This window comes from Flavobacterium sp. 2, assembly GCF_049949195.1.
GTDB lineage: Bacteria > Bacteroidota > Bacteroidia > Flavobacteriales > Flavobacteriaceae > Flavobacterium.
Map to the genome: position 1 here is coordinate 2422199 of NZ_CP188206.1, position 230686 is coordinate 2652884.

At 33.1% G+C, this 230686-nt stretch carries 205 protein-coding genes, 5 tRNA genes and 1 pseudogene (1 of these 211 only partly in view); 125 read left to right on the forward strand and 86 right to left on the reverse strand.

What is annotated here, in order from left to right; genetic code table 11:
• Nucleotides 1-15: 15 nt before the first annotated feature.
• Together accD and ACNFIH_RS10375 are read left to right on the forward strand one after the other, a co-directional pair.
• Nucleotides 16-870: an acetyl-CoA carboxylase, carboxyltransferase subunit beta gene (gene accD / locus ACNFIH_RS10370; RefSeq protein ID WP_026728501.1), complete on the forward strand. Its 855-nt coding sequence runs from the start codon at nt 16-18 to the stop codon at nt 868-870.
• Nucleotides 871-952: 82 nt separating this feature from the next.
• A complete protein-coding gene (locus ACNFIH_RS10375) occupies nt 953-1522 on the forward strand; it encodes a hypothetical protein (protein WP_426486557.1) in 570 nt (189 codons plus the stop codon).
• A 122-nt stretch (nt 1523-1644) separates the two neighbouring features.
• Here the strand turns inward: ACNFIH_RS10375 and ACNFIH_RS10380 are convergent, their stop codons facing one another.
• Together ACNFIH_RS10380 and ACNFIH_RS10385 are read right to left on the reverse strand one after the other, a co-directional pair.
• Complete coding sequence (locus tag ACNFIH_RS10380) at nt 1645-2532, reverse strand: cupin-like domain-containing protein (RefSeq protein WP_426486558.1); 888 nt, start codon at nt 2530-2532, stop codon at nt 1645-1647.
• Nucleotides 2533-2621: 89 nt separating this feature from the next.
• Nucleotides 2622-3869 (reverse strand): ABC transporter permease, encoded by a 1248-nt coding sequence (locus tag ACNFIH_RS10385; RefSeq protein ID WP_426486559.1) that lies wholly within the window; start codon nt 3867-3869, stop codon nt 2622-2624.
• 166 nt (nt 3870-4035) lie between these two features.
• Here ACNFIH_RS10385 and purH point away from each other — a divergent pair, with 166 nt between their 5' ends.
• From purH to rodA, 6 genes are all read left to right on the forward strand, one after another.
• Entirely contained in the window at nt 4036-5562 is a 1527-nt protein-coding gene (gene purH, locus ACNFIH_RS10390) for a bifunctional phosphoribosylaminoimidazolecarboxamide formyltransferase/IMP cyclohydrolase (protein ID WP_426486560.1), read from the forward strand.
• 56 nt (nt 5563-5618) lie between these two features.
• Nucleotides 5619-6647 carry a rod shape-determining protein gene (locus ACNFIH_RS10395; protein ID WP_008466528.1) on the forward strand — a complete coding sequence of 343 codons (1029 nt, stop codon included), beginning with the start codon at nt 5619-5621 and terminating at the stop codon, nt 6645-6647.
• A 109-nt stretch (nt 6648-6756) separates the two neighbouring features.
• Nucleotides 6757-7581, forward strand: a complete 825-nt coding sequence (mreC, locus tag ACNFIH_RS10400) for a rod shape-determining protein MreC (RefSeq protein ID WP_035645686.1) — start codon at nt 6757-6759, stop codon at nt 7579-7581.
• Entirely contained in the window at nt 7574-8080 is a 507-nt protein-coding gene (locus tag ACNFIH_RS10405) for a rod shape-determining protein MreD (RefSeq protein WP_133523327.1), read from the forward strand. Before mreC ends, ACNFIH_RS10405 begins: the two co-directional genes overlap by 8 nt.
• A complete protein-coding gene (gene mrdA / locus ACNFIH_RS10410; RefSeq protein WP_035645691.1) occupies nt 8077-10041 on the forward strand; it encodes a penicillin-binding protein 2 in 1965 nt (654 codons plus the stop codon). Before ACNFIH_RS10405 ends, mrdA begins: the two co-directional genes overlap by 4 nt.
• Nucleotides 10042-10056: 15 nt before the next feature.
• Nucleotides 10057-11292 carry a rod shape-determining protein RodA gene (gene rodA / locus ACNFIH_RS10415; protein WP_426486561.1) on the forward strand — a complete coding sequence of 412 codons (1236 nt, stop codon included), beginning with the start codon at nt 10057-10059 and terminating at the stop codon, nt 11290-11292.
• 205 nt (nt 11293-11497) lie between these two features.
• Here the strand turns inward: rodA and ACNFIH_RS10420 are convergent, their stop codons facing one another.
• The 6 genes from ACNFIH_RS10420 to xrtF form a co-directional block, all read right to left on the reverse strand.
• Nucleotides 11498-12181, reverse strand: coding sequence for a DedA family protein (locus ACNFIH_RS10420; RefSeq protein ID WP_426486562.1), 684 nt, complete (start codon nt 12179-12181; stop codon nt 11498-11500).
• A gap of 137 nt (nt 12182-12318) precedes the next feature.
• Complete coding sequence (locus ACNFIH_RS10425) at nt 12319-12660, reverse strand: heavy-metal-associated domain-containing protein (RefSeq protein ID WP_035645699.1); 342 nt, start codon at nt 12658-12660, stop codon at nt 12319-12321.
• A gap of 41 nt (nt 12661-12701) precedes the next feature.
• Nucleotides 12702-14708 (reverse strand): TonB-dependent receptor plug domain-containing protein, encoded by a 2007-nt coding sequence (locus ACNFIH_RS10430; RefSeq protein ID WP_426486563.1) that lies wholly within the window; start codon nt 14706-14708, stop codon nt 12702-12704.
• Between the two features lie 103 nt (nt 14709-14811).
• Entirely contained in the window at nt 14812-15210 is a 399-nt protein-coding gene (locus ACNFIH_RS10435) for an HYC_CC_PP family protein (RefSeq protein WP_035645701.1), read from the reverse strand.
• Nucleotides 15211-15255: 45 nt separating this feature from the next.
• Nucleotides 15256-15702 (reverse strand): exosortase F system-associated membrane protein, encoded by a 447-nt coding sequence (locus ACNFIH_RS10440; protein ID WP_426486564.1) that lies wholly within the window; start codon nt 15700-15702, stop codon nt 15256-15258.
• Nucleotides 15692-16228: an exosortase family protein XrtF gene (gene xrtF / locus ACNFIH_RS10445; protein ID WP_426486565.1), complete on the reverse strand. Its 537-nt coding sequence runs from the start codon at nt 16226-16228 to the stop codon at nt 15692-15694. The genes ACNFIH_RS10440 and xrtF overlap by 11 nt, the downstream gene beginning before the upstream one ends.
• A gap of 71 nt (nt 16229-16299) precedes the next feature.
• Between xrtF and ACNFIH_RS10450 the strand changes: the two genes are divergently transcribed.
• From ACNFIH_RS10450 to rpe, 21 genes are all read left to right on the forward strand, one after another.
• Nucleotides 16300-16755: a GAF domain-containing protein gene (locus tag ACNFIH_RS10450; protein ID WP_142450238.1), complete on the forward strand. Its 456-nt coding sequence runs from the start codon at nt 16300-16302 to the stop codon at nt 16753-16755.
• A gap of 119 nt (nt 16756-16874) precedes the next feature.
• On the forward strand, nt 16875-17483 hold the full coding sequence (locus ACNFIH_RS10455) for a hypothetical protein (protein ID WP_426486566.1): 609 nt from the start codon (nt 16875-16877) through the stop codon (nt 17481-17483).
• Nucleotides 17484-17580: 97 nt separating this feature from the next.
• A complete protein-coding gene (locus ACNFIH_RS10460) occupies nt 17581-18531 on the forward strand; it encodes an energy transducer TonB (RefSeq protein WP_426486567.1) in 951 nt (316 codons plus the stop codon).
• Nucleotides 18532-18709: 178 nt separating this feature from the next.
• On the forward strand, nt 18710-18976 hold the full coding sequence (rpsO, locus tag ACNFIH_RS10465) for a 30S ribosomal protein S15 (protein WP_007804772.1): 267 nt from the start codon (nt 18710-18712) through the stop codon (nt 18974-18976).
• A gap of 166 nt (nt 18977-19142) precedes the next feature.
• Nucleotides 19143-21278: a polyribonucleotide nucleotidyltransferase gene (locus ACNFIH_RS10470; protein WP_426486568.1), complete on the forward strand. Its 2136-nt coding sequence runs from the start codon at nt 19143-19145 to the stop codon at nt 21276-21278.
• A 258-nt stretch (nt 21279-21536) separates the two neighbouring features.
• Nucleotides 21537-21932: a hypothetical protein gene (locus tag ACNFIH_RS10475; RefSeq protein ID WP_035645729.1), complete on the forward strand. Its 396-nt coding sequence runs from the start codon at nt 21537-21539 to the stop codon at nt 21930-21932.
• 94 nt (nt 21933-22026) lie between these two features.
• Complete coding sequence (locus ACNFIH_RS10480) at nt 22027-23766, forward strand: tetratricopeptide repeat-containing sensor histidine kinase (RefSeq protein WP_426486569.1); 1740 nt, start codon at nt 22027-22029, stop codon at nt 23764-23766.
• Nucleotides 23759-24505, forward strand: coding sequence for a LytR/AlgR family response regulator transcription factor (locus ACNFIH_RS10485; RefSeq protein WP_426486570.1), 747 nt, complete (start codon nt 23759-23761; stop codon nt 24503-24505). Before ACNFIH_RS10480 ends, ACNFIH_RS10485 begins: the two co-directional genes overlap by 8 nt.
• Nucleotides 24506-24695: 190 nt before the next feature.
• Nucleotides 24696-24947: a hypothetical protein gene (locus ACNFIH_RS10490; RefSeq protein WP_426486571.1), complete on the forward strand. Its 252-nt coding sequence runs from the start codon at nt 24696-24698 to the stop codon at nt 24945-24947.
• Nucleotides 24948-25123: 176 nt separating this feature from the next.
• Nucleotides 25124-25897 (forward strand): hypothetical protein, encoded by a 774-nt coding sequence (locus tag ACNFIH_RS10495; protein WP_035645740.1) that lies wholly within the window; start codon nt 25124-25126, stop codon nt 25895-25897.
• 2 nt (nt 25898-25899) lie between these two features.
• Complete coding sequence (locus ACNFIH_RS10500) at nt 25900-28662, forward strand: TonB-dependent receptor (protein WP_426486572.1); 2763 nt, start codon at nt 25900-25902, stop codon at nt 28660-28662.
• 12 nt (nt 28663-28674) lie between these two features.
• Complete coding sequence (locus ACNFIH_RS10505) at nt 28675-29898, forward strand: DUF4249 domain-containing protein (protein ID WP_426486573.1); 1224 nt, start codon at nt 28675-28677, stop codon at nt 29896-29898.
• Between the two features lie 20 nt (nt 29899-29918).
• Entirely contained in the window at nt 29919-31637 is a 1719-nt protein-coding gene (locus ACNFIH_RS10510; RefSeq protein ID WP_426486574.1) for a hypothetical protein, read from the forward strand.
• Between the two features lie 209 nt (nt 31638-31846).
• On the forward strand, nt 31847-32566 hold the full coding sequence (locus ACNFIH_RS10515) for a hypothetical protein (protein ID WP_426486575.1): 720 nt from the start codon (nt 31847-31849) through the stop codon (nt 32564-32566).
• 19 nt (nt 32567-32585) lie between these two features.
• Nucleotides 32586-35324 (forward strand): TonB-dependent receptor, encoded by a 2739-nt coding sequence (locus tag ACNFIH_RS10520; protein WP_426486576.1) that lies wholly within the window; start codon nt 32586-32588, stop codon nt 35322-35324.
• A 5-nt stretch (nt 35325-35329) separates the two neighbouring features.
• Nucleotides 35330-36568 carry a DUF4249 domain-containing protein gene (locus tag ACNFIH_RS10525; protein WP_426486577.1) on the forward strand — a complete coding sequence of 413 codons (1239 nt, stop codon included), beginning with the start codon at nt 35330-35332 and terminating at the stop codon, nt 36566-36568.
• Complete coding sequence (locus tag ACNFIH_RS10530; RefSeq protein WP_426486578.1) at nt 36556-38271, forward strand: hypothetical protein; 1716 nt, start codon at nt 36556-36558, stop codon at nt 38269-38271. The genes ACNFIH_RS10525 and ACNFIH_RS10530 overlap by 13 nt, the downstream gene beginning before the upstream one ends.
• Nucleotides 38272-38431: 160 nt before the next feature.
• Nucleotides 38432-38983, forward strand: a complete 552-nt coding sequence (locus tag ACNFIH_RS10535; protein ID WP_426486579.1) for an RNA polymerase sigma factor — start codon at nt 38432-38434, stop codon at nt 38981-38983.
• Entirely contained in the window at nt 38973-40445 is a 1473-nt protein-coding gene (locus tag ACNFIH_RS10540; RefSeq protein WP_426486580.1) for a hypothetical protein, read from the forward strand. Before ACNFIH_RS10535 ends, ACNFIH_RS10540 begins: the two co-directional genes overlap by 11 nt.
• Before the next feature lie 83 nt (nt 40446-40528).
• Nucleotides 40529-41392 carry a sigma-70 family RNA polymerase sigma factor gene (locus ACNFIH_RS10545; protein WP_007804760.1) on the forward strand — a complete coding sequence of 288 codons (864 nt, stop codon included), beginning with the start codon at nt 40529-40531 and terminating at the stop codon, nt 41390-41392.
• Between the two features lie 394 nt (nt 41393-41786).
• Nucleotides 41787-42449: a ribulose-phosphate 3-epimerase gene (rpe, locus tag ACNFIH_RS10550; protein ID WP_426486581.1), complete on the forward strand. Its 663-nt coding sequence runs from the start codon at nt 41787-41789 to the stop codon at nt 42447-42449.
• Here rpe and ACNFIH_RS10555 read toward each other — a convergent pair.
• Complete coding sequence (locus tag ACNFIH_RS10555; protein WP_426486582.1) at nt 42426-43214, reverse strand: DNA/RNA non-specific endonuclease; 789 nt, start codon at nt 43212-43214, stop codon at nt 42426-42428. The two genes, rpe and ACNFIH_RS10555, sit on opposite strands and share 24 nt — an antisense overlap.
• A gap of 94 nt (nt 43215-43308) precedes the next feature.
• On the reverse strand, nt 43309-45492 hold the full coding sequence (locus ACNFIH_RS10560; protein ID WP_035645772.1) for a carboxy terminal-processing peptidase: 2184 nt from the start codon (nt 45490-45492) through the stop codon (nt 43309-43311).
• A 213-nt stretch (nt 45493-45705) separates the two neighbouring features.
• Here ACNFIH_RS10560 and surE point away from each other — a divergent pair, with 213 nt between their 5' ends.
• From surE to ACNFIH_RS10585, 5 genes are all read left to right on the forward strand, one after another.
• Nucleotides 45706-46485, forward strand: coding sequence for a 5'/3'-nucleotidase SurE (gene surE, locus ACNFIH_RS10565; RefSeq protein WP_343536087.1), 780 nt, complete (start codon nt 45706-45708; stop codon nt 46483-46485).
• Nucleotides 46478-46750: a hypothetical protein gene (locus tag ACNFIH_RS10570; RefSeq protein WP_426486583.1), complete on the forward strand. Its 273-nt coding sequence runs from the start codon at nt 46478-46480 to the stop codon at nt 46748-46750. The genes surE and ACNFIH_RS10570 overlap by 8 nt, the downstream gene beginning before the upstream one ends.
• Nucleotides 46751-46817: 67 nt before the next feature.
• Entirely contained in the window at nt 46818-47936 is a 1119-nt protein-coding gene (gene lpxB / locus ACNFIH_RS10575) for a lipid-A-disaccharide synthase (protein ID WP_426486584.1), read from the forward strand.
• Between the two features lie 11 nt (nt 47937-47947).
• Nucleotides 47948-48433 (forward strand): C40 family peptidase, encoded by a 486-nt coding sequence (locus tag ACNFIH_RS10580; RefSeq protein ID WP_426486585.1) that lies wholly within the window; start codon nt 47948-47950, stop codon nt 48431-48433.
• Between the two features lie 129 nt (nt 48434-48562).
• The gene (locus ACNFIH_RS10585; protein WP_426486586.1) at nt 48563-50515 is read left to right on the forward strand and encodes a ComEC/Rec2 family competence protein; all 1953 of its coding nucleotides are present in this window, start codon (nt 48563-48565) and stop codon (nt 50513-50515) included.
• 6 nt (nt 50516-50521) lie between these two features.
• Here the strand turns inward: ACNFIH_RS10585 and ACNFIH_RS10590 are convergent, their stop codons facing one another.
• The 6 genes from ACNFIH_RS10590 to ACNFIH_RS10615 form a co-directional block, all read right to left on the reverse strand.
• Complete coding sequence (locus ACNFIH_RS10590; protein WP_035645786.1) at nt 50522-50971, reverse strand: hypothetical protein; 450 nt, start codon at nt 50969-50971, stop codon at nt 50522-50524.
• A 249-nt stretch (nt 50972-51220) separates the two neighbouring features.
• Nucleotides 51221-51673, reverse strand: coding sequence for a hypothetical protein (locus tag ACNFIH_RS10595; protein ID WP_035645787.1), 453 nt, complete (start codon nt 51671-51673; stop codon nt 51221-51223).
• Nucleotides 51674-51893: 220 nt separating this feature from the next.
• Nucleotides 51894-52361, reverse strand: coding sequence for a thioredoxin family protein (locus tag ACNFIH_RS10600; RefSeq protein WP_035645789.1), 468 nt, complete (start codon nt 52359-52361; stop codon nt 51894-51896).
• Between the two features lie 52 nt (nt 52362-52413).
• On the reverse strand, nt 52414-53898 hold the full coding sequence (locus ACNFIH_RS10605; RefSeq protein ID WP_426486587.1) for a peptide MFS transporter: 1485 nt from the start codon (nt 53896-53898) through the stop codon (nt 52414-52416).
• 1 nt (nt 53899) lies between these two features.
• On the reverse strand, nt 53900-55768 hold the full coding sequence (locus tag ACNFIH_RS10610) for a peptide MFS transporter (RefSeq protein ID WP_426486588.1): 1869 nt from the start codon (nt 55766-55768) through the stop codon (nt 53900-53902).
• Between the two features lie 34 nt (nt 55769-55802).
• The gene (locus tag ACNFIH_RS10615; protein ID WP_426486589.1) at nt 55803-57974 is read right to left on the reverse strand and encodes a S9 family peptidase; all 2172 of its coding nucleotides are present in this window, start codon (nt 57972-57974) and stop codon (nt 55803-55805) included.
• A gap of 180 nt (nt 57975-58154) precedes the next feature.
• On the opposite strand from ACNFIH_RS10615, the gene ACNFIH_RS10620 reads away from it, so the two are divergent.
• Nucleotides 58155-59468: a hydroxymethylglutaryl-CoA reductase, degradative gene (locus ACNFIH_RS10620; RefSeq protein WP_426486724.1), complete on the forward strand. Its 1314-nt coding sequence runs from the start codon at nt 58155-58157 to the stop codon at nt 59466-59468.
• A gap of 11 nt (nt 59469-59479) precedes the next feature.
• Nucleotides 59480-60388, forward strand: a complete 909-nt coding sequence (locus ACNFIH_RS10625) for a GYDIA family GHMP kinase (protein ID WP_426486590.1) — start codon at nt 59480-59482, stop codon at nt 60386-60388.
• A gap of 1 nt (nt 60389) precedes the next feature.
• On the opposite strand, the gene ACNFIH_RS10630 is transcribed toward ACNFIH_RS10625, so the two are convergent.
• From ACNFIH_RS10630 to ACNFIH_RS10660, 7 genes are all read right to left on the reverse strand, one after another.
• Nucleotides 60390-60746, reverse strand: a complete 357-nt coding sequence (locus ACNFIH_RS10630; protein WP_244289958.1) for a hypothetical protein — start codon at nt 60744-60746, stop codon at nt 60390-60392.
• A gap of 369 nt (nt 60747-61115) precedes the next feature.
• Complete coding sequence (locus ACNFIH_RS10635) at nt 61116-63215, reverse strand: peptidylprolyl isomerase (protein ID WP_426486591.1); 2100 nt, start codon at nt 63213-63215, stop codon at nt 61116-61118.
• Nucleotides 63216-63323: 108 nt separating this feature from the next.
• The gene (locus tag ACNFIH_RS10640) at nt 63324-64583 is read right to left on the reverse strand and encodes a hemolysin family protein (protein WP_426486592.1); all 1260 of its coding nucleotides are present in this window, start codon (nt 64581-64583) and stop codon (nt 63324-63326) included.
• 2 nt (nt 64584-64585) lie between these two features.
• On the reverse strand, nt 64586-64780 hold the full coding sequence (locus tag ACNFIH_RS10645) for a hypothetical protein (protein ID WP_426486593.1): 195 nt from the start codon (nt 64778-64780) through the stop codon (nt 64586-64588).
• 5 nt (nt 64781-64785) lie between these two features.
• Complete coding sequence (gene lptC, locus ACNFIH_RS10650; protein WP_035645811.1) at nt 64786-65337, reverse strand: LPS export ABC transporter periplasmic protein LptC; 552 nt, start codon at nt 65335-65337, stop codon at nt 64786-64788.
• A 50-nt stretch (nt 65338-65387) separates the two neighbouring features.
• Nucleotides 65388-66617: a hypothetical protein gene (locus ACNFIH_RS10655; RefSeq protein WP_426486594.1), complete on the reverse strand. Its 1230-nt coding sequence runs from the start codon at nt 66615-66617 to the stop codon at nt 65388-65390.
• Nucleotides 66610-67344, reverse strand: coding sequence for a type III pantothenate kinase (locus ACNFIH_RS10660; protein ID WP_426486595.1), 735 nt, complete (start codon nt 67342-67344; stop codon nt 66610-66612). The genes ACNFIH_RS10655 and ACNFIH_RS10660 overlap by 8 nt, the downstream gene beginning before the upstream one ends.
• A 104-nt stretch (nt 67345-67448) precedes the next feature.
• Here ACNFIH_RS10660 and ACNFIH_RS10665 point away from each other — a divergent pair.
• Nucleotides 67449-67524, forward strand: a tRNA-Phe gene (locus tag ACNFIH_RS10665).
• Between the two features lie 123 nt (nt 67525-67647).
• Here ACNFIH_RS10665 and ACNFIH_RS10670 read toward each other — a convergent pair.
• Complete coding sequence (locus ACNFIH_RS10670) at nt 67648-68214, reverse strand: hypothetical protein (RefSeq protein WP_426486596.1); 567 nt, start codon at nt 68212-68214, stop codon at nt 67648-67650.
• A gap of 190 nt (nt 68215-68404) precedes the next feature.
• Here ACNFIH_RS10670 and ACNFIH_RS10675 point away from each other — a divergent pair, with 190 nt between their 5' ends.
• Nucleotides 68405-69901 carry an MFS transporter gene (locus ACNFIH_RS10675; protein WP_426486597.1) on the forward strand — a complete coding sequence of 499 codons (1497 nt, stop codon included), beginning with the start codon at nt 68405-68407 and terminating at the stop codon, nt 69899-69901.
• Nucleotides 69902-69915: 14 nt separating this feature from the next.
• On the forward strand, nt 69916-70140 hold the full coding sequence (locus tag ACNFIH_RS10680) for a DUF6814 family protein (protein WP_142450197.1): 225 nt from the start codon (nt 69916-69918) through the stop codon (nt 70138-70140).
• A gap of 143 nt (nt 70141-70283) precedes the next feature.
• On the opposite strand, the gene ACNFIH_RS10685 is transcribed toward ACNFIH_RS10680, so the two are convergent.
• From ACNFIH_RS10685 to ACNFIH_RS10700, 4 genes are read right to left on the reverse strand one after another with little or no spacing between them, the layout of a single operon-like run.
• Complete coding sequence (locus ACNFIH_RS10685) at nt 70284-73157, reverse strand: alpha-amylase family glycosyl hydrolase (RefSeq protein WP_426486598.1); 2874 nt, start codon at nt 73155-73157, stop codon at nt 70284-70286.
• Between the two features lie 60 nt (nt 73158-73217).
• On the reverse strand, nt 73218-74318 hold the full coding sequence (locus ACNFIH_RS10690; RefSeq protein ID WP_426486599.1) for a SusE domain-containing protein: 1101 nt from the start codon (nt 74316-74318) through the stop codon (nt 73218-73220).
• A 33-nt stretch (nt 74319-74351) separates the two neighbouring features.
• On the reverse strand, nt 74352-75947 hold the full coding sequence (locus ACNFIH_RS10695; RefSeq protein ID WP_426486600.1) for a RagB/SusD family nutrient uptake outer membrane protein: 1596 nt from the start codon (nt 75945-75947) through the stop codon (nt 74352-74354).
• Nucleotides 75948-75964: 17 nt separating this feature from the next.
• Nucleotides 75965-78904, reverse strand: coding sequence for a SusC/RagA family TonB-linked outer membrane protein (locus ACNFIH_RS10700; protein ID WP_426486601.1), 2940 nt, complete (start codon nt 78902-78904; stop codon nt 75965-75967).
• Nucleotides 78905-79139: 235 nt separating this feature from the next.
• Here ACNFIH_RS10700 and ACNFIH_RS10705 point away from each other — a divergent pair, with 235 nt between their 5' ends.
• The 15 genes from ACNFIH_RS10705 to ACNFIH_RS10775 all read left to right on the forward strand — a co-directional run bounded on the left by ACNFIH_RS10705 (nt 79140) and on the right by ACNFIH_RS10775 (nt 97455).
• Nucleotides 79140-80171 (forward strand): LacI family DNA-binding transcriptional regulator, encoded by a 1032-nt coding sequence (locus ACNFIH_RS10705; protein ID WP_035645827.1) that lies wholly within the window; start codon nt 79140-79142, stop codon nt 80169-80171.
• A gap of 175 nt (nt 80172-80346) precedes the next feature.
• Nucleotides 80347-81864: an MFS transporter gene (locus ACNFIH_RS10710; RefSeq protein ID WP_426486602.1), complete on the forward strand. Its 1518-nt coding sequence runs from the start codon at nt 80347-80349 to the stop codon at nt 81862-81864.
• A complete protein-coding gene (pgmB, locus tag ACNFIH_RS10715) occupies nt 81857-82513 on the forward strand; it encodes a beta-phosphoglucomutase (RefSeq protein ID WP_426486603.1) in 657 nt (218 codons plus the stop codon). The genes ACNFIH_RS10710 and pgmB overlap by 8 nt, the downstream gene beginning before the upstream one ends.
• 141 nt (nt 82514-82654) lie before the next feature.
• A complete protein-coding gene (locus ACNFIH_RS10720) occupies nt 82655-84958 on the forward strand; it encodes a glycoside hydrolase family 65 protein (protein ID WP_426486604.1) in 2304 nt (767 codons plus the stop codon).
• Between the two features lie 20 nt (nt 84959-84978).
• A complete protein-coding gene (locus tag ACNFIH_RS10725; RefSeq protein WP_426486605.1) occupies nt 84979-87093 on the forward strand; it encodes a glycoside hydrolase family 97 protein in 2115 nt (704 codons plus the stop codon).
• A gap of 168 nt (nt 87094-87261) precedes the next feature.
• Complete coding sequence (locus ACNFIH_RS10730; RefSeq protein ID WP_426486606.1) at nt 87262-89124, forward strand: glycoside hydrolase family 13 protein; 1863 nt, start codon at nt 87262-87264, stop codon at nt 89122-89124.
• 277 nt (nt 89125-89401) lie between these two features.
• The gene (locus ACNFIH_RS10735) at nt 89402-91063 is read left to right on the forward strand and encodes an alpha-amylase family glycosyl hydrolase (protein WP_426486607.1); all 1662 of its coding nucleotides are present in this window, start codon (nt 89402-89404) and stop codon (nt 91061-91063) included.
• A 230-nt stretch (nt 91064-91293) separates the two neighbouring features.
• Nucleotides 91294-91971, forward strand: a complete 678-nt coding sequence (locus ACNFIH_RS10740; RefSeq protein ID WP_426486608.1) for a glycerophosphodiester phosphodiesterase — start codon at nt 91294-91296, stop codon at nt 91969-91971.
• Nucleotides 91968-93176, forward strand: coding sequence for an NAD(P)/FAD-dependent oxidoreductase (locus ACNFIH_RS10745; RefSeq protein WP_426486609.1), 1209 nt, complete (start codon nt 91968-91970; stop codon nt 93174-93176). The genes ACNFIH_RS10740 and ACNFIH_RS10745 overlap by 4 nt, the downstream gene beginning before the upstream one ends.
• A 5-nt stretch (nt 93177-93181) precedes the next feature.
• Nucleotides 93182-93829, forward strand: a complete 648-nt coding sequence (locus ACNFIH_RS10750) for an HAD family hydrolase (RefSeq protein WP_426486610.1) — start codon at nt 93182-93184, stop codon at nt 93827-93829.
• A gap of 3 nt (nt 93830-93832) precedes the next feature.
• A complete protein-coding gene (locus ACNFIH_RS10755; protein ID WP_426486611.1) occupies nt 93833-94405 on the forward strand; it encodes a Crp/Fnr family transcriptional regulator in 573 nt (190 codons plus the stop codon).
• A 60-nt stretch (nt 94406-94465) separates the two neighbouring features.
• Nucleotides 94466-95143, forward strand: coding sequence for an MBL fold metallo-hydrolase (locus ACNFIH_RS10760; RefSeq protein ID WP_426486612.1), 678 nt, complete (start codon nt 94466-94468; stop codon nt 95141-95143).
• 73 nt (nt 95144-95216) lie between these two features.
• On the forward strand, nt 95217-95969 hold the full coding sequence (locus tag ACNFIH_RS10765) for a hypothetical protein (RefSeq protein WP_426486613.1): 753 nt from the start codon (nt 95217-95219) through the stop codon (nt 95967-95969).
• Between the two features lie 10 nt (nt 95970-95979).
• Entirely contained in the window at nt 95980-96729 is a 750-nt protein-coding gene (locus ACNFIH_RS10770) for a hypothetical protein (protein WP_426486614.1), read from the forward strand.
• Between the two features lie 6 nt (nt 96730-96735).
• A complete protein-coding gene (locus tag ACNFIH_RS10775; protein WP_426486615.1) occupies nt 96736-97455 on the forward strand; it encodes a hypothetical protein in 720 nt (239 codons plus the stop codon).
• An 8-nt stretch (nt 97456-97463) separates the two neighbouring features.
• Here the strand turns inward: ACNFIH_RS10775 and ACNFIH_RS10780 are convergent, their stop codons facing one another.
• A complete protein-coding gene (locus tag ACNFIH_RS10780; RefSeq protein ID WP_426486616.1) occupies nt 97464-97940 on the reverse strand; it encodes a TspO/MBR family protein in 477 nt (158 codons plus the stop codon).
• 152 nt (nt 97941-98092) lie between these two features.
• On the opposite strand from ACNFIH_RS10780, the gene ACNFIH_RS10785 reads away from it, so the two are divergent.
• The 6 genes from ACNFIH_RS10785 (at nt 98093) to ACNFIH_RS10810 (ending at nt 103562) form a co-directional block, all read left to right on the forward strand.
• Nucleotides 98093-99175, forward strand: a complete 1083-nt coding sequence (locus ACNFIH_RS10785; RefSeq protein WP_426486617.1) for a diphosphomevalonate/mevalonate 3,5-bisphosphate decarboxylase family protein — start codon at nt 98093-98095, stop codon at nt 99173-99175.
• Nucleotides 99176-99222: 47 nt separating this feature from the next.
• On the forward strand, nt 99223-100161 hold the full coding sequence (locus tag ACNFIH_RS10790) for a mevalonate kinase family protein (protein WP_426486618.1): 939 nt from the start codon (nt 99223-99225) through the stop codon (nt 100159-100161).
• A 72-nt stretch (nt 100162-100233) separates the two neighbouring features.
• A complete protein-coding gene (locus ACNFIH_RS10795) occupies nt 100234-100824 on the forward strand; it encodes a DUF502 domain-containing protein (protein ID WP_426486619.1) in 591 nt (196 codons plus the stop codon).
• A 62-nt stretch (nt 100825-100886) separates the two neighbouring features.
• A complete protein-coding gene (locus ACNFIH_RS10800) occupies nt 100887-101843 on the forward strand; it encodes a geranylgeranylglycerol-phosphate geranylgeranyltransferase (RefSeq protein WP_426486620.1) in 957 nt (318 codons plus the stop codon).
• Between the two features lie 6 nt (nt 101844-101849).
• Nucleotides 101850-102407 carry a hypothetical protein gene (locus tag ACNFIH_RS10805; protein WP_426486621.1) on the forward strand — a complete coding sequence of 186 codons (558 nt, stop codon included), beginning with the start codon at nt 101850-101852 and terminating at the stop codon, nt 102405-102407.
• A gap of 246 nt (nt 102408-102653) precedes the next feature.
• The gene (locus ACNFIH_RS10810; RefSeq protein ID WP_035645879.1) at nt 102654-103562 is read left to right on the forward strand and encodes a pseudouridine synthase; all 909 of its coding nucleotides are present in this window, start codon (nt 102654-102656) and stop codon (nt 103560-103562) included.
• 64 nt (nt 103563-103626) lie between these two features.
• On the opposite strand, the gene ACNFIH_RS10815 is transcribed toward ACNFIH_RS10810, so the two are convergent.
• Together ACNFIH_RS10815 and ACNFIH_RS10820 are read right to left on the reverse strand one after the other, a co-directional pair.
• Complete coding sequence (locus ACNFIH_RS10815) at nt 103627-104229, reverse strand: DUF937 domain-containing protein (RefSeq protein WP_142450173.1); 603 nt, start codon at nt 104227-104229, stop codon at nt 103627-103629.
• 284 nt (nt 104230-104513) lie between these two features.
• Complete coding sequence (locus tag ACNFIH_RS10820; RefSeq protein WP_426486622.1) at nt 104514-105014, reverse strand: DUF456 domain-containing protein; 501 nt, start codon at nt 105012-105014, stop codon at nt 104514-104516.
• Between the two features lie 45 nt (nt 105015-105059).
• On the opposite strand from ACNFIH_RS10820, the gene ACNFIH_RS10825 reads away from it, so the two are divergent.
• Nucleotides 105060-105443, forward strand: a complete 384-nt coding sequence (locus ACNFIH_RS10825; protein ID WP_426486623.1) for a hypothetical protein — start codon at nt 105060-105062, stop codon at nt 105441-105443.
• 49 nt (nt 105444-105492) lie between these two features.
• Nucleotides 105493-105978 carry a hypothetical protein gene (locus ACNFIH_RS10830; protein ID WP_426486624.1) on the forward strand — a complete coding sequence of 162 codons (486 nt, stop codon included), beginning with the start codon at nt 105493-105495 and terminating at the stop codon, nt 105976-105978.
• Nucleotides 105979-106114: 136 nt separating this feature from the next.
• Here the strand turns inward: ACNFIH_RS10830 and ACNFIH_RS10835 are convergent, their stop codons facing one another.
• Nucleotides 106115-107218 (reverse strand): glycosyltransferase family 2 protein, encoded by a 1104-nt coding sequence (locus ACNFIH_RS10835; protein WP_426486625.1) that lies wholly within the window; start codon nt 107216-107218, stop codon nt 106115-106117.
• Nucleotides 107215-108159 (reverse strand): hypothetical protein, encoded by a 945-nt coding sequence (locus tag ACNFIH_RS10840; RefSeq protein ID WP_426486626.1) that lies wholly within the window; start codon nt 108157-108159, stop codon nt 107215-107217. The genes ACNFIH_RS10835 and ACNFIH_RS10840 overlap by 4 nt, the downstream gene beginning before the upstream one ends.
• 83 nt (nt 108160-108242) lie before the next feature.
• On the opposite strand from ACNFIH_RS10840, the gene ruvC reads away from it, so the two are divergent.
• The 8 genes from ruvC to ACNFIH_RS10880 all read left to right on the forward strand — a co-directional run bounded on the left by ruvC (nt 108243) and on the right by ACNFIH_RS10880 (nt 113647).
• Nucleotides 108243-108797 carry a crossover junction endodeoxyribonuclease RuvC gene (gene ruvC, locus ACNFIH_RS10845; protein ID WP_426486627.1) on the forward strand — a complete coding sequence of 185 codons (555 nt, stop codon included), beginning with the start codon at nt 108243-108245 and terminating at the stop codon, nt 108795-108797.
• Nucleotides 108798-108835: 38 nt separating this feature from the next.
• On the forward strand, nt 108836-109690 hold the full coding sequence (locus ACNFIH_RS10850; RefSeq protein WP_426486628.1) for a hypothetical protein: 855 nt from the start codon (nt 108836-108838) through the stop codon (nt 109688-109690).
• A 73-nt stretch (nt 109691-109763) separates the two neighbouring features.
• On the forward strand, nt 109764-110900 hold the full coding sequence (gene hemW, locus ACNFIH_RS10855; RefSeq protein ID WP_426486629.1) for a radical SAM family heme chaperone HemW: 1137 nt from the start codon (nt 109764-109766) through the stop codon (nt 110898-110900).
• Nucleotides 110901-110987: 87 nt separating this feature from the next.
• Nucleotides 110988-111746, forward strand: coding sequence for a cyclase family protein (locus tag ACNFIH_RS10860; protein WP_426486630.1), 759 nt, complete (start codon nt 110988-110990; stop codon nt 111744-111746).
• Nucleotide 111747: 1 nt separating this feature from the next.
• Complete coding sequence (locus ACNFIH_RS10865) at nt 111748-112149, forward strand: GNAT family N-acetyltransferase (protein WP_426486631.1); 402 nt, start codon at nt 111748-111750, stop codon at nt 112147-112149.
• Nucleotides 112146-112496 carry a DUF4260 domain-containing protein gene (locus tag ACNFIH_RS10870; RefSeq protein ID WP_426486632.1) on the forward strand — a complete coding sequence of 117 codons (351 nt, stop codon included), beginning with the start codon at nt 112146-112148 and terminating at the stop codon, nt 112494-112496. The genes ACNFIH_RS10865 and ACNFIH_RS10870 overlap by 4 nt, the downstream gene beginning before the upstream one ends.
• Before the next feature lie 6 nt (nt 112497-112502).
• Nucleotides 112503-112874 (forward strand): MmcQ/YjbR family DNA-binding protein, encoded by a 372-nt coding sequence (locus tag ACNFIH_RS10875; RefSeq protein ID WP_142450161.1) that lies wholly within the window; start codon nt 112503-112505, stop codon nt 112872-112874.
• 71 nt (nt 112875-112945) lie between these two features.
• The gene (locus tag ACNFIH_RS10880; RefSeq protein ID WP_426486633.1) at nt 112946-113647 is read left to right on the forward strand and encodes a PH domain-containing protein; all 702 of its coding nucleotides are present in this window, start codon (nt 112946-112948) and stop codon (nt 113645-113647) included.
• A 140-nt stretch (nt 113648-113787) separates the two neighbouring features.
• Here ACNFIH_RS10880 and ACNFIH_RS10885 read toward each other — a convergent pair whose 3' ends face one another.
• Nucleotides 113788-114888, reverse strand: coding sequence for a DUF4407 domain-containing protein (locus ACNFIH_RS10885; RefSeq protein ID WP_426486634.1), 1101 nt, complete (start codon nt 114886-114888; stop codon nt 113788-113790).
• A 235-nt stretch (nt 114889-115123) separates the two neighbouring features.
• Here ACNFIH_RS10885 and ACNFIH_RS10890 point away from each other — a divergent pair, with 235 nt between their 5' ends.
• Both ACNFIH_RS10890 and ACNFIH_RS10895 read left to right on the forward strand, forming a co-directional pair.
• The gene (locus tag ACNFIH_RS10890; protein ID WP_426486635.1) at nt 115124-117934 is read left to right on the forward strand and encodes a TonB-dependent receptor; all 2811 of its coding nucleotides are present in this window, start codon (nt 115124-115126) and stop codon (nt 117932-117934) included.
• Between the two features lie 73 nt (nt 117935-118007).
• Nucleotides 118008-119066: a phytase gene (locus ACNFIH_RS10895; protein ID WP_426486636.1), complete on the forward strand. Its 1059-nt coding sequence runs from the start codon at nt 118008-118010 to the stop codon at nt 119064-119066.
• A 124-nt stretch (nt 119067-119190) separates the two neighbouring features.
• Here ACNFIH_RS10895 and pckA read toward each other — a convergent pair whose 3' ends face one another.
• Together pckA and ACNFIH_RS10905 are read right to left on the reverse strand one after the other, a co-directional pair.
• The gene (gene pckA, locus ACNFIH_RS10900; RefSeq protein ID WP_426486637.1) at nt 119191-120795 is read right to left on the reverse strand and encodes a phosphoenolpyruvate carboxykinase (ATP); all 1605 of its coding nucleotides are present in this window, start codon (nt 120793-120795) and stop codon (nt 119191-119193) included.
• 300 nt (nt 120796-121095) lie between these two features.
• Entirely contained in the window at nt 121096-121482 is a 387-nt protein-coding gene (locus tag ACNFIH_RS10905) for a DUF423 domain-containing protein (protein WP_035645925.1), read from the reverse strand.
• 191 nt (nt 121483-121673) lie between these two features.
• Here ACNFIH_RS10905 and ACNFIH_RS10910 point away from each other — a divergent pair, with 191 nt between their 5' ends.
• Nucleotides 121674-123038 (forward strand): saccharopine dehydrogenase family protein, encoded by a 1365-nt coding sequence (locus ACNFIH_RS10910; RefSeq protein WP_426486638.1) that lies wholly within the window; start codon nt 121674-121676, stop codon nt 123036-123038.
• Between the two features lie 213 nt (nt 123039-123251).
• Here the strand turns inward: ACNFIH_RS10910 and ACNFIH_RS10915 are convergent, their stop codons facing one another.
• From ACNFIH_RS10915 to ACNFIH_RS10945, 7 genes are all read right to left on the reverse strand, one after another.
• Nucleotides 123252-124916, reverse strand: a complete 1665-nt coding sequence (locus tag ACNFIH_RS10915; RefSeq protein ID WP_426486639.1) for an energy transducer TonB — start codon at nt 124914-124916, stop codon at nt 123252-123254.
• Between the two features lie 124 nt (nt 124917-125040).
• The gene (locus ACNFIH_RS10920; RefSeq protein WP_426486640.1) at nt 125041-126459 is read right to left on the reverse strand and encodes an N-acetylmuramoyl-L-alanine amidase; all 1419 of its coding nucleotides are present in this window, start codon (nt 126457-126459) and stop codon (nt 125041-125043) included.
• Entirely contained in the window at nt 126456-126827 is a 372-nt protein-coding gene (locus ACNFIH_RS10925) for a BlaI/MecI/CopY family transcriptional regulator (protein ID WP_035645929.1), read from the reverse strand. The genes ACNFIH_RS10920 and ACNFIH_RS10925 overlap by 4 nt, the downstream gene beginning before the upstream one ends.
• 211 nt (nt 126828-127038) lie before the next feature.
• Nucleotides 127039-128001 carry a DUF6624 domain-containing protein gene (locus ACNFIH_RS10930; protein WP_426486641.1) on the reverse strand — a complete coding sequence of 321 codons (963 nt, stop codon included), beginning with the start codon at nt 127999-128001 and terminating at the stop codon, nt 127039-127041.
• A 17-nt stretch (nt 128002-128018) separates the two neighbouring features.
• Complete coding sequence (locus ACNFIH_RS10935; protein WP_426486642.1) at nt 128019-128441, reverse strand: hypothetical protein; 423 nt, start codon at nt 128439-128441, stop codon at nt 128019-128021.
• A gap of 103 nt (nt 128442-128544) precedes the next feature.
• The gene (locus ACNFIH_RS10940) at nt 128545-128982 is read right to left on the reverse strand and encodes an energy transducer TonB (RefSeq protein ID WP_426486643.1); all 438 of its coding nucleotides are present in this window, start codon (nt 128980-128982) and stop codon (nt 128545-128547) included.
• 270 nt (nt 128983-129252) lie between these two features.
• Nucleotides 129253-130641 (reverse strand): dipeptidase, encoded by a 1389-nt coding sequence (locus ACNFIH_RS10945; RefSeq protein WP_035645934.1) that lies wholly within the window; start codon nt 130639-130641, stop codon nt 129253-129255.
• Nucleotides 130642-130750: 109 nt separating this feature from the next.
• On the opposite strand from ACNFIH_RS10945, the gene ACNFIH_RS10950 reads away from it, so the two are divergent.
• From ACNFIH_RS10950 to ACNFIH_RS10975, 6 genes are all read left to right on the forward strand, one after another.
• A tRNA-Leu gene (locus ACNFIH_RS10950) sits at nt 130751-130832 on the forward strand.
• Nucleotides 130833-131132: 300 nt separating this feature from the next.
• Nucleotides 131133-131933, forward strand: a complete 801-nt coding sequence (locus tag ACNFIH_RS10955; RefSeq protein WP_426486644.1) for a hypothetical protein — start codon at nt 131133-131135, stop codon at nt 131931-131933.
• A gap of 795 nt (nt 131934-132728) precedes the next feature.
• Complete coding sequence (locus ACNFIH_RS10960) at nt 132729-133382, forward strand: 3-keto-disaccharide hydrolase (RefSeq protein ID WP_426486645.1); 654 nt, start codon at nt 132729-132731, stop codon at nt 133380-133382.
• Nucleotides 133383-133456: 74 nt separating this feature from the next.
• The gene (locus tag ACNFIH_RS10965) at nt 133457-133879 is read left to right on the forward strand and encodes a hypothetical protein (RefSeq protein ID WP_426486646.1); all 423 of its coding nucleotides are present in this window, start codon (nt 133457-133459) and stop codon (nt 133877-133879) included.
• Nucleotides 133880-133901: 22 nt separating this feature from the next.
• Nucleotides 133902-134213 carry a hypothetical protein gene (locus tag ACNFIH_RS10970; protein WP_426486647.1) on the forward strand — a complete coding sequence of 104 codons (312 nt, stop codon included), beginning with the start codon at nt 133902-133904 and terminating at the stop codon, nt 134211-134213.
• 162 nt (nt 134214-134375) lie between these two features.
• The gene (locus ACNFIH_RS10975) at nt 134376-135167 is read left to right on the forward strand and encodes a DUF6055 domain-containing protein (RefSeq protein ID WP_426486648.1); all 792 of its coding nucleotides are present in this window, start codon (nt 134376-134378) and stop codon (nt 135165-135167) included.
• 108 nt (nt 135168-135275) lie between these two features.
• Here the strand turns inward: ACNFIH_RS10975 and ACNFIH_RS10980 are convergent, their stop codons facing one another.
• On the reverse strand, nt 135276-135938 hold the full coding sequence (locus ACNFIH_RS10980; RefSeq protein WP_426486649.1) for an HAD family hydrolase: 663 nt from the start codon (nt 135936-135938) through the stop codon (nt 135276-135278).
• Between the two features lie 292 nt (nt 135939-136230).
• On the opposite strand from ACNFIH_RS10980, the gene ACNFIH_RS10985 reads away from it, so the two are divergent.
• Together ACNFIH_RS10985 and ACNFIH_RS10990 are read left to right on the forward strand one after the other, a co-directional pair.
• Nucleotides 136231-137664, forward strand: a complete 1434-nt coding sequence (locus ACNFIH_RS10985) for an MBOAT family O-acyltransferase (protein WP_426486650.1) — start codon at nt 136231-136233, stop codon at nt 137662-137664.
• Nucleotides 137665-137729: 65 nt separating this feature from the next.
• Nucleotides 137730-138593 (forward strand): hypothetical protein, encoded by an 864-nt coding sequence (locus ACNFIH_RS10990; RefSeq protein WP_426486651.1) that lies wholly within the window; start codon nt 137730-137732, stop codon nt 138591-138593.
• Between the two features lie 19 nt (nt 138594-138612).
• Here ACNFIH_RS10990 and ACNFIH_RS10995 read toward each other — a convergent pair whose 3' ends face one another.
• From ACNFIH_RS10995 to trxA, 10 genes are all read right to left on the reverse strand, one after another.
• Nucleotides 138613-140196 carry an MFS transporter gene (locus ACNFIH_RS10995; protein WP_426486652.1) on the reverse strand — a complete coding sequence of 528 codons (1584 nt, stop codon included), beginning with the start codon at nt 140194-140196 and terminating at the stop codon, nt 138613-138615.
• A gap of 1 nt (nt 140197) precedes the next feature.
• A complete protein-coding gene (locus ACNFIH_RS11000) occupies nt 140198-141250 on the reverse strand; it encodes an HlyD family secretion protein (protein ID WP_426486653.1) in 1053 nt (350 codons plus the stop codon).
• 151 nt (nt 141251-141401) lie between these two features.
• The gene (locus tag ACNFIH_RS11005; protein WP_426486654.1) at nt 141402-142751 is read right to left on the reverse strand and encodes a TolC family protein; all 1350 of its coding nucleotides are present in this window, start codon (nt 142749-142751) and stop codon (nt 141402-141404) included.
• A gap of 366 nt (nt 142752-143117) precedes the next feature.
• Nucleotides 143118-143939 (reverse strand): AraC family transcriptional regulator, encoded by an 822-nt coding sequence (locus ACNFIH_RS11010; protein ID WP_426486655.1) that lies wholly within the window; start codon nt 143937-143939, stop codon nt 143118-143120.
• A gap of 397 nt (nt 143940-144336) precedes the next feature.
• Nucleotides 144337-144582 (reverse strand): GIY-YIG nuclease family protein, encoded by a 246-nt coding sequence (locus tag ACNFIH_RS11015; protein WP_426486656.1) that lies wholly within the window; start codon nt 144580-144582, stop codon nt 144337-144339.
• 64 nt (nt 144583-144646) lie between these two features.
• Nucleotides 144647-144720 (reverse strand) — tRNA-Asp (locus ACNFIH_RS11020).
• A gap of 429 nt (nt 144721-145149) precedes the next feature.
• A tRNA-Asp gene (locus tag ACNFIH_RS11025) sits at nt 145150-145223 on the reverse strand.
• 86 nt (nt 145224-145309) lie between these two features.
• On the reverse strand, nt 145310-146236 hold the full coding sequence (locus ACNFIH_RS11030) for a DUF58 domain-containing protein (RefSeq protein ID WP_035646003.1): 927 nt from the start codon (nt 146234-146236) through the stop codon (nt 145310-145312).
• Nucleotides 146233-148806, reverse strand: a complete 2574-nt coding sequence (locus tag ACNFIH_RS11035; protein ID WP_426486657.1) for a M1 family aminopeptidase — start codon at nt 148804-148806, stop codon at nt 146233-146235. The genes ACNFIH_RS11030 and ACNFIH_RS11035 overlap by 4 nt, the downstream gene beginning before the upstream one ends.
• A gap of 242 nt (nt 148807-149048) precedes the next feature.
• On the reverse strand, nt 149049-149366 hold the full coding sequence (trxA, locus tag ACNFIH_RS11040) for a thioredoxin (RefSeq protein WP_012023423.1): 318 nt from the start codon (nt 149364-149366) through the stop codon (nt 149049-149051).
• A 264-nt stretch (nt 149367-149630) separates the two neighbouring features.
• On the opposite strand from trxA, the gene ACNFIH_RS11045 reads away from it, so the two are divergent.
• The 6 genes from ACNFIH_RS11045 to ACNFIH_RS11070 all read left to right on the forward strand — a co-directional run bounded on the left by ACNFIH_RS11045 (nt 149631) and on the right by ACNFIH_RS11070 (nt 156018).
• Complete coding sequence (locus ACNFIH_RS11045) at nt 149631-152096, forward strand: AsmA family protein (RefSeq protein ID WP_426486658.1); 2466 nt, start codon at nt 149631-149633, stop codon at nt 152094-152096.
• A gap of 170 nt (nt 152097-152266) precedes the next feature.
• A complete protein-coding gene (locus tag ACNFIH_RS11050; RefSeq protein ID WP_116753808.1) occupies nt 152267-152488 on the forward strand; it encodes a helix-turn-helix domain-containing protein in 222 nt (73 codons plus the stop codon).
• Nucleotides 152485-153708 (forward strand): DNA (cytosine-5-)-methyltransferase, encoded by a 1224-nt coding sequence (dcm, locus tag ACNFIH_RS11055; RefSeq protein ID WP_426486659.1) that lies wholly within the window; start codon nt 152485-152487, stop codon nt 153706-153708. Before ACNFIH_RS11050 ends, dcm begins: the two co-directional genes overlap by 4 nt.
• On the forward strand, nt 153689-154996 hold the full coding sequence (locus ACNFIH_RS11060; RefSeq protein WP_426486660.1) for an MvaI/BcnI family restriction endonuclease: 1308 nt from the start codon (nt 153689-153691) through the stop codon (nt 154994-154996). Before dcm ends, ACNFIH_RS11060 begins: the two co-directional genes overlap by 20 nt.
• Before the next feature lie 159 nt (nt 154997-155155).
• On the forward strand, nt 155156-155602 hold the full coding sequence (locus tag ACNFIH_RS11065; protein ID WP_426486661.1) for a very short patch repair endonuclease: 447 nt from the start codon (nt 155156-155158) through the stop codon (nt 155600-155602).
• Between the two features lie 101 nt (nt 155603-155703).
• Complete coding sequence (locus tag ACNFIH_RS11070) at nt 155704-156018, forward strand: HPF/RaiA family ribosome-associated protein (RefSeq protein WP_426486662.1); 315 nt, start codon at nt 155704-155706, stop codon at nt 156016-156018.
• Between the two features lie 271 nt (nt 156019-156289).
• Here ACNFIH_RS11070 and ACNFIH_RS11075 read toward each other — a convergent pair whose 3' ends face one another.
• Nucleotides 156290-156952, reverse strand: a complete 663-nt coding sequence (locus ACNFIH_RS11075; RefSeq protein ID WP_426486663.1) for a hypothetical protein — start codon at nt 156950-156952, stop codon at nt 156290-156292.
• Nucleotides 156953-157128: 176 nt separating this feature from the next.
• On the opposite strand from ACNFIH_RS11075, the gene ACNFIH_RS11080 reads away from it, so the two are divergent.
• From ACNFIH_RS11080 to ACNFIH_RS11100, 5 genes are all read left to right on the forward strand, one after another.
• Nucleotides 157129-157617: a nuclear transport factor 2 family protein gene (locus ACNFIH_RS11080; protein WP_426486664.1), complete on the forward strand. Its 489-nt coding sequence runs from the start codon at nt 157129-157131 to the stop codon at nt 157615-157617.
• Nucleotides 157618-157879: 262 nt separating this feature from the next.
• The gene (locus ACNFIH_RS11085) at nt 157880-159262 is read left to right on the forward strand and encodes an ammonium transporter (protein WP_426486665.1); all 1383 of its coding nucleotides are present in this window, start codon (nt 157880-157882) and stop codon (nt 159260-159262) included.
• A 139-nt stretch (nt 159263-159401) separates the two neighbouring features.
• On the forward strand, nt 159402-160079 hold the full coding sequence (trmB, locus tag ACNFIH_RS11090) for a tRNA (guanosine(46)-N7)-methyltransferase TrmB (protein ID WP_035646021.1): 678 nt from the start codon (nt 159402-159404) through the stop codon (nt 160077-160079).
• Between the two features lie 41 nt (nt 160080-160120).
• The gene (locus tag ACNFIH_RS11095) at nt 160121-160759 is read left to right on the forward strand and encodes a LysE family transporter (protein WP_426486666.1); all 639 of its coding nucleotides are present in this window, start codon (nt 160121-160123) and stop codon (nt 160757-160759) included.
• A gap of 216 nt (nt 160760-160975) precedes the next feature.
• The gene (locus ACNFIH_RS11100) at nt 160976-161302 is read left to right on the forward strand and encodes an MGMT family protein (protein WP_426486667.1); all 327 of its coding nucleotides are present in this window, start codon (nt 160976-160978) and stop codon (nt 161300-161302) included.
• A 146-nt stretch (nt 161303-161448) separates the two neighbouring features.
• Here the strand turns inward: ACNFIH_RS11100 and ACNFIH_RS11105 are convergent, their stop codons facing one another.
• Both ACNFIH_RS11105 and ACNFIH_RS11110 read right to left on the reverse strand, forming a co-directional pair.
• Nucleotides 161449-162774 carry a sensor histidine kinase gene (locus ACNFIH_RS11105; RefSeq protein ID WP_142450122.1) on the reverse strand — a complete coding sequence of 442 codons (1326 nt, stop codon included), beginning with the start codon at nt 162772-162774 and terminating at the stop codon, nt 161449-161451.
• 236 nt (nt 162775-163010) lie between these two features.
• Nucleotides 163011-164354 (reverse strand): sigma-54-dependent transcriptional regulator, encoded by a 1344-nt coding sequence (locus ACNFIH_RS11110; RefSeq protein ID WP_426486668.1) that lies wholly within the window; start codon nt 164352-164354, stop codon nt 163011-163013.
• Nucleotides 164355-164512: 158 nt separating this feature from the next.
• On the opposite strand from ACNFIH_RS11110, the gene ACNFIH_RS11115 reads away from it, so the two are divergent.
• From ACNFIH_RS11115 to ACNFIH_RS11145, 7 genes are all read left to right on the forward strand, one after another.
• Nucleotides 164513-165757 (forward strand): efflux RND transporter periplasmic adaptor subunit, encoded by a 1245-nt coding sequence (locus tag ACNFIH_RS11115; protein WP_426486669.1) that lies wholly within the window; start codon nt 164513-164515, stop codon nt 165755-165757.
• A gap of 107 nt (nt 165758-165864) precedes the next feature.
• Nucleotides 165865-166572 (forward strand): ABC transporter ATP-binding protein, encoded by a 708-nt coding sequence (locus ACNFIH_RS11120; RefSeq protein ID WP_026727034.1) that lies wholly within the window; start codon nt 165865-165867, stop codon nt 166570-166572.
• 129 nt (nt 166573-166701) lie between these two features.
• Nucleotides 166702-169134: an ABC transporter permease gene (locus ACNFIH_RS11125; protein WP_426486670.1), complete on the forward strand. Its 2433-nt coding sequence runs from the start codon at nt 166702-166704 to the stop codon at nt 169132-169134.
• Between the two features lie 300 nt (nt 169135-169434).
• Complete coding sequence (locus tag ACNFIH_RS11130) at nt 169435-170565, forward strand: P-loop NTPase (protein ID WP_426486671.1); 1131 nt, start codon at nt 169435-169437, stop codon at nt 170563-170565.
• Nucleotides 170566-170643: 78 nt separating this feature from the next.
• Entirely contained in the window at nt 170644-170883 is a 240-nt protein-coding gene (locus ACNFIH_RS11135; protein ID WP_035646036.1) for a NifU family protein, read from the forward strand.
• Nucleotides 170884-171096: 213 nt separating this feature from the next.
• A complete protein-coding gene (locus ACNFIH_RS11140; protein ID WP_426486672.1) occupies nt 171097-171579 on the forward strand; it encodes a hypothetical protein in 483 nt (160 codons plus the stop codon).
• 57 nt (nt 171580-171636) lie between these two features.
• Nucleotides 171637-171954: a 2Fe-2S iron-sulfur cluster-binding protein gene (locus tag ACNFIH_RS11145; protein ID WP_035646041.1), complete on the forward strand. Its 318-nt coding sequence runs from the start codon at nt 171637-171639 to the stop codon at nt 171952-171954.
• Between the two features lie 130 nt (nt 171955-172084).
• Here the strand turns inward: ACNFIH_RS11145 and ACNFIH_RS11150 are convergent, their stop codons facing one another.
• The 4 genes from ACNFIH_RS11150 to ACNFIH_RS11165 all read right to left on the reverse strand — a co-directional run bounded on the left by ACNFIH_RS11150 (nt 172085) and on the right by ACNFIH_RS11165 (nt 176988).
• Complete coding sequence (locus tag ACNFIH_RS11150) at nt 172085-173074, reverse strand: aspartate-semialdehyde dehydrogenase (protein ID WP_142450113.1); 990 nt, start codon at nt 173072-173074, stop codon at nt 172085-172087.
• 181 nt (nt 173075-173255) lie between these two features.
• A complete protein-coding gene (locus ACNFIH_RS11155) occupies nt 173256-173963 on the reverse strand; it encodes a hypothetical protein (RefSeq protein WP_426486673.1) in 708 nt (235 codons plus the stop codon).
• 110 nt (nt 173964-174073) lie between these two features.
• A complete protein-coding gene (mscL, locus tag ACNFIH_RS11160; protein WP_035646047.1) occupies nt 174074-174448 on the reverse strand; it encodes a large conductance mechanosensitive channel protein MscL in 375 nt (124 codons plus the stop codon).
• Between the two features lie 68 nt (nt 174449-174516).
• Nucleotides 174517-176988 (reverse strand): bifunctional UDP-N-acetylmuramoyl-tripeptide:D-alanyl-D-alanine ligase/alanine racemase, encoded by a 2472-nt coding sequence (locus ACNFIH_RS11165; RefSeq protein ID WP_426486674.1) that lies wholly within the window; start codon nt 176986-176988, stop codon nt 174517-174519.
• Between the two features lie 133 nt (nt 176989-177121).
• Between ACNFIH_RS11165 and ACNFIH_RS11170 the strand changes: the two genes are divergently transcribed.
• Nucleotides 177122-177727 (forward strand): hypothetical protein, encoded by a 606-nt coding sequence (locus ACNFIH_RS11170; RefSeq protein WP_426486675.1) that lies wholly within the window; start codon nt 177122-177124, stop codon nt 177725-177727.
• Here ACNFIH_RS11170 and ACNFIH_RS11175 read toward each other — a convergent pair.
• A complete protein-coding gene (locus ACNFIH_RS11175) occupies nt 177722-178456 on the reverse strand; it encodes a porin family protein (RefSeq protein WP_426486676.1) in 735 nt (244 codons plus the stop codon). The two genes, ACNFIH_RS11170 and ACNFIH_RS11175, sit on opposite strands and share 6 nt — an antisense overlap.
• Before the next feature lie 193 nt (nt 178457-178649).
• Between ACNFIH_RS11175 and ACNFIH_RS11180 the strand changes: the two genes are divergently transcribed.
• The 4 genes from ACNFIH_RS11180 (at nt 178650) to ACNFIH_RS11195 (ending at nt 184995) form a co-directional block, all read left to right on the forward strand.
• Entirely contained in the window at nt 178650-179003 is a 354-nt protein-coding gene (locus ACNFIH_RS11180) for a hypothetical protein (protein ID WP_035646059.1), read from the forward strand.
• Between the two features lie 158 nt (nt 179004-179161).
• Entirely contained in the window at nt 179162-181369 is a 2208-nt protein-coding gene (locus tag ACNFIH_RS11185; RefSeq protein ID WP_426486677.1) for a TonB-dependent receptor, read from the forward strand.
• A gap of 217 nt (nt 181370-181586) precedes the next feature.
• On the forward strand, nt 181587-183695 hold the full coding sequence (locus tag ACNFIH_RS11190) for a prolyl oligopeptidase family serine peptidase (RefSeq protein WP_426486678.1): 2109 nt from the start codon (nt 181587-181589) through the stop codon (nt 183693-183695).
• Between the two features lie 304 nt (nt 183696-183999).
• Nucleotides 184000-184995, forward strand: coding sequence for a Gfo/Idh/MocA family protein (locus ACNFIH_RS11195; protein ID WP_142450108.1), 996 nt, complete (start codon nt 184000-184002; stop codon nt 184993-184995).
• A gap of 98 nt (nt 184996-185093) precedes the next feature.
• Here the strand turns inward: ACNFIH_RS11195 and ACNFIH_RS11200 are convergent, their stop codons facing one another.
• Both ACNFIH_RS11200 and dnaE read right to left on the reverse strand, forming a co-directional pair.
• Nucleotides 185094-186026 carry an outer membrane beta-barrel protein gene (locus ACNFIH_RS11200; protein WP_426486679.1) on the reverse strand — a complete coding sequence of 311 codons (933 nt, stop codon included), beginning with the start codon at nt 186024-186026 and terminating at the stop codon, nt 185094-185096.
• A gap of 178 nt (nt 186027-186204) precedes the next feature.
• A complete protein-coding gene (gene dnaE / locus ACNFIH_RS11205) occupies nt 186205-190743 on the reverse strand; it encodes a DNA polymerase III subunit alpha (protein ID WP_426486680.1) in 4539 nt (1512 codons plus the stop codon).
• Between the two features lie 334 nt (nt 190744-191077).
• Here dnaE and ACNFIH_RS11210 point away from each other — a divergent pair, with 334 nt between their 5' ends.
• The 7 genes from ACNFIH_RS11210 to leuB all read left to right on the forward strand — a co-directional run bounded on the left by ACNFIH_RS11210 (nt 191078) and on the right by leuB (nt 198932).
• Nucleotides 191078-191881, forward strand: a complete 804-nt coding sequence (locus ACNFIH_RS11210; protein WP_426486681.1) for an SDR family oxidoreductase — start codon at nt 191078-191080, stop codon at nt 191879-191881.
• A 73-nt stretch (nt 191882-191954) separates the two neighbouring features.
• Entirely contained in the window at nt 191955-192875 is a 921-nt protein-coding gene (locus tag ACNFIH_RS11215) for a helix-turn-helix domain-containing protein (RefSeq protein WP_426486682.1), read from the forward strand.
• Between the two features lie 518 nt (nt 192876-193393).
• Nucleotides 193394-194788 (forward strand): 3-isopropylmalate dehydratase large subunit, encoded by a 1395-nt coding sequence (gene leuC / locus ACNFIH_RS11220; protein WP_115888021.1) that lies wholly within the window; start codon nt 193394-193396, stop codon nt 194786-194788.
• A gap of 94 nt (nt 194789-194882) precedes the next feature.
• The gene (gene leuD / locus ACNFIH_RS11225) at nt 194883-195479 is read left to right on the forward strand and encodes a 3-isopropylmalate dehydratase small subunit (RefSeq protein WP_308095522.1); all 597 of its coding nucleotides are present in this window, start codon (nt 194883-194885) and stop codon (nt 195477-195479) included.
• A gap of 92 nt (nt 195480-195571) precedes the next feature.
• Nucleotides 195572-196144: an O-methyltransferase gene (locus ACNFIH_RS11230; RefSeq protein ID WP_426486683.1), complete on the forward strand. Its 573-nt coding sequence runs from the start codon at nt 195572-195574 to the stop codon at nt 196142-196144.
• Between the two features lie 47 nt (nt 196145-196191).
• On the forward strand, nt 196192-197712 hold the full coding sequence (locus ACNFIH_RS11235) for an alpha-isopropylmalate synthase regulatory domain-containing protein (protein WP_426486684.1): 1521 nt from the start codon (nt 196192-196194) through the stop codon (nt 197710-197712).
• 158 nt (nt 197713-197870) lie between these two features.
• The gene (leuB, locus tag ACNFIH_RS11240; RefSeq protein WP_426486685.1) at nt 197871-198932 is read left to right on the forward strand and encodes a 3-isopropylmalate dehydrogenase; all 1062 of its coding nucleotides are present in this window, start codon (nt 197871-197873) and stop codon (nt 198930-198932) included.
• 141 nt (nt 198933-199073) lie between these two features.
• Here the strand turns inward: leuB and ACNFIH_RS11245 are convergent, their stop codons facing one another.
• Both ACNFIH_RS11245 and ACNFIH_RS11250 read right to left on the reverse strand, forming a co-directional pair.
• A complete protein-coding gene (locus ACNFIH_RS11245) occupies nt 199074-199424 on the reverse strand; it encodes an RNA recognition motif domain-containing protein (RefSeq protein ID WP_035646091.1) in 351 nt (116 codons plus the stop codon).
• A gap of 132 nt (nt 199425-199556) precedes the next feature.
• A complete protein-coding gene (locus ACNFIH_RS11250; RefSeq protein WP_426486686.1) occupies nt 199557-200039 on the reverse strand; it encodes a DUF6252 family protein in 483 nt (160 codons plus the stop codon).
• A gap of 195 nt (nt 200040-200234) precedes the next feature.
• Between ACNFIH_RS11250 and ACNFIH_RS11255 the strand changes: the two genes are divergently transcribed.
• The 3 genes from ACNFIH_RS11255 to ACNFIH_RS11265 all read left to right on the forward strand — a co-directional run bounded on the left by ACNFIH_RS11255 (nt 200235) and on the right by ACNFIH_RS11265 (nt 202134).
• Nucleotides 200235-200804, forward strand: coding sequence for a 30S ribosomal protein S16 (locus ACNFIH_RS11255; protein WP_035646095.1), 570 nt, complete (start codon nt 200235-200237; stop codon nt 200802-200804).
• Nucleotides 200805-200819: 15 nt separating this feature from the next.
• Nucleotides 200820-201344, forward strand: a complete 525-nt coding sequence (rimM, locus tag ACNFIH_RS11260; protein ID WP_426486687.1) for a ribosome maturation factor RimM — start codon at nt 200820-200822, stop codon at nt 201342-201344.
• Between the two features lie 82 nt (nt 201345-201426).
• Complete coding sequence (locus tag ACNFIH_RS11265) at nt 201427-202134, forward strand: tRNA1(Val) (adenine(37)-N6)-methyltransferase (RefSeq protein ID WP_426486688.1); 708 nt, start codon at nt 201427-201429, stop codon at nt 202132-202134.
• Here ACNFIH_RS11265 and ACNFIH_RS11270 read toward each other — a convergent pair.
• The 8 genes from ACNFIH_RS11270 to ACNFIH_RS11305 form a co-directional block, all read right to left on the reverse strand.
• The gene (locus ACNFIH_RS11270; RefSeq protein ID WP_426486689.1) at nt 202131-203426 is read right to left on the reverse strand and encodes an HlyD family secretion protein; all 1296 of its coding nucleotides are present in this window, start codon (nt 203424-203426) and stop codon (nt 202131-202133) included. The genes ACNFIH_RS11265 and ACNFIH_RS11270 overlap by 4 nt on opposite strands.
• 3 nt (nt 203427-203429) lie before the next feature.
• The gene (locus ACNFIH_RS11275) at nt 203430-205622 is read right to left on the reverse strand and encodes a peptidase domain-containing ABC transporter (protein ID WP_426486690.1); all 2193 of its coding nucleotides are present in this window, start codon (nt 205620-205622) and stop codon (nt 203430-203432) included.
• Nucleotides 205623-205922: 300 nt separating this feature from the next.
• Entirely contained in the window at nt 205923-206105 is a 183-nt protein-coding gene (locus ACNFIH_RS11280) for a hypothetical protein (RefSeq protein ID WP_035646109.1), read from the reverse strand.
• Between the two features lie 362 nt (nt 206106-206467).
• Nucleotides 206468-206659 (reverse strand): hypothetical protein, encoded by a 192-nt coding sequence (locus ACNFIH_RS11285; protein WP_035646111.1) that lies wholly within the window; start codon nt 206657-206659, stop codon nt 206468-206470.
• Between the two features lie 91 nt (nt 206660-206750).
• Entirely contained in the window at nt 206751-206948 is a 198-nt protein-coding gene (locus tag ACNFIH_RS11290; protein ID WP_035646115.1) for a hypothetical protein, read from the reverse strand.
• Between the two features lie 122 nt (nt 206949-207070).
• The gene (locus ACNFIH_RS11295; protein WP_426486691.1) at nt 207071-207199 is read right to left on the reverse strand and encodes a hypothetical protein; all 129 of its coding nucleotides are present in this window, start codon (nt 207197-207199) and stop codon (nt 207071-207073) included.
• Nucleotides 207200-207416: 217 nt separating this feature from the next.
• Nucleotides 207417-207554, reverse strand: coding sequence for a hypothetical protein (locus tag ACNFIH_RS11300; protein WP_193745209.1), 138 nt, complete (start codon nt 207552-207554; stop codon nt 207417-207419).
• A 91-nt stretch (nt 207555-207645) separates the two neighbouring features.
• Nucleotides 207646-209202 (reverse strand): vitamin K epoxide reductase family protein, encoded by a 1557-nt coding sequence (locus tag ACNFIH_RS11305; RefSeq protein WP_426486692.1) that lies wholly within the window; start codon nt 209200-209202, stop codon nt 207646-207648.
• A 260-nt stretch (nt 209203-209462) separates the two neighbouring features.
• Here ACNFIH_RS11305 and ACNFIH_RS11310 point away from each other — a divergent pair, with 260 nt between their 5' ends.
• Nucleotides 209463-209603, forward strand: coding sequence for an rSAM-modified peptide (locus ACNFIH_RS11310; protein ID WP_426486693.1), 141 nt, complete (start codon nt 209463-209465; stop codon nt 209601-209603).
• A gap of 40 nt (nt 209604-209643) precedes the next feature.
• On the forward strand, nt 209644-209781 hold the full coding sequence (locus tag ACNFIH_RS11315; protein ID WP_152560996.1) for an rSAM-modified peptide: 138 nt from the start codon (nt 209644-209646) through the stop codon (nt 209779-209781).
• Between the two features lie 117 nt (nt 209782-209898).
• Here the strand turns inward: ACNFIH_RS11315 and ACNFIH_RS11320 are convergent, their stop codons facing one another.
• On the reverse strand, nt 209899-210156 hold the full coding sequence (locus ACNFIH_RS11320) for a helix-turn-helix domain-containing protein (RefSeq protein WP_371199621.1): 258 nt from the start codon (nt 210154-210156) through the stop codon (nt 209899-209901).
• A 570-nt stretch (nt 210157-210726) separates the two neighbouring features.
• Nucleotides 210727-211647 (reverse strand): annotated as a pseudogene (locus tag ACNFIH_RS11325) (tetratricopeptide repeat protein); the annotation flags it as partial.
• 165 nt (nt 211648-211812) lie between these two features.
• On the opposite strand from ACNFIH_RS11325, the gene ACNFIH_RS11330 reads away from it, so the two are divergent.
• The 6 genes from ACNFIH_RS11330 to ACNFIH_RS11355 all read left to right on the forward strand — a co-directional run bounded on the left by ACNFIH_RS11330 (nt 211813) and on the right by ACNFIH_RS11355 (nt 218042).
• Nucleotides 211813-212994, forward strand: a complete 1182-nt coding sequence (locus tag ACNFIH_RS11330) for an acyl-CoA dehydrogenase family protein (protein ID WP_035646122.1) — start codon at nt 211813-211815, stop codon at nt 212992-212994.
• An 85-nt stretch (nt 212995-213079) separates the two neighbouring features.
• Nucleotides 213080-213862 (forward strand): DUF3050 domain-containing protein, encoded by a 783-nt coding sequence (locus ACNFIH_RS11335; RefSeq protein ID WP_426486694.1) that lies wholly within the window; start codon nt 213080-213082, stop codon nt 213860-213862.
• 66 nt (nt 213863-213928) lie between these two features.
• Nucleotides 213929-214690 carry an SGNH/GDSL hydrolase family protein gene (locus tag ACNFIH_RS11340; RefSeq protein ID WP_426486695.1) on the forward strand — a complete coding sequence of 254 codons (762 nt, stop codon included), beginning with the start codon at nt 213929-213931 and terminating at the stop codon, nt 214688-214690.
• A 203-nt stretch (nt 214691-214893) separates the two neighbouring features.
• Nucleotides 214894-215715 (forward strand): AraC family transcriptional regulator, encoded by an 822-nt coding sequence (locus ACNFIH_RS11345; protein WP_426486696.1) that lies wholly within the window; start codon nt 214894-214896, stop codon nt 215713-215715.
• A 69-nt stretch (nt 215716-215784) separates the two neighbouring features.
• On the forward strand, nt 215785-216744 hold the full coding sequence (locus tag ACNFIH_RS11350; protein WP_426486697.1) for a nitrilase family protein: 960 nt from the start codon (nt 215785-215787) through the stop codon (nt 216742-216744).
• A 194-nt stretch (nt 216745-216938) separates the two neighbouring features.
• Nucleotides 216939-218042, forward strand: a complete 1104-nt coding sequence (locus tag ACNFIH_RS11355; protein ID WP_426486698.1) for a sensor histidine kinase — start codon at nt 216939-216941, stop codon at nt 218040-218042.
• Nucleotides 218043-218080: 38 nt separating this feature from the next.
• Here the strand turns inward: ACNFIH_RS11355 and ACNFIH_RS11360 are convergent, their stop codons facing one another.
• The 3 genes from ACNFIH_RS11360 to ACNFIH_RS11370 form a co-directional block, all read right to left on the reverse strand.
• Nucleotides 218081-218671, reverse strand: a complete 591-nt coding sequence (locus ACNFIH_RS11360; RefSeq protein ID WP_426486699.1) for a hypothetical protein — start codon at nt 218669-218671, stop codon at nt 218081-218083.
• 74 nt (nt 218672-218745) lie between these two features.
• A tRNA-Ser gene (locus ACNFIH_RS11365) sits at nt 218746-218832 on the reverse strand.
• Nucleotides 218833-218888: 56 nt separating this feature from the next.
• A complete protein-coding gene (locus ACNFIH_RS11370) occupies nt 218889-219758 on the reverse strand; it encodes a LysR substrate-binding domain-containing protein (protein WP_426486700.1) in 870 nt (289 codons plus the stop codon).
• 90 nt (nt 219759-219848) lie between these two features.
• Here ACNFIH_RS11370 and ACNFIH_RS11375 point away from each other — a divergent pair, with 90 nt between their 5' ends.
• Nucleotides 219849-221090, forward strand: a complete 1242-nt coding sequence (locus ACNFIH_RS11375) for an MFS transporter (protein WP_426486701.1) — start codon at nt 219849-219851, stop codon at nt 221088-221090.
• Between the two features lie 66 nt (nt 221091-221156).
• Here the strand turns inward: ACNFIH_RS11375 and ACNFIH_RS11380 are convergent, their stop codons facing one another.
• The 7 genes from ACNFIH_RS11380 to ACNFIH_RS11410 all read right to left on the reverse strand — a co-directional run bounded on the left by ACNFIH_RS11380 (nt 221157) and on the right by ACNFIH_RS11410 (nt 229349).
• Complete coding sequence (locus ACNFIH_RS11380; RefSeq protein ID WP_035646142.1) at nt 221157-222185, reverse strand: asparaginase; 1029 nt, start codon at nt 222183-222185, stop codon at nt 221157-221159.
• Nucleotides 222175-223311 (reverse strand): 1-acyl-sn-glycerol-3-phosphate acyltransferase, encoded by a 1137-nt coding sequence (locus tag ACNFIH_RS11385; RefSeq protein WP_426486702.1) that lies wholly within the window; start codon nt 223309-223311, stop codon nt 222175-222177. Before ACNFIH_RS11385 ends, ACNFIH_RS11380 begins: the two co-directional genes overlap by 11 nt.
• 63 nt (nt 223312-223374) lie before the next feature.
• Complete coding sequence (locus tag ACNFIH_RS11390; RefSeq protein WP_426486703.1) at nt 223375-224154, reverse strand: TatD family hydrolase; 780 nt, start codon at nt 224152-224154, stop codon at nt 223375-223377.
• 350 nt (nt 224155-224504) lie between these two features.
• Nucleotides 224505-226235, reverse strand: coding sequence for a S41 family peptidase (locus ACNFIH_RS11395; protein WP_426486704.1), 1731 nt, complete (start codon nt 226233-226235; stop codon nt 224505-224507).
• Between the two features lie 26 nt (nt 226236-226261).
• On the reverse strand, nt 226262-227923 hold the full coding sequence (locus ACNFIH_RS11400; RefSeq protein WP_426486705.1) for a S41 family peptidase: 1662 nt from the start codon (nt 227921-227923) through the stop codon (nt 226262-226264).
• A 115-nt stretch (nt 227924-228038) separates the two neighbouring features.
• The gene (locus ACNFIH_RS11405; protein ID WP_426483244.1) at nt 228039-228761 is read right to left on the reverse strand and encodes a tetratricopeptide repeat protein; all 723 of its coding nucleotides are present in this window, start codon (nt 228759-228761) and stop codon (nt 228039-228041) included.
• A gap of 6 nt (nt 228762-228767) precedes the next feature.
• Nucleotides 228768-229349 (reverse strand): RNA polymerase sigma factor, encoded by a 582-nt coding sequence (locus ACNFIH_RS11410; protein WP_035646154.1) that lies wholly within the window; start codon nt 229347-229349, stop codon nt 228768-228770.
• Between the two features lie 127 nt (nt 229350-229476).
• Here ACNFIH_RS11410 and ACNFIH_RS11415 point away from each other — a divergent pair, with 127 nt between their 5' ends.
• Nucleotides 229477-229776 (forward strand): hypothetical protein, encoded by a 300-nt coding sequence (locus tag ACNFIH_RS11415; RefSeq protein WP_035646156.1) that lies wholly within the window; start codon nt 229477-229479, stop codon nt 229774-229776.
• 188 nt (nt 229777-229964) lie between these two features.
• Nucleotides 229965-230686, forward strand: partial view of a hypothetical protein gene (locus ACNFIH_RS11420; RefSeq protein ID WP_426483245.1) — the 5' portion only. Its footprint extends 268 nt past the window's final position; 722 of the gene's 990 nt are visible here — the first part of the coding sequence; the start codon lies at nt 229965-229967; its stop codon lies beyond the right edge, outside the window.

Consider the following 230686-nt stretch of genomic DNA (forward strand, 5'->3'; position numbering starts at 1 on the left):
TCTAAAATTAAAAAAATGGCTTGGTTTAAAAGACAAGAAAAAGGGATTACGACCGCTACAGAAGACAAGATGGACGTTCCGAAAGGATTGTGGTACAAATCTCCAACTGGAAAAATTATTGATGCAGACGAATTAGCGAGAAACTTATTCGTAAGCCCTGAAGATGATTTTCACGTTCGAATTGGAAGCGCAACCTATTTTGAAATTTTATTCGACAACAACGAATTTGTTGAGTTAGATAAAAACATGACATCAAAAGATCCTCTGCATTTTGTGGATACAAAGAAATATGCAGAAAGATTGAAAGATGTAATGGAAAAAACTCATCTTAAAGACGCTGTACGTACGGGAGTAGGAAAATCTAAAGGAAGAGAACTTGTAATTTGCTGTATGGATTTCGCTTTTATTGGTGGATCTATGGGAGCTGTTGTAGGTGAAAAAATCGCAAGAGGAATTGATCACGCGATCAAAAACAAATTACCTTTTGTAATGATTTCTAAATCTGGTGGAGCTCGTATGATGGAAGCTGCTTATTCTTTAATGCAATTAGCAAAAACTTCTGTAAAACTGGCTCAATTAGCTGAAGCTAAATTACCTTACATTTCTCTTTGTACAGACCCTACAACGGGTGGAACAACTGCATCTTACGCAATGTTAGGAGACATCAACATCTCTGAGCCTGGCGCTTTGATTGGCTTTGCTGGTCCGCGTGTTGTTCGTGATACTACAGGAAAAGATTTACCAGAAGGTTTCCAAACTGCTGAGTTTCTTTTAGAGCACGGTTTCTTAGACTTTATCACGCCTAGAAAAGAATTGAAAGATAAGATCAACTTATATATCGATTTGATTCAAAATAATGATATTCGATAGTTTTTTAAACTATACAAAATAGAAAATCCCAAGAAATCACTTCTTGGGATTTTTTTATATCTTTATTTTAAATCTTATTTCTATGTGGAGACCTTTAATTGGTTTTATAATTTGTTTTCTTCTTTTGAATTGTGAGAAGAAAAAAAACATTCCTTATTTAATTTCAGTAGAAAAAATCAAATTATTAAATGATTTAAAACAGAAAAGCATTCCACCGCCACCTTTTTATTCATACAATAATCTCATCATAGATCAAAAAGGTAATTTTTATTTTTATCAAAAAGATTATACTCCTTGGCATTGTATTCCATCAGAGAAAGATACAATTCCAGATTTATTCGACATCAAACCAATTGAAATTACAAAAATCCCAAACAGTAGTATTATCGATTTCATTAAACAAAATGTTGCAAATAAAAATGAAATGAAACGTATTTTAATTATAGCATCTCAAAATGACACAATAAAGGACAACTCTTTAATTTCTTATTTAAACGAAAATGAATTACGAGCTTTCTCTATAAGAAGATCAACTCAAGAAGAAGATACAGTTTTAAAATACAAGAAAAATGACGAATACTACAATTATAAGAATATTAAATGGGACCAAAATAGAATTATGCTACCTGTTTATAAAATCGAAAACGAATAAATAAATATATCGTTCCTACGGAACTTCTGAACGCGGGATTTCATTTTTCAACGGAATAAATTCCGTCGCTACCAATATTTCATTCCTACGGAATTTTTCATTTCCTAAATACAATCTTTAAATCACCCCGCTTTTTTCAAATCCTTTTTTAATTCTTTTTCAGCAATTTTAAAGACTAATTTTTCCCGCCAGATTGCATAACGTTCTCTAAAAACAACTTTAATAGCACTATCAACGGCACCGTGCATAAACAAACTCCAAACACTTGCCATTTTTCTAGAAATCGATGAATCCCATGCACGAAGTGTTAAAGAAAAAGAACCATCTATATAACGCATCCAGTGCCACATTCCTGTTGGCATAAATAAAGTATCGCCGTGTTCCAGAAAAACTTCATATCCCTCGACACCTTTTAGCGCAGGAAATTTTTCAAAATCAGGATTTGCTACATCATAATCTTCTAATGCGTAAGTTGTATTTGGAAGACAATAAAGTCGTTTTTTCCATTTATTGTCAAATAGTATGATATGTTTTCGTCCTCCAAAATGAGTATGAAAAAGATGCGGCAAATCAATGTCATAATGCAAAAAAGTAATCGCCTTTGAGCCTCCAAAAAACATGGCTGGCATGCTTTCTATAAAACCGCCCATTAATTCTTTCGGAATTTTCACATCTTCAATTAATTCGGGTCTGTGTTTGAAAAGATTGAAGAAAAAAATACGCAGTTGTGTTGGCTCACGTTTTATCAAATCAAGATACTCGCCAAATTTCATACTCGCAATCGATGCGTTAATTACTTTTTTCGGATCTGCTTTTGAATTATCTACCAATTTAACCTCAATATCACCTGCAATCTCCTTAAAATATTCTGTTGACCATTTTTCTCTTGCAGGCCAGTCTTTTGTAAGCCCTTTTATGATTAAAGGCTTTCTTTTATCCAAATAATTCTTTTTAAAATCCTCTTTGGAAATAGACTCAACAGTATCAACAGATTTAAGGTTAAAGCTCATTTATTTAGCGATTTAAGTTCTTACTCTATCAAAAGTATCTAATTATTTTTACGCATCAAAATTTACAGTAAAATAACACAAAAACAATATTACATTCCAGTTCTAATCGCTTCAACCGGATCAAGATTTGCTGCTGAAACTGCTGGAAGTATACCTGAAATTATACCTACAAAAATAGACAATCCTGCTCCAATAAAGATATTCCAGAAACTTAAAACAAATTCGAATTCTAATAAATTAGTCAAAAGAAGGGAAAGAAGCCAAACAATAAACAAACCAATTATACCGCCAATTAAACAAAGCATAACAGCTTCAAATAAAAATTGAAATAATATAAATCGGTTTTTTGCTCCTAATGATTTTTGAATTCCAATTAAATTTGTTCGTTCTTTTACTGAAACAAACATAATATTAGCAACTCCAAAACCACCAACTAAAAAGGAAAAAATACTGATAAAAATTCCGGCAGTTCTTAAAGTACCTAAAATTCCATCAATAAAATCAGTAAAACCAGAAAGCACATTTACAAAGAAATTATCCATTTCGCCCGCTTTCATACCACGAATTGCACGAAGTTTTTGCGCAACTTCAGCTTTATAAGCATCCATATCTACGCCTTTAACAGGTTTCAAAACTATTACTGGCGTCATCGCATCACTATCGCCATACATGCGTCGAAGGAAATTTGCAGGCAAATAAACCGAAGTATCATTACTATCTCCAAAAAATCCTGCACCTTGTTTCGCAATTACACCAATAACCGTAAAACGCTGTCCGTACAAACGAATATTTTTCCCAAGAGGATCACTTGTTCCAAAAAGTCCTTCGGCAATATCATATCCCAAAACAATTACAGCCGTTCCCGAATTTGATTCCGATTCATTATAAAATCTTCCTTTATCAAAACTTATTCCGTCAATATCGACCATTTCAAATGAAGACGGAATAATGTTCACATCGGCAACAGTTTTCGAATCGTACTTTAAACTTTCTCTGGCTACAAAAAGCTGATAACCTACCTGATCAGTATTATTTAGCGAATTTTTCAAACCAATATATTCATCATATTTTACATTTGGGAACTGTTCTCTCTTCCATTGTGGAATTTCAGATGGACCAAAGCAATATTTCATTAAATAAATCGTATTTTTATCTAAACTGCTCAAATCTTTAGAAATTTTTCTATCTAAAGAATCCACAGCAGCCAAAACAGCAATAATCGAAAAAATACCAATTGTAACCCCAAGGAGCGACAATAAAGTTCTTAATTTATTATTTCGTAAAGCATTTATAGCAAAGCTCAGACTTTCTTTTAATAATCGAAGGTAAAGAAGCATATAGTAGTATTTTTCAATAAAGTAAAATTCAATAATTTAAAATCAAAAACCTAATAAAAGTTAACTTACTCATCAGTAGATTTTTTTAGCATAATGTTACATTAATTTTCTTTAAAATAATATTTAAAAAAACTACTTTTGCAGTCTCAAAAATCATAACTACACAATGAGCACAACTAAAAAAATACAATCAGCATTAATTTCTGTTTTTTCGAAAGATGGATTAGAACCAATCGTTAGAAAATTACACGAACAAAATGTAACACTTTACTCTACTGGCGGAACTGAAGATTTCATTAAAAACTTAGGAATTCCTGTAGTTCCTGTTGAAGATATTACTTCTTTCCCAGAAATTCTTGGAGGAAGAGTAAAAACATTGCACCCGAAAATTTTTGGAGGAATCTTGAACCGTCAGGATAATGAAAGTGATGTTCAGCAAATGAAAGAATTTGACATTCCTCAAATTGATTTAGTAATTGTTGATTTGTATCCTTTTGAAAAAACAGTTGCTTCTGGTGCAAGCGAACAAGACATTATTGAAAAAATTGATATTGGAGGAATCTCACTAATCCGTGCTGGTGCTAAAAACTTCAAAGACACTGTAATTGTTGCTTCGGTAAATGAATACAGCTTGCTTTTAGATTTAATTACAGAACAAGACGGAGCAACAACTTTGGAAAACAGAAGATTGTTAGCGACAAAAGCTTTCCACGTTTCTTCTCACTATGACGGAGCTATTTTTAATTATTTCAACACAGACGAAACTATTTACAAAGAAAGTATTGCAAATGGTCAAGTTTTAAGATATGGTGAAAACCCTCACCAAAAAGGTTTCTTCTTCGGAGATTTTGATGCAATGTTCAACAAAATTCACGGAAAAGAATTATCATATAACAATTTATTAGATGTTGATGCTGCAGTAAATTTAATTGCTGAATTTAAAACTGACGGACCAACGTTCGCGATTTTAAAACACAATAATGCTTGTGGTTTGGCTTCTAGAAAAACAATCAGCGAAGCTTATTTAGCAGCTTTGGCTTGTGATCCTACTTCTGCTTTTGGAGGAGTGTTAATTTCTAACACAAAAATTGATTTAGAAACAGCACAGGAAATCAACAAATTATTCTGCGAAGTGGTAATTGCTCCAGCATATGATAATGAAGCAGTTACTATTTTACAAGAGAAGAAAAACAGAATCATTTTGGTTCAAAATGAAGTTGAATTACCAAATCGTCAAGTAAGAACTTGTCTTAATGGTTTGTTAATTCAGGACAGAAATAATATTACGGATAATAAAGAGCATTTAAAAACCGTTACAATAACAGAACCTACTGCTCAGGAGATCGAAGATTTGATCTTTGCTTCTAAAATTTGCAAGAATACAAAATCAAACACTATTGTATTCGCAAAAAACGGAACACTAATTTCATCAGGTACAGGTCAGACATCAAGAGTCGATGCATTAATGCAGGCTGTAGACAAAGCGAAAGCATTTGGATTTGATTTAACTGGAGCTTCAATGGCAAGTGACGCATTTTTCCCATTTCCGGACTGTGTAGAATTGGCCAAAAAAGCAGGAATAACTGCTGTAATTCAGCCAGGAGGTTCGATAAAAGACGAATTAAGCATAAATTATTGCAACGAAAATAATCTTGCAATGGTATTTACAGGAACGCGTCATTTTAAACATTAATTTGTTTAACTTTGTTCGATAAATAATTTATAACATTTTAAACCCCTAAAAAACTTATGGGATTTTTTGATTTCATGACTGAGGATATTGCAATAGACCTTGGTACCGCAAACACTTTAATCATTCATAATGATAAAGTTGTTATTGACAGCCCCTCTATCGTAGCACGCGACAGAGTATCAGGCAAAATCATCGCCGTTGGTAAAGAAGCCAATATGATGCAAGGTAAAACGCATGAAAACATCAAGACCATAAGGCCATTGAAAGATGGAGTAATTGCCGATTTTGATGCTTCTGAAAAAATGATCAATATGTTCATTAAAAGTATTCCTGCATTGAAAAAAAGAATGTTTACGCCAGCTTTAAGAATGGTTGTATGTATTCCGTCTGGAATTACTGAGGTTGAAATGCGTGCAGTAAAAGAATCTTGTGAAAGAGTAAATGGAAAAGAAGTTTATTTGATTCACGAACCAATGGCAGCAGCAATCGGTATTGGAATCGACATTATGCAACCAAAAGGAAACATGATTGTGGATATCGGAGGTGGTACAACTGAAATTGCAGTTATCGCTTTAGGTGGAATTGTTTGCGACAAATCTGTAAAAATTGCAGGTGACGTTTTCACAAATGATATCGTTTATTACATGCGTACACAGCACAACTTATTTGTTGGAGAAAGTACTGCTGAAAAAATTAAAATTCAAATCGGAGCGGCTATCGAAGATTTAGACGGACCGCCAGAAGATATGTCAGTTCAAGGTAGAGATTTACTTACTGGTAAACCAAAACAAGTTGATGTTTCTTACCGTGAAATCGCAAAAGCATTAGACAAATCTATTCAGCGTATCGAGGATGCAGTAATGGAAACATTATCTCAAACTCCGCCTGAATTAGCTGCCGATATTTACAACACTGGTATTTATTTAGCTGGTGGTGGATCTATGTTGAGAGGTCTTGACAAACGTATTTCTCAAAAAACAGATTTACCAGTTTATATTGCTGAAGATCCGTTGAGAGCTGTTGTTCGCGGTACTGGAATGGCACTTAAAAACATTGCAAAATTCAAAAGCATCTTAATAAAATAAGATTCAAAACAAATAATTATACTTTTTATTAGAGTTAAATTCCAATATTTAACTCTAATAAAATTTTGAAACTTTAAGCATATCCTGAAACAAAATAACCAGACAAGAAATGCAGCAAATATTTAATTTCATTATAAGAAACAGTAATCGATTGCTGTTTTTGCTGCTTTTAGGTATTTCGTTGACGCTCACAATTCAATCACATTCTTACCATAGAAGCAAAATAATCAGTTCTGCCAACTTTTTAAGCGGAGGTGTTTATGAAAGAATTAATCGTATAGACGAATATTTGAATTTAAGAGCTGAAAATGAAGAACTTGTACTTGAAAACGCAAGGTTAAAAAGTCTTTTATTCAATAAAGAGGACACCACAAAATTACCTTTGCCTGATACAATTAAAGGAGTAAAGCCTGCTGACATTATTGTATCAAAAGTGATTCACAATACATACAGTACACACGAAAACTTTCTTACTTTAAATTCTGGATCTAATGAAGGTGTAAAGCCAGATATGGGAGTAATAAACAGCTTAGGAATTGTTGGAGTAATTGACAACACTTCTCCAAGATATTCAACTGTGGTTAGTATTTTGAACATGAAATCACAGATCAACGCCAAACTTAAAAAATCAAATCACTTTGGTTCTTTAACATGGGACGGAAAAAGTACTGGTTTTGTCCAGCTGAAAGATGTTCCAAGATTAGCTTCTGTTAGAAAAGGCGATACTATCGTAACAGGAGGGCAATCTGTAATTTTCCCTGAAGGAATCAACATTGGAACCGTTGAAACCGTTTACAAAGAAGAACAAACCAGTTTTTATGTTATAAAAGTTAAGTTATTTAACGATATGACAAACCTTGGACATGTTTACATTATCAAAAGCAAAGACAGAGAAGAACTTATTAATTTAGAAAAAAAGGAAAAAGATGAATAGCGCATTGTTAGTCAATATTTTTCGATTTATTATGTTACTGGCAATTCAGATTGTTATTTTCAACAATATGAATTTTTTAGGATACATAAGTCCTTTTCCGTATATTCTGTATATCATTCTTTATCCTGTAAACAGTAATAAATCAGGATTGATTATTTCGAGTTTTTTACTCGGATTAACAATGGATATGTTTTGTAATTCAGGAGGAATACATGCAACATCGTGTGTAATTCTTGCTTACTACAGGCCTTATATTTTTAAGTTTTCGTTTGGACTGAGTTATGAATATCAAACCATCAAATTAAACGAATCCTTAACACCAGAAAGGTTTTCATTTATTTTGGTATCAGTTTTGCTGCATCATATCATATTGTTTGTACTCGAAGCGTTCCAATTCAAATTCATTTGGGACATTTTACTACGAACGCTGTTTAGCTCAATTTTTACAATTATAACCTCAATCATAATCATTTATCTTATTAAGCCCAATAAACGATGAGAAAAGTTCTGCTACCCGCTTTAATTATCATTGCAGGATCTTTACTGGTGATCAGGGTATTTTATTTGCAAATTGTAGACGATTCATTTAAGCTAAAATCAGAAAACAACGCAATAAAAAAACAGTACGACTATCCTGAGAGAGGTTATATTTACGACAGAAACGGTAAACTTTTAGTTGCCAATCAGGCTTCTTATGATATCATGGTTATTCCACGCGATATCAAAGAAGATTTGAATGTTACTGAGTTTTGTTCTTTACTAAACATCACAAAAGAAGAATACGACAAAAGAATTGCGAAAGCTAAAGTATATAGTCCTCGTCTTCCTTCTGTATTTTTAGCTCAATTAAATAAAAATGAATTTGCTGCTTTTCAAGAAAAAATCAGAAAATTTGAAGGTTTCTATTTCCAAAAACGTTCACTTCGTGATTACGAAGTAGATTATGGCGCCAATATATTTGGTTTTATCACTCAGGTAAATGAAAACTTAATTAAAAAAAATCCATATTATAATAGTGGAGATTTAATTGGACAGCAAGGTGTTGAACAAAGCTACGAAGAAGTTTTACGTGGTATAAAAGGTGTAAAATACATTCAGAAAGACAAATACAACCGAGAAATTGGTTCGTATAAAGACGGAAAATACGATACAATTGCTGTTGCCGGAGAAGATATCAATTTAACTATTGATGGCGAACTTCAAAAGTATGGCCAAGAGTTAATGATCAATAAAAGAGGCGGAATTGTTGCTATTGAGCCTAAAACCGGTGAAATTTTAGCATTAGTGACCGCTCCATCTTTCGATCCTGGAATTTTAGTAGGAAGACAAAAATCTAAGAATTATACACTTTTATATCACGATTCAATAGCAAAACCTTTATACGACAGAGGGCTTTTAGCAGAATATCCGCCAGGATCGCCATTTAAAATCTTAACTGGACTTGTTGCACTTCAAGAAGGAGTTATTGATGAGCATACGACTTTTATGTGTCATCACGGTTTTAGCTACGGACGAGGGCGCTTTATGAAGTGTCACGGCTTTGGACCTCATCAATTAAATAACGGGATTTACAATTCTTGTAATACTTATTTTGCACAATCTTACATGCTAACGATTAACAAATATAAGAATCCCGGGTACGCAGTTGATGTTTGGAGCGGGCACGTGAAAAGTTTTGGTCTTGGCCAATTTATGGGATATGATTTGCCAACGGGAAGAAAAGGAAATATTCCAACTTCTAAAACTTACAAAAAAATATACCCAAATGGTGGCTGGAGAAGCACCACAATTGTATCTAATGCTATTGGTCAGGGTGAAGTTTTAATGACCCCTATTCAATTAGCGAATATGATGGCGACTGTTGCAAATCAAGGTTATTATTACACTCCTCACATTATTAAAAAAATCGAGGGTAAAAAAATAGATGCAAAATTTACAACTAAACACGAAACTACGATTGATAAAAAGTATTTCCCTCCGGTTATAAATGGTTTATTTGACGTTTACAACAAAGGAACAGCTTATGCACTTAGAGTTGAAGGTATTGATATCTGCGGAAAAACAGGTACAGCTGAGAATTTTGCAAAAATCAACGGAGTACGAACAAAACTAAAAGACCACTCTATTTTTGTGGCATTTGCTCCAAAAGACAATCCAAAAATCGCTATTGCAATTATGATTGAAAACGGAGGTTTTGGTGCAACAGTTGCCGGACCAATTGCAAGTTTGATGATTGAAAAATATTTAAGAAAGAAGATTACAAGAACTGATTTAGAAGTTCGTGTTTTGAATAAAAGTCTGGTTGCTGAATATGCTAAATTAGGCGGAATAAGTGAAGCAAGCGCAATTGAATCTACACCAAAAGATTCGATTTTAAAAGCTAAAATCGTTACTCCTAAGCCAGGTGTTCCTAAAACAGAAATGAAGAAAATAGCAACCGATACCACTAAAGAAAACTAAGAAAGATTATTTCAAATGAAAAATCAAAGTGTAAAAAATAATATTGACTGGATAAGTGTTTTTATCTACATCACGTTAGTAATATTAGGGTGGTTGAATATTTATTCGTCTTCATTACTATCTACAGAAGGAACGTATCAAAAACAGCTTATTTTTATTGGCTGTACAGTGCCATTAATTTTTGTGGTGCTTTTTGTTGACGGAAAATTCTATGAGAAATATGCTAGTATAATATTTGGAGTTGCACTATTATCTCTTGCCGGATTGTTTCTTTTTGGAAAAACAATTGCCGGACAACGATGCTGGTATGCTATAGGAAGCTTTACTTTACAACCTTCAGAATTTGCAAAAGCAGCCACGTCATTAGCGCTGGCAAAATATCTGAGCGACACACAAATCAACCTTAAGGATGTCAATAGGCAAATACAGGCGCTTGCTATTGTATTTTTGCCTGTCTTGCTGATTTTACCTCAGCCTGACCCTGGAAGTGCTTTAATTTACAGTATTTTTATTATTGTTTTATACAGAGAAGGTTTACCTTCTTGGTATGTATGGACCGGTTTTATTACTATTTTATTATTTGTATTAACACTTATTCTTGAACCTTATGTAGTTATTATTATAGCTGCGGTTGTCTTAGCAATTATACATTTCAAAGGCCGAGTTGTCGACAGAAATTTATTAATGAGTAGTATACTTTTGGCTATTATTTCTGCTTTTGTTTTCTCTGTTGACTATGTATTTGACAATGTTTTCAAACAGCATCACAGAGACCGTTTTAATATTTTACTTGGAAAAACAGTCGATATGAAAGGTATTGGTTATAACACTAACCAATCTGAAATTGCTATTGGATCAGGTGGATGGCTTGGAAAAGGTTTTTTACAGGGCACACAAACCAAAGGAGGATTTGTACCTGAACAACATACCGATTATATTTTTACAACCGTTGGTGAAGAATGGGGTTTTGTAGGTTCACTAGTTGTGATCGCGCTTTTTGTCGGTTTATTTTTAAGAGTAATTTATTTAGCAGAAAGACAAAAAACTAAATTTAGCCGTGTTTATGGTTACTGTGTCGCAGGAATCTTATTCATTCACTTTTTTGTAAACATTGCTATGGTTATCGGTATTTTCCCAACTATTGGAGTTCCTTTGCCTTTCTTTTCATATGGTGGCTCCGGACTCTGGGGCTTCACAATTTTGTTGTTTATCTTCTTAAAAATGGATGCCAACAAAGTAAACGAATGGTAATCTGTTTAATTTCAAAATAAAAAATACCTTTTACAAATCTGAAAAGAAATCATTAATTGTAAAATCATAACGATTTCTAACACATGAATCATATTAAAATGACAGTTAAATAAAATTATTTTACGCACACAATCATACCTATTATAAGAATAAAAAAAGTCCGAAGTAATAACTTCGGACTTTTTTTATTCTTTATATATCTAATTTATATCTTTTCTCCACTAGTTCTTTTTTTGATAAGCTTTAAGAAGACTGGGAATGTTGACACAATTATTATTCCTATTACAATAACTTCAATGTGTTCTTTTAAATCAATTCCGTGTTCTAAAAATACACCGTATAAATAATGTCCCGAAAAGATTAATACGAAAGACCATAAAAATGAACTTAAAATATTATAGAACATGAATTTCTTTTTATCCATTGAAACTATCCCTGCAATAATTGGTGCAAAAGTTCTAAAGATTGGAAGGAAACGAGCATAAATAATTGCTTTTCCACCATATTTTTCAAAAAAGTCTTTAGATTGTAATAAGTATTTCTTCTTGAACCAAAATGTATCTTCTTTTTTAAACAGATAATAACCACTTTTTGCTCCAAACCAATATCCGGTCATATTTCCCAAAACTCCCATAATAGCAACTAAAGTTGAGAGAATGAACACATTTACAAAATCACTTGGAATAGAAATAACATTTTCGATTAAGTCACGGCTGTAAATCCCTGATAAAAAAAGCAGACTGTCACCAGGAAGGAAAAAACCAGCAAAGAGTCCGGTTTCTGCAAAAACAATAAACAGCACTATGTATAAACCAATTTGAAAACCGCCGATACTTAATGTGATATAAAATTCAGGGTTGACTAATTGTGTCCAATCAAAATTATTCATAAAAATGGTTTGGTTATACTTTATTTAAGTTCGTGAAAGTAACAATAATTTACTTCAACCACAATAAAATGCGGTATTTTAAAGATTAATTAACTATAAAAAAAGCCTCAAGAAAAAACTTGAGGCTTCAAATATTATTATTCTCTTACATACTTGCAACAACTGTGCAAATTATCATAATCGGCCTGAGTAGCTTTAACCTCTTTAGTGTCATGGCCTACTTTAGCAATAGCATTATTTAAGTCGGCTGGCGATGATTTTTCTTCATTCAAAATCACAGCAAGCTGATGCGACGTAATGTCCCAAGTTGCAGTTTTTACACCAGGTACACTGAAAGCTGCTTTTTCAATACGTTTCTTACATTGCTCACAGTTTCCGTTAACTTCTGTTGTGTATTTTAAATTCTTATTCTTTTTAGTTTGGGCTTGCGCCGAAAAGCCTAAAAACCCAATTATTGCTATTAAAATTATTTTTTTCATTTTATTTAAATTTGATATTGTTATTGAAATTTGTTTTGCAATTATTTTATTTTAAATCGTAATCCTGCGTAATACATTTGTCCAAAAATTGGAGCATACGCAACAGAAGCATCAAAATTTGGTCCAAATGGATCATCAGCGCCTAAAATCGCTTTTTGCTGTTTATAATTTCCGATATTCTCTCCGCCAATATAGACTTCAAAAACATCAGAAAAAACTCTTGTCACCTGTGCATTCATAACAGCATATGCCGGAGAAAAATCAGGAAACTGATCTTCTGTCGGATTTGATGCAGTATAAGGCAATTGTTGATTTCCTGTCCAGTTGAACGTATAATCAAACTTCCATTGTTTTCCATTATCTGAAGTCGTTTCATATTCCAGATTCCCTAGAAAACGATGTTTGGCCTGCAACGGACGCTGAAAAGTTCCTCTCAAATAATCGGTTTGAATGTCATAATATTTATAAGCTGTTCTTAAATTCAAATTATGAATAAGCTCATAATTAAACTCTAATTGAAAACTATTTGCAAATGAACTTCCTTTTAAATTATAAAACAAAACATCTTGCGGACTTTGCATTAAATCGACAACGGCCTGATTCTGAAAATCAGTTCTGTAGAAATCAAATCCAGCTTCAGCGTTTTTATTAAAAAGTCTAAACTTTTGCGAAAAGCTGATTCCGTAATTCCACGCAATTTCTGGATTTAATCCGTAGATTTTTCCATTTGTATCCAAAATTGAAAATGTTCTGGAACTAGCAAAAAGTTGTTGATTTTCGGCAAAAATATTAGCAGAACGTTTTCCTCTTCCAGCAGAAAAACGAATTACTCCATTTTTCCAAGGATTATATCTCATGTGCAGACGAGGCGTCACAAAAAAGCCCAATCGATTATGATTATCAACTCTTCCGCCCAAGATCAAACTAAAATTATCTGTATTATCATAAGTATACTCAAAAAAAGCACCAACAGAATTATCAATTCGGCTGTAATCATTTACATTCACAAATTCCTGATATTGATCGTATGTAAAATTCAATCCAGTTGTAAATTTATGTTTTGTATTATTGATAATTGAGTTAAAAATCAAATTCGAATAAAAGCTATTCTGCTTAATATCATATAAATTCAAACCGAAATAAGAATTTTGATTATGACTATTAAAAGCATTTTGAAAACCAATACTTTGATAAGGCATATCTTTAAAAACATAACCGATCTTAGTTGATACATCAAAACGTTCTGTGTTGATTTCTGAACCCCAGTGATTTGTAGTTCCGCGGTCAACATCTTTATCAAAATCAACCTCTCCGGTTTGTTTCTTATCATTCATATATCTGAAATTGATAAAACTCACCAAACCGCTTTCAGGATCATAATATTGATAACGATTTAAAATGTTGATTTGTTTTCCTAACGGATTATCTAAAAATCCATCATTATTCATATCGTTTTTTGCGACACGAGTATTTCCATGAACAAAGAGACTTGTCGCCCACTTATCAGATAGTTTTTTATTGAAATGTGTATTCAATTCAAAACGCGCATCTGTAGAACCGTAAGCATTTAAGAAAAATGGAATATCGCTCAAAGGCTTTAAAAGCTCGGTATTTATCTGTCCCGAAATACTTTCATAACCATTAATAACACTCCCCGCTCCTTTTGTAATCTGAACACTTTCAATCCATGTTCCGGGCGTAAAAGACAATCCATAAGCTTGAGAAGCTCCGCGAACTGAAGGAATATTTTCTTCGGTAATCATCAAATACGGACTTGTTAAACCTAACATTTTTATCTGTTTGGTTCCCGTTAAAGCATCTGAAAAATTGACATCAATAGAAGGATTGGTTTCAAAGCTTTCGGCCAAATTACAGCATGCCGCTTTTAGCAATTCTTTACTTGTAATAACAGCTGTATTGGATGTAAGTGTGTAGGATTTTTTAATTCCTTTTTGCTTTTTGGTGACTTTAACTTCCTGCAAATCTTCCTGCGAAAAAGCAGTAACAGAGAGCAAAATCATGCCCAAAAGCATTATATTTTTGTGCATATAAATGATTTTAATGTTATTAGAAAAGCTGTTTCTAATTCTTCTTTTAGAAAAAACAGCAAATTTCAAGCGCAAAAAATTGGCTTGATTCTAAACATTAAAATCAGGAATAAAAAATGTATTGATTGTATAATTTGAATAAAGGCGGCGCATTAGCATCAGCATAATACGAAGTGATCTGATTGCTTTTAAAATTTGGAACAGCTAAAAAAGCAATTGTTTTATATTCCTGAATTACAGCTGGAAAATCAAGCTGAAAAAAGAATATTTTGACAGTAGCATTATCTGATTTCTTTTCGAAATGAACAACTTTGTCTTTACAGCAAGAAGATTTCTTTTCATTGTCTCCACAGCATTTCTTTTCTGGAGCAGCGTTCGACGTTGTATTTAGAGAAACAGAAGCGATTTCGCCTCCGCAATAATGCACATCAAAAGCAAACCCGATGTTGGAAACCAACAATAGGAAAGCTAAAAATAATCCTGTGCACTTTTTTAAATTCATACTGCAAAATTATCTAAAAAGACCGTAAAAAGATTTAATGATTTGTTATTTTTTTAAATTTTGCTGCTGATAATAAAATGCGGGAATAAAAAGCAGTACAAATATGGGCTGAATTATAAATCTTCGGACATAGAAAAGAAGCCAATTTGCATTTGGAAAATAATCTAAAATAACAAAAAAGGCAATAAACAGAATGACCAGAAAAAATGCATATAAAAAAACACTAAACTTAAAAATGTCAGCATTTCTAAAAAGCACATAAATCAAAGCTAAAGACAAAATTGTATTTAAAAAATACCTCAAGATAAGTCCGAAAAAAAGTTTCAGAATATTGACTTCCGGATAAGGTAAATTTTTAAAATCGGCCTCAAAATATTCTAAAAAAGGATCATAGAAAAGATTATTTTCAAATGCCCGAATGACACCAAAACACATCACGATACAAACCGCAAGCAAGATTTTGAATTTATGTTCTAGCAAATTACTTAGCATATTTTGAAAATTTATTCACCCAAATCACCCACAAAGTAAAAACCAATCCGTAAATAATCAGAGGAAAAAGAACGCCGTGCAAAAAGTGCTCATGTTCCGGATATTTAAAAAGTAAAACCGTCAAAAAAGCAATTCGGAGAACATTTAAAACATAAATAAAAAGAGAGCCAAATAAAATAAAAAGCAAAGTCGTTTTGAATTTTCCTGAAAAAGCAATCACAAACGAAACAAACAATATAATAACACTGACAGCATTACAACCTTCTACTATTCTGATCGTAAATCGTTTATTGTACCAAACTTCTAAAGAAGGCTGAGAAAGACTTTTTATAATACTAATGTCAGAATTAAAAAAATGCATTAACTGTTCTACATTTCGTCCAACAATTCTTGAAATTCCGTCAATTTCCAATGAATCAAAACTGTTCAGATAGTATTTATAGATTATCGTCAGTAAAATATAAGCGAAGAAAAAAGTGCCTATAAAAATCAGAAAAGGTTTAAATTGTATTAAATATTTTTTCAACGGATTTTTTTTTCAAATTTATATATTTTTTAACTCCTGCTTTAAATACTTTTGTATAAAATTTATTTATCATGACTTTTCAAGAATTACAACCAAAAATAAGCGCTATTGTTGCTGATACAAACATAGTTAGAGACGAAAAATTATTAGCAATCTGTCAATTGTTAAACGAAAATGTAGAATATTACAACTGGGTTGGTTTTTATTTTGCCAATCACGAAAATAAAACACTTCATTTAGGACCTTATGTTGGTGCTGAAACAGATCATACGGTTATTCCATTTGGAAAAGGAATTTGTGGTCAGGTAGCAGAAAGTAATGCTAATTTTGTCGTTCCGGATGTTGCCGCACAAGACAATTATATTGCCTGCAGCTTTACTGTAAAATCAGAAATTGTGGTGCCATTATTCGTTGATGGGGTAAACATTGGCCAAATCGATATTGACAGCCACGTTATTGATCCGTTTACTGAAGCAGACGAAAGATTTTTAGAATTTGTAAATCAAGAAGTTGCTAAATTATTCTAGAAGAACTATTTTTAGGTAAAAAATAGAACTGAATGAAAAGAAACATCTTCATTTTTCTGCTTCTTATATTCTCAGTTAATCTCTTCGCGCAAATTAACATGGTCTCAAAAAAAATCTTTTTGGACTCGTTAAATAATGAATGTACGCCTGAAAAACATGCTTACACGAGAGTAATCACCAATTATTCCCAAAAAAGCGTTCGCTACGTTGTAACCGATTTTTACAAAAACGGAAGAAAGAAAATGACCGGCACAACTTTAGATAAAGATCTTCTAAAAAAGGACGGGGAATTTATTTGTTACTATAAAAACGGCGCAAAAGAATCTGTGGTAAATTATTCTCAGGATCATAAAGAAGGCAAAGAGATTAACTGGTATGAAAACCAAAGTAAAAAATTCGAAAAACAGAATATCTGGAACCCAAAAACTAAAAGTGTTCAGACTTTAATACTTAATGCCTGGGATGAAGATAAAATCCAAACCGTAGTTGATGGTGAAGGAGATTTTGAAGAAACTGACAAATTCATAATTCAAAAAGGAACCCTGAAAAATGGTTTAAAACAGGGTCTCTGGAAGGGAAATGATAGTGCTCAAAAAATTACTTTTGTTGATAATTATGACAAGGGAATTTTAATCTCTGGAGAAAGCATAGATCAAAACAATGTAAAAATTACCTATTCTTCTTTGACTGAAAAATACGCTTTGAAAAAAAGCCCAAAATTAAAATAGCAATTAAATTAAAAGCAAAGATTACTTTAAGCTAACGCTGAATCTTTGCTTGTTTGTGTTAAAAATACTACTTTAGCTTTTCATTAACTAACCTAATATGAAAGCTATTTTACGCGTATTATTTTTTCTTTTCATTTCTACCCAACTTTTTTCTCAATCACTTCTTTCAGAAAGTAAAGTAATATTTCTGGACTCTTCCTATGTAGAAAGTTCAGCAGTAGACTATAAATATATTAGGATTATTGAAGATTATTATACTGATAAGAAATCGTATAATTATAAAGAATATTACAAATCCAAAGCAATTAAATGTATAGGAACAACTTTAGATAAAGATGTTATTAGACTAGACGGTCCATTTATTTCGTATTATGAAAATGGCAACAAAAAGTCGACTGTAACTTTTGCAAAGCTCAAAAAAACAGGAAAAGAATTCAAATGGTACGAAAACGGAAATATCAAATCAGAAATTGAATATTTCGAAAGTAAAAAAGGAGAAGTTGAGTGCAAGCTCAACAATTTCTGGAATCCTCAAAAAGAACAAATCGTAACCTACGGCAATGGCGACTATACATATGCAAATGAATATTCCGAAGAAAGCGGAAAGATAAAAGATGGTTTGCCTGATGGTATCTGGAAAGGAAAATATCTCGAAAAGAAATCAAGTTTTACTGAAACTTATGAAAATGGCAAATTAGTTTCAGGAATTAGTTTGGATTCTTTAAATGTTGAGCACCCTTATACGATAAGAGATCAACCTCCAAGTCCAAAAAAAGGTATAAATTCTTTTTACACGTATGTTGGAAGATCAATGGTTATACCAGTTGAAGCAAGAAATAAGGTTTTTGGAAAGATATATTTAACTTTCACTGTAGATGAAGAAGGAAATCTGGTTGAACCAAAAATATTAAAAGGACTTGGTTATGGATTAGATGAAAATGCGATTAGTGTAATTAAAGGTGCAAAAAAATGGAATCCAGGTATAAGAAGAGGTATTCCGGTAAGAGTTCTTTATTCATTACCGTTGACGATAGCTCCACCAAATTAGCGCTTTTTAGCAAAAACCAAATCCTTAAAACATTAAAAAAGAAATATTTTTAGCTTAAATTGTTTAATCTTTAAATTTTTCAAGTTTTAAATTTATTTTTTCGGAAAAAAGATGTATTTTTGCACCCGTCTTACAAAAGTTGTAAAGACATACATAAAAATCATTAAATAATATTGGAATGTATTTAACTAAAGAAAAGAAAGAAGAGATTTTCGCACAACACGGTGGTGCAACAAACACTGGAAGCGCAGAAGGTCAAATTGCATTGTTCACTTACAGAATTTCTCACTTAACTGAACACTTGAAAAAAAATCGTCACGATTACAACACTGAGCGTTCTCTTGTACTATTAGTAGGTAAAAGAAGAGCTTTGTTAGATTACTTGAAAAAGAAAGAAATTAACAGATATCGTGAGATTATCAAAGTATTGAATATCAGAAAATAATCAATATAGAAAAGAGGTGCGAAAGTGCCTCTTTTTGTTTTTACATTACACGCATAATACAAGAAAAAAAGTTTGGTTTTTCATTGGGTTTTAGATAACAACAACTACACACAACAACACTACAACACAACTAAAACCCATTGTATAATCAATAAGGAAAAAATTTATGATTCCACAATTATTTGTAGAAAAGATCGATTTAGGTGATGGCAGAAGCATCACAATCGAGACAGGACGTTTAGCTAAACAAGCTGATGGTTCTGTAGTAGTTAGAATGGGCGACACTATGATTCTTGCAACAGCAGTTTCAGCTCGCACATCAAACCCAGGCGTTGATTTTTTACCGTTAACGGTAGATTACCGCGAAAAATTCGCAGCAGCAGGTCGTTTCCCAGGAGGTTTCTTTAAAAGAGAAGCACGTCCAAGCGACAGCGAAGTATTAACAATGAGATTAGTTGACCGTGTATTGCGTCCACTTTTCCCAGACGATTACCATGCTGAAACACAAGTTATGATTCAATTAATGTCTCATGACGAAGAAGTTATGCCAGATGCATTAGCAGGTTTAGCTGCTTCTGCGGCATTAGCAGTTTCAGACATTCCATTTTACAACTTAATTTCTGAAGTTCGTGTTGCACGTATCGACGGAAAATTAGTGATCAACCCAAGCAGAGAAGAATTAGAAAAATCTGATATCGATATGATGATTGGTGCTTCTATGGATTCTGTAGCAATGGTTGAAGGTGAGATGAAAGAAATCTCTGAGGCTGAAATGATTGAAGCAATTAAGTTTGCTCACGAAGCAATCAAAGTTCAAATTCAGGCTCAATACCGTTTACAAGAAGCTTTTGGTAAAAAAGAAATTCGTACTTACGAAGGAGAGAAAGAAAACGAAGAAATTTACAAAAAAGTAAAAGCTGCAGCATACGATAAAATCTATGCTATTGCAAAAGTTGGTTCAGCTAAACACGAAAGAGGCGCTGCATTTGCTGAAGTAAAAGAAGAAGTAAAAGCTTTATTTACTGAAGAAGAATTAGCTGCTGATGGTGATTTAGTTTCTAAATATTTCTACAAAACAAACAAAGAAGCTGTTCGTAATGTAGTATTAGAATTAGGTGTACGTTTAGATGGTAGAAAAACTACAGATATCAGACCAATCTGGTGTGAAACTGATTATTTACCAAGAGTTCACGGTTCATCTTTATTTACACGTGGAGAAACTCAGGCTTTGGCAACTGTTACTTTAGGAACTTCTAGAGAAGCTAACCAAATCGATTCTCCATCTGAGCAAGGTGAAGAGAAATTCTACTTACACTATAACTTCCCTCCTTTCTCTACTGGTGAAGCAAAACCATTAAGAGGAACTTCAAGAAGAGAAGTTGGTCACGGTAACTTGGCTCAAAGAGCATTAAAAAATATGATTCCTGCCGATTGTCCTTATACAATTCGTGTTGTTTCTGAGGTTTTAGAATCTAACGGTTCTTCTTCTATGGCAACAGTTTGTGCTGGAACAATGGCATTGATGGACGCTGGAGTTCAAATGGTAAAACCAGTTTCTGGTATTGCGATGGGATTGATTACTGACGGAGAGAAATTTGCTGTATTGTCTGATATTTTAGGTGACGAAGATCACTTAGGAGATATGGACTTTAAAGTAACCGGAACTGCTGATGGTATCACTGCTTGTCAAATGGACATCAAAATTGATGGTTTACGTTATGACATTATGGAGCAAGCTTTAGCTCAAGCTCGTGATGGACGTTTGCATATTTTAGGAAAATTAACTGAGACAATCGCTGCTCCAAGAGTTGACGTAAAAGCTCATGCGCCAAAAATCATCACAAGAACTATTCCTGGAAACTTTATTGGAGCATTAATTGGACCTGGTGGAAAAGTAATTCAGGAATTACAAAAAGCTACAGGAACAACTATTGTTATCAACGAAGTTGACGAACAAGGTGTTATCGAAATTTTAGGTACAGATCCTGCAGGAATTGAAGCGGTATTAGCAAAAATTGCTTCTATTACTTTCAAACCACAAATGGGAGAAGCTTACGAAGTTAAAGTAATTAAAATGCTTGATTTTGGAGCTGTTGTAGAATATACTGCTGCACCAGGAAACGAAGTTTTACTTCACGTTTCTGAATTGGCTTGGGAGCGTACAGAAAATGTTGCTGACGTAGTTAAAATGGGAGATGTTTTCCAAGTGAAATACTTAGGAGTTGACCCTAAAACTAAAAAAGAAAAAGTGTCTAAAAAAGCACTTGTTCCAAGACCTCCACGTGAGGAGAAAAAAGAGTAATCAGATCTTAGTTTACTAAAGGTTTATTCATAGAAAACCCCAATTCATTTATTTGAATTGGGGTTTTTCGTTTTTATTTATTTTTCATTTCCTTTTGTTCAAGACTTATCAGCTTTTTCCTAAACAAATTTATCCCCTAATTTTCAATAAAAAACACTGCAACAGTCTAAAAAACAGCATTTTTATAGCGCTAATTGAAAGAAAAAAAATATCTTTAACACACCAAAAATAATAGTATTAATCTTAAAAACCATTCTTATGGCTTATACCGTTTTACAGAATACCAAAATTAATACCGGTGATTTTATTTTTCTACACCCAAAAACAGTTAGCTATCCCGTTTCCCCACTAGTTTCTGCAAGATTCTACACACCTCCAGGGGGAGAATTAACATTGAAAATCAGAGCAACTTTATATATCAACTCTGAGGATCCAAACAACCCAAAGGTTGAAGAACCTACAGAAAATGGCAATTCGCTACAAATATTTTTTGATTACAATTTTTCCGAAGAAACCCCGGAGAGTTGTGATGTTTGGTATGTTGAAGTAGACTATACTTCTGCCACAATCAGTAACATCACCGAAGTAGTTTCATTCTTAAAAGATATTGACCCTGAAACATCAAGAGGAACAGTAACAGGAGTAGATAGTTAATTCCTGACCATAATACAAGTATCTATTTTAGCAATTAAAATTGTTAAAATAGATACTTTTTCATTCAAATTATCGAAAAAACTCAAGAGATAAAATGTGTAAACTAAAAACAAATTTGGTTTTTATTCTGTGTTTATATTCAATTCTACTGTATCCTCAAAACCAAACCGTTAATAATTCATTTAACGAAACATTGAAGAAAAAGGCAGCTCAGTTTGACCAAGAAAACAACTTTAACAAAGCTCAATATTTTTTTATCAATAAAAAATGGGATTCAACTTTGGTGTATTCCATGAAACAACTGAGTTCTGGCAATAACAAAGAATTATCCGATTATTGCCATTATATAAGAGGAAATTCTTTCAGGCAATTAAAACTTTTTAAAGAAGCCCAAAAAGAACTTAATCTGATTTCAAAAGATTTTCCGTTTTATTATTTGGCTGATAAATATTTAGGCGAAATTTATCTGGAACTAAAAGAGTTTGATAAAGCAATTTCCCATTTTGAAAAATTAGAAAAACGAACTCCTGCACAAACTCCAGATTATAAAATAAGTGTAATTTATCAAAACTTAGGTCTTTGTTATTTACATCTCCAAAAGTTCGACAAAGCAGAAGAATATCTTTTTAAAAGCAAGGAATTAAAAGAAAAAGAAAATGACAATGCTTCTTTAACGTATCTCTACATGAATATTGCTAATTTGTATTACATTCAATACAAAGACGACAAGGCCATTACTTATTTTGAAAAATCATATTCACTTTCAAAGCAAATAAAAGATTTTGATAAAAAAAGAGACGCAGCATTAAACATGGCAGTTGTTGAAGAAAACAGAGGTAACTTCAAAAAATCTTTAGTTTATAGGAAAGAATTCGAACAATGGAAAGATTCTCTAACGAATCAAAATAAAATTTGGGCGCTCGCCGATTACGAGAAAAAATTTGCTGTTGCTCAAAAACAAAAACAAATCAAAGTTCTTGAAGTCGAAAATCAACTAAAAAATACGCAGCGCAATAGTTTATTTTTCTCAGCGATTGGATTACTAATAATCCTGACAGGTGGCGTTTATTTATATGCGCAAAAAGCAAAAAATGGCAAAATCATACTGACTCAAAAAAACAAACTCGATCAGCTTAATGACACAAAAGATCAATTATTTTCGATTGTAAGTCATGACTTGCGCTCTTCTGTAAATGCATTAAAAACGAGCAATTCCAAATTATCTACGACACTCGAAACTAAAAATTATGAGGAATTAAACCAGCTTATTATTCAAAATAGTGCTATTGCAAATGGCGCATACAGTTTATTGGACAATTTATTGCACTGGGCAATGTTGCAAACAAAACAGTTGTATTTTCATAAAGAATCTGTTCATTTGAATTCTATTGTTCAGCAGATAGAATACAATTACAAACCTTTGCTACTCGATAAATCGATTACTTTTGAAAATTCAGTCCCAAAAAACATCTTTATCTTAGCAGATATTGATTCTCTAAAAATTATATTCCGAAATCTGTTGGACAATGCTATAAAATTTTCAAATGAAAATGGGAAAATTAGTTTCTATACAAGAGAAGGCAACTCTGAATATTGCGAGCTTGTAATTGAAGACAACGGAATTGGAATGAGTCAGGAGACTATTAAAGAATTACTTGCCGACAATGATCTTTTAGCTAAAAAAAATGATTCTGAAATTATCGGGACTGGTTTAGGAATGCAGCTTTGCAAACAAATGATTAAGAAAAACAATGGCGCTTTTACTATCGAAAGTGAAATTAATATCGGGACGAAAATAATATTGACATTTCCAAAAATAACAAACAATGGATAATATTCATGTTTTAATCATAGAAGATACACCAGAACAAAGTGATGCATTGGAAAAAGTATTGCTTCAACACAATTATACAGTTGTTGGCGTTGCAAGAAATTTTACTGATGCATTGAAACTTTTTTACGAAAACACGATCGACATTATTATTATTGATGTTTTTCTGAACGGAAAACCAGACGGAATTACTTTTGCCGAGTCAATTAATATTATTCCGAATGCCTCAAAACCTTTTGTATTTTTGACCAGTTCACAAGATCGTCAAATTTTTGAGCGAGCCAAACTTACAAAACCTTTCAGCTTTTTGATGAAGCCTTTCAACGAACTCGAAATTTTGTACGCAATTGAAATGGCTGTCGAAAAATTTTATGATCAAATCAATGTTTTTTTAAGTGAAGAACAAAATACTGTCATCAGCAATAATCATTTATTCATAAAAAAGAAAAACGCATTAAAAAAGGTTTCTACAAATGATATTCTTTATATTGAAGTCGAAGAACGTTACTGCAATATTGTTACTGAAAAAGAAAAATTTGTAATTCTTATTTCATTGACAAAAATCAATGAATTGCTGGATAAAAACAAATTCATAAAAACACATCGAAATACGATTGTAAACGCAGATAAAATTGAAGAAATTATTCTGGCTGATAATCTTATTATTTTAAAAGGAAATCATAAAATAAATCTAAGCGATACTTATAAAGATTTCATCAAAAAGATGAATATTTTGTCATAAATCACAATCTTAAAACGTTTCAAAATCCTCTTTTTAAGGGGATTTTTTTTGTTTTTAAGAGCTTCATTTTAAAACCATTCTCATTTTTCAGGATTTCATGACAAGAAAAATGGCTTTCATGACATTTTCAGACCAAACAAACCAAATCGAAATTATTTTTGCCCCAACAAATAAACCAAAATAGTTTTAAATGAAAATTGCGCTAACCAACAAACCAGAAATGAAATTTTTATCACTTTTAAAACAATTCATAACAAATCCCTGGATTGGCGCCTTAGCGTCACTAGCGATAATAATTCCAAGTTTATATATCATTCTGGATGATGTTACTATTTTGAGAAAAGAGTACATTTTGCTAATTATTTCATTTCCAGTTTATTTAAAATCGCTGAAAAAAATATTTGATGAAATTTTGGATACTCCAGATGACACCTTAAATTAAAAATAAATTTTGCCCCTTTTTATTTAAAAACACTTCAATTTCTTCGCAAATTGAGGTGTTTTTTGCATTAAAATATAATCATTTTATTACATTTTAACAGTTTAAAGTGTTATTTGTAACTTTTTTTTAATATTTTTGAATTCAGCCGAAAACAAATTAAAAAATCCACCGATCCTTTGAAAAATTCCCAAAAAAAGAATACCATATTCATCTTATTTGGTTTATTCTTAAACATTATATCCATCTATAGCCAAAATAACAGCAATACGATATCGATTCATAATCTATTTGACAAGACTGTAGAAAATGAAAATTTACCGATATTCAATGGGCCTCGTTATATCAATTATTACAGATCTCTAGATAATACGCACTGTTATTACATCTCTGGTAACTTTATTTCCGGAGATTTAAACTATCAAAATCAAAGCTATTACAATGTAGATTTAAAGTATGACATTAATAATGATGTTTTAGTACTTAAGCCTATTGGCAAATTCGATTATTTAGGCATTAGTCTTATAAAAGATAATGTTGGTAGTTTTAAAATCTATGATAAACAATTCATTAACATCAATTATAACAATCCTTCATGTCCCGCTTTTATGAATGGATATTATCAGGAAATTATATTTTCTAAAGACAATATTTTGTACATCAAGCATCATAAAAACAGAACAAAAGTAATTGACAACAAATCAATTGCGGAAGGTTCTAATCAATCTACAACAGATTCATTTATAGAAAAAAATGAATTTGTATTGAAATACAAAAATACTTACTACAAAATAGCATCAAAAAATGATGTCATTAAAATTTTCCCCGAATATAAAAGCAAAATAAAAGATTATTACAGTAATAACGATCAATTAGAAGAATCAGATAACAAAGTCTTTATTGAAAATTTAATAAAGGAAATCAACAATTTTCTAGTCCCTGAATCTAATTAAAAATGAAAAAAATTATACTAACATTATTTTTATTAGCCTTTTATACAATATCATTTAGTCAGGAAAAAAGCAATAAAATATCTATCGAATTCAACAATACTAATCTAAAAACTGCTTTAGAAAATATTGAAAAAACCACCGGTTATAAGTTTTATTTTGATGAAAACTGGTTAACAGCCGAAACTGTTTTAATTAATAAAACCTATAACAATATTTCTATTGAAGATTTGCTAAATAATCTTTTTGAAAATACTTCTTTAAATTATATCATAAGAAATAATGAAATAATTTTAACCAAAAACAGCACAATCCACAGTTCATTGCCTGAAGGTTATTTTGAAACTACAGTACCGCAATCAGATAAGACTGTATCAAAACCACTATTCCATCAGCAGTATGATGTAATAGCGCAAAATAGTAGCGTTCCAGGAATTATCTATATTGGAAAAGAAAAAAAGGGAGGTGAGTTAAAATCATACACGCTTTCTGGTTCTGTAAAAAATGTGAAAACAAAAAATGCGCTCTCGAATGCAACTATAAGAGTACGTGGAAAAAATAGCAGCACCGTTACTGATAATGAAGGTCATTATAAAATTGTAGTGCCTTACGGCCTTAATTATATTGACATTGAATTAGTAAATCACAAAAAAACCACAGAAACGATAATGGTTTATGACGATGGAAAACTTGATGTCTCTCTTGAAGAAAGCTTCAATGAATTAGACGAAGTTGTTATTAAGACCAGCGCAAACAAAAACGTAAAAGATGTTATTTCGGGGGTTTCAACTATTGATGTTGAAAAAATAAAAACCATTCCGCTTGTTCTTGGCGAAAGAGACATTTTTAGAGTTGCCACAACCTTACCTGGAATCAAAACTACTGGTGAAGGATCGGCAGGATTTAATGTTAGAGGAGGAAAAGATGATCAGAATTTAATTCTTTTAGACAATGCTGTTCTTTACAATACTTCGCATTTCTTAGGTTTTTTCTCTGCTGTAAATCCGTATACAACAAGCAAAGTTGATATTTATAAAGGAAGTATTCCCGCAAGATTTGGAGGCCGATTATCTTCTGTTTTTGATATCGCTTCTAAAAATGGTAATCCTGAAAAATTTTCTGGCGAAGGTGGGATTGGATCTGTGACCAGTAATTTATCTATTGGAGCTCCAATTATAAAAAACAAAGCCAGTGTATTAGTTGGATTCAGAACTACTTATTCAGAATGGATTTTAAAAAAAATAGACAATGAAGACCTAAATAATAGTCAGGCTGCATTTTTTGATGGTATCATAAAATACAATCACAAAATAAACGCTAAAAACAACATTGAATCAACTTTGTATTACAGTAAAGACCGTTTTAGTATTTCTTCTGATTCTGTTTATAAATACAGTAATGCGTTAATTTCGTTAAAATGGAATCATGCATTCAGCGAAAAAACTAAAGCCGATTTTATTTTCACTAATAGCCAATATAAATTTAATATTGATTTTGATAACGGAACTCCAAACTCTTTTGATTATGGATACAAATTAAACGAAACTCAATTTATTGCAAATGCAAATTATTCATTAAACAGCAAACATGCTTTTAATTATGGTTTATCGAGCAAGCTTTACAATGTTGAACCTGGTTATTTAAATCCAAAAACTACAGATTCTAAAATTATTCCAATAAAAATTGACGATGAACAGGCTTTGGAATCTGCTCTATATTTTTCTGACAATTATACTTTAAATGATAGAATATTAATTAGTCTCGGACTTCGATATTCGACATATTCTGCATTAGGAGAATCTACACAGCGTGTTTATCAGCCAAATGCGCCAGTCAATGACAACAATGTAATTGGTACAAACTATTACAAAAAAAATGAAGTCATAAAAACCTATGGCGGATTTGAACCAAGAATAGCAATGCGTTATCTGTTTACAGACGATTTTTCTGTAAAAGGCAGCTATGATAAAACATATCAGTATATTCATTTATTAACGAACAACACAACACAATCTCCTACTGACGCCTGGAAATTATCCGATTTAAATATTAGGCCTCAGGAAGCACAGCAATATTCTTTAGGGTTTTATAAAAATCTAGATAACGACAATTTAGAATTAAGTTTAGAAGGTTATTATAAAAAATCATACAATCTTCTCGACTATAAAGTAGGTGCTGAATTAATGTTACAGGAAAATACCGAAACACAACTTTTACAAGGAGAAGGAAAAGCATATGGAGTTGAGCTGCTATTGAAAAAAAATGCCGGAAAACTTAATGGCTGGTTAGGTTATACTTATTCACGTACTTTTATCAAATCAGACAGTCAGTTTCTTGATGAAAAAGTTAACAATGGACATTATTTCCCAACAAACTTTGACAAACCACATGAAGTGAGCGCTGTACTTAACTATAAGTTTACCCAGCGATATAGTTTATCAAGTAATTTTGTATATCAATCAGGACGCCCTATCACCTTCCCAATTGGAAGTTATATTTATAATGGCATGGAATATACACTGTACAGTGACCGAAATAAATATAGAATTCCTGATTATTATCGATTAGATATTGGTTTTAATATTGAAGGCAATCATAAAATAAAAAAGCTGTCGCATAGCTTCTGGAATATATCAATTTATAATGTTTTAGGCCGAAATAATCCATACTCAATCTTTTTTATAACGACAAATGGACAAATAAAAGCATACAAAACTTCTATATTTTCTGTGCCAATTCCGACTATAACATATAATATCAAATTTTAATCATTAAAGTAAATGAAATTTAAAACCCAGCATATTAATCCTTTGTACAAGATATTGTTTTTTGCAATTTTCTGTCTTTCTGTTAGTAGCTGTACGGAGCAATATATTTTTCAATCAAACACATTTGAAAGTATACTGGTAGTACAAGCTAATATCACAAACGAATTAAAGAAACAAGAAATAAAAATTAGCCGCTCTTACCGCCTTGGAGAAAATGAACAAGCATTTGAAAAAGGAGCAAATGTTTATGTGACGGATAGTGAAAAAAATAATTACGATTTTGAACTTGAAGATTTTTCAGGTCTTTATGTTTCAAAAAACCCTTTTCAGGCAGTTCCAGGAAGATCGTATCAATTAAACATTACTACAAATGATGGTAAATCCTATTCATCTGCTTTACAAACTTTAACTTCAGTTAGTGAAATTAATGTAGAACCAAAAGTTGAAACAGTTGATGGCATTAAAGGAGTGCAAATAGTCGTAACTAGTAATGATCCTACTGCAAGTTCAAAATTTTACAGGTTTGAGTACGAAGAAACATATAAAATTATACCGCCTTACTGGAGCCCTAACAAACTTAAGGTTGATCCACTTAGCAGCTCAATTGAAGAGCCTAATTTTTTAGTTGTTCCAAGAGAAAAAGAAACAAGAGTTTGCTACACCACAAAAAAATCAGATGATTTAATTTTAATCAGCAATGTAGGCAAAAGCGAAGATCGCATCAATTTCCCTATACGTTTCATAGATATGGGCAGTTCTATACTAAATGAGCGATATAGTATTATAGTACGCCAATATGTGCAAAGTTCAGAATCTTATACCTACTATGAAACATTAAAAACGCTTTCTACTTCCTCTAGTTTATTTTCACAAGTACAACCTGGATTTAATTACGGAAATATAAAAAACAATGATGATCCTGAAGAAAAAGTGATAGGCTATTTTGAAGTTTCATCTGTTTCTTCAAAAAGAATCTTTTTCAATTTTAGAGATATCTTCCCAGTAGAGCCATATCCGCCATACTTTATGGAATGTTATCCAGTAGAACTAAGAAATTGCTGGGATGCAAAAGGCTGTGCTGGCGCCACTATATTAGCTCTGGTTAAAGCTCCTGTACCTGAAAAAGTATATTATGGTAATCGCCAAAATATGGATATAGTAGTCTTTGTTGAGTCTCCATGTAGTGACTGTACCAGCGTTTCATCTAACATAAAACCTTTATTTTGGATAGATTAAAAAAAATTATACGCACAATTATGCTAATAGCTGCAAATACAGTTATTGCACAAAGTGGTTCATTGGCTAAAAATGAAACTACTGAAGTAAACATCGAAAATATATTTGTTCACGCCAACAATACAACATTAGTTGCAGGAGAAACCCTGCATTGCAAATTTTATTGTTTAAACTCAGCTAAGAATAATTTTAGTTCTATTAGTAAAATTGCACATGTGGAACTTGTAAACAAAGAAAATCAGGTAATTTTTGCCAACAAAATCTATCTTGAAAATGGCACTGGCGAAGGTGATTTTTTTATTCCAACAACAATCGAAACAGGCAATTACAAATTAATTGCTTATACGAATTGGATGTTAAATAACACAAACACCAAAACAGCTGTAACCGATCTTATTATTATTAACCCTTACATTGTTAGTACTAGAAAAAAACCTGTTTCTAAAACTCAAAATGACCAGGAGAAAAATCAGGAAAATCAATCAATTACATTGAACTCTTCAGCAAAAGATCAATCTTTTGCCTTAGAATTAAATAAAAAAGCTGCCACAAAAAGGGAACAAATTTTACTTAAAATAAAATCCTTAAACGGAATTGCCAACAATGGAAACTTTTCTCTTTCGATAAGAAAAACGAATAGTCTACCTTCAAAAAAACAGATGAATTCATATGAATTCACAAAATCTTATAGTGGTGAAACGTTAAATAACAATTCATTTTTTCTACCCGAACTTCGTGGAGAAGTCATATCAGGAACTATTAAAAATAACAAAGATTCAAAACAAATAGCCGACAAAAACATTGCCTTATCCTTACCTGGTAAAGATTTTGCTTTTAAAGTTGTTAAAACAAATGAAGAGGGAAAATTTAATTTCATCTTAGAAAAGAGCCCAAATTATTCTAATGCAATTATTCAGGTTGTCGGAGAAGACAAAAATGATTATGCGGTTGAACTTGACAAATACCAAGGATACAATCTATCTGAATTAAAACAAGGCGAAGAATTTCATCTTAGCTCTGATTATAAGGCTAGTCTTGAAGAAAGATCGATTGCAAATCAAATAGAGAATTCGTATTATCATTTAAAAAAAGACAGTATAAAGCCGGAGATTAAAAAGTTTCCATTCTATCATCCTCTGGAAAAAGAATATATTCTTGGAGATTATACCAAATTTCCAACCTTGAAAGAAACAACCATAGAAGTAGTTAAGGAAATGTATTATCGAGAAGAAAATAAAAATTTCACATTACATGTTAGAGACATAAATTATGATCTTAATTTTTTCTCTGAACCTTCATTAGTGTTGGTCGATGGAGTATTAATTCAAAACACAAATGAATTAGTTGATCTTAAAATGGATGAAATTTACAAAATTAGCCTAGTTCCGGGAGTGTATATTTATGGACCAACTGCGTTTGATGGCATCATCAATTTTACTTCAAAAAACAATGATTACAGCACGAAAGAAAAAGGTTCTCATATTTTAAAAACGGATATTCAAAGACCTTTGAACAAAATAACATCTTTTAAACAAGATTATACGAACAAAAGTAAATATGATCGTGTTCCAGATTACAGATACCAATTGCTTTGGGAGCCTGAATTGTTATTAGATAGTAATGAAAAAACAATTTCATTCTTTACTTCTGATGTTCCTGGACAATATGAAATAAATTTAGAAGGATTTACAAAAGATGGAATTCCAGTATCGCTAAAAGAAAGTTTTGAAGTAAAATAGTCTAAAAATATATCTTTATTAAGATCATCCACAAGGAAGAAAATCTAAGAAATCCGATTTCCCTTTTTTGAATTTGTTTAAACATTGGCGGATTTTTTAAAACAAAACATGAATATTTTATCGCATTTTAACAGTTTTAACTGCCATTTATAACTTTTTTTTAATACTTTTGAAATTAACCGAAACTAAACCAAAAATCCACCAATCCTTTGAAAAATTCCAAAAAAACGATACTATTACTATGCTTATTTGGATTATTATTAAACATTCCTTCGATACACAGTCAAAGTATCAAAGAAACCGAAATCTTCAATTGGTTTGATAAAAATACAGGAATAGAATCCTTAGACATTAAAAATGGTCCTGCGCATTTAAACTTTGACAGAACGATTGGCAATCAGCACAGATACTATGGTGCTGATGAATTCAAAAAAGGAAGCATTAACTACAATGGTCAAGATTATTTTGATGTATACTTAAAATATGACATCTTCGCTGATCAACTTGTTTTACGCCCTTATGATCTGCAAAACACCACGAAAATAGATCTCATAAAAGCAAACATTACTCATTTTAAGATTGGTGATGAAAACTTTGTAAAACTAAAAGACTTGAACAATTCTTCTTTTAAAGGTGGTTATTATAACGAAACTGTAATCAAAAATAATCAAGCACTTTATATTAAATATTACAAAGAAAAAAAGAAAAATATCAAGGAAGAATTAGACTTGGTCGACTATAAACCTCGATATGAATTTATTTTATGGAAAGACAGCAAATTCAATTTAATCAATGAAAAAAAAGAAATTATAGTTCTATTCCCTGAAAGTAAAAGAAATATAAATGATTTCTATCTCATGAATAGAAGTTTACGAAAAGAAAACCCTCCATTATTCATGAAAAACCTGATGAAATACATTAATAATTAAAACCCGAAGAAACATACAAATGAGAATATTTACTATCCTTTTATTATTTTTCGGTTTTAATCAGATTCTGCATTCACAAGGCGAAAAAAAGACAATAAACCTTACGTTCAATAATATAAACAGAGTGGCTGTTTTGGAGAAAATTGAAGCTTCAACTTCATACAAGTTTTATTTCCAAGACAATTGGTTTGATAAAAACGTATTAATTTCTGGAGATTATCAAAACAAAACTATTGAAGAAGTTTTGTCTAAAGTTTTACAAGATACTGAGCTTAATTTTTACATTAGTAAGAATAAAATCATATTGACAAAAAACAGCATCATTTATGATAAGTTTCAAAACAATAAAAAAGATGCAAATGCTCCAATCTTTTTCCAGCAATATGATTCGGTCAAAAAAGACAAATCCGGAACAACAGCTCCAATTGCATTAATTGGAAAAGAAGCTGTTGATTCAGAAGTGGATCTATATACTTTATCTGGTCATATTACGGACCTGAAAGATGGAAAACCTTTGGCCGATATTAATGTCAAAGTAAAAAACACCGCTATAATTTCGACCACCAATGCCGAAGGTTTTTATAGTTTTAAACTTCCAACAGGGCTAAGCACAATTGAAGTTGAATCATTATTTTACAACAGTACTTCCAGAAAAATAATGATTTACAGTAATGGTACATTAGATTTTTCTGTTATTGAAAAAATCAATCAGTTAGACGAAGTTTTGGTAAAAGGAAAAGACAATCAAAACATTAGAACTGCCATAACAGGAGTTACAACAATTGAAGCTGAAGGCGTAAAAACTATCCCTTTAGTTCTTGGAGAGCGAGATGTCTTGAAAGTTGCATTAACGATTCCTGGTATCAAAACGGCAGGCGAAGGATCTTCTGGATTCAATGTCAGAGGTGGAAAAGAGGATCAAAATTTAGTATTACTGGATAATGCTACGATTTACAATCCTATGCACCTTTTTGGCTTTTTCTCTTCAATAAATCCTTATACAATCAACAAAGTTGATATTTACAAAGGAGGAATTCCTTCTGAATTTGGAGGGCGTTTATCTTCTGTTTTTGATATTGTTTCTAAAAATGGAAATACCGAAAAGATTTCTGGAGAAGGTGGAATTGGACCAGTAACTAGCAATCTTACTCTTTCTGTACCTGTTGTAAAAGACAAAGCAAGTTTGTTAGTTGGCGGACGCGCAACCTATTCGGATTGGATTTTAAAAACCTTAGATGACGAAAGATTAAAAAACAGCCATGCTTCTTTCTATGACCTATTTGCCAAATACAATCATAAAATCAACAAAAACAATTCGGTTGAAGGAACAGGTTATTACAGCAAAGATTCTTATACCTTGACTCCAGACTCGTTATTTAAATACAGCAACAGATTAGTTTCATTGAAATGGAAACACGCCTTCAACGAAAGAAACAATAGCGAATTCAATGTTACAAATAGTGAGTACAAATACAGCATTAAATATCAATCTATTAATCCTGAGTCTTTTCTTTTAAAATATAAAATAAACGAAAGTCAGGCCGTTTTAAAATTTGGCAGCGAGCTTAATGCAAAACATAAATTAACTTATGGAGTTTCGACTAAACTTTATAAAGTAAATCCTGGAGAATTGTCTCCATACGGAGAAACCTCAATAGTCACTCCAATTACTGTTGAAAATGAAAAAGGATTGGAATCAGCCGCTTTCTTATCTGATAAATTTCAAATTTCTGAAAAAATATTATTAGATATTGGGGCCCGATATTCTTATTATATGGCTCTTGGCCCATCAACACAAAATATTTATCAGGAAGGAGTGCCTAAAACACCTGCAACTGTAATTGAGCAAAAAACGTATGGTAATAACGAAGTAATTACCAGAAATGGTGGTTTTGAGCCAAGAGTCGGTTTGCGTTATATTTTTAACGAAAGTCTTTTTGTAAAAGCTGGTTTTGACAAAAACTACCAATACATCCATTTGCTCACAAACAATACGACTCAAGCACCAACTGATACTTGGAAATTATCTGATTTGAATGTAAAACCTGAAAGCGGTTTACAATATTCGTTAGGTATATTCAAAAAACTGGAGTACAATGATCTTGAATTAAGTCTTGAAGGATATTATAAAACTTCAAAAAACATTTTAGATTATAAAGTAGGATCGCAGCTTCTTTTAAATCAAAATTTAGAGACCGAATTACTTCAAGGTGATGGAAAAGCTTATGGAATTGAGTTTTTATTAAGAAAATCGATCGGAAGACTTAATGGTTGGATTGGTTACACCTATTCAAGATCATTCATAAAATTAGACAGTCAGTTTAATGATGAAAAAGTAAACAACGGTGAATATTTTCCAAGTAATTTTGATAAACCACACGATTTCAGCATTGTAATGAATTACAAGTTTACGCATCGTTACAGTTTTTCTTCTAATTTTGTATATCAAACAGGAAGACCAATCACTTATCCTATTGGAAAGTATTATTACAGTGGTGCAGAATACACCTTATATACCGACAGAAACAAATTCAGAATACCTGATTACTATCGTTTAGACATAGGATTAAACATTGAAGGAAACCATAAGATTAAGAAATTAGCACATAGTTTCTGGAATATTTCTATCTATAACGTATTGGGCAGAAACAACCCGTATTCAGTCTTTTTTGTAACCAAAGATGGTCAAGTAAAAGCTTATCAAACCTCAATCTTTGCAGTTCCAGTACCAACTATTACTTATAATTTTAAATTTTAACCGTTATGAAAAAAGTCTTTATAGTTAGATTTCTAATAATAACTTTATTTTTATCGGTATTGGGTTGTACAACGCCGTACGATTACCAATCTAGTAGCGCTTATGAAGATGTTATTGTAATTGAAGCAACTATCACAAATCAAAATAAAACTCATGAAGTAAAAGTTACAAGAGCCTATAAGCTTGATGAAAAAACGCCAACTTTTGAAACTAATGCTACTGTTTTTGTTACCGATAATATGGGCAATAAATACGATTTCAAACAAAATGCTGAAAATTATACTTCTGTTGCTCCGTTTCAGGCTGCTCCAGATAGGCAATATCAATTGCATGTTCGCACTAAGGATGGAAGAGATTATGTTTCAACCACTGAAAAACTACCACAACAAACTGATATTGAAAGTGTAGAAGCCAAAGCAAAAACCAAAAACAATCAGCTTGGTATTGAAATCACTGTAAATAGTACAGATCCTACAAATAGCTCGCACTACTACAGATATGAATATGACGAAGCTTATAAAGTTGTAGCACCAAAATGGTATGCTCAAAAAGCTGTCCCTGTTTTTTTTGCTCCTGGTTCTAATCCTCCAGGAAAAGTGGTTTTTGAGGACAGAACAACTGAAGCAAGAATTTGCTACTTAAGCCAAAGTTCAAACGAACTGATTTTAACCAGCACAAGCGATTTATCTGAAGATAAGGTAATCAATTTCCCTGTTCGATTTATTGCCAGTACTGATCCTATTATAAGAAACAGATACAGCATATTGGTAAAACAATATGTGCAAAATCTTGCTGCACATACTTTTTTCGCAACATTAAAAGAGATATCTAATATAGGAAGCATCTTATCACAAACACAGCCAGGATTTTTTTACGGCAACATTCAATCAGTTGCTAATCCAAAGGAAAAAGTTATTGGTTATTTTGATGTGTCGTCATATTCTGAAAAAAGGATTTTTTTCAATTTTACTGACTTACTAAATGGTCAGCCATTCCCAAACTATCAATATGATTGCCCTGCTCCAATTCCTGATATTTCTAGAGGAGAATATATGTTCAATTATTGCTTTAGCCAAAATCCATTGCTGGAATGTCAAGGAGAGGTAATATTAAATTTATTAGCCAGCGGCATTAAAGTCTTTTATCCGACAGAATCACCCACTAACTACATTTTGTATCCAGTAGAATGCGGAGACTGTACTTCATTTTCATCAAACGTAAAACCACCATTTTGGATAGACTAAAATACATATTATATATAGCGCTCGCTTTTAGCAGTCAGCAGATTGTATTTGCTCAAAAAAACAATTCTGTAAATGAACTGAATGAAGTTGACAAAAAAATTAATGAGTCAATTTATATCAGCACAAATGCAAATTCTTTTTTGACAGGCGAAACTTTACAATACAAATTATTCTGTATCGACAAATTAGCAAATACTGCTTCAATTTTTAGCAAAATAGCTTACGTACAGTTAATTGACAATAATAAAAAAACGGTTTTCACACATAAATTGTTTCTTGATAAAGCAACAGGAAATGGTGACTTTTTTATTCCAACCACATTGGAAACCGGAAGCTACAAATTGATTGGTTATACAAACTGGATGCTTAATAAAACTGTACCGGATTATTTTTCTACCGATATTTACATTGTAAATCCGTATAAAGAAAATCCAAGTGGCAGTACAGTTTCGTACAATTCCGTTTCTTCAGAAACTGTAAACAACAGCAATATTTCATTTGATATAAAAAACAAATCATACAATATACGAGATTTGATTGAACTAAATGTCAAATCAAATTCTGACGAATTTATAAAAGGAAATTATACTTTGTCCGTTAGAAAAACAGATGGTTTTTTAGTTCAAAACAAAGCAATTTTTAGCGGTAAAACCTACCAAAATGGCGAAATCACAAGCGGCCAATTTGTATTGCCTGAATTGCGAGGTGAAATCATAACAGGAAAAATATCTTCGGCAAATGCTGAAATTAAAAACAAAAAAGTAGCACTTTCTATTGTTGGAAAAAATGCCGACCTGAAAATTGTAAAAACCGATGATCAAGGCAAATTCATTGTTATTTTAGAAAAAGAGAACTCAAATTCAAATATTATCGTTCAAGTTCTTGAAAGCGGCAAAGAAGATTATGTAATTGAAATTGATAAACAAAAGGACGTAGATTTTTCTAATTTAACTTTTCCTGTCGTTCAATTCAATTCAGATTTCAAACAAAATATCACAGACCGCTTAATTTCGACTCAAGTTGAAAATGCTTATTATGATGTCAAAAAAGATAGCGTAATATCACCGGCAATAGCTCTTCCTTTTTTCGGAGCAAAATCTGAAGAATTTATATTAGATGATTTTACGCGATTCCCAAATATCGAGGAAACAATTACAGAAATCCTAAAAGGTGTTTACTATCGAAAAAACGATAATATTTACTCCATTCATGTTTTTGACAATAATGATAATTACGAATCGGCATTACCAACCATGATTATTGTCGATGGATTAATTATTGAAGACTTAAATGAGTTTTTTGCCTTTAATCCTAAGAGTCTTTTTAAAGTAAATGTAGTGCGAGGAATTTATTATTATGGCTCAAAATCTTTTAATGGAATCGTTTCGTTCACAACAAAAAATGGTGATTATGATACTAAACTCAAAGGAAAATTTATTGTTAGGCCAGAAATTTTAAGACCTCAGGTAAAGAAAAACTATTTTAGTCCTGATTACATAAGCAATAAGAACGTAAGAATTCCAGATTACAGACATCAGCTTCTATGGCAGCCAAACATTGATTTGAGCAAAACATCAAATAGTAAATTTTATGCTTCTGATGTATCAGGAAAATATGAAGTGACACTTGAAGGATTTTCAGCTTCTGGAAAACCCGTTTTTATAAAAGATTTCATAGAAATAAAAGAAGAAGCTAGCAATTAGTTTTATTCTGATCAAAACATCCAAATAAACCTCTGTTTCTAAATTTGAAATAGAGGTTTATTTTTTTTCTTATTTAACGCAACCTTTTTCTTTTTTTCACACTATTAATTATAAACCGAAGATCTCCTTACAACAATACTACAAAATCAAAAGATAAAATTTGAATTTAGACGAACTCATAAAAAAGTGCATTAAGCAAAACCGAAAAGCGCAAGAAGAATTATACCAAGAGTATAAGAAAGTGCTTTATGTGTTATGTCTTAAGTATTGTACCAATGAAGTTGAGGCTGAAGACAATCTTCATGATGCTTTTATAGAGATATACAGCAATATAAAAAATTATAACGGAAGAGGAAGTTTTGAAGGTTGGATCAAAAGAATAACAATCAACAAAGCAATAAGCCGATATAAGCAATCTTATCTTTTAACAGCAATTAAAGATGAATATCCGGATGACGATTTTATTAATGAAAATGAAATCGATTTGTCGCTAGATACTATTTTGTCTTTTGTTCAGGAATTGCCACATCAATATCGATTGGTTTTCAGCTTATATGAATTAGACGATTATTCACATCAGGAAATTGCCGAAATGCTGTCAATTTCTGAAAACACTTCAAAATCAAATTTGCATCGGGCAAAACAAATTTTAAAGGAAAAAATTAAATCAAAAAGTACATTTTATTATTCTAAACAAAAAAATGGAAAATAGAACTGAAATAGGAAAAGCAATCCGAGATCACTTAAATAATTTGGACAAAAGTCCGAATGACGCTTTGTGGTCAAAAATTGAAAAAGATTTAAATCAAAAAAGACGCAGACGAGTTTTGGCTTGGTTAATTCCGAGTTTAATCGCTGTCGTGCTTTCTTGTTCATTACTTTATCTTAAATCTGATTTTCAGGAAAAAAATCAAACTCAGCAAACACAGCAAACAAAATCAAAAAGCGAAGCCAATACAAAAAATCAGACTTTAAAATCAAGTAAAGTTCCAAATCCAAAATCTATATTATTAAAAACAGAACCAGACCAAATTACTACGGTTTCAAAAACCAAAAATGTTAAACTTATAAAAGAATCCAGTAAGTTAATTACCTCTACAAGTGAATATGAAGAATATGAAGTGGTAAAAAAATATAAAGTAGTTATTAGAAAAGAAGAAAGAAATACAAAACCTATAAAACCAGAAGCTGTCAAAAAAACAGCTAAACCAGGTTTTTCGGCAAACTTAAAAAAGACATCAAAAGAAAAAACTGCAAAAGTAAATTCAAAAAAAACAAATAAAAGCCAAAGCACTAAACAGAGCAAAGGGGAAATTAAAAAATCTCCTTTTACACCAACTCCACAAAAAAGTATTGTACAAAAAGACACTTTAATAATCGTAAAAACTGAAACATCTCCAAAAATTACGGAAATAAAAAAAGACAGCATTGTAACTATTGATAGTCTAAAAACCCCTGTAAAAGCAACGGCAAAAAGAGAATACAAAAAAACCATTTACAACACTAAAACAAATGAATTAAATCCAGATGTGAGTATTCATGCTTTTTATGGTCCGGCAATTTTTGGTTCTTTGAATGGCAAGTCATTGATTAACCCAATTATGGACAATCTTTCAAAAAGTCATCCTGTAAGTTCACATTATGGAGTGTATGTCAAAACTATGTTTGACAAATTCGGCTTCCGAGCTGGCTTTTCAAAAATTAATTTAAAAATTACGACAGCACTCGGTCAAAATTTAATTACGAATTATAATAACATCGATTTAAAATCGGACATTAATATAAAAGATACTTTTGCAAATTCAAGCGACATTGAATTGCAACAAAAACTTTCTTATTATGAAATTCCATTGGACTTTAATTATGTACTAAAAAAAGACGATACTAAATTTGGAATCGATGCTTTTACCGGATTCAGCTTTTTAATATTAGACAAAAATGAGCTTTATTTGAAATCTGAAAAAGTTGAAAAACAAACGATTGGAGAAGCAAAAAATATTTCTGGGGTCAATATTTCCTATGATCTCGGAATTGGTTTCACATATAAATTAACAGATAAAATTGGTTTAGATTTAAATCCGATTTTCAAATATTATCTGAATACTTTTAAAGAAAATGGAGAAACAAAACCCTATAGCTTATCGCTTCAAACAGGAATAAATTATAAATTTTAAAAATATTTTTTACTTAGTTGTAACTTTTTTGATACTTCATACGTATAACTACTTGTACACTTAAAAATTGAGGAGACAAAAACATGAGACAACTTAAAATCACCAAGCAGGTAACCAATCGTGAAACTGCATCGTTAGATAAATATCTACAAGAAATCGGAAAAGTTGACCTAATTACCGCTGATGAAGAGGTAGAATTAGCACAAAGAATTAAGGCGGGTGATCAAAGAGCATTAGAAAAATTAACAAAAGCCAACCTACGTTTCGTTGTATCGGTTGCTAAACAATATCAAAATCAAGGATTAACTCTTCCTGACTTAATTAACGAAGGAAACTTAGGTCTTATCAAAGCTGCACAACGTTTTGATGAAACTCGTGGTTTCAAATTTATCTCTTACGCAGTTTGGTGGATTCGTCAATCGATCCTTCAGGCGTTGGCAGAACAATCTCGTATCGTTCGTTTACCTTTGAACAAAATTGGTTCTATCAATAAAATCAACAAAATGTATGCATTATTAGAGCAATCTAATGAACGTCCGCCTTCTGCTGAAGAAATTGCAAAAGAACTTGACATGACTGTAAATGACGTAAAAGAGTCTATGAAAAACTCTGGACGTCACTTATCTATGGATGCACCTCTTGTTGAAGGTGAAGATTCTAACCTTTATGACGTTTTACGTTCTGGAGAATCTCCAAACCCAGACAGAGAATTAATTCACGAATCATTACGTACTGAAATCGAGCGTTCATTAGAAACATTAACTCCAAGAGAGGCTGATGTAGTTCGTTTGTATTTTGGTCTTGGCGATCAACACCCAATGACTCTTGAGGAAATTGGAGAAACTTTCGACCTAACTCGTGAGCGTGTTCGTCAAATTAAAGAAAAAGCAATCCGTAGATTGAAACACACTTCTAGAAGTAAAATCCTTAAAACTTATTTAGGATAATAATATAAATTTCAATATTTTTAAATTGCTTCGCCAGTTCGCTAGCGCTCGTGTCCAAATTCCAACCAACAATTGGAATTTGGAATTTTAGATTTGGAATTTAAAAGCAAACAACAGTTTGATTGACTGTTCGTTTTTTGATTGATGATTGAAACTCCGGCTGATTACCGGAGTTTTTTATTTTATTATTTAGCTGAAAAGTTTGTTATTTACGGAAATATGCTCGCAAAGTCGCAGAGTCGCAAAGTTTATTATTCTTTGCGACTCTGCGACTTTGCGAGATTCTTAAAAAAAACTTTGTGTGCTTTGCGTAAATCTTAGCGCACTTTGCGGTTAAATTTCAATGCAAATCATAAAAAATTTATCTTTGTAAAAAACAACACACCACTACACAATGAAAAATACACTTATAGCTCCTTCAGTCCTTGCTGCCGATTTTGCAAATCTGCAACGTGATATCGAAATGATCAATAACAGTCAGGCTGACTGGTTTCATATCGACATCATGGATGGAGTTTTTGTTCCGAATATCTCTTTTGGAATGCCCGTTTTAGAAGCTATTTCAAAACATGCAAAAAAATATATTGATGTACATTTAATGATTATCGATCCCGATCGCTACATTAAAACTTTTGCAGATTTAGGAGCGAATGGACTAACAGTACATTATGAAGCTTGTACGCATTTGCACAGAACTTTGCAAGCCATTAAAGCTGAAGGAATGAAAGCCGGGGTTGCCATTAATCCTCATACAAATATCGATTTATTGGAAGATGTTATAAATGATATTGATTTAGTTTGCATTATGAGCGTTAATCCAGGTTTTGGAGGGCAATCTTTTATTGAAAACACTTATGCGAAAATTCAAAAACTAAAAGCTTTAATTACACGCAAAAATGCTTCAACTTTAATTGAAATTGACGGCGGAGTTACCAGCAAAAATGCAAAACAATTAGTAGAAGCCGGAGCTGATGTTTTAGTTGCAGGAAGCTTTGTTTTTAAAGCCGAAAATCCAACTCAGACTATTCAAGAATTAAAAGTCCTTACTGCTTTTTAAGTTTTTCAAATTCGGAAAGAAATCAATTCCAGTCATTTTTTCCAAAGTTTCAATCGGAACAACGAAATCATAAATTGGCTTGTCACTGTCTTCATTCGGAACTAAAAAAGCAATTGCTTTATGTTCTTTCCCAGATTTGGTCAGAACGATTTTATAAAAATATTTAGGGACAGCAACATTTTCTGTCCCTATTTTTTTGTCTGAATCTTTCAGAATTCCTCCCGTTACTACATAAATATCGTTGTACTTTCCAGCCCAATAACGTGTTTTTTGTTCTATTCTGTTCCAGATTCCGCTATTGAAATCGTGTTTTTGAGGAGAAATATTAGAGGTATAAAAAGTATCGTTATAAGCATCTTTATTGAATTCCATATCGCCTGCAGGACAAAGATGTCCTTTATCATAACCTGATTTTTTATAATTTCTCCAATCTGCAGAACCCGTTGTTACTTTTGGATCTTCAATAAAATAAGGACGCTTGTATTCATTATTTTTTAAATATTCCTTTTTTAATTCGTACGCAACCCATTCAGCCTGTTCAAACTTTTCGTTATAAGAAAGTGTGTAGTATTTGTGCTTTACAATCTGTCCTGTGGTTGAAGTTGGCAAATAAGAAACAGTATACAAAGAATCTGTAGTGTTTTGCACTGAAGCCGAAGTAAAAGGTGCCGGTTTTTCAGGCAGTGCTTCTACTCTTTCTGAATTCTCTTTTTTACAAGAAAACAATACCAAACCTATCAAAACTAAAATTATATAATTCTTCATCTTTTATTTTTATTACGAAATAAACTTACAAAAAAATGCTCCATAAATAATATATCTATGGAGCATTTTAATAACAAATTAATTCTTTAAGGAACTAAGATTTTACCAGTTTATCCTTTTTCATTTTTGGAGTAACTGTATTTTTTACATAGCCTTTAGTTTGCAAATCATCTAAAACATTTAAAGCTTCTTCTACATAAACGTCTTTAGCTAGTGCCTGGTGCCAAGCTTCTCTTTTTTCTTTTAATGTAGCATCATTATTCATTTCAAGTTCTTCATAAGGCAATGATTTAAAAACCAGATTGTTTTTGTAATCAGCAATTGGTTTGTATTTTTTACCTTCACTTTCAACTTGTTCCTGAGTCGCTTTAAAGTTTTTAATATTTAAACTATAAGTATTCTCTTTATTTTTAATATCAATCCATTTTGCATTGTCTTCAATTAATTTGAATTGATCATTATTAGCGATTCTGTTACGGCTGTTATTGATTGCTTGGTTGAATTTTTCATTAGAAGTCCAAGTGCTGTAATCAGCTGGATCAATTTTGTCCCAAGGCATTGCGTTATCAATATCACGCTCACCCATTTTTAAATAAGCGTAACGATCTGGCATCACAACATCACTATGAACACCTTCTAATTGAGTTGAACCTCCGTTGATTCTGTAGAATTTTTGCCCTGTAATTTTCAAAGCACCTAAATCTCCATAATTTGCGTTACGAACAAACTGATTTAAATCAAGAACATTTTGCACTGTTCCTTTTCCATAAGTTTGTTTACTTCCAATGATAACTCCACGTTTGTAATCCTGAATTGCAGCAGCCAAAATCTCTGAAGCCGAAGCTGAGAAACTGTTCACCATAATTACCAATGGTCCATCCCACTCGATTTTTTTATCTTTATCGTATAAAACTTCTTTCTTTTTACCAGCAGATTTTACCTGTACAATTGGTCCTTCTTCAATGAATAAACCAGCAATATCAACAACTGTAGAAAGAGATCCTCCTCCGTCATCACGAACGTCAAGAACAATACCGTTGATATCTTCTTTTTTCAGTCTTTCTACTTCAAGTGCAATATCTTTTCCGGCGTCACGGCCATCTTTATTTTCAAAATCAATATAGAATTTTGGTAAATAAATTACACCGTATTTCAATCCGTTTCTTTCAACAATACTTGACTTAGCGTATGTTTCTTCAATTTCAACAACATCTCTGATAATTGAAATTACTTTAATAGTACCGTCAACTTTTTTAACTGTAAGTTTTACTTCAGTTCCTTTGTGACCTTTAATTTTTTTCACAACATCATCAAGACGCATTCCAACAACATCAACTGGCTCTTCGTTTCCTTGTGCCACTTTCAAAATCATATCACCTGCTTCAAGCTGTTTTCCTTTCCATGCTGGCCCACCAGAAATTAATTCATCAATTTGAGTGAAATCATTTTTCTTCGTTAAACGAGCTCCAATTCCTTCTAATTTTCCACTGATGTTAACATCAAAACGATCTTTTTCTTCTGGAGCAAAATAACTTGTATGAGGATCAAAACGAGTCATGATTGAGTTAACATATACAGAAAACCAATCTCCTTTATTTAAATCTTTAATCAAACTGAAATTATCATCTAACGATTTTAAAGAACTCTCACGAGTTTCTTTCTCTAAAGTCTCAAATGATTTTTCTTTATAAGCAGGATCGCTTTTCTTTTTATCATCTTCTAATTTTTGTTTTGTAACCAATGAAGAAAGTGTAGACAATTTAATCTGTTTTCTCCATCTTTCATTGATTTCAGTTGCATTTTTAGCATAAGGAAGATGCTCATAATCAGCATTAAAAGTCTCGTCAACATTATAGTTGAAAGGCTGTGCTAAAATTGTTTTGTAACGTTTTTTACTTTCTTCCATACGCTTCATCAATCTTGTATAAGTAAGATTAAAAAACGTAAGATCTTTGTTTAAAAACTGGTCATCAAGCTGTAATTCGTACTGCTTAAATTCATCAATATCTGACTGCAGGAAAAACCTTTTTGAAGGATCCAGTGCATCAATATAATCTTTAAAAATTCCCTTAGAAAATTCATCATTTATCTCAGCCGGACTATAGTGTCCTTTTTCAATAACAAAGGCAAGCAATTCTAAAAGCGTTTTGTCTCTATTTGGATCCGGATCTTCTGACTTATCAGCATTTATTTTAAATGCAAACAGGGTAACAGATAAGCATAATACGGCTATAAGTATTTTATAATTTCTTTTCATAAACTTAATAATAGCATTCATCAAATTTTTTAATCTAAGTTACGGTAAAAACTGTGCCAACAAAGCCAAGCTCACTATAATTTTTTGTTAAAGATATAAAATTGTTTGTTGTTCAAAAGTCCTTTAAGATTTAGTTTAGAATTTTTATTTATTTGTTAGAAATCTACCAAAATCTGTTACTACATTTGCCTAAAGAAGCTTTAATTTTGATAAAACAAAAAATTCAACCATAGCATGAAAGACGAAAAACCCTTAATATTAGTAACCAATGACGACGGAATTCTGGCTCCCGGAATTAGAGCCTTGATTAGTGTTATGGAAACTATTGGAGAAGTTGTGGTTGTTGCACCTGATAAACCGCAAAGCGCAATGGGGCACGCCATAACAATCAATAACACCTTATTTTTAGATAAAATTTCGAAGGAAGACGATGCTATAACCGAATACAGCTGTTCTGGAACTCCCGTAGATTGTGTAAAACTGGCAGTAAATGAAATTTTGAAAAGAAAACCAGACCTTTGTGTTTCAGGAATAAATCACGGTTCAAACTCTTCGATCAATGTAATTTATTCTGGAACAATGAGCGCCGCTGTCGAAGCCGGAATCGAAGGAATTCAGGCCATAGGTTTTTCTCTTCTTGACTTTGACTGGAATGCCGATTTTGAACCCGTAAAATCCTTCGTTAAAAAAATAGTTCTTGAGACGCTTGCCAATAAATTACCCACAGGTGTCGTTTTAAATGTAAATTTTCCGAAATTAAAAGAAAACGAAATAAAGGGAATTAAAATTTGTCGTCAAGCGAAAGCGTATTATGCACAGAAATTTGACAAACGACAAACCCCTTTTGGAAAAGATTATTACTGGCTGACCGGAAAATTCACAAACGAAGATAAGGGCGAAGATACAGATGAATGGGCTCTCGAAAATGGTTATATTTCTGTTGTTCCCGTTCAATTTGACTTAACGGCTCATCATTCAATGCAACAACTTAATACCTGGAAATTAAATGAATAAATTAGACATGCTTATTGGTTTTATTATAGGAATTATCACTTCACTTATAGGAAGTTATCTTTTCATTAAATTATTTACCTCTTTTAATCTTTCAAATGGTCTTCTAACCATAAAACAATACGGATATTTAGGAAAAGTAATCACTTTAGGAACCGTTTTAGACCTTCTTTTATTCTTATTTCTGTTAAAAAGAAACAAAGAATTAATGGCGAGAGGCGTTGTTTTTGCTGTGATTGTTTTAGCAATTTCGACTTTGTTTATTTAAATCTTATCTTTGTTCTGCAAAAAAATGCTGTGCTTTAAAATTACAGTGCACTTTTAAAAAACTCAATATGAAATATTACATAATAGCTGGCGAAGCTTCTGGAGATTTACATGGTTCGAACTTAATGAAAGCTTTGTATGAAGAAGATCCGCAGGCTGAAATCAGATTTTGGGGCGGTGATTTAATGCAGAAAACTGGCGGAACTTTAGTAAAACACTATCGTGACTTAGCTTTTATGGGTTTTGTTGAAGTTGTTTTTAACTTGAAAACAATTTTAAACAATATTAAAATCTGCAAAAAAGACATTTCTGAATTCAAGCCAGATGTATTAATTTTTATTGATTATCCGGGTTTCAATATGCGTATTGCAAAATGGGCTAAAGCTTTAAATTATAAAACGCACTATTATATTTCGCCGCAAATTTGGGCTTGGAAAGAAAATAGAATTACGGCAATTAAGCAAGATGTCGATAAGATGTTTGTGATTCTTCCTTTCGAAAAAAGTTTTTATGAAGATAAACATCATTTTCCAGTTGATTTTGTCGGGCATCCATTAATTGATGCTATCCAGAACCAGCCTGCTTTTGATGAAGCAACATTTAGAAAAGAAAATAAATTAGGCGAAAAACCAATTATTGCTGTTTTACCGGGAAGCCGTAAACAGGAAATCACAAAAATGCTGAGCGTGATGTTGAGCGTTGTAGATGATTTTCAGGATTATGAATTTGTAATTGCCGGCGCTCCAAGTCAGGATTACGAATTTTATCAGCAGTTTATAAAAAATAAAAATATTGCCTTTGTTTCTAACAGAACTTACGATTTGTTGCGTTCTTCAACTGCGGCTTTAGTAACTTCTGGAACTGCAACTTTAGAAACTGCCCTTTTTAAAGTTCCCGAAGTTGTATGCTATAAAGGAAGTGCGATTTCATATCAAATTGCAAAACGCATTATCACTTTAAAATACATTTCGCTTGTCAATTTAATTATGGATCAGGAAGTTGTGACCGAATTGATTCAAAGTGAATGTAACACAAAACGAATCAAAGAAGAACTTCAAAAATTATTAGAGCCTGCTTATCGCGAAAAATTATTGAAGAACTATGATGTTTTGGAACAAAAACTTGGCGGAGTTGGTGCCAGCAAAAAAACAGCAAAACTTATTGTCGCCGACTTAAAGCAAGCTTAAACTTTTTGATTTTGAAAAAAATACTTGTTTTACTGCTTTTAGCAATCACTTTTGTCTCTTGTAAATCTTCTTCGGCTGCAGTCAGCAAAAAGGAGACAAAACGAGAAAACAAATATATTGTCAATCATTTGATCGAAACTGCATCAGAAAATATTGGCGTAAAATATAAGGCAGGCGGAACTACTAAAAATGGTTTTGACTGTTCCGGACTTGTCTATACTACTTTTGAATCTGAAAACATTCAATTACCTAGAAGTTCATTCGAACAATCAAAAATCGGAATTGTAATTCCGGTAAAAGATGCTCAAAAAGGTGATTTGATTTTCTTTAAAACCAACAAAAGCAAACAAATAAATCATGTTGGATTAATCACAGAAATAAATTCAAACGAAATTAAATTCATACATTCCTCTACTTCAAAAGGCGTGATTATTTCTTCTACAAAAGAACCTTATTATCAAAATTCTTTTGCTCAAATCAACCGAATTGTAGAATAATTATTTTATATTCTTTTTCTTACAAATTTTTAATACTTTTAAAACATGAAAGTATTAGATTTTCCCTTAGTCAGAATTACCATTTGGTTTCTTCTCGGTATTTTATTTTTTTATTATCAACAGATCACAATGCTCTTTTCAATTATAGCAGTGGTTTTTGGTTTCGTTATTTTTCTAATTTCATTCTTTTTAAGCAAAAAATATAAACTATCGATTTCCCTATTTGGCGCGAGCACCTATTTTATTTCATTTTTCATCGGCGGCATCAGCTTACTCACACACACTGATTCGCTTCAAAAATCAAATTATATCCATTGTAAAAAAGCTTTTGAAAATCCGTGTCAAATTACATTTACAATCCGCGAAAAACTAAAAAGCAATTCATATAGCGATCGCTATACAGCAATAATACATTCTATAGACAGAAAAGCTTGTTCTGGCAAAATCATTGTCAACATTGCTAAAGACAGCACAATTAATCGCATTTTAATTGGCAATCAGATTAAAGTAAAAACAACTTTAAAGCGCAACAATTCAAATAAAAATCCAAATCAGTTTGACTATGACAAATATTTAGCCGATCGCCAAATTTATGCACAAGTTTATATCAATAAATCCGAAGTCAAAATCAATAAAGAAATCACAAAAGACATTTGGTATTATTCAGATTTCCTGCATCAGCGTATTATTCGAAATTTGGAAAAAGCACATTTCAATCCCGCCGAAATGAATGTAGCGCTTGCTTTGATTTTAGGACAACAACAAGAAATTTCATCCGATATTATTCAGGATTATCAATATTCTGGCGCTACGCATATACTATCTGTTTCTGGGCTGCATGTTGGTTTTATTATGCTTCTTATCAATTTTTTATTAAAACCAATTCCAAACACTAAGAAAGGTTCGTTTATAAAATTAATTTCCGTTTTAACAGCTTTAAGCTCTTTTGCAATAATTTCAGGATTATCACCATCAGTTTTACGCTCAGTTGTAATGTTCTCTTTTCTCGCCATTGGAAATCACCTTCGAAGAACAGGAAATATTTACCACAACCTTTTGGTTTCAATGCTGTTGATTTTACTTTTTGAGCCTTATTTTTTATTTGATGCAGGCTTCCAATTAAGCTATATTGCTTTATTTTTTATTCTTTGGTTACAACCATTATTAAAGAAGATCTGGAGTCCGAAAAATAAAATAGCACTTTATATATGGGACGCTTTGACCGTATCATTTGCCGCTCAAATAGGAGCTTTCCCTTTGTGCTTATATTATTTTCATCAATTTCCAGGTTTGTTTTTCATTACCAATATCGCAATCATTCCTGTTTTAGCATTTGTTATGGTAGTCGGAATTATCGTAATGGTATACGCTGCTTTTGATGTTCCGCCAGAACTTTTAGCTCAAATTCTCGAGAAAAGCATTTATCTTTTAAATCAGATTATTCACGCCGTTGCTTCAGTAAAATCTTTTGTAATACTTGATATAAGTTTTAATTTTTATTTTTTAGTCACCTTTTATCTGCTAATATTTACATCAATTATTTGGCTCAAAAAACCTGATTATCCAAAATTTCTATTATTTGTGCTTGCAATAATTACAACTCAAATTTCCTTCATTTACACAAAAAAGGAAACAGAAACTAAGAAGGAAATGATTGTTTACAACGCAAAGAAAAAAACGTTGATTACGATGGTTTCAGGAAAAAATGTTGATTTATTTACAACTAATAAACTTCTATTAGCTGACCCAAAAAACAACATTTTGAAATCTTATTTGGTTGGAAATTTCAGCAAAATAAAATCGATTACTACAATTAAAAATGTAATGTTCTACAATGGAAAAAAAATATTCATCATAGACAGTTCAGGAATTTACAAAAACAATATACAGCCCGATATTCTATTGCTCATCCAATCTCCAAAAATAAACTTGGAACGTGTGCTTTCAGAAATGCATCCAAAAATTATTATTGCCGATGCTTCAAATTCCAATTCAATCCAAAAAATTTGGAAAGAAACCAGCAGCAAAAAAAATATCCCTTTTCATGCTACTGCCGAAAAGGGATATTATCAGTTAAAATAAGTTCTATTACTCTGGATTCATCATAATATTAGCTTCAGTAATCCATGCTTTTGCACTTATTGGTTTGTAAGGAAGCCTACCAAGCAAATTAAAAGTTGTTTTTGTTTTTCGAACAGTAGCTAAAGTCAAACAAGCCTGTGGCAATTCAACAACACCAAGTGCCGATTTTAAACTTACATTTTGCTCCTTTTCAGCATCAGATATTGTAGTATCTGATAAATCCAATTTTACCAAAACAACATTGTCACGAGCCCATACGACAAAATCTGGCGTATTAAAAATTTCGTTTTGAAGTTTTGTTGGTGCGCCCGCAATTGTAAAAAATATAAATAGCGGTCTTTTTTGTTCCATACTTGCAGCAACAGCATCAGTCATTGTAGTTTTCCAGACTAATCCCTGCGAATGCAGAAAAAACGAACCTAGGAAAAATACTAGAGTAAGTAATTTTTTGTTCATAATCTTTGGGGTTTAAGGAGTAGGTTAATTTCGACTAAAGTAATATAATATCCCGCTAAAATTCTCAAGTTTAAACAAAAAATTGAAAAAAAATTAAAGAAAATCGAATTTGCTAATTAAAAGTTAAAAAAATACAAAAATGAAAAAAAAACATATGCTAAATTATTAAACTATCTATCTGTGTCATAAAAAAATTCCCTTTCTACATTGTAAAAAGGGAATTTTTAAACGATTAAACGCTGTTTATTTCTATTCACTTGGATGCAAAATCCCATTAGATTCGGCAATCCATGCTTTTGCTCCGCCTGGTTTATAGGATATTTTTCCTAGCGCGCTAAAAGTCGTTTTTGTCTTTCTGATAGATGCACTTGCAAAACAAACCTGAGGCAGTTCGTCTACGCCAAAAGCATTTTTCAATTTAAGATTTTGTTCTTTATCACCGTCAGACGCAGCGTTATCAGACAAATCAAGCTTAACGAGGATTACGTTATCACGGGACCATACAGCAAAATCCGGTGTTTTAAATATTTCATTCTGAAGATTCTCTGGTACACCTGAGGCAGTGAAAAGAATTAACATTGGTTTTCTTTGTTCATTACTAAGTGCAATTGCGTCTGTCATATTTGTTTTCCAAACAAGATTCTGAGCCTGCATAAAAAATGAACCTAAAAAAAACAGTAGGGTAAGTAATTTTTTAGTCATACTATATTGGTTTTGGTTAGATAGAGTGACGAAATTAACATATTATTTTAATTTTCCAATTTTTATTAATACAAAAAATACATAATATGTTTTTTTATATATAAATAAATATCAAATAATCAATTGCACATAAATTTAAATAAAAACTTTCCTACTAAAGAAAAAAGCTCCTTGTGTAAATTAACACAAGGAGCTCTCCAATTTTATTTATATTTTAATCTTACGACTTCTTCGGATTAACGATACCATCTGCTACAGTAAGCCAGGCAGTTGGACCACCAGCAACGTAACCTGTTTGACCAAGGCCTTTAAAATTTACTTTTCCATCTTTTGTTTCAGCACTTGTAAAAAAAATAGTTGGAAACCCCTGGATTCCAAAAGCTTGTTGCAATTCGTTATTCTGATTTTTTATTTCAGGAGTTTGAGGTGTTCTTCTTGGATAATCCAATTCAACCAAAACCACATTATCAGTAGCCCATTTTTTAAATTCAGGCGTTTTCAAAACTTCATTTTGTAAACGTATGCACCAACCGCACCAATCACTACCTGTGAAAAACATCAGCATTGGTTTATGGACATTATTACTTACTGTAATTGCTTCTCTGACATCAGTGTACCATTTTAGCTCCTGCGCTTGAGACACAAAACCTCCAATTACAAACAATGTGATTATGTATAATTTTTTCATCTTAGTTTTCTTTTGCACAAATTTAAACAAAAAAAGAATCGGTAAATAAGAACTATTTTACTTCTTGCATTAATTTTTTGATCAATGGCATAGCGATTATGAAAACAACACCAGCAACAACTGCATAAATTGCTAATTGATAATAACCATCAGTATACGCAATCAACTTAGACATTAACGTAGTTCCTGTATTTGCATTTGACATTTCAGCACCTAATTTTCCGGCAGCAAACTGCCCGAATGCACTAGATAAAAACCATAATCCCATCATCATTCCAAATAATCTTTTAGGAGATAACTTGGTAATCACAGACATTCCAATTGGACCAATACACAATTCTCCAAGTGTATATAGAAGATATCCTAAAGCAAAAACATCCAGAGAGCTTAATCCATCTTTATTAACAAAAAATCTTGCAGCATAAAAAATAAAGAATCCCGCCGCCAGTAAAAGGAATGACAAACTAAATTTAATAATCGTATTTGGCTCAATTTTTCGCTTCGCCATATATATCCACAACAAACCAACTAATGGACTAAAAATAATCACATATAATGAATTTATACTATTATTCACCACATTAGGATCAATATTGAAAAACAACAATTTGGTAGATAAATTATCTTTTGCAAACAAAGACAATGAGCCTCCTGATTGCTCTGAAATAGCCATGAACATGAAATACGCAAAAATAAAGATAAATGCCGCCAACAGCTTAAGTTGCTGCTTTCCTTCTTTAATCATTATTAATTCATATATAAAATATACTAATGCCAAAATTCCTATCGTATACATAAAATACTCTGTATAATCAGAATTTATAACCATTATGTAAACAAGTGGAATTACCAATATAGAACCAGCATAAACTGCGATTTCGGAAAGATTACGTCTTTTAGGAGTTTGATTTTGCAATGGAGAATTTCCAATTGGAGCAAGATGTTTTTTAGTCAAAAGGAAAGTTATAACACCAATAACCATAACAATTGCTGCAGAAAGAAAGCATAAACTCCAAGAATAGTTTTTTCCTAAATAAATAGGAATTGCACCACCCAACATACCTCCAATATTAATTCCGGCATAAAACAATCCGTAACCTGCGTCACGGCGCCCATCTTCTTCGTGATATAATTCCCCTACCATTGAAGAAACATTCGGCTTAAAAAAACCAGTTCCGATAATAGAAAGTGTTATACCATAATAAAAGAAATCATGCGGATTTGCAGCAATCAGTAAATTACCCAAAATCATAACGATTCCTCCAAAAAGAAGTGACTTTTTAAATCCTAAAATTTTATCAGCAAAAATTCCTCCAATAAATGTAAAAGCATAAACAAAAGCCTGTACAGCACCATATTGAAGATTTGCTTCCCCTTCAACCAAACCTAATTGGTCTACCATGAAAACTGCTAAAACCCCTCTCATTCCGTAGAAACAAAAACGTTCCCACATTTCAACTAAAAACAAGTACCACAATTGTTTTGGATACTTGCCTTTAAAATTTTGAATTTCTTCTAGTGTAATTGTATTCTCCATCTTATCTAACACCGTGCATCATTTTTTTCAATAATGGAGTCAAAGCGAATAATAAAATTGCTGCAGCGCCAGTAAGTACAACAAATACCATAAAGAATTCATATAAGTTGTGGATAATAAACCCAGCAAAATTTGGATACGAAACAGTTATAACTTGTTTCTCTTTTATAAGATTTAATTCTTTTACAGTAAACGTTGTGTCTTTTGCCACAAATTTATTTACAAATTCAGTTTTATTTCTTTTCGCAAAATCTCTTTGATTTTTTATTTCGGCAATGGTCTCAATTTTCTTTTCGATATCTAAATTAAGTTCTTTTGCTTTTTCTTTATCAATTTTTGCAATTTGAAGTTTTGCTAAAGCAAATAATTCCTCTCCATTTGCTACAGTTTTATTATCTAATAATGACTGTAAATCTATATGTGCTTTTTCGGCAGCGATATATTTATCTCCTGTCGGAGGCAAAATTGATCCTAAAGTCCCACCTAATGCGTATCCAGATGCGTTTGACAAAAAGAAAACACCAAATAATAAGGATGCAAAACGCTTTGGAGATAATTTACCAACTAATGACAATCCAATTGGAGACAAGCACAACTCTGCACAAGTATTTAGGAAATACAATAAAATAAGCCATTTAACCAATAACAATCCAGAAGTTCCTAATCCTGCAACTTGATTTGCAATCATGAAAAAACTTATTGTAATAACAACTAATCCAACTGCTAATTTCACAGGAGAAATAGGTTCTTTTTCTCTAGCTCTTAAATAATCCCACAACATACTAAAAGGAACCGCAAGTGCCACAACAAATAATCCGTTAAAAATCTGAACCATTGAAGGCGGCATTAACCAGCCAAAGAAATGTCTATCCGTTTGGTTATCTGCAATAAAAGTCAATGAAGATCCAGCCTGTTCAAACGCAGCCCAAAAGAAAATGATAAAGAATGAGACAATATAAATTACGAAAATTCTATCACGCTCAACTTTAGTCAATGATTTATCTGAAATAATCAATCCAGCTAAAGCTAAACCGCTTGAGTAAATCAAAGTATAAATTAAATTTTGCCCAACTACATAATGAAAAAAGAATCCTAAAGCGATAAATGCAAGACCTGCAATTATAAGTGCTTTAGTAGAAAAATTAGCTTTTTGAGCTTCTCCTTCTTCAAAATCTTCTGCTACATTTTTAGATGGCAAACCTCCTAATGGTCGTCCTTCTGGAGAAACTACATATTTGTTTTTCAAGAAATAAAACAAAACAGTTCCTAAAAGCATTGCTATAGCAGCTGCTAAAAATCCCCATTTAAATGCATGAACATCTCTAAAACCTCCAGCATCTTTTACATCTCCCAATAAAGGACAAATTGACTGACCTAAGAAAGCTCCAATATTGATACCCATGTAGAAAATGGTGAAAGCTGTATCTAGTTTTGTTTTTTCTTGTTTTGGATATAAACTTCCTACCATACTAGAAATATTTGGTTTGAAGAATCCGTTACCAAAAACGATAGCACCCAGACCACAATACATAATTGTTTTTGCAAAAGGCACGTTTCCTTCAAAAACACTACCACTTGTAAACAATAACAGCTGACCAATTGCCATTAACAATCCTCCAAGCAAAATACAGTTTCTATTTCCAAAATATCTATCTGCGATAAATCCTCCAAGCATTGGAGTCAAATAACAAAGTCCAAGAAAACCACCATAAATCAATGAAGCTTCTTCTTCCTTCATCAATAATGAGTTCACAAGAAATAAAGTCAATAAAGCTCGCATTCCATAAAAATTGAATCGCTCCCACATCTCCGTTCCAAACAATACCCAAAGTCCTTTTGGATGCGCAGTTTTTACTTTAGTTTCTCCCATATTTTCGTTATTATTTAGGTTAATATTTTTTAGATTATAAATTTTCTTTGATAAAGTTACTCATTTTATTATAAAGCTGAATTCTGGTATTTCCGCCAGAAATTCCATGGTCTTTATCTGGATAAATTTGAGAATCAAATTGTTTGTTTGCTTGAATCAAAGCTTCCATCATTTGCATTGAATTTTGCACGTGTACGTTATCATCTCCTGAACCGTGAATCAATAAAAACTTACCTTTTAATTTATCAACATGGTTTATAGGAGAGTTTTGATCATAACCATTTGGATTTTCTTGTGGAGTCTGCATGTATCTTTCTGTGTAAACGCTGTCATAAAATCTCCAATTTGTAACCGGCGCAACAGCTATTGCCATTTTGAAAACATCATTTCCTTGGAAAATACAGTTCGAAGCCATGAATCCTCCATAACTCCATCCCCAAATACCAATTCTTGAAGCATCAACATAAGGATAAGCCCCAATTACTTTTGCTGCATCGATTTGATCTTCAACTTCATATTTACCTAATTGTAATTGTGTTACTTTTTTGAAATCGGCACCTTTATATCCAGTTCCTCTTCCGTCAACGCAAGCAACGATGTAACCTTGCTGCGTAAGCATCATGAACCAATATTCGTTAGAGCTTCCCCATCCGTTTACCACTTGCTGTGATCCTGGACCAGAATACTGAATCATAAAAACTGGATATTTTTTTGAAGCGTCAAAATCTTTTGGCTTCATGATCCATGCATTTAATTCATTTCCTTTCGCAGTTTTTAAAACAAAAAATTCTTTTGAAGGAAGATTAAATCCTTTTAGTTTATCTGCAAGAGCTTGATTATTTTCAATAACCTGAATCTCTTTTCCAGCTTTTGCATCGTTTAAAGTATAAACCGTTGGCTGAGAAGCGCTAGAATACGTATTAATGAAGTATTGGAAATTTGGACTGAAAGTCGCTTTATTAGTACCAATTTTATTTGTCAAAGCAACTTTGTTTTTTCCGTCTAATGAAATACGGTAAACTGCTCTGTTTATAGAACCATTTTCTGTAGACTGATAGAAAATAGTTTTTGTTTTTTCGTCGAAACCGTAGTAATTAGTAACTTCCCAGTTTCCTTTTGTAACCTGATTTTTAAGTTTTCCAGTTTTATCATACACATAAATATGATTAAAACCGTCTTTTTCGCTTGTCCAGATAAAACTGTTATCTTTTAAGAAAGTCAAATTATCTGTAACATCAACATAAGCTTTGTCTTTTTCGTTTAAAACTACTTTTGCTGCAGCTGTAGTTCCGTCGATAAATAATAAATCCAAATTATCCTGATGACGGTTTAAAACCTGCGCCGATAATACATTATTATCATTTGTCCATTGCATTCTCGCGATATAGAAATCATTGTAATTTCCTAAATCAACTTTTTTCGAAGTATTCCCTGCAGCATCATATATATGTAATGAAACTACTGAATTTTTTTCTCCTGCTTTTGGATATTTAAACGTTTCAATTGTTGGATATAAATCTTTGTGAAAGATTGACATTGAAAACTCCGGAACCTGGCTTTCATCAAAACGAATATAAGCTAGTTTTTTACTGTCTTTACTCCAGTCGAATGCCCGCACGAATGCAAATTCTTCTTCATAAACCCAATCCGTAATACCATTAATAATAGCATTTTTCTTTCCGTCTGTTGTAACGGCAGTCGCTTTTTTTGAAGCTACATCGTAGATATAAAGGTTATTTTGTTTTGCATAAGCGATTTTTGTTCCGTCAGGTGAGAAAGTTGGCTCCTGAATTTGAGAATCAACCAATTTTGTCAAAGTTTTTCCTGCAATATCATAAATGAAATAATCGGCAGTGAAAGAGTGACGGAAAATCTTGTTTGAATTACAAGCAATCAAAATCTTCTTTTCTGAAGCATCAAAAGTGTAAGCATCAATTCCCTCTGCAAGCTCTTTGAAGTTTTTTGTATCAATTAAATTTGAAACCTTTTTTAAAGTTGCAAAATCATACAAATCAACTTGCATACTTCTGCTTGCCTGATCGACATTTAAAACAGTATATTGATTGGTATTTTTTAAGGATTGCATTTGGTCCATTCCTTTAGCGCGAAATGTACCTCCAAAAATGTTTTCGACAGTTATTTTCTGCTGTCCAAAAACAACCGCAGTTAAAAATAAAAGTACTGCAGTAAATTTACTTGTATTCATTATAATTATTTTAAATATAAAAAGAGCCCAATTTTAATAAAAAAAATAAACATAATACACATTTTAAGTGTTAAATGTTAAAAAAAATAACGATTGCGTACTTTCATGTCTGAAATAGATTGCAATAAAAACTCTTAAAATAGTATCTTTGTGCACACATTATTATTTAATACATTGAGAATGAACAACGCTGTTGCCGGATTTTCTAAATTATCCAAAAAAGAAAAAATAAACTGGATTGCCAACGAATATTTTTCTACTCCTGAAGAGGCTCTAAATATTATAAGAAATTACTGGAATTCAGACGAAAAGCTTCAGCAACTTCATGATGAATTTATTGAAAACACAATCACCAATTTATATATCCCACTTGGAGTTGCCCCTAATTTCTTAATTAATGGAAACTACAAAACCATTCCAATGGCAATTGAAGAAAGCTCTGTTGTTGCAGCAGCATCAAAAGCAGCAAAATTCTGGTCAACACGAGGCGGTTTCAAAACGACTATAATTAATACCGAAAAAATTGGTCAGGTTCATTTTACCTTTAATGGAGATGCTGAAAAACTTCAATCTTTTTTTGCGACAATAAAACCAAAATTTTTCTCTGAAACGCAAAGCATTACTAAAAATATGCAACAACGTGGCGGAGGAATTTTGGACATTCAATTAAAAGACAAAAGAAATCTACTTGAAAATTACTTTCAGCTTCATGCGACTTTTGAAACAAAAGACAGCATGGGAGCCAATTTCATCAATTCATGTCTGGAACAATTTGCTTCGACTCTAAAAGAAGAATTTCAAAATTCTGATTTGTTTTCTGAAGAAGATTCGCTTCAGGTAATCATGAGTATTTTATCGAATTATGTTCCGCATTGCCTTGTAAGAGCTGAAGTTTCTTGTCCAATTGAAGATTTAGCAGAAAAACATATTACAAATCCGCAGGAATTTGCAGAACGTTTTGTTCAGGCTGTTCAAATTGCCGAAGTCGAGCCTTTTAGAGCCGTAACGCACAACAAAGGAATTATGAATGGAATTGATGCTGTTGTTCTAGCAACTGGAAATGACTTTAGAGCAATCGAAGCCGGAGTTCACGCGTATGCATCAAGAAACGGACAATATTCAAGTTTGTCACACGCAAAAATCGAAAACGGAATTTTTACTTTCTGGACAGAAATACCATTGGCCTTAGGAACAGTTGGCGGTTTGACTTCATTGCATCCATTGGTAAAATTATGTTTAGAAATTCTTCAGAAACCTTCGGCAACAGAATTAATGGAAATTACAGCTGTTGCAGGTCTTGCACAAAATTTTGCTGCATTACGTTCTTTAACCACAACTGGAATTCAGGAAGGACATATGAAAATGCACCTTAATAATATTATTAACCAATTTGAAGCAACTCATGAAGAGCGTCAATTAATTAAAGCGCATTTCAAGAAAACAGCAGTTTCACACAGTGCTGTCGTTGAGTTCATCGAAAATTTAAGAAAATAATTAGGAGCTTCATGCCAACAACATTTTACAGTAACGGAAAATTATTCATCTCTGGAGAATATCTCGTTTTAGACGGTGCAGATGCCTTTGCATTGCCAACTAAATTTGGACAGAATTTAATTGTTGAAAATGCCAAAGACAAAATCATTGATTGGAAAAGCTACGATTACGACAATACACTTTGGTTTGAAAATACCATTTCTTTTGAAGAGGTTGTCAATAATGTTGAATCAGAAATTGAAACTGTAAAAACAACTCTTATAAATATTCTTCATGAAGCTTATTTATTAAATCCAGATTTTATTAATCAATCTGAAGGATATAAAATCACAACAAACCTTACTTTTCCGAGAAATTGGGGATTGGGCACTTCTTCGACTTTGATCAATAATATCGCGCAATGGACAAAAATAAATGCTTTTACCTTGTTGCGAAACAGCTTTGGCGGAAGTGGCTACGATATTGCGTGCGCTCAAAACGACACTCCTATTCTTTATAAAATAGAAAACAACAGTGTTGAACCAGTAATTTTCAATCCTGATTTTACAAAAAACATTTTCTTTGTTTATCTAAACAAAAAACAAAATAGCAAAGCGGCGATTCATGCTTACAACAAACACAAAGATCAAAATCTAGCTAAAAGTGTAGCCGAAAACAACAAAATTACTAATGCAATCCTGCACTCTAAAACATTAAAGGAATTTACCCGCGCAATTGAAAGACATGAAAATCATTTGAGTGATATTCTTGAAATCCAAACCATAAAAGAAAAGGCATTTCCTGATTTCAATGGCGCAATTAAAAGTCTTGGAGCTTGGGGTGGCGATTTTGTAATGGTAGTTGCAGATGAAAATCCGACAGCCTATTTTCAAAAAAAAGGATATGAAACCATTCTTACTTATGAAGAAATGATTTTATAATTTAAGTATTGGCTTTTTTATCTTCAGCAAATTCTGGTTCTGATTGCAAATGGCGAACTTTTTGATTTTCAAGTTCATTCGATTCGATAAGTGTATTATGAAGTCGTTCTGCCATTTTTTCAATACTATTATTGATTGAATCATAGACAAGTTCCATTCTTCGATGTTTTTCTTCTTTTACAGCTTTTAAAACATCTTCAACAAATCCTTTATCATATTTTTCAGCAACAGAATCACGTGTATTCGTTAATCGAATCACATAATCATTACTCAAGATTGTAACTTTAAAGTGCTGCTCCTCATTACTCAAGTAATATTTGCCCCCTAGTTCATCAACATTGATATCAGTACTGCTCACTTTTAAAAGCTCAATAATGATCCCGTAAATATGATTCTCAATTTTGGAATATATTCTCGGTTTTCTTCTAAAAAGTTTAAACGCAAAAAACATTAACGATCTGATTATTAAAGTACTTATTCATTTTTCTCTCACTATTTTTAAATATCGTACGGATAAAATTTATTCTGTTTAAATAAAAATTTTAACAAATTAAGTGCAATAATTCTAATAACCCAAATTTTTTAAATTATATTTCTATTATTCCTATATAACTTACAAAAAAATAGTCTTTATGGACTACAAAATATGATTTTTAATCACTTTTTTTCAATAAAAAACCCGAAACATTACTGTTTCGGGTTTGCTATTTTTGGTTTTAACTTCTAATTAGTAGTTAAATTGTAATCTATTGTCTTCAATTTTAGCATTGTTTTTCAAAGCTGGTAAAACTCTGCTTGAATCAGATGCACCTTGAGATTTTAATTTTGCAACATATTCTGCGTGGTTAGCAATTGCAGGAGCTTTTACTGTACTAATATTTTTAACTACATAAACTCCAGTATTTCCTTCAATTGGAGCAGAAACTTTATTTGCTGCTAAAGCAAATGCATTTCCTACAACTTTTGGCTCTTGTCCAACTCCACCTGGCAAAACTGGATTATCCATAGTAACATTAGTTGCTTGTTGAACTGCTACACCAGCACTCTTAGCGATCGCTTCGATTGTAGAACCAGTTAATTTAGCTTTTAAGATCTCCGCTTTTTTCTTGTTTTTCAAGATTGACTCAACATAAGGTCTAGCCAAAGTTACAGATACTAAACCAGATTTGTTTTCGCTTTTGTATTGAGCAATTACGTGACCAATATTAGCTAATTCAAAACGTTTTACGTCACCAATACTAGTTTCTTTATCAAATGCCCATCTGATGATGCTTCTTTGGTTTCCTAATGGTCCAAATTGCTCATCCATAGCTTTTGCAGTTACTGGAGCAGCAACTTTTAATCCTAATTGTTTTGCTGTAGCAGCAAAATCTTTATCAGCAGCATCCATTTCGAATTTCGTTGCCAATGTAAATACTTTATCAGAAGTAGCTTCAGAAGGCTCGATTTTTTGAGCAATTGTAGCTAAACGAATTCCGTCTTGTTTGTCAGTAATTTTGATAATGTGGAAACCGAATGGAGTTTCAACCAATCCAACTTTACCAATTCCGTTATTGAATACAAAATCATTGAATGGTTTTACCATTTGGCCTTGACCAAAATATCCTAAATCACCACCTTGTTGCGCAGATGAATCATCAGAGCTTGTAAAAGCAAGCATCATGAAACTATCTGGATTAGCCTGAACTTGAGCTAAAATCTCTTCAGCTTTAGCTTTAGCTTCTTCTTTAGTTCTTTTTTCTTTTGCGTTTGGAGTTTGTGATCCGTCATAAGCAATTAAAATGTGACTTGCTTTTGCGTTAACACCAGCTTTAAATCCTAAAGATTTAGAAATAGCATAGTACCTTCCGTAAACATATGGTCCGTAAATTGCTCCAGCAGGCAAACTAAATAATTTATCAGCATCTACAGCAGGTAAAGCATTTTTAGGAACATAAGTAGAATCGTAAGGAACATCAGAATTTGAGTTTACAAATTCAGCAATGTTTGTAGCATTTTTAAAACCAGCTAAAGTATCATTTTTACCAGTTTTTGCATTGTAAACAACACTTCCGTTTAACAATCCTGTAATTTTAGCTTTGATTTCAGCCTCGTCTTCTTTTGAAGCTTTATCTTCAACTAAAACGTATTGAATTTCACGAGTTTCATCCGCTTTGAATTTTTTCTCGTTTTTCTTCATATAATCTACGATCTCATCATCAGAGATTTTCACTTCACTATCTTTGATAGAAGAATATAAAGCAGCAGCATAACTAAAGTTTACTTTATTAGCTTCCATTTCATATTTTAACTTTCCTTCACTAGCAGTTGTGTAAAGTCCAGATTTGATTAATGTATTGTAGATTTGGAATTTTGCGTTTAATTCAGCATCTTTTTCTTTTTGAGAAATATATTGTGCTGCTTCAGGATTACTTTTGAAATAGTCTTTAAATTTTACTACATCAAACATTCCTGCTGAATTTAAAAACATTGGGTTTTTACCAATATTTGGATCTGCTTTTAAAACTTCAATTAAATGTTTTTCACCTACTCTCAATCCTAATTTATCAAATTGAGCAGATAACAACGCGATTGAAACCTCTTGATCCCAAACTCTGTTTGCAGCTTCAGTGGAAGTAATTCCTTGACCACTTTTTTCAACATTACTAACTTTAACTCTAAAGTCTTCAAATGAAATATCTTTTCCGTCGATGCTTCCCACATCTTTTGAACTTTGACTAAGTGTTCCTTTATTAAATAGATCTTGTATTATAAATGCAAATAATGCAAGTGCAATAACTCCTATCAATAACGCGGAACGTTGTCTAATTTTTGCTAAAACTGCCATTTTTATTATCGTTAATTTTATATTCAGTTTGCGAAAATACAATTATCTAGTTAATAACAATACAACTAGCGTTTTATTTTCAACAATTTTTTTAATTATTAAAAAAAATCAGTCTTTTATGGACATTTTCACTAATTCAATTTTCTTATTTGTTGCCTCTTCTATCACAAAATGATAGTTATCGATTACAATTTCGTCTCCTTTTTGCGGAATTTTCTTAGTAGAATTGACTATAAAACCGCCTAAGGTTCCGTATGAGTCTTCTTCTGGAATTTCTAATTTATAGGTTTCATTTAAATATTCGACATCTAATCGGGCCGAAAATAAATATTTCCCTTCTCCTAATTCCTCTTCTACAAGTTCTTCATCCAAATCATGCTCATCTTCAATTTCACCAAAAAGCTCTTCAACAATATCTTCGATTGTAATAATTCCAGAAGTGCCCCCATATTCATCGAGAACAACTGCAACATTTTTTCTTTTTTTAATGAGCAGATTCAATGCATCCTTGATTAAAATTGTTTCTGGGACAAATTCAACCGTCATTAAAACAGATTTGATCGTCTTAGGTTTTTTAAACAAATCAAAAGAATGCACGTATCCTACAATATCGTCGAGCGAATTTTGACTTACAACTATTTTAGAATAACCGGTTTCAATAAAAAGCGCTTTTAAGTCTGAAACGCTTTCAAATAAGTCGATATCCACAATTTCTGTACGAGGCGTCATAATATCACGCGCTTTTACTCCTGAAAATTCCAATGCATTCTGAAAAATCTGAATTTCAGAATCAACTTCTTCATCATCTTCGACAGCGTTCATCTGTTCGGTAATATAGTTTCCTAATTCTACCTTACTAAAATACAATTGTACCTGATCGCCTTCTGTTTTAAAAAATTTCCTTAAAACAAAATCGGAAATCCAAATAAAAAATGTCGAAATATAATAGAATAGCTTATAAAAAAGATAAGCTGGAACAGCAAAAAACTTAATTAATGAATTTGCATAAATTTGAAAAAACACTTTCGGAAGAAATTCGGCTGTTATTAAAACAATAAAAGTCGAAAGCGTAGTTTGAACAAGCAGACTTGTCAAAGCAGAAAATTGAAATCCTAATCCAACAAAACATTGAAGAATTAAATCTCCCATGTAAAAACCATAAACAACCAATGCTACATTATTGCCAATAAGCATTGCAGCAATAAATTTTGAAGGATTCTGGGTTAGTCTGGTTAAGATTCTTGATAAAAAGTTATCCTGTTTTTTTTCGATTTCAAGATAAATTTTATTGGAGGAAATAAAAGCTATTTCCATTCCCGAAAAAAAAGCTGATAGTATTAAACACAATATTATAATACTAATTTCCATTTTTATTGTTTTTTGTTTCGGTCGTCAAATTTTTTGACAAATCTTCTCCTGAAGAAAAACATAAATATTGCCATTCCTGCAATTACAAAACTCAATGGATAGGATTCGGCACCTTCATTCATTTTTGTAACTCCATCATAAATGAAGTAAACTGCAAATGCAATATATACGTATTGTATGTATTTTAAATAACCCATAATTTCTATTCGTTTGATTCAATTTCACCGCTTATACGCTGTGAATTAATCATTTTAAAATCTTTACTAAAATCTATTCCCTGTCCGGTTGACACTCCTTTAGCATCGGTAAGTTTAAATTTTCTTTCGGTGTAAAACCATTCATTTTTTTGATCGAAATAAAGCTGTTCGGTTTCTAAAACCTGGCCCGCTTCTGAAGTGATTTTTACATTTCCCTGCAAATCAATTATTCCGGTATCTTTATACGAAACTGCGTAATTTGATCTAATAAAAGTACGCTTTTGCTTTTTATCATATAAAGTAACATCTATTCCTTTTGGAAAATCTGTAAATGGAAATTCAAGATTAGAATAATCCAGCATTTTAGGACTTATCAAAATACCTGTTATACGACCTGAATCAGTATATTTGATATTTACAGTATCAACATCACTTCCTGGAACAAATTCTGCAAAATTACTTCTTTGCACTTCCTTAAAATTACTTTCGCACCCAAAAAACAGTGTCACAGCAAGAACTGTGACAACGGTTATAATATATCTTTTTGGTAAATTCATTCGCCAAAAGTAGTAAATTGTAATGAGCTTATAAAAATATAACTGAGGTATTACTCGATTTTACGCTGTTTAAACCATCTGTCATTGAAAGAGAAACTTGCGCTAAAGTTCAAATAATTTTCCTGAATCAAACCTGCAGAAGTAGTACCTCTTTTACCAAATTCGATTCCGATATTTACATTTGAAAAAGATCCTGTGATTGGGAATCCAGCACCAATAGTCATTCCAACATCATTAATAGACTGATTATTAATAACTAATCCTGTTTTTTCATATTTCAGACCAGCTCTGTAGGTAACTCTACTAAAATAATTTGTAAATGATGTATAGTTAGGAATATAATATCCTCCAAGAGCATATTTTGAATATTTTTCGTAGCGAACGTCATCACTTGAATTGTAATAATTTTCAAATTGACCCGCTCCCTGAAAAGCAAGTGTTGTTCCTACAAGCCATTTTCTCGGCGAACCAACTCCTGCGCCTAGTGTCAATTTATTACCCACTTTTAATTTTGCATCAAATGGATCAGCTGTTATTGGGTCAGGATCGCCATCTACCGCAATAGTTCTAACATTGTGCGCATTTAATGTGCTTGCAAATGTGTAGTTCAAACTCGTGAACAACGTCATTTTTTTATCGATTTTTGTCTGATACATTGTCCCGATGTTAAAATTAACACCTGACAATTCTGATTTGTTTGTCTCTTTTGTTGAATTTTGAACTCCGGTAATTGCTTCAATACTTGTTGTAGTAATTGAACCAAAGTTATATTGCATGTCAGCACCAATATTCCAATTTGGTTTGATTTTATAACCTAAACCAAAATATACTTTATTAACTCCTCCTTTTCCTTCAAACTGATTGTTTGTAGCTCCAGGAGTATCTGTATTGTCATTTAAGATTTTATATCCAACAGAAGTTAAAGGAACCAAACCAAAAGACGCACCCAATTTCCCCATCGGAATTCCTACAGCTAAGTAATCGAAAGTCGCTCTCTGCGCTTTTTCAGATTGTGTATCATTTTTTAAATTAGAAGTACCAAAACTTCCTCCAACTGTAAACGTAGTTTGTCTTAAACTCGCATAACTTGAAGGATTATCAACATTCAAGTGAATACTATCTTGTTCTATTGAAACACCAGCCATAGATCTGTTTTCCAGAGTACCTTTGAATCTTGCATCTCCAATTCCGTAGAAAGAATATGGTGAAGCTGTACCTTGCTGAGCAAATGAAACGAACGAGATAAGTAAACAAGCACTTATTATAATTTTTTTAATCATTGTCGATTTTATATTGAAATGTTTGGTTCAAACTTTCTAGTAGGAAATTTGAATTGGCAAATATGGTATTTTTTAATCGTTTAGCCAAAAATTCTGCATCACCTCCCGTTAAAATTATTATAAAATTTGAAAATTCTGCTCGATATTCATCGATAAAACCGTCAATCTCATAGACGAAGCCATTGACAACTCCTGAATGAATAGCTTGTTTAGTAGAGTTTCCTACATAATTTTCAGGCTCTTCAAAAGTCAACAAAGGCAGTTTGGCTGTGAATTGATGCAGAGATTCATATCGCAATCTAAGTCCTGGTGAGATTGCGCCGCCCAAATAATTGTCGTTTTCGTCGATAAAATCGTAGGTAATGCAAGTTCCGGCATCAATAACTAATCTGTTTTTTTTAGGAAATTGCAGCGTTGCACCCGCCGCCAAAATCATTCTGTCAATTCCCAAAGTTTTTGGAGTCGCATATTGATTATGGAATGGAAAAACATCTTCGTGAGAAAAAAAATGAACATTCAATCGATTTTCGAAAGTCAAAAAAGATTCTTTTTCAATATTTCCAACTGAAGCCACAACTAAATCAGAGCAATTTTGAAATTTTTTCAATATTTTTTCAATTTTTTTTTCGAGCTCAGTTTTCTCAAAAACAAAATTCTCCAATACATTATTCTCCTCAAAGACAGCTGCTTTAATTCGTGTATTACCAACATCGACCGTTAAAATCATATCTATTTTTTTACCATTGCGAAGATACGAATTGATTTTTTTAAAAAAATGTTTTGGATAAACGAAAAATGATTCTATCTTTGCACCCGCATTGAGCACAAGACGGTACCTTAGCTCAGATGGTAGAGCAATGGACTGAAAATCCATGTGTCCCTGGTTCGATCCCTGGAGGTACCACCAAAACCCGAATAGCAATATTCGGGTTTTTTGTTTTTTAATAATTTTTAGTTTTACAACTAAGAGCTAAGTTTTCTGCAAAAGCTCGAAGAAGTTTATTTTTAAGCTTTTACTTTTTCTTTATTGTTATTTATAATAGTTCCTTTGCATTATTTCAAAAACTTCCTTAATTGAATTCACATTTCTATCCGATGTTTTTATTTCATAAAGATTTGTAAAAGGCGAGAAATACTGAACTTTTATTTCATCATTACACCTTATAATTAATACATATAAATTAGAATGTCCATCAAATCTGTCACAACTTTGATAGTAGCTTCCTTTTTCTAAAACTTCCAAAATAGAATTTAGCTTCTTTTTATCTTCTAAAACAAAATCTTTCTTTTTTGTAAAGCCTTTCGACTTAATAAAAAAACTAAACTCTTTATCAAAATTCACTATTAAAAACTTATTACTTCCACTTCCTTCTTGCCAATTATAAAGCAAAACCCCTTTTTTTATTTTATTGAAATTTTCAAATTCCGTTTTAGAAAAGTCAGAATCTTTTATAAAATGCAAATATTGTTCCTGCACTTCTTTTGATGTCGCTGGAATAACTTTACAATTATACCTGTTTGCCGCCGAAACAACATTTTTTTTATTTCCACAAGAAATAAAAATTGCACATAAAATTACCACGATACTTTGTTTCATTTTCAATAAAAAATCTAGACCTTTTTTCAAATATAAAATTCTTCTGATTAAATTAAATTACTGTAATTTAGAATGTCAACAAATTAATAGTTTTTGTTAAAAAAGTACTAACTGAATAACAAAATATCTTATATATTCGTAAAACTATAATTTTATTATTTAATCATTATTAAGTACACAAAACAGTTTTATGAGCAAAACTTCTACTAAAGGTATTTGGAAAGTTATTTCGGCGTCCTCGATGGGAACAATGATTGAATGGTACGATTTTTATATTTTTGGAAGTTTAGCTGTTGTTATTTCGACAAAATTTTTTCCGAGTGATAATCCAACCGCAGCATTTTTATCAACCTTAGCTACGTTTGCCGCTGGATTTGTTGTAAGGCCTTTTGGCGCTTTGTTTTTTGGGAGACTAGGTGATATTATTGGTCGAAAATATACTTTCATGGCCACTTTATTATTAATGGGTGGCTCTACATTTTTAATAGGCTGTATTCCTAGTTATGAAACTATTGGCTTCTTAGCACCTTTATTAGTTCTAATACTTCGTTTACTTCAAGGACTGGCTTTAGGCGGAGAATATGGCGGCGCTGCAACTTATGTGGCCGAACATTCACCTGCAGGACAAAAAGGATATTGGACATCCTGGATTCAAACTACAGCAACTGTAGGTTTATTTATATCATTAATGGTCATTTTGGCTACCAAAAATGTGCTTTCTGCTGAAGATTTTGATACTTGGGGATGGCGTGTTCCTTTTTGGGTTTCTATTGTAATGGTTGGCGTTTCGTATTTAATCCGAAAAAACATGGATGAGTCTCCTGTTTTTGCAAAAGCCAAAAAAGAAGGAACCACTAGCACAAATCCATTAAAAGAAAGTTTTGGAAACAGATACAATTTGAAATTTGTTTTGCTGGCACTTTTTGGTGCCACAATGGGACAAGGCGTAGTTTGGTACACTGGACAATTTTACGCTATGAGTTTCATGAAAACGGTCATGAATATTGATTCTTCTCAAGTTGATGAACTTTTAGGAATTGCCCTGCTACTAGGAACTCCGTTTTTTATTGTTTTTGGATGGCTTAGCGATAAAGTTGGCAGAAAATATATCATGATGTCAGGAATGCTTTTGGCTATTTTGTTTTACAGGCCAATCTATAAAATGATGTACAATACAACTGACGTCACCTATAAGACAGAAATTACTGCAAAAACAATTCAAAATACTGAAATAAAGAAAAATAACGATATTGTAACAACAATTTCTAAAACCTATACCGACGGTACTTCGTATATAGAAAAGAAAACTGCTTTTGCAGATAAAAAAGAATCGCAAAGCAGTGTTACAGTCAAAATAAATTCTGAAAACGAATGGACATTAATTTTCCTCGTTTTCATTCAAGTTTTATTTGTTACAATGGTTTACGGACCAATTGCAGCCTTTTTAGTTGAGATGTTTCCAACTAAAATCAGATATACTTCAATGTCACTTCCTTATCATGTTGGGAATGGGATTTTTGGAGGTTTGCTGCCTGCAATTTCAACGTATTTCGTAACACATGCAAAATCTAATGGAAAACCGGAATTTTATCTTGAAGGTCTTTGGTATCCAATTATAATTGCTTCAATCTGCTTTGTAATTGGAATGGTTTACATTGACAATAAAAACAAAACGAATCACCTTTAATACCTACATATAATATGAATACAGTTAAGAAAATTTTAGGTGTTTTATGGATTATACTTTCCATCGCTGCCGCTTATTTCTGCATCTTTGAATTTGGCTTGCCTAAATTCTTATCTGATCAACAGGACGATTTGGTTTTTGGAATTATAATCCTTTTCATTCTCACCCCATTAATCGTTTTAGGCCTAGGGACTTTTGGCTATTTTTCTTTGATTGGAGAATACAACGAGAAAAAATAACCAAAACAAACTTAAACAAGAAAAGGGCTGTCTAAAAATAGACAGCCCTTTTAACTACTAAAAAACCAAAATTTAAATACCTATTAAAATTTTAAACCTAAAAGCAAATATTTACTTTTCGGCTAAATTTTAAAATGACGTATTTATTTCTTTATAAATTTCATGACCTGAATTTTATCGTTCTCATCATGTATTTTTACTACATATAATCCTGTTTTCAAATCGCTTACATTATATTGAAAATCTACATTTCCATTTGAAGTAAAACTTTTTACCAATTGTCCTGAGATTGAATACACCTGAACTTTAGATACCGCTACATTTATTGTAAAATAATTTGAAACCGGATTTGGATATAAATTTACAGCACTTGTTTTTCCGAAATCCGGAATCGCTAAATTGGCTGTTTTATTTCCATAAATTCTATATTCTCCCGGAGCTAAATTTATTGTTGCATTAACATCAGATACATTTATTGAAGAGTTATCCATCAAATTATACCATGTTCCTGTATATTGAAAACCAGTAGCAACATTTTGCGCAGACACATCAAAATTGGCTAAAATCAAAACATCTTTTAATTGTGTTGCAGCCAAATTGCTGTTTGTAATTTTAATATTTACTGTCAGCGTATTTGCATTTGCCATTGTCGCTGTTCCCAAAAATACGGGCTCAGTCACTTTCATGTTGATCATTTTCGCCCAGTCATAGTAAATTTTATTACGGTTTGTATCGCCTAACCAGTTTTCTGCCCATTGAGGCTGTGGTTTAGTATCTAATTTACAATCTCCGGAAATCGTTGCAGAATTATCATTTACAGTTCCGTCATTACAAGTGTAAATGGAATCATCCCAGCCAAGTTCGCCAAAATGCCAAATCATTTTTGGACCAGGAATCAAAAGCGAAACTGCACCAATAGCAGACATTCTAGATAAAGCTGTATTTAAAGATTTTACATTATAAGTTCCAGATGTATTTCCATATTGTACATTTTTATACATCAAGCGTTCTTCATCGTGACTTTCAGCATAACCCATTAAACGATTTGCAGTAAAACCACGGCTAGAGCTCATCATTCTTGAAATATTGCTGCTTGATGAATATCCCATTGACAATTGGTTATATTGATCTGTCATTTTTCCCCACATCATAACTCCTTTACTAGGTGTTTCGCCAACACGGTAATTTGCCCATTGTTGTTCTTCAGAATCAGAACCTAAATGTTCAAAAATTGTGTAATGTGTTGGATCAAGGCTCCATGAATAATCAGCATATTTTTTCAAAATATCAACTCTGTCCTGCTGATAAGCATTTGTACAAGATTCATCTGATGCTGTACAAGCCTGTGTAAATCCTTTTGTCAAATCCCAGCGGAAACCATCAATTTTATATTCTTGAATCCATTGTTTCACCACTCTTTCTACATAATACTGTGTTTTTAGAGATTGATGATTAAAATCTTCACCAACACTATATGTATGTTTTGCTACGGTATTAAAATACGGGTTTTCTGAAGTTGGTGATCCAAAACCGTCTCCGTCAGGATCGTTCATCCACATTCTTACCATTGGGTTTCTTCCAAAAGCGTGATTTAAAGCCACATCCAAAATCACTGCAATTCCGTTTTGATGGCACAAATCAATAAATTCTTTTAATTTATCTGATGTACCATAAAATTTATCTAAAGCCATATGAAATGAAGTATTATAACCCCAACTTTCATTACCTTCAAACTCCATTACCGGCATTAATTCGATAGCATTTATTTTAAGCGTTTTAAAATAATCGATTCTGTCAATTAAGGTTTGATAATTTTTCTTAGCATCGAAATCTCTAACCAAAACCTCATAAACAACTAACTTATCTTTTTCAGGTTTCGTAAAGTTTGTCACTTGCCAATTGTATGGCGTTTGTCCTGTTTTTAAAACTGTAACTTCAAAATTTTGTCCAGCAGGATAAGCTGGCAAATTTGGATAAGAAGCTACTGGAATTCCACTATCATCATAAGGAGATAAAACCAAAGTTGAATAAGGATCTGCTACTTTTACCAATGCAGGAGAATTTGCTAATGGAGTACTCTCTCCCACCCAATATTGATACGTATTATTTGCTCCCGAAACCAATCCTGTTAATTCTAGCCAAAATTTTCCTGAAGAAGGATCTTTTTTCATTGAATAAGCCGTTGTTGGCTGCCAGTTATTGAAACTTCCGGCAACGTAAACAAAATCTTTTAAAGGCGCATCTAAAACTAAAGTTGCTTTTGTAGCATCTGCAGTATTATAATTTATTCCGTCAGCCAAACCTGCAGGCATTGCTTCTGAAACTGTATTTGGATTTACAACAACCGAAAACTTTTTAGAGATTGTAACAGTTCCCTGAACCACTACTAACTCATAACTTTGATTGTCTGTAACATTATTTGCCGTATAGGAATAACTTGCTGTACTTGCATTTGTATTAACAGTAGTTCCGTTTGCTTTTAGTGTATAACTAGCCACTCCATTTGTATTTGTTGCAGCAACATTAAAATTAGAACCTGAGGCTAATATTGTAGTGCTGTTTTCTGCTGGAGAAGTCAAGGTTACCTGAAAAGAACCAACTTCGACTAAAATATCTTGCGATTTTTTGTCTCCAGTTCCGTTTTTAGCCTTAATTAAAAAACCAATTTTTCCAATTCCTGTTGTATTGTAATAAGTTGTTGGAGTAATGGTTTTAGTATAAGTATCGGTTCCTGCATTGTAAGTAAATTTACTCTCCTCACTTGAAGCTTCCCACGTACCATTGTTTGGTGTTCCTTTTTGAGTTGTGTCATTCGTATCAAATGCCCAAGCCCACATATATAATGCATTTCCAGTAACACCCCATGTACTCTCGTTTATACTACTTCCGTTTATTGTAATTGTGATAGAAGTACTTTCCTCAAAAGTAGATGGACTTACCGAATAAGTTGCAGTTTGCTGTTGTCCAAATGAAATTGCCGACAACAAAAAGAAAAATAATAGTAAAGTTTTTTTCATAATTAATATGGTTATTAAAAAAGGCTATCCGTAGATAGCCTCTTTTTAGGTTTCAACTTATTATTGTTTTACCATAGTATAAGTGTAATTTCTTGGATTACTTAAGTCTAAAGTAATTAAGAATTTTCCAGCAGTAGTACCAATATTTGTTCCTCCTTCTTCAAGAGTACCATTAGCTCCTGTATCTCCAAAGTTAAGATCCCAGTTACCGTTTGCTCTAAATTTCAATCCGTTATCCGGAGCTGACTGAGCAGTTAAAGTTACAGTAACAGTCCATTTTTTAGTAGCAGGATCATACGTCATAGGAGTATCAGCATCCCATCCTCCTGGAGTTGCATTACCAATAATTCCCCAAGTTGTTTTTAATGTAGCGATTGATAATTTTGCAGGATCAGTATCTGCCTTAATTCTATAATATCCTGGAGTAGTGATTCCAAGATTTTTAGCATCTCCTGCTGAACTTAATGTACCAGCTGTAGCGCCAGCTCCATAGTTTGTACCTCCCCAACCTGCTTCAGTAGACAATTTGTATCCTTTTCCATCTTGTGTTGGATCTTGTGCAGTTGCAAAATATACATAACCTTCAAAAGCAGTTTTTCCATAACCTTCAGCAATTAATGTTGGAGCAGAAGAATGTGTCCAATCTGAACCATAACCACTTGTGCTTTGGTATCCACCAGGAACCCATAATTTTGGAGTCTCAGTAGTGTAAGGAGTTACCACGATTCCAACAACATTTGAATACATAACATTTGTACTCACAGTCGATTTTACTCTCACTTCAAAATCACCCGCAACAAATGGTGTTGCGCTTAATGCTAAAGCTCCGCTGTTTAATTTGCCAACTGAAACTGAAACTTGATTTTGAGATTTTACAGTTCCTAATTCTTTAGGAGTTTTGAAACTGTTTCCTTTTTTATCCATTTCAACTGTGTAAGTAATTTCAACATCTCCACCGTAATTTGCTGAATTCCATGTGAAACGCTCCGCTTGAGCATCGGCTGCTTCAGGTTTCAATACATATGCTGCACCACTTTGAGGAGCAGTTAAAACTGGAGAATCAACTCCTTCGATCACAGGTCTATCTTGTACATCTTCAACGCTGCATGATATTGCAACTAGTGCTAATAAAGCGATTAATGATTTAGTTATATTTTTCATTTGTGGTATTTTTTAATTCGTTAGTCAGTTAGTTTAGTATCCAGGATTTTGTTTTAAATTTTGATTTGCCCCTAAAGCTCCCGCAGGAATTGGGAATAAATCTCTGTAAGATTGTGTTGAAGTACCTCCAGCCACATTTCCTTTCCAAGGCCATAGGTATGAACCGCCACTGAATTTTCCAAAACGGATCAAATCTGTTCTTCTGTGTCCTTCCCAGTAAAGCTCTCTTCCTCTTTCATCTAAGATAAAGTTCAAATTAAGATCAGTTTGAGTAATAATATTTGCTTTTGCTCTTGTTCTTAAAGCATTTACATAAGTCGTTGCAGTAGCCAAGCTTCCGCCTGCACCTCTAACAACACACTCAGCATACATTAAGTAAGCATCTGCAAGTCTGAAGATTGGAAAATCAGTATCTGCAAAGTTCCCTGCTTTATCTGATCCTTGAACACCATTAACATCAACATTTTTAAATTTCATAATCGCATATCCATCAGTAAAGTTTCCAATGTTTGCAATTTCTTTAGTTTGTCCGTTTGTATAGAACTGAGAACGAGTATCTGTAGTAACAGCTGGAAACTTGTCAACAAAAGCCGAAGTTGTTCTAATACCTCCCCAACCTCCGTTGATACCATATTCAGATGCCACCATACTTCCACCAACTGGAGCGTGAACTAAGAATGTTGTACCTCCATAAGTTTGAGTGTGAATTCCATCAAAACCAATTGCAAAAATAAATTCTTTCTGCGCACCATTTTTATCATTATCAGCTAAGAATAACTGATTGTAGTTATTATGAAGCGTATAACCTGAATTGATTACTTTATCAATTAAAGGAAGTGCTTCAGCATAATGATCTGTACCAATATAAACTTTTGCGTTCATATATAATTTAGCATGCAACATCCAAGCTGCAGCCTGATCAATACGATACGCCTCATTTGTTTTTGGCGTTTTCAACAACGGCTCAATTGCAGTAAGCTCTTCATCAATAAATTTATATATCTCAGCTCTTGAAGCATATTCTGGGTAGTAGAATGTTGTTGGAGAATCTTCTGTTACGATTGATCCTGCTCCAAAAGTATCTACTAAATGCCAGTATGTCATTGCTCTTAAAAAACGAGCTTCTGCACGATATGCTTTAATATCATTCAATAATGCTGCATCTGTTATTCCTCTTGAAGCTAATTTTGCATCTGTTGTTTGTCTTAAAAACTCATTACAGTTTACAATCTGGAAAGAAAAACGTGCAAAAGTTGCTGCAATAAATGAATCTGCAGATGACCACGTTTGTGAATGGAAATCTTTGATTGTTCCGTCATTCCAAGCAATAACAGCTTCGTCAGTTGTTAATTCCTGCATCATCCAAAATCCTCTGATATATTGACTTGTACCCTCATCAATTCCAGAAATATCAGGGCTTCCTGCAGGTCCTTGCTGACCAGTTGTAGCAAATCCTGCGTATAATTTTGATAAATTTTGCTTGTATGATGCTGGATCTTTAAATAGCTCATCAGCACTAACAGAATCCCCATTGTCCGGTGACTGGTTTAAATCGTCTGTACATGATGAAACTAGCATCGTCATCATAAACAAAGAAATACCTAATAATTTTATTTGTATCTTTTTCATTATTCTTGTTATTTGAATTAGAAGTTAGCGTTTAGTCCTAACATGAAAGTAATTGGTCGTGGATAAAGATTATTATCAATACCATTAGAAATCTCAGGATTTAAACCCTCATATTTAGTGATTGTCAAAACATTTTGTGCCGACCCAGTTATTTTTAACATTGAAATTCCTTTGATTTTTTCTTTAAAGGTATATCCAACTGTTACATTATCCAATTTCACAAAAGAGGCATCCTGCACATAGTAATCAGATTTTAATTGGAAATTACTTCCTTGTTTGAATCCTGTTTCCAAAAGATTTTCAACACCATTTGACAAATCATTTTGTCTGATTAAGATGTTATTGTATGTACCATTACCAGAATCTACGTTATTGTACATATAGTTACCCCAAGAACCTCTCCAGTTCATAGAAAAATCCCAGTTTTTGTATGTCAAGCTTGTATAAAACCCGTAAAAAACATCAGCCGCTGGTTTGTGAAAACGATACATATCTTGCTCATTTACAACTCCGTCTTTATTGCGATCAATAAAAACGCCATCAATTGGTTTTCCTGCAGCATCATAAGCCTGCTCAAATACGAAGAATGAATTAGGCGCATAACCAACCTGATTATTTTGAATTTTATTTCCTGTTCCTCCAGATATATTATCTCCCGCTTCTAATCCAGGAGTATTATCCTGAGTTGTTGTTAATTTTGTAATTTTTGAATTCTGGAATGTAATATTTCCGCCAATTCTCCATTCTAAATTATTATTTTGAACTGGAATTACTTCTCCAGATAACTCAATACCTCTGTTTTTAAGACTACCAACATTATAATAATCATAATTAGAAAATCCGAAAAAAGCAGGATTTTGAGTAAGTAATAGTAAGTCATCAGTTGTTCTTTGGTAAACATCTGCAGTACCTGTAACTCTGTTATTAAAAAGAGCAAAATCCAATCCAACATTTATTGTAGTTGTCTCTTCCCATTTCAGGTTGCTATTATAAGGTTGTGGTCTATACGTAGTATAAAAAGTATTTCCGATTTGATACTGAGCTGCACTATTTGAAGCTAAATATAAAGGTATCGATGGATAAGCTTTTCCTATATTTTGTTGCCCTGTAATACCCCATCCTCCTCTTAACTTTAAAGAGTTTATACTAGTGACATCTTTTAAAAAGCTTTCTTCATTTAATTTCCATGCTACAGATACAGCAGGGAAATTAGACCATCTGTAATTCTCTGTAAATCTAGAAGTACCATCTCTTCTGATAGAAGCAGTTAACAAATACTTATCGGCAACAGTAATATTAGCTCTACCAAAGAAAGATTGTAAATTAATATGTGTTGGAGTAAACAATTCTACGACAGTAGTATTAGTATCATAAAGATAATTTGATTTGTTTTTCTCTTCTCTAAAATCTTGGTACGTATAACCACCCGTTACATCAACCTGTGTTTTAATACCTTCGAAAAATTTATTGTAATTAAGATACAAATCCATTAATTTGTTATTCCTTTTTTCTATATTTTCATAGTCATTATGTCCAGATCCTTTTAAACCATATAAATATTCTCCATTGATTCCGCCATAACCTCTACCACTCATTTGATCGTAACCTAAATTCACTGTAGCTTTTAATTCTGGCAAAAAGTGCATTTTATAATCCAATTGGACATTTCCAATACTTCTATTAAAGGTACCTAAATTATTTTGCTGCTCAATCATTGCAACAGGATTTTTCCCTGCTAATTGATTAAACTCATTAGCATTTGTCATCCATTGGAAATAAGTACCATCTGCATTTTTTACAGATTGAGTTGGGTCAAAACCTACAGCTGCTCCAACTGCTCCAGTATTACTGTAGTTACTGTTAATAACAGATGTATTATTATTTACTTGAACTTTTAAGTGTTTGTCAAAAAAATCTCCAGTTAGCGAAACTCCTAATGTTGTTCTTTCAAAATTATCTCGTAATAAAATACCATTTAAGTTTGTATATCCTACAGATGCTCTATAAGCAATATTATCAGACCCACCGCTTGCAGAGATATTTTGATCTGTACCCATAGCAGTTCTATAAATTTCATCTTGCCAGTTAGTATTAGCTTGTCCCATTGCAGCTATTTGAGATGCTGTTCCATTAGCATTTACAAAATCTCTAAATTGTCCGCTTGACAGAGCATCAACTTTCTGAGTTACTTCTGAAACTTGGAAATTTCCGTTGTAGCTAACTTTAATATCTCCAGCTTTTCCTTTTTTAGTTGTAATAATGATTACACCATTAGAAGCTCTAGACCCATAAATAGCTGTTGCAGAAGCATCTTTTAAAACAGTCATCGATTCGATATCATTTTGGTTGATTGTAGATAAAGGATTTCTTCCTCCTTCTACTCCTCCATTTGCAACAGGAATACCATCAATTACATATAATGGATCATTGTTTGCACTAAGAGAAGATCCGCTACGGATTCTTACAATCGGATCAGCTCCTGGAGAACCACCTCCATTAATAATCTGCAAACCAGCCACTCTACCTTGAATCATTTGATCTGCAGAGGTTACCGGCCCTTTATTAAAATCTTTTGCACCTAAAACGGTTACAGCTCCTGTTGCATCTTTTTTCTTAACGGTACCGTAACCTACTTGTACAACAACCTCTTTAAGCTGGTTTGTATCTTCTTCAAGAGAAATGCTTACAGTTTTTTGTCCAGAAAAAGTAACAGTATTGCTTACATATCCAATAAATGACACAACAATTTTATCACCATTCTTTAAATTTGGCAATTGAAATTTTCCGTCAAAATCTGTAGAAGTACCTGCTTTAGAGCCTTGTACATTTACATTTACTCCCGGAATCGGCTGTCCTGTTGCCTTATCGACAACAGTTCCATTTAATGTGCTTTGAGCTAACACAGTAAACGGCAGCAGTAGGAATAAAAATAACAACTTTTTGTAAATTGTTTTCATACTTTTTGTTTAAATTAGTTTGAGTTTGTGATTGTTAGTTAAGTTTTTAATTTTACTTCGAATTTCAAAATTATGAATTTATTAACACGAACAACCGGTGGCAATTTTTATTGGTTTACGAAAACGTGGTAGTGTTGAAAACTTTCTATTTTTTGTAATCTTTTAAGTCAAAAATTGCCAATACCAAAAATATTAACCAACTTTATTATCAATTAGATTTTTTCCAAAAAACACTATGAAACGCAAAATAACCCTAAAACAGATAGCAAAGGAACTTGACGTATCTATTTCAACTGTCTCAAAATCACTTAGAAACAGTCTCGAAATAGGTGAAGAAACGCGTCTAAAAGTTCAGGCTTTTGCTAAGTTTTACAACTATAAACCCAACAATATTGCCCTTAGTTTAAAAAACCGAAAAACCAAAAGTATTGGGATTATTATCCCAGAAATTGTACACCATTTTTTCTCTACTGTAATCAATGGTGTGGAGCAAGTTGCCAATGAACATGGATACAGTGTAGTAATCTGTTTATCAGACGATTCTTTTGACAAAGAGGTTTTGAATATGGAGATGTTAGCCAACGGAAGTATCGATGGTTTTATCATGTCACTTTCTAAAGAAACACAATTTAAAGGCGACTTTCACCATATTACAGAAGTTATAAATCAGGGAATGCCTGTTGTAATGTTCGATCGCGTTACCAACGATATTTTATGCGATAAAGTGATTATTGATGATAAAGCTGCCGCTTATGAAGCTGTTCAAAGTTTAATAGATAACGGAAGAAAAAAAATTGCATTAGTAACAACCGTTGATTATGTAAGCGTTGGAAAACTAAGAACAGACGGTTACGAAAAAGCACTTTTAGACAACGGAATTCCATTCAATGAAGATTTAATCATTAAAATTGAAGACGTAGACACTTGCGAAATAACTATTTCTGAACTTTTACACGCCAGAGCTTTCGATGCTGTTTTCGCAGTAAATGAGCTTTTTGCGGTAACAATTATCAAAACCGCATCAAAAATGGGACTTAAAGTTCCTGAAGATTTGGCTGTAATTGCTTTTACTGACGGAATTATTTCAAAATACTCCACTCCAAGCATTACAACCGTAAGTCAGAGCGGGGAAAAAATGGGAAATAAAGCAGCCAAAATGCTTATCGAAAGGCTTGAAGCCGAACATGACGATGACGAAGAAGAAAACGAAAATTATACTACAGAAGTCATCGAAACTCATCTTATAAAAAGAGAATCTACTGACTAATTTTCTTAAAATCAACACATTCTAAAGCCATAAAAAATATTTATGGCTTTTTTATTAGCTTAAATAAAAAAATAATTTATACTTTTACGCCCGTCAAGGCTTTTAGTTTTACTTCGAAAGAAACAAAGTTTTGATAAGCAAAGCGCTTATCGTATAATTTTTTCAAATTACGATAATGGAAAAGCGTAAATTAAGTTTCTGGGAAATTTGGAACATGAGTTTCGGTTTCTTAGGAATACAATTTGGTTTTGCACTGCAAAACGCAAATACTTCAAGAATTTTTGAAACCCTTGGTGCTAAAATAGATGAAATCCCAATTTTGTGGATTGCTGCGCCTGTTTCAGGTTTAATTATTCAGCCCGTTATTGGTTATTTCAGTGACAGAACCTGGACTCGTTTAGGCAGACGTCGCCCCTATTTTTTAATTGGAGCTATTTTGTCTTCAATTGCATTATTCATTATGCCCAACTCTCCAACTTTATGGATTGCTGCGGGAACTTTATGGATAATGGATGCCTCGATAAACGTTTCAATGGAACCTTTCCGTGCTTTTGTCGGCGATAATTTACCCGACCATCAGCGTGCTTTAGGTTTTGTAATGCAGAGTTTTTTCATTGGTACCGGCGCCGTTGTAGGTTCTGTTTTGCCTTATCTCTTCACTAATGTTTTCGATGTTAGCAATGTTGCTCCAAAAGGAATTATTCCGGATGCCGTAAAATGGTCGTTCTACATTGGCGGAATCGTTTTTCTGCTTTCCGTACTATGGACTGTTTTTAAAACAACCGAATATACTCCAGAAGAACTTCATGCTTTTGAAGCTAACAGCAAAAAAGATTTAGAAAAAGAATCTAATTCAGAAACAGAATCTGGCGCTTCTACAAAAAAACAATTGCTTTTAGGAGTATTGTTTGCTGCTATCGGTGGATTGATTTCATTTTTAATTTTCGAAAACAGTCTCGCAAAAGAACTTTACATTCTATTTATTGGTCTAATTTTCATGGGCGTTTTATTTGTAATTGCATCTCAATTACGAACTAAAAAAGTTCAAAATGGTTTTACCATTATCATGACCGATTTATTGAATATGCCAAAAACAATGCAAAAATTAGCCTGGGTTCAATTTTTCTCTTGGTTTGCGCTTTTCTCAATGTGGATTTACACAACTCAAGCCGTTACACAGCATATTTTTGGCACTACAGACACAACTTCAAAAACCTACAATGATGCTGCCGACTGGGTTTCTGTTTTATTCACAGTTTATAACGGTGTCGCTGCAGCTGTAGCTTTCTTATTACCAGTTATTGCAAAAAAAGTAGGCGTTAGAGCAACACACTTATTAGCATTATGTGCAGGAGGTGTTGGTTTAATTTCAATTTATTTTATTGGTGATAAACAGTTGCTTATCCTTCCAATGTTGGGAGTTGGTATCGCTTGGGCAAGCATTTTATCAATGCCTTATGCCATGTTATCTGGAGCTTTACCTGCAGCTAAAATGGGCTATTATATGGGTGTTTTTAACTTTTTTGTAGTTATTCCACAAATTGTAGCCGCGACGATATTAGGATTTGTAATTAAACAATTCTTTAATAATGAACCTATTTATGCTCTAATAATTGGAGGTATATCAATGATTTTCGCAGGATTATTGACTCTCAGAGTAAATAGTAAAACTAAAATTGAAATCCATGAATAATAAAAAAGCATTCATCTTCGATCTTGATGGAGTGATCGTTGATACCGCTAAATACCACTTTTTAGCTTGGCAAAAAATTGCCCAGTCATTAAATATAAATTTTACACATGAAGATAATGAACTTTTAAAAGGCGTAAGCCGCGTTCGTTCGTTAGATATTATACTTGGATTAGGAAATGTTCAGGCTTCGCAGGAAGACAAAGACAAATGGCTAATTCAAAAAAATGAAGATTATTTATCTTATTTAGTTGACATGGATGAAAGTGAGATTCTTCCAGGAGTTTTTAAAATTCTACAACTATTAAAAGATTTAAATCAAGGAATTGCATTGGGCTCTGCCAGCAAAAATGCAAGACCAATTTTAGAAAAAACAGGGATCCTACCTTACTTCGATGTTATTGTTGACGGAAATGACGTTACCAATGCCAAACCAGATCCTGAAGTTTTCTTAAAAGCAGCTCAATTATTAAACATTGATCCAAAAAATTCAATTGTATTTGAGGATTCTGTTGCCGGAATTCAGGCAGCAAATATTGCAGAAATGGTAAGTGTTGGAATTGGTGAGGAAACAATTTTACATGAAGCTGATCACATTTTTAAAGATTTTACCCAAATCACACCAGGCTTTATTGAGAAATTAATCAGATAATTAGAAAATGTGTCATGAGATAAATTACCTCACCGACAAATATTCTAATGCTGTAATTACTCAAATGAATGTAAAAAGTTAATAAGAACCAAGGCAATTATCTAATTATCAAATTGCCATATTTTCTAATTTAAAGAAAAGATGAACCAAGATTATATAAAACCAGACAATTGGTCTATTATTGAAGAAGGATTTGATGCGGAGCGAGTAAAATCTTCTGAAAGTCTTTTTAGTATCGGGAACGGCGCTATGGGACAACGCGCCAATTTTGAAGAAACCTATTCAGCAGAAACTTTCCAAGGAAGTTACATCGCTGGAATTTACTATCCGGACAAAACAAAAGTGGGCTGGTGGAAAAACGGTTATCCGAAATATTTTGCCAAAGTATTAAACGCTCCAAACTGGATTGGAATTGACATTGAAATCAACGAAGAAAATCTTGATTTAAACACTTGTACCGAAGTTAGAAATTTCCGTAGAGAATTAAATATGAAAGAAGGTTGGTACAATCGTTCTTTTGAAGCTATTCTAAAAAATGGAACCGAAATCGCTGTAAACGTTCGTCGTTTTCTTTCATTAGATTTAGACGAAACCGGAATCATTAAATACGATATTACACCTTTAAATAAAGATGCAAAAATCGTTTACAAACCTTATGTTGACGCTGGTGTAACCAATGAAGATGCCAACTGGGAAGAAAAATTCTGGGAACCACTTGAAGTTAAAAAAGGCACAAACGAAGCTTTTGTAACGGCTCAAACGTTTAAAACGCATTTTAAAGTTACGACTTTCATGCACAATACGATTTTGGCAAACGGAGAAAACATCAACGTTTCACCTTCCACAATCGACTCAACAACAGATAAAGTTCAGTACACGTACGGAACTATTATTGCAAAAGGACAAACCTCATCAATTCAAAAAATTGGTGGATATACCGTCTCTTTAAACCACGAAAATACTTTGGCTGCAGCCGAAAAAGTAATCAAATCTGCTGTTGCTTTAGGATATGATGCTTTACTTCAAAATCAAATTGAAGCTTGGGCAAAAATCTGGGAAATGTCAGATATTACTATTGAAGGCGATGTAAAAGCCCAACAGGGAATTCGTTTCAACATCTTCCAATTAAACCAAACGTATTCAGGAAAAGATTCTCGTTTAAATATCGGTCCAAAAGGATTTACCGGAGAAAAATACGGCGGATCAACTTATTGGGACACTGAGGCGTATTGTATTCCGTTTTACATGGCTACAAAAGATCAGCAGGTTGCGAGAAACTTATTGACGTACCGTTACAACCAATTAGACAAAGCGATTGAAAATGCTAAAGACAATTTAGGTTTCAAAAACGGCGCAGCATTGTATCCAATGGTAACCATGAATGGTGAAGAATGTCACAACGAATGGGAAATCACACATGAAGAAATCCACAGAAATGGAGCGATTGCTTTTGCAATTTACAACTATTACCGTTACACGGGCGATTACTCTTATATTCCAGAAAAAGGTTTAGAAGTTTTAATCGGAATTGCGCGTTTCTGGCACCAAAGAGCTTCTTTTTCTAAAGATAAAAATCAGTACGTAATTCTTGGTGTTACAGGTCCAAACGAATACGAAAACAACATCAACAATAATTTCTACACCAATTATATTGCAAAATGGTGTATTGATTTTGCGACAGAACAAATTGAAAAAGTGTCTTCAGAATATCCTGCAGATCACAAACGCATTTTAGACAAAGTTAGCCTTTCGGCGAATGAAATTCAGGAATGGAAAAAAGTGGCTGATGATATGTATTTCCCAATTTCAAAGGAACTTGGAATCTATTTACAGCAAGATGGCTTCTTAGACAAAGATTTAGTTCCCGTAAAAGATTTAGATCGTTCACAGCGTCCAATTAACCAAAAATGGTCTTGGGATCGCGTTTTACGTTCGCCATACATCAAACAAGCTGACGTTTTACAAGGTTTTTATTTCTTCGAAGATCATTTTTCTAAAGAAGAATTAAAACGCAATTTCGAATTTTATGAATCATTTACGGTTCACGAAAGTTCGCTTTCGCCTTGCGTTCACTCGATTCAGGCTGCGGCTTTAGATAAAATGGACATGGCATATACTTTCTATTTAAGAACTTCTCGTTTGGATTTGGACGATTATAATAAAGAAGTGGAAGAAGGTTGTCACATCACGTCAATGGCCGGAACTTGGATGAGTATCGTAGAAGGTTTTGGTGGAATGCGTGTTAAAAATGACCAGCTTCATTTCTCTCCAAAAATCCCAAAAGAATGGAATGGCTATTCTTTTAAAATTAATTTCAGAAACCAAATTTTGAAAGTAGCTGTGAATCATAATGAAACAACTTTTACTGTAGACGGTGATCAAGATTTAACAATTGTAGTTAACGGAAATCCTGTAATTGCAAGTAAATTTGTACAAATAAATTAAATTACATAAAACTTAAAAACATGAAAAACTTATTTTTCGCAAGTTTAATCTTGTTTGCTTTTAGCTCAATTGCAGAAGCACAACAATTAAAATCACCCGAAGGCAAGTTCGTAATGGAATTTTCTCTTCAAAACGACGGAACTCCAACTTACAATTTAAAATATAAGAATAAAGAAGTTGTAAAAACCAGTAAATTAGGTCTTGAACTTAAAGATGACAAAAAATCTTTATTGAATGACTTTACGGTTGTTGATACTAAAACTTCGACTTTTGATGAAACTTGGAAACCGGTTTGGGGAGAAGTAGATCACATCAGAAATCATTATAATGAATTGGCTGTAACTTTAAATCAAAAAGGAACGGATAGACAAATCATTATCCGTTTTCGTTTGTTCGAAGACGGACTTGGATTTAGATATGAATTCCCAGCTCAAAAAAATCTTACTTACTTTGTAATCAAAGAAGAAAGATCTCAATTTGCAATGACTGGAGATCATACTGCTTTCTGGATTCCGGGAGATTACGACACTCAGGAATACGATTATACAAAATCAAAATTATCTGAAATTAGAGGTTTATCTCAAAAAGCATATACTGCAAATGTTTCGCAAAAAAACTTTTCACCAACAGGAGTTCAGACTTCTTTGATGTTAAAAACTGCTGACGGAATCTACATCAACTTGCACGAAGCAGCTTTGATCAACTATTCTTGTATGCACTTGAATTTAGATGATAAAAACTTGGTTTTCGAATCTTGGTTAACACCAGATGCAAAAGGTGACAAAGGTTATATGCAAGCGCCAAGCCACTCTCCTTGGAGAACAATTATGGTAAGCGATGACGCTAGAGAAATCTTAGCTTCAAAAATGACTTTGAACTTAAATGATCCATCAAAAATTGATGATACTTCTTGGATTAAACCCGTAAAATACGTTGGTGTTTGGTGGGAAATGATTACAGGAAAAAGCTCTTGGTCATACACAAACGATTTCCCAACAGTTCAATTGGGAGTTTCTGATTTCTCAAAAGCAAAACCAAGTGGAACGCACGGTGCAAACAATGCTAACGTAAAAAAATACATTGATTTTGCTGCTGCCAATGGTTTCGATGCTGTTTTGGTTGAAGGTTGGAACGAAGGTTGGGAAGACTGGTTTGGACATTCAAAAGATTATGTTTTTGATTTTGTAACTCCTTACCCTGATTTTGATGTAAAAGGTTTGCACGAATATGCAAAATCGAAAGGAATTAAAATCATCATGCACCACGAAACTTCAGGTTCAGTTCGTAACTACGAGCGTCACATGGATGCAGCTTACAAATTCATGAAAGACAACGGATATGATGCTGTAAAAAGCGGATATGTTGGAGATATTTTGCCTCGCGGTGAAAACCACTACGATCAATGGATTGTAAATCACTATCAATATGCAATTGAAAAAGCAGCTGATTATAAAATTATGGTGAATGCTCACGAAGCAGTTCGTCCAACAGGAATTTGCAGAACGTATCCAAACCTAATTGGAAACGAAGCAGCAAGAGGGACAGAATACCAAGCTTTTGGAGGTTCAAAACCAAATCACGTTACCGTTTTACCATTTACACGTTTAATTGGAGGTCCAATGGATTACACGCCTGGAATCTTCGAAATGGATATCAGCAAAATGAATCCTGATAACAAATCGCATGTAAACAGTACAATTGCAAACCAATTAGCATTATACGTTACAATGTACAGCCCATTGCAAATGGCAGCTGATACTCCGGATAATTACAACCGTTTTCCAGATGCATTCCAATTCATTAAAGATGTTGCTGTAGATTGGTCAGAAAGTAAATATATTGAAGCTGAGCCAGGAGATTTCATCACTGTTGCTCGTAAAGCAAAAGGAACAAACAACTGGTTTATTGGAAACGTAAACGGTGAAACTTCTCGTACATCAAACATCGATTTCAGTTTCCTTGAAAAAGGCAAAAAATATACAGCAACAATTTATGCTGATGCAAAAGATGCGCATTACAAAACTAATCCGCAAGCTTATACAATCAAGAAAATTGCTGTTACAAACAAATCAAAATTATCTCAATTATCTGCTCCTGGCGGAGGTTATGCAATCAGCATAATTGAAACGAAATAATTTTTTTAAAGACAAGTAATTTTCCCCAATATTACTTGTCTTTTTTTTAATCTGATTTAGTTGTCCTGCAAAGTTTTTCAAACCTTGCAGGTCTTCTAAAACTTTACTCAATTCATATCTACAAGGTTTGAAAAACCTTGCAGGAAATCGAACTAAAAAGAAAAAACTATGAATAACCTAAAAATCAACCACACATTATATAAAATAGTTTTAATGGTTTTGCTGTTTTCCGCTTCCGCGAAAGCGCAAATCCAAAAAGTAGAACCGCCATTTTGGTATGCAGGAATGAAAAATCCTGAATTGCAAATTATGTTCTACGGAAAAAATATTGCACAATATGAAGCTTCGGTTTCAAATAATGTTGTGATTAAAAATGTAGAAAAAACAGAAAATCCAAACTACCTTTTCGTAACAATTGATACGCAAAATATCAAAGCATCTGAATTGGTTTTCTCTTTCAAAAACAATAATAAAGTAGCTTTCACGCAGAAATATTCGCTTAAAGAAAGAAGAGCAAATTCCGCAGACCGAAAAAGCTACGATGCCTCTGATTTGATTTACTTAATCATGCCGGATCGTTTTGCAAACGGAAATCCAAAAAATGACAGCGATGCTGTTTTAACTGAAAAAGGAAACCGCGCAGAACCAGGAGGACGCCACGGTGGCGATATCGAAGGAATCATCAAAAACTTAGATTATATTTCGTCTCTTGGTGCAACCACAATCTGGAGTACACCTTTATGCGAAGACAATGACAAACAACACTCTTATCACGGTTACGGACAATCTGATGTTTACAAAATAGATTCACGTTACGGAACCAACGAAGATTACGTTCGTTTATCTGCAGAAATGCACAAAAAGAACATGAAACTGATTATGGATTATGTAACCAATCACTGGGGAATTACACATTGGATGATGAAAGATATTCCAACTAAAACTTGGTTCAATCAATTCGAAACTTTCACTCAAACACATCACCGTCGCGAAGTAATTACAGATATTCACGCTTCTAAAACAGATCAGGAAGTTTGTGTTGACGGCTGGTTTGTACCTTCTATGCCTGATTTGAATTTAAGAAATCCTTTGGTTGCAAAATACTTAACGCAAAATGCTATTTGGTGGATAGAATTTGCCAATCTTGACGGTTTTAGAGTTGACACTTATAATTATTCGGATAAAACTGCTATGGCCAATTGGGCAAAATCAATTACAGATGAATATCCGAATTTTAATATCGTTGGAGAAATCTGGATGCACAATCAGGCAAATTTAGCTTTTTGGCAAAAAGACAGTAAAATTGGTGCTATTGAAAACTATAATTCGAATTTACCAAGTGTAATGGATTTTACGCTTCAAAGTCAAGTTACTTCTGCTTTCAACGAAGATCAACCAAATTGGGACAGCGGATTGATTAAATTCTACAACAATTTTGCAATGGATTTTTTATATCCAAACACCAATAACATTTTAGTTTTTGCTGAAAATCATGACACTGATCGTATGAACGAAAAGTTTAAATATGATTTGCCAAAATACAAACTGGCAATGACTTTATTAGCAACCATTCGCGGAATTCCGCAAGTGTATTATGGTTCAGAAATTGGAATGGGCGGTGACAAAAGCAAAGGCGACGCTGATATTCGTCAAGATTTTCCTGGCGGATGGGCTGGCGACAAAAACAATGCTTTCACAGCAGCAGGAAGAACGACTCAACAAGCGCAATATTTTGATTTTACTTCAAAATTATTCAATTGGAGAAAAACGAATGAGGCGGTTCATTTCGGGAAAATGACACATTATATTCCAGAAAATAACACTTATGTTTATTTCAGATATACAGATGCTAAAACGGTAATGGTGGTTTTCAATAACAATGCAAAAGAGCAAGTTGTGAAAACAAATCGTTTTAAAGAAAACATCAAAAACTTTAAATCAGGAAAAGATGTTATTACAGGAAAAACATTCGATTTAGCTTCTGAAATTACATTGGAACCAAAATCAGCTTTGGTTTTAGAATTAGAATAAATATTTTATTTAAACACATAGAAACATAGATTTTCTGGCTCAATAAAAGGCGTTTCACTTCTTTAAATAAACATAGACTTTGCAAACACAAAGCTATGTGTAAATGACGTGTCATTTATTTTAACCTTTTTAAGACAAAGAAAAGCTATGATTCTATGTGTTTAAAATTTTATTGCCACAGATTAACAGATTATCCCAGATTCAAAAAATCATTTTAATCTTTTAATCTGTGGCTATTTTTTTTCAACATTATTCATGTCTAAAAAATTCCTAAATAATGAAAAAATACACTTTCCTTTTTTTATCTTTAGTATACTTAACAATGAGTTGTTCTGGCTCAAAATCAGTTACAATGAATAACACTTCGAAAACACCTTTCGTTTGGGAAGGAGCAAATGTTTATTTTTTACTTACAGATCGTTTTTATAACGGAGACACTTCAAACGATGTCAATTTCAACCGAACCAAAACTCCCGGAAAATTACGCGGATTTGAAGGCGGTGACATTATCGGAATCACTAAAAAAATCGAATCAGGCTATTTTGAAAAACTAGGAATAAATGCCATTTGGCTTACGCCGATTGTCGAACAAATTCACGATGGCGTTGACGAAGGAACTGGATTGAGTTATGGTTTTCACGGTTATTGGGCAAAAGACTGGACGGCTTTAGATCCTAATTTCGGAACTAAAGAAGACTTGGCAAAACTGGTTAAAAAAGCACACGAAAAAGGCATCCGAATAATTTTGGATGGTGTAATTAATCATACTGGACCAGTAACTCCTGAAGATCCCGTTTGGCCTTCAGATTGGGTAAGAACCGGCGTTGTCTGCGATTATAAATCATTCGAAAATACCACAATGTGTACTTTGGTTGACAATCTTCCAGATGTTAGAACTGAAAGTACTCAGGAAGTTGCACTCCCCTCTTTTTTAATCGAAAAGTGGAAAAAAGAAGGTCGTTATGAAAAAGAAATTGCTTCGCTCGACGAATTTTTCAAAAGAACAAATTATCCAAGAACACCAAAATATTACATCATAAAATGGCTTACCGATTATATTGTAGAATTTGGCGTTGATGGCTACCGCGGAGACACCGTAAAACATACCGACGAAAACGTTTGGGCAGATTTTAAAAAAGAATGTGAATACGCTTTTGAGACTTGGAAAAAACATCATCCAATGCAAGTTTTAGATCAAAACCCATTTTATACAATTGCCGAGGTTTACGGTTACGGAATCAGCGGTGGGCAGGATTATGATTTTGGAGATCGAAAAGTAAATTATTTTCAGAATGGTTTCAACAGCATGATCAATTTTGAATTTAAATGGAACGCTGCTCAAAACGATTACGAAGGTTTATTTTCTAAATATTCGAATCATTTAAATAATGACTTGAAAGGATATTCAGTTTTAAATTATATGTCTTCGCATGACGACGGTCAGCCTTTTGATGCGAACAGAACAAAAGGTATCGAAGCAGGAACTAAATTGTTGCTTTCTCCAGGAATGTCTCAAGTTTATTATGGCGACGAGTCAAATCGTTCTTTAGTAGTTGAAGGCACTCAAGGCGATGCAACCTTACGTTCTAACATGAATTGGGATGCTATTCAGAATAATCTTGAAACGCAAAAAGTACTTTTACACTGGCAAAAATTAGGACAATTTAGACGTAATCATCCAGCCGTTGGCGCAGGAATTCATACTTTGATTAACGCCAATCCTTATACTTTTTCTAGAACGTTTACCAAAGGCGCTTTTACAGATAAAGTAATTATGGGAGTTGATCTACCAAAAGGCAGAAAAGAGCTTCCTGTTGGCGATATCTTTCCAAACGGAACCAAATTAAAAGATACTTATTCAAATCAAGAAGTTGAAGTAATTGATGGAAAAGTGATTATCGATAACGATTTTGATATTGTTTTATTAGAAAAGATTTAAACTAACAATTTTTTTTTCTCTCGCAGATTTTGCAGATTCGGCAGATTTCTTTTTTAATTATCTGCTCCATCTCCTAAATCTGCGAGAGACATATAATTTACTCCAGATTTTTAAAATTCTTTTAATCCTAATAATCTGTGGCTAACTTTTTTTTATAATATTTGCTCCCGATAGCTATCGGGATTGCGTAAAACTTTGCGACCTTTGCGGTTAGAAAAAAACACCGCAAAATGCTCAAGATTGCACATCGAGGCGCCAAAGCCTACGAACCTGAAAATACTTTACAAGCTTTCCAAAAAGCATTAGATCTAAATTCAGATGGAATTGAACTCGATGTACATTTAAGCGCTGACGGAAATGTTATCGTAATTCACGACGAAACTATTGATAAAATGACCAATGGCAAAGGCGCTGTAAATTCATTTTCTTTGCAAGAACTAAAATCTTTTTCAATTGCTGAGAAACATCAAATTCCTACTTTAAAAGAAGTTTTCGATGTAGTCAACAAAAAATGTTTCATCAATATCGAATTAAAAAGTGCCGCTGCTTTAACAAAAGTAGTTTCTTTAATAGATGAATATGTTTCTGAAAAAGGCTGGAATTACGAACATTTCATTGTTTCTAGTTTTGATTGGAATGCGCTTTTGGAAGTTCATAATTTAGATTCGAAAATCCCAATTGGTGTTTTAACAGAAACCGATCTAAATTTAGCTTTGGCTTTCGCCGAAACTATAAAAGCTAAAGCGATTCATCCTTATTATCATTTATTGAATCGAGAAAATGTACAGGAAATGCAGCAAAAAGGTTTTCTCGTTTTGCCTTGGACAGTGAATATTGAGGAAGACATTCAAAAAATAAAAAGTTATAACGTAAACGGAATAATCTCTGATTTTCCAGATAAAATATGATCAAAAATTTCGACATCATCATCGTTGGCGGAGGCGCTGCAGGTTTTTTTACGGCGATTAATATTGCAGAGAAAAATCCGAAACTAAAAATTGCCATTTTAGAAAGAGGTAAAGAAGTCCTTTCTAAAGTTCGCGTTTCCGGAGGCGGGCGATGCAACGTTACGCACGCTTGTTTTGAACCCAACGAATTGGTTAAATTTTATCCGAGAGGCGAAAAAGAACTTCGTGGACCATTTCATCAATTTTGTTCTGGAGATACAATCGAATGGTTCGAAAAACACGGTGTAGAATTAAAAATTGAAGAAGACGGCAGAATGTTTCCTGTTTCTAATTCTTCTCAAACTATAATTGATTGCTTCTTAAAAGCAACTGAAAAACTAGGCATAAAAGTATTGACTGGACAAAGTGTGCAATCCATTTTTAAAAAAGAAAATCATTGGAAAATTGATACACAAAGCGACAATTTTGCCTCAGAAAAATTAGTTCTAGCAACCGGAAGCAATCCTAAAATCTGGGAAATGCTTCAACAACACGGACATGCAATTGTAAGCCCTGTTCCTTCCCTATTTACTTTTAATATCAAAGATTCCAGAATTAAAGAATTACCAGGCGTCGCGGCACAAGTTACCGTAAACGTAAAAGATACAAAACTCGAATCGACTGGCCCTTTATTAATCACGCATTGGGGAATGAGTGGACCTGCGATTTTAAAACTTTCAGCTTGGGGCGCACGAACTTTATTCGATAAAAATTATCAGTTTACGATTTTCGTTAATTGGTTAAATGATGTTGATACCGAAGATGCCGAGAAGATCCTAAAAGACTTAAAACAAGAACATGCTAAAAAAGCAGTTTCTAAAAAATCTCCTTTCGACTTTCCGAATCGTTTATGGGAAAGTTTGGTTTTAGCTTCTGAAATTGAAGTTGAAACTAAATGGGCTGATTTATCTAAGATTCAATTGCAGAATTTGGCTTCTCAGCTTACAAAGGCAAAATTCCAAGTAAACGGAAAAAGCACTTTTAAAGAAGAATTTGTAACCGCAGGCGGAATCGATTTAAAAGAAATCAACTTCAAAACAATGGAAAGCAAAATTCACGAAAACCTTTATTTTGCTGGCGAAATTGTCAACATAGACGCTATAACAGGAGGATTTAATTTTCAGAATGCCTGGACAAGCGGGTTTATTTTGGCTCAAAATATTTAATAAAAATGAAATTTAAAGGAATTATTTTTGATTTAGACGGAACATTAGTAGACTCTTTACACGATATTTCAGACGCTATGAATACTGTTCTTCAAAGTCTAAATTACCCAACTCACACTTACGAAACGTATCAATATTTTATCGGGAGCGGTTTACGAAATTTGGTCAGTAAAGCTTTGCCGTCAACAAATAATTCTGAGAATGATATTAAAGTTTCTTTCGAAAATATGGTTCGTGAATATCGCAAAATTTGCACGATTAAAACAAAACCGTACGACGGAATTGTTGAGTTATTAGACAATTTAACTTCACAGAACATCAAATTAGCGGTTTTCTCAAATAAAGCTGATGAATTGACAAAGAAAATAGCATCAGAACTATTTCCAGAATATTTTGATACTGCAGTTGGTTTAAGCACAGAAGAACTTAAAAAACCAAATCCTTTTGAAGCAATAGAAATTAGCAAAAACTGGAATTTGAAACCTGAGGAAATTCTGTTTGTCGGTGATTCTGATATTGATATGCAGACGGCAGTAAATGCTAATATGTTTCCGGTTGGAGTTTCCTGGGGTTACAGAACCGAAGATGAATTGAAATCTAGTGGGGCAAAAGTGGTTATTAATAATGCTTCGGAATTAATCGAAATATTATAAATCATGAATTCTTCATTACAAAAACAAATACTATCGATCGCTTCGTTTTCTGAAAATGAAATCGAAAAAATCGATTCTTGTTTTGAATATGAAAAATTTAATGCCAAAGATTTTCTTTCGTCAATGGGAAAAATCAGCAATAAGATTTATTTTATTGTTGAAGGTTTAGCACGTGTTTATTATCTGAAAGATGGAAAAGAAATCACCACTTATTTAAGTTGTGACGAGGGTTTTATTGCTTCATATTCCAGTTTCATTAATCAGACAAAATCTTTTGAAGATATTCAATGTATTGAAGATTGTGAAGTCCTTTCTATCACTTTTGAAAAAATGCAATATTTATACTCCGAAATTCCGAATTGGGAACGTGTTGGAAGAATTCTCGCCGAGCAGAATTACCTTTGTATGGCAGATCGCGTTTTAAAATTGCAGATGATTCCGGCAAAAGAAAAATACCTTACTTTTCTGGAATCGGCGCCAGCCAAAATAATCCAACGTACTCCATTAATTTATATCGCTTCTTTTCTCGGAATTACGCCAGAATCTTTGAGCCGAATTCGCCAAAGTATTTCTTAACATTTATCAAGTAGATTAAGAAACCGAATTCAAATCTTTGCCAATATAAAATTCAAGAAAATGAAAACTATTGCCAAAGACGTTTACCAAATTCCTTTATTTCCAAGAAACGCCATTAATTGTTATCTAATTGAAGATGTTTTAATTGATGCCGGAATTCGAAGTTCTAGTTCCATGATTTTAAAATATTTAAAAGATAAAACAATAACCAAGCACGCGTTGACTCACGCTCATGCAGATCATCAAGGAAGCAGCAAAATAATCTGTGAAACTTTGAACATTCCGCTTTTATGCAGTGAACCTGAAAAAGAATTAGCTGAAAACGGAAATGTAATTAAAGAATATCCAAACCCAAATCATGTTATTTCTAAATTTCAAAAACATTTTTGGGCAGGAAAAGGTCACCAAGTTTCTGAAATCCTGAAAGAAGGAGACAAAATTGGCGGATTTACGGTTATCGAAACTCCCGGACATTCAAGCGGACATCTATCTTTTTTCAGAGAAAAAGACGGTGTTTTAATTGTGGGAGATGTTATGACCAATATGAATTTATTGACTACAAAAGTTGGACTTCACGAACCACCTAGTCTGTTCACGACAAATCAAGAAACAAATAGAAAATCTATTCTAAAATTGGCTTCGCTAAAACCAAAAATACTTTGTTTTGGCCATGGTCCTGTTTTATTTAATAACGGTGAGTTTGAAGTATTTTCTAAAATGATCCAGCATCATAATTAACAAGAATTTACAGATTTCACAAGTTTTCGTTAAGACTATTCTAATAATTTTACTCTCAACTAAATACCATTAAATGAAAGTAAAATTACTCACCACAATTTCTTTTTTCACTTACCAAATTTCTATTTCTCAAACAGAAAAGCTACTTCAGGGGAAAGTTACTTCAAACAATATTCCCCTTAATAAAGTAGAAGTAATAAACAAAACCGCAAAAACGAGCACTACCACAAACGCTTTGGGAGAATTTGCAATTTCAGTTAGCATAAAAGATAGTCTTATTTTTTTCTCCAAAGACTTTTTCTTTACAAGATTAAAAATCACAAAAGAAAATCTTGAAACCACTAATTTAATAGTGAACATGATTCCGAGACCGGAAGAATTGGATGAAGTCGTAATTACAAAAATTAACTTTCCTAAAAAAATTGAATACGATGCGGAAGCCATAAATAAGATCAATATAGAAAGAGCAAATAACGATTTAACGCGATATATACCAGGTTTTAACAATGGTACTATTGCAAACGGAATGAATATTGGCGCTATGGGTGGCGGTCTGTTTGGTTTATTCAAAAGAGAAAAAGAAGAACCTAAAAAGAAAGTACCTGAAATGGATTTTAAAAAACTCATTGCAACATCAATTCCCTTGGATTTTTTCTCAAAAGATTTAAAATTAAGCCTTGATGAAAAAGAATTATTTCTTCAATTATGCGAGTCTGATCCAAGATCCAAGGCACTTTTAGAGCATCCAAATATCCTTTCAACTATGGATTTTTTATATACTAAAAATGAAGAGTTTAAGAAACTAAATTCTGAAAATAAAAACTAAATACCATTACATGAAAGTAAAATTACTCACCACAATTTCCTTTTTCACTTATCAGCTCGCCATTTCACAAACCGAAAAAACGCTTCATGGAAAAGTAATTTCAAACAGCCTAATTCTCAAAGGTATTGAAGTCATTAACAAAACTGCTCAAACTAGTACAACAACAAATGCTTTGGGCGAATTTTCGATTTCTGTGAAGTTACAGGATAGCTTGTTGTTTTTCTCCAAAGATTATTTATTCACAAGATTAAAAATTACAGCAAAAGAAATCGAAAGCAATAATCTTATCGTAAATATGATTCCGAAAGCGGAAGAATTAAACGAAGTAATTATTTCAAATGTAACAGCAAAAGATATTTTCTTAACCAAAGAAGATATAAAACAAATAAAACTAAACGATCATAAATCAAGACCAGGGTTAAAAATTGAAGGTTTTAATGAGGTAAAGGGAAGTCCATTAGACATCGATTTCATTTATTTAGGCAAACAAGTTTACAACTTATTTAAAAAAGACGAAGAGTCTAAAAAAGAAATTCCAAAAATTGATTTTAGAAAATTAATTGCAACAACTTGCCCTGAAGATTTTTTTCTCAAAGAACTAAAATTGAATTCTGAGGAAAAAGAGCTCTTTCTTCAATTTTGTGAAGCCGATCCAAAATCTAATATACTTTTAGGAAATCCAAATATTCTGGCAACAATGGAATTTTTATATGCCAAAAATGATGAGTTTAAGAAGCTGAAATCCGAAATTAAAAACTAAAGTTTAATGAAAGCACGACTACTTACCACAATTTCCTTCTTTACTTATCAGCTCAGTATTTCTCAAACGGAAAAATTATTAAACGGAAAAGTTCTTTCAGAGAATATACCACTTAACAAAGTGGAAGTAATTAATAAAACCGCTAAAATTAGTACTAAAACTAATGAGTTGGGAGAATTTTCAATTTTGGCAAAAGCGCATGACAGTCTTATTTTTTTCTATAAAGATTCTTTTTTCTCAAGGTTGAAAATTTCTCAGGAAAACATCAATCAGAATAATCTAATCGTGAATACAGTTCTGAAACCTGAAGAATTGAAAGAAGTTGTAATAACTAAGGTCGAATTTGATAAAGTAAAAGTTAATGCAGATGATGTTGCAGATATATTGATTGATAAAAATGTCAAAAATTTATTCTGGAATACAGGAGTTAGTGATAATACAATTAGAGAAGCTCTTCGAGTTTCATTTCCTTTAAAAGGCAAGCCGAACAAAAAAATTGAAGTTGCCGACGATCGTTTTAAGAAACTGATAATGGCTTATTGTCCTCCCGATTTTTTCATCAAAAATCTAAAACTAAAACCCGAAGAAAAAGAACTTTTTATTGATTTTTGCGACTCAGATCCGAAATCTAAAACACTTCTGGAAAATCCAAATGTTTTGGCAATAATGGATTTTCTTTATGCTAAAAATGAAGACTTTAAGAAGTTGGAACAGATTAAAAATTGAAACAAAACTTATTTATTCAACCACCAAATACTAGCGTTCAAAATAGCAGCAAAAGCAACCCAAGCTAAATATGGGATCAATAAATAACCGGCAGTTTTATTGATTTTAATAAACTTTATATACGTTTCATAAATGAACAACCATAAAAGCGCAATTTCTATCAAAGCCAACATCGGATTTTTTAATCCGAAGAATAAATAAGACCAAATCGCATTCAATGTCAATTGAATTAAAAAGAATCCTAACGCTTTTTTAACTTCTTCATTTTGCTCTTTGATTTTATCCCAGACTAATCCGGCAGCAACCGCCATAAAAATATATAGAATTGTCCAAACCGGCATGAAAATCCAGTTCGGCGGATTAAAAACTGGCTTTTCTAACGTTACATACCATGTCTCAATACTGGGTCTGGTTACCGTACTGGCAGAATATCCTACTGCTAGACAAATCATTAAAGCTATAGCGATTTTTACAAACTTATTCATTACATCAAATTTTGGATTCAAAAATAGTCAAAAGAAAAGTTTAAACCATGTAAGTAGTGTAAGTTCATTTTGACAGAACAGATTTATATTTTCTTATATTACTTATATGGTGAAAAAATTTAAAAACTATCTTTGCCAAAATTTTACAATTCATGTTTACAGCAACTGATTTTATTCCAACTCCATATACTTCGACAATCGAAAAAGGAAACTTCGAATGGAGTGCTCCAAGCAACATTGCATTAGTGAAATACTGGGGAAAAAAAGACAACCAGATTCCGGCAAATCCATCAGTAAGTTTTACTTTAAACAATTGCAAAACGATCACGAAATTAGGTTTTGAAAAAAGAGCAAACCAAAATGCTTTTTCATTTGATTTACTTTTTGAAGGAAAACCAAAAGAAGATTTCAAACCAAAGATTCAAAAGTTTTTAGAAAGAGTTGAAGTTTATTTGCCGTTTTTAAAAGATTATCATTTTACAATTGATACTCAGAATACTTTTCCACATAGTTCCGGAATTGCATCTTCGGCTTCTGGAATGGCGGCGCTGGCAATGAATTTTATGAGTTTGGAAAGAAAACTAAACCCTGAAATGACCGATGAATATTTCTTTCAAAAAGCTTCATTTCTAGCTCGTTTAGGTTCTGGAAGTGCTTGCAGAAGTGTAAAAGGAAATGTTGTGGTTTGGGGAAATCAGGCCAATATTGAAGGAAGTACCGATTTATTTGGAGTTGAATTTCCATACGCTATTCATGACAATTTCAAAAATTATCAAGACACGATTTTACTGGTTGATAAAGGCGAAAAACAAGTTTCGAGCACGGTTGGACACGATTTAATGCACAATCATCCGTATGCTGAAAGACGTTTTGCTCAGGCACATGAAAATTTAGATCAGCTGATTTCTATTTTTGAAAGTGGAAATCTGGAAGAATTCATCAAAGTTGTAGAAAGTGAAGCTTTGACTTTGCATGCCATGATGATGACTTCGATGCCGTATTTTATTTTGATGAAACCAAATACGCTGCAAATCATAAATGCAATTTGGAAATTTAGAAATGAAACCCAGATTCCGGTATGTTTTACACTTGATGCCGGAGCAAATGTGCATGTGCTTTATCCCGAAAACGTTAGCGAAAAAGTATTACAGTTTATTCAGGACGAATTAGTTGTATTTTGTCAGAATGGTCAGTACATTTGCGACAAAATTGGAGAAGGCTCAATTGCATTATAATTTTGCGTATCTTTAATTAAATTTTTAAGAAAGACATAAAATAAATCATGAAAGGACCACTATTTTACTCAAAAATATTACTCTTTGGAGAATACGGAATTATCCGCGACTCTAAAGGACTTTCTATTCCTTATAATTTTTACAACGGCGCTTTAAAGAAATCTGAAGCTCCTACAGAAGAAGCAATTTCTTCAAACAAAAGCCTAAGAAGTTTTGCTTCTTATCTTGAAGTACTTCAAACACAACAGCCAGAATTAGTTACTTTCGATTTACAGACATTACACAATGATGTTGAAACCGGAATGTATTTTGATTCTAGTATTCCACAAGGATACGGTGTTGGAAGCAGCGGTGCACTTGTTGCGGCTATTTATGATAAATATGCTAACAACAAAATCACTGTTTTAGAGAATTTGACACGTGAAAAACTATTACAGTTAAAAAATATATTTTCTCAAATGGAAAGTTTTTTCCATGGAAAAAGTTCAGGATTAGATCCGTTGAACAGTTATTTAAGCATTCCGATTTTAATTAATTCTAAAGATAATATTGAAGCAACGGGAATTCCAACTCAAAGTTTTGATGGAAAAGGTGCTGTATTTTTGTTAGACTCAGGAATTGTTGGTGAAACGGCTCCAATGGTCAACATTTTTATGGAAAACCTGAAAGACAAAGGTTTCCGTACGATGCTTAAAAATCAGTTTGTTAAATATACAGATGCTTGTGTAGAAAACTTTTTACATGGCGACATGAAATCGTTATTTACCAATACTAAAAAACTTTCTAAAGTTGTTTTAAATAATTTCAAACCAATGATTCCAGAACAGTTTCACGGAATCTGGCAACACGGAATTGACACTAACGATTATTACCTAAAACTTTGCGGTTCTGGCGGAGGCGGTTATATTCTAGGTTTCACCGAAGATTTAGAACGCGCAAAAATGTCTTTGAAAGATTATAAGCTAGAAGTAGTCTATCAGTTTTAAGTTCAAAAACTCCTAAACAGTCTTTATTTGAATATATTTTTCTAAAATCTTAATCCTAAAAAATTATTGTCTATGAAAAGTATTTTAAAGATTATCAAAGCAACTTTTTTAGGCGGAATTATTTTTTTAGTACCGTTGGTTGTGTTACTGATTTTTTTGGAAAAAGGATATGGTATTGTTCAAAAAACGACACTCCCACTGGTAAACAACTTGCCAAGAATAAATGTTTTAGGAATTGCACTTCAGGAATTAATTGGAATACTGCTTATAATTATTATTTGTTTACTAGCGGGATTATTAGCAAAAACTTCCAATGCAAAAAAGCTGGTTCAAAAATTAGAAGATAGCATTTTGAGTTTTGTTCCCGGTTATTCGTTTATGAAAAGCATGAATGAAAACATTCTGGGAATTGAATCTAAAGACGACTTAAAAGTAATCTTAGTTCCAACAGATGCCGGTTTGCAGTTTGCTTTTTTAATAGAACAAATAAGCGAAGAAAAATTTACTGTTTTTATTCCGGATGCACCAAATCCGTGGAGCGGATCAGTGGTTTTTGTAGACAAAAAAGACATTCAGGATATTGATATTACACAAAAACAAGCTTTGGCCTGTATTCGAAAATTAGGCTATGGCTCTAAAGAATTGTTAAAAAACAAGCTCTAAAATATAGAATAAAAAAATATATTCTAACTTCCCTTAATCTAATCCATCATACTTTATAATTTATGTTAAGCAGACAGCACAAACTTGTAGTAATGAAAATTGTCAGTTTGTTTTCTGTCGTACGCGGTTATAATATCCCTATTATTGTTCTAGCACAATATTTATCGGCGATTTTTATTTTGGCTCCAGAAAAAAGAGCGCTTGATATCATCTTAGATTTTTATTTGTTTCTGATTGTTTTTGCTTCGGCGATTACCATTGCTTCGGGTTATATTATCAATAATTTTTATGATAGTCAGAAGGATTTGATCAATAGGCCAAACAAGTCGATGCTAGATCGTTTAGTTAGTCAGAAAACAAAATTAACCGTTTATTTCAGCCTGAATTTTTTGGCAGTTTTAATGGCTTCGATTGTTTCATGGCGTGCGTTTTTATTTTTTTCTACTTACATTTTTCTGATTTGGTTTTATTCTCATAAAATAAAGAAATACCCTTTTATAGGCAATTTGACGGCTGCACTTATGGCTGTAATTCCGTTTTTTGCCATTTTATTATATTTCTACAATTCGATTTCGTTTGAAGAAATTGAAAATCATATGAGTCATTTTATGGTTATTTCGGCGCATGCGGTTTTCTTATTTTTGCTATTGCTGATTCGGGAAATGATAAAGGATTTAGAGAACCTAAAAGGCGATCTGGCCAATGATTACAGAACAATTCCGATACTTTACAGCGAAAAGATTTCTAAACAGATTATTACCGTTTTGACATTTTTGACTATTATTCCGGTTTATATTTTAGTCAATGTTTATGATGTTGGATACATGGATATTTACTTTTATGTATGCTTTGCCGTATTGCTTTTTTTTCTGCTTTATTTATGGAAATCGAATTCTAAAGAGCAATTTTTAATGCTTCACAATGTATTGAAATTTCTGATTGTGGCAGGCGTATTTTGTATTGTTTTGATTAATCCGAGTGTTTTGTGGCACGGGAAAGAATTGATTTCTAAATACTAAGATGCAATGATAAAAAGAATAGTTTCATTTTTAAAGTCAAAACAAACATCAAAACCTTTTGACGTTGAAAATCCAAATATTCTGTTATTTCATGAAAATCCAAAAGATATCAATTTATTAATTGGGGATAAAATTCTAGAAGTCAAAATTCATCAAGACCACACTGGAACAAACGATTGGCTGGATACAAGCACTACTTTTTTACGATTGGAAAAAAATGGCATCATCTGTTTTCCAATTTCCGGAGATGAATATTTTGAAAATACTTTTGTCGATAAGAAAGCGATTTCAATTTTAGAAAAACATCAAAAAATCATTTATAACAGTATCATTGAAGATGTATACTATTTTGTTGATCCAGAAGAAGAAGAATTTGATGATTCACAAATGAGCTGTATTCTTCTGACTAATGGTTATATTCTGGAAGAAGAAAGAATGTCTCCAAAAGGATTAGCCGGAGCCAATATGTTTTGTAAAACTATTGAAGACTTTAAAAATGAATATAAAGACTCTAAATTTAAAATATACTCCATTAAAGACAAAGCCTTAAAAATTCTCAGTTAAAAATAATCATCCTATTATTTAAAAGAAGCCAATTGTTTGAATTCTAGCCCCGATTGCAGTGGAAATCCTTTTATTTTTTTTCTTTAAAAAAATAAAAGATTGAAACGAAAAGCGGGAATTATTGCCTGAAAAAAAGCCAATTGCGATGCTTCAAAATCCTTTTCCATTTTTTGCTATTAATCTAAGAACATTGAACTTAGGTTTATTTGGGCAGAAAAAACTATCTTTGCACAAATTAATGATTTTATGAACAACAAGGAAGGCAATAATAAAAGAGGCGGATCAAGACCAAATAGCTCAAGATCAAACTCTAGTAAGCCAAAACCACCAATGGCAAAACGCGCGCAAGGGCCGAAAAAAGAAAAGCCGGAGGTTAAAGCGGCGAAGGAAGCTGCTGAACAAAAATTTAAGAAACAAAATCAGGCACCAAAAAGACAAAAGGCTTCAGATGAAATTCGTCTGAACAAATACATCGCAAATTCTGGCGTGTGTTCACGTCGTGATGCTGATATATATATTCAGTCTGGAAATGTGAAAGTAAATGGCGTTCCGGTTACTGAAATGGGTTATTTAGTAAAATTAAATGACGTTGTAAATTTTGACGGCGTTGTTTTGACTCCTGAAAAGAAAGAATACATTTTATTAAACAAACCTAAAAACTTTACTACTGCCTTTGATGAAGGACAGGAATATCGTAATGTATTGGAACTTGTTCGCGGATCTACAAATGCAAAAATTGCAGCTGTTGGAAGAATGGACAAGAATACAACAGGTTTATTATTGTTTACAAATGATACTGATATGATTCGTAAATTTACTTTACCGAATCAGAAATCATCTAAAATTTACCAGGTTTCTTTAGACAAAAACTTAAAATTTGAGGATTTGGAAAAAATCAGCAAAGGTTTAGTTCTTGATGGGCACCGTGTGTTTGTTGAAGAAGTTAGTTATATTGAAAAAGAAGCAAAAAGCGAAGTTGGTCTTAAATTAAAATCATCTAACGTAAAAGTAGTTCGTGCTATTTTTGAAAGCTTTGACTACGATGTTTTGCGTATTGACCGCGTTTCATTTGCTGGTTTAACTAAAAAGAATCTGCCGAGAGGGAACTGGCGTTTCCTGACAGACCAAGAGATTATCAATTTGAAAAACGCATAATACGTTTCAAATTTGATTAGATATCAAATCCTGTTTTGCCTTGTGTAAAATGGGATTTTTTTATTTAGAAACTGAAAAAGTTATGTCCAAAAAGTGTGAAGATTGATCTTCCGATGTTTTGATTTTTGTCTTCCACTGTTTCGTAACATGCAAATCCTAAAATGATTTTGATTCCAGGTTGGATGCTGTTTAGGATTTCTCTTTTTTGTTCTTCCAAAAGCAATTTTAAACTGTCTAAAAGCTGGATATTGTTTTTAAGATAAGAAACAACAAGTAGTGCAGAGAAATTTAATATTTCGCGGGCTGTTTCACTTTTGATTCCGACTTCGTTTGAAATCATTTCAGAAATTCTGCCTTTTTTGTTGGTAAAGATTTCTTTTAAGATAGCGTTTCCTTCGATGCGATAACAGTCGTCAACTGATAAAATTCGTCCAGAAGCAAAATCGACTTCCTGATAAAAGGTTGAATTGTCTTCGATCAATGAGATGATTTCTTTATAAAAGCCCAATTCTTCGGCTTTGTTATAAAGGCCCATTAAAACTGTGCCAATCGAAACATCAATTCCCTTGATTAAAAGAGCATCATTCTCAAAATAAAATTTGTTTAGCTTAGAAACAACATTAGAAGAAATAAAACGTCTAAGTTCAATTTGTAGGTTTGGGGTCATACTCATAACTTAAAATAAATAATTATTTATACTTGTTAAAAATAATCGATAAAGTGAGGCTTTTTATCGTTTATCAGGATAAAAATATAAAATATTTTAACATTTCCAAAAAATAAGTTAAGAATATACATACCCGATTAACAGCTTATTAACACTAATTCCGCTCAACATCAATAAACATAACGCTTTCGTTATCAAAAGAAAATAAAAATATGTTTATGAAATTTTTAATATTTTTTAAAAACCTCATAAACATAAGAAAAATCCTAAGTATTTTTACACAATTAAAATAATATGTTTCGATATTCCCATGTTAGATGTAAAAAAATGCCAAGAAAAATAATACAAAACATAAAGTTAATAAAGCTCGAAGCCAGAAATCCAAGCAGTGATCCAGTTGCTGCCTTTAATGCTCGCTGATGGTTTTTTGAATCGTAAATAAGTTCTCCCAAAAATGCGCCAACAAAAGGTCCGATTATAACTCCAAAAGGTATTGGTGCCAAAATTCCAACTATTAAACCAATATTGGTACCCCAAACTCCATATGAACTTCCACCAAACTTTTTTGTCCCTTTTGAAGGAATTATATAATCCAGAATTGTAATGACAATCGTAATCAATAATGTAATACCCAACACCCAATAATTATTTTCGACCGCTTTTGTGAGATATAAAAGCAATAGGCCGACCCAACAACTTGACAAGCCGGGCAAAACGGGCAGGAAACTGCCAAAAATACCGATAATCATACAGATAAAACCGAGCAACAACAATACTAAATCCATATTTTTTTTGTAAATTGTATTTGCAAATCCTTGATAAAATAAGCCATGACACGATTTTTGAAAATATTTGCATTTTTCTTATTGATACATTTTATCAATCCGAATTTATATGCTCAAACTCAAAAACTTTCCTTAGATGATCTTTTGCTTCAGGACAGCATTTATAAAAGTAATAAGAAAAAAGTATTAAATTTTTCATTAAAAGAATTTGACACGCTTTTTCTTGAATTCTTTAATCGCAAAGAAGATCCAAATATTGTTTTAACGAAAGCCGAATTTTATACTTACACAGTTCAGATTGCAACATTCTCCGACCGCCTTGCTTCCTTATATCCTGATCAAAAGGAAGTTGCTGCGGAAAATAAACAGGAATGGCTCTCTGAAAACTATCAAGATTATTTAGAATACAAAGGTTCTCAAAAAAAATAATCGTATTTTTATACCATAATTTCTCTTTATTCAACTCAACCTCAAAATCTTGAAGCAGTTTTCTATTTTTTTTATTTTTTTATTTTTCGGTTCTTGTCAATATTTTGAGAAGAAGGTTCCGTCTGAAAAAGAATTACTTCGAAAGGAACTAAAAGCCATCAATTGGAAAGAAGTTGATGAATATCCAAGCGTCGCGGAATGCGAAACAATTGCCGATGAAAAACAACGTCAAAAATGTTTTTTTGATGTAATGTCGCAGCTTGTTCAGGAAAAGCTAAAAATTGATAGTCTTTCTATTTTGTACCCTGAATTGGATACTATTTCTGTAAAAGTGACTATTTTTCCGAACTCGAAAATGAAATTCGAACCGCAATTCCCTAAAGATTCTGTAGCTTATGATACCATCAAAGTGGACAGTATTCTTCATGCCCGCCTGGTTGATTTTCCAAAAGTAAATCCGGCAATTAAACGCGGTATTCCGGTAAAAACGCAATTTATACTGCCTGTTATCATAAAAGCAAAAGAAGCAAAATAAAGTCTATTTAATTAGTCTCAATCTTGTCATTCCGAGGAACGAGGAATCTTCGCAAGAAGCTCCACAAATTAAAACCAATCATTGTAGATTCAGCAACGAAGATTTCTCGTTCCTCGGAATGACAAGATTATGGTTATTATTTACTAAACTTCCTATCTTTCCATGTATAAGATCCAAACAAACTGTACAAAGCCACAGCTGAACTGAAAAACGGATACAATAAACTACTCAGTAAAAGACTTTTAATTCTTGTTTTTGTCAAAAACTGATTGGTTATAAAAAGCAAAACAAAATCAATTATAAATTTAGAAAAAGCAAAAAATACAAAAATAGGATAAGACCATATACCGAAAAGGAGAAAGAAAAATCCAATTACAAAACTCAAATTTCCGAAGAAAACGATCAAACCTAAAATTTTTCCAAAAGTACTTCTATACGAACTTGTCTTTGCCGCCCAGCGTACTCTTTGATGAAATAATGATTTCCAATTTTCTGTTGGTTTTGTGACAATAATTGCTTCTTCCGCTTTTAAATATTGAACTTCTTTGGGGAATTTTTCGATTGCTTTTTGAAGTAAAAAAACATCATCTCCGCTGGCAATTTTATCATTTCCTTCAAAGCCATTTATACTTTCAAACAATTCTTTTCTGTAAGCAAAATTGGCTCCATTGCACATAAAACCTTTATTCAAACCAAAACTTCCAATTGTTGCACCTTGCAGACTTGTGAAATCCAATTGCTGAAAATGATCTAAAAAAGAGTTTTCGGTTTTGTATGTTACAGCGCCCGCAAGCATCGAAACTTTATTTTCCTGAATATAATTATCAAAAGTTAAAAGCCAGTTTTTAGGAACTACACAATCAGCATCTGTCGTAATTACCCAATCGGTTTTTACGTGTTGCATTGCGGTTGTAATCGCGTCTTTTTTTGGAGAATTTGAAACACGAATATTGTCTATTTGTGAAATGTCAAATGTCAAATGTGAAATGTGAAATTTCTCGTCTGAATTATCGTCTACCAGAATCACTTCAAATAAATCTTTTGGATAATTTAAGTTTGAAAAACTTTCTAAAAGTATTGGAAGATTTTCTTTTTCATTCCGAAACGGAACTATAATCGTAAAACTTGTTTTGGACTTTAAATCCTTTTTATGATATTTTCTAACTTTAAAAAATCCAAAAATCAACAGCGTGATGCCGATGATATAAAGTAATAATATGCCAAACAATTCGCAAATCATTCTGTGGTTTTGGTTTTAAAATTCAGCACAAAATAGCTTCCTAAAACCACTGGCAAAACTACATTTAAAAACCACATTAAAGTGCTGATAAAAATGACAATCCATTCGTTTACGCCCAAAATTCCGAAGAAATAAATCGCTACACTTCCTTTTACGGCAAAATCCAAAAATTGAAATGTTGGCAAAGAAGAGGCCAAAAAATAAACCGAAGTAATAGCCGCCATTAAAGTCAAATAAGGCAGATCAACATCAAAACCTAAAAACAGGAAATAATATTGATGCGAAAAAACCAAATAACGGCAGATTCCTAAAAAGATGTTTTTCTGATGAACTGATTTTGGAATTTCATTGATTTTGTGAATCAGTTTTTCAATTGAATATCCTTTGACTTTTATCTTTTTTATTGAAAACAAAACAATCAGAATTAGTACAAATCCGCCAAAAAGAATCAAAACAGTTTTGCTTGTAATAACATTGAATTGTGCATTGAAATACAGCAATCCGAAGATTCCGAAAATTATGGTTAGGATCATCTGAATTCCGTTGCAAATTAAGTTCAGAAAAACCACTTTTTTAGCATCTGATTTTGGATAATACAACGCTTTTCCGGCGTACTCTCCTACTCCATTTGGAGTAAATATTCCGGCAGTCAAGGCAGCTAAAACTTGTTTTGTAGATTCGTAAACCGAGATTTTATGAATAACTTGTGCAAGATTCTGCCACTTCAAAATCTCAAAATAACGATTCAAAACACTCAAAAGCAATATAAATGAAATCCCTAAAACCGACTGATTTTTTCGGAACAAAACAATAAACTTCTGCCAGTCCAATTTATCATTGTTTGCCAGTTGATTATAAATAAAATAAAATGCGCCGCCAACAATCAAAAGTTTGGCCAGAAGAACAAGGAATTGCTTAGCTTTGTGAGGAATTGAAATCATGCCGCAAAAGTAATCAAATGTGGCAATTAGAAAATTAGAAAATGTGGCAATTTTCTAAACCTTAAACTTGAAACAAAAATCTCTTGACAAAAGAACGCATCATATTAGGTATTGACCCAGGAACTACAATTATGGGTTTTGGATTAATTAAAGTCACCAATAAAAAAATGGAGTTTTTGCAGTTGAACGAATTGCAATTGTCCAAATACGACAATCATTACCAAAAACTAAAAATCATTTTTGAAAGAACTATCGAATTAATCGAAACACATTGCCCAGACGAAATTGCGATTGAAGCGCCTTTCTTTGGCAAAAACGTACAGTCAATGCTGAAACTAGGACGCGCACAAGGCGTTGCAATGGCAGCAGGACTTTCAAGAGGCATTCCGATTACAGAATACGAACCGAAAAAAATAAAAATGGCAATTACCGGAAACGGAAATGCCAGCAAAGAACAAGTTGCCAAAATGCTGCAACAACTTTTAGGCTTAAAAGAATTACCTAAAAATCTCGATTCAACAGACGGTTTGGCGGCTGCAGTTTGTCATCATTTTAATTCGGGGAAAATCGTGGCTGGAAAAAGTTATTCGGGTTGGGATGCATTTGTGAAGCAAAATGAGGATAAGATAAGAAAATAGCTATATTTGTTAAAAACAAATCTTAATCTTAACCACAAATGACAAAAATTAAATTTATTGCATTTATTTTATTTGCAGCAATTATTTCTTCATGCTCTTCTGATAATAGCGACGAAAGCCAATCAGAAAGTTTTTTCAAATTTACTTATGACGGTAAAACCCAAAATGTTAAAACTTGGGAAGCCCAAAAACAAGGTGATTTCATAGAAGTAATGGGAACGTCAGAAGAAGGAATTGCAATTGATTTTAAATTTAATTCTTATGGAAATCTGTATCAGGCTCTTACAAATCCTGTAACAAACAACAATAATATCCCTTGGTTACAGGCTTCAGAAAATTTCACTTCCAATACTTTTACCTTCACTTTAGAAAACCTGAATACCACAGATAAAACAGTTCAGGTAAAATTTTCCGGAAAAGTATATGAAGATGGTTACGATTACGAATCAGATTTCGTTAATGTGAGCGGTTCATTTAAAGTTTCTTATAAAGAAATCACTCCACAAGTTGAAGGACTTGGTACTTTTGCTAAAATTGATGGAAAAGACTGGCATGGCTTATCATTTGACGGTACAATTGAAAACCAGACAACAAAAATAATTTATGCAGAGAACGACGGTGAGTACACAATTGGTATTGCTTTTCCTGATTATAATGCAAAAACAGGAACTTATAATTTTACCAGCAACAATAGTGCTTACAAAATTACTTTTGAAAAATACGATGTGGCAACGCACGAAAACATTACATACGATGTTTCTGGAACAGTTACTTTTACAACTCTAAATAGTGTTTTAGCTGCAGGAACATTTAGTTTAACTGCTACACATCCTACGACTAAAGCAAAAATTGTGATTTCGAATGGTACTTTTAAAGAAAGTGCCGCATTCTAATAAAAAAACATAATTTATCATTAATTAATATTGATAATTGAAGAGCAAGATTTACCTTGCTCTTTTTTTTATTATGTCCGGCATCTACATTCATATTCCCTTTTGCAAACAGGCTTGTCACTATTGCGACTTTCATTTTTCGACTTCGATGAAGAAGAAAGATGAAATGGTTTTGGCATTAGCCAAAGAAATCACTGTACGCAAAAATGAGTTTGAAAATGAGACTGTAGAAACCATTTATTTTGGTGGAGGAACTCCTTCTGTTTTATCAAACGACGAAATAAACTTTTTAATTTCTGAAGTTTATAAAAATTATAAGGTTGCCGAAAATCCAGAAATTACACTTGAAGCCAATCCAGATGATTTATCTGCAGAGCGAATTTTTGAATTATCTAAAAGTCCGATAAATCGTTTAAGCATCGGAATTCAGTCTTTTTATGAAGATGATTTAAAAATGATGAATCGGGCTCATAATTCGGCGGAAGCCAAAAAATGCCTGGAAGAAACAACTAAATATTTTGATAATATTTCACTCGATTTGATTTACGGAATTCCAGGAATGAGCGATGAAATGTGGCGACAAAATATTCAAACGGCTTTAGATTTTGGCATTCCGCATATTTCAAGTTATGCTTTGACCGTTGAACCGAAAACAGCTTTAAGTAAATTAATTCAAACCGGAAAAATTGCTGAACCTCAAGATGAAGTGGCTTCAAACCATTTTATGATTTTGGTTGAAATGCTTCAAAAAAACGGTTTTATACATTACGAGCTATCGAATTTTGGAAAAGAGAATTATTTCTCCAAAAACAATTCGGCATATTGGCTTGGTAAAAAATACATCGGAATCGGACCTTCGGCACATAGTTATGACGGCGAAAAACGAGGCTGGAATATTGCGAATAATTCGCTTTATATAAAATCGATTCAAAACGATGAACTTCCAATAGAAACTGAAACTCTTACGATTTCAGATCGTTATAATGAATATATTATGACAGGATTACGAACCATTTGGGGCGTTTCTTTGGAAAGAATTGAAAAGGAATTTGGATTAGAATATTTGGATTATCTGAAAAAACAATCTCAAAAATTCTTAAGTGATGATTTGCTTTCCATCGAAAATAATATTCTGAAACCAACTCCAAAAGGAAAATTTTTAACGGATGGAATTGCTTCAGATTTATTTTATCTAAATTTGGAAGAATAAAAATTGGACGCTGATAAAACGGATGCAAGCAACGCTGATAAATCCGTGAAATCTGCGTTAGAATATCCGTAAAATCCGTGTTCCATTATGCTTGCACTTTTAGACAATAAATATCAAATCGACTTATCAAAACCCATTGATATCTCGATTGCATTAACAAATACAGACGAAAACCCAATTGCCTGGTACATTGAAAAACCAGTTATTGAACCCGTAATTTTTGGCGATTGGATTGGGAAAGTTTCGGAAGGAAAATCATCAACGAACTTTAATAATATCTTCTTCAATCCGCATGGGCATGGAACGCATACGGAATGTTTGGGACATATCACAAATGATTTTTACAGCATCAATCAATCACTGAAACAGTTTTTCTTTTTTGCTAAATTGATTACGATTAAACCTGAAAAAATGGGAGATGATTTCGTAATTACGAAAGAGCAAATTCCAGCTTTGGTAAATGACAAAACAGTAGCTTTAATAATTCGAACGCTTCCAAATTCAAAAGACAAAAAATCAAGAAAATATTCAAATACAAATCCGCCTTATTTATCTGAAGAAGCTGCGATTTTTATCCGCGAAAGCGAAATTCAGCATTTACTGATCGATTTGCCTAGTGTCGACAAAGAACATGACGAAGGGAAATTATTGGCACATAAAGCATTTTGGAATGTAAAAGACACTGAAAATCTAAATCCTGATGCAAGACTGAACGCAACAATCACCGAAATGATTTATGTCCCAGATGAAATTGAAGATGGAAATTATATACTAAACCTTCAAATCGCTTCGTTTGAAAATGATGCAAGTCCGAGCAAACCAATTTTATATAAAATTTTAGATTAGAATGATTAGCGTTTCTACAGATAAAGCCAAACTTGATGTTCCGTTTATACAAAACTTTTTAAAAGATATTTATTGGGCTTCTGGACGAACAATTGAAGAAGTTCAGACGACAATTGATGCTTCAGTTTGCTTTGGAATTTATTTGGATGACAAACAAATTGGTTTTGCTCGTGTAATTACTGATTATGTGGTTTTTGCTTATTTAATGGATGTTTTTATCATTGAAGAACATCGCGGAAAGGGTTATTCGTCAATTCTAATTGAAGCGATGATGAACGAACCACAGCTTCAGGAAGTAAAAATCTGGCGATTGGCGACAAGCGATGCTCACTTTTTATACGAGAAATTCGGATTTACAAAACTGAATCATCCTGAAAAGATGATGGAAAAAATTGTCAAATGAAAACAGTCTTAAAACTCGAAGAAGCGGCTTTATTTATTCTGGGAATATTTCTTTTCAACCGTTTAAATTATGAATGGTGGTGGTTTTTGGCTTTAATTTTGGCTCCTGATTTATCAATGATTGGTTATGCATTTGGAAACAAAGTCGGAGCATTTTTATATAATTTATTTCATCATAAAGGAATTGCCATTCTTTTATATGTTTTAGGCTTTTATTTGAAAAATGAATTATTGCAGTTAGCCGGAATTATTTTATTTTCACATTCGGCAATGGATCGAATTTTTGGTTACGGCCTGAAATATGAAAAGGGTTTTAAATACACACATTTAGGAGAAATCGGTAAATAACGAATTATGAATTTAGAAACGTATTACGAATATTGTCTTTCGAAAAAAGGTGTCAGCGAACATTTTCCTTTTGATGAAGATACTTTGGTATTTAAAGTTGGCGGAAAAATGTTTGCATTATCTTCTCTTTCACAATGGGAAAAAAATGAAGCTTCGGTCAATTTAAAATGTGATCCAGACCGCGCAGAAGAACTTAGAGCTGAATATGACGAAATAAAACCCGGATTTCATATGAGCAAAGTACATTGGAATACCGTGGCTTTAAACGGAAATCTTCCGGACAAATTTGTGAAAGAACTTATTGATCATTCGTATGAATTGGTTTTCAAAAGTTTGACAAAGAAAATTCAGAGCGAAATTATCGAATTAGAAAATTAGGCATTACATTTGCATCGTTAGAAAAAAAACTTAGCTGTTTGGCAGCTTTGAAACTTAGCAACTTAAAAGCAATGAAAGAACAATTTAAAAAATTTCTGAACGAAGAACAAGATCCAAAAGCGATTGAAAAAATCACTTCGAAACTTACAGACTTATTAATGAAAGGCGAAGAAGTTGGATACATCGCAGTGCAAAAAAAGCCTACTCTTACTGTTTTTCCTGATAGCATTGTATTAACAAACAAGCGTATCATCATCTGTAAGCCTAAAAATTTAGGCCTTTCTATGGATTTTACAGATTATACTTGGGATGATATTGCAAGTACTTTTGTAAAAGAAAACATTTTGGGTTCTGAGTTTTCATTTGGAACAAAAACTGATTTAGCAGTTTCTATTGATTACATTCCGAAAATTCAGGCTAGAAAAATTTATACTTACGCGAAAGAACAATTAGATTTATTAAAAAATCCAGTTCAAACCGCAACTCCTGTTCAAGAAACAACTGAACCTGTTTTTGAAGAAGAAGAGGAAGAAATCGAAGAAGTAGAAACAGAAGAAGTAACAAGCTTTGCTGAAATTTTACCTGCTGCTCCAGCTGTTACAGAAACGTATGAACCACTTCCGACTCAGCCAACTGGAGAGCGCAAATTAAGCGATTTATCTAAAGAAGAACTTTTCGATAAATTACAGAATTACAAAAAACTTCTTGACAACGGTTTAATCATGCAAGGAGAATATGATGCTTATAAAAAAGAGATTTTAAGTTATATGTAATAGCTTAACCGCAAAGGTCGCTAAGACTTACGCAAGGTTCGCAAAGAAAAACCCATCAGCATAACTGATGGGTTTTATTTTTTATAAAAAACTTTGCGAACCTTTGCGAAAAAACCTTGCGTTCTTTGCGGTTAAATAATTTACAAAGTCGCTTTCTGTTTTTCTACAAAACTATTCGATTGAAGTTCCAGTAATTCTTTTGCGTTTTTTCGCTGAAGATCATAGAGCGTTTTATCTTCGGCGATATCAGCGTAAACTTTATCATGCATTTCGGCGCTGGTTTTTACTAATAAATCGCGTTGGTATTTATTTTGTGCCAAAGTTGCTTTCATTGCGGTTTCAGCTTCTTCTTGTTTGAAATCAAATTCTCCTTTTGGCGCTAATAATTTGGCAATAATTGGAGAAGTTTCAATTGCTAAGAATAAAAGCATAATGAAAAATGACGGAAGCCAAGGCAGTTTATTCAAGGCATTAATACGCGCCATTAATCCATCAAAACCTTCAATAATTGGCTGTGTTTGCGAAACTTTCTTGTCTAAATCAGCTTGCAATTGTTTTCCGATTTTTTCTTTCTCGGCAATTTTAGCTTCGTTTGTCGCTTTTAAAGTTTCGTATTCTTTTAGAGACGCATCGTGTTTTTCTCGTTTTTCTTTATAAACCGGGCCTTTTCCAAGCTTTTTAGTTCCGGCAGTTCCTTCTGCTTCTGTAATATAAGTTGAATATAAAGCATTTACCTCTTTTTCTTTCTTTACAATATCGGCTTTTAAAGCGGCGATTTCTGCTTTATTCTTATCTAAATCGGTTTTGAAATAGGTTCCGATTTGTTTTTTATTGGCCAATTCCATTTCGTTTTTCTCTTTCAATAAAACGGTATTGATTTCCTTTTCGAAAATTTTAATTTCTAAAGGCTTCGAAATTACAATCGCAATAATAATCGCCAAAGCAATACGTGGAGTAGCCTGCAGGAATTCGTCCATAAAGCGATCTCTTTTTTTAATGGTAGAAACGATAAAACGATCTAAATTAAAAATCAGCAAACTCCAGACAAATCCAAAAATTAAAGCCGGGTAAATAGAATCGAAAACGGTAAAAAGTGCATAAGCACTGGCCAGAAAAGCCATAACTGCGGTAAAAAACACGGTGGCACCAATACCAACATATTTGGTTTGTTCGCCTTCTGAGCATCCTTCTAACAAATCTCGGTCGGCACCGGAACAAAGGATAAAAAATTGTTTTAACATGATTGATGATTTTTGATTGTGATTGATAAGGCAAATTTAGCGCCAAAAATTTAATTCTGAGGTAAATAGTTGATTTGTTTTCATTTGCGCATTAAATTATTTCAAACAATTAAGTGTTATTTAAACATTAATAAGTTTGTTTTTTGTCAGAGGAATCATAACACTATGTTAATTTTTTTCAACTTTTTAAATAACATTAAGGTTCTAGTTTCGCAGGAAATCAAACTAAAACACAATGAGAAAAATTTATTTATTAGTAACATTTATGCTATTGGCCTTTTCAGGTTATGCTCAAAAAGCAATAATTTCCGGAAAAGTATTAGATATTGACGACAAACTTCCTTTGCCTGGAGCGATGATTCAAATCGTGGGTGAAAACAAATACACGGTTTCAGATTACAACGGCCGTTTCGAATTATTAAACATAAATGCTGGGACATATAAACTTGAAGTAAAATATATTGGATACACTTCTATAACAAAAGAAATTACGGTAGAACAAGGAAAAAACAACGTAATTGATTTTGCTCTAAAAACATCAGGAACTGAGTTGAATGAAGTTGTGGTTGGAGACATTTTGAAAGGTCAGGCCAAAGCACTGAATCAGCAAAAAAACAATAAAAACATAGGAAACGTAATCTCTTCAGATCAAATGGGGCGTTTTCCTGATGCCAATGTTGGAGACGCTTTAAAACGTGTTCCAAGTATCACAATGCAAAACGATCAGGGTGAAGCTCGTAATATTATTATTAGAGGTCTTGCTCCATCTTTGAACTCGGTTACTTTAAATGGAGACCGAATTCCATCCGCTGAAGGAGACAACAGAAACGTGCAAATGGACTTGATTCCGTCTGATATGATTTCGACTATAGAAGTAAATAAAACATTAACTTCTGATATGGATGCGGATGCAATTGGAGGTTCTGTAAACTTAATTACAAGAGCAACTCCAAACGGTGAAAGAATTTCTGCAACGCTTGCTGGAGGTTACTTGCCAATTCGTGAACACGCTTCATACACTGCAGGTTTAGTTTATGGTAACCGATTTGCAAATGACAAATTAGGAGTTGTTTTCAGCGGATCCTATAATAATGTAGATTACGGATCTGATAACATCGAAAACGAATGGGTAAAAGATGATTTTGGAAACGAATATCTACAAGCTTCAGAAATCAGAAAATATGATGTTCAGCGTATTCGCCGAAGCGCTTCTATAGCTTTAGATTATAAATTTGACGAAAACAATACCATTTTTGCCAATGCAATCTATAACTGGAGAGATGATCGCGAAAATCGTTTCAGAACCACTTATGATGATATCGAGCCAATTTACAACGGCGAAGAAATCACTGGTTTTGAAGGCCGTGTAAAACGTCAGACAAAAGGTGGAGTCGACAACAACAGAAACAAAAACAGAAGATTAGAAGATCAGCGCGTGCAAAATTATTCGCTTCGTGGAGAACATTTAATCAATTCAACTTTAGATTTGGATTGGTCTGCCAATTATGCAAAAGCGAGAGAATATCGTCCGCAGGAGCGTTATATCGAATACCGTCAGAAAGGTTTGGAAATGATGGAAGATTTATCTGATCCAAGATTTCCTTTAATGACAACTGTTGGCGAATCTGTAGACGAATTCAAATTTGATTCGGTTACTGAAAATACAGATGAAACCAGCGAAAGCGAATTTGGTGCTAAAGTAAATATCCGTTTTCCATTCTCTGTAATTGCAGGTGAAAAAGGAAGATTAAGAACAGGACTTAGACTTCGTTTGAAAGAAAAAGAAAGAAACAATTCGTTCTATTCTTACGAACCAATCAACGACGGAATGGAATTATTATCTGAAGTTCCAACAAGTTATTACGACGGAAAAAACTTTAATCCGGGAAGCAAATATGTACCGGGAACTTTTGCTTCGGCTGCCTTTTTAGGAGGTTTGGATTTAAACAATCCGACTTTATTTGACAAAGAAGCAGATCCAGCAGAATATTTGGCTGTAAACTACAATGCTAAAGAAAGAATTACTGCTGCCTATGTAAGATGGGATCAGGATTTCAACGATAAACTTTCTATGGTTTTAGGTTTCCGTGTTGAGAATACGCACATTGATTATACAGGAAATCGCGTATTGGATGAAGAAGAATTAGAAAGCCAAATCAACACAAAAAACTCTTATACTAATTTATTGCCAAGCATTTCATTTCAGTACAATGCTACAAAAGACTTAGTTTTAAGAGCTGCTGCAACTACAGCTTTGGCACGTCCAAACTATTACGCATTGGCACCATACGTAAATAATATTGCGGCAGACAAAGAAATTACAGCTGGAAACCCAGATCTTGACGCAACGTATTCATACAATTATGATTTCATGGCCGAGAATTATTTCAAATCTGTTGGTTTGATTTCTGGAGGTGTTTTCTACAAAAAATTACATGATTTCATTTATAATTATAGTGATAATCAATATACAGATGCAAAATTTGCAGCTGATTTCCCAAATCAGACAAACCCAATTCCAGCTGGAGAAAACTGGTCTTTTGTACAATCCAGAAATGGTGATACTGTAGACGTTTACGGTTTTGAAGTGGCTTTTCAGCGTAAGTTGGATTTCTTGCCAGGCGCATTTTTGAAAGGTTTTGGTATTTATGTGAATTACACTTACACAAAATCAAAAGCTAAAGGAATTTCTGATGAAGATGGAAACGAAAGAAACGACATCAGTCTTCCTGGAACAACGCCACACATGTTCAACGGATCTTTATCTTGGGAAAACAAACGTTTTTCTGCAAGAATCTCGACCAACTTTACTTCTGATTATTTAGATGAATTGGGTTCAGAATCTTATAAAGACAGTTATTATGACAAGCAATTTTTCTTGGATGCAAATGCTTCTTATAAAATCACGCCAAAACTTCGTCTTTTTGCCGAAGCTAACAACTTGACAAATCAGCCATTACGCTACTATCAAGGTGTTGAAGCGCACACAAAACAAGCTGAATATTACCAGGCACGTTACAATTTCGGATTGAAACTAGACTTGTAAAATCTGTTTTTTAAAATTCTTAAATTAGACAGAGTTTACCGCTCTGTCTAATTGCATTAAAATATATAACATAATGAAAAATAAATCTTTAGTTGCTCTTTTGCTTTTAGCAATTTCCTTTACCGCTTGCAAAGACGATAAATTAGCGCCAATTCAGCCAAATGCCGTAAAACCGACAACTGTTACTCAAGCTTTGCCTCACGATACAGATGATCCATCGATTTGGATTCACCCAACTGACGCTTCTAGAAGTATTATTGTTGGAACTGATAAAGATACAGACGGTGGACTATATGCTTTTGATTTGAAAGGGAAAATCCTTAAAAAATCAATTCCGTTAAAACGCCCAAACAATGTTGATATCGCTTACGGATTACTAATTGACGGAAAAAAAGTAGACATTGCTGTTACAACAGAACGCGAAAGCAACAAAATCAGAATTTTTAGTTTACCCGATTTAAAACCAATTGACAACGGTGGAATTCCGGTTTTTGAAGGAGATGCAGAAAGAGATCCAATGGGAATTGCTTTGTATACACGCCCAAGTGATAAAAAGATTTTTGCCATCGTAGGAAGAAAAACTGGGCCTTCAGGAAGTTATTTATGGCAATATGAACTTTCAGGAAATGGGAAATTCGCTGCGGCAAAAGTGGTTCGCAAATTTGGAACTTACAGTGGAAAGAAAGAAATTGAAGCCATTGCTGTTGATAACGAATTAGGTTTCGTTTACTATTGTGACGAACAAGTTGGAATCAGAAAATACAAAGTTGATCCAGCATTAAATGACAATAAAGAATTGGCGTTTTTTGGCCAAAAAGACTTCAAAGCTGATCATGAAGGAATTGCGATTTACAAGAAAACCGATTCTACAGGATATATTCTAGTTTCAAATCAGCAAGCAAATTCTTTTATGGTTTACCCTAGAGAAGGTGCAAAAGGAAATCCAAACAATCATCCTTTATTGGCTGAAGTTCCAACTTCAACAATTGAATGTGACGGTGCCGATGTTACAAATGTAAACTTAGGTGGAAAATATAAAAACGGACTTTTCGTAGCGATGAGCAACGGAATGACATTTCATTATTACGCTTGGGATTTGATTCAAAAACGTATTGACGAAGCAAAAAAATAAATATATAACTCTCAATTTCCGGTCGCAGTTTTCAGTGTTTATTTATTTTTTTTTCTGCGATTGGAAACAAAAAAAGCTGTTCAAATTGAACAGCTTTTTTAATTTTGAATTAGTAATTGCCCCTTTATTCTGTAATCGGTGCTCCTGCTAAAATTTCAGCATTCGCAAATTCTTCAAATTTGGCAAAATTAGCTTTGAATTTCTGAGCTAATTCTAACGCTTTTTTATCGTATAAATTTTTGTCCGCCCAAGTATTTCTTGGATTTAAAATTTCCTCTGGAACATTTGGACAAGATTGTGGTTTTGCAATTCCAAATACTGCGTGATCTTTATATTCTACATTATCCAGTTCTCCGTTTAATGCAGCAGTAATCATAGCACGAGTATATTTTAGTTTCATACGGCTTCCTGTTCCGTAAGGACCTCCAGTCCATCCTGTGTTGATCAACCAAACTTTTACTCCTGCATCTTTCATTTTTTTGCTTAACATTTCAGCATATTTTGTTGGATGTAAAGGCATAAATGGCGCTCCAAAACAAGCAGAGAAATTTGGCTGTGGTTCAGTTACACCAGCTTCAGTTCCAGCTACTTTTGCAGTATATCCAGAAATAAAATGGTAAGCAGCCTGACCCGGAGTCAATCTTGAAATTGGAGGCAAAATTCCGAAAGAATCTGCCGTCAAGAAAAAGATATTTTTAGGATTGTGACCAATTGAACCTGGCTGAATATTGTCAATATGTGTTATTGGGTAACTTACACGTGTGTTTTGAGTGATTGAAACATCATCATAATCCACTTCATTAGTTCCAGCTTTGAAAACCACATTTTCTAAAAGCGCACCTTTTTTGATTGCTCTGTAAATGTCTGGTTCATTCTCTTCAGATAAGTTGATTACTTTCGCATAACAACCACCTTCAAAGTTGAAAACTGAATTCTCGCTTGTCCATCCGTGTTCGTCATCTCCAATTAGTTTACGCTCTGGATCTGCAGATAAAGTTGTTTTTCCTGTTCCTGACAATCCGAAGAAAATTGCAGTATCACCGTCTTTACCAACATTGGCACTACAGTGCATCGGAAGTGTATTTTTGAAAACTGGCAAAATGAAATTCAACGCAGAGAAAATTCCTTTTTTCATTTCTCCTGTATAACCAGTTCCACCAATAAGAGCGATTTTTTTAGTAAAATCTAAAATTGCAAAGTTAGACTGACGCGTTCCGTCAACAGCAGGATCTGCCATAAAACTTGGAGCGCAAACTACTGTCCATTCTGGAGTAAAATTTGCTAATTCAGACTCTTCTGGTCTTAAAAACATATTGTAGCAAAACAAGTTTGACCAAGCCGTTTCAGTTACAACACGAACATTTAATCTGTACTTGTCATCAGAACAAACGTATGAATCACGAACAAAGACTTCTTTGTCTGATAAAAACTTTGTTACCTTATTATATAGTTTTTCAAAAGCTTCTGGTGCAAAAGGAATATTTACATTTCCCCACCAAACTTTATCTTCTGTAATCGAATCTTTTACAATAAAACGATCTTGTGGAGAACGTCCTGTAAATTCACCTGTATTAATAGCCAATGCTCCTGTTGAGCTTTCGACACCCTGGCCTGACTGTAAAGTAATGGCATGCAATTCATCCGGGGATAATTGATAGCGAACTTTAGCATTTTCAATTCCTAATTCTTTTAACGAAATCGATTGCGAGAAAAGTGTGTTAGTGTCCATAAATTTTAAGTTGTGTGTGATGTTTGATAGAATGCAAAATTACAGATTTATTGTAAATCCTTTAAAAATATTTCAATTTCACTTTAATTTATGTCAAAAAAGCAAAATTTGAACCTTAAATTCAATAAAATAAAAAAATAAGAGCTTCTAATTTGTTATCTTATAACCTTTTACGTCAATTTGTTATATTTTTCTCTTTTTAAAGTGAAAAACAAAATAAATTCACACAAATACGATTATATGTTATTTATGAGACAAAATTAAATATTAATTTTCAGATAGAATTTTTTATTCGGGATTTTATGATTTTTGCTTCAAAATAGTAACAAATAAGGTCAACCAAGCGAAAATTAATAGCATTCCGCCTAAAGGTGTTGCGAATCCTATAAATTTAAAATCGAATAAAGTGAAGTTTTTTGTGGCCAATAAATAAATCGAACCGCTAAAAAGAATAACACCTCCAAGAACCAAATTATAAATTGTTTTTAAGGTTTTTTCTGCAATATCTTTTCTGGTCGAAACAAAAAATAAAAAGAAAGCATGATACATTTGATAACGAACTCCAACTTCAAAAGTATTTAGTTCTTCTACAGATAAATATTTTTTTAATAAATGAGCTCCAAAAGCGCCTAAAATAATAGCTAACATTCCGATAAAAGCTCCCGTCAAAACTATTCTTCTTTTCATGTTTTTGTTTTCTAATTACTATGCAAAAATACTCAATACAATTAAAAAAAAGCGTTTGCTTTTTGCCAAAAAATAGTTCAAAAACTTAAATATTTACATTTTAACTTATTTCAAAAATAAATTACATTTTTTCTTATTTCACATTGTTATATTTATAACATTTTAATATATTTGTGTTATAAATATAAAATATGAGAAGCATATTAATTTTTGGAGCGGGGCGCTCAGCGTCGTCATTGATTCGTTATTTACTTTCAAAATCGGAGAGCGAAAACCTTCATTTGGTTGTTGCGGATCTCTCTTTGGCTTTGGCCGAAAAAAAGACACAAAAGCACCCAAATGCAACTCCAATTGCTTTAGATATTTTTAATGCTGAAGAAAGAAAATCGGCAATTGAAAAAGCCTCGATTGTAATTTCAATGCTTCCTGCACATTTGCATATCGAAATTGCAAAAGATTGTCTTCATTTTAAAAAACACCTTGTTACTGCATCTTATATAAGTGATGCCATGCAAGCGCTTGACGAAGAAGCAAAGAAAAACAATTTGATTTTCATGAATGAAATTGGCCTTGATCCTGGAATTGATCATATGAGCGCCATGAAAGTGATTGATGAAATTCGATCAAAAGGTGGCAAAATGCTTTTGTTTGAATCTTTCTGTGGCGGACTAGTAGCACCTGAATCTGACAATAATTTATGGAATTATAAATTTACCTGGGCACCAAGAAATGTGGTTTTGGCTGGACAAGGTGGTGCGGCTAAATTTATTCAGGAGGGCACTTATAAATATATCCCGTACAGCGCCTTGTTCCGCAGAACTGAATTTCTCGAGGTTGAAGGTTATGGGAAATTTGAAGCGTATTCAAACAGAGATTCGCTTAAATACAGATCGGTTTACGGACTTGATGATGTCCTGACTTTATATAGAGGAACAATTCGAAGAGTTGGTTTTTCAAAAGCGTGGAATATGTTTGTTCAACTCGGAATGACGGATGACAGTTATGTTATCGAAGATTCTGAAAACATGAGTTACCGACAATTTATGAATTCGTTTTTGCCTTATCATCCAACGGATTCTGTTGAAATCAAAACAAGATTCATTCTGAAAATTGATCAGGATGATATTATGTGGGACAAACTTTTGGAACTGGATTTATTCAACCCAAATAAAAAAGTGAATCTTCCAAATGCAACTCCAGCTCAAATTTTAGAAAAAATATTGACTGACAGTTGGACTTTGGAAACTGAAGATAAAGACATGATTGTCATGTATCATAAATTCGGTTACGAACTAAACGGCGAGAAGAAACAAATTGACTCAAAAATGGTTTGCATTGGAGATGACCAGACTTACACCGCAATGGCAAAAACTGTTGGTCTGCCAGTAGCTATGGCGACATTATTGATTTTGAACGGAAAAATTACAACTCCAGGCGTTCAACTTCCAATTAAAAAAGAAGTTTACGAACCCATTTTAAATGAATTAGAAGAATACGGCGTAATTTTTAATGAACAAATCGTGCCTTATTTTGGATATAACCCGGACTTGTTTTAGTCCAAGTTTTTTGATTTTATTTTTTAGAATTTTTTTTTAGTTTATTTTATCCGCTTCTTCGATGCAAAAGAAGCGGATTTTTTTTTTTTGAAGGGATAAAGCGACAAAGGTTCAAAGTGACAGAGGTTTTCCTTTTTGGGTTAGACACATTGAAATGCGTCTCTCAAAAAAAACTTTGGATCTTTGAACCTTTGTTTCTCTGAACCTAAAAATTTACTTTTCCGATTGAATAGTTATTGGCAAAGTATAAAGCACACGAACTGGCTGTCCATTTTGAATTCCTGGATTCCATTTTGGAGAAAGTTTTAAAACACGAATTGCTTCATCACCTAATCCCAAACCTAAATCCTTTATTACTTGAAATTCTGAAAGCGAACCGTCTGTTTCAATCATAAATTCTACAATAACTTTTCCTTCAATTTTATCTGCTGGTGATTTAAAATTTTTCCCTACAAATTTGTAGAACTCCAATATTCCGCCTGGAAATTCTGGTTGTCTTTCGACATCTTTAACCACTGCTGTAATTTCTTTTTCCTGCTTTTTTTGAATTTTATTTTTACTTGTGCCTTCACTAGCCATAATTGTTATGGTTCCAGCATCTCGCACTTGATTTTTGCCATACGCTTTATCATAACCTTCAGCAGTAAACAATGTCACTTGAAACCTTTGCGGAAACTTCTTGCTTCTAGCATTTTTATGCACAATACTATTAAAGTAAGAAACAAAATTACTCGCCTGATATTCATTCAACTCTGAATTAGAAACATGTTTTCCATCAATCCAAACAGCATAATTTTCGCTGTTTTTAAAACCTTCATATTCCTTTGAATCCGGAGTTTTTTTTGCAAGTGATGGCGAAGGCGGGATAAGCTTTTTCTCCTGCTCTGTTAATTCAGAATACTTCTTTTCAACAAAAACTTTATTGCTTTTATTTTTGAAAACAAAAGAAGTATTTGCGTAATATTTGTCTGAAGACGAAACATTCTGTGCCTTTTTGTTTTCAACACCCGATTTAGTTTCCTGCGCAATAGTTTCTACACACAAGAGAAACGCTAAACCAATAACAACGGGCAAGGCAGCAATTTTTTTTAGAAACGCTGTGTTTTTTGATGTTCTTTTTTTCATCATAATTAATCGTTTTTTTGTTACTAAATAATTCAAATTACTGGCCAAGTAAATCGTTTGACTTCCATTTGCTTTATTTAAAAGCAGATTTTGATAAAATGGAACATCGTTATAAGTTTTCACAATTTCCTGATCGGCAAGAAATTCATGATTGAGTTGTATTGCTTTTTTATAAAATAAAAAAGTTGGATTAAACCAAAAAACGGTCTTCAAAAACTCTATAAACAAAATATCTAATGTGTGTTTTTGAGTAACATGAACTAGCTCATGCGTGTATAATTCAGCTTCAATATTTTGTTTGTTGTAATCATCAACATTAATAAAAATGTAATTCAGGAAAGTATACGGTAGAATCTTTTCTTCAACCAAAATCAATTTTGAATTTTTAAAATCGACTACAGGATTACTGCTAATTTTAGACGTGAAATTTTTAATGTTTCTTCCAAATCTTAGTGCCAATATTAAAGTCACTAATGCATATAAACTCCATAAGAAAATCAATTTATAATTGGTTTCCTCGACAACATTTTGCATCTGAATTATTGGCTGATTTACAACTTGCAAATTCGAAGAATTTACCGGAATTTCTTTGATTACTTCAAATGAAACAAACGGAATAATTAATGAAATTACGATTGAAAAAAGTAAATAAAATCTATTAAACTGATGCATTTTCTCTCTTTCTAATACCAAATGATAAAAGACAAGAAAGACGCTTAAAGCCACGGTTGATTTTATAAGAAAGTCTGTCATTTTTTCTTTTTTTGAAGTTTAAAATCCATTCATTAACTGAATTCCCAAATATTGTATGCTAATGATGCGATAGAAATATTTAATTGTCTAATTCAATAGCAATTGCATGTCTTTTTGCAGACGTCTATAATTTTATGAATTCAACTATTTTATTTGCAATTTCATTTTGTCCATTTTCGCTAACCAGATAATTTCTGTCGTTATCATTTGTTAAATAGCCAATTTCTACTAATAATGCAGGGCATTTTGAGTTTTTAAGCACATAATAGTTTGCATCTTTAACCTCTCCTTTAGCAAGTTTTTCGCTTGAGATTTTATCAACTAAATTTTTAGCATTCTCCTTTGATTTTTCGTAAAACTCATTTTGTTTTGAAACATATGCATTTACTCCATTCTCATTCAGATTTTTTGAACTATTTACATGTAAAGAAATTACCAAGTTTGGGTTTATCTTGTTTATTTTCGATACTCTTTCACTTAACTGCACAAAACTATCGTCGTTTCTAAGCAAAATAATTTCAATTTCATCTTTGCCATTCAGCTCGCTTATTTTTTTGGCAATATTTTCCACAATTTTCTTTTCTTGCTCCGCACCTATTTGTGCTCCAGCATCTTCTCCGCCATGTCCAGCGTCAATTACTATAGTCTTTTTGCTGCCCAATGGTAATGGTTTGAAAGCAAATAATAAGAATAACATCAGAATACCTGAAACAGCTAAAGATTTCATTATTAAAACTCTTGTTTTTGAAGTGATTTTTGTCATCATGATAAGTCGTTTTTTTGTTGATAAAAAATTTAAATTACTAGTTAGATAAATGGGCTGCGAAGTACTTAATTTATTGAGCAAAAGCTTTTGATATAAACAAACATCATTGTGGGCCATTATTACATTTTCATCTGCCAAAAACTCATGATTAAGCTGAATGGCTTTTTTGTAGAAAATAAAAATAGGATTGAACCAAAACAACGTTTTCAAAATTTCTATAAAAATCACATCAAGAGTATGTTTTTGCTTTACATGTGCAATTTCATGCGTAAACAATTCTTGTTCAACTAATCCATTTTCAAAATCTTTTTGATTTATGTAAATGGAATTCCAAAAAGAATAAGGCAAAGTTTCCTCTAAGAGCAAAACCATTCTTATGCCTTTATAAATAGTGATTTTAGACACTTTAGCCTTTGATGTGATTCTATAAATATTTCGGATAAATCGATAGCTCAGTGTTAAAGTAATCGCGATATAAGTTATCCATAATAAATAAACCCAATAACTAATTTGTTCTTCTATTTTTGTGCTTGTCACTTCTTCCTCAATTGGAAGAGCTTTTGCCGTTATAGTCTGAAACTTAATTACATTATTGTACGCAATAGGAATATCTTGTTGAATTTCAAAAGACATAAAAGACACTACTATTGAAAAAAGTAAACCAACTAATAAAAAGTATCTGTTGAAGCGAAACATTTTTTCTTTTTGCAAGAATAAATGGTACACAACCAAAAGAATAGTTAAGCTAATCGTTGATTTTATAAGAAAGTCTATCATTTCTTCTTTTTTTGAATTTCCGAGTCGATTATTTTCTTAAGATCTTCTAATTCTGAAGCAGATAGATTTGTTTCGGTTGTAAAAAACGAAGCAAATTGTGATGCCGAGTTATTGAAGAAATTGCTGATCAATCCTTTTACGTGTTTCGAAAAATAATCTGTTTTCTTCACCAAAGGATAATATTCTCTCGAATTCCCGAATTCATTGTAAGCAACAAACTTTTTGTCGATCATTCGTTTCAAAAGCGTTGCAACTGTTGTTGTAGCAGGTTTTGGTTCTGGATATGCTTCAAGCAAATCTTTCATAAAAGCTTTTTCAAGCTTCCATAAATGTTCCATTAATTGTTCTTCTGAGTTTGATAGTTGCATTTTTTTAAGGTTCTAAGGTTCTGAGATACTAAGTTTCTAAGGTTTTCTCTCTTGTTTGTTTTTTCTGAAGAATAAAATATATTCTTTATTCTTTATTCTTTATTCTTTATTCTTTATTCTTTATTCTTTATTCTTTATTCTTTATTCTTTATTCTTTATTCTTTATTCTTTATTCTTTATTCTTTATTCTTTATTCTTTATTCTTTATTCTTTATTCTTTAATATTTTCAAGTTTTTCCAATTCAGGCAATTCTTTTTTATACGCTTCTAAATTCCATTCGATATTCATTTTTACTGCATAATCTGCTATAGGTCCGAGTCCAACTTCAGCGCGCCTTTTGTCGACATTATCTGGATCAATCAGCGGCGATATGTACCATTTATTCGTTTTTTTATTCTTTGCGCTCTGGCTTCCATAAATTTGATGCCTTCCTTCTCTTAAAGCTATTCTATCTTCCAAATAAGCAAGATTTATTGAACTTGCATTGCCATTTTTAACCGCCTGTCTCAACATTGGCAAATACTTTTGCTGGTATTTTAAATTAGAATGCTGAATAACCAAAAACAAAGTCTTATTTCCCTGAACACCAATAACATTTTTTCCTAACCATCCCCTTGCGTCCAATATTTTCATAACCTTGATAAGATTAATACTGTCCTTTCTTAGCATGATTTTACCAATACTGTCAATTTTCTTCTTATCTGGTTTTGGGGATTTATAAACATTCATAAATTCTCCACGAATTTCCTGATCTTCAATATAAATTTCCGAAAGTTCTTTTTCCAGCTCCTTATCGTAATTTACTCCAATAATCTCTAACTTCTTTTTCAGTTTCTCAATTGTTTTTTCCCATTCTTTTTCTGAATGCAACGTGGTTAAATCTCTTTCAACTTGAAGTTCATCCATGTTTTGAAATCCATTGTCTATAGCCAAATTCAACCATTTAAAAGCCTTTTTGTTTTCTTTTGCCATAGACGCAGAACAGCCTGCATTATAAAAGTTTTTCGCAGATTTTTGTTCCATTTTAAACGCTTTTTCATAAAAAGCAACAGACATTTTATAGTTTTCCTTCCCGTAGCAGGAATCTGCTTTGCGAATCCATTCTTTATAAGCCTGCGCTTTCGCGGAAAGACAAATCATGACAATAAAACTAAAAGCGATTATTTTTTTCATGGTTTAATGTTAGTGCTTTATTTTATTCTTTGTTCTGAGATTAATTCGCCTTTATTATAATTTTTAATGCTTTTCAATTTTCCTGTATCCGAATAGAATTTCCATTCTCCAAAATAAAACCAATGTGTTTCAACCGAATTTGTTTCTAATTTTGTTTTTCCTTTTGATTCTAATTTTCCGTTTTCGTAATAACTTCTTACAATACAGATTCCGTTTTTATATTTCTCTGTTTTGTAGATTTTTCCGTTGATATAGGATTTCCACTTTTTTACCGGAACATCATGTTTGTAATATTCATACGATTTATAAGTCGTGCTGTCTTGTACATAATTATCAATCCAAACACCTTCTTTCTTATGATCAATTTTCTGATTAACCAATTCGCTTTTACAACTTAAAAGCAATAATCCAGATAACAATAATAAAAAATGACTTTTCATAAAAAATGATTATTTCTACACTTATAGATGTTGCTCTACAAATGTAGAAATAAAAATCAAACGTGCAACTTTTATAGTAAAATTTTATTCAATTAAAATTTTACTATTGTTTATCAGGTTCTTGAATAGAAATTGGAAGATGAAATTCAGCCGCTACCACTTTGCCGTTTAGTTTGCCAGGTATCCATTTTTGAGACAACCTTAATACTCTTAAAGCTTCTTCACCAGTGCCGTAACCAAGATCTTTGACAACATGCATATCGGTTAGCGAACCGTCTTTTTGGACTATAAAAGTAACCTTTATGGTTCCTTTTAACACAATTCCGGTTGGCGTTGATGGCACTTTGTAAAAATGTCCGGCAAATTTATAAAACTCCGGCATTCCTCCTGGATAAGTTGGCTTCTCGGTCAAATCTGCTGTTTGATAATAACCTGCTTGGGGTTTTGCTTCTTGCGCAATAGTTCTGAGATTATAAAACAAAATAAAAGCAAAACACAAAACTATTTTTATCTTGGAAACCGAATTTAATTTTGAGATCATAGCGGTATTTTTTTAGTTATTTCCTTATAAAAATAGTAATTTAATTCAAATGTGTTAATTATAATCTTAAGATATTAAGTATCAAAAAACTGAGTGGACAATGTGATCAAAAAATTTAACCGCAAAGAGCGCAAAGTTTTTTCTAAGATTACGACTATAAACGCAAAGTTCGCAAAGCTATACTTGGAAAGCTTTGCGAACTTTTATAAATCTTACTTCAAAAATCTTAGCGAACTTTGCGTAAATCTTAGCGCTCTTTGCGGTTAAACCTTACTTAGAAAGCTCCACAAAATACTTGTAAAACAACGGAATAGTTTCAATTCCTTTCAAGTAATTAAAGATTCCGAAATGTTCGTTTGGCGAGTGAATGGCATCGCTATCCAAACCAAATCCCATAAGGATTGTTTTGCTTTTTAATTCTTTTTCGAACAAAGCCACGATTGGTATACTTCCTCCAGAGCGAACCGGAATTGCAGGGACTCCAAACGTTTCTGTATAAGCTTTATTCGCTGCCTGATATCCGATGCTGTCAATTGGTGTTACATAACCTTGTCCACCGTGATGAGGCGTTACTTTTACCGTAACTCCGGCCGGAGCGATACTTGTAAAATGTTTTGTAAACAATTCTGTGATTTCTTCCCAATCCTGATTTGGAACCAAACGCATTGAGATTTTAGCAAAAGCTTTACTCGCAATAACCGTTTTTGCTCCTTCGCCAGTATAACCGCCCCAAATTCCGTTTACGTCTAATGTTGGACGGATAGAATTGCGTTCGTTTGTTACATAACCTTTTTCGCCGTAAACATCATTTAAGTCTAAGGCTTTTTTATATTTTTCTAAGCTGAAAGGCGCTTTTGCCATTTCGGCTCTTTCTTCTGCAGATAATTCCTGAACTTTATCATAGAATCCCGGAATTGTAATATGATTGTCTTCGTCGTGAAGCGAAGCGATCATTTTTGCCAAAATATTAATTGGATTCGCTACTGCTCCTCCGTATAAACCTGAATGCAAATCGCGGTTTGGACCTGTAACTTCTACCTCAACATAACTCAAACCTCTTAAACCTGTCGTAATTGATGGTTGTTGGTTTGAAATCATTCCGGTATCAGAAATTAGGATAACGTCGTTTTTCAGTTTTTCCTGATTGCGTTCTACGAACCAAGCCAAACTTGCAGAACCTACTTCTTCCTCGCCTTCGATCATGAATTTTACGTTACAAGGCAAAGTGTTGCTTTGCACCATTAATTCAAGCGCTTTTACGTGCATGTACATCTGACCTTTGTCGTCACACGCTCCACGTGCGAAGATTGCGCCTTCTGGATGAATGTCTGTAGTTTTTATAACAGGTTCAAAAGGTGGTGAAGTCCATAATTCTAATGGATCTGGCGGTTGAACATCGTAGTGTCCGTAAACTAAAACCGTTGGAAGATTTGGATCTATTATTTTCTCTCCGTAGATAATTGGATAACCTGGAGTGTCGCAAGTTTCGACATAATCGCAGCCTGCTTTTGATAAACTTTCTTTTACAGCCTCTGCTGTGTCAATAACATCTTGAGAATATGCAGTGTCAGCACTTACCGACGGAATCTTTAATAATTCGATCAATTCATTGATAAACCGATCTTTATGTTGTTGAACGTAGGACTTAATATTTTCCATTTAAATTATTTTTATAGAAACCCAAAAGTACAAAAAAGAGAATTAATAATTTTTTTGAAATTTTTCTTTGAATATTCGAAAGTATGCTTATCTTTGCACCCACAATTACGCGGATATGGTGAAATTGGTAGACATGCCAGACTTAGGATCTGGTGCCGCAAGGCGTGTAGGTTCGAGTCCTATTATCCGCACTAAAACAAAGCTTCTGAAAATTTTTTCAGGAGCTTTTTTTTTTAATACCTTGTCCACAATTCGTCAATAATTAAAAAAACTAAAGACAAAATGCCTATTAGTTTCGAAAACAATTTATATTTGATGGTCTTTACAATATCATGTGTCATCAAAAATAAATTGGCTATCATATTATTTTATTTTAAAAAAAAACATACACTAAAAAATACAATTGTACAAATAATCTTATTTTTTATTTTTTTTTAATTAAAAAAATCTTACTTTTGAGTATACATTAAACTTAATTTTAAATTTTTTTTATGATTCCACAGTTACTCAACGCTAAGAAAATTATTAATCTTACGAAAAATGCTATATTACCAGCTTTAGTTTTAATTACAACATTTACAAGTTGCGATAATGACAATCAAATCGAATACACAAACAAACAAGTTAATTCAGAAAACCAAATTAAAATTTTAGCTGAAACTTATGGTTACACCATAGAGAACTCAAATATTAAAAAGCCAAGCTATAAAGCGGCAAATTCAAAAGAACTTGAAGCTACATTAAAATCACTCAAAACTAATTTTGAAAGCTCTAAAATGATAAGCTCAAATGGAGTTTCTATAGAAGATAATTTAGGATCTCAAAAATGGAGACAAATATTATACAATAATTTAAAAAACAAAAAAGCTAGTAAAAACGCTTTAACCAATGATGACCCACCATACAAATATTCCTCAACACTATATTTTGACAACACTTTTCCTGCAGCTAATATTGCTGTTCGAGTCGATTATAATCTAGACGCTAATGGTAATATTAGCGGATCCTCTGTGACAACTTACAAATATGGTATTGATATGGCAGGAGATTACTCTCAGACAACAGTAAACATAAGTACCTATGGCAATACGATTGTTTTTGAAGCGGTTGGTCAATTTTCAAATTCATTAGGCATCGGCTCATTTACCCTTAATAACACAAATAATGTAACATATACTGGATATCTTCAAACAAATAAGTTTGGTGGTGGAAGCCCTACGATGCAAATTTGGCAAGAACCATATATGGGACCACGTGGTAATGACGATCAAAACACACCTAAAAATCAATAATTCTTTTTATTATGAATAAAAACCAAAATCATATAAGGTTCTTTTTGAGAATAATCGGTACAATATCCATTACGATTTTTTTTATTTCAAAAATATTTGAAATAGATAACAAACTGACTGACGGTTTATTGATTTTAAGCGTGTCATGTTTTTCAATAATTATACTATACACTTTAATAAAGTACTTAAAAAACAATTACTTTGTTAAATAAAAACATATAATGATTTTTCCCATTTGCATTCTAATTTTTCATCCATAACAATCCCGATGCGAAAGGATTTACAGATTGAAAAGATTTTTTAAATGTTCTTAAAAAAGTAAAACAATAAATAATTATTGTTTTACTTTTTTTTCATATATACTACTCACGGTGAAAAAATGAAGAGATGTGACAAAGACTTCGGCCAAAGCCTTTTCCATTTTCAAACACAAAAAAACCTCCAGCTAAAGCTGAAGGCAATTCATTTAACTTTATTATTCAATGAAGTAAATCCATCTAGTTTGTCATTCCGAGGAACGAGGAATCTTCGCGAGTAGCTCTACAAAGATTATCGATTTAGATTGTGGAGTTTCTCACGAAGATTCCTCGTTCCTCGGAATGACAAAAAAATGACGATTCTGATTCCGAAGATGGATTAAAATCAATCCCTACATAATGTTCCGTTCCTTCGGAACTTTTTTTTAAATTTCAAAACAAAAAAACCAGAACTCCGCATTTTTATATTATTCGATATAATTATTTTTACTTTTTAAAAATGTCAATCAAACGAATATTTCGTTCCAAACTTATAATCATGTTCAAAAAATCAACTTTTGCTTTTGCTTTACTTTTTATTCTAAATTCATGTCTTGTTCAGCAAAAAAGTTTAGAAATAAACGATTGGTATGCTTTTACTAAATCTAATACCGCACAACAAGAGCCTTCACAAGTATATGAATTTACAGATGGAATGATTCGCATGCACGGAGAAGATCCAAGTTGTTTGATGACCAAAAAAAGCTATAAAAACTTTGAGCTTGCGCTTGAATACAGATGGAATCTTGACGAGAAATACAAAATGAAAGGCGTGAAAAACAGCGGCGTGATGTATAATATTCCGTTAGATGCTTCGGACAGAATTTGGCCAAAAGGAATTCAATTTCAAATAAAAGAAAAAACTACCGGAGATTTTATCTTTTTGGATAACGTAACAGCAAAAGTAAATGGAAAATTAGTTGAAGCAGGTGCAAGTGTGGTTTCTCCTAAGTTTTTAGAAAATGAGAATCCGTATGGCGAATGGAATTTGGTTGTTATTAAATCTTTCAACGGAAAAATAAAGCAATATTTAAACGGAAAATTAGTAAACGAATGCACAGAAGCTTCTGCAACTGAAGGCAAAATATCCTTAAATTACGAGCGTTCGCCGATTGATTTTAGAAATATCCAGATAAAAAATATCTCTAAATAAATTTAAACAAAAAAATTCTTCCCAATTCTACGCAACCATTTTGATATTCAAACATCTATTAAAAAAAGATTGTTATGAAAAAAATGATTTGCTTCTTGATTTTGACTTTAGGAATTCTGGCTTGTTCTTCAGAAGAAAGTACCTCTGCAGACGACAGTTTTCGCATAAAATTTTACAACAAAACCGGCTCGGATATTGATTCCTTGATTATAGCCAAAAATTTTATTGGTCATTTAAAAAACGAAAACTCGACAACTTTCCTTAATTTCAAAAAAATGAACTTTGGCGGCGATCAAACATTTCGGGAAATAAGTGGCATCTCAAACAACAAAAAATTAAAGGAACTTCCTTCAGTGGCAGCAGCTTGGAACTGGTGCGGCACAATGGATATTAATACTCCAATTAAAAGGAGATATTTTTTTGATATTAAAACAACAACCAACAAAGACGGAAGTACTAGCCTTTTTTTAGTAGAGCGTTACTCAACATCATTTTAGAAGGAAAATTAAAAAAATTGTTATGAAAAAATTGATCTGTTTCTTGATTCTGACTTTAGGAATTTTGGCTTGTTCATCAGAAGAAAATACGCGTGCAGAAGGAAATTTTGAATTCATTATTCCATATACAACTCAAATAACGGTTGGTGGCGTAGTTGGGATTCAGGATAGAACCTTTAAAGCTGGCGAAACTTTCAGCGGAATCGATGAAGGAGATGGAAATGTAACAATCAGAATTGCTGAACATTCTGTATTAAATGATAATTGTCCAAGTAATACTTGTTATCAGGAATTTCTAAGCGTTCCGAGAAAGTATTTGAAATTGAAGAAATAAATCCACATAAAAAATCTCTATTAAAAACTGCAAATAATTCAAAAACTCGCTTAAATCTTTTTTGTGTTTCATTGTTTAAAATATTCTTATTTTTGAGGTTATAAAAACTTAATTATCAATATTTTAATTGTTTTACATTTCAAACAAATCCAATTAAAACACATGAAAAAAAAGAAATTATTAGTTTTAATTTTAGGAATTATTGTCGTTTTCTTCTTTTCAAAAATAATAAGAAATTTTACTGTCGAGCAAGAAATCCAAATTCTTAAATCGGAACATTTTGTTGTTTCCTACAGCGGAATTTATAAAAGTGACGCTGAAAAAATCAGCAAAAATCTTGAAAACAATTATGCAAAAATCAGAACTGATTTAAAAGATGTAAAACATGAATTGATAAAAGTTTATGTTTATGGTTCTCATCAAAAATTTAGCCTTGCCACTGGTTTAAACGGAAACGTAAACGGTACCAGCCGTGGACCAAATGAATTTCATTTTGTTTGGACAAACTGGTTTAATTCTGTTTTTCCAGACGATCCTCTTAAAACTGCTGTTCATGAATTTACGCATTGTGTTCAATTAAATATATTAATCGACAAGGCAAAAGAAACGATTATCACACAAGACCGACTTACTTTTGACAAGAAATTTGATAAAAAGTTTGGAGCCGAATATCCGCGTTGGCTTTGGGAATCGATCAGTATTTTTGAAGCAGGAGAAGTGAATTCACTAAGCGTAAAATATACCAAAGGCAAAAATCTGACTTTAGAAGAACTAAATCACAGCAATCAGATTTACAATATTGGTTATACCATAATTGAATATCTTACCAAAAAATGGGGAAAAGATATACTGCCAAAATTGATTGCTTCATTTGGGAATATCGAAAAAACATTGAATATAAAACCCGAAGAATTTGAAAAAGGCTGGATTGCTTTTTTGGAGGAAAATTATTAAAAAACTTTGCGACGCTGCGACTTTTCGAGAGATTTATAAGTACAAAAAATTACATACTTTAAAAATTAATCTCGCAAAGTCGCAGCGTCGCAAAGTTTAAAATATTAATTACTTTTTATCCAAAAGCTCAAGAATTTTATCCACATTCACTTCGCTGTAATCATTAATATAAAAATCACATGGCGGAAGCTGTTCTTTTGTATGTGAACTCAAAACGCCAACCACTTTCATTCCTGCATTTAATCCTGCTGTAACTCCCGAAAAAGAATCTTCGAAAACCACACAATCCGACGGTGAAACTCCAACACGCTCAGCCGATTTTAGATAAACTTCCGGATTTGGTTTATGAAACGTAACGTCTTCACTTGACATCATCGAATCCATTTTTTCACCTAGTTTCAAAGCATTCGCAATTAAATCCAAATTGGCACGTGGAGCAGATGTTCCAACAGCTGTTTTAAATCCGCGGGATTTTAACTCGTTTAAAAACTCCAAATAATGCGGAATCGTTTCGACTTTGTCTTTATAAATCTCACGAAACATCGCTTCTTTTTCGTCTTCAAGTTTTGTCAATTCTTCTCCTGTAATTGGACGTTTGAAGAAATGTGTCATGATATATCCGTTATGTTTTCCGTACATATGTTCTTCAAATTCTTTTTCTGAATGAGGAATCTGGTATTTGTCAAAGAATGCTTGAAAAGCTTTTGCATGATCGGGATTGGTATGGCAAATAACGCCGTCCATATCAAAAATTACACATTGCTGGCTCATATATTTATTTTATTTTTTTAACGGTTGCAAGATACTTATTTTCTGTGGGGTCACGGCAGGTTTCTCGCGGAGTTTTTTTTGAATCTCGCAATCCCGATAGCTATCGGGATAAAAAGATTTAAGCAGATTTGCTCAGATTTTTTATTTCTTAAATCTTATAATCTATAGCTGATTTTTTTGACTCATTCAATAAACATAAAAGTTATGACAGATAACAGAAAAAGTCGTTATTTGCACCCATATTTTAAATCGTAAAACGACTCAGAAAAGTAACCCCAAATAAAACAGTACAATGCTTTTTAACTCGATTGATTTCGCGATATTCTTGCCTATAATATTTATCCTTTATTGGCTTATTGGCAAAAAATCACTTCAGTATCAAAACATTTTACTATTGGTTTCCAGTTATTTCTTTTATGCTTTCTGGGATTGGCGTTTTTTATTTCTTTTAGTATTTTCGACGCTGCTAGATTATTTTACAGGATTAAAAATGCAAAACACATCGAATTCTGTCACAAAAAGAAATTGGTTTTGGATCAGTGTTTCGATCAATTTAGGCTTTTTGGGTATCTTTAAATATTATAACTTTTTTGCTGATTCCTTCGCCAGAGCAATTTCACATTTTGGACTTCAGGTCAATCCATGGACTTTAAAAGTTATTCTTCCTGTTGGGATTTCGTTTTATACTTTTCACGGCTTATCTTATGTAATTGATATTTATAAAAACCGAATCAAAGCCGAAGAAAGCTTTATCAATTATTCGGTTTTCGTTTCTTTTTTTCCATTATTGGTTGCTGGGCCAATTGAAAGAGCAACGCATCTTCTGCCTCAAATTAAACAAAAAAGAAAATTTGATTATCTACAGGCAATTGACGGGTTACGACAAATTTTGTGGGGATTATTTAAGAAAGTTGTCATTGCAGATTCTTGTGCAGTTTATGCAAATTCTATTTTTAATGATTCTGATGGCTATTCGGGAAGTACACTTTTATTAGGAGCTGTATTCTTTGCTTTTCAAATCTATGGAGATTTCTCAGGCTATTCTGATATCGCATTAGGAGTTGCTCGTCTTTTAGGGATTGATTTACTAAAAAACTTTTCGTTTCCTTATTTTTCAAGAGATATTGCAGAATTTTGGAGACGCTGGCACATATCGCTTTCAAGTTGGTTTAAAGACTATTTGTATATTCCCTTGGGAGGAAGTAAAGGCGGAATGTGGAAAACAATTCGAAATACCTTTATTATTTTTATCGTAAGCGGATTTTGGCATGGCGCAAACTGGACATTTATCGCCTGGGGATTTTTAAATGCTTTATTTATAATGCCTTCGATTATTTTTAAAACAAACAGAAATAATCTTGACATAGCCGCTCAAGGCAAGATACTGCCGAGTTTTAAAGAATTCTTATCCATTCTCATCACTTTTGGATTGACAGTTTTCGCATGGATTTTCTTTAGATCAGAAAGTATACGACATGCGTATCATTTTATTGCTAAAATATTCTCGCAAACACTTTTTACCAAACCGGAAATACTGCCAAAAAAATTGATGCTGATCATACTTCTATTCATGATTATCGAATGGTTAGGCAGAGAAAATGAGTTTGCACTATCTAAATTACCAATCAAGAGCAAAGCAATCCGCTGGGGATTTTATTACATTTTAGTAATTACAATATTATATTTTTCGGGTTCAGAACAACAATTTATTTATTTCCAATTTTAGTTATGCGAAAATTCATTGTAAACAGTATCTTTTTTTTATTTCCTGTGTTTCTGGGCCTCGCATTTATGGAATTATTACTTACCAATATTCCAAATGACTATTTATTCAAAAATAAATATCTGGACGAAAATTCAGGCGAAATTGAAACTTTGATTCTAGGAAGTTCACATACTTATTATGGCGTTGATCCGCAATTTATGAACCACAAAGCCTTTAATAGTGCTGCTATTTCACAATCTTTGGATTACGATTATGAGATTTTAAAAAAATATGAATCAAGGCTTAAAAAACTAAAATACATTATAATTCCTGTCGATTATTTTTCTCTTTTCTCTAAACTGGAAACCGGAATTGAAAGTTGGAGAATCAAAAACTATATTATTTACTATCATATAAATACAGGCAACAATTATAACCGTTCAAATCATTTCGAATTATTTAATGGAAAGATTAGCGACAACATTGAACGCATCAAAGAATACTACATCCATCACAAGGTTAAAAATATTACATGCAATAAATATGGATCGGGCGTAATTTACAGCTCAACCAAGAAAAAAGATTTAGTTGAAACAGGAAAGTCGGCAGCTAAAAGGCACACCCAAAATATACATGACAATTTATATTTTAAAGAAAATACCAAAATCCTTAAAAACATTGTGCAATTAGCCAATTCAAAGAATGCAAAAGTAATTTTCATCACCTGCCCGGCTAATAAAACATATGTTGAAAATTTAAATGCTGCACAACTTTATGCAACCATTAATTTCATAAATCGATTAGTTAAAAGCAGTCCAAATGCATCTTACTACAACTTTTTAACTGATAAATCATTTAACGATGATGATTTTTATGACGCTGATCATTTAAACAAAATCGGAGCTAAAAAACTATCCCTGAAAATTGACAATTTACTAAACGAGAAATAAAACAAGATTCGTTAAATCATTAGCCAATCCAAATTTTACTTTTCACCAGAGTCATCGTTTGTCTCAAATGCTGGTTGCAGGCAATCAGAATAATCAAAACCAACAAACCGTAACCTACAATCGTATAAATTTCCATATCAGCCAATAAAGTCGATTGTTTAGCAACGGTTCCGAAAATCTTTTTCATGGCTAAAACATTCGCATTATCTGCCGAATAACCTTTGGAAATGAAACTTTGTGTTGTTGAGGCAATAGTTTGCTGTGCTTCTGTATTTTCTCCTGTTACAAATTGACTTAGTTTCAAGAAGTGTTTTTTATTCAAGAAAACCATCGCATTCTGCATTACACAGAAACCAATCGTACTTCCCCAAAAACGTCCCGAAACACCTACAATTCCTGAAGAAACCGCCATATTTGCCGGAACCGATGATGTGGTAAATAAGATGAGCGGAACAAATAAAAACCCAACACCGATTCCTTGCAAAATATAGGGAATGATAATATCGCTTAGCGCAACATCTGGCACAAAAAGAAACGTAAACCAGAAGTGGAAAATAGCAATAAGCGTAAAACCAATCATGAAAATAATTTTAGTCGAAACAGATTTCATCAGAAAAAAAGCAGCTAAAACAAGTCCGATTACATTTCCTAATCCATTGATGTACTGCATGCCCGCAACACGTGACGGATCCCAATTCCAAATCGAAAACATCGCCGAATGACAAAGACTCAGCGTTGCTCTGCTGATATAAAAAAGGAAAAACAATAAAAACCCAATTCTAAGATTGGCATATTTCAGAACTTCAAAATTGAAACTTGGTCTTTTCACCAAACGTTCTTTAAAGATGAACAATCCGCCTGTAATGAGCGAAATCATCAGTATTAAAACCATTTCAGAAGACTGCAACCAATATTTTTTCTCCGCATAAACAAAAAAGTAGGCACCGCAAAGAATTGAAATTAAAACCAAAAAATAACTCATCCAATCGATTTGATACAATGGGATTTTCTTTGTGATTCGGTGCCCTCTGAAAGTAACTAAGATTAAAAAGACGTTTAAAACCTGAAGTCCGCCCGAAACATACAACATGTATTTCCAGTCGTAATGATCGAGAAACCAAACGGCAATATTCATAATAAACGGCGTAGACAACAACAGCGCTCCGTAGTAAAACGAAAATCCAATAATAATGGCATTTTTAGTATTGAACTGCTCAATAAGCAATTGTCTGATTGTGATTACCGGAAGTGCCATCAGAATTCCTTCGGCAACTCTCATCAATAAAAAAACCGGAAAACTGGTAATATATGCCGACGAAACAATCGTAATTCCGATTAAGGAATAAACCGCCATCAGGTAATTTTTTGCAGGGAAAAAACTCGAAAATCGGCTTTCTATCAAGATTGTAGCCAGTAAAGTTCCGTACGTCACGCACATCGCAAACTGCAAATCTTCAGGTTCAATATCCAGAAAACTTGCCGCATACGTTACGTTCGACGTATAAACTCCCAATAAAATCATGGAATGCAAAAGACAAACGAACAAAATAATAATGATTGCCCACTTTGGAACCCAGGATTTAAATATACTTTTATCTTCCATTTTATTTGTGTGCAGCAACTACTGTAATGTTCATTCCTGCTCTTAAAAAATCGGTTTGTTTGTCTTGTTCTTTTAACTGAATTCTAACCGGAATTCTTTGTTCAATTTTCACGAAGTTTCCTGTCGCATTATCTGGAGGAAGCAATGAAAATCTCGCGCCACTTGCAGGCGATAAAGAAGCAATTGTTCCAACAAAAACCTTGTCGTTTACCGCATCGGCTTTGATTTCAACTTCTTGACCAACTGTTAAATATTGTAATTGTGTTTCTTTGAAATTAGCTGTGATCCATTTTTCTCTACTCACGATAGAAAGCAGAGATTGTCCTTCTTTCACCATTTGTCCTGGCTGTAAATTTCGTTTTCCCACCCAGCCATCATAAGGCGCCGTAATTACTGTATACGAAAGAAACAATGCAGCATTATCAGCAACAGCTTGTTTGGATGCAATATTCGTTTGTGTTGTCGGAACATTTGCTTCAGCAACAGAAGTACTCAAAGTAGCCGAATGAATTCTATTTTTCATTTCTGAAAAATGCGCCTGTGCCGATTCGTAATCGGCGCGGACTTTTTCTAACTGTTGAGAAGTGGCTGCTTCTTCTTTAACCAAAGCTTTATACCTGTCGTATTCTAATTTAGTTTTCCAAAGATTCGATTTTGCAGCGTCCAATTGCGATTCATTAATTGCCGTTGCGCTTGCTGTATTAATTGCATTTTTCTCGGCCACAACACTATTCTGTTTAGCGTTCTGAACATCAGCCAAAGCCACATTCAATTTCGACTTATATTCCCTGTTATCAATCACGACCAAAGTATCGCCTCTATGCACAAACTGGTTTTCGTCAAAACGAACTTCCTGCACATAACCCGTAATTCTCGACATAATTGGCGTAACGTATTGCTCCACCTGAGCATCATTGGTTTCTTCGTGATTTCGATTAAACACATAAAACCAAATTCCCAAAATGACCCCGCTTATTACCAGCGTACATGCAATAATTGTTATTAGTATATGAAACGTTCTATTTCTTCTAGTTTCATTTTTTATCTTAACCATCTTTTTTATCTCTTTATCTTAGTTTTTTCTAATTCTCCACCGGATTGAAATCCGGCGCTACAATATGAGCCGTTCCTTCGGAACTGAAAATCCATCTATATTCTTTACTCTATTCTCTTGTTTCCTGTCTCTTGCCTCTTTCTTCTGACTTCTAACTCTGAGGCATTATCCCAGCCGTATGAAGCAACTCATAATGTTTCAAAACCGCATCCAAATGGGTAGAAATTTTGTTGTATTTTGCCTGAAGCAAAGCATTATCAGCATCGACCATTTCGGTAATTAAAACCAATTGGTTTAAGTATTTCAGTTTTACGATTCGGTAGTTTTCTTCAGCTAAATCCAAAGCTTTGTCAACGACCACAAACTTTTCAAGGATTTCCTGATATTGTGTATGTTCTTTATAAAGCTGATCCTGAATTTCGTCTTTTATGATTTCAGACTGCATTTCCTGCCATTTTATTTTGGTATTTGCTTGATCTGTCTTCGTTTTGTTTTTATACAAAGACGAAAGATCAAAAGAAGCTTCAATTCCAACCTGACCTAAAGTGTACAAATACGGATTTGGTGGAAAGAATTTATAGTTTGGATAATAAAAACCATAATTCCCGAAGAAATGAACGCTTGGCAGATAATTTGCTTTTGCCAATTTCAGTTCCGTTTTGCTGATGTTTAATTCCTGGCTTGCAATTCGCATTTCTTCGTTTTGCAAGGCTTTATTCATATAAAAATCATACGGATCCAAACCGTTCATTTCGTCTAAACTTGACGTTGTATCAATCGCGATTTCTTCATTTTCCGGAATCTGAATCAAGGTCTTCAAATCATGAAGCGCTATTTTTATGTTTTTGGAATTTGTAAGCGCATTCAACTCACGATCAGAAAGCTGCAATTCGGCACGAATAACTTCGTTTTTCGTTACTGTTCCGTGTTTCTGTAGCGACTGAACTTCTTTTAATCGGTTTTTTTCTTCTTTGATGTTTTCTTCAAATATTTTTTGAAGTTCCATCATTTTATAAATCGCCAGATAGTTTGCCACCACTTCCAGTTCAATATCGTTTTCTGTTTTTTCCGATTTAATTTTGGCAATTTCGTTTTCCTGATTCGCAATTTTGATCGCGTTATTAATCTTGTTTCCAACGTAAATTGGCATTTTAAAAGTCGAATTCACCTCGTAGATTTCAGGAATTGCTTTCGTGACTTCTTTTCCATTCAAGAAACCATTTCCTTTAAATTCGGTAATATTGGTAATTCTCGAATACATGCCTTTTAATTCTACATCCGGCAATCTAAGTTCTTTTCTTTCTTTGATGTTTTGCTCAGCGAGCGTAATCTCCAGTTGAGATTTAAGTACTTTCTTGTTGTTTTCCTTCGCCAATTTCATCACTTCTTGTAAAGAAACAGTACGAATCTCTTGTGCTTGTAAACTACTGAATGTCAAAACAATTATCAACAACCACAAACTTCTGGGGAAACAATCTTCTTTTAAATTTGTAAGGAACATGAATACATAAATATTTTATGGTGCAAAGTTCCTTCATTTTTTTCTTGGCGGATGATTCTAAAAAGTCAATAACATATTCATTTCGGACAAATGTTAAAATTCCATTTTCCGAAATCGCTATATTAAAACACTGGAAAACAATAAATTAGAAATTAAAGTTGTTTCACGCAGATTTTATTTTTTACTCTCGCAGATTTGGCAGATTAAGCAGATAAACTTTAAAAAATCTACACAATCAGCTTAAATCCTTTTAAATCTGCGTGAAAAAATCAATTGGCGCATTTCAAAAATCCCCTAAATCTGCGGAATCTGCGAGAGAACTTATTTTAGCATGAGATGAAAAAAAATCTGCGTGAAACAAAATTTTTACTTTCGTTCCAAAATCTCTTCTCCATTTAAGTAATCGGAAGGTCTTTGCCCTAAAATCTTGAAGAATGTGTTGCTGAAGGTCGGAACACTATTATAACCAACTTCTTGAGCTACCTCTTTTACCGAAAGTTTTCTTTCTAACAGAAGTTCGATCGCTTTGAGGATTCTTCGAATAGTATAATATTGAATAAATGACATTTTGAGATCTTTTTGAAACAAGCGATACAAAGAGCGTTCGCTGAAACCAAATTCATGTGCAACATCTGCGAATAAAATTGTTTCACCAAGATTATTCTCCACATAACGCAGAATTTTCCCTAGTCGTTTGTCTTTTGGCTGTGGTAATTCTAAAGGTAAATTATTAGTGCAAATTTGAGGAAGAATCGCTTTTATGGCTTTTGCAATTGTAAAACTCGGAGAGCCTTTTTTCAAATCTCCGTTCCATTGATTGGTAAACATCATCATTTGGAGCAGCAAATTATTAACCGGATAAATCCCTTCTCTTTTGTAGAATTGATCTTCATCTTTTTCAACCGGAAAATATAAATTTCGCATCATCACATGTTCCGATTTTGGTTCGATACTATGCTCTAAACCCGCCGGAATCCAGATAAAATGTCTTGCAGGCAAAAAATAAGATTTCGTTTCGGTTGTCACAAAAACCACATCGCCTTCTGCGTATAGCATTTGTGCCTTTTCGTGTTTATGCCATGGAACAAACAATTCGCCCATTATATCATGATGACAGTAAATGCTTTTTTTATCTGCATCTACTTTCTTGATGTAATATTTGTCTACTTTAAAGGTTGATTGTTCCATTTAAATGATACGATGATTTCGTATTATAAAGATACTGAAGAAATAGAAATTAAAATTCAAATCGCTACACAGTTTGTCATTTCGACGAAGGAGAAATCTCCGCGAGTAGCTCCGTACAGAATATCGCCAATCTTTGTAGAGTTTCTTGTGAAGATTTCTCCTTCGTCGAAATGACAAAACAAACTGAGTAAAAAACTTTGCTCCCGATAGCTATCGGGATCGCGTAAATCTTAGCGCTCTTTACGGTTAAACCTCGCAAAGTTCATATAAAAAAAATGCCTCTCGTAATGAGAGGCATTTTAAACAACTTGGTCTCGTTTTTGAAAACGAGAGGACTCGAACCCGTCTCGTCCCTAGACGAGATGCCAGACATGTATTCTAACCAACTTTATCTTTCTTATTTATATTCTTTAATTAAAGCCTCTATTGATTTTCTATTTAACTTTTTCAATCTCAATTCTTCAATCAAAGCTTCTTTTTTAGTTTCGAATGATTTCGAATAAACCAACTCCCATGGTCCTTTATTTGAAGTATACCTGCTTCTATTCTCATTATGATATAATAATCTTTGAGCAACATCTTCACTAAATCCTTTGTAATAAAGATCAAAAGTTTTAGAATAAATTATATAAACGTAAAACATAAATCAAAATTTAATGTAAAAAAAAAATGCCTATCATAATGATAGGCATTTTTAACAACTTAGGCGGTCTGGACGGGACTCGAACCCGCGACCCCATGCGTGACAGGCATGTATTCTAACCAACTGAACTACCAAACCCTGCGTTATTGCGAGTGCAAAAATACAATAGAATTTCGTTTCTGCAAGCGTTTTTGCGAATAAAAATTGAGAAATTTTTAATTGGTTAAATTCCAATATTTTAAAAATTGATACTAAATTTAAAAAAGAAGTATTTTCTTTCTTTTTAACCGCAATCCCGATAGCTATCGGGAGCAAAGTTAAAAGCGCAAAGGGCGCAAAGCTTTAAAAAAAACTTTGCGCCCTTTGCGTAAATCTTTACGGTTAAAAACAAAAAACCAAAAGTGTTTTAAATCAAAAAAGCCATCCACAAAAGTGGAAAGCTTTTCATTGGTCTAACTACTAAACCAGCTACGAGTTACAAAGTCGTAGCAAAACAACACAACTAATCTTAGATACCGTTTTTGGGCAAAAAAGCCTTTCTTAATAGAAAGGCTTTTCCCAATATTGCGGTCTGGACGGGACTCGAACCCGCGACCCCATGCGTGACAGGCATGTATTCTAACCAACTGAACTACCAAACCTCTGCGTTATTGCGGTTGCAAAGATATAACAGAATTTCGTTTCTGCAAGTGTTTTTATAAAAAAAATAAAATTATTTTTCAAAATATCACCCAAAGTTTTGTTTTTCAACCAAATATGTAGTCAATATTTTTTCAAAATTATCGCCCACATTTACCGAAACGTACTTAATTTGGTTCTTCGCACAGGTTAAAGCCAGGTTTTTAAAATAAGCTTCTACCCTTTTTTCATATTCAGCTTTTACATTATCTGCAAAAATTGAAACCTCTTCACCCGATTCTAAATCGATAAATTTTCTTGGCGCATTATCAAAATCAAATTTCATTTCAGTTTGACTATCAACCACATGAAACAAAACTACTTTATGTTTATTGTGTTTTAAATGCTGTAAAGCATTGAATAATTTCTCTTCATCTTCCGTTTGAAACATATCTGTAAACAAAATAATCATCGAACGGCGATGCATTTTCTCTGCAATTTGGTGCAGATAAGTGATCGTATCAGTAGTTTTTTTGACTTTTGGCTGAACTAATAATTCTTCCAGTTTATTCAAAAGCATTCGGTGATGACGATCGCTTCCCTTTTCCGGAGCGTAATATTCGTATTTATCGGAGAAAACGCTCAAGCCAACGGCATCGCGCTGTTTCTTTAAAATATTCATTAAAACCGCTGAAGCCAAAACCGCAAAACCAATCTTCTTTTCATAAAAAGGTTGATTCGATTTGAGTTCTGGATAATGCATCGACGACGAATTATCGACAATCAAATGACAGCGTAAATTGGTTTCTTCCTCAAAACGTTTTGTGTACAAACGATCCGTTTTGGCGAATAATTTCCAATCGATATGTTTGGTGCTTTCGCCTGCATTATAGACTTTATGCTCGGCAAATTCGGCCGAAAATCCATGAAACGGACTCTTATGCATTCCAGATATAAAACCTTCCACAACCTGATTTGCCAACATTTCGAGATGCTGAAAACTCGAGACTTTCTCTATTTCCGATTCAATTTTCATTCGGTTTCTTTTTTAATATTTTGCGCTTTATAAAGCAAATCTGTCGCCATAAATAATTTACGTTTCAAGATCGGACTAAAATTAGGGTTTTCTTTTAAGAATCGCTGTACTTCATCAAAAGCATATTTCGATGAATATCTCCCAACTGTATTATCAAGCCAGTCTTTCGGAAAGAAAATATCTCCTGTGCGCTGAATTTCTTCTACCAAATCTAGTGAAAATCTAATATATTTTTGTGCACTTTCCTGACGAAGCGGATGATTTACATTCGCCAATCCCACAGAAACCCATGCTTCTTTTTCACGATTGGCATCGTCTTTTAACGATTCTATAAAGGCATTTCGAACGGATTCGTCTTTTGATAATGATGGAAGCAAAAATTCAAATCGCTTCTTTTTATCAGGATTTGTGATTGTTGTTCTTGTTTTCTCTAAAATTTCATCGGCTTTTTCATGTTTGAAAATGGCCAGATTCATTGCCATATTCGTAAAATCGTCTTCGTTCAATTTCAAATTCTGAATCACAACTTCTTTATTCCAAATCTGATATAATTTGGCTTTCGCCGAATCTGAATACGCAATCGAACTAAACAATCCAAATAATGTCTTTTTGATATTAGCTGATAAATTAGCCTGCAAACGACTGTATAGAATATCTTCAAGCTGTTTCTGAACTTTGTTTTGCTGTTTTTCTGTGAAGAATCTCCAATAAATCGTATTCAAATTATTAGAAACTATTCGTAAAACCAATTCGTTTTCTTCCGTTTGGATTCCTTTAAAAAAACAATCAAAAGCTTTCTCTGGCGAAATATTCCCAATCAACGTATTTTCATAAAGATTGCTGTACGCCGAAGCTCTTGCAACCTCATCTTTTAAAGTAGAAATAACATTTAAATTATTCCCGTCAAGCGGAAAAACGCCGTATCCAAAACCATTATAATTGTAAATAATAGTAAGCGGTTTTTTAAGTCCTATAGCCTCTTTTAAAATCAAACTTTTATCTATAATATTTGCCGTCAGCACTTTTACTTCATTAGAATAAACTAAACCAATCTGAAAAATCTGAGGCCAAACATTATTCGATTTGTCTTCTGCCTTTTGAAAAATTTCAAACTTTTTGATTTTGTTTTTAGTATCATATTCTATTTTATCTGAGAAAATCGTTCTTCCGGATTTGTTGACCCAAACTTCGCTCCATTTCTTCATATCCAAAGGCGTTTCAGCGTCTAGAATTTCTACAAGATTATTCCAATCGGCATTGTCGTTGGCATATTTCTGAATGTATTTTTGAATTCCTTTTTGGAAAGCTTCTTTTCCCATCGAAGCTTCTAATTGACGCATCATAATCGGGGCTTTATTGTAAATCATCGCACCATAAAGCGAACCGGCATCTTTCAAATTCGCTAAATGTTGTCTTATCGGATGTGTTCCCAAAGATCGATCTTCCGCGTAAGCGCTGGCATAATGCGTACTAAAAAATTGCAGATTATGATTGATTTTCGGAAAAATCGGGTTCATGATTTTGTCTGCCATGAAATTGGCAAAAACCTCTTTCATCCAAACATCATTAAACCATTTCATTGTTACCAAATCGCCAAACCACATATGTGAAGTTTCATGTGCGATTAATTTTGCACGGTTTAATTTTTCACTGTCGGTTGCGCTGTTGTCCAAAAACAAAGTCGATTCTCTGTATTGAATTGCTCCAACATGCTCCATTCCACCATATTGAAAAACTGGAATTGAAGCGAAATCCAACTTCTGAAAAGGAAATTTATAATTGGTATATTTTTCTAAAAAGTCTAAAGATTGCTGGTGTAGATTGAAAATTGTATCAGTGCTTATTTTTATTTTCTCTTCATTATTTTCTCGATACAGCATTGTCATTTCTAAACCTGGTTTTTCCGTAACGCTTTTGAATTTTCCTGCTACAAACGAAAACAAATACGTACTCATTTTATCCGATTCTCCAAAAGTGTACGAAGTAAAATCTCCTTTTTCGACTTTCTCTTTTACATCGGCTCCAGCCAGAACCGTCCAATCTTTTGGGACAGAAAGACTGAGTTTATAAGTTGCTTTGATATCTGGCTGATCAAAACACGGAAATAAAGTGCTTGCACGATCCGGAACTAATAAAGTGTACAGAAAATCATCATTCCGATTTAAAGACAAATTTCCCGCAATAAAGAAAATCGAAATGGCATTTTTTCCTAAAATTAAATTTTCAGCAGGAATTACAATATGCCCGTTTTCATGAATGATTGCAATATTTTTCCCGTTTGCCGAAACTGATTTTATATTTTGAGATTTCTCTTTAAAATCAAAAACAAGAGGTTTACTTAAATCTGATAAATTCAGATTTACCGTTAAACCGGAATTAATATCTTCATTTTTCTTATTCGGGATTTCAAAAGACAATTCGTATTGAACATCTGAAATTTGTTTTTTGCGAAATTGAGCCAATTGCTCTGAAACGCCATTTTCTATACTAAAACTTTCTTTTGGTTTCGATTGAGAAAAACCGATCGTCGTGATTATAAAAAAGGCAAAAAAGCGGTGAAGAATTTTCATTTTCAAGGAATATAAGATTCGTTAAAAATAAAAAATAGTTTGCCACGAATTGCACAAATTTCCACTAATTAAAATTTAAGTTTGATTTTTTTTGCCACAGATTTCACAGATTAAACGGATTTTAAAATCTGTGGAAATCCTTTAATCTGTGGCAAAATTTTTAAATTAATTAGTTCATTATTGGCAAATAAAAAAGGCTTGACTTTCGCCAAACCTTCTTTATATAAATCATAATCTTACGATTACAACAAAGCGTCTAAACTATCTGCGTAGGTTTGTTTTGGAGCAACTCCAACTTGTTTTCCTACTACTTCACCGTTATGAAAAACCAAAACGGTTGGTATGTTACGCACACCATATTTTGCAGCGAATTCTTGGTTAGCATCTACATCTACTTTACCAACAACTACTTTACCAGCGTACTCGTCGCTTAATTGGTCAATGATTGGACCAACCATTCTACAAGGACCGCACCATGCTGCCCAAAAATCTACCATTACTGGTTTATCTGACTTTAAAACTACTTCGTCAAAAGTAGCATCTGTTATTGCTAATGCCATAATAATTTGTCTTTAAATGTTATTTCAGCTTTAGTCCCTAGAGACCCGTTTTTTGTTATTTCCTAAACTGAGGTACAAAGTTAAAAATTAAAAACTAATCAAACACCATTCATAAATTAGTTTTGATTATAAAAGTATTGTAAATAATTATATCATAAATTTAAGTTTGATATTTCAAATTTAACATTGTAGTAATTTGAAAATCAGAAATTTAAATATGATTGTTTTTTGTAGTATCTTTAATCAACCATTAAAATTTTCCAGATGAAAGAAACTTTACATCGCATAAAAGTCTTTTTGCAATCGGCTGGTTTTAAAAAATATGCCAAACGTTTTGGATTTTTTATTTTAGGAGTAATTGCGCTTTTGCTGATTGCGTGCGGAGGTTTGTCGATTTATTTCAACAGAAATAAAACCGAAATTATTGCTAAAATCAATACCAAAATCAACGAAAACATAAATGGAAAGTTTCATATTGGCGATTTTCAGTATAAATTTTTGACTGGCTTTCCCAATTTTACTTTGGCTTTAAAAGATGTCGAGCTAAAAGACAATAAATGGAATATGCACAAACATACTTTGTTGAAAGCGCAGGAAATCGAAGTGCGTTTAAACGTTGTGAGTTTGCTTCAGAAAGAAATCAACATTCATAAAGTTCTGATTAACGACGCTCAAATTTACATTTACAAAGCGCCAGATGGTTATTCAAATTCCAATATTTTTAAACCAAAAAAGAAAAAAACACCCGAAAACAAAGAGAAACCCGAAACTACAATCGGACAAATTGACCTCAACAATGTTCGGTTTACGATAGACAATCACGTTGGACATAAATTATTTGATTTTGATGTCGCCAGTTTAAAATCAAAAGTAAATTATGACGGTGATAATTGGCAAACCGATCTTTTTCTGGACACTCAAATCAATAGTCTTGCTTTTAATACCGTTCACGGAAGTTTTGCCAAACAAAAACGCCTCAAAGGAACATTGGCTGTTTCTTTTAATGCTGAAAAAGAAAAAATCGACGTTAAAACTGACGGCTTGAAAATTGGAACTGATTCTTTTGATATTGTAGCTTTCTTCAATTTGGGAAAAAGTAATTCTTTGTTCGGAATTAATATTGGAACTACAATTTTATGGCAAAATGCATCTAATTTATTATCCAACAATATCAGCTCAAAGCTAAATCGCTTTGATTTAAAAAAACCAATTGATGTTAATTGCGACATAAAAGGCGATTTGAGCGCAGCAGGTGACCCAAGAATTGTCGTTCAGGCCATTATTAAAGACAACGAATTGAGTATTCCAGACGGACAACTTAATGATTGTAATTTCAAAGGAATTTTTACCAATAATTTCAAACCGAAGGAAGGTTTCACTGATGCCAATTCGGCTGTAATTTTGACCCGATTTTCAGCAACTTATCAAAATATTCCTTTGAAGATTCCGCAATTGTCGATCAATAATCTCGAGAAACCGCTTGCTACGGGAACTGTAAGTTCTGATTTTGATGTCAGCAAACTCAACGAAATCAGCAACGACAAATGGATTCAGTTTACTGAAGGACACGCTACAGCCAACTTGCAATTTCAGTTTGATATTGTGGATTTGTATATCAATAAGCCAAAATTTATTGGAAATGTAAACGTAACCAATACTTCATTTGATTTTATTCCGAAGAATGTTCATGCCGAAAAAGTAAATATACAGCTTGAATTTACACAACAAGCTTTGCTGATTAAAAAAATCGCCTACAAACACAAGAAAAACACGATTTATATTGAAGGTAAAATTGATAATTTCCTCAACCTTTATTATGATGCGCCCGAACAAATGGTAGTAAATTGGAAAATTTATTGCCCAAATATCGATATCAAACAATTTTTGGGTGTTTTGGCTTCTTCCAAAAAACAAACCGTTGCAAAAACCAATAAAAAACCAACTATTTCGAATCACTTGCGAACCGTAATCGAAAAATGTTCGGTAGTAATTGACATCAAAGCTGATCAAATAACCTACAATAAACTAACGGCCACAAATACCACTGCAAGAATCCAAATGCTGAATTCAAAATTGCTCATCAAAAATGGTTCGCTGCAAACTTCAGGAGGTAGTATCGCTTTTAATGCGGAAGTTTCGCCAAGCGGAAAAAATTTCGCTTTTGGCTCTAACGCACAGGTAAATCGGGTGGATATTGCGAGCTTTTTAAAATCGTTCAACAACTTCGGAATCAAATCTTTTACTCCAAATAATATTCACGGAAGACTCTCCAGTTCAGCTAATGTTACCGGTTTAATGAACAGCAACGGCGAGCTCATAACAAATTCTACTCACGGAAGTTTAGTGTTCAATGTTACTCAGGGCGCTTTGGTCAACTTTGAGCCTATTATGAAAGTGGGGAAATATGCTTTTCCGTTTCGCGATGTTAAGAATATTACGTTCAGTGATTTGTCCGGTGATTTTAAACTGCGCGGTGAAATGGTCGATGTTAATAAATTAACCATTAGTTCAAGTGTTTTAAATCTTGATGCAAAAGGTGTTTATTCCTTTGGCCGAGGCACGAATTTAGCACTTACTATTCCGCTTCGAAATTCTAAAAATGACGCTAAACTGGCTACTAAGGCGGAACGTGATGCTGTTAGAGAAAAAGGGATTATTTTGCGTTTGGTTGCTTATGATGATAATGGGAAGATGAAGATTAAAAAGGGGAAAAAAGAGAAGGAGAAGTAATTTTTTAGTTCCTTATAAAGCCTAAGAATTATATATACGCTGATCAGAAATGATTGGCGTTTTTTATTTCTAAACATTTAGAAACGGTTAATATTAAGTTGAAAACTTTAAGCCTAATGAGGCCAATTGTACTCGGGTCAATTGTACGCACAAAACTACTTTTATAAACTATGAATATCAAAGAAAAATTCGGATTCAAAGTCAAAGAACTTCGAGAACAAAAAGGATACTCAATCGAGTATTTAGCCAATATTTCCAATGTAGACCGAAACTATATTTCAGACATAGAAAAAGGTCAACGCAATGTTTCCATAGAAATAATAGAAAAAATAATAATAGCTCTAGATTCTGATTTTGGAGCTTTTTTTAATGATAAGGATTTTAAAAAATGAAGAACGTAAAAAAATATTCTGAAATCAGGCAAAAACTGCAAATCGATATTGATAAGAAAACTGATAATGGATTAGCTAAATTAACTCATTATCTACAAAATCATAAAAATGGGGTTTCGGAATATTTCAAAAACGATGCTGAAGATTATCTTATTGGCTTACATGAAAAATTAAACATCCTTGAAGAACCTAACTTTCAATATTATTTGCCCATAAAATGGGATATACCTTTTCCATCTCCTGAAAAGCCTAAATTTAAGTTTATAGATTTATTTGCAGGTATTGGCGGCATAAGGTTAGCATACCAAAACTTGGGTGGAAAATGTGTTTTTACAAGCGAATGGGATACCTATTCGAAAAAAACTTATGAAGCAAATTTTGGAAAAGTTCCATTTGGAGATATAACTCAAATTAAGGAAACGGAAATTCCTGATCATGACGTTTTACTTGCAGGATTTCCATGTCAGCCCTTTTCTATTGCCGGAGTCTCAAAAAAGAATGCATTAGGCAGAAATCATGGTTTCTTAGATGAAACTCAGGGAACTTTGTTTTTTGATATTGCCAGAATTCTTAAACATAAAAGACCTAAAACTTTTATGTTAGAAAATGTAAAAAATCTCGTATCTCATGATAAAGGAAATACTTTTAAAGTTATTCAAAACACATTAAAAGAATTAAATTATACGATTTATTTTAAAGTTTTAGATGGTAAACATTTTGTTCCTCAGCATAGAGAAAGAATTATAATTGTTGGATTTGATAATGAATATTTTAAAGGTAAAGAAAATTTCAAATTCCCTGAAATGAGTGATACAAAATTTGCATTGAAGGATATTCTTTTACCAGAAGTTGATCCTAAATACACATTATCAGATAAACTTTGGAACTATTTACAAGAATATGCTAAAAAACATAAGGCCAAAGGAAATGGCTTTGGATTTGGTCTAGCAGATTTAAATGGAATTTCAAGAACTATGAGTGCTCGATATTATAAAGACGGTGCAGAAATATTAATCCCACAAAAAGGCAAAAATCCAAGACGATTAGTTCCTAGAGAATGTGCTCGTCTTCAGGGGTTTCCTGACAATTTCATCATTCCTGTATCCGACAATCAAGCTTATAAACAATTTGGAAATTCAGTAGTATCTCCTTTAATGCAAGCAGTTGGAAAAAATATATTACAAGAACTAATTCGAATCAATGAATCTAAAAAACCTTAAATCAATCTTTTCAGCGAATGGATGCAATAAGATTTATATAAAAAATCTAGCACCAAACGACAACTCTAAAAATCAAATATATTTTGGAGGAAACTTCGAGGTTTTAAACATTCTACCTATTTCTGAAATTACTACTGAAGAAGCTGGAGATTGGAAAAAAGAAAGATTTAAGGCTAAAATAAAATTTTCATGGATTCTGGAAGATGGCACATTGACCTTGGCCCCAAAGTCGCAACTTATTTTATACCCAAAATATCCAGAAGTGCGATTTTCAGGATTTTTGATTGGCAGTAAAAATGCGCCTTCATATCTAATGACGCAACGACTACAAGATAGGCTACTGTTTTTAGGGGTTTCCGATGTTGGTGAAACTTTAGGATACGTAGTTGCTCCTGATTCTGAAATTGCCAATGAACTGAACCATTTACCTTCATTAAATAATTATGGAATATTCAAAGTAATTGAACTTCCAATTTTTCAAAATAATAGACAAAAACTGATTACAGAGTTATTAAGAATTCATAGTCTTGGTTGGATTAAATCTAAGCGTTTAGATGCTTCGGGAAATACATTGCCATGCGAGTCATCTAATTGCGGGGGTTACACATTAGAAGCAGAATTAGGAATAACTCCAAACGGCTATTCCGAACCTGATTATTTAGGATGGGAAATAAAACAATTTGGTGTTGCTAATTTTGCAAGAATCAATTCAAAAGTAATAACATTAATGACACCTGAACCCACCGATGGTTTTTACAGAACAGCAGGTGCAGAAGCTTTTTTAAGAAAATATGGCTATCCAGATGTTAGCGGAAAACCTGATAGGTTAAACTTTGGAGGAATACATAAATCCGATTTACTTCATCCTCGCACAAACCTTACACTAAAACTAATAGGCTATGATCAAAATGAAGGAAAAATCAGAAATGCAAATGGTAGAATTGCTTTAATAGATTTAAACAATAACGAAACTGCTTCATGGAGCTTCTCATCAATGCTTCTTCATTGGAATAGAAAACACAATCAAGCTTGCTATGTTCCTTCTCTATCAGAAACAACTACCGGAAGAAATTATAAATATGGCAATAATATAATTTTAGGAACTGGTACAGATTTTTTAATGTTTTTGAAAGAAATGGCAAATGGAAATATTTACTATGATCCTGGAATTAAACTAGAGAATATGTCCACAAAACCTTTAATAAAAAAGAGAAGTCAATTTAGAATAGTTTCTAAAAATTTAGGAAATTTATATAAATCAAATGAACTGATAGACGTCACAAGTTAAGAACTAGTTTTCAAAAAATACTATTCAAAAAACTCTTTTAATTTTCATTTAGATCCAATATTCAACAAACAATATAATAATATAACTTTACCAAAACAACCTATAATAAATTAAATACCACTAATTATTAAATTTAAAACCTTTAATAATTAAATTTCCATGGACTGTTTTACGCCAGAACAACGTTCCAAAGTCATGAGTATGATTCGTGGCACCAATACCAAAGATGAAGTTCGTTTGGCTAAAGCATTATGGCATATAGGCTTGCGTTATCGGAAAAACAATAAAAAGGTTTTTGGCACTCCAGACTTGACTTTCACTCCTCTCAAAATTGCCATTTTTGTCGATGGCGAATTCTTCCACGGAAAAGATTGGGAAACCAAGAAAAAACCAAAAACAAATTCAGAATTCTGGATCAAGAAAATTGAGAGAAACATGCAAAGAGATATTGAAGTCAATGCATATTTAGAATCTCAAAATTGGAAAGTATTGCGTTTTTGGAGCAACGATATCAAAAAGAATCTAGGCTCTTGTATTATGGAAATTCTAAATATGATTAATTTCAGAACAGAGCAATTATCGAAAATTCCTCCTTCATGGGAATAACCAAAAACTAAGCAAAACTTTTCATAATCTTTCCTTAACTCCCTTGCCTATTTCCGCCAAAAAAGATAGCTTTGAGAGACAATCATAAAATTTAAACCATTATGAAGATTCAAATCAACACTGACAAAAACATTGATGGACACGCAAGATTAGAAAGCTACTTTTCTGGAGAATTAGAAAAAGGTTTAGCACGTTTTGAAGACAAAATTACCCGCATTGAAGTTCACTTTGGGGATGAAAATGGAGAGAAATTTAGTTTGCAGGACAAAAAATGCGTAATCGAAGTTCGTCCTCAAAAATTACAGCCAATCACTGTTACAGAACACGCCGATACATTAGAAAAAGCTTTTAGCGGTGCTTTAAGCAAAATCAAAAAATCACTAACGACAACCTTCGAAAAAATAAAAGAATATTAGGTTTCCGAATAAATAAAAAAAAGACGCTTCGAATTGAAGCGTCTTTTTTTTATTTATTCGGAAAAGGCACAAAGCGACAAAGATACAAAGTGGCAAAGCTTAAAACCTATGAACCTTTGTCACTTTGTATCTTTGTTACTTTGTATCTTTGTTACTTTGTCACTTTCTTTACGATTTCGGTAAAGGCACAAAGCGACAAAGATACAAAGTGACAAAGCTTAAAACCTATGAACCTTTGTCACTTTGTATCTTTGTTACTTTGTCACTTTCTTTACGATTTCGGTAAAGGTGCTCCAACGGCAATATCACATCTGTGTCCTGCTTGTCCGTGTGGAGGATTCATTCCTTCTGCTACTGTCGGTGTTGTTTCTGTGCTTAACAAAGCCGGAGTTGGATTATTTGCTGGCGGCGTTACGGTGAACGATTGTGTAGCGGTTCCACTTTGTGCTGTATTTGTGGCAGGTTTTGCAACTGGAGAATTTAAAGGAGCTCCAACTGGAATATCACATCTGTGATTTGGCTGTCCGTGTGGCGGATTCATTCCTTTTGCTACTTTTACAGGAGTTGTTGTTGTTGTCATTACCACATTTTTCTGATTCGGATTTACCTGTACCGTTTGAGGCGCTTGCGCTACAACCTGACCTTGCTGTGGTGGTGCCGAATTCAATGGCGCTCCAACGGCAATATCACAACGATGTCCGGGCTGTCCGTGAGCAGGATTTAATCCTTTTGTTTCTCCTAAAACTGTATTTGGATTTGCAGTTTGCGTTTGTACAACTGGCGCAGCTGCAGCAGGTTTTGTAGTGTCTTTTGCAAGTCCTAGTCGAACCAATTCTGATGTTGCTGTATTTTGTTGTGGCTCTAATTCCTTTTTACAAGAAATAAAAAGCAAAGACGAAAAAGCCAACGAACTTATAATGATTTTCGGATTCATAATTGTGGTATTTTAAAGCTCTCAAATATAAAAATTTTAAACCATATAAGTAATGTAAGACAATTTAAGTTTTGCAGACATTTTCCCTCACAAAGACAACGATCTCAAAGTTTTTTTTCACGCAGATTTTACTTGTCCAAAATGATTCTTACCTTTAAACTTAAATAATCTATCTCATGAAAAAAACTATTCTACTCCTTTTATTCGTTGTTTCTTTTGCGAATGCTCAAACCGACAAAGACAAAATCAATCAAACTTTAGATACTTGGCACAAAGCTGCCGCCGATGTAAAATTTGAAGCGTATTTTGCTTTAATGGCCGATGATGCAATTTTCATTGGAACTGACGCTACCGAAAACTGGACCAAAAAGGATTTTAAAATTTGGGCAAAACCGCATTTCGACAAAGGAAAAACCTGGAATTTTACTGCTTTGGAACGTCACATCTTTTTTGATAAAACAGGGAAAATTGCCTGGTTTGATGAATTACTAAATACTCAAATGAAAATTTGCCGTGGTTCTGGTGTTTTGGTCAAAATTGGGAAAGAATGGAAAATCCAGCATTATGTATTATCGATGACGATCCCGAATGAAGATGTTGATTCGGTTACAAAAATAAAAGCGCCAATTGAAGATGCCTTGATTGCTAAGCTCCAAAAAAAATAAACTTTTTTCAGCTTTATTATTATAATCCTAACTTTTAGAGCAGTTTACAGCAATCGATGTCAATTTAATTATAACATATTTGACAAAAACGGCCTCTTTTAGAAAGCAAAAAATGGAATACTCTTAAAAAAACAGAACGAATTTTAAAAAATTAGCCAAAATAAAACAACAACCTCTATTTTAACAGCCTTCAAAACAAGAATCTTTATTTTTTTTTAACTTTGACCCCAAAAAAAATAGGGTTAAACAAAGTATTTTAAAAATGAAAATAGAAAAACGCTGGATTATTTCCTTTATCATGATAAGCATTGTTTGCATCACGGGTGCGTTTTGGCCTACAATGACCGAAAATAGTTATGTGTTGTCTGAATTTGGAACTACTGATCATATTGTTCCTGCCGATGTTGCCTGGATGCTGACTTCTTCTTGTTTGGTTTTGATCATGACGCCTGGATTGTCGTTCTTTTATGGCGGAATGGTAGGCAAGAAAAATGTAATCTCGACTATGCTTCAAAGTTTTATTTGTCTTGGAGTCGTGACACTTTTATGGGTTGTTGTGGCTTTTAGTCTTGCTTTTGGCGAACCGGTTGGTTTTGGTTCTGGCGATCATTTTTATAGTTTCTTCGGAAATCCTACCACTTTTGCATTTATGGATTATGTCGGCGTTTTGCCTCATAAAAAATTGGCGAGTACGATTCCGTTTATGCTTTTTGCTTTGTTCCAAATGAAATTTGCCATTATTGCTCCGGCAATTATCACAGGTTCATTTGCGGAGCGTGTTCGTTTTATATCTTATTTGATTTTCATCAGTTTATTTACGCTTTTTATATATGCTCCTTTATGTCATGCGGTTTGGTATCCAACCGGAATTTTAGGAAGTTATTTTGGAGTAAAAGATTTTGCCGGAGGAACAGTAGTACACATGAGTTCTGGTTTTGCAGCTTTAGCCGGAGTTATTGTTTTAGGAAAAAGAAAAAACAGTCAGCATATTCCAACTAATATTCCTTTTGTATTATTAGGAACTGGAATGCTTTGGTTTGGATGGTTTGGTTTTAACGCTGGTTCTGCGTTTGCTGCGAACGGAAATGCCGCTATGGCTTTTGCAACTACAACAACTTCATCTGCTGCAGCAATGTTAACCTGGATTTTCTTTGACAGAGTGAACGGAAGAAAAGTCTCTGCTCTAGGTGCCTGTATTGGTGCTGTTGTAGGTTTGGTTGCCATTACGCCTGCCGCAGGATATGTTTCTGTCCCAGAAAGTATGTTCTTCGGATTTGTAACGGCTTTGGTTTCTAACACGGCAGTAAATTGTAAATATTCAAAAAAATTCGACGATACGCTTGACGTTTTTGCCTGCCACGGTGTTGGTGGAATTATGGGAATGATTCTAACAGCTATTTTTGCTCATGGCGAAGACGCAAGTTTGCTTCACGGCGGATGGAATGTTTTCGGACATCATATGATGGCATTAGTTTTAGTTTCAATTTTTACTTTCTTCGGAGCTTATTTCTTGTTCAAAGTAACCAACTTTATTATTCCGCTGAGAGTTTCTGAAGAATCAGAACATATTGGTCTGGATTTGTCACAACACGATGAAACGCTTGACCCAAAAACAAAAGCAATTACAGAACCACATTACGGTTAAAAAATATTTTTTTCCGCCACAAATTCACGAATTTTCATTTTAAAATAATTCGTGAATTCGTGGCGGAAAACTTTTTAAACCTAATTACACTATTTTCATTCGTTTATATTCCTTAATTTTGCGGAAAATTTTTGTAAAAGTGGGAAGTAAAAATAAACTTAAAAGATTCAGAGAAAACGAAACATTTCAAAACGTTTTTCAACCAACCAGAGAAGAAGTTGTAGGCGATTTAATGCCTTTAAAAGGAAAATGGAATTCTGATTTCTTTAAAAATGATAATCCATTAGTTTTAGAATTAGGATGTGGAAAAGGAGAATACTCTGTTGGATTAGCTGAAAAATATCCTAACAAAAATTTTATCGGAATTGATATTAAAGGTGCTCGTTTCTGGAGAGGCGCTAAAACTGCTGTAGAAAACGGCCTTCATAATGTGGCTTTTGTTCGAACACAAATCGAATTGATCAATCATATTTTTGCTGAAAATGAAGTGGATGAAATCTGGATTACTTTCCCAGATCCGCAAATCAAATACAAAAGAACAAAACACAGAATGACGAATTCTGAATTTCTTCAATTGTATAAAAAAATCCTGAAAAAAGACGGTGTCGTAAACCTTAAAACCGACAGCGAATTCATGCACGGCTACACACTTGGATTGCTTCACGGAGAAGGCCACGAAGTTTTGTATGCCAATCATAACGTGTACAAAAACGAAGGAAGCCCTGAAGTTGTAACTTCAATTCAGACATTTTACGAAAAACAATATTTAGAAATTAACAAGGCAATTACGTATATTCGTTTCAAAATTAAAGACTAACTTTAATTTTGAAACCTTTATCTAACCGATTTAATAACTGAATGACCTACCTTACTCCATTACTTTCAGGTTTTATCGCCGCTGCTATTGGGACAATTCCGCCGGGATTACTCAATATGACTGCCGCCAAAATAAAAATGAAAGAAGGGAAAAAGAATGCTTTATCGTTTGTAATCGGTGCTGTTTTTGTCATTTTTTTTCAGGCATATGTCGCAGTATTATTTGCTCGTGTTATAGACAATCGGCCAGATGTTATAACGTTGTTACGTGAAGTTGGTTTTGTCATTTTTGCGATTTTAACCATTTACTTTTTGTTTATTGCCAAAGAGCCAATAACAAAGAAAAAAACGAAGATTAAAAAGAGCAGCAAAAAAAGCCGTTTCTTTCTCGGAATGTTACTTTCCGGACTGAATTTCTTTCCAATTCCATATTATGTTGTAGTAAGCGTAACTTTAGCTTCATACAATCTTTTTGTATTCGAAAACACCATAATTGTCACTTTTGTATTAGGTTCTGTCCTTGGCGCTTTTGGAATTTTATACAGTTATATTGCTTTCTTTGGAAGAATTGAAAAGAAAACCGATTACTTCATGCGCAATATGAATACTATTATCGGAACAATTACTGGTTTAGTGGCTGTTGCAACGCTTTTTAATATTCTGAATTATTATTTCGGTTAATTTTATAGCCACCGATTTCACAGATTAAAATGATTTTTTTACTTTGTGGCAAATATTTCTCCCGCAGATTTTACAGATTTAGCGGATTAATCATTCTTAATTTTTTATCTGCCTGATCTACAGAATCTGCGAGAAACTAAAATTTTACCGACCACAATATAATCATTTTAATCTGTAATCCCGATAGCTATCGGAAGTAGCAAAAAAAACAAAACTATGGCTGAAGAAAATTTTTTCGAAAGAGTTTATGCTGTTGCAAGACAAATTCCGTACGGAAAAGTAACTTCTTATGGTGCAATTGCAAAAGCTTTAGGAACTGCTCGTTCTGCCCGAATGGTCGGCTGGGCAATGAATGCTTGTCATAATATGGATGATGTTCCCGCGCACAGAGTCGTAAACCGAAAAGGCCTTTTGACAGGAAAACATCATTTTGACGGAACAAATTTAATGCAGCAACTTTTAGAAAATGAAGGCATTGAAGTTATTGACAACCAAATTATAGATTTCGAAAAACATTTTTGGCAACCTGAAGTGGAATTTTAATTTTTCTTTCTATAATAAAGCAACCACAATCTTGTCATTCCGAGGAACGAGGAATCTCCGCAATGAGAATCCAATCTTTGTCGAGCTACTTACGGAGATTCCTCGTTCCTCGGAATGACAAAAACGCGTGCATTGATCGACGCAAATTAAATCAAACAAATCACAAAACTTGTTCTATCTTCATCGGTTTGGTAGCTTAAATAGCCGCCATGCGCTTCGATAATGTTTTTTGAAAGTGTCAAACCAATTCCGGCGCCATCTTTTCTGGTGGTGAAAAACGGAAGAAAAACTTTGTCCTGAATTTCTGGAGCAATTCCTTTTCCGTTATCTGAAATCGAAATGAAAAAGCGATTGTTTTCCGTATAGCTCGAAACATACATTTTCTTTTCGGATTTTTCTTTTAACGCATGAATACTGTTGGTAATCAAATTAATAATTACTTGTTCCATTTGATTTTTATCAATCATAATCGAGCGCGAACTATGACTTTCATTAATCAATTCAATGTTTTCTGCTTTTAAAATCGGACTCATGATACGGAGGCAATCGTCGAAAAGCGCATTTATCGAAGTCATTTGTTTTGTTGGCGTTGGCAACATGGCCAATTTGCGATAGTTTTCAACAAAAACCTGCAAATGATCACTTCGATTTATTATTGTTGAAATACTGCTTTTGATGTCTTCAAAATCATCTTCTTCCAGTTTTTCCTGATCGACAATGTGGAGTAAATTCTGCGAAAGCGCACGAATTGGCGTCAAAGAATTCATTAATTCATGCGAAATAATTTTCATCAAATTGATCCAGGCTTCTTTTTCCTTTTTCTCAATAACGCGCTGAATACTGTCTAATAAAATGATAAAATATTCTCGATTATAACTTTGCGTTCGTGAAGTCTGAAGCATAAAAGTCTGCAAATCCTGCTCTTCAATTTTTATTGAAATAGCCGATTTCAACTCGCTGAAATCTGTTTTCTCTATTTCGAAACAAAGCGACGGAAGATAGTTTTTAAGGTATTTCCAATGACTCACTTTTGGCACTTTAAACAAATCTGAAAAACAGTCGTTCATCAAAAAAATATTCCAATCGTCATTTTCTTTTTCCAAAATCAAAGCGGCGCTTTCAATATTGTTCAAAAGTGAACGGTAAATCAATTCTTTCGAAATCTGTTCTTGTTGTTGCACTTTTAAAGTTTCATACAAAAGATAGAGACTTTCAAAATTGTCTTTTCTATTTTCTTCGGGGAAATTTGTAGTGAAATCATTCTGCAAAATCGAAAGCAAAGTTCTGTCATAAAACTGCAATTGATTTTTGACATAAAAATACATTTCGGCCAGCATTATAAAAACAAAAACACCGACCAAAATTGCGTTATAATAAAACATTTTATAAATCAGAAAAACGCAGAAAAAAAAGAGCATCATTACAAACAAAACTCTTACAAATAAAGCGTTATAAAATTTCCAGTTTTTCATATTTAAATTTTTATTGCCACTCCCGATAGCTATCGGGATAAAATGATTAAGATGATTTTTTTGATGTAATTCTCTCGCAGATTCTGCAGATTTGGCTGATTAAATTAAATTTCCTTTTTATCTGCTAAATCTGCAGAATCTGCGGGAAACTAAAAATTAAGACAAAGCAAAAATCCCTTTAATCTCTGCAATCTGTGGCAAAAAAATCTTTCTTCTTGGCTCTTGCTTCTTTCTTCTTAATTCTTCAAATCGTATTTTTCAATTCTTCTGTACAAAGCAGCTCTTGACAATCCTAATTCTTCGGCTGTTTTTGAAATATTTCCGTGATGTTTAAAAAGCGCTTTTTCGATTGCTGTTTTCTCCAATTCAGATAACGGATTTTCATCATTTTCCTGAATTTCTTCAAAATCCAAAATGTCAAGATCTTGAACCGAAATTGTATTGTTGTCTGCCAAAATCAGCGCGCGTTCAATCTTATTTTGCATTTCGCGAACATTTCCTTTCCAAGGATATTTTTCTAAATAAGGCGCAACATTATCAGCAAAAGTCCAATTATCCTGATTGTATTTTTCGGCAATCTGATCCAGAACAAAATTTGCCATCGGAACAATATCTTCTTTTCGCTCGCGCAAAGGCGGTAAATTGATTTCCATTGTATTAATTCGGTACAGCAAATCTTCTCTAAAAATTTTATTTTTTACCTCGGCTTTAATATCATTATTGGTTGCCGAAATAATTCGGACATTCAAAGGTCTTGCTTTGCTTTCTCCCAAACGCGTCACAGTTTTTGTCTGCAAAACGTGCAATAATTTGGATTGTAAATGAAGTGGAATATTCCCAATTTCGTCCAGAAAAATAGTTCCGTTTTGTGCATTTTCAAAACGTCCTGCCGTATCTGTTTTTGCATCAGTGAAAGCGCCTTTTGCATATCCAAAAAGTTCACTTTCAAACAAATTATCACTTAACGAACCTAAATCAACATGCACAAAAGGCTCATTTTTTCGATCTGAATTCTGATGAATAAATTCGGCAAAAACATATTTTCCGGTTCCATTTTCACCTAAAATCAACACATTTGCGTCGGTTCTTGCTACTTTTTCAGCAATTGAATATGCTTGTTTGATTTTTTGGGAAGTTCCGGTAAAATATCTTTTTTCGACTTTTTCAACAATCGGTTTTTTGTTGTTTTTTCGGCTTTCGGCGACAGCCTTATCAATTGTTTCGAGTAATTTTTCGTTGTTCCAAGGTTTCAAAACATAATCAAAAGCACCCATTTTGATTCCTTCAACAGCAGTATCAATTTTTCCAAAAGCAGTCATTAAAATCACGATTGTATTTGGAGAAAGGATTTTGATTTCTTTCAACCAATGAATTCCTTCGCGTCCATCTTCAAACCCAATTCGGTAATTCATGTCCAACAAAACCACATTTATTTCATTTTCACTTAAAGCCGTAATGATTTTTTTGGGACTATTTTCGGTAAAAATCGTTTCAAAATGTTTTTTGAGAATCATTTTTGCCGAAAAAAGAATTTCTTCCTGATCGTCAACAACTAATATTTGGGCTTGTTTTTTTCTCATGCTTTCTTTTTTTGTTCGATTTTGAACGGTCAACTGTTCATTATCGAACACTCTTTTTTTGGACTGTTTTCAGAACCTTCTTTAAAATCAATGCTTTACAAATAATAAATTTTGTGGCACAGTATTTACCTATTGGTAATCAGTAAATTATTTAAAAAATGGATAAGGTAATTCCTCGTAAAAATAGAAAATTTAGATATCTCACAATAGCAATTGGAGTTTTTTTAGTTTTGGCCGCAATCGTCTTTTTTTCGTTTAACACAAAAAGAAGTTTAAATGTAAAAGCCGAAGAGCTTTCGATCCAAAAAGTTGAAAAAGCTTTTTTTGAAGATTTTGTGGTTTTTCAGGCAAAAGTTGAGCCGCTCAACGTAATGCTTGTAAACGTTACAGAAGGAGGATCTGTAAAAGAGATTTTTGTTGAAAACGGTGCAATGGTAACTAAAGGACAATCTTTGGCACGTTTGTACAATCCAAACACAGAACTGAATTACTTGACTCAGGAAACTGCAATTATTGAGCAAATCAACAACTTAAATACTGGAAAACTGAACATCAGAAATCAGGAATTGAATTTAAATAAAGATTTGGTTTTGATCGAGCACGATTATAACGACGCCAAAAGATTATACGATATGAATTCGAAATTGTACGATAAAGATGTGATTTCGAAAAACGATTGGAATACTTTTAAAGAAAGTCTTCGTTTTCAGGAAGAAAGAAAAAGAACAATTCAACAGAGTATTCAGAAAGAAAAACAATCGAATCAAGTTCAGATTTCACAAATCAATCGTTCAATTCAGACCATGGAAAAAAGTTTGGATATTTTGAGAAACAACAAGAAAAACTTCTTAATCACCGCTCCGGAATCTGGCCGATTAACTTCATTTGAAGCTGTCTTAGGACAAAATTTTCAGGCAGGTCAAAGCATCGGAAAAATCGATTCAAAACGTGGTTACAAATTGGCTGCCGATGTTGATGAATTTTATTTGGAAAAAGTTCGCGAAGGTTTGAAAGGTCAGGTAGAATTTAAAGGAAAAAACCTTGAAGTTATTGTGACAAAAGTAATTCCGGAAGTAAAAGGCGGGCATTTTACAGTAGAATTGGCTTTTACATCTAAAGAAAATATCACTTTGCAAGACGGACTTAGTTTTGGTGTAAAACTGATTTTATCTGAAAGAAATAAAATATTAGTACTACCAAAAGGAAGCTTTAATCAGGAAACTGCAGGGAAATGGATTTTTGTAACAAAAGGAAATAAAGCCGAAAGAAGAAACATAAAATTAGGCAGAGAAAATCCTTCCTATTATGAAGTTCTGGAAGGATTAAAAGAAGGCGAATCTGTAATCACTTCATCATATACAGATTATAAGGATATTGAGGAGCTTTCAATTCAATCGGAGTAATCCGTTTTCAGTCGCAGTTTAAAATTTACAATCAATAATCAACAATTATAAAAGTTTCAATCATCAATCAAAAAACGTATTAACAACATTTAACACCTTTACAAAAAATGATAACAATTCAAAATTTAACCAAAGTTTTTAGAACAGAAGAAGTAGAAACATCAGCATTGAGCGGTATTTCTTTAGAAATTAAAAAAGGTGATTTTTTAACTATCATGGGGCCTTCAGGTTGTGGAAAATCGACTTTATTAAACATCATCGGGCTTTTAGACAGCGCTACTGATGGAAGTTATAAATTATTAGATCAGGAAATGATTGGCCTTAAAGAAAAAGGAAGAGCGCAGGTTCGCAAAGAAAATATCGGGTTCATTTTTCAGAATTTCAACTTAATTGATGAACTTTCTGTTTATGACAATATCGAATTGCCTTTGCTTTACAACAACGTAAAAGCATCGGAAAGAAAACAAAAAATCGAAGCTATTGCCGAGAAATTGAATATTTCACATCGTTTGAAACATTTTCCACAACAGCTTTCTGGAGGTCAACAACAAAGAGTTGCCGTTGCAAGAGCTTTGGTTAACGATCCAAAAATCATTCTTGCCGATGAGCCAACAGGAAACTTAGACAGTAAAAACGGTAATGAAGTAATGGAACTTTTAACCGATTTGCACGCAAAAGGCGCAACAATTTTGATGGTAACCCACTCTGATTACGATGCTTCATTCTCGCAAAGAACCATTCATATGAAAGATGGTGTGATATTCTCTGAAAAATTAAACCAGAGAAATGTAGATGTTTTTATGGACGCTAAATAAAAAAAAGATGGTAAAATTTATCGTAGCAGCAATTGTAATTCTGGTAGAATTCGTCTGCAAAATATGGGCTTTGATTTAAAAAAATAATCGGGTTTTAGAAAACCTAAATAACTACAAAACACAAATACCATGATTTCTAACTGGTTTAAAATATTTATTTATCATTTGAAGCAAAACAAAATGTTTTCGTTTTTGAATGTTTTAGGATTAAGCATTGGGGTTGCCAGCGTAATCTTTGCGATTTTGTATTGGAACAATGAACATGCTTATGATCAATGGAATCCGAACAAAGAGAACGCTTATATGGTCTTGAACAAAATTGGCGCAACAGGTGATACTTGGGGTTCAAACTCGATTCCGTTTGGAGAAACCTGCAAAGCGACAATTCCTGAAGTCGAAAAAATCTGCTTCTTTAACACTTGGTATGACGAGGATATCATCAAATATCAAGGCCAAAAATTGATGGCGAAAAAGATTACCGTAAGTGACGAAAATTTCTTTGATTTTTTCCCTTTCGAAATCCTAAAAGGCGCTAAAACCAATATTTTAAAAGAAAAAAACAGCGTTGCACTCTCTGAAGAACAAGCAAAATTGATTTTTAAAGACGAAGATCCTATTGGAAAAGCGATCACATACAATACCGGAACGTATACTGTAAAAGCTGTTTATCGCATTATTTCGCCTTCGTCAATGGAGCCAAATTATGTTTTTAGCGGTGTAAAACGTGAAAATGACATTAACAGTTGGGGAAATTTCAATTACGGTTTATTAGTAAAGATCAAAAAAGGTGCTGATCCGGTTGCTGTTTTGAAGAAAATGCAAAACGTAAATTACGTAAACCGAACTTTAAAAGATGCCAAAGAAAACGGTCAGACTCCAGAACAATATGTAAAAGAAAATGGCGAAATCACAGTTATTTTAGACCAAATGCAAATGTCTCGTTTGCACGGAACAAAAAGTTCGGCAGGACAAAATTTTCCTGAAGGTGTAGGGAATTTAAAATTGCTTTATATCATGGCCGGTTTGTCTATTTTGATTTTGGTTTTATCATTGGTAAACTACATCAATTTAGCGACTGCATCGGCAATCAAACGTGCTAAAGAAGTTGGTGTACGCAAAATTGTGGGTGCTACCAAAAACCAAATTATTACTCAATTTATATTTGAAACTGCAATAATTGTTGTACTTGCCATAGTGTTTGCACTTGCAATTGTAGAGCTTTCGTTGCCGTATTATAATACATTTTTGAAGAAGACTTTAACCATGAATGGGAGCGAATTTTACCTGCAACTTATTATGATTTTTGGATTAGTAATCATTCTTGCAGGTATTTTCCCAGCCATTTATATTTCAAATTTTGAGACTTTAAAAGTACTTAAAGGGAACTTTTCTAGAAGTAAAAGCGGTATCTGGATTCGAAATTCAATGCTTATTTTTCAATTCGGAATCGCAGCTTTTTTTATCATTGGTGCTTTGATTGTCAATTCGCAGGTGAATTATATGATGAACAAAGATCTTGGTTTTAGCGGAGATCAGGTAATTTCGATTCCGTACAACAAACCAGACAGACAAAAAAGAACACAGCAATATGGTGTTGATAAACCAGAAATCAAAAAAATACCAGGAGTTTTAGACGTTACTACATTTGCAGGAAGTTTTGGTGGAAGCACAAATTCAAGTTCTGGATTTACGCATAACGGAATTTTTGTTCAGCCAAGAAATGCAGAAATAGATTTTGGTTTTCTGGAAATGATGAAAATCAAAATTGTTGAAGGGCGTGATTTATCTCCAAAATTTGCTTCTGACACCGTGAGCAGTATGTTGATTAATGAAACTTTGGCCAAAACTTTGAATTTAAAAAACCCAATAAACACCATAATTACTTCGGGTTGGTCTAAAAACGATAGTGGGAATTTGAAATTTAAAATCGTAGGTGTCGTTAAAGATTTTCATATTACAGGTTTACAAAATAAAGTTCCTCCGATGGTTTTTATAAACATCAAAACATTGGGATGGAACAACTTCAATAATATTTTTGTAAAAGTATCGCCGAATAATTTAACAGAAACGTTAGAAAAATTGAAATCATACTGGGCAAAAAACGTAAATCCAGACTATCCTTTTGAATATGAATTTGTTAACAAAGGATTTGCAAGAACGTATCAGGAACAGATTAAACAAAAAAACCTGTTTTTCATTCTAAATTTGGTTGTAATTATAATTGCCGTGTTCGGATTGTTTGCTTTGGCATCATTTTCGATGGAGAGAAGACTGAAAGAAATTGCAATTAGAAAAACGCTAGGCGCAGAAACTGACATTTTGCTTAAAGAATTATCTAAACAATATGTCTTATTCTGTTTGCTTGGATTTGGAATCGGAATCGGTCCTGCTTATATTTTATTACAAAAATGGCTTGAAGATTACGCATTTAGAATCAACATTTCGACTTTGCCATTTTCAATCGCATTAGTTTCATTACTGTTTTTAACTTTGCTGATTGTTTTAACAAAAGCCTATCAAGTAACTAAAATCGATGTTTTGAAATACCTAAAATACGAATAACTTGTAGACCATTTTTTTTAAGAAACCCACCAAATCAAATCTTGGTGGGTTTCTTTTTTCTATTTTTAAATGAAATTCTTTGCTTCTCTAATCTAAAAATTGTTTCTAATTATTTTCTCCTTTCCTCCCTCTCTTTCAAAAAATCACAACTCCATCATTTTGAATAATTTCAATATCAATAAATACGATTCAAAAAAAGTAAGAATCCGAACTTAATCTGTTATCTTTGCACTCTGAAACAAGTTTAAATAAACATAGTACTTAGATAAGTTTCATCATTAGAAAACACCTACATTAAAAATGAAATTAGATAGAAAAGAAATTCTTAAAGCTTTAGAAACCATTACTATAGCTGGAGAAGGAAAAAATATGGTTGAAAGCGGTGCTGTTGCCAACGTGATTACATTTGGCGATGAAGTTGTAGTTGATTTAGTACTTCATACACCTGCAATGCACATCAAAAAAAGAGCAGAAGACGATGTTAAAAAAACAATTCACGAATTGATCTCTGCCGATGCAAAAATCAAAGTAAATATTAAAGTCGAAGTTCCTGAAAAAGTCGAAATCAAAGGTCGTGCTATTCCGGGAATCAAAAATATTATTGCCGTTGCTTCTGGAAAAGGAGGAGTTGGAAAATCAACTGTTACTGCAAATCTTGCTGTAACACTTGCAAAAATGGGATTCAAGGTTGGAATTTTAGATGCTGATATCTACGGACCTTCGATGCCAATTATGTTTGACGTTGAAAACGAAAAACCAATTTCGATTACAGTTGACGGAAAATCTAAAATGAAACCAGTTGAAAGTTATGAAATCAAAATACTTTCTATTGGATTTTTTACTGCACCAAGCCAGGCTGTAATTTGGAGAGGACCAATGGCAGCAAAAGCTTTAAACCAAATGCTTTTTGATGCTGATTGGGGAGAACTTGATTTCATGCTTCTTGATTTACCTCCAGGAACAGGAGACATTCACCTTTCTATCATGCAGTCACTTCCTATCACAGGTGCTGTTGTGGTAAGTACACCACAAGCTGTTGCACTTGCCGATGCTAAAAAAGGAGTAGCAATGTTCATGCAAGACAATATCAATGTTCCTGTTTTAGGAATTGTTGAAAACATGGCTTACTTTACACCAGAAGAATTACCAAATAATAAATATTATATCTTTGGACAAGAAGGAGCAAAAAATCTTGCTGCTGACTTAGATGTACCATTTTTAGGTGAAGTTCCAATTGTACAATCTATTCGTGAAGCAGGAGATTACGGTCGTCCGGCAGCTTTACAAACAGCTTCAGTAATTGAAACTGTTTTTGAAGAAATCACTCGAAATGTTGTACAGGAAACAGTAAACAGAAACGAAAGCTTACCAGCAACAGAAGCCATTAAAATTACAACTATGGCAGGATGTTCAGCAGTGAAAAAGAATTAGATAATTGAGATAATGAGATAATTAGATAATTTTTTTAATTTTCTAATTGACACATTCTCTAATTGACACATTAATATTATGACAACAGAAGAGTTAACAAATAATGTTTTATTGGCTTTAGACGAAATAAGGCCATTTTTAAAATCTGACGGCGGAGATATTACGCTAGTTTCGATTGACGAAGATAAGCATGTAAAAGTTCGTCTTGAAGGCGCATGCATTAGCTGCAGCGTGAATCAAATGACTTTGAAAGCAGGAGTTGAAACTACAATTAAAAAATATGCACCACAAATTGAAACTGTGGTGAATATCATGTAGTGAATCCTTTTTTCTCAGCATTTGCGATTTTTGATTATTAACAAGAATAGTATTTCTTTTGCGTGTTTTTCTTGGTTTTCTTAATAAAAACATTCAAAATTAAATCGAATATTGCATATTTAACAAAAAACAACATGAAGATTTAAGAGTTTTAGTTGCGTTGTTTTTACTTATTTAACTTAAATTTGTAAAATAACCCTAAATCTTAAATTTATGAAACACTATTACACTTTATTTTTATTGTTGTTTTTTGTATCGGTAAATTATGCTCAGCAAGCACAAACTTTAATTGTTGACAAGGCTTGGGTAAATGAAGCAGAAGAATGGTCGGATTTTAAATTTTCAGGACAAATCGTTTTCAACACTAGCACGACTAATGAAGAAGGCAGTTTAAGAATTGGAAATTATGATTTTTTATACGATTTTGCCGAAGGGAAAGCGAAATTTGCTAATAAAGCAACTTACAGCACAGCTGAATTTTCACATCCAAGAAAAGTTTCTGTAACAACAGACAAACAAGGGGTTGTAAATTCTACATACGAAGGAACATTGATCTTTCAAGGTGACAGAGATTATTATTCTGTCATTGCTGTAGTAACGCTGCTTGAAAAAGGTGGCACTACGCTGGGGGTAAAAATGCATCTTAAAGATAATGCACAAAAAGAATACGCATTTAGCATAAAACCAACAAGTTAAAATAAACCAGGATTTTTTCACGTTATAAAATCCTACATTAAAATTCCCATAATAAAAATGGATGTATTAATAAAGATTAAGGATCGAGAAGGAGTTATTCATGAATTACAGGCTCCTACTGATATGGCAATGAATATAATGGAGTTATGCAAAGCATACGAACTTCCTGTTGAAGGAACCTGTGGCGGAATGGCCATGTGTGCTTCTTGTCAGTGTTATGTTCTAAATGATATTGCATTACCTGAAATGGGAGATGAAGAAGAAGCCATGCTTTCAGAAGCATTTTATGTTAAATCGAATAGTCGTTTAGGCTGTCAGATACCAATTACTACAGATTTAGAAGGACTGGAATTAGAACTTGCTCCGGAATATTAATATTTAGAAAGGCGAAAATCAATGATTTTCGCCTTTTTCTTTTCAATTATAAATTCAATCAAAAAAGCCGTAACTGCATTGCTGCAATTACGGCTTTTTCTTTATAACAATTTTCTTTAATCTCTCAGATTTATACCAATCCAGCCTGAATTAAATATTCAGCAATTTGGATTGTATTTGTTGCAGCACCTTTTCTTAAGTTATCAGCAACGATCCACATGTTTAATGTGTTTGGCTGGCTTTCATCACGACGGATTCTTCCAACAAAAACATCATTTTTACCTTCAGCATATAATGGCATTGGATAAGTGAATGTATCTAAATTATCCTGCACTACTACTCCATCAGTATGGTGCAAAATTTCACGAACTTCGTTCACATCGAAATCATTTGTAAACTCAACGTTTACAGCCTCGCTGTGTCCGCCAACAACTGGTACACGAACTGCAGTAGCCGTAACTCTAATAGTGTTGTCTCCAAGGATTTTTTGAGTTTCACGAACTAATTTCATTTCTTCCTTAGTATATCCGTTTTCTTCAAAACTGTCGCAATGTGGAATCGCATTTCTGTGAATTGGATATTTGTAAGCCATATCACCTTGAATTCCTGCGTACTCGTTTTCTAATTGTTTTACCGCTTTTACACCAGTTCCTGTGATTGATTGGTAAGTAGAAACAATAATTCTTTTAACGTTGTATTTTTTATGCAAAGGTGCCAATGCTAATACCATTTGAATAGTAGAGCAGTTTGGGTTTGCAATAATTTTATCTTCTTTAGTTAAAACAGAAGCGTTGATTTCAGGAACTACTAATTTCTTAGTTGGATCCATTCTCCATGCTGATGAGTTGTCGATAACAGTTGTTCCGGCGGCAGCAAATTTTGGAGCCCATTCTAATGAAGTATCTCCTCCGGCAGAAAAAACTGCGATATCAGCTTTCATATCTACAGCAGTCTGTAAACCAACAACTTTATATTTTGTTCCTTTATATTCAATTTCTTTTCCTACTGATCTTTCTGATGCAACAGGAATTAATTCTGTAACAGGAAAATTTCTTTCTGCTAAAACTTTAAGCATTACTTCGCCAACCATTCCGGTAGCACCTACAACTGCAATTCTCATTTTTATATTTTTAAATAATTCTATAATCAAATTTGTAATGCAAAAATAAGTATAATAAAAGTCTCGGCAAGGCGATTCACAAAAAATAACAAAATGTTATAAAATAAACAAAACGTTTTATTTAATTTGAAGACTTCTCTCAATTAAAAGTCAAAACAAATAAGCAACTCACAAACAAACATTAAGAATAAAGAATTATAATTCCATCTCTAGTATTTTCAATCTTTCTACTTAATTCTACTGCATTAAACAATATTGACTCATTATTATTTACCAAGTTTTCATCTTTCATTGCAGAATCAAAATGACTTTCTACGACGTTAGTCAATAACTCGTTTTTTTCAAGATTTTCAATAGTAACAATTAGTCCATTTTTTTCAACAAGGTTATCACATCCTTTAAGTTGCATTTTACTATGTAGAAGTATAATATATTCGAGTTCTCGTGTAAACTCTTCTCTTTCTAGATTCGTTCTATCTCTTTCGTCATAATTCCAACTTGAATAATCTACTGATTCAGAATCACCAAGACTCAAAAGAAAAAGACTTGCACAACCATGTGATATATCATGTATCAATTCAAAACCAAATTCAAGCATTTTCTTTACGAATCTCTCATCTTCCGGATTATAACCGTACCCAACAGATACTTCATGAATATAATTTTTAATATCACTTAGCTCATCTCTATTCAATAATAACGTATCCTCTTTAACTTTCTGAATTATAATACTTGCATCAGTTGCAGAATATGTATTCCCTTCAATAATATTTTTCTCAATCAGATAGTTTTTAAAAAAAGCAAACTCATCTTTTTCTTTTTCAAGTTCAATAAACTTAGCTGTTAAAGTATCTCTTTTTAGAAGATAAAAATCTACATGATGACCCATAAATCAATGTATAAATTAGTTCTTATTTTTTCTAATCTGAAAACGAATTAAAAAAACCGCCCCAATTAAGAAGACGGTTAAGTTAGACTTAGTGTAGCGGTATTATATTTTTATTTATTTTTTAATAAATCTCTAATTTGAGTAAGCAATTCTTCTTGTGTTGGCCCGGCTGGCGGAGCAGGAGCTTCTTCTTTTTTAAGTTTGTTTACTCCTTTAATAACCAAAAATAAAACAAAAGCAACAATAACAAAGTTAATTACTGCCGAAAGAAAGAGACCGTATTTTACACCACCAAAAGCGGTAAGATCTTGAATTTTTTCTAAATGCGCAGCTTCTAAAGCCGGTTTTAATACTAGTGGCGTAATTACATCTTCAATAAATGAACTTACAATTTTACCAAATGCCGCTCCAATAATTACTGCAACAGCAAGATCAACCACGTTGCCTTTTATTGCAAATGCCTTAAATTCTGAAAAAAATCCCATATCGTATCTATTTACATTTATAATAAGTGAATATCGAAAATACGGAATTTTCTTGAAAGTTCTTAAAATTATCTGAAAAATACCCGTTTCACACGCTGCGAAATGCTAGTCATAATCTCGTATGGAATAGTTTTTAAAGCTTCGGCCATTTCTATCACAGTTGGGCTTTCGCCAAAAATAATCACTGAATCACCTTCTTTACAATCGATATGACTCACATCGACCATTAGCATATCCATACACACACTTCCGACAATATTGGCTTTTTGATTTTTGATCGTTACAAAACCTATTTCATTTCCCCATAATCTCGAAATTCCGTCGGCATAACCTATCGGAATTGTGGCGATTTTTGTTTCTTTTTCAGCCATAAAACGGCGTCCGTAACCTACGCTGTCGCCACTTGGAATTGTTCGGATTTGAGAAATAATCGATTTTAATGTTCCAACATTTTCCAAATATTTTTGTTCCGATGAATCGTTGGAAACGCCGTACAAGCCAATTCCTAAACGCACCATATTATATTGTGCATTCGGAAAATTACTTATCCCCGAAGTATTCAGAATATGACGAATCGGGTTTATATTTAATTCCGACATTAATTTGGAAGATAATTTCTCAAATAAACCAATTTGCTTTTCAACAAAACCAAAATGTTTTGGATCATCACTTGTTGCCAAATGCGACAAAATACTTTGAACCCGAACAGTTGAATTGTTTTTCAAAGTCCGAATCAATTCGTCGATTGTATTTTCTTCAAAACCTAAACGATGCATTCCTGTATCCATTTTAATATGAATCGGGAAATCTTTTAAATTCTTTTCTTTGGCAATTTTCAAAAAGGCATTTAATCCTTTTAAACTATAAATTTCAGGTTCTAATTTATATTGAATAATCGACGGAAAGCTTGTAGATTCAGGATTTAAAACCATAATTGGTAATTTGATTCCGCCGTTTTTCAGCGAAATTCCTTCATCGGCGAAAGCCACACCTAAATAATCCACTTTATGATGTTCGAGTAATTTGGCGATTTCCAAACCTCCATTTCCATAACCAAACGCTTTTACCATCACCATGATTTTTACATCATCGGCAAGTTTTGATTTGTAGTAATTCAAGTTATGACTGATGGAATCTAAGTTGATTTCCAAAACCGTTTCATGTGTTTTTTCTTCAAGAAGCGAAACAATTTCTTCAAACTGAAAAGATCTTGCACCTTTAATCAAAATCGTTTCATTGCTGAAATTTAAGTTTTCAAATGCTTCAATAAATGATGCTGTATCCTGAAAGGCAATACAATTTGAAAATTTGTCTTTAAAAGAAGAAATTGTTGGGCCAATGCCAATTACGCGATTGATTTTATTAGCTGAAACCAATTGTGAAACTTTCGAATACAATTCTTCATTTGAAAATCCGCTTTGAAAAATATCTGAAAGAATTACTGTTTTTGTTGCATTCTTTTTTTGCTGACTTTCCAGGAAATCCAAAGCAATTTTAAGCGACTGAAAATCGGAACTGTAACTATCGTCAATTATACTGCAATTATTGATTCCGTTTTTGACTTCAAGACGCATTTGAACCGGATACAACATTTGTACGCGATTTTGAATGGTTTTGGAATCATATTTAAAATAAAGCAAAACCAATAAACATGAAATCGTATTTTCTATTGAAGCCGAATCATTAAACGGAATTTCTAAATCGGAAACTTTATTTTCATATTGATATTGAATAATTGTTGACTCATTTTTAGTTTCTTTTTTCAGAATAAAAACATCGGCAGAATTATCATTAAAACTCCATGAAAAAAATGTTCTGTCCTGAATTGGATTTTCCGCAGAAAAATCGGCAAGACATTTATCAACAAGTTCATTTTTTTGATAAATAATGACATTGGTGTTTTTGAAAAGCAAAAGTTTCTCCTTTATTTTTTGTTCCAAATTCTCAAAACCTTCATCGTGCGCAGAACCAATACTTGTTAAAACACCAATATTAGGTTTAATGATTTTTTCAAGCTTTACCATTTCATTCACCGTTGAAATGCCGGCTTCAAAAATGCCAAGATTATGTTTTTCATTTATCGCAATAACAGACAAAGGCACACCAACCTGAGAATTGTAACTTTTAGGGCTTCGGATGATATTATAATCGGGACTTAACAGGAAATTAAGCCATTCTTTTACGATTGTTTTTCCGTTGCTTCCGGTTAAACCAATGACAGGAAAATCAAATAAATCTCTGTAGTAACTGGCAAATTGCTGCAAAGCGTTTAAAGTGTTTTTTACCACCAAAAAATTAGCTTTCTCTTTTACATTTTCAGGAATGTATTGAACAGCAAAATTTTGAACTCCTTTTTCAATAAGTTCTTCGATATACAAATGAGCATCATTGTTTACACCAGACAAAGCAATGAACAAAGTTTTAGATCCGTTTTGCAGTGAACGGCTGTCAATTGAAATATGATCGATAAAAACATCTGCGTTTGATCCAATCCATTCAGCATCAAAAACTGGAATAAGACTTTTTAAATTTATGCTCATTTTGAAATTCTTTTTGTCAAATTTAAAACATTAATGGTAGAAAAAAGTTGTTATTTTCTTAAAAAAACAGCCTCTTCGCAATCTATATTTATATTTGTTTATATTTGTTTTTAGACCACAAATTAACCACGTTTTGAAAAAAATACTGCCTTTATTCTCTTATATATTACATCCGATCTTTATCTCGATGTATGCCACTTTATTTTATCTTTTTTGCAAAGAAGATGCTTTTACTAATCAAGAAAAATATTTCGTTTTATTTCAAATTCTGATTATTACAGTTTTGGTTCCGGTTTTATTTTACTTACTATTAAAATCAACAGGACATGTAACTTCTGTTATGGTTCATGAAACTTCACAGCGAAAAATCCCATTGATATTGCAGTGTTTTTTATATATTTTATTAGTAAAACGAAGCATTATAATTACTCGTTATCCAGAATTACATTTCTTCTTTCTTGGTGCATTGTTTAGCACAATTTTAGCCTTGGTTTGCTCTTTATTTAATATAAAAGCAAGTCTTCATGTAGCGGCAATTAGCGGCGTTGCGATTTTCGTAATTGGTCTTAATATGCATTTACAGATGCAAAATCCGTACTGGTCGGCGCTTTTAATTTTACTCACTGGCGTTGTTGCTTCTTCCCGACTGGAAATGCAGGCACATACTCCTAAAGAAATTTTGATTGGATTATTGGTTGGCGTTGCGCCGCAGATTCTCTTTCTATTTTTATGGCTATAAAATGTAGAAAATCAAGCCAACATTCATTGCTTTCATATTTACCTTTTCACCAGAAACTGTAGAAACCGAATTAAACAAAGGATTTAAGCCGTAATACGCGTAAATATTCCATGTATTATAACCTGTTGCGAGGTAAATTCCGTATTGAAAGGTATTGACATCCGGATTATTAGATATTTTATAAGTGTTTTCTCCATCGTCTAAAATCGATTTGCTGGAGAAAATATAACTCATTTTTACACCTCCGTAAATTCGCCAGAATTTAGTGCTTTCATAAGTTGAATTTCGCCATCTAAATTCGATAGGAAGATCGACAGAATATTGTCTATATCGGTTTGAAACAAATTCACCATAATCATTTACATCATAAATTGGAGCTCCTTGCGTGTCTTCAGAAACCGTAAAATTCTGATAGAAGTTCTGATAACTTAATCCCAATCCGGCTGCAATGGCAATGGTTCTGCTTTTATTTATTGGCATATCACGCAAAAATCCAGCAGAAAGTCCGGCAGAAAATTTATCTTGTTTCAAACGCTCCGGTGTATTTACTAAAAGATTGTATGCAATAGAAAAATAAAACTGATCTTCACGATATAACGAATCGATTTTAATCACGGGTTTAATTTCCGGCTTTACTTCAGTTTGTGAAAAAACATTCAAAAACGAAACAAAAAACAAACAAGTAAAGAATAATCGCATATCGAATTTTGGTTTTAAGGAGGTTTTCAAGTTCAAACGTTTTTTGCTGTAAATTTATTTCACATACAAATATAATATAATGCCAGCTGAAGATATGATTTGAAAACAATTATTCTCTTTTTCAGGCAGAACAAAAGCATTTGTTGCACTTTTTTCAATAAATCTGCAACAGAAACCAAAAAAGGTCTCATTTTTTCAATCCGCTTTTATACCTTTGTCCTGTATGAAAAGAAAACAGCTCATAATAAGTGTTTCCATGACGCTGACAATATTGTTCTCAATATTGTTTCAGTCCATACACAGTTTTGAGCATATTGTAAAACAACTTTCAGAAAAGCAATGTCACCACGATTATAATGATCCAAGTGGCGAAATAACGCATCAGCATCACAATTACGACTTATGTTATGTTTGTAATTTTGCATTTGGAAGTTATACTATTGCTGAAACTTTTTCTTTTCAATTTCGTGTCTTTCATAAAGAAATTCCTTATTTCTTTTCGTTTTCAGAAAATATCAGCTCGTTTTCAGAAACGGCTTATTTACTTCGGGGACCTCCTGCTGTTATAGTTTCTTAAGTTTCGATTATTCGAAAAATCACATTTCTTTTAATTTAAAATTCAAATTACATTGAGTTTCCTAATCCTATTTAAATAATCAGGATTAGAATGCTTTACTGTTTGTTTTGTTTTTTCTATTGGAAAGAAAAATAAATTAACTATAGCATCATTACCAAATGAAAAAAATATTATTAGCCCTAATCTTGGGTTTTTCGAGCATGCTTTCTGCTCAAAATTCGGTTTCAGGAATTGTAACCGACAATCAAAATCAGCCAATGCCAGGCGTTTCAGTATATGCGCCCGAATTACATAAAGGAACAACAACAGACGCAAACGGAAAATACGAAATGAACAATCTTCCTAACGGAAGTTTACGTCTTGCTTTCAATTTCGTTGGTTATGCCAATCAAAATCAAACTATTGCAAAACTTGCAAAAGAAAACACTTTAAACATTACACTTTTACAATCAATTATGGAGATGGATGAAGTAGTCGTTTCTACTCCATTTAACAAATTGCAATCGCAAAACGTAATGAAAATTGAGCACGAAAGCATTAAAACATTACAGCAAAAAGGAACCTCAACTTTGATTGAAGGTTTGGCAACAATTCCTGGAGTTTCGCAGATTTCAACAGGAACTTCTATTGGAAAACCGGTAATTCGCGGACTTAGCGGAAATCGTGTTTTGGTTTATTCTCAAGGAGTTCGTATCGAAAATCAACAGTTTGGAGATGAACATGGTTTGGGCTTAAATGATGCCGGAATCGAAAGTGTGGAAGTTATAAAAGGGCCAGCTTCATTATTATATGGTTCAGATGCTTTAGGTGGCGTTTTATATTTCAATCCAGAAAAATTTGCTGATGCTGGCGATTTTAAAGCTAACTTCAGTCAAAAATATTTTACTAATACACAGGGAAGCAATTCTTCTATCGGATTAAAAACTTCAACAGATAACTGGAAATTTTTAGCACGTGGAAGTTACAACACGCATTCCGATTATAAAATTTCAGGAGGCGATCGCGTAACGAATTCACGTTATAATGAAACCGATTTTAAAACCGGAATTGGTTACAGCAATTCAACTTTTTCAAGTGTTTTAAGATACAATTACAACAAACTTGATATTGGAATTCCAGAAGAAGGAATTGCGGAACAATCCTCAAGCAAAGACACTGAATTTCCGAGACAAGGTATTTTCAACCATTTATTAAGTTTGAACAATACCGTGTTTTTTGAAAACTCAAAACTGGATGTTGATTTAGGTTATATTGCTAATGACCGAAGCGAATTTGAAGACAGCAACGAAGCTTCTCTTCACATGAAATTGAATACTTTCAATTACAACGCAAAATACCATTTCCCGAAATTCGGAAAAATAGAAACTATTTTAGGCGTTCAGGGAATGCATCAGACAAATACAAATTCAGGAGAAGAATATTTGATTCCGGATGCTACAACTAACGATTTTGGTGTTTTTGGAACTGCAAATTACGAATGGAATAACAGCGTTCTACAAGCAGGATTGCGTTTTGACAATAGAAATGTTACTTCAATTGCACACGGAACAGAAGGTGAAGAAGGTTATTTTCAAGCATTAGACAGATCATTTGACAGTTTTAATGCTTCATTAGGATATAAAACAAAATTAGCTGAACCATTGACGCTTCGTTTGAATATTGCTTCAGGATTTAGAGCGCCAAATTTAGCTGAATTGACTTCAAACGGTGTTCACGAAGGAACAAACCGTTATGAAATTGGAAATGCTGATTTGAAAACAGAACAAAACGTTCAAACCGATTTAAACCTGGAATACAAAAATTCGCATTTTGAGTTTTTCATTAACGGATTTTACAATCATGTGAACAATTATATTTATACTTCGCCAACTGGAGAAATTTTAGACAATAATGATGTTTTTGCTTATGTTCAGGATAATGCAAAATTATTTGGTGGTGAAGCAGGCTTGCATATTCACCCGCATCCGCTAGATTGGTTGCATTTTGAAACAAGTTTTGAAACCGTAACCGGCAAAAAAGACAATAATGATTATTTGCCTTTGATTCCTGCAAACAACTGGAATAATACGCTTAGAACAGAATTCAATATCAAAAATTGGTTAAGTGAAGGTTTTGCTTCTTTGAATGTTTCTTCAACTTTTAATCAGGACAATGTGAGCGGTTTTGAAACGGCTTCTAAAGATTATACTTTGGTGAATTTAGGTTTTGGAGGAACTGTTAAACTTGGGAAAACGGCTTTTGATGTAAACTTAAACGGAAACAATTTATTTGACAAAAAATACATTGCGCACCTTTCAAGATTAAAAACAGACGGTATTCCAAATATTGGAAGAAACATCATTTTGGGAGTTAATTTCAATTTATAATTTTTATTTTAACCGCAAAGCACGCAAGGTTTTTTTAGCTTAGCGTTTAAAAAATCTCGCAAAGTCGCAGAGACGCAAAGTTTTATAATTTCTTTGCGTCTCTGCGACTTTGCGAGATTAATATTGCGCGCTTTGCGTAACTCCTAGCGCACTTTGCGGTTAAATATTCTTCACTCTCACAAAAAGTGCTATTTTTGTTAACACCACAAACTTAAATATGAAAAAAACATTTTTACTAATGGCAATTACAACCGCAGGAATCTCATTTGGACAAAATAAAATTCAATATCCTGAAACCAAAAAAGGCGAAACTGTTGATGTTTATTTTGACACAAAAGTAAGCGATCCTTACCGCTGGCTTGAAGACGACAAATCGGCTGAAACGGGAGCTTGGGTTAAAGCTCAAAACGAAGTTACTTATGGTTATTTAGATAAAATTCCTTTTCGTGATGAACTTAAAAAGCGTTTTGAGAAGCTTTGGAATTATGAAAAAATAGAAGCCCCTTATAAAGAAGGAAAATTTACTTATTATTCAAAAAATAACGGACTTCAAAATCAATCTGTAGTTTACAGAAAAGATCAAAATGGCAAGGAAGAAGTTTTCTTAGATCCGAATACTTTTTCTAAAGATGGAACAACTTCACTTGGCGGACTAGATTTTTCTGAAGATGGTTCAAAAGCCGCTTATGCAATTTCTGAAGGTGGAAGCGACTGGAGAAAAGTAATTATTATTGATGCCGTTTCTAAAAAAGTTTTGGAAGATACTTTAGTTGATGTAAAATTCAGCGGTATTTCATGGCACGGAAATGAAGGTTTCTACTACTCTAGTTATGACAAACCGAAAGGAAGCGAACTTTCAGCAAAAACAGATCAGCATAAATTGTATTTCCACAAATTGGGAACTTCTCAAAAAGAAGACAAAGTGATTTTTGGTGCTGATCAAAAAAGAAGATATGTCGGCGGTTATGTTACCGAAGACAACCATTATTTAGTAATCTCGGCTGCGAATTCTACTTACGGAAATGAATTGTACATCAAAGATTTAACTAAACCAAATAGTCCGATTGTTACTATTGTTGACAATTTCAACAGCGATAATAACATTATTGAAAACGAAGGAAGCAAACTGTTCATCGAAACTGATTTTAACGCTCCAAACAAACGTGTTGTAACAGTTGATGCCGCAAATCCGAAACCAGAAAACTGGAAAGATTTTATCAAAGAAACCAAAGATATTCTATCGCCTTCAATTGGTGCAGGTTACTTTTTCGCTAATTATACTAAAGACGCAGTCTCTTTTGTACAACAATATGATTACAACGGAAAATTAGTTCGTGAAATCAAACTTCCTGCAATTGGAACTGCTAGCGGATTTGGCGGAAAAAAGAACGAAAAAACCTTGTATTACAGTTTTACCAATTATACAACGCCAATCAGCATTTACTCATTTGAACCAAAATCTGGAAAATCTGAAATTTATCAAAAACCAAAAGTAGATTTCAAAAGTGAAGATTATGAATCAAAACAAGTTTTTTACACTTCAAAAGACGGCACAAAAGTTCCGATGATTATTACGTATAAAAAAGGAACAAAATTAGACGGTAAAAATCCAACAATCCTTTACGGTTACGGCGGATTCAACATTAGTTTGACACCAAGTTTCAGTATTGCAAATGCCGTTTGGATGGAAAACGGAGGTGTTTACGCAGTTGCCAATTTAAGAGGTGGAGGTGAATATGGAAAAAAATGGCACGATGCAGGAACAAAACAACAAAAACAAAATGTATTTGATGATTTTATCGCTGCTGCAGAATATCTAATTGCTCAAAAATATACCTCATCTGATTATTTAGCAATCCGTGGAGGTTCTAACGGAGGTTTATTAGTTGGCGCAACTATGACACAACGTCCTGATTTAATGAAAGTGGCTTTACCAGCAGTTGGAGTTATGGATATGCTTCGTTACAATGCATTTACTGCGGGTGCAGGATGGGCTTTTGATTACGGAACTTCTCAGGACAACAAAGAAATGTTCGAATATTTAAAAGGATATTCTCCAGTTCATAATGTAAAACAGGGAACTCATTATCCTGCAACAATGGTAACAACTGGAGATCATGATGATCGTGTTGTTCCGGCGCACAGTTTTAAATTTGCTTCAGAATTGCAAGAAAAACAAGTTGGAGAAAATCCGGTTTTGATTAGAATTGATGTTAAAGCTGGTCACGGTGCAGGAAAATCTGTTGCTGCTACAATTCAAGAAAATGTAGACATTCAGGCTTTCACACTTTACAATATGGGTTTTAAAGCTTTACCTTCGAAATAAGACTTTTAAACTAAAAATTTATAGCCACGAATTCACGAATTATTTTCTGAATATCGTGGCTTTTTCTTTGTTTTAAATTGAACAAATTTTCTTTTCCTTTTTTTCCGCAGATTTTGCAGATTGAGCAGATTAAAATAAAAATCTATGTTAATATGCTTAAATCTTTTTATCCCGATAGCTATCGGGAGCGTGAAATGAATTCATGCAATCGATACAGAATTTTTAAACATACAGATTAAAATAAATTCGTGAATTCGTGGCTAACTTTTTTTCTTTTAAATTTGAATAACTAAAAAACCAAACGATGAAAATTATAAAATGGGGAATCATTGGCTGCGGTAATGTAACCGAAGTTAAAAGCGGCCCTGCTTTTCAGAAAGCTTCAAATTCAGCTTTAGTTGCTGTTATGCGTAGAGATGCTGCGCTTGCCGAAGATTACGCTAAACGCCATAATGTTCCCAAATGGTATTCAAATGCTGAAGATTTAATCAATGATCCGGAAGTGGATGCGGTTTACATTGCTACGCCTCCATCTTCTCATAAAGAATACACTATTTTATGCGCCAAAGCAGGAAAACCTGTTTACGTCGAGAAACCTATGGCACTGACTTTCGAAGAATGCAACGAAATGATTTCTGCCTGCAAAGAGCATAATGTTCCTTTATTTGTTGCTTATTACAGAAGAGCTTTACCTCGATTTTTAAAAATAAAAGAAATAATTGATCAAGGAAAACTAGGAAACATCAGACACGTAAATTGCGTTTTATATCATCCTTTTGAAGAACGTTATGATGATGAAATCAATCTTCCGTGGACTGTTTTACCTCATATTTCAGGAGGTGGGATTTTCGTCGATTTAGCCTGTCATACTTTAGATTTTCTTGATTTTGTTTTAGGTCCGATAAAATCAGTTCGCGGGCATGCGACTTCACAATTATTGGCTTATCCAGCCGAAGATTCAGTTTCAATGTCATTTTTATTCGAAAACGGGATTCACGGATCGGGAATATGGAATTTTGCGAGTTTTGAGCGTTATGATAATACCGAAATTGTCGGAGATAAAGGAAAAATCTCGTTTTCGACTTTTGGAAATGATCCGATTCATATTCAATATACAAATGGAGAAAAAGAAAGTATTTTGATTGAAAATCCGCTTCATATTCAGCAGCCATTTATTGAAACTGTGATTGCTGAACTTTTAGGAGAAGAAAATGCTTCACCATCAAAAGGAATTTCTGGAGCCAGAACAACTTGGGTTATTGATGAAGTTTTGAAGGAGTTTAGGAATTCTTCCAAATAGTTATTGCTTCATTTCTTGTAATAACAAAAGTGAGCATAAAAAAAGAGGATATTCTTTCGAATATCCTCTTTTTTATAAACTATAAAAGCTTTGGAAAATTATAGGCTGTATTTAAGACCTACTGTTAATCCTAAACCAGAAATTCCAACATAAGAGCTAATATCATCAGTTGCTTTTGTATTGTCAAAACCTGCTGCATTAGTTACTTTACTATTTGACGTAGTATTAATTTGTTCTACATATTTAGTATGGCTTGCAGAATATGATGCATCTGGACGGAAACTTGTAGGAGTATTTAATTTATCTACACCGTTTTCAGTATATATTTCTGTTTCTTTTGTTTTTCCGTGCACTGTAAAGTTACGGTATTCTACTTCAGCAAAAAGAGAGATATGTGTACCTAACTTATAAGATGTACCTAATGCTGCTGTAAAACCAACAGTTGGGTTTGGTTTAATAACATCTTTTGAATAAGTTTCTGTTGTTCCTGCTGGATTTGTATACGTTCTAGTAGTTTCGATATCCAATGTTCCATGAACAGGAACGATAACTCCAACTTTAGTATAAGGTTCAAAACCATGAGTTTGTCCTAAAAACAAAACGATCGCAGGCGCAATATCATAAGCTTCAAGTTTTCCTACTGCTTTACCATTTACAAAAGTTGGTCCCGCAGCTACTAATCTGTGAGTTGTTTCAACCATCGTTTTATCTGCACTGTTAAAATAATTAAATCCTAACTCGACACCTAAACGTGGTGTAAAACGATATCCAGCCGTTAAACCTGTACGGAATCCTTGTCCGAAAGAACCATGATTAGTTTCTCTAGAAATTAAAGTTGTACCATCTGCACCATAAACATCTGTATTAGGCAATGCCCCAGATACAGTTGGGAATTCAGCAGCAGCAGTCTGGATAAAATAAGATCCTCCTAATTTAAAATACCAGCTTTCTGGTTTGTCTGCTTTTTCTGTCTGCGCCATTGTAGCCATAGAGCAAACTAATAATCCTAATAAAAATAGGTTCTTTTTCATAATTCTGATTTAATTAATTTATACAAACTTAGAATATTTTAACATATTCTTTTGGTCTGCATTGTTAGACTTGGAACGAAATCGTTGTAATTTCGGGCAATATTACTAAAAAAGTAGTATGCATGCATATTTTTAACATTAAAATTTTACATTCCACTAAATTTTAACTGTTAAATTTTTAGTTCAGTTTAAAATTGATTTGCATTTTCTCCAATTCCTGTAATAATTCAGCAGAAATTTTGATTTTTAATCGTCGGCTTGGCATGCTTAATTTAGTCACAACTTTTACTTCTTCGACCTCTTTTACTTCCTGCATTTTAGCTTCTCCTGCGCTTACTTCATTATCATCATTGTCGTCTTCAAAAACAGCATTTTCGTCATCTTCGAATTCACTTGTCGTTTCAACTTCAACGAGACGTTTTATGTTTTCAATTTCCATAATCTCAAAACTCACCGTATTATCGCCTTTATTTTCATTAAATAAATGACTTAATTTATGAATGAATTCTGATTGAAGATCTTTAATATTTAATAATACAATCAGTTTTTTAGCGAAAGCTTCCAAAATATCCTGCAATTGACGAATCTCAACAAACTGCATTCTCGGATCTGATTTTTTTCCTGTATCATGATTTACCCAACCATCTTTTATCAAAATTTTCAGGTAAGCAAAATTATTCTGAATCAAGAAGTGGCGGAACTTCAAATATTCTTCTCCAAAAATTTTAAACTCATAACTTTCGTCATAACCTTCAAGATTGAATACCGCCCAGCCTTTTCCGTTTTTAGCAACTCTATGCTGTACGTTATTGATTATGCCGGCGAAGTTTAGATTTTTACCTACATATTCGTTCATACTTTTCAAAGCTTCTAAACGAGCATTGCAGAAGTATTTCATCTCAAACCTAAAATCATCCAATGGATGTCCAGAAATATAAATCCCAACAACCTCTTTTTCTTTTGCCAGTTTTTCCATCGTGCTCCAATCTTCGCATGGAGGCACGACTGGTTCAGCGATTTGTACTTCGCTGGTTTCTCCAAACAAACTTACTTGAGAGGAATTTTCATTTTCCTGAAATTTCGATCCGTAGCGCATTGCTTTTTCGTAGAAAGTAATTCCGTCGCCATCATCATGGAAATATTGCGCTCTGGTTGTTCCTTCGAATGAATCAAAACCTCCGGCCAATGCTAAATTTTCAATCGCTTTTTTGTTGGCCGCACGCAAATCAATTCGTTTTGCCAAATCAAAAATCGATTTATATCTTCCGTCTTTTCTATTTTCTACAATGGTTTCTACAGCTCCAGAACCAACACCTTTAATCGCTCCCATTCCGAAACGAACAGCATAATCGTCATTTACCGTGAATTTATAGTATGATTCGTTTACATCTGGTCCAAGAACTTGTAATCCCATACGTTTACATTCCTCCATGAAGAACGAAACCTGTTTGATATCGTTCATGTTATTCGAAAGTACCGCAGCCATATATTCGGCAGGATAATGTGCTTTCAAATAAGCAGTTTGGTACGCAATCCAAGCATAACAAGTCGAGTGCGATTTGTTGAAGGCGTAACTCGCAAAGGCTTCCCAGTCTTTCCAAATTTTCTCTAGAACTTTGGCATCATGACCTTTTGCTGCTGCTTGTTCAACGAACTTCGGCTTCATTTTATCTAGTACGTCTTTTTGTTTCTTACCCATCGCTTTACGCAAGACGTCGGCCTCACCCTTTGTAAATCCTGCCAAAGACTGAGACAAAAGCATTACCTGCTCTTGGTAAACCGTAATTCCGTAGGTTTCAGATAAGTATTCGGCACAGGCATCTAAATCGTATTTAATTTCCTCGTCTCCATTTTTTCTTCGAACGAAAGACGGAATATATTCCAAAGGTCCCGGACGATACAATGCGTTCATGGCAATTAAATCTCCAAAAACCGTTGGTTTCAGATCTTTCATGTATTTCTGCATCCCGGGTGACTCGTATTGGAAGATTCCAACGGTTTCACCTCTTTGGAAAAGCGCATACGTTTCTTCGTCATCAATCGGGAAAGTATCAGGATCTAGATCAATTCCTGTTCTGTATTTTACCAGTTTTACAGTATCTTTTATCAGCGTAAGGGTCTTCAGACCCAAGAAGTCCATTTTCAGCAATCCCGCACTTTCTGCAACCGAGTTGTCGAACTGTGTTACATATAAATCAGAATCTTTTGCGGTTGTTACGGGAACGTAATTCGTAATATCCGACGGCGTAATGATTACTCCACAGGCGTGAATTCCCGTGTTACGCATCGATCCTTCCAGAATTTTTGCCTGCTGAATGGTTTCTCCTGCCAAATCATCTTCATTGGCAATCGCAATTAATTCTTTTACATTATCAAATTCGTCCGAACGAAGGGCTTTTTTCACCTCCTCTTCACTCTCCGAAATAAAACGCGCCAAATTCCATTTTGACGGCATCATTCCTGGAATCAGTTTTGCGATTCTATCGGCTTCGAACAATGGTAAATCCAGTACACGCGCCGTATCACGAATCGCCGATTTGGTCGCCATTTTACCATAAGTGATAATCTGCGCAACCTGTTTTTGGCCGTATTTGTTGATTACATAATCCATTACACGACCACGACCCTCATCATCAAAGTCGATATCAATATCGGGCATGGATACACGATCCGGATTTAGGAAACGCTCAAAAAGTAGGTCGTATTTAATCGGGTCAATATTGGTAATTCCGAGGCAGTATGCAACGGCTGAACCTGCTGCAGATCCACGGCCTGGACCTACGGATACATCCATTTTTCTAGCCTCAGCAATGAAATCCTGTACAATCAAAAAGTAACCAGGATATCCTGAATTTGAAATCGTCAATAACTCAAAATCTAAACGCTCTTGAATCGATTCAGTAATCTCTCCGTAACGTCTTTTAGCACCTTCCATAGTAAGATGGCGCAAGTATTTATTTTCACCACGAACACCTCCGTCAGCTTCATCCTCAGCAACTATAAATTCTTCCGGAATATCAAATTTTGGAAGCAATACATCACGGTAAAGTGAATATCCTTCTACCTTATCAATAATTTCCTGAATATTGATAATGGCTTCTGGTAAATCGGCAAAGAGTTTTTTCATCTCTGCTTCCGACTTGAAATAATATTCCTGATTTGGAAGTCCGTAGCGATAGCCACGTCCACGTCCAATTGGCGTTGCCTGCTTTTCACCGTCTTTTACACAAAGTAAAATATCGTGGGCATTGGCATCTTCTTTATTTAAATAATAGGTATTGTTAGTCGCAATTAATTTGACATTGTGTTTTTGCGAAAATTCAATCAGTGTTTTGTTTACACGATTTTCATCTTCCTGATTATGACGCATTACTTCCAGATAGAAATCTTCGCCAAATTGTTCTTTCCACCAAATCAACGCTTCTTCGGCTTGGTTTTCACCGATATTCAGGATTTTACTCGGAATTTCTCCGTATAAATTCCCAGACAAAACCATGATATCTCCTTTATATTGCTCGACAATTTTGCGGTCAATCCTCGGAACATAATAAAATCCTTCGGTATAGGCAATTGAAGCCATTTTAGCCAAATTATGATAACCCGCTTTATTTTTGGCCATCAAAACAACCTGATAACCGTTGTCTTTTTTGCTTTTATCTAAATGATTTTCGCAGATATTAAATTCACATCCTACAATTGGCTTTACTTCTGTTTCTGTTGGTTCTTCTCCAGCTTCAACTAAAGCTTTATTTTTTCCAGACGCGGCTTTGTTGTGGTTCATAACGGCGCTCACAAAATGGAAAGCTCCCATCATGTTTCCGGTATCGGTCATGGCAACGGCTGGCATTCCGTTTTTGGCTGCTGCTGCAACAATATTCCCAATTCCGATAGTCGATTGAAGTACCGAAAACTGTGTGTGATTGTGCAAATGCGCAAATTTTGCCGCTTTAAAATCAGCTTTATCTTCTTCTGAAACAATGGCTTGCTGACCTTCTCCAGCTAAAGCTTTAAGTTGTTCTCTGATTTTATCAGAAGCTGCTTTTAAATTGATGTGTTTTAAACCAATAAGCTTAAATGGCTCAAAATTTCTTTCCTGAAATTCTCTGAAATACTCTTTTGGAACGTCTAATTCTTCTTTTGTAAAAACCTCTCTTCTAACCAATTCCAAGAAACAACGCGTAGTTGCCTCAACGTCGGCAGTTGCGTTGTGCGCTTCCGCGAATGGCTGGTCGAAAAGATAACTGTGTAATTCCGTAAGAGTTGGAAGTTTGAATTTTCCTCCACGACCTCCCGGAAGCTGTAATAATGAGGCCGTAACTTCGGTACAAGTATCCAAAACGGGCATAGAACTCATTTGAGACTCCACTCCCAATCTATGGAATTCGGCTCCCATAATATTCACGTCGAAACCTAAATTCTGTCCGACAATAAATTTGGTTTTACTTAAAGCGATATTGAATTTCTCTAAAACTTCGGCCAGCGAGATTCCATCGGCTTCCGCCAATTCAGTTGAAATTCCGTGAATACGCTCGGCATCATACGGAATATTAAATCCTTCTGGTTTTACCAAATAATCCTGATGCTCGATAAGCTGTCCCATTTCGTCATGAAGCTGCCACGCAATCTGTATACAGCGAGGCCAGTTATCTGAATCGGTTATCGGGGCATCCCAGCGTTTTGGTAATCCGGTTGTTTCGGTATCGAATATTAAATACATAGAGTTGTAAAAAGTCAAATTTTAAAGCTCCAAATTCCAAATCTTACATGCTGCAAAACATTGACAACATGAAACATAACAAAATGCGAAATGAAAAATCGGAGGAATTCAAATTTACGCTTTTTTTTAAGTGAATGAAAAACGAAGTTATCAACAAAAACAGAATTAACATCTCGGCATTCTAAATGCAAAAACAGCCGAATTTGATTCTTTTTTTCTTAAAAAACTCCGATTATTCATTTTGGATACTCATTAGACCAAAATGAACACTTTTAAGCTGCAGTGTATCCTGAACTTTGCTTCATCAAATTATAACAATTAAAAAATAATAATCATGAAAACAATTTTTATCACAGGCGCATCATCAGGTTTAGGAAAAGCAACAGCAAAATTATTTCAAGCAAAAGGATGGAATGTAATCGCAACAATGAGAACTCCGGAAAAAGAAACTGAACTTTCTCAATTAAAAAACGTAACACTTTTACCTTTAGACGTTACCAATTATGAGCAAATCCAAAGTACGGTTCAAAAAGCGATTGCATTAAGCGATATTGATGTCGTTTTTAATAACGCTGGCTATGGTTTGATTGGTCCTTTGGAAAGTTTTTCAGATGATCAAATCACAAAACAATTAAATACTAATTTGTTGGGAACTATCCGTGTTACAAATGCTTTTATTCCTTATTTCAGAGAAAAAAGAAACGGATTATTTATCTCAACAACTTCTATTGGCGGATTGATTTCTTTTCCTTTAGGATCTGTTTATCATGCTACAAAATGGGGATTAGAAGGCTGGAGCGAAAGTATGGCATTTGAATTAAATCAATTTGGAATAGACATTAAAACGGTTTCTCCGGGCGGAATTAAAACAGAATTCCTTCACGGTTCCCTTGACACCGGAGTTAAACCAGAATACGAAGCAATGGCAAATAAAATGTTTGAAAATGTAGACGTTATGTTTGAAATGGCATCAACACCAGAACAAATTGCCGATGTTGTTTACGAAGCTGCAACAGATGGAAAAACCAAACTAAGATATGTAGCCGGAGAAGATGCAAAAGCTCTTTATCAACAAAGACTGGAACAAGGCGACGAAGTTTTTCGTGCGGCATTTGGCAAACAGTTTTTGGGAGCATAATAAGTTAGATTTCTACCGTTTAGTTTTTTAAAACCTGAACGGTAGAAATCTTTTAATTTCATACTTTTATATCATGGAAAACAAGAAAAACAATCCTGCAAAAATTTCGTCTATATCACAGTTTCATGACCTGCTTAGACTGCCAAAACCACTTCATCCAATGGTTAGTTTAGTAGACAATACGCAATTGGTCGTAAATGAAGATTTAGCCAATTATGCTTTTTTACTTGATTTTTATAAAGTATCCTACAAGTTTTCTACCAATGGAAAAATGGGTTATGGACAAGGTTATTATGATTTTAATGAAGGCGGATTGATGTTTTCTTCTCCCAATCAATTAATCTTTACTGAAAACGAAGAAGGTGCCGAATATGGTGGTTACACACTTCTATTTCATCCTGATTTTATTCGAAATTACCCTTTAGGAAAAAGCATCAAAAAATATGGTTTCTTTTCGTACGATACCAATGAAGCACTACACCTTTCTGACAGCGAAAAAACCACTATTTTAGGATTATTGAATAGTATCGAAAACGAACTTCATACCGCTATTGACGAAATGAGCCAGGATGTAATTGTTTCTTATATAGATGTTTTACTTAATTACAGTAATCGTTTTTACAAACGTCAATTTATTACCCGAAAAACAATCAGCAACGACTTATTATTAAAAGTTGAAAATACTTTAAATGATTATTTCAATAACGCCGAAACGTTAAAAAGAGGTTTGCCTTCGGTTGATTTTCTTGCTTCACAAATCAATGTTTCCAGTCATTATTTAAGCGACATGCTTCGCAATTTAACGGGGCAAAATGCGCAACAGCATATTCATTCCAAACTAATTGAAAAATCAAAAGATTTCCTGATGACTACCAATCTTTCTGTTGCAGAAATTGCCTATCAATTGGGTTTTGAATATCCTCAGTCGTTCAGTAAATTATTTAAAAAGAAAACGAGTCTTACGCCATTAGAATTTAAAAACTCATTGAATTAATCTTCCAAACTATTATCTTCAAAAAATCAGTTTTTGCCTCAAAAAAACATAAAATTTCATAAAAATACACTTCTTGGATGTCGTAGTATTTAGATAGTTTATTGAATCTAAATAACGTCCAAAAAACTCCTTTAAAAGCTTTAAAAAACTTAAAAAGCGTACTTTCTGCAAAGAAATCAAAACTGATAATTATTACTATTTTTATTCAATTTGTTAGATTTTTTCAATTAAATTCTTATATTTTATAGTGATTTTGAGATAAATTTGCAAACTATTAAAACAAAAAACAATCAAATAAAATTAAAGCCGAAAAAGAAAAACAAAGTCATTTTCTAAATCATTTTTCTGCCAAAATTTAACTTGCAAAAGCTTGTTGGCAATTTGTAATTCGGTTTGGGTATCGTATATAATGAAATATCGAAATTGACGCTTTTGTATCTTTTTTTACTTTTGTTTTGCTATTATAATGAACAGGAAATTGCTGTGGTTATAGAAATTACAATTAAAAAAAATAAAAAATGAGTAAGACATTATTTGACAAAGTATGGGATTCACATGTAGTGCGTAAAATTGAAGATGGACCAGATGTGTTTTTTATTGACCGCCATTTCATTCATGAAGTTACGAGTCCTGTTGCTTTTTTAGGATTAAAATCAAGAGGCGTTAACGTTTTATACCCACAACGTACTTTTGCTACTGCCGACCACAATACACCAACCATAAACCAACATTTACCAGTTCAAGACCCACTTTCTGCTAATCAGTTACAAGCTCTTGAAGACAATGCTAACGAATACGGAATTTCGCACTGGGGATTAGGCCACCAAAAAAATGGAATTGTACACGTAGTGGGTCCTGAAAACGGAATTACTTTGCCAGGTGCTACTATTGTATGTGGAGATTCGCATACGTCTACTCACGGTGCTTTTGGAGCTATTGCTTTTGGTATCGGAACATCTGAGGTTGAAATGGTACTTTCTACTCAATGTATTATGCAACCTAAACCAAAGAAAATGCGTATCAACGTAAATGGTAAATTGAGCAAAGGTGTTGGCCCAAAAGACGTTGCACTTTATATTATTGCTCAGTTGACTACTTCGGGAGGAACAGGATATTTTGTTGAATATGCTGGTGATGTTTTTGAAAACATGACTATGGAAGGCCGTATGACAGTTTGTAATTTAAGTATCGAAATGGGTGCTCGTGGAGGAATGATTGCTCCTGACCAAACTACTTTCGATTTCCTTGAAGGAAGACTTTACGCTCCAAAAGGAGAAGCTTGGACAAAAGCTGTTGAATATTGGAAAACTTTGAAAACTGATGCTGATGCTGTTTTTGATGCTGAATTAAACATTAAAGCTGAAGATATCGAACCAATGATTACTTACGGTACAAACCCAGGAATGGGAATTGGTATCACAAAACATATCCCAAGTGCAAATCAAGTTGAAGGCGGTGAGGAAACTTACAAAAAATCTTTGGCTTACATGGGCTTCCACGAAGATGATGTAATGATCGGAAAACAAATCGATTATGTTTTCTTAGGAAGTTGCACAAACGGACGTATTGAAGATTTTAGAGCTTTCGCTGAAATTGTAAAAGGAAGAAAAAAAGCAGATAATGTTACGGCTTGGTTAGTTCCGGGTTCTCACGTTGTTGAAGCACAGATTAAAGAAGAAGGAATTTTAGATATTCTAACTGAAGCTGGTTTTGTATTACGTCAGCCTGGTTGTTCTGCTTGTTTAGCAATGAACGACGATAAAGTTCCTGCAGGAAAATATGCAGTAAGTACTTCAAACAGAAACTTTGAAGGTCGTCAAGGTCCTGGTTCAAGAACGCTTCTTGCAAGTCCAATTATGGCCGCTGCAGCTGCTGTTACAGGAAAACTAACAGACCCAAGAGAATTATTTTAATTCTCGCTGTAAGCTCTAAGCTAAAAATTCAATACAAAAACAATGCTGTAGAAAAAGCCTAAAACTTATAACCTACAGCCTAAAGCAAAAAACAATGGCATACGATAAATTTACTATACTTACCAGCAGTGCAGTGCCACTGCCAATTGAAAACGTTGATACAGATCAAATTATCCCAGCTCGTTTCCTGAAAGCTACAAAACGTGAAGGTTTTGGAGACAACCTTTTCAGAGACTGGAGATATAATGGAGACGATACTCCAAAAGCTGATTTCGTTTTAAACGATTCTACTTACTCTGGACAAATCTTAGTTGGAGGAAAAAACTTCGGTTCTGGATCTTCAAGAGAACACGCTGCGTGGGCAGTTTACGATTACGGATTTAGAGCTGTAGTTTCTAGTTTCTTTGCTGATATTTTCAAAGGAAACTGTTTGAATATTGGTGTTTTGCCAGTACAAATCAGCCCTGAATTTGCTGAAACTATTTTCAAAGCAATCGAAGCTGATCCAAAAACAGAATTAGAAATCAATCTTCCAAACCAAACGATTACTTTATTGGCAACTGGTCAACAAGAATCTTTTGCTATTAACGGATACAAAAAGAACAATATGATCAATGGTTTTGACGACATTGATTATTTACAAGATATGAAGGAAGATATTAAAGCTTTTGCTGATAAACTTCCTTACTAAACACAACCAACTCAAACGCAGTTACGCAAGTTTCAACCTTAAAGTTGGACTTCGTAACTGCTTTTAATTTAATTCTGATAAAAATCTCTAAGATGAATGACAACAGCATTGTTTTACCAAAATTTTATTCGGAAATCAAAAGTGATTCTGAGAAAATTTCGTTTTCAATGCCGTCCGATTTACAGACAGGAAGCTTTCTTAGAACATTATCAGCAACAAAAAAAGACGGTCATTTTCTTGAATTAGGAACCGGAACTGGATTATCACTTGCGTGGATGGTTGAAGGAATGAGCGAAAATTCGAATTTAATTTCGATTGACAATTCTTCAGAATATCAAAACATTGCAAAAAAGTATTTTCAAAAATCAAACATTTCATTGGTTTGTGAAGATGCAGAAAATTGGATTTTAAATTATAAAGGCAAAAAATTCGATTTAATTTTTGCTGATGCCTGGCCTGGCAAATATGCAGTTTTAGAAGAAACATTACAACTATTAAATCCAGGCGGAATTTATTTGATTGATGATATGTTGCCACAAAAAAACTGGCCGACAAATCATGATAAAAATGTCGAAAAACTTGTTCAGGAATTAGAAAACAGAAAAGACATTCAGTTGACAAAAATGTGCTGGTCAACAGGTTTAATTCTGATAACAAAAATATAAGACATTAAGATTACACATGCTTATTATAAAAAGCAAACAATATAATAATGGAAAAAAGAAAAATTGAAATAATGGATACGACACTTCGTGATGGTGAACAAACCTCAGGAGTATCTTTTTCTGCTGCAGAAAAACTAACCATTGCGCAATTGTTGTTGGAGGAATTAAATATTGATAGAATCGAAATTGCTTCTGCACGCGTGAGCGAAGGAGAATTTCAGGCCGTAAAAGGCATTACTTCTTGGGCTGAAGAAAGAGGCTATATTAACCGAATTGAAGTTCTTTCTTTTGTTGACGGAGGAGTTTCAATCGACTGGATGAAAAAAGCCGGCGCCAAAGTGCAAAATTTGTTGACGAAAGGTTCAATGAATCACTTAACGCATCAATTAAAAAAAACTCCTGAACAGCATTTTTCTGAAATCGCTCAAATAATCGCTTTAGCAAAAGAAAACAATATTGAAACCAATGTTTACTTGGAAGACTGGAGCAACGGAATGCGAAATTCTCCTGAATATGTGTTTCAATTTCTAGATTTCTTGTCAACTCAGCCAATTAAAAGAATTTTACTTCCTGATACTTTAGGCGTTTTGATTCCGTCTTTGGCTTTTGAATTTATTTCTAAAATCAGAGCAAAATATCCAAACATTCATTTTGATTTCCACGCACATAACGATTACGATTTAAGTGTTGCTAATGTTATGGAAGCTATAAAAGCCGGTATCAACGGACTTCACGTGACGGTAAACGGAATGGGAGAACGAGCAGGAAATGCACCACTTGAAAGTACTGTTGCCGTTATAAATGATTATTTGCCAGAAGTTAGCATCAATATCAAAGAAACATCTTTGTATTCTGTAAGCAAACTGGTGGAAACTTTTACAGGATATAGAATTCCTGCTAATAAGCCAATTGTTGGTGATAACGTTTTTACTCAAACAGCCGGAATCCACGCTGACGGAGATAATAAAAACAATTTATATTTTAATGATTTACTTCCGGAACGTTTTGGAAGAAAAAGAAAATACGCTCTCGGAAAAACTTCTGGAAAAGCCAATATCGAGAAAAATCTTCAAGAATTAGGTTTGAAACTAAATCAGGAAGATTTGAAATTGGTTACCCAAAGAATTATCGAATTGGGCGATAAAAAGGAAACCGTTACTAAAGAAGATCTTCCATACATTATTTCAGATGTTTTGGACAGTCACACTTATGAAGAAAAAATTACTATTGTATCGTATATGTTGGTTCATTCTAAAGGAATGCGACCATCAACTACTTTATCCTTAAATCTAAACGGAGAAATAATTGAAGAAAACGCACAAGGAGACGGTCAATTTGATGCTTTTATGAATGCTTTATCTAAAATTTACAAAAGCAAAAAATTAACGCTTCCAAAATTAATTGATTACGCAGTTAGAATCCCGCCAGGAAGTAGTTCTGATGCGTTGTGCGAAACCATCATAACATGGGTCAACAACGGAAAAGAATTCAAAACCCGCGGATTAGACTCAGATCAAACCGTTGCAGCAATTATTGCAACACAGAAAATGTTGAATGTAATTGCCTAAGGTGCTAAGCTACTAAGATTCTAAGGTGCTAAGATTTTTTTCTTTGAGCTTAGAATCTTAAAAAACTCAAACCTTAAAAAAATTAAAAACTAAGACAATAAGAGTAAAACCTTAGAATCTTAGAACCTTAGAATCTTAGAACCTTAAAAAAATATAGAATGAAATTAAACATAGCCCTTTTAGCCGGAGACGGAATCGGACCAGAAGTAATAAATGAAGCTGTAAAAGTATCTGATGCTATTGCAAAAAAATTCAATCACGAAATAACTTGGACTCCTGCTTTGACTGGAGCTTGCGCAATCGACGCAGTTGGAGTTCCTTATCCAGATGAAACGCACGAAATTTGTATGAAAGCCGATGCTGTTCTATTTGGAGCAATTGGTCACCCGAAATATGATAACGATCCAAGCGCTCCAGTTCGTCCTGAACAAGGCTTATTGTTGATGCGTAAAAAATTGGGATTATTTGCCAACGTACGTCCAACATTTACTTTCCCTTCTTTAATTGACAATTCTCCTTTAAAAAGAGAAAGAATTGAAGGAACAGATTTAGTTTTCTTAAGAGAATTAACAGGCGGAATTTACTTTGGAGAAAAAGGAAGAAAAGACGGTGGAGAAACTGCTTTTGACAACTGTGTTTACACGCGTGCAGAAGTACAACGTTTAGCTAAAAAAGGTTTTGAATTAGCGATGACACGTAGCAAAAAATTATGTTGCGTTGATAAAGCAAACGTTTTGGAAACTTCACGTTTATGGAGAGAAACAGTTCAGGCAATGGAAAAAGATTATCCAGAAGTTACTGTTTCTTACGAATTTGTTGATGCTGTTGCCATGCGTTTAGTACAATGGCCAAATTCTTATGATGTATTAATTACAGAAAATTTATTTGGAGATATTTTAACTGACGAAGCTTCTGTAATTTCAGGTTCAATGGGATTAATGCCTTCTGCTTCTGTTGGAGAGCACACTTCATTATACGAACCAATCCACGGATCTTACCCACAAGCTACAGGATTAAATATTGCAAATCCATTAGCAACAATTTTATCTGCAGCAATGATGTTTGAAGATGCATTCGGATTGAAAGACGAAGCTGAGGCTATCAGAGTTGTTGTAAACAAATCTTTATCAGAAGGTGTCGTTACAGAAGATTTAGCTTCAAAAGGATCAAAAGCTTATAAAACAAGTGAAGTTGGTGACTGGTTAGTTGCTAATTTGTAATAATAAAAGAAATCGTAGAGGCGCACAGCAGTGCGTCTTCTCGGTATGTTAGACGCACTGCTGTGCGCCTCTACAGAAAAATTACCGCATAAAAAAAGGGATCAATTTTCATTGATCCCTTTATATATTTAGAAAAAAATATTAATATCCTCCTCTGTTACCACCACGGTCATTTCCACCACGGTTGTTTCCGTAACCTCCGCGAGAATCACCTCCACGGTTGTTATTGAAGCTTCTTCTTTCACCTTCAGGTTTCGGTTCAGATTTATTAACAACAATTGAACGACCTTGAACAGTAGCACCGTTCAATTCATCAATTGCTTTTTGAGCTTCCGCATCGTTTGGCATCTCTACGAAACCAAAACCTTTGCTTCTTCCAGTAAATTTATCAGTGATAATTTTAACTGAATCTACTGCTCCATAAGCCTCGAAAGACTCTCTTAAATCTGCTTCCTCAATACTGAATGGAAGGCTTCCAACAAAAATGTTCATATGTACTTATTTATAATATGTAGCAAATGTAGTCTTATTTTTCTGTAATCTACTATATATTAGTTTATTTATGTTTTTATTTAGATTTCAAAACCTATAACAACAAAACCAAATAAACTTTAAACAAAAAACTTAAAATAATACACTTGGGCCAATTGGAACTTTGTAAAAAACACCTTCTGTAAAATTAACTTTCGGATTATCAACATCCGTAGTGTTCGAATTTATGGCAGTAAATTTAAATGTACCCGAAACAGTATTGCTTTCAGCATCATAATCCGTAATTACAATTTGGCCACTTCCTTTTTTTGTTCCAGTCGAAAAATCATTTAAACGTTCTGGAAAAGTATTTGCATAAGATGCTTTCGAAATATCATTTACACCTAAAATATACGTTTTTTCTAAATTAGAAGGCACTTGTAATGTAACTTTTTCATAACCTAAAGAACCTTCAATAATTAAATTACCATTTGTAGAAAAATAAGCTTTATGAGCGACAGCTCTCCAAAAAACATCGTCTTTTAAGCCTTGAAATGCGGGATTATTAAATTTTATATCTTCAGTACAAGATGTAACAACAAAAAGAAGCGATAAAAAATAAAAGTATTTTTTCATATTTCGTGGATTTGATGCAAAAGTATTGCATTTGAAATAAATATCTCAAATTTCAACTTAAAAACAATAAAAAAAGGACTGAATTTCTTCTGAAAAAGAATTAATCCCTTTTAAAATGTTTAATTCATAAAAAAATTATATCTTTGCGCCCTTAATTAACAGAGGTCGAGTACCTCAAAATTTAATCATAAGATTATGTCAGTAAAAATTAGATTACAAAGACACGGTAAAAAAGGAAAACCTTTTTACTGGGTTGTAGCTGCAGATGCACGCTCAAAAAGAGATGGTAAATACTTAGAGAAAATCGGTACTTACAATCCAAACACTAACCCAGCAACTGTTGAGTTAAACCTTGACAGCGCAGTTAAATGGTTACACAATGGTGCTCAACCAACTGATACTGCAAGAGCTATCCTTTCTTACAAAGGTGCTTTATTGAAACACCACCTTGATGGAGGTATCCGTAAAGGAGCTTTAACTCAAGAGCAAGCAGATGCTAAATTAGCAGCTTGGTTAGAGGCTAAAGCAGGAAAAGTTGATGCTAAAAAAGATGGTTTATCAAAAGCGCAAGCTGATGCTAAAGCAAAAGCTTTAAAAGCAGAAAAAGAAGTTAACGCTAAGCGTTTAGCTGCTGCAGCTCAGGCTGAAGCTGATGCTATCGCTGCTGCATCTGCTGCTGAGGCTACTGAAGAAGTTGCTGAAGTTGAAGCTGCAACTGAAGAAGCTCCGGCTGCTGAAGAGAATAACGAAACAACTGAAGCATAATTTTACTTAGCGATAATGCGTAAAGAAGACTGTTTTTATTTAGGTAAAATCGCTAAAAAATTTAGTTTCAAAGGTGAAGTTCTGATCTATTTAGACACAGACGAACCTGAGTTATACGAAAATCTGGAATCAGTGTTTGTTGAACATAACAAACACTTGGTTCCTTTTTTTATTGAAACAAGCTCTTTACACAAAGGCGACTTTTTAAGAGTTCGTTTTGAAGATGTAAATTCTGAAGAAGATGCAGATGCCTTAGTTGGCAACTCCGTTTATCTTCCTTTAACAATGTTACCAAAACTTACAGGTAACAAATTTTATTTCCACGAAGTTATTGGTTTTGAAATCGAAGATCAACGTTTAGGTGTTTTCGGAAAAATAACTTCCATAAATGACTCATCTGCGCAACCACTTTTTGAAGTTCTAAATGGTGATGTAGAAATTTTAGTTCCAATGATTGATCATTTCCTTGTAAAAATCGATCGTGAGAACAAAAAAGTCATCATGAACCTTCCTGAAGGTCTTGTGGAAATGTATTTGTAAAGTTTATTTATTTAATCGGTTAATTGTTTAATCGAAAAATAATCTTTCTTATTAAAATCTTTCTTTATAAATTATAAATCAAATGTTTCAGTTCAAACAATTCTCTATTAACCAAGATCGTTGTGCAATGAAAGTTGGCACTGATGGCGTTTTATTAGGTTCTTGGGCTCCAATTCATCATAATCCGTTTAGTGTTTTAGATATTGGTACAGGAACTGGAATTATTGCTTTGATGCTTGCACAAAGATGCAGTGCTGAACAAATTGATGCTCTTGAAATTGATGAAGACGCTTACGAACAAGCCGTTGAAAATTTCGAAAATTCTCCTTGGGGTGATCGCTTATTTTGTTTTCATGCTGGTTTAGATGAATTTATTGAAGAGCCGGAAGACGAATATGATCTAATTATCTCCAATCCGCCATTTTATGCCGAAGATTATAAGACAGAAAATGAACAACGTGATTTAGCAAGATTTCAAGACGCAATGCCTTTTGAAGAAATTGTTGAAGCAGCCGATTTATTACTTTCAGAAAATGGAATTTTAGCAATCATCATTCCTTTCAAAGAAGAAGAAAAATTTATCGCTCTAGCTAAAGAAGCGGAATTGTTTCCAATAAAAATTACTCGCGTAAAAGGAACTCCAAAATCAGAAATCAAACGCAGTTTATTGGCTTTTAGCCGAAATGAAATTTCTGAAATTGAAATCGATGAATTAGTTATCGAAATCGACAGACATGTTTATACACCTGAATACATTGAATTGACTAAAGAGTTTTATTTAAAATTCTAAACCTGCTCAAATATATTTTTGAACTGATATAATATTCTTTCGATTAATCTTAAATCTTCTGTTACGATTTCAGCTCCTCCTTTCATTTCTTGCTGAAATACAATCTGCTTTTTATATGAAGTTTCGAGTCCGTTTGGCAAAGCGACATCAAGTAATAAATTTCCATCTTTGTCCGGCACAAGCGAAATATTTTTAATTTCTCCTTTTAAAACTCCAAATTCGCGATCAGGATAATTTGCCAGACGAATATTTACGCGCTGTCCAACTTTTATTTTTCCCGAATTCAAGGCTGGTGCTTTTACTTTTCCAATAAAACCATTTTTTGCATCAGGAATAATCGAAAACACATTATCGCCCACATTAATTGTTTGGCTTTCATTCCAAACCTGCAAAAAAGTAACCACACCGCTTATAGATGATTTCAGTGTATATGCCAGCTCCCAATCTTTGATGACTTTTTTTAGCTGATAAAAAGACTGCGCCACGTTGCGACCTAAGTTCACTTCTTCCTTAGTTCCGCTTATCTGAGACGTCTGGCTCAATTTTGTATTATCAATCAAAGCCGATTTTAACTGTGAAATCGAAGATAAAAGTCCCTTGTAACTTTTCTGGGCTTGTAAGTAACCTAATTTTTTTGCTTCCATTTCCTGCGCTGAAATGATTCCTTTATTGAATAAGGTTTCAAAACGGGCTATTTCATTCTTTTGAAGCTGCAACTCGCTTTCATTAATTATTTTTTGCTGTTGAAGAATCTCAAGTCTTTCCTTGATTTGGATTTTTTCAGAAACCTGTGCTCTGTTTTCGACTTCAAAAGGCTTAAGGTTTTCATTCAGCTTCTCTGCTTCGTAATCCTTTTGAAAAACACCAAAAGCGCTTTCAATTTCGCCAAGCTGAACATTTTTCAATAAAGCAAATGGAAATTCCTTATTTGAATCATTAATATTATAATTATCGACAATGCCTTTTAGTAAAAAAACATCTTTGTAATTTGCCGTGTTCTCAATAATGGCAAGAGTTGTGTTTTTAGCCACTAACGCCTTATTTTTGACCAAAATAGCTTCAATACGGCCAGATGACTTCGAAACAATTTTCTCTGGTGGAATATTAGTCGTAATTATGATTTCGGTATTTACTACATCTGGGTATTTTACAAACCAGGAAACAAAAAACAACATCAATATGATTGCAAAAATGAGAACCGTCCCCCATCTGATCATCCAGTGTGGCACTTTAGTGAGAATATCCTGGACTTCCTCGCTCCTTAATTCTATTGCATTATAATCTTCTGCCATAATTTAATTCCCTAATTGCAGTTGGTTTTTAACTAATTCAAAGTAATTTCCTTTTTGCTCGACAAGCGCAGAGTGATTTCCTATTTCAATGATTTTTCCTTTATCTAAAACTACAATCTGATCTGCGTTCATCACTGTACTTAATCGGTGTGCGATGACAATAACGGTTTTATTTTTAAAGAAAATATCTAATTTTCCCATAATCTCTTTTTCATTATTAGCATCCAAGGCCGATGTTGCTTCATCAAAAAACAATATTTCCGGATTTTTATAAACCGCCCTCGCAATGAGCAAGCGCTGTTTTTGTCCCGTGCTCATTCCTGTCCCTTCTGCACCAATTTTTGTGTTGTATCCAAGTGGAAGCTCGCTCACATATTCTTTAATATTAGCTACATCTGCGGCATAAAGTAAGCGTTGTTTATCAATTTTATCGACACCGATAGCAATATTATTGGCAATTGTATCACTAAAAATAAAGCCTTCTTGCATGACTGCTCCTATATTTGAGCGCCACGCTTTTTGCGAAATATTCCTCAATTGAGCATTACCAATTGTAATTTCTCCTTTTTCAGGTTCATAAAATTTCAAAAGAAGCTTCATTAAAGTTGTCTTTCCACTGCCGCTGGTTCCCACAATCGCCGTTACTTTATTGGCCGGAATTGTCAGGTTTAAATCTTTCAAAACAGGAACATCTGATCCTAAATAGCGATAATTGAGATCCTTGATGTTAATGTCACCATCATACGGAACATCATTTGACTGATGATGTTCCTGTTGAGTTTCATCTTCTTTTTCATGAATTTCAGACAATCTTGCTAAAGATATTTTAGCATCCTGAAGTTCTCTCACAAATTCAATAAGCTGTGTAATTGGTCCATTCAAACTACCAACAATTGAACTGATTGCTAGCATCATTCCTAATGTTATTGAGCCGTCGATCACCAATTTAGCCGAAAGAAAGATGATAAAAATATTTTTCAATTCATTAATTACCGATGAACCAATAGTTTGCGTTTGCTCTAAAATCAGTCCTTTTATCGAAACCCTAAATAATCTTGCCTGCACATACTCCCAACCCCAGCGTTTTTGCTTCTCGGCATTGTGAAGTTTGATTTCCTGCATCCCATTAATAAGTTCCATTACTTTGCTTTGTTCCTGAGAAACTTCTGCAAAACGTTTGTAATCTAAAATTTCTCTTCTTTTCAAGAAAAGTGTAATCCAGCCAAAATAAAGAATACTTCCAGCAAAAAAGACTAAAAAAATCTGCCAATTGAAATACGCCAAAACTGCACCTAAAACAAACATATTTATAACCGAAAATAAAACACTCAGAGAAGATGTAGTAAGAATTTTTTCGATTCGGCGATGATCATTAATGCGTTGCATGATATCTCCCGTCATTCTTACGTCAAAAAATGAAATTGGAAGATTCATCAACTTGATGAAAAAATCTGAAATTAGCGAAATATTGATTCTAGTGGAAAGATGCAACAATATCCAGCTTCTAATGAGTTCCAGACCTGTTCTTCCGGCAAAAAGAAATAATTGCGCAAAAAGAATCAGGTAAATAAAATGAAGATTTTGATTTTGGATCCCGACATCAACAATACTTTGTGTCAAAAAAGGCACAATTGCCATTATCATACTGCTTGCCAGTAATCCGATGCTCAACTGTATCAAATACGATTTATAACGCAAAACATATTGCGACAGCAAACTAAAACCTAAGCCTTTATTGTCTTCTTTATCAAATTCAGATTGAAAGAATTTTGGAGTTGCTTCCATCAATAAGGCAATTCCTTCACTGGTAGAATCATCAGCATTGTTGCCGATCCAGAATTTTAAGAAATCCTCTTTGTTGTATTCAATCACGCCAAAAGCAGGATCTGAAATATAATAAATTCCTTTTTTTATTTTATACAGTACAACATAGTGGTTTTTATTCCAATGCAAAATAGCAGGCAACGGCGCTTCATCTAATTTTTCAGCACTTAATTTTACACCTAATGTTCGAAAACCAATTTTCTCCGCGGCATCACTCAAAAAAAGCAAATTGCTTCCTTCACGAGTGGTTTCACTGCTGTCGCGCAACTCCTGAATATTGATTGTTTTTCCGTAATGTTTAGCTATTATTTTTAAACATGTTGGACCGCAATCTTTAACGTCGGCCTGTTTATAATGGGTGAATTTTTTCAATTTTTAATCATTTTCAAACTTGAGTGGTAAATTTTTAGCTTTGCTAATGTAATATTTATCGCGCACTTAAAGAATTTTTTGTTTCTCAAATTGTGATTATTCAAAGTATTTAAAAATAAGTGAAACCATTCTCAAATACAATGTAAAATTATAATAAGAAAATCGCCTTTTGAGAAAAGAATTGTACACAAAAAAATAGAGAGGAAAAATTTTCCTCTCTGTTAGATTTGTAAAAACATGTCAAAAAAAAAAAAGATATCTCTCTTTTACTAATTAACAAGTTTATTGTATTTAAAATATCTATTCACATGGTTCGTTAGGATCTGTCACGCAAATCCAATAAGCTGGCGAAGTTGCTGTTCTCGGACATCTTTTAGCAGTAGTGTTTGGTTCGCAAACCGGTGCGTTACCACCTTTAAGTCCTAGTTGCTCTTCTTTACTTAATTCAGTAGCTCCATGTAATTCAAAAATTTTCTTTAACATAATGTGGGTTTTTTGGGTTTTGTTAATGCTTCAATCATTTTAAGACATTTGAAGCTTCTGTCTTTTCTTTTAAATCATATTTCAGATAAGATAATTTTTTAAAAAAAAAGCAGCTAGAAATGTTTTTCTTACTGCTCAAAGTATTTCAATTATTCGATAATTTTAATTTCTCTAGGATCTGCCACTGGTTAACCTAACCAAATAAAATCAACGCAGCGGCCAATTTCCTGAGAATCCCAACACCAATCATCAATATTGGGATATTTGCTCAATGTTCCACGATCGAGCGCCTACAAATTCAAAAAAAAACATGACTAAATTTTTGATAAGGCTTTATATTGTTTACTTAATAAATTTCATTTTTAGCAGCATAAACGGCTTGTCTGGCAAATTCCTGGTAAAGTATCCATCGGACAAACCCCACCGGCCGGTATTAAAACACATCCTGCCTCTATTGCATTAATCCAACATTCAGGAATACCTCCTTTTATGGTTTTTTGCTCCGTTTTACTGATTTTCTGAGCATGTTCCAGACTTAAAATTTTTCTTATCATAAATTTTTGAATTAATTTTTGATTTTCTATTTCTAAAACATCCTGCTTTCAGTAATCAACTTCGTTTTAGCCTTTTTACGGCCTGAAAACATTAGCCCATTACCAAAGCGTCAGAATAACTCATTTCTAACGCAAAATAGTCTGTACAGTCTTCATATGACATTGCTGACACATAATCCCATGCGTTGCACTTAGACACATTCTCTTTTGCATAATTGCCAAGAATCAATTTTTGTTCACTGGCAGTTATTTCCTGTGTTCCTTCTAGATTTAAAATATTCTTTAGCATAATCTTCAATTTTTAGTTCTCCTACATTTATTCAAAACGGCAATCTCTATTTATTCTTCAATTTTTTATGAAGCGCAGAGAAACTAAAAAGCTCCTCTGCACCCATTATTTTTCAAAGGATATTAGCACTTATATTCTCCTCTCCAAATATCCCAGCATATTCCTGGAGGAACATTTCCACCCGAAATATTTTTTTGCTCTTCTTTTGATAATTTTTTAGTCCCTTCCGATTTTAAAAATTTTTCTAACATGATTTTTGGTTTTTGTTTCTTAAAAATAGGACTTCAATCATTTTGAGACATTTGAAGCTTATGTCTATCCCTTCGCAGGAATTTAGTAAAGCCGCTAAGCTATTTTTTCCAAAATTTCAACTTCTTCAGCAAAATCGTTTAAGAAGTATTTTAGTTCGCTCAGTTCATTCTTGTGAAATGCCGAGAAGCTTTTAAACTTCTCCGCACTGTTTTCTTTTTATGGACATTTATAATATCCTCTCACAGCATCCCAACACATTCCAACTTCAGGGTAGGTTCCGCCTGCAATATTTTTTTGTTCCTCTTTCGATAATTTTTTAGTACCCTCTTTTTTTAAAAATTTTTCTAACATCATTTGTGGTTTTTGTTTCTTGATAATAGGCCTTCAATCATTTTAAGACACTTGAAGCTTATGTCTATCCCTGCGCAGGAATTTATTGGTGCCGCTAAGCTATTTTTTCCAAAACTTCAACTTCTTCAGCAAAATCGTTCAAAAAGTATTTTAGTTCGCTCAGTTCATATTCGTTTGGAAACAATTTTTCGTTTACGATTTTGACTGGGGTATAATTAAAATTATTTTTAGAACACCATTCGTACTGTTTGTTGATTTCTTGACTTATTAAAATGCTGACAGGTTCAACATGCCATTTTTTAAGCCATTTTTTAAGGCTCATTTTTTTAATATGCCAATCTGAAATCGCTTCAACTGTTTTTCCAGGTGTTGCTCTGTTGATTGTCAAAATTCTTTCGACAATTATTTTATATGGATTTTCAGTGTTTTCCGGATTAATATTGAACAATACATTCAAATAAATTTTATCTGGAAATCTTAAAACTAGATCAAATGCTTCGTGAAATGTTTTATGACAATGTCCGCAACTTGGACTTATGATTATTGATAATTTGATTGCCGCGCTTCGGCTTCCAAAATTCAAACCTCTTAGCTCTTCCAATCCATCTGGATAAGGCACTTTTTTAGCAAGGAAGTTTAATAGTGAATAATTTCTTTTGAATTTTTTCAGTTCTTTGAGTGAATTTTCGCTATTTAAAACATTTTTAATCATTGGTTTCACTGCCAACCAGATTGGTATAAGGAGTGCCAAAGAGAAAACAAATGGAAAAATACTTTCGAAACTGAAACTCAATGTGAATAAATCTGATGAAAACCAGATAAAACTCTGCATAAAAATCAAAAATGAAACTACTAAACACATTACGCACCATTTTTGAAGTTCAAATTTTTGAATCCAAATAGATGATACTATAATTGGTATTGCAAGCAAGCTTAAAAAACCAACGAAAATTGCTGAATTTAAAGGCTGAATCAATATTGCTATTAAACTTGATGTAAAGAACATTAGTGGCAAATCAGAGAAATTAAATACCTTGTTTTCTGTTCCTTCACTAGAATTAATTACAGAGTTGCAGGATGAATTTGAACTTAAACTGCAAAATTTTGATATAATGCCGTTTTTAAAGCCCAATTTTTCCTGTGCAATAAAAACACTTACTATAAATCCTAATGTTGATGTAATTAAGAAAAACACACTAAAAGCATCATATGTATTATAGAAGAACGACAATCCGATTACGAATACGAATGGAAGACAATACTTCAACCAGCTCAATTCTACTTTTAAACTATCTCTTGCTATAACATTATTAGGTTCGATAGCTACAATTACTCCATTCCAGTCTAAAAGGAATTTTTCATACGCTATTTTTTGTGCTCCTTTTTTAATTGTAGTTATGCGAACATAATTTTTAGTCTTTTCTACTAATGCAAGTTCTTCCTTAAAGTAAGCTAAAAAATTTGAAGGCAAATCTACTATTTGCTCTTTCGGAACTCTGATGGCTGCATTTTCTATTGATAATAAATCTAACGAATCTGTTATCGCAAATAAACTTGGATAATTAGGATGAGACAAAAACAAATCCTTAAACTCATTTTTGATGTCTGAGTATCTATTTATTTGTAGAAATTTTTGGACTAGTTTTAACATCGTTTTTGATTGCTTTAAATCATAATTACAGTACAAATATTGTGGTTTTTATCGAGAAAAAGTGACCTTTGGTAGACATTTTATCAATTATACTACATACAATTTATAAATTATACCAGTCATAGACAAACTTACAACTTATTGAAAATCAAATATTTACAACGATTTTTTTTGTTCTAAAATTGTCAAAACCCAAATCTCGACAAAGCGTTTTCCTTTTTATCTAGCTTTGAATATCAATAATCCTAATAAGTAAAATCATGGCAAATAAGACATTAAAATTCGAAGATTTTGAAGCCGAAAAATTATCAAAAAATGAGCAAAAACTAGTTCACGGCGGCGATGGTGACGATTATCCACCAAATGAACCTGGAAAAGATGGAAAAGGAGGAAACGGATAATACTTTATAAAAATCAATTTATACTTAAATTAAAAATATCATGAAGAATACAAAAATGAAAATTGAAGATTTTGAAACTTTAAAATTATCTTCAAACCAACAAAAAGCTGTTCGCGGAGGAGATGGTGAAACAGATGTTAAAAACGAGCCGGGAAAAGGATCCACAGGAAATGGATAAAACCATTTTTTTTTGCAAAATAAACATTTACAGCTAAACTTGAGTTTAGCTGTTTTTTTTTTACAATATTAAAGATGGTACCAATAACTTTTATAAAAGTGTCACAAAGTATTATTTCTAAATATTACTTGCAAACTGAGCTGGAGAAACGCCTGTTCGTTTACGGAATGATTTTGCAAATGAAACTGCATTTTTAAAACCAACACTTTCGGCAATAGCTTGTGTAGAATATTTGCGGTACATATGATTGGTAATCATTTCATTTATTACATAATTAATTTTAAGCTCATTTGAATATTCTCCAAATGATTTACCAAATCGTTTATTCACTACATAAGACAAATAAGTGGTATTGGTTTTAATTTTCTTAGCCACATAAGGCAAAGTAAAATCGGCATTGAGATATTCGAGTTTATTTTCAAGCGCCAATAATTTTTCGACAATTTTATTTTCCTTGGCTTCGTCAATACTTAAATTAGCATTTTCCTTTTTAAGCTGAATTTCCTCAGTCTCTAAGTTTTCAATAGCTTCTACTAAAACTGGAGGGTTTTCTTTTTTCTCCAAATTAGCTTTAAACTCCTCAATTAAAGCATTCATTTTTTTATGTGCTTTATTTTTATCTCGAATGTTTTTTATCAGAAAAAATACAATTCCTAAAACAAGAAGCACATAAAACACTTTTAGTGCTTTACTTATTAAAACATCGTATTTATATTTTTCCTGAATAGTAAGCATTTCCGCGCTCAAATCTTCTACACCTAATTTATAATTTACTTCTTGAGCTTCGTCTCTAAATTTTGTCTGAGATTTTTCATAAGCATTCAAGTAAATTTTAGAATGTTTATAAGCTTCTTCTGGTTTGTTGAGTGCGCTGTAGATCTTAGCCTGAAGGTAATTTGATTTCAAAAAACTTTCATCCAAAGTATTATTTTTCAACGAAATAGAATCTACTTTTTTTAAGCAAACTAAAGCCTTCTCGTATTTTCCCATATAAAAATACAAATCTCCTAAATTATAATTAGCAGTATGATAAAAGCTTTCCGAATTATTTTGCTTTGCCAAAAATAAAATATCATAATAGATTTTTTCAGCATTTTTATTGTCACTTTTCATTAGGTAAATATTCCCTAAACTCATTTTAGCGGCAATTTTATTACTAGTGAAATTTTGAGAATAAGTAACGGCTTTTTTATAAAAATACTCAGCCGAGTCAAGCAAATACTTTTTATCTTGATTTTTCATAAAATAGCCCTCGTAAGAACCACCTAAATCCAAATTAATGTTGCTTTTACTATTTTGAAACTGATCCCTTGCGTAAACCCTTTCATTTTTATCAATGAAATCGTTGTTTTGCCTTAAATTTTTAATTGATAATTGATAATTTCCAACCTGTTCATTAACAATTGCAATATTGCTTTTGAATTTAACAATTTGAATAACGTCTTCAACTTTAATGGAGAACTTAATACCTTTTTGATAATTTTCAATTGCAGCACTTAAATTGCCTCTTTTCCATTCGGTCAATCCTCGAAAATTATAAAGATAAGCTGTGAGTTTAGTTTTTTCTGGAGATTCAGGCATTTTTTCTAAATACTGAAATGCTTTTTTATAACTTTCGTCAGACTTAGGAATATTGCCCTTCATTTGGTACAAATAACAAGCTGCACCATTAGCAAATGCCAGGTGCTTATTATCGTTTGATTTCATCAATTCTCTAGTATATGCAAGACCTCGATCGACATTGTCATTAAAACTGAATCGAATTTTGTCTTGCAGGACTAAGTATTCCTGTTCGCTAATTTGAGTTTGTTGGGCAAAACTCGTATTAAGAACAAGAAAAAATAAAAAAGAGATGATTAGCCTCATTAATTTGTTTTTGGATTCCAAAAATAACGCATATATTTTCAATATACTAAAATTTATTTGCCATAGTCTTGTTAATTTTACAACAAAATTAAAAAAATATAACAATTTAGCTTTGTTTTGTTATATTTTTATTGCGTAAATTTGTTTTTGTAAAACATATCAAAAATGAAACCAGATTTATTTCAAGCACCAGATTACTACAACCTTGACGATTTGTTAACTGACGAACATAAACTAGTTCGTGAGTCGGCACGTGCATGGGTTAAGAGAGAAGTTTCTCCTATTATTGAGGAGTATGCACAAAGAGCAGAATTTCCAAAACAGATTATTAAAGGACTTGGAGAAATTGGAGGTTTCGGACCCTATATTCCAGTTGAATATGGCGGTGCTGGTTTAGACCAAATTTCATACGGTTTGATTATGCAGGAAATCGAAAGAGGTGATTCTGGAGTTCGATCAACCTCATCTGTACAATCATCTTTAGTAATGTATCCAATTTGGAAATACGGAAACGAAGAACAACGAATGAAATATTTGCCAAAATTGGCAACCGGAGAATTCATGGGATGTTTTGGTTTAACTGAGCCAGATCATGGTTCTGATCCGGGAAGTATGATTACCAATTTTAAAGATATGGGCGATCATTATCTTTTAAATGGTGCCAAAATGTGGATTTCGAATGCTCCATTTGCTGATATTGCGGTAGTTTGGGCAAAAAATGAAGAAGGAAGAATTCACGGTTTAATTGTTGAACGCGGTATGGAAGGTTTTACAACTCCTGAAACGCACAACAAATGGTCACTTCGTGCATCATCTACCGGAGAATTAATTTTTGATAATGTAAAAGTTCCAAAAGAAAATCTTTTACCAAACAAATCTGGATTAGGCGCACCACTTGGCTGTTTAGATTCAGCTCGTTACGGAATTGCGTGGGGAGCAATTGGAGCAGCGATGGATTGCTATGATACAGCTTTACGCTACGCAAAAGAAAGAATTCAGTTTGGAAAACCAATTGGAGGAACACAATTACAACAGAAAAAATTGGCCGAAATGATTACCGAAATCACAAAAGCGCAATTATTAACTTGGCGTTTAGGTGTTTTGAGAAATGAAGGAAAAGCAACAACAGCTCAAATTTCGATGGCAAAACGTAATAATGTTAATATGGCAATTGAAATAGCTCGTGAAGCAAGACAAATGTTAGGCGGAATGGGAATTACAGGCGAATATTCAATTATGCGCCACATGATGAACCTTGAAAGTGTAATCACGTATGAAGGAACTCATGACATACATTTATTGATTACCGGAATGGATGTGACTGGAATTCCAGCATTTAAATCATAAACAACTATTAAATTATATACAAAATCAATTTAAAAAGCTTCTCTTAATCGAGAAGCTTTTTATCTTTGCAGCAAAATTTACATAAATGAATATTGAAACTATAAACAATAGCATTCAACCTCAAAAAGACCAGCTTTTAAACCACTCTTTATACGGCAAAATTCAAAACATTGATGACTTGCACAGTTTTTTAGAAAATCATGTTTTTGCTGTTTGGGATTTTATGTCATTGCTAAAAGCTTTACAAGCCAAACTTACGTGCACAACAACACCTTGGTTTGCCACTAAAAACCCAGAAACAAGATATTTAATCAACGAAATTGTTCTTGCAGAAGAAACCGATTTAACGATTGACGGAAGAAGACAAAGCCATTACGAAATGTATCTTGAAGCAATGGAAGACTGTGGTGCTGATACAACTGGAATCAATAAATTTTTAGCCGAAGTACATTCGCTTCACAATATTTTTGTTGCTATCAAACAAAGTTCGCTTCACCCTGATGTAAAAGCTTTCTTAGACTTTACTTTTAGAGTAATTGAAGAAGGAAAACCACACCAAATCGCTGCAGCATTTACTTTTGGAAGAGAAGATTTGATTCCGAGTATGTTTACTGAAATCCTGAAAAACTTTCAAAAAAATCTTCCAGAAGTTGATTTAGCAAAATTGCTTTATTATTTCGAAAGACATATTGAACTTGATGCCGACGAACACGGACCAATGGCAATGCAAATGATTACAGAATTGTGCGAAGACGATGCTCAAAAATGGAAAGAAGTCGAAGAAGTTTCCATTTTAGCCTTAGAAAAAAGAATCGGACTTTGGAATGCCATTGAGGAAGAAATTCTTTTAAAAGCTGAAATGGTCTAAAACCGAATTCAAATATTTAACGTAACTATTTGTTTAAGATGTTTACAAACCTAATTTATCCAAATTATGAAACTGCATTTCAAACAAATAGTTATTGTTATCTTCTCGATATTTGTGAGTTGCAGCGCTGATCAATCAGATTCAGAGAATACCACTGTTCCGCCGGCAACAACTCCGCCAACGACAGAAGTTCCAACTACGCCAATTTCATCATCTATAAAATATCTCGCTTTAGGCGACAGTTATACCATTGGTCAAAGCGTTTGTGAAACTTGCCGATATCCTGAACAGCTCAAAACCAAATTACAAACAATTTATCCCGAAACTGCTTTTTCATTAAAAATTATTGCTCAAACCGGTTGGTCAACAAGTGATTTAATTTCGGCAATAAACACTCAAAATCCCGATTCCAATTATGATTTGGTTACACTTTTAATCGGTGTAAATAATCAATATCAGCATCAAGATTTCTCGGTTTATGAAAAAGAATTTCCGCAATTACTCAACAAAGCAATAGCGCTTGCAAAAGGCGACAATAAAAATGTAATTGTTCTTTCAATTCCAGATTACGCCTATACGCCCTTTACGAAGAATTATACGGATGAGAACCGAATGAAAATTTCAAACGAATTAAATAATTATAATTCTTTTGCGGAGCGTTATTGCATCGCAAAAAATGTTGCATTTATTTCAATTACTGATATTACAAGACAAGGTCTTAACAATTCAAACTTAGTGGCTTCAGATGGGCTTCATCCTTCTGAAACTGCTTATAAAATGTTTGTTGAGCGAATGCTGCCGAAAGTCAAAATGGTTTTGCAGGATTAGTTTTTATATTTTTAGAAGCAGAAAAATTAGTTTTCAAAACACGTTTAGTCCCGCTATCCGCTATATCTTTTATGGTCTCGTTAAAGAAACGAGACCATAAAAGGATACCGCTTCTATCGGGGCTAGACTAGATTTTTTTGTTTTTTCGAGAAAAATATACCTACTTTAGCAAAAACAGATTAGCCTTAGAATAGATTAAATTCATGCAAGTTTCACCTCCAAAAGAGTTATCGCCTTACATTAAACATTATCTTTTTTTAGATAATACAGAAACTGCTGTGCAAAAATTTCGTCTGTTTTCTGATGGTAATACCGGCCTTGTATTCTCCGTAAAAAGCAAACTGATTTCTGGAATTAATAAATTTGATGCAAAAGATTATCTACCAACTTCTTTTTTATACGGACAGCTAAATGGTTTTAAAGATCTTTATTCTGAGAATGAAATAACGTTAATCATTGTTGTCTTTCAACCCAACGGAATCCATCAATTATTAGGAATTCCTGCCAATGAATTTCACGATGCTATTATTCCTGTTGAAGATGTATTTGATCAAAAGATTGTTGCTCTTCAGGAAAAATTATCTCAACAAAACAATCAATTGCGAATTGAGCTTTTAAATCATTTTTTTAGATCAATGATTACTGCTAAACTGGTTTCAAATCAGTTTATAATAGATAATTCATTAAATTTTATCATCGCAAATAAAGGCCAATTCTCTATAAAACAATTAGTCGAATACACAGGTTATACTGAAAGACATCTTGAAAGAAAATTCAAAGAATGCATCGGATTAAATCCAAAGAAATTTGGTAATGTTGTGAGGCTGCATCACTTCCTAAAATTATTAAAAGACAAAACCGAAGATACTAATCTAACAACAATTTGTTACGATGCCGGATTTTCAGATCAATCACATTTAATAAAAGAATTTAAAAAACACACCGGAATAACTCCGAAGGAATACTTATACACCGGAAAATTAACCAATAATCTTATAAAAAGATTCCCTGCTTCGCCATTTTAAAATGTCGGTTTTGTACAATTTTTAAAATATTGCCGATGCTATTTTTGACTGAAATTAATAGCGTGCAATATGAAAAATCTAAAAATAGCCACAGCTCAGTTCGAAAACAAAAGCGGTGACAAAAACTATAATTTATCGGTAATCGAAAAGCTTTCTCAAAAAGCAGCTAACGAAGGCTGCGATGTGATTTCGTTTCATGAATGTTCAATAACCGGATATACATTTGCAAGAAATTTATCAAAAGAACAAATGTTGGACTTGGCAGAACTAATTCCGAGTGGAGAAAGTATTTTAAGATTGATTGAAATTGCAAAAAACAACAACATTGTAATATTAGCCGGGCTCTTCGAAAAAGATGAAAATGACAATCTCTTTAAAGCTTATGTTTGTGTAGATAAAAATGGTTTAGTGGCCAAATACCGAAAATTACATCCGTTTATAAATCCGTATTTAACGCCTGGAGATCGTTATTGCATTTTTGAAATTGAAGGCTGGAAATGCGGAATTCTAATTTGCTACGATAACAATATTATAGAGAATGTACGAGCAACAAAACTTCTAGGTGCCGATATTATATTTATGCCTCACGTAACCATGTGTACTCCTTCTACCCGACCTGGCGCTGGTTTTGTTGCACCTCAACTTTGGGAAAACCGCGAAACAGATCCAACTTCTTTACGATTAGAATTTGACGGAATGAAAGGCCGTGACTGGTTAATGAAATGGCTTCCGGCAAGAGCTTACGACAATGCAGTTTATGCGATATTTTCAAATCCTATAGGAATGGACGATGACCAGTTAAAAAACGGCTGCTCTATGATTATTGATCCTTTTGGAGATATTTTAGCCGAATGCAGAACTTTTGACGATTCTTTCGCAAAGGCTGTACTTACTCCGGAAAAATGCATTCAGGCTGGAGGCAATCGCTATATAAAAGCTAGAAGACCAAAATTGTACAAAGATATTATTGGTCAAAATCACAAATCAGAACAAAATGTAGTCTGGCTGAACTCAGTTGCAAAAGAATAAAATCAAAAACAACTAAATTTTTCAGCACTTAAAAATAAAATTCTTAATCATAAAAAGAAAGAAAAAACTTAATAATAAATAAGTTTCTGTTTTCAGTAATAACGCTAGTTTTTTTATTATAAATACACTTATAACATTTAAAACAAACACTTTAAATTTAGTTAGGTTATATTTGAGTAAATGCAATAGAAAACATGAGCGAAAAAAAAAATATTCCTACTGATGGTTTTGCTCTTCCAGAAAAAAATAAAGCAAATCATAATGACGAATTATTGTTCGTCAATAAAAAACTTTCTCAGCAAATAGAAGAGCGGAAAAAACGTGCCGCAGAACTAATTATTGCTAATATCGAATTAGCTTACCAAAATAAAGAGAAAGAGAATCGCGCCGCAGAATTAGTTATAGCAAACACCGAACTTGCATACCAAAACAAAGAAAAAGAAAAACGTGCTGCCGAACTTGTTATTGCCAATACTGAACTGGCCTATCAAAATCAGGAAAAAGAAAAACGAGCCGCAGAGTTGGTTATTGCCAATGCCGAACTTACTTTTCAAAATAAAGAAAAAGAAAAACGAGCAACTGAATTAATATTGACAAATAATGAACTTGAAGCTTTTACCTATATTTCAAGTCATCATTTACAAGAGCCTTTACGAAAAATCCAGGTTTTTACAGACAGAATAAATACAGATGAGCACCAAAATTTAACTGAAAAGGGGAAATTCTATTTAGAACGTATCGAAGTGGCCGCCTCTCATATGCAAGGACTTATAAATGATCTATTAACGTACTCGCGCACAAATGTAACCGAAAAGAAATTTGAAAACGTTAGTATTAATGAAGTCATAAATAAAGTAATAAAAGATTTAAGTGAAGAAATCGATCTAAAAAAAGCCATTGTAAAAGTATCCGGAAATTGCAGTGCCTATATAATACCATCACAATTTCATCAACTTATATGCAATTTGATAAGTAACTCTCTCAAGTTTTCAAAACAAGGAGAAATACCTCATATTACAATAGAAAGCATTTATACAAAACAAAAAACAAAGAATCTTCCGTCATCATCTGATTATTGCCATATAACAATCAGCGATAATGGTATTGGGTTTGAACAGCAATTTGAAAGTCGTGTTTTCGAAATGTTTCAGCAACTTCATAGCAGAGCAGAATATAAGGGAACTGGAATTGGTCTTACTATAGCAAAGAAGATTGTAGAAAACCATCAAGGAATCATTACGGCAACAGGCAAATTAAACCATGGCGCCAAGTTTGATATTTATATTCCAGTACTATAAAAAAACCTCCTGTAAAAATTACAAGAGGTTTTTTTATTTTAAAAAGTATACCCTAATCTTATATGAAAATAAGGTGTGTATTGATTTCTGTTTGTCGAATTACCATCTGCATTTGTTGCATGTCCATTATAATAATTCGATTTTAGGAAAACGATTCGGTAACCAAGACCTGCTCCTCCTTCGTAAGTAAAATGCTCACCAACTACACGTCTGAATCCCCAAGTTGGAACAATCGCTAAATCAGCTGTTTTTGTGATATTATCGTCCAAATTCAACACAAACCAATCAGGGTGATAACTTGTTTTTAATGATACGTAATTACCGCTGTTTTTTGATATATTTTTCCCAGTATGACTTCTTTTACTCAAATTGTAATACAACTTCGGCTCTAAAGTCAGCACGGGCTGAAAAATAAAACCTGCTCCATCATACTGATCTCCTACTGCAATATCATGCTCAATTCCAATTTCGCTTCTTAATACAAAGTTATTTACAAGTCGGCTTTCATTGTTAGCCCAAAGACCAATAAATCCTGTCTGTACTCCAAAAATCGATTTTTCAGCGGTCGCATTTTGTGCGCTTAAATTTAAATTTACTCCTAAAATTACTAGCAAGAAGATTTTTTTCATTTACAATTTACGTTAAGGTTTAGACATTAAAAAACCTGTAAAAATTAATCTACAGGTTTTAACTTGAAATTCAGCAGAAAGGAAGGGATTCGAACCCTCGATACAGTTACCCATATACTAGCTTTCCAGGCTAGCTCCTTCAACCACTCGGACACCTTTCTTTGTTGGTCTGCAAAGAACACAAAAAAAAATGGTTTTTAAAAACAAAATCTCCAACTTAAATGCTTTTTCTAAATTCTTCCATAAATAGTTTTACTGCTTTTTTCTGGTAACCGCCAATCGTCAACATAAAAGCTTCTCTTTTTGTTGCAACGCCAGTAATTTGTATCGCCTTTAGCTGATCCCAGCCTTTTAATGCCATTTCAGCAACAATTGTCGCCCAATCACTGTTCTCTACCATTTGTAATAATGCGTGTATCGAATGCAACTCTATTGAGATTTTAGGTTTCATGTTGAATTTTTGAAATAATTCTTCAACGAATTCCCTTGAATTTGATCCTTTTCCGGGCAAAACCAACGGAATTTCTTCTATCTTTTTAAAAGCTATTTTATCTAAAGCTGCTAAAACATGGGTTCTGGAAACCGCCAAAACCATGTGAGAAGTAAACAAGGGAATTTTCTGAATGGGCAATTCAATTTCATGCGATGAAATAACCAAAACTACATCTAACTGGTTTTCAATTAGTTTTTGCTCTAAAGCTTCTGTTGTCCCATATTCAACAACAATTTTAAGGTTTTGATATTTTTTAGCAAATGCATTGACAACCGGAAGAATCAATAAACCAAAAATATACGTAACGCCTATTCTCAGTTCACCTCCAATCATTTCATTTAAATCTTCGATTGCCTGTTTTCCGTTTTCTACATTTTCGACTACTTTTTTGGCGTGAATTAAAAAAACAGAACCCGCTTCTGTCAACTGCACTTTTTTGCCAATTCGCTTAAACAAAGGCAAACCAAGCTCTTCTTCCAGTTTTTTAATTTGCTGCGAAAGGCCTGATTGCGTTACAAAACACAATTCGGCTGCTTTTGTAAAATGCAATACTTCAGCCGTTTTAATAAAATATTCAAGTTGATATAATTCCATATTGATAAGTTTAAGTACTTATTATCAGTAAAATTATTAATTTTTCTAATGTAATCATAATCCCGACCTTTGTATTAAATATTACAAATCATGTTTAAAGCATTAAAATCTAGAAACTTCAAGCTCTTCTTTTACGGACAATCCGTTTCTATTGTCGGAACCTGGTTGCAGAAAACCGCTGTCAGCTGGATGGTTTATAGTATAACTGGTTCCGTATTTTTATTAGGTTTGGCTACATTTTTAAGCATGATTCCATCTTTATTTCTTGCACCATTGGCAGGAAGTGTTATCGGAAGATATGACCGACACAAAGCCATGATTTTATTGCAGTCATTAGCAATGATTCAAGCTGGGGCTTTGGCTTTACTACTTTATCTAAAAATCTACAATATTAATTTTATTTTGGCATTAAGTCTTTTTCAGGGAATCATAAATGCATTCGACATGACCTGCAGACAAACCATGATGATAGATATTGTTGACGATAAAGAAGATTTGCCAAACGCCGTCGCATTAAACTCAACTTTAAACAATTTTGCCCGAATTGCAGGTCCGGCGCTAGCTGGAATTATTTTGCACAATTATGGTGAAGACATTTGTTTTATTGGAAATTTCATGAGCTATATTCCCGTTTTAGTTTCTCTTTTAATGATGAGAATAACGCCTCACATCAAAGCTGAAGATAAATTCAAAATGTTGGATGATTTTCTTGAAGGTTTAGATTATGTAAAAAAAGAAACCGAAATGGCAAGAATGCTTTTAATGCTAATGTGTAGTAGCTTGTTCGTTATTTCGTTCAATACTTTGATGCCGGTTTTTGCGAAAGATATTTTTAGCGGAAATGCACAAACCTTCAGTTGGTTTGAAAGTGCTGCCGGAATTGGTTCAATTGTATCAGCAATATATTTGGCGAACCTTAAAAAAGCCGACAATATGAATAAAATAATGATCGCAGCGAGTTTATTATTAGGTTTCAGCATTATTATATTGGCTTACTCAAATAGTTTGACTATCGCGCTTATTTGCATGGCGTTGAGCGGTGTAGGAATGATGGCGCAAACCTCATCTATAAATATTTATGTTCAGACACAGAGTTCTGTAAATATGCGTTCCAGAAGTATCAGTTATTATTTAATGGCTTATCAGGGAATGATTCCTGTGGGAAGTTTAATTATCGGTTACGTTTCTCACATTATCGGAACAAGAAATACGGTTGCGATTCAGGGAATAATATGTATTGTTTCGGTGATTGTTTATGTGTATTATAAAAAACACACTACTTCTGAAGATTTAGAAACTTGTCCGGTTCCTTACAGAAATTCTAAAGATTAAAATTAAAAAATCCCAGATTCTAAAAATCGAAATTTTGAATCTGGGATTTTTAATTAGAATTTTTTTCTACGAAATTTCTCCGCGAAGTGCAGTCTCAAAAATATCTTTAAACTCGTTTTGTGGAATATTATGCCCAAGCAAATACATCAATTTTGTAATTGCTGCTTCTGTAGTAATATCTTTTCCCGAAATTACTCCTAAAGATTTCAAGGCTGTACTTGTTTCGTATTGTCCCATATTCACGCTTCCGCCTGAACATTGTGTTACGTTTACGATATGCATTCCAGATTTTATGGCTTTTTCAATTAAATTTAAAAACCAATCTTCAGTCGGTGCATTTCCTGAACCGTAAGTTTCCAGAACAATTCCGCGTAAACCTTGAGTTGACAAAATTGAAGCCAAAACAATTTCGCTCATTCCCGGAAACATTTTGATGATGGCAACATGATTGTCTAAGTTTTTATGAACAATCAATTTTGCATCTTTATTTACTGGAAGAAATAAATGTTTATTTAATTTTAAATGTACCCCAGATTCTACCAGTTCAGGGTAATTTGGCGCTGTAAAAGCTCTGAAATGTTCTGCATTTACTTTAGACGTTCGATTGCCTCGGTATAATTTGTATTCAAAATACAAACACACTTCTGTGATAACCGGTTTTCCATTCTCTAAAAGAGATGCAATCTGAATTGCTGTAATCAGGTTTTCTTTTGCATCTGTACGTAAATCTCCAATTGGCAATTGCGAACCTGTAAATACAACTGGTTTGGCTAAATTCTCCAGCATAAAACTCAATGCTGAAGCAGAATACGACATTGTATCTGATCCGTGAAGAACAACAAATCCGTCGAAAGAAGCATAATTTTCCTCAATCATTGTGGCAATTTTTGTCCACATTTGAGGATTCATATTGGAAGAATCAATTGGATGTTCGAATGAAATCGATTCGATTTCGCAGTCCAATTGTTTAATTTCTGGGATTTTCTGAATTAATTTACCAAAATTGAAGGCTTTTAGCGCTCCAGTTTCAAAATCTTTGCTCATACCGATGGTTCCTCCGGTATAAATCAATAGTATTTTAGCTTTAGATGACATCTTGGTATTTTAATTTATTGACAACGGGATTCGCATACATCGCTAAAAATCCTTGTCTTGTCACAGGATTATCACTTCCGATTCTCATTTCTAAACGACGCTCAAAAAGCTGTTTTTCGTTCTCTTTGTATTTGTGAGCAAATTTGTCTGTTTCGTTTAAAATATCGTAAGCAATAAAATTAGTTGGCCATAATTGATAATTTTTCAAAATCACATCATCGATAGTTTGTGCCAATGCCTGAACTTGCTTGTTTGCATTGTCATTCTCGGCCACAATCTGATCGATTTCTGTGTCTAAAACATCGCCAACAGAAATATGTATTCTTTTTTTAGTTCCCATGATGCCACTCAAAATGGTCATGAAATCTTCGTTTTTATCTTTTACGTAAACTTCGTTGTTTGCTTCTGCCATTAATTGCGGCATTTTCAAAACATCAGTCGGATCATATTCATAAGAAATAGAAACCGGAACGATTTTTAATTTCTTAAAATAATCCATTAAGTTTTCTTCATCAGAACCCATTCCGATCATTTTCAAAACACCTGGATTGGTTTCGTCATTTCCGTCTTTTGTTCTTCCTTCTCTTTGAGCAATCCAAACCGAACGGTTTTCGCGAAGCAATAACTGTCCCATATATTCCGACAATAATTTAGAACTTTGCAACATTTCACGAGGCGTTAATCCTCTTAAAACCAAAAAGTTTCTATTTAATTTTGCAAGAGTTGCCAAGAAAGCTTTTTTAACCAAATTATCTCCAATTGCCGAAGCAGTCATTACTAAACCATGTTCGAACAAGCAAACATTCAATAAGGTAGTATCCAAAAGAATATCTCTGTGATTTGAGATAAATAGATAAGAAGTATTTGGCTCCAATTTTTCAAAACCTGAAGTCGTTAATCCTTCAGAGCTTTTTTCTAAAACCTTTTGGATTGTATTGTAAATAAAATTGCATTGAAAATCACGAATAGAATGTGTTTTTTTCAATTGATCCTTCCAAACCTCATCTTCTACTTCCGGAAAAGTAAAGTTCATCATGGTTTTCATCATAGGATGATTTACAACATCATGAAGGGCTTCATTTATTTCGGAATCATAAAACGGTCGAATGGCATCAAATCTCTGCATTATTTATTTGGGTTTAAGTGGGCAAAAGAACAAAAAAAAAATTAAAGTTTTGTAAGGCGTGGGTTAAATCCCAAAAACGTCTTTTGAATTTTGAGTCGTAATTACTGCAATTTCTTCGGAAGAAACTCCATAAATATCGCTTAATTTGGCAATAACATTGACTAAATAACTACTTTCATTTCGTTTTCCTCTATACGGAATTGGCGCTAAATACGGCGAATCTGTCTCTAATACGATGTGTTTTAAATCAATTTGGCTTAAAAACTGGTCGATTTTTCCGTTCTTAAAAGTGACAACTCCACCGATTCCCAACTTCATATTGTAAGAAATCGCGCGTTCCGCTTGCTCTAAAGTTCCGGAAAAACAATGAAAAATCCCAAATAAATCATCAGATTTTTCTTCCTCAAGAACATCAAAGATTTCGTCGAAGGCTTCTCTACAGTGAATTACAATAGGAAGTTTGTACTGTTTTGCCAACTGAATTTGTCTTTTAAAAGCAATTTGCTGCTCTTTCAAATGTGTTTTATCCCAATACAAATCGATCCCGATTTCGCCAACAGCGTAGAATTTTCTTTTTGATAATTCAGTTTCAACATGCGCAAGTTCTTCTAGATAATTATCTTTTACATATGTAGGATGAAGTCCCATCATTAAAAAGATATTTTCAGGATAGTTTTTCTCCAAATCGTACATAGACTGTGTTGCAGCAGCATCGATTGCAGGAATAAAAAAACGTGTAATTCCAGCATCTATGGCGCGCTGAATCATTGCGTCACGATCCTGATCAAATTCTTCAGAATATAAATGCGTATGTGTATCGGTAATAATGGGTGTCGAATTCAATTGTCTAATTTTTTAAAGCTGTCAAAATTACGACAATATTAAAAGAATAGCAATTCGTGTGAAACGGAACGCGGATGATACGGATTCACTTCGTGAAAACGCGGATTGGCACGGATTTTTTTCTTAAAAACGAAAACCTTTGTCAAAGTTTTGAACTTTGACAAAGGTCTGCTTATTAAATTCTTGATATTGTCAGACTGAGCGAAGTCGAAGTCCACTTAAAAAAGATCCCCAATTCTTTTCTAATTACTTATTTGTTCTTCTGCTTCACTCAGGATGACAAAATTGAAAAACCTTTGTAAAAGTTTTTAACCTTCGCAAAAGGCTTTTACCCCCAATAATATTTTTTTTTAGTTTTTTAGACTCGGAATTTCCTTCAAATTTACTTTTGGATTTGTAGTTGCTCCCGTCTTCAAGTCTCCTGCTTCGATAAAAAACAAAGCACGATCTAAAACTTCATCTCTTCCTTCCTGAATTCCTTTTATGGTTGGTTTTATTTCAATATCAGGCACAATTCCTATTCTTTGTGTTTCGCCTTTGTCTGGATAATAAACACCAATTCCTGAAAACAATGTGCGAAATCCTTCAAAATCAAAAACAGAAATATTTCCGTCTGCGCCTGAAGTTTGACTTCCAATAATAGTAGCATTTCCTGTGCTTCTAAATGCCATTGCAGACCATTCTGCGTGGCTTTGGGTTTCTTCGTTGACTAAAACCACTACTTTTCCTTTATAATGATCCTTATTTTCAGTACCGCATGAAGTTCCATCGCCCCATTTATATCGTCCAGGATGATTTAGATCTGGAACGGTATAAATCGCAAATTTATTTTCCTTTGGACTTATAAAATTTGCTATGTCATCAATAGTTCCTTTTGGATAATTTCGAAGATCAAAAACAATAGCTTTAGTATCTTTTAGCAGCTCAATCATATCAGGAACATTTTTGCCTGTTAAAATTCCCATATCAACATAACCGATATTGTCATCTAACAGCTTAAATTTTTCCTTCTTTTTTCTGGCTCCTTTTTTAAATTCATTTCGGTGCGAATCATGGTAATCATGCCAAATCATGGTTTTGGTGATGTATTTTCCATTCTTTAAAAACTCCACTTTAACAGTATCTGCTTTAGTCACTAAGAGACTAGGAGCAATTTTATCCAAAAATTTAGCTTCATTAGAAGCACTTAGTAAACCTCTTTTCTCTGCAATTGCCTCTTTTATAGTTTTGCCGTTTACTTTTGTAATTACATCACCCACTTTTATATCATCTGCCTGTGCCAAACTATCAGCTAAAATTTCTGTAACCACCAATTTTTCGTCAATAATCTTTGCGCTAGCCGGGAAATAATTTGAAGGTTTGGGACTTGGCGCAGTCGCATTAGGATATACATATACTTCTGTGTGACTGTCATCAAGCTTACTGGCAAACTTTCTCATTACCGTATAAAAATCTGCTTGATTATCAGCCTGAATAGCAAGAGGTATTATTTCTACTAAAGTTGTATCCCATTTTTGATCCATTAGATATTTGTACGGAAAAAAGTATTCTGCCAAATTCCAAAACATAAACACCATTCTCAGTTTCGAATATTTATTGGTAAAATCTGGATGTGCACGATTTTCGTTTCGCATGCCCACATTTCCAACACGGTCTAAGCCATAAACATAAAATTGATCTCCTTGAAATCTATTTTGTTCTATAAATTTTAATTTCTGCGAAAGTTTTTTAGAAAATACTTGACTGTTATTAAACCAACTTAAATCGAAATTTTTATCAAAATACTCTACCTCTTTTGAAGCCGCGATTGGAGTAACTTCTTTTATTGGACCGAGTTCATCAATCCAATTTTCTAAAATCAGAGAAAAGTCTTCTTTTGTCTCTGCTTTTTCAATTTTTGGTAATTTCTCTAAAAGCTGTTTGTCCCAATCCAATTGTCCGCTTGCAACCTTTGGATGATAATATTTTAAGAATCCCCAAACTTTGCAGGTTGCTACCAACTTTTCTGTTTCGGTGATTTTTGCCGCGCTGAAAATGGTTTGAGAAAATAAAACAAGAAGGAACAGGATAATCTTTTGCATTGCGATTATTAGGTTAAGATTAATGATTATTTTCCGGTTTCAATAAATGCCAAAGCACGATCTAAAACCTCGTCTTTTCCTTCCTGAATTCCTTTTATTGTTGGTTTTACTTCAATATCAGGAACAATTCCAATTCTTTGGGTTTCTCTTCCATCAGGATAATAAACGCCAATTCCTGAGAATAAGGTATGAAAACCTTTAAAATCAAATTGGCTCACATTTCCATCTGCTCCTGCTGTCTGACTTCCAATAATTGTAGTATTTCCTGCTGTTTGAAAACACATTGCTGTCCATTCAGATTGGCTTACTGACTTTTCGTTTAGCAAAACAATTACTTTTCCTTTATAATTATCTTTGTTTTCAGAACCGCTTTTTGTTGAACCATCCCAAATAAATTTGCCGGGATAACTATAATATGGACGCGTATAAATAGCAAATTCTTTTTCCTGAGAATTTAGAAATTGTGATATTTCTCTAAAAGTCCCAAGTGGATAATTTCTCATATCAAAAACAATTGCTTTTGTATTTTTTAAAGCCTCAGTCATAGCCGGAATATTTCTCGGTTTTATAATTCCCATATCGACATACCCTATATTATTATCGAAAAGTTTAAACTTGTCCTTCTTTTTCTGAGCTCCTTTTTTAAATTCATTTCGATGCGACTCATGATAATCAAACCAAATCATATCTTTTGTTTCGTATTTTCCGTCTTTCAAAAATTCAACTTTAACATTATCATTGATATTCACCAAGACAATCCTTACGAGTTTATCTAAATAAGCAGCCTCATTTGACGCACAGATTAAATCTCTATTTTCTGAAATAAGTTCTTTAATTGTTTTGTCGTTTATTTTAGTAATGACATCTCCAATTTTAATCTTATAAGCTTCGGCTACACTGTCTCCTAGAATTTCTGTCACCACTATTTTTTCATCAATTATTTTTCCCTTGGCAGGAAAAAATCTTCCATTTCCTTCACCTATCGAAGACTTATACATAAAAAACTCTGTATGGCTGTCATCTATTTTTGAAACCATTTTTTTCATTGCTGTGTAAAAATCAGTATAATTTTCAGCTTTGACCACCGCAGGCAATGTCTGTATTAAAGTTTCATCCCATTTTTGACTCATTAAATACTTAAATGGAAAAAAATATTCAACAACATTCCAATACATAAATATCATACGTAGTTTGGAATTTTTATCCTCAAAATTGGGATCATCATAACGCTCATTTATCAAGTTAACATTTTCTACATGTTCACTTCCTTCCACATAAAATTGTTTGCCTTGATATCTATTTTCTTCAATAAATTTGAGTTTCTTCGAAAGCTTTTTCGAAAACAATTTATCAGAATTTATCCAACTTAAATCGAAGTTTTTATCAAAGAATTTAACGTCTTTTTGTGCAGGAATCGGCGCTATTTCTTTTACCGGACCAAGTTCATCAATCCAATTTTCGAGGATCAATGAAAACTCTTCTTTGGTTTGTGCTTTTTCTATTTTAGGAAGTTTTTCTAAAAGCTGATTATCCCAATTCGTTTTTCCTCCCGCAACTTCTGGATGATAATATTTTAAGAAACCCCAGACTTTACAGGTTGCGACCAATTTTTCGGTTTCGGTGATTTTTGCCGAGCTGAAAATGGTTTGAGAAAATAAAACAAGAAATAATAATGTAATTTTTTGCATCAATTAAACAGGTTAAGATTTAGATTGTTTTGGGAACTTTCTTTAAAAAAGAAAACCGAATTTAGAACTAAAATTCCAAATTCGGTTACGGCTTTACGTAAAAGCAGTTTTTTTATTAATCTAATTCATCCAGAAGCAATTGAACTTCGTCATAATCTTCGTAATCCTCTGAAATGGTCTGCAATATTTTTTTGCATCCTTCATAATCGCGTTGTTTCAATTTTGATAATGCAAGATACCAAGTCGCTTTTTCTTTATATACCGAATTTCCTGCTTTCAACTCATTAAAAACTGCTTCGGCTTTTAAATAATGGCTTTCTTCTAAAAGAGAAACGCCATAATAAAATTGAATTTCTGGTGTTTTTCCTTTTGCTAAAACCTCTTCAAAATGCGGAATTGCTAATGAATATCTTTTCGCATTAAATTCTTTTTCAGCATTTTTTAAAGGACCATCTTCGCTTCCTCTTTCAGCAAAAGAAGCTTGTTCCGGATGATTATAATCGGCGAAAGCCGGATATTGATTGTAATTAAAAAAGAACAGTCCGAACAAAACTGCAACTGATGCTGCAACGGCAAGATACCAAGGTTTAAGACCAATGACTTTTGGTTTTTTATTGAAATATTCTTCAGCAATCTGATTCAGATTTTCTTTGAATGCTTCTCTTTCTTCTTCAAAACCAAATTTATTCTGCAATTGAAGCTGCACTGATTTGAAAGTTTCAAATTCCGAAGCAAATTGAGCGTCTTCGGCCAATTGTTTTTCAAAATCGTTTTTTTGATCGATAGTCAGTTCGCCTTCCAGATATTGATCGAATAATATGTAGCGTTCTTCGTTCATGACTAATTATTTTTTTAGAGAATTAAAATTTTTTGCTTCCTGAATCCACTGTGTTAACTGACCAATACATAACGATTTTTTTTTGCGTACATATCCGTAAGTTACATTTAGCTTTTCGGCAACTTCTTCCATTGATTTAACAGAAAAACTCAGCTTCAGCAGTTCTTGGCATTTGTCTCCTAATTTTTGAAACATGGTGTCAAAAAGTTGCTGTTTTTCATCAAATTCCTCAGTTTGAGCTATTAATTCAAGTGCAGATTCATTTATAGATACCACGTCTTCATGAATTGTTACCCCTTTGTTCGAAATTTTTTTGAATTCGTTAAGCCATTTTCTTTTACATAACAAAAAAAAGTAGGCATCAAAAGGGCATGTTAATTTTAAAGTGCCAGCTTTCGCCTGATTGTAAAGCAATATCATGACTTCCTGAACAATATCCTGCGCCTGATCTCTGTCGCCTGAATTATTCAGAACGAAAAAAACCACTTTAGGAACGAACTTTTTATAAATAGATTCAATAATCACCGAATCATTTGCTGCAAGTCCGTCAATATACATTTGGTCATGATGTATTTTAATTTTCTCCATAAAAAAACTTTTGATTAGTTAAAGTTAAAAAAGAATCTCAAATAATTTCAAAATACAGGGTAACAATTACAAAATCAAATTGATATAAACATGTAATACTCTTTTAAACTAAAAAAAATTAAAAGGAATGGAAACGTATCAATTTACTAAAGAAAAAAGTCTGGATCAGTTTTACGAAATGATTTCGGCCAAAAAACGAAATGGTTTTGTTGTTGTCGAACATAATGAAAAACTACCGTATGTTGTTTTATCCAAAGAAAAAAAAGCCATCAAACATTCTTTTCATCTCTTTTTGACCTGCATCACATTCGGACTTTGGGCAATTGTCTGGTTGTATTTAATTGTTTCGCTTTCGCGGAAGCAAAACATTCTGCTGGCTGTTGATGAAGATGGAAACCTTTTTGAAGACAAATGTTTATCGGCCTAAATAAAAAAAATAAAAAACAGGGGTAACAAATTTTAAAGCGAATTGATATAGTGTTATACAAGCCTGAAAAAATATTTTAAAAACAAGGGTAACAATATCAAACCCAAATTGATATAAGAATGTAAATAACAACCAAAATCTGAAAACCACTTGAAACATTCAAGACAGATTTTTAAAAACTAGAAATCATGAACACAAAATTTAAAACTATCAGTCTATTATTTTTATTGTTAATCTCTTTTTCTTTCGTAAGCTGTGACAACAGTGACGGAGACGACATCCAGATTATGCCGCCAACTGCCGCTGCGTTTAAAAGCATCAGCGAAAAAGGAGTTAAGGGAAATACACAAAAATTTACTGCAACTGCCGGAAGCGGAATGATTACAATAACTTCGGCAAAAGGAGTTAAATTAAACATCAACGGAAACTGCTTAACCAAAAACGGAAATGCTGTAACAGGACAAATCGACATTGAATATATCGAGCTTTTCGACAAAGGAAACATGTTGATTACCAACAAACCAACAATGGGAATTACAGCTGACGGAAAGAAAAACCTTTTAATTTCTGGAGGAGAATTCTTCATCAAAGCAACTCAGGGTGGTGTTGAACTTCAGACTTCTTGTTCCATGAGCATGATTGTACCAACTACTTTAACTGATGGCTTAGACAATGCAATGACTTTATGGACCGGCGTAATTAACGATGCTGGAGAATTAGCCTGGAGAGAAGCAAAAGCCGGAGCTGACGGAGCTAACGGAAAAGGCGGCGTTCAAGGTGAAGGAAACAATTATTATGTGACTTTTGGAAACTTTGGATGGACAAACGTAGACCGTTTTTATAGCGATCCAAGACCAAAAACAACAATTCTTGCTGATGCTCCTGATGGTTATGACAACAATAACAGTGC

Coding starts and splice junctions, on each gene's coding strand:
- accD (WP_026728501.1), top strand. CDS start 16: ATGGCTTGGTTTAAAAGACAAGAAAAAGGGATTACGACCGCTACAGAA.
- ACNFIH_RS10375 (WP_426486557.1), top strand. CDS start 953: ATGTGGAGACCTTTAATTGGTTTTATAATTTGTTTTCTTCTTTTGAAT.
- ACNFIH_RS10380 (WP_426486558.1), bottom strand. CDS start 2,532: ATGAGCTTTAACCTTAAATCTGTTGATACTGTTGAGTCTATTTCCAAA.
- ACNFIH_RS10385 (WP_426486559.1), bottom strand. CDS start 3,869: ATGCTTCTTTACCTTCGATTATTAAAAGAAAGTCTGAGCTTTGCTATA.
- purH (WP_426486560.1), top strand. CDS start 4,036: ATGAGCACAACTAAAAAAATACAATCAGCATTAATTTCTGTTTTTTCG.
- ACNFIH_RS10395 (WP_008466528.1), top strand. CDS start 5,619: ATGGGATTTTTTGATTTCATGACTGAGGATATTGCAATAGACCTTGGT.
- mreC (WP_035645686.1), top strand. CDS start 6,757: ATGCAGCAAATATTTAATTTCATTATAAGAAACAGTAATCGATTGCTG.
- ACNFIH_RS10405 (WP_133523327.1), top strand. CDS start 7,574: ATGAATAGCGCATTGTTAGTCAATATTTTTCGATTTATTATGTTACTG.
- mrdA (WP_035645691.1), top strand. CDS start 8,077: ATGAGAAAAGTTCTGCTACCCGCTTTAATTATCATTGCAGGATCTTTA.
- rodA (WP_426486561.1), top strand. CDS start 10,057: ATGAAAAATCAAAGTGTAAAAAATAATATTGACTGGATAAGTGTTTTT.
- ACNFIH_RS10420 (WP_426486562.1), bottom strand. CDS start 12,181: ATGAATAATTTTGATTGGACACAATTAGTCAACCCTGAATTTTATATC.
- ACNFIH_RS10425 (WP_035645699.1), bottom strand. CDS start 12,660: ATGAAAAAAATAATTTTAATAGCAATAATTGGGTTTTTAGGCTTTTCG.
- ACNFIH_RS10430 (WP_426486563.1), bottom strand. CDS start 14,708: ATGCACAAAAATATAATGCTTTTGGGCATGATTTTGCTCTCTGTTACT.
- ACNFIH_RS10435 (WP_035645701.1), bottom strand. CDS start 15,210: ATGAATTTAAAAAAGTGCACAGGATTATTTTTAGCTTTCCTATTGTTG.
- ACNFIH_RS10440 (WP_426486564.1), bottom strand. CDS start 15,702: ATGCTAAGTAATTTGCTAGAACATAAATTCAAAATCTTGCTTGCGGTT.
- ACNFIH_RS10450 (WP_142450238.1), top strand. CDS start 16,300: ATGACTTTTCAAGAATTACAACCAAAAATAAGCGCTATTGTTGCTGAT.
- ACNFIH_RS10460 (WP_426486567.1), top strand. CDS start 17,581: ATGAAAGCTATTTTACGCGTATTATTTTTTCTTTTCATTTCTACCCAA.
- rpsO (WP_007804772.1), top strand. CDS start 18,710: ATGTATTTAACTAAAGAAAAGAAAGAAGAGATTTTCGCACAACACGGT.
- ACNFIH_RS10470 (WP_426486568.1), top strand. CDS start 19,143: ATGATTCCACAATTATTTGTAGAAAAGATCGATTTAGGTGATGGCAGA.
- ACNFIH_RS10475 (WP_035645729.1), top strand. CDS start 21,537: ATGGCTTATACCGTTTTACAGAATACCAAAATTAATACCGGTGATTTT.
- ACNFIH_RS10480 (WP_426486569.1), top strand. CDS start 22,027: ATGTGTAAACTAAAAACAAATTTGGTTTTTATTCTGTGTTTATATTCA.
- ACNFIH_RS10485 (WP_426486570.1), top strand. CDS start 23,759: ATGGATAATATTCATGTTTTAATCATAGAAGATACACCAGAACAAAGT.
- ACNFIH_RS10490 (WP_426486571.1), top strand. CDS start 24,696: ATGAAAATTGCGCTAACCAACAAACCAGAAATGAAATTTTTATCACTT.
- ACNFIH_RS10500 (WP_426486572.1), top strand. CDS start 25,900: ATGAAAAAAATTATACTAACATTATTTTTATTAGCCTTTTATACAATA.
- ACNFIH_RS10505 (WP_426486573.1), top strand. CDS start 28,675: ATGAAATTTAAAACCCAGCATATTAATCCTTTGTACAAGATATTGTTT.
- ACNFIH_RS10510 (WP_426486574.1), top strand. CDS start 29,919: ATGCTAATAGCTGCAAATACAGTTATTGCACAAAGTGGTTCATTGGCT.
- ACNFIH_RS10520 (WP_426486576.1), top strand. CDS start 32,586: ATGAGAATATTTACTATCCTTTTATTATTTTTCGGTTTTAATCAGATT.
- ACNFIH_RS10525 (WP_426486577.1), top strand. CDS start 35,330: ATGAAAAAAGTCTTTATAGTTAGATTTCTAATAATAACTTTATTTTTA.
- ACNFIH_RS10540 (WP_426486580.1), top strand. CDS start 38,973: ATGGAAAATAGAACTGAAATAGGAAAAGCAATCCGAGATCACTTAAAT.
- ACNFIH_RS10545 (WP_007804760.1), top strand. CDS start 40,529: ATGAGACAACTTAAAATCACCAAGCAGGTAACCAATCGTGAAACTGCA.
- rpe (WP_426486581.1), top strand. CDS start 41,787: ATGAAAAATACACTTATAGCTCCTTCAGTCCTTGCTGCCGATTTTGCA.
- ACNFIH_RS10555 (WP_426486582.1), bottom strand. CDS start 43,214: ATGAAGAATTATATAATTTTAGTTTTGATAGGTTTGGTATTGTTTTCT.
- ACNFIH_RS10560 (WP_035645772.1), bottom strand. CDS start 45,492: ATGAATGCTATTATTAAGTTTATGAAAAGAAATTATAAAATACTTATA.
- surE (WP_343536087.1), top strand. CDS start 45,706: ATGAAAGACGAAAAACCCTTAATATTAGTAACCAATGACGACGGAATT.
- ACNFIH_RS10570 (WP_426486583.1), top strand. CDS start 46,478: ATGAATAAATTAGACATGCTTATTGGTTTTATTATAGGAATTATCACT.
- lpxB (WP_426486584.1), top strand. CDS start 46,818: ATGAAATATTACATAATAGCTGGCGAAGCTTCTGGAGATTTACATGGT.
- ACNFIH_RS10585 (WP_426486586.1), top strand. CDS start 48,563: ATGCTCTTTTCAATTATAGCAGTGGTTTTTGGTTTCGTTATTTTTCTA.
- ACNFIH_RS10590 (WP_035645786.1), bottom strand. CDS start 50,971: ATGAACAAAAAATTACTTACTCTAGTATTTTTCCTAGGTTCGTTTTTT.
- ACNFIH_RS10595 (WP_035645787.1), bottom strand. CDS start 51,673: ATGACTAAAAAATTACTTACCCTACTGTTTTTTTTAGGTTCATTTTTT.
- ACNFIH_RS10600 (WP_035645789.1), bottom strand. CDS start 52,361: ATGAAAAAATTATACATAATCACATTGTTTGTAATTGGAGGTTTTGTG.
- ACNFIH_RS10605 (WP_426486587.1), bottom strand. CDS start 53,898: ATGGAGAATACAATTACACTAGAAGAAATTCAAAATTTTAAAGGCAAG.
- ACNFIH_RS10610 (WP_426486588.1), bottom strand. CDS start 55,768: ATGGGAGAAACTAAAGTAAAAACTGCGCATCCAAAAGGACTTTGGGTA.
- ACNFIH_RS10615 (WP_426486589.1), bottom strand. CDS start 57,974: ATGAATACAAGTAAATTTACTGCAGTACTTTTATTTTTAACTGCGGTT.
- ACNFIH_RS10620 (WP_426486724.1), top strand. CDS start 58,155: ATGAACAACGCTGTTGCCGGATTTTCTAAATTATCCAAAAAAGAAAAA.
- ACNFIH_RS10625 (WP_426486590.1), top strand. CDS start 59,480: ATGCCAACAACATTTTACAGTAACGGAAAATTATTCATCTCTGGAGAA.
- ACNFIH_RS10635 (WP_426486591.1), bottom strand. CDS start 63,215: ATGGCAGTTTTAGCAAAAATTAGACAACGTTCCGCGTTATTGATAGGA.
- ACNFIH_RS10640 (WP_426486592.1), bottom strand. CDS start 64,583: ATGGAAATTAGTATTATAATATTGTGTTTAATACTATCAGCTTTTTTT.
- ACNFIH_RS10645 (WP_426486593.1), bottom strand. CDS start 64,780: ATGGGTTATTTAAAATACATACAATACGTATATATTGCATTTGCAGTT.
- lptC (WP_035645811.1), bottom strand. CDS start 65,337: ATGAATTTACCAAAAAGATATATTATAACCGTTGTCACAGTTCTTGCT.
- ACNFIH_RS10655 (WP_426486594.1), bottom strand. CDS start 66,617: ATGATTAAAAAAATTATAATAAGTGCTTGTTTACTTATCTCGTTCGTT.
- ACNFIH_RS10660 (WP_426486595.1), bottom strand. CDS start 67,344: ATGATTTTAACGGTCGATGTTGGTAATACACGAATTAAAGCAGCTGTC.
- ACNFIH_RS10670 (WP_426486596.1), bottom strand. CDS start 68,214: ATGAAACAAAGTATCGTGGTAATTTTATGTGCAATTTTTATTTCTTGT.
- ACNFIH_RS10675 (WP_426486597.1), top strand. CDS start 68,405: ATGAGCAAAACTTCTACTAAAGGTATTTGGAAAGTTATTTCGGCGTCC.
- ACNFIH_RS10680 (WP_142450197.1), top strand. CDS start 69,916: ATGAATACAGTTAAGAAAATTTTAGGTGTTTTATGGATTATACTTTCC.
- ACNFIH_RS10685 (WP_426486598.1), bottom strand. CDS start 73,157: ATGAAAAAAACTTTACTATTATTTTTCTTTTTGTTGTCGGCAATTTCA.
- ACNFIH_RS10690 (WP_426486599.1), bottom strand. CDS start 74,318: ATGAAAAATATAACTAAATCATTAATCGCTTTATTAGCACTAGTTGCA.
- ACNFIH_RS10695 (WP_426486600.1), bottom strand. CDS start 75,947: ATGAAAAAGATACAAATAAAATTATTAGGTATTTCTTTGTTTATGATG.
- ACNFIH_RS10700 (WP_426486601.1), bottom strand. CDS start 78,904: ATGAAAACAATTTACAAAAAGTTGTTATTTTTATTCCTACTGCTGCCG.
- ACNFIH_RS10705 (WP_035645827.1), top strand. CDS start 79,140: ATGAAACGCAAAATAACCCTAAAACAGATAGCAAAGGAACTTGACGTA.
- ACNFIH_RS10710 (WP_426486602.1), top strand. CDS start 80,347: ATGGAAAAGCGTAAATTAAGTTTCTGGGAAATTTGGAACATGAGTTTC.
- pgmB (WP_426486603.1), top strand. CDS start 81,857: ATGAATAATAAAAAAGCATTCATCTTCGATCTTGATGGAGTGATCGTT.
- ACNFIH_RS10720 (WP_426486604.1), top strand. CDS start 82,655: ATGAACCAAGATTATATAAAACCAGACAATTGGTCTATTATTGAAGAA.
- ACNFIH_RS10725 (WP_426486605.1), top strand. CDS start 84,979: ATGAAAAACTTATTTTTCGCAAGTTTAATCTTGTTTGCTTTTAGCTCA.
- ACNFIH_RS10730 (WP_426486606.1), top strand. CDS start 87,262: ATGAATAACCTAAAAATCAACCACACATTATATAAAATAGTTTTAATG.
- ACNFIH_RS10735 (WP_426486607.1), top strand. CDS start 89,402: ATGAAAAAATACACTTTCCTTTTTTTATCTTTAGTATACTTAACAATG.
- ACNFIH_RS10740 (WP_426486608.1), top strand. CDS start 91,294: ATGCTCAAGATTGCACATCGAGGCGCCAAAGCCTACGAACCTGAAAAT.
- ACNFIH_RS10745 (WP_426486609.1), top strand. CDS start 91,968: ATGATCAAAAATTTCGACATCATCATCGTTGGCGGAGGCGCTGCAGGT.
- ACNFIH_RS10750 (WP_426486610.1), top strand. CDS start 93,182: ATGAAATTTAAAGGAATTATTTTTGATTTAGACGGAACATTAGTAGAC.
- ACNFIH_RS10755 (WP_426486611.1), top strand. CDS start 93,833: ATGAATTCTTCATTACAAAAACAAATACTATCGATCGCTTCGTTTTCT.
- ACNFIH_RS10760 (WP_426486612.1), top strand. CDS start 94,466: ATGAAAACTATTGCCAAAGACGTTTACCAAATTCCTTTATTTCCAAGA.
- ACNFIH_RS10765 (WP_426486613.1), top strand. CDS start 95,217: ATGAAAGTAAAATTACTCACCACAATTTCTTTTTTCACTTACCAAATT.
- ACNFIH_RS10770 (WP_426486614.1), top strand. CDS start 95,980: ATGAAAGTAAAATTACTCACCACAATTTCCTTTTTCACTTATCAGCTC.
- ACNFIH_RS10775 (WP_426486615.1), top strand. CDS start 96,736: ATGAAAGCACGACTACTTACCACAATTTCCTTCTTTACTTATCAGCTC.
- ACNFIH_RS10780 (WP_426486616.1), bottom strand. CDS start 97,940: ATGAATAAGTTTGTAAAAATCGCTATAGCTTTAATGATTTGTCTAGCA.
- ACNFIH_RS10785 (WP_426486617.1), top strand. CDS start 98,093: ATGTTTACAGCAACTGATTTTATTCCAACTCCATATACTTCGACAATC.
- ACNFIH_RS10790 (WP_426486618.1), top strand. CDS start 99,223: ATGAAAGGACCACTATTTTACTCAAAAATATTACTCTTTGGAGAATAC.
- ACNFIH_RS10795 (WP_426486619.1), top strand. CDS start 100,234: ATGAAAAGTATTTTAAAGATTATCAAAGCAACTTTTTTAGGCGGAATT.
- ACNFIH_RS10800 (WP_426486620.1), top strand. CDS start 100,887: ATGTTAAGCAGACAGCACAAACTTGTAGTAATGAAAATTGTCAGTTTG.
- ACNFIH_RS10805 (WP_426486621.1), top strand. CDS start 101,850: ATGATAAAAAGAATAGTTTCATTTTTAAAGTCAAAACAAACATCAAAA.
- ACNFIH_RS10810 (WP_035645879.1), top strand. CDS start 102,654: ATGAACAACAAGGAAGGCAATAATAAAAGAGGCGGATCAAGACCAAAT.
- ACNFIH_RS10815 (WP_142450173.1), bottom strand. CDS start 104,229: ATGACCCCAAACCTACAAATTGAACTTAGACGTTTTATTTCTTCTAAT.
- ACNFIH_RS10820 (WP_426486622.1), bottom strand. CDS start 105,014: ATGGATTTAGTATTGTTGTTGCTCGGTTTTATCTGTATGATTATCGGT.
- ACNFIH_RS10825 (WP_426486623.1), top strand. CDS start 105,060: ATGACACGATTTTTGAAAATATTTGCATTTTTCTTATTGATACATTTT.
- ACNFIH_RS10835 (WP_426486625.1), bottom strand. CDS start 107,218: ATGATTTGCGAATTGTTTGGCATATTATTACTTTATATCATCGGCATC.
- ACNFIH_RS10840 (WP_426486626.1), bottom strand. CDS start 108,159: ATGATTTCAATTCCTCACAAAGCTAAGCAATTCCTTGTTCTTCTGGCC.
- ACNFIH_RS10850 (WP_426486628.1), top strand. CDS start 108,836: ATGACAAAAATTAAATTTATTGCATTTATTTTATTTGCAGCAATTATT.
- hemW (WP_426486629.1), top strand. CDS start 109,764: ATGTCCGGCATCTACATTCATATTCCCTTTTGCAAACAGGCTTGTCAC.
- ACNFIH_RS10860 (WP_426486630.1), top strand. CDS start 110,988: ATGCTTGCACTTTTAGACAATAAATATCAAATCGACTTATCAAAACCC.
- ACNFIH_RS10865 (WP_426486631.1), top strand. CDS start 111,748: ATGATTAGCGTTTCTACAGATAAAGCCAAACTTGATGTTCCGTTTATA.
- ACNFIH_RS10870 (WP_426486632.1), top strand. CDS start 112,146: ATGAAAACAGTCTTAAAACTCGAAGAAGCGGCTTTATTTATTCTGGGA.
- ACNFIH_RS10875 (WP_142450161.1), top strand. CDS start 112,503: ATGAATTTAGAAACGTATTACGAATATTGTCTTTCGAAAAAAGGTGTC.
- ACNFIH_RS10880 (WP_426486633.1), top strand. CDS start 112,946: ATGAAAGAACAATTTAAAAAATTTCTGAACGAAGAACAAGATCCAAAA.
- ACNFIH_RS10885 (WP_426486634.1), bottom strand. CDS start 114,888: ATGTTAAAACAATTTTTTATCCTTTGTTCCGGTGCCGACCGAGATTTG.
- ACNFIH_RS10890 (WP_426486635.1), top strand. CDS start 115,124: ATGAGAAAAATTTATTTATTAGTAACATTTATGCTATTGGCCTTTTCA.
- ACNFIH_RS10895 (WP_426486636.1), top strand. CDS start 118,008: ATGAAAAATAAATCTTTAGTTGCTCTTTTGCTTTTAGCAATTTCCTTT.
- pckA (WP_426486637.1), bottom strand. CDS start 120,795: ATGGACACTAACACACTTTTCTCGCAATCGATTTCGTTAAAAGAATTA.
- ACNFIH_RS10905 (WP_035645925.1), bottom strand. CDS start 121,482: ATGAAAAGAAGAATAGTTTTGACGGGAGCTTTTATCGGAATGTTAGCT.
- ACNFIH_RS10910 (WP_426486638.1), top strand. CDS start 121,674: ATGAGAAGCATATTAATTTTTGGAGCGGGGCGCTCAGCGTCGTCATTG.
- ACNFIH_RS10915 (WP_426486639.1), bottom strand. CDS start 124,916: ATGACAGACTTTCTTATAAAATCAACCGTGGCTTTAAGCGTCTTTCTT.
- ACNFIH_RS10920 (WP_426486640.1), bottom strand. CDS start 126,459: ATGATAGACTTTCTTATAAAATCAACGATTAGCTTAACTATTCTTTTG.
- ACNFIH_RS10925 (WP_035645929.1), bottom strand. CDS start 126,827: ATGCAACTATCAAACTCAGAAGAACAATTAATGGAACATTTATGGAAG.
- ACNFIH_RS10930 (WP_426486641.1), bottom strand. CDS start 128,001: ATGAAAAAAATAATCGCTTTTAGTTTTATTGTCATGATTTGTCTTTCC.
- ACNFIH_RS10935 (WP_426486642.1), bottom strand. CDS start 128,441: ATGAAAAGTCATTTTTTATTATTGTTATCTGGATTATTGCTTTTAAGT.
- ACNFIH_RS10940 (WP_426486643.1), bottom strand. CDS start 128,982: ATGATCTCAAAATTAAATTCGGTTTCCAAGATAAAAATAGTTTTGTGT.
- ACNFIH_RS10945 (WP_035645934.1), bottom strand. CDS start 130,641: ATGGAAAATATTAAGTCCTACGTTCAACAACATAAAGATCGGTTTATC.
- ACNFIH_RS10955 (WP_426486644.1), top strand. CDS start 131,133: ATGATTCCACAGTTACTCAACGCTAAGAAAATTATTAATCTTACGAAA.
- ACNFIH_RS10960 (WP_426486645.1), top strand. CDS start 132,729: ATGTTCAAAAAATCAACTTTTGCTTTTGCTTTACTTTTTATTCTAAAT.
- ACNFIH_RS10965 (WP_426486646.1), top strand. CDS start 133,457: ATGAAAAAAATGATTTGCTTCTTGATTTTGACTTTAGGAATTCTGGCT.
- ACNFIH_RS10970 (WP_426486647.1), top strand. CDS start 133,902: ATGAAAAAATTGATCTGTTTCTTGATTCTGACTTTAGGAATTTTGGCT.
- ACNFIH_RS10975 (WP_426486648.1), top strand. CDS start 134,376: ATGAAAAAAAAGAAATTATTAGTTTTAATTTTAGGAATTATTGTCGTT.
- ACNFIH_RS10980 (WP_426486649.1), bottom strand. CDS start 135,938: ATGAGCCAGCAATGTGTAATTTTTGATATGGACGGCGTTATTTGCCAT.
- ACNFIH_RS10985 (WP_426486650.1), top strand. CDS start 136,231: ATGCTTTTTAACTCGATTGATTTCGCGATATTCTTGCCTATAATATTT.
- ACNFIH_RS10990 (WP_426486651.1), top strand. CDS start 137,730: ATGGAATTATTACTTACCAATATTCCAAATGACTATTTATTCAAAAAT.
- ACNFIH_RS10995 (WP_426486652.1), bottom strand. CDS start 140,196: ATGGAAGATAAAAGTATATTTAAATCCTGGGTTCCAAAGTGGGCAATC.
- ACNFIH_RS11000 (WP_426486653.1), bottom strand. CDS start 141,250: ATGGTTAAGATAAAAAATGAAACTAGAAGAAATAGAACGTTTCATATA.
- ACNFIH_RS11005 (WP_426486654.1), bottom strand. CDS start 142,751: ATGTTCCTTACAAATTTAAAAGAAGATTGTTTCCCCAGAAGTTTGTGG.
- ACNFIH_RS11010 (WP_426486655.1), bottom strand. CDS start 143,939: ATGGAACAATCAACCTTTAAAGTAGACAAATATTACATCAAGAAAGTA.
- ACNFIH_RS11015 (WP_426486656.1), bottom strand. CDS start 144,582: ATGTTTTACGTTTATATAATTTATTCTAAAACTTTTGATCTTTATTAC.
- ACNFIH_RS11030 (WP_035646003.1), bottom strand. CDS start 146,236: ATGAAAATTGAATCGGAAATAGAGAAAGTCTCGAGTTTTCAGCATCTC.
- ACNFIH_RS11035 (WP_426486657.1), bottom strand. CDS start 148,806: ATGAAAATTCTTCACCGCTTTTTTGCCTTTTTTATAATCACGACGATC.
- trxA (WP_012023423.1), bottom strand. CDS start 149,366: ATGGCATTAGCAATAACAGATGCTACTTTTGACGAAGTAGTTTTAAAG.
- ACNFIH_RS11045 (WP_426486658.1), top strand. CDS start 149,631: ATGAAAGAAACTTTACATCGCATAAAAGTCTTTTTGCAATCGGCTGGT.
- ACNFIH_RS11050 (WP_116753808.1), top strand. CDS start 152,267: ATGAATATCAAAGAAAAATTCGGATTCAAAGTCAAAGAACTTCGAGAA.
- dcm (WP_426486659.1), top strand. CDS start 152,485: ATGAAGAACGTAAAAAAATATTCTGAAATCAGGCAAAAACTGCAAATC.
- ACNFIH_RS11060 (WP_426486660.1), top strand. CDS start 153,689: ATGAATCTAAAAAACCTTAAATCAATCTTTTCAGCGAATGGATGCAAT.
- ACNFIH_RS11065 (WP_426486661.1), top strand. CDS start 155,156: ATGGACTGTTTTACGCCAGAACAACGTTCCAAAGTCATGAGTATGATT.
- ACNFIH_RS11070 (WP_426486662.1), top strand. CDS start 155,704: ATGAAGATTCAAATCAACACTGACAAAAACATTGATGGACACGCAAGA.
- ACNFIH_RS11075 (WP_426486663.1), bottom strand. CDS start 156,952: ATGAATCCGAAAATCATTATAAGTTCGTTGGCTTTTTCGTCTTTGCTT.
- ACNFIH_RS11080 (WP_426486664.1), top strand. CDS start 157,129: ATGAAAAAAACTATTCTACTCCTTTTATTCGTTGTTTCTTTTGCGAAT.
- ACNFIH_RS11085 (WP_426486665.1), top strand. CDS start 157,880: ATGAAAATAGAAAAACGCTGGATTATTTCCTTTATCATGATAAGCATT.
- ACNFIH_RS11095 (WP_426486666.1), top strand. CDS start 160,121: ATGACCTACCTTACTCCATTACTTTCAGGTTTTATCGCCGCTGCTATT.
- ACNFIH_RS11100 (WP_426486667.1), top strand. CDS start 160,976: ATGGCTGAAGAAAATTTTTTCGAAAGAGTTTATGCTGTTGCAAGACAA.
- ACNFIH_RS11105 (WP_142450122.1), bottom strand. CDS start 162,774: ATGAAAAACTGGAAATTTTATAACGCTTTATTTGTAAGAGTTTTGTTT.
- ACNFIH_RS11110 (WP_426486668.1), bottom strand. CDS start 164,354: ATGAGAAAAAAACAAGCCCAAATATTAGTTGTTGACGATCAGGAAGAA.
- ACNFIH_RS11115 (WP_426486669.1), top strand. CDS start 164,513: ATGGATAAGGTAATTCCTCGTAAAAATAGAAAATTTAGATATCTCACA.
- ACNFIH_RS11120 (WP_026727034.1), top strand. CDS start 165,865: ATGATAACAATTCAAAATTTAACCAAAGTTTTTAGAACAGAAGAAGTA.
- ACNFIH_RS11125 (WP_426486670.1), top strand. CDS start 166,702: ATGATTTCTAACTGGTTTAAAATATTTATTTATCATTTGAAGCAAAAC.
- ACNFIH_RS11130 (WP_426486671.1), top strand. CDS start 169,435: ATGAAATTAGATAGAAAAGAAATTCTTAAAGCTTTAGAAACCATTACT.
- ACNFIH_RS11135 (WP_035646036.1), top strand. CDS start 170,644: ATGACAACAGAAGAGTTAACAAATAATGTTTTATTGGCTTTAGACGAA.
- ACNFIH_RS11140 (WP_426486672.1), top strand. CDS start 171,097: ATGAAACACTATTACACTTTATTTTTATTGTTGTTTTTTGTATCGGTA.
- ACNFIH_RS11145 (WP_035646041.1), top strand. CDS start 171,637: ATGGATGTATTAATAAAGATTAAGGATCGAGAAGGAGTTATTCATGAA.
- ACNFIH_RS11150 (WP_142450113.1), bottom strand. CDS start 173,074: ATGAGAATTGCAGTTGTAGGTGCTACCGGAATGGTTGGCGAAGTAATG.
- ACNFIH_RS11155 (WP_426486673.1), bottom strand. CDS start 173,963: ATGGGTCATCATGTAGATTTTTATCTTCTAAAAAGAGATACTTTAACA.
- mscL (WP_035646047.1), bottom strand. CDS start 174,448: ATGGGATTTTTTTCAGAATTTAAGGCATTTGCAATAAAAGGCAACGTG.
- ACNFIH_RS11165 (WP_426486674.1), bottom strand. CDS start 176,988: ATGAGCATAAATTTAAAAAGTCTTATTCCAGTTTTTGATGCTGAATGG.
- ACNFIH_RS11180 (WP_035646059.1), top strand. CDS start 178,650: ATGAAAAGAAAACAGCTCATAATAAGTGTTTCCATGACGCTGACAATA.
- ACNFIH_RS11185 (WP_426486677.1), top strand. CDS start 179,162: ATGAAAAAAATATTATTAGCCCTAATCTTGGGTTTTTCGAGCATGCTT.
- ACNFIH_RS11190 (WP_426486678.1), top strand. CDS start 181,587: ATGAAAAAAACATTTTTACTAATGGCAATTACAACCGCAGGAATCTCA.
- ACNFIH_RS11195 (WP_142450108.1), top strand. CDS start 184,000: ATGAAAATTATAAAATGGGGAATCATTGGCTGCGGTAATGTAACCGAA.
- ACNFIH_RS11200 (WP_426486679.1), bottom strand. CDS start 186,026: ATGAAAAAGAACCTATTTTTATTAGGATTATTAGTTTGCTCTATGGCT.
- dnaE (WP_426486680.1), bottom strand. CDS start 190,743: ATGTATTTAATATTCGATACCGAAACAACCGGATTACCAAAACGCTGG.
- ACNFIH_RS11210 (WP_426486681.1), top strand. CDS start 191,078: ATGAAAACAATTTTTATCACAGGCGCATCATCAGGTTTAGGAAAAGCA.
- ACNFIH_RS11215 (WP_426486682.1), top strand. CDS start 191,955: ATGGAAAACAAGAAAAACAATCCTGCAAAAATTTCGTCTATATCACAG.
- leuC (WP_115888021.1), top strand. CDS start 193,394: ATGAGTAAGACATTATTTGACAAAGTATGGGATTCACATGTAGTGCGT.
- leuD (WP_308095522.1), top strand. CDS start 194,883: ATGGCATACGATAAATTTACTATACTTACCAGCAGTGCAGTGCCACTG.
- ACNFIH_RS11230 (WP_426486683.1), top strand. CDS start 195,572: ATGAATGACAACAGCATTGTTTTACCAAAATTTTATTCGGAAATCAAA.
- ACNFIH_RS11235 (WP_426486684.1), top strand. CDS start 196,192: ATGGAAAAAAGAAAAATTGAAATAATGGATACGACACTTCGTGATGGT.
- leuB (WP_426486685.1), top strand. CDS start 197,871: ATGAAATTAAACATAGCCCTTTTAGCCGGAGACGGAATCGGACCAGAA.
- ACNFIH_RS11245 (WP_035646091.1), bottom strand. CDS start 199,424: ATGAACATTTTTGTTGGAAGCCTTCCATTCAGTATTGAGGAAGCAGAT.
- ACNFIH_RS11250 (WP_426486686.1), bottom strand. CDS start 200,039: ATGAAAAAATACTTTTATTTTTTATCGCTTCTTTTTGTTGTTACATCT.
- ACNFIH_RS11255 (WP_035646095.1), top strand. CDS start 200,235: ATGTCAGTAAAAATTAGATTACAAAGACACGGTAAAAAAGGAAAACCT.
- rimM (WP_426486687.1), top strand. CDS start 200,820: ATGCGTAAAGAAGACTGTTTTTATTTAGGTAAAATCGCTAAAAAATTT.
- ACNFIH_RS11265 (WP_426486688.1), top strand. CDS start 201,427: ATGTTTCAGTTCAAACAATTCTCTATTAACCAAGATCGTTGTGCAATG.
- ACNFIH_RS11270 (WP_426486689.1), bottom strand. CDS start 203,426: ATGGCAGAAGATTATAATGCAATAGAATTAAGGAGCGAGGAAGTCCAG.
- ACNFIH_RS11280 (WP_035646109.1), bottom strand. CDS start 206,105: ATGTTAAAGAAAATTTTTGAATTACATGGAGCTACTGAATTAAGTAAA.
- ACNFIH_RS11285 (WP_035646111.1), bottom strand. CDS start 206,659: ATGATAAGAAAAATTTTAAGTCTGGAACATGCTCAGAAAATCAGTAAA.
- ACNFIH_RS11290 (WP_035646115.1), bottom strand. CDS start 206,948: ATGCTAAAGAATATTTTAAATCTAGAAGGAACACAGGAAATAACTGCC.
- ACNFIH_RS11295 (WP_426486691.1), bottom strand. CDS start 207,199: ATGTTAGAAAAATTTTTAAAATCGGAAGGGACTAAAAAATTATCAAAA.
- ACNFIH_RS11300 (WP_193745209.1), bottom strand. CDS start 207,554: ATGATGTTAGAAAAATTTTTAAAAAAAGAGGGTACTAAAAAATTATCG.
- ACNFIH_RS11305 (WP_426486692.1), bottom strand. CDS start 209,202: ATGTTAAAACTAGTCCAAAAATTTCTACAAATAAATAGATACTCAGAC.
- ACNFIH_RS11310 (WP_426486693.1), top strand. CDS start 209,463: ATGGCAAATAAGACATTAAAATTCGAAGATTTTGAAGCCGAAAAATTA.
- ACNFIH_RS11315 (WP_152560996.1), top strand. CDS start 209,644: ATGAAGAATACAAAAATGAAAATTGAAGATTTTGAAACTTTAAAATTA.
- ACNFIH_RS11330 (WP_035646122.1), top strand. CDS start 211,813: ATGAAACCAGATTTATTTCAAGCACCAGATTACTACAACCTTGACGAT.
- ACNFIH_RS11335 (WP_426486694.1), top strand. CDS start 213,080: ATGAATATTGAAACTATAAACAATAGCATTCAACCTCAAAAAGACCAG.
- ACNFIH_RS11340 (WP_426486695.1), top strand. CDS start 213,929: ATGAAACTGCATTTCAAACAAATAGTTATTGTTATCTTCTCGATATTT.
- ACNFIH_RS11345 (WP_426486696.1), top strand. CDS start 214,894: ATGCAAGTTTCACCTCCAAAAGAGTTATCGCCTTACATTAAACATTAT.
- ACNFIH_RS11350 (WP_426486697.1), top strand. CDS start 215,785: ATGAAAAATCTAAAAATAGCCACAGCTCAGTTCGAAAACAAAAGCGGT.
- ACNFIH_RS11355 (WP_426486698.1), top strand. CDS start 216,939: ATGAGCGAAAAAAAAAATATTCCTACTGATGGTTTTGCTCTTCCAGAA.
- ACNFIH_RS11360 (WP_426486699.1), bottom strand. CDS start 218,671: ATGAAAAAAATCTTCTTGCTAGTAATTTTAGGAGTAAATTTAAATTTA.
- ACNFIH_RS11370 (WP_426486700.1), bottom strand. CDS start 219,758: ATGGAATTATATCAACTTGAATATTTTATTAAAACGGCTGAAGTATTG.
- ACNFIH_RS11375 (WP_426486701.1), top strand. CDS start 219,849: ATGTTTAAAGCATTAAAATCTAGAAACTTCAAGCTCTTCTTTTACGGA.
- ACNFIH_RS11380 (WP_035646142.1), bottom strand. CDS start 222,185: ATGTCATCTAAAGCTAAAATACTATTGATTTATACCGGAGGAACCATC.
- ACNFIH_RS11385 (WP_426486702.1), bottom strand. CDS start 223,311: ATGCAGAGATTTGATGCCATTCGACCGTTTTATGATTCCGAAATAAAT.
- ACNFIH_RS11395 (WP_426486704.1), bottom strand. CDS start 226,235: ATGCAAAAGATTATCCTGTTCCTTCTTGTTTTATTTTCTCAAACCATT.
- ACNFIH_RS11400 (WP_426486705.1), bottom strand. CDS start 227,923: ATGCAAAAAATTACATTATTATTTCTTGTTTTATTTTCTCAAACCATT.
- ACNFIH_RS11405 (WP_426483244.1), bottom strand. CDS start 228,761: ATGAACGAAGAACGCTACATATTATTCGATCAATATCTGGAAGGCGAA.
- ACNFIH_RS11410 (WP_035646154.1), bottom strand. CDS start 229,349: ATGGAGAAAATTAAAATACATCATGACCAAATGTATATTGACGGACTT.
- ACNFIH_RS11415 (WP_035646156.1), top strand. CDS start 229,477: ATGGAAACGTATCAATTTACTAAAGAAAAAAGTCTGGATCAGTTTTAC.